189 protein-coding genes, 11 tRNA genes and 2 pseudogenes (2 of these 202 running past the window's edge) are annotated in these 230,686 nt (G+C 47.5%); 87 read left to right on the top strand and 115 right to left on the bottom strand.

The features are described 5' to 3' along the window. A protein-coding gene (locus N5E87_RS11710; protein WP_086903295.1) for a PLP-dependent aminotransferase family protein crosses the window boundary here: on the bottom strand, nt 1–1,163 show its 5' portion. 196 nt of this gene lie to the left of the window's left edge; 1,163 of the gene's 1,359 nt are visible here — the first part of the coding sequence; the start codon lies at nt 1,161–1,163; its stop codon lies beyond the left edge, outside the window. A gap of 92 nt (nt 1,164–1,255) precedes the next feature. Between N5E87_RS11710 and N5E87_RS11705 the strand changes: the two genes are divergently transcribed. Beyond that, a complete protein-coding gene (locus N5E87_RS11705; protein ID WP_086903275.1) occupies nt 1,256–1,882 on the top strand; it encodes a LysE family transporter in 627 nt (208 codons plus the stop codon). A gap of 194 nt (nt 1,883–2,076) precedes the next feature. Further along, complete coding sequence (locus tag N5E87_RS11700) at nt 2,077–3,834, top strand: SulP family inorganic anion transporter (protein ID WP_086903276.1); 1,758 nt, start codon at nt 2,077–2,079, stop codon at nt 3,832–3,834. A gap of 133 nt (nt 3,835–3,967) precedes the next feature. Here N5E87_RS11700 and N5E87_RS11695 read toward each other — a convergent pair whose 3' ends face one another. Both N5E87_RS11695 and N5E87_RS11690 read right to left on the bottom strand, forming a co-directional pair. Then, on the bottom strand, nt 3,968–4,192 hold the full coding sequence (locus tag N5E87_RS11695; RefSeq protein ID WP_086903277.1) for a hypothetical protein: 225 nt from the start codon (nt 4,190–4,192) through the stop codon (nt 3,968–3,970). Nucleotides 4,193–4,313: 121 nt separating this feature from the next. Beyond that, nucleotides 4,314–4,985: a glutathione S-transferase gene (locus N5E87_RS11690; protein WP_279775335.1), complete on the bottom strand. Its 672-nt coding sequence runs from the start codon at nt 4,983–4,985 to the stop codon at nt 4,314–4,316. Between the two features lie 272 nt (nt 4,986–5,257). On the opposite strand from N5E87_RS11690, the gene N5E87_RS11685 reads away from it, so the two are divergent. From N5E87_RS11685 to N5E87_RS11675, 3 genes are all read left to right on the top strand, one after another. Next, nucleotides 5,258–6,250: a rhodanese-related sulfurtransferase gene (locus tag N5E87_RS11685; RefSeq protein WP_011717209.1), complete on the top strand. Its 993-nt coding sequence runs from the start codon at nt 5,258–5,260 to the stop codon at nt 6,248–6,250. 200 nt (nt 6,251–6,450) lie between these two features. Beyond that, nucleotides 6,451–6,915, top strand: a complete 465-nt coding sequence (locus N5E87_RS11680) for a hypothetical protein (RefSeq protein WP_086903296.1) — start codon at nt 6,451–6,453, stop codon at nt 6,913–6,915. 95 nt (nt 6,916–7,010) lie between these two features. Next, nucleotides 7,011–7,367, top strand: a complete 357-nt coding sequence (locus tag N5E87_RS11675) for a hypothetical protein (RefSeq protein WP_232015298.1) — start codon at nt 7,011–7,013, stop codon at nt 7,365–7,367. Between the two features lie 156 nt (nt 7,368–7,523). Here N5E87_RS11675 and crr read toward each other — a convergent pair whose 3' ends face one another. From crr to N5E87_RS11650, 5 genes are all read right to left on the bottom strand, one after another. Beyond that, nucleotides 7,524–8,033, bottom strand: a complete 510-nt coding sequence (crr, locus tag N5E87_RS11670; protein ID WP_011622534.1) for a PTS glucose transporter subunit IIA — start codon at nt 8,031–8,033, stop codon at nt 7,524–7,526. A gap of 72 nt (nt 8,034–8,105) precedes the next feature. Continuing rightward, nucleotides 8,106–9,809 (bottom strand): phosphoenolpyruvate--protein phosphotransferase, encoded by a 1,704-nt coding sequence (gene ptsP, locus N5E87_RS11665; protein ID WP_086903280.1) that lies wholly within the window; start codon nt 9,807–9,809, stop codon nt 8,106–8,108. A 32-nt stretch (nt 9,810–9,841) separates the two neighbouring features. Continuing rightward, the gene (locus N5E87_RS11660; RefSeq protein WP_086903281.1) at nt 9,842–10,099 is read right to left on the bottom strand and encodes an HPr family phosphocarrier protein; all 258 of its coding nucleotides are present in this window, start codon (nt 10,097–10,099) and stop codon (nt 9,842–9,844) included. Nucleotides 10,100–10,122: 23 nt separating this feature from the next. Continuing rightward, on the bottom strand, nt 10,123–10,518 hold the full coding sequence (locus tag N5E87_RS11655) for an ACT domain-containing protein (RefSeq protein WP_086903282.1): 396 nt from the start codon (nt 10,516–10,518) through the stop codon (nt 10,123–10,125). Nucleotides 10,519–10,688: 170 nt separating this feature from the next. After that, the gene (locus tag N5E87_RS11650; RefSeq protein WP_086903283.1) at nt 10,689–12,326 is read right to left on the bottom strand and encodes a methyl-accepting chemotaxis protein; all 1,638 of its coding nucleotides are present in this window, start codon (nt 12,324–12,326) and stop codon (nt 10,689–10,691) included. Nucleotides 12,327–12,671: 345 nt separating this feature from the next. On the opposite strand from N5E87_RS11650, the gene N5E87_RS11645 reads away from it, so the two are divergent. Together N5E87_RS11645 and N5E87_RS11640 are read left to right on the top strand one after the other, a co-directional pair. Further along, nucleotides 12,672–13,400, top strand: coding sequence for a DUF3334 family protein (locus N5E87_RS11645; protein ID WP_086903284.1), 729 nt, complete (start codon nt 12,672–12,674; stop codon nt 13,398–13,400). Between the two features lie 260 nt (nt 13,401–13,660). Next, nucleotides 13,661–14,701 carry a LacI family DNA-binding transcriptional regulator gene (locus tag N5E87_RS11640; RefSeq protein ID WP_086903285.1) on the top strand — a complete coding sequence of 347 codons (1,041 nt, stop codon included), beginning with the start codon at nt 13,661–13,663 and terminating at the stop codon, nt 14,699–14,701. Nucleotides 14,702–14,813: 112 nt separating this feature from the next. Here the strand turns inward: N5E87_RS11640 and N5E87_RS11635 are convergent, their stop codons facing one another. The 14 genes and pseudogenes from N5E87_RS11635 to N5E87_RS11570 all read right to left on the bottom strand — a co-directional run bounded on the left by N5E87_RS11635 (nt 14,814) and on the right by N5E87_RS11570 (nt 36,284). Then, nucleotides 14,814–15,452, bottom strand: a complete 639-nt coding sequence (locus N5E87_RS11635) for a 3'-5' exonuclease (RefSeq protein WP_086903286.1) — start codon at nt 15,450–15,452, stop codon at nt 14,814–14,816. Nucleotides 15,453–15,533: 81 nt separating this feature from the next. Further along, nucleotides 15,534–15,983 (bottom strand): hypothetical protein, encoded by a 450-nt coding sequence (locus N5E87_RS11630; RefSeq protein WP_086903287.1) that lies wholly within the window; start codon nt 15,981–15,983, stop codon nt 15,534–15,536. Nucleotides 15,984–16,126: 143 nt separating this feature from the next. Continuing rightward, complete coding sequence (locus N5E87_RS11625) at nt 16,127–16,507, bottom strand: hypothetical protein (protein ID WP_086903297.1); 381 nt, start codon at nt 16,505–16,507, stop codon at nt 16,127–16,129. 64 nt (nt 16,508–16,571) lie between these two features. Further along, nucleotides 16,572–18,695, bottom strand: a complete 2,124-nt coding sequence (recD, locus tag N5E87_RS11620; protein WP_086903288.1) for an exodeoxyribonuclease V subunit alpha — start codon at nt 18,693–18,695, stop codon at nt 16,572–16,574. Next, the gene (gene recB, locus N5E87_RS11615; protein ID WP_086903289.1) at nt 18,692–22,516 is read right to left on the bottom strand and encodes an exodeoxyribonuclease V subunit beta; all 3,825 of its coding nucleotides are present in this window, start codon (nt 22,514–22,516) and stop codon (nt 18,692–18,694) included. The genes recD and recB overlap by 4 nt, the downstream gene beginning before the upstream one ends. Next, nucleotides 22,516–26,235: an exodeoxyribonuclease V subunit gamma gene (recC, locus tag N5E87_RS11610; RefSeq protein WP_086903290.1), complete on the bottom strand. Its 3,720-nt coding sequence runs from the start codon at nt 26,233–26,235 to the stop codon at nt 22,516–22,518. Before recC ends, recB begins: the two co-directional genes overlap by 1 nt. 109 nt (nt 26,236–26,344) lie before the next feature. Continuing rightward, complete coding sequence (locus N5E87_RS11605) at nt 26,345–28,447, bottom strand: DUF3488 and transglutaminase-like domain-containing protein (RefSeq protein ID WP_164718015.1); 2,103 nt, start codon at nt 28,445–28,447, stop codon at nt 26,345–26,347. Nucleotides 28,448–28,488: 41 nt separating this feature from the next. Further along, on the bottom strand, nt 28,489–29,574 hold the full coding sequence (locus N5E87_RS11600; RefSeq protein WP_086903292.1) for a DUF58 domain-containing protein: 1,086 nt from the start codon (nt 29,572–29,574) through the stop codon (nt 28,489–28,491). Nucleotides 29,575–29,624: 50 nt separating this feature from the next. Then, the gene (locus N5E87_RS11595) at nt 29,625–30,536 is read right to left on the bottom strand and encodes an AAA family ATPase (protein WP_086903293.1); all 912 of its coding nucleotides are present in this window, start codon (nt 30,534–30,536) and stop codon (nt 29,625–29,627) included. Between the two features lie 204 nt (nt 30,537–30,740). Next, a complete protein-coding gene (locus N5E87_RS11590; protein WP_164717956.1) occupies nt 30,741–30,890 on the bottom strand; it encodes a hypothetical protein in 150 nt (49 codons plus the stop codon). Nucleotides 30,891–31,104: 214 nt separating this feature from the next. Beyond that, a complete protein-coding gene (locus tag N5E87_RS11585; RefSeq protein ID WP_279775333.1) occupies nt 31,105–32,553 on the bottom strand; it encodes a TIR domain-containing protein in 1,449 nt (482 codons plus the stop codon). A gap of 313 nt (nt 32,554–32,866) precedes the next feature. After that, nucleotides 32,867–33,871, bottom strand: a pseudogene (locus N5E87_RS11580) (transposase). A 179-nt stretch (nt 33,872–34,050) separates the two neighbouring features. Then, nucleotides 34,051–34,383: a 50S ribosome-binding protein YggL gene (locus tag N5E87_RS11575; protein ID WP_086904702.1), complete on the bottom strand. Its 333-nt coding sequence runs from the start codon at nt 34,381–34,383 to the stop codon at nt 34,051–34,053. 1,016 nt (nt 34,384–35,399) lie between these two features. Next, complete coding sequence (locus N5E87_RS11570; protein WP_086904700.1) at nt 35,400–36,284, bottom strand: AraC family transcriptional regulator; 885 nt, start codon at nt 36,282–36,284, stop codon at nt 35,400–35,402. A 208-nt stretch (nt 36,285–36,492) separates the two neighbouring features. Between N5E87_RS11570 and N5E87_RS11565 the strand changes: the two genes are divergently transcribed. Both N5E87_RS11565 and N5E87_RS11560 read left to right on the top strand, forming a co-directional pair. Continuing rightward, nucleotides 36,493–37,386 (top strand): aldo/keto reductase, encoded by an 894-nt coding sequence (locus N5E87_RS11565; RefSeq protein ID WP_086904699.1) that lies wholly within the window; start codon nt 36,493–36,495, stop codon nt 37,384–37,386. Nucleotides 37,387–37,551: 165 nt separating this feature from the next. Further along, nucleotides 37,552–38,706, top strand: coding sequence for an NAD(P)-dependent alcohol dehydrogenase (locus N5E87_RS11560; protein ID WP_086904698.1), 1,155 nt, complete (start codon nt 37,552–37,554; stop codon nt 38,704–38,706). Between the two features lie 253 nt (nt 38,707–38,959). Here the strand turns inward: N5E87_RS11560 and N5E87_RS11555 are convergent, their stop codons facing one another. From N5E87_RS11555 to rmuC, 3 genes are all read right to left on the bottom strand, one after another. Further along, the gene (locus tag N5E87_RS11555) at nt 38,960–39,661 is read right to left on the bottom strand and encodes an EAL domain-containing protein (protein WP_086904697.1); all 702 of its coding nucleotides are present in this window, start codon (nt 39,659–39,661) and stop codon (nt 38,960–38,962) included. A 223-nt stretch (nt 39,662–39,884) separates the two neighbouring features. Further along, the gene (locus tag N5E87_RS11550; protein WP_086904696.1) at nt 39,885–41,810 is read right to left on the bottom strand and encodes a transglycosylase SLT domain-containing protein; all 1,926 of its coding nucleotides are present in this window, start codon (nt 41,808–41,810) and stop codon (nt 39,885–39,887) included. Nucleotides 41,811–41,903: 93 nt separating this feature from the next. Then, on the bottom strand, nt 41,904–43,469 hold the full coding sequence (gene rmuC, locus N5E87_RS11545) for a DNA recombination protein RmuC (RefSeq protein ID WP_086904695.1): 1,566 nt from the start codon (nt 43,467–43,469) through the stop codon (nt 41,904–41,906). 274 nt (nt 43,470–43,743) lie between these two features. Between rmuC and msrP the strand changes: the two genes are divergently transcribed. Continuing rightward, a complete protein-coding gene (gene msrP / locus N5E87_RS11540) occupies nt 43,744–44,778 on the top strand; it encodes a protein-methionine-sulfoxide reductase catalytic subunit MsrP (RefSeq protein WP_086904694.1) in 1,035 nt (344 codons plus the stop codon). A gap of 114 nt (nt 44,779–44,892) precedes the next feature. Further along, nucleotides 44,893–45,480 (top strand): protein-methionine-sulfoxide reductase heme-binding subunit MsrQ, encoded by a 588-nt coding sequence (gene msrQ, locus N5E87_RS11535; RefSeq protein WP_086904693.1) that lies wholly within the window; start codon nt 44,893–44,895, stop codon nt 45,478–45,480. A gap of 152 nt (nt 45,481–45,632) precedes the next feature. Here msrQ and gloA read toward each other — a convergent pair whose 3' ends face one another. Then, nucleotides 45,633–46,043, bottom strand: coding sequence for a lactoylglutathione lyase (gloA, locus tag N5E87_RS11530; protein ID WP_011626085.1), 411 nt, complete (start codon nt 46,041–46,043; stop codon nt 45,633–45,635). A 729-nt stretch (nt 46,044–46,772) separates the two neighbouring features. Between gloA and N5E87_RS11525 the strand changes: the two genes are divergently transcribed. The 8 genes from N5E87_RS11525 (at nt 46,773) to N5E87_RS11490 (ending at nt 57,735) form a co-directional block, all read left to right on the top strand. Beyond that, entirely contained in the window at nt 46,773–48,023 is a 1,251-nt protein-coding gene (locus N5E87_RS11525; RefSeq protein ID WP_279775331.1) for a cation diffusion facilitator family transporter, read from the top strand. Next, a complete protein-coding gene (locus tag N5E87_RS11520; RefSeq protein ID WP_086904276.1) occupies nt 48,023–48,484 on the top strand; it encodes a MarR family transcriptional regulator in 462 nt (153 codons plus the stop codon). Before N5E87_RS11525 ends, N5E87_RS11520 begins: the two co-directional genes overlap by 1 nt. 536 nt (nt 48,485–49,020) lie before the next feature. Beyond that, on the top strand, nt 49,021–51,114 hold the full coding sequence (locus N5E87_RS11515; protein WP_086904275.1) for a prolyl oligopeptidase family serine peptidase: 2,094 nt from the start codon (nt 49,021–49,023) through the stop codon (nt 51,112–51,114). Nucleotides 51,115–51,367: 253 nt separating this feature from the next. Further along, the gene (locus N5E87_RS11510; RefSeq protein WP_086904274.1) at nt 51,368–52,993 is read left to right on the top strand and encodes a phosphoethanolamine--lipid A transferase; all 1,626 of its coding nucleotides are present in this window, start codon (nt 51,368–51,370) and stop codon (nt 52,991–52,993) included. 155 nt (nt 52,994–53,148) lie between these two features. Then, on the top strand, nt 53,149–54,177 hold the full coding sequence (locus tag N5E87_RS11505) for a GGDEF domain-containing protein (protein ID WP_086904273.1): 1,029 nt from the start codon (nt 53,149–53,151) through the stop codon (nt 54,175–54,177). A gap of 431 nt (nt 54,178–54,608) precedes the next feature. Beyond that, nucleotides 54,609–55,043: a MarR family transcriptional regulator gene (locus N5E87_RS11500; RefSeq protein ID WP_086904272.1), complete on the top strand. Its 435-nt coding sequence runs from the start codon at nt 54,609–54,611 to the stop codon at nt 55,041–55,043. Nucleotides 55,044–55,099: 56 nt separating this feature from the next. After that, the gene (locus N5E87_RS11495; protein ID WP_011626091.1) at nt 55,100–56,155 is read left to right on the top strand and encodes an HlyD family secretion protein; all 1,056 of its coding nucleotides are present in this window, start codon (nt 55,100–55,102) and stop codon (nt 56,153–56,155) included. Beyond that, nucleotides 56,152–57,735 carry a DHA2 family efflux MFS transporter permease subunit gene (locus N5E87_RS11490; RefSeq protein WP_086904271.1) on the top strand — a complete coding sequence of 528 codons (1,584 nt, stop codon included), beginning with the start codon at nt 56,152–56,154 and terminating at the stop codon, nt 57,733–57,735. The genes N5E87_RS11495 and N5E87_RS11490 overlap by 4 nt, the downstream gene beginning before the upstream one ends. A gap of 125 nt (nt 57,736–57,860) precedes the next feature. Here N5E87_RS11490 and N5E87_RS11485 read toward each other — a convergent pair whose 3' ends face one another. Beyond that, nucleotides 57,861–60,575, bottom strand: coding sequence for an acetate--CoA ligase family protein (locus tag N5E87_RS11485; RefSeq protein ID WP_086904270.1), 2,715 nt, complete (start codon nt 60,573–60,575; stop codon nt 57,861–57,863). 253 nt (nt 60,576–60,828) lie between these two features. Here N5E87_RS11485 and N5E87_RS11480 point away from each other — a divergent pair, with 253 nt between their 5' ends. From N5E87_RS11480 to N5E87_RS11435, 10 genes are read left to right on the top strand one after another with little or no spacing between them, the layout of a single operon-like run. After that, entirely contained in the window at nt 60,829–61,974 is a 1,146-nt protein-coding gene (locus N5E87_RS11480) for a methyl-accepting chemotaxis protein (RefSeq protein ID WP_086904269.1), read from the top strand. 15 nt (nt 61,975–61,989) lie between these two features. Continuing rightward, nucleotides 61,990–62,283: an STAS domain-containing protein gene (locus tag N5E87_RS11475; protein WP_086904268.1), complete on the top strand. Its 294-nt coding sequence runs from the start codon at nt 61,990–61,992 to the stop codon at nt 62,281–62,283. Further along, the gene (locus tag N5E87_RS11470; RefSeq protein WP_086904267.1) at nt 62,284–63,981 is read left to right on the top strand and encodes a fused response regulator/phosphatase; all 1,698 of its coding nucleotides are present in this window, start codon (nt 62,284–62,286) and stop codon (nt 63,979–63,981) included. Then, the gene (locus tag N5E87_RS11465) at nt 63,982–64,347 is read left to right on the top strand and encodes a response regulator (protein WP_086904266.1); all 366 of its coding nucleotides are present in this window, start codon (nt 63,982–63,984) and stop codon (nt 64,345–64,347) included. Nucleotides 64,348–64,365: 18 nt separating this feature from the next. Beyond that, nucleotides 64,366–66,570 (top strand): chemotaxis protein CheA, encoded by a 2,205-nt coding sequence (locus N5E87_RS11460; RefSeq protein WP_086904265.1) that lies wholly within the window; start codon nt 64,366–64,368, stop codon nt 66,568–66,570. Nucleotides 66,571–66,584: 14 nt separating this feature from the next. Next, entirely contained in the window at nt 66,585–67,097 is a 513-nt protein-coding gene (locus N5E87_RS11455) for a chemotaxis protein CheW (protein ID WP_086904264.1), read from the top strand. 5 nt (nt 67,098–67,102) lie between these two features. Next, nucleotides 67,103–69,073 carry a methyl-accepting chemotaxis protein gene (locus N5E87_RS11450; RefSeq protein WP_011626099.1) on the top strand — a complete coding sequence of 657 codons (1,971 nt, stop codon included), beginning with the start codon at nt 67,103–67,105 and terminating at the stop codon, nt 69,071–69,073. Then, the gene (locus N5E87_RS11445) at nt 69,074–69,904 is read left to right on the top strand and encodes a CheR family methyltransferase (protein ID WP_086904263.1); all 831 of its coding nucleotides are present in this window, start codon (nt 69,074–69,076) and stop codon (nt 69,902–69,904) included. Between the two features lie 3 nt (nt 69,905–69,907). After that, complete coding sequence (cheD, locus tag N5E87_RS11440; RefSeq protein WP_086904262.1) at nt 69,908–70,528, top strand: chemoreceptor glutamine deamidase CheD; 621 nt, start codon at nt 69,908–69,910, stop codon at nt 70,526–70,528. A gap of 3 nt (nt 70,529–70,531) precedes the next feature. Further along, the gene (locus N5E87_RS11435) at nt 70,532–71,587 is read left to right on the top strand and encodes a chemotaxis response regulator protein-glutamate methylesterase (protein WP_086904261.1); all 1,056 of its coding nucleotides are present in this window, start codon (nt 70,532–70,534) and stop codon (nt 71,585–71,587) included. A gap of 219 nt (nt 71,588–71,806) precedes the next feature. Here the strand turns inward: N5E87_RS11435 and N5E87_RS11430 are convergent, their stop codons facing one another. Then, entirely contained in the window at nt 71,807–73,438 is a 1,632-nt protein-coding gene (locus N5E87_RS11430; RefSeq protein ID WP_086904260.1) for a diguanylate cyclase, read from the bottom strand. Nucleotides 73,439–73,786: 348 nt separating this feature from the next. On the opposite strand from N5E87_RS11430, the gene N5E87_RS11425 reads away from it, so the two are divergent. Beyond that, complete coding sequence (locus N5E87_RS11425) at nt 73,787–74,830, top strand: nuclease-related domain-containing protein (protein WP_140374514.1); 1,044 nt, start codon at nt 73,787–73,789, stop codon at nt 74,828–74,830. Between the two features lie 98 nt (nt 74,831–74,928). Continuing rightward, on the top strand, nt 74,929–75,378 hold the full coding sequence (locus N5E87_RS11420; protein WP_086904258.1) for an SRPBCC family protein: 450 nt from the start codon (nt 74,929–74,931) through the stop codon (nt 75,376–75,378). 193 nt (nt 75,379–75,571) lie between these two features. On the opposite strand, the gene N5E87_RS11415 is transcribed toward N5E87_RS11420, so the two are convergent. The 3 genes from N5E87_RS11415 to N5E87_RS11405 form a co-directional block, all read right to left on the bottom strand. Continuing rightward, on the bottom strand, nt 75,572–77,164 hold the full coding sequence (locus N5E87_RS11415) for an ABC-F family ATPase (RefSeq protein WP_011622847.1): 1,593 nt from the start codon (nt 77,162–77,164) through the stop codon (nt 75,572–75,574). 229 nt (nt 77,165–77,393) lie between these two features. Then, nucleotides 77,394–79,331 (bottom strand): phytase, encoded by a 1,938-nt coding sequence (locus tag N5E87_RS11410; protein ID WP_086904257.1) that lies wholly within the window; start codon nt 79,329–79,331, stop codon nt 77,394–77,396. A 24-nt stretch (nt 79,332–79,355) separates the two neighbouring features. Further along, nucleotides 79,356–82,181, bottom strand: coding sequence for a TonB-dependent receptor (locus N5E87_RS11405; RefSeq protein WP_086904256.1), 2,826 nt, complete (start codon nt 82,179–82,181; stop codon nt 79,356–79,358). Between the two features lie 642 nt (nt 82,182–82,823). Here N5E87_RS11405 and N5E87_RS11400 point away from each other — a divergent pair. The 3 genes from N5E87_RS11400 to N5E87_RS11390 all read left to right on the top strand — a co-directional run bounded on the left by N5E87_RS11400 (nt 82,824) and on the right by N5E87_RS11390 (nt 86,156). Beyond that, nucleotides 82,824–83,789, top strand: a complete 966-nt coding sequence (locus N5E87_RS11400; RefSeq protein WP_086904255.1) for a diguanylate cyclase — start codon at nt 82,824–82,826, stop codon at nt 83,787–83,789. Then, nucleotides 83,789–85,042, top strand: coding sequence for an AraC family transcriptional regulator (locus N5E87_RS11395; RefSeq protein ID WP_086904254.1), 1,254 nt, complete (start codon nt 83,789–83,791; stop codon nt 85,040–85,042). Before N5E87_RS11400 ends, N5E87_RS11395 begins: the two co-directional genes overlap by 1 nt. 331 nt (nt 85,043–85,373) lie before the next feature. Then, nucleotides 85,374–86,156 (top strand): CLCA_X family protein, encoded by a 783-nt coding sequence (locus tag N5E87_RS11390; RefSeq protein WP_086904253.1) that lies wholly within the window; start codon nt 85,374–85,376, stop codon nt 86,154–86,156. A gap of 10 nt (nt 86,157–86,166) precedes the next feature. On the opposite strand, the gene N5E87_RS11385 is transcribed toward N5E87_RS11390, so the two are convergent. Both N5E87_RS11385 and N5E87_RS11380 read right to left on the bottom strand, forming a co-directional pair. Next, entirely contained in the window at nt 86,167–87,123 is a 957-nt protein-coding gene (locus N5E87_RS11385) for a hypothetical protein (protein WP_086904252.1), read from the bottom strand. A gap of 254 nt (nt 87,124–87,377) precedes the next feature. Next, nucleotides 87,378–88,199 (bottom strand): MBL fold metallo-hydrolase, encoded by an 822-nt coding sequence (locus N5E87_RS11380; RefSeq protein ID WP_086904251.1) that lies wholly within the window; start codon nt 88,197–88,199, stop codon nt 87,378–87,380. Nucleotides 88,200–88,412: 213 nt separating this feature from the next. On the opposite strand from N5E87_RS11380, the gene N5E87_RS11375 reads away from it, so the two are divergent. From N5E87_RS11375 to N5E87_RS11360, 4 genes are all read left to right on the top strand, one after another. Continuing rightward, nucleotides 88,413–89,582 carry a PepSY-associated TM helix domain-containing protein gene (locus N5E87_RS11375; RefSeq protein WP_086904606.1) on the top strand — a complete coding sequence of 390 codons (1,170 nt, stop codon included), beginning with the start codon at nt 88,413–88,415 and terminating at the stop codon, nt 89,580–89,582. Continuing rightward, nucleotides 89,582–90,046 (top strand): hypothetical protein, encoded by a 465-nt coding sequence (locus tag N5E87_RS11370; RefSeq protein ID WP_011622838.1) that lies wholly within the window; start codon nt 89,582–89,584, stop codon nt 90,044–90,046. The genes N5E87_RS11375 and N5E87_RS11370 overlap by 1 nt, the downstream gene beginning before the upstream one ends. A gap of 97 nt (nt 90,047–90,143) precedes the next feature. Next, nucleotides 90,144–90,410, top strand: coding sequence for a hypothetical protein (locus tag N5E87_RS11365; RefSeq protein WP_055648254.1), 267 nt, complete (start codon nt 90,144–90,146; stop codon nt 90,408–90,410). Between the two features lie 838 nt (nt 90,411–91,248). Then, nucleotides 91,249–92,544: a PAS domain-containing methyl-accepting chemotaxis protein gene (locus N5E87_RS11360; RefSeq protein ID WP_086903644.1), complete on the top strand. Its 1,296-nt coding sequence runs from the start codon at nt 91,249–91,251 to the stop codon at nt 92,542–92,544. 156 nt (nt 92,545–92,700) lie between these two features. Here N5E87_RS11360 and N5E87_RS11355 read toward each other — a convergent pair whose 3' ends face one another. The 3 genes from N5E87_RS11355 to umuD form a co-directional block, all read right to left on the bottom strand. Further along, on the bottom strand, nt 92,701–92,910 hold the full coding sequence (locus N5E87_RS11355) for an MbcA/ParS/Xre antitoxin family protein (RefSeq protein ID WP_279775329.1): 210 nt from the start codon (nt 92,908–92,910) through the stop codon (nt 92,701–92,703). A 197-nt stretch (nt 92,911–93,107) separates the two neighbouring features. Next, nucleotides 93,108–94,385 (bottom strand): translesion error-prone DNA polymerase V subunit UmuC, encoded by a 1,278-nt coding sequence (gene umuC / locus N5E87_RS11350; protein ID WP_279775328.1) that lies wholly within the window; start codon nt 94,383–94,385, stop codon nt 93,108–93,110. Next, nucleotides 94,382–94,813, bottom strand: a complete 432-nt coding sequence (gene umuD, locus N5E87_RS11345; RefSeq protein ID WP_140906935.1) for a translesion error-prone DNA polymerase V autoproteolytic subunit — start codon at nt 94,811–94,813, stop codon at nt 94,382–94,384. Before umuD ends, umuC begins: the two co-directional genes overlap by 4 nt. A 92-nt stretch (nt 94,814–94,905) precedes the next feature. Here umuD and N5E87_RS11340 point away from each other — a divergent pair, with 92 nt between their 5' ends. Next, nucleotides 94,906–95,853 carry an IS481 family transposase gene (locus tag N5E87_RS11340; RefSeq protein ID WP_279775326.1) on the top strand — a complete coding sequence of 316 codons (948 nt, stop codon included), beginning with the start codon at nt 94,906–94,908 and terminating at the stop codon, nt 95,851–95,853. A gap of 100 nt (nt 95,854–95,953) precedes the next feature. Here N5E87_RS11340 and N5E87_RS11335 read toward each other — a convergent pair whose 3' ends face one another. The 17 genes from N5E87_RS11335 to N5E87_RS11255 form a co-directional block, all read right to left on the bottom strand. Beyond that, nucleotides 95,954–96,373 carry a hypothetical protein gene (locus N5E87_RS11335; protein WP_259215937.1) on the bottom strand — a complete coding sequence of 140 codons (420 nt, stop codon included), beginning with the start codon at nt 96,371–96,373 and terminating at the stop codon, nt 95,954–95,956. A gap of 9 nt (nt 96,374–96,382) precedes the next feature. Further along, nucleotides 96,383–98,698 (bottom strand): hypothetical protein, encoded by a 2,316-nt coding sequence (locus N5E87_RS11330; RefSeq protein WP_259215938.1) that lies wholly within the window; start codon nt 98,696–98,698, stop codon nt 96,383–96,385. Then, a complete protein-coding gene (locus tag N5E87_RS11325) occupies nt 98,695–100,341 on the bottom strand; it encodes a hypothetical protein (protein WP_259215939.1) in 1,647 nt (548 codons plus the stop codon). Before N5E87_RS11325 ends, N5E87_RS11330 begins: the two co-directional genes overlap by 4 nt. Continuing rightward, nucleotides 100,338–101,423, bottom strand: a complete 1,086-nt coding sequence (locus N5E87_RS11320) for a site-specific integrase (RefSeq protein ID WP_259215940.1) — start codon at nt 101,421–101,423, stop codon at nt 100,338–100,340. Before N5E87_RS11320 ends, N5E87_RS11325 begins: the two co-directional genes overlap by 4 nt. Before the next feature lie 360 nt (nt 101,424–101,783). Beyond that, the gene (gene nth, locus N5E87_RS11315; protein ID WP_279775325.1) at nt 101,784–102,419 is read right to left on the bottom strand and encodes an endonuclease III; all 636 of its coding nucleotides are present in this window, start codon (nt 102,417–102,419) and stop codon (nt 101,784–101,786) included. Nucleotides 102,420–102,485: 66 nt separating this feature from the next. Next, complete coding sequence (locus N5E87_RS11310) at nt 102,486–103,184, bottom strand: electron transport complex subunit E (protein WP_055648252.1); 699 nt, start codon at nt 103,182–103,184, stop codon at nt 102,486–102,488. After that, nucleotides 103,177–103,815 (bottom strand): electron transport complex subunit RsxG, encoded by a 639-nt coding sequence (rsxG, locus tag N5E87_RS11305; protein WP_083757899.1) that lies wholly within the window; start codon nt 103,813–103,815, stop codon nt 103,177–103,179. Before rsxG ends, N5E87_RS11310 begins: the two co-directional genes overlap by 8 nt. Before the next feature lie 53 nt (nt 103,816–103,868). Beyond that, entirely contained in the window at nt 103,869–104,918 is a 1,050-nt protein-coding gene (gene rsxD / locus N5E87_RS11300) for an electron transport complex subunit RsxD (protein ID WP_011622830.1), read from the bottom strand. 80 nt (nt 104,919–104,998) lie between these two features. Further along, nucleotides 104,999–107,641: an electron transport complex subunit RsxC gene (gene rsxC / locus N5E87_RS11295; RefSeq protein ID WP_086904605.1), complete on the bottom strand. Its 2,643-nt coding sequence runs from the start codon at nt 107,639–107,641 to the stop codon at nt 104,999–105,001. A 3-nt stretch (nt 107,642–107,644) separates the two neighbouring features. Next, nucleotides 107,645–108,226: an electron transport complex subunit RsxB gene (gene rsxB, locus N5E87_RS11290; protein ID WP_011626120.1), complete on the bottom strand. Its 582-nt coding sequence runs from the start codon at nt 108,224–108,226 to the stop codon at nt 107,645–107,647. Further along, nucleotides 108,227–108,805 carry an electron transport complex subunit RsxA gene (rsxA, locus tag N5E87_RS11285; protein WP_011622827.1) on the bottom strand — a complete coding sequence of 193 codons (579 nt, stop codon included), beginning with the start codon at nt 108,803–108,805 and terminating at the stop codon, nt 108,227–108,229. A 125-nt stretch (nt 108,806–108,930) separates the two neighbouring features. Beyond that, nucleotides 108,931–110,835 (bottom strand): GGDEF domain-containing protein, encoded by a 1,905-nt coding sequence (locus N5E87_RS11280; RefSeq protein WP_055648250.1) that lies wholly within the window; start codon nt 110,833–110,835, stop codon nt 108,931–108,933. Between the two features lie 205 nt (nt 110,836–111,040). Beyond that, nucleotides 111,041–111,116: transfer RNA gene (locus tag N5E87_RS11275), tRNA-Asn, on the bottom strand. A 47-nt stretch (nt 111,117–111,163) separates the two neighbouring features. Next, a tRNA-Asn gene (locus N5E87_RS11270) sits at nt 111,164–111,239 on the bottom strand. Nucleotides 111,240–111,285: 46 nt separating this feature from the next. Further along, a tRNA-Asn gene (locus N5E87_RS11265) sits at nt 111,286–111,361 on the bottom strand. A 30-nt stretch (nt 111,362–111,391) separates the two neighbouring features. Further along, nucleotides 111,392–111,467: transfer RNA gene (locus N5E87_RS11260), tRNA-Asn, on the bottom strand. A gap of 47 nt (nt 111,468–111,514) precedes the next feature. Next, a tRNA-Asn gene (locus tag N5E87_RS11255) sits at nt 111,515–111,590 on the bottom strand. A gap of 587 nt (nt 111,591–112,177) precedes the next feature. Here N5E87_RS11255 and N5E87_RS11250 point away from each other — a divergent pair. Together N5E87_RS11250 and uvrB are read left to right on the top strand one after the other, a co-directional pair. Continuing rightward, nucleotides 112,178–112,381, top strand: coding sequence for a hypothetical protein (locus N5E87_RS11250; RefSeq protein ID WP_011622825.1), 204 nt, complete (start codon nt 112,178–112,180; stop codon nt 112,379–112,381). A 711-nt stretch (nt 112,382–113,092) separates the two neighbouring features. Then, nucleotides 113,093–115,114: an excinuclease ABC subunit UvrB gene (gene uvrB / locus N5E87_RS11245; RefSeq protein WP_086904604.1), complete on the top strand. Its 2,022-nt coding sequence runs from the start codon at nt 113,093–113,095 to the stop codon at nt 115,112–115,114. 144 nt (nt 115,115–115,258) lie between these two features. On the opposite strand, the gene rrtA is transcribed toward uvrB, so the two are convergent. Then, complete coding sequence (gene rrtA, locus N5E87_RS11240) at nt 115,259–115,876, bottom strand: rhombosortase (RefSeq protein WP_086904603.1); 618 nt, start codon at nt 115,874–115,876, stop codon at nt 115,259–115,261. Then, the gene (gene queC, locus N5E87_RS11235) at nt 115,873–116,592 is read right to left on the bottom strand and encodes a 7-cyano-7-deazaguanine synthase QueC (protein WP_086904602.1); all 720 of its coding nucleotides are present in this window, start codon (nt 116,590–116,592) and stop codon (nt 115,873–115,875) included. The genes rrtA and queC overlap by 4 nt, the downstream gene beginning before the upstream one ends. A gap of 188 nt (nt 116,593–116,780) precedes the next feature. On the opposite strand from queC, the gene queE reads away from it, so the two are divergent. Further along, the gene (queE, locus tag N5E87_RS11230) at nt 116,781–117,449 is read left to right on the top strand and encodes a 7-carboxy-7-deazaguanine synthase QueE (RefSeq protein ID WP_086904601.1); all 669 of its coding nucleotides are present in this window, start codon (nt 116,781–116,783) and stop codon (nt 117,447–117,449) included. Nucleotides 117,450–117,622: 173 nt separating this feature from the next. Next, nucleotides 117,623–118,023: pseudogene (tnpA, locus tag N5E87_RS11225) on the top strand (IS200/IS605 family transposase). Nucleotides 118,024–118,207: 184 nt separating this feature from the next. On the opposite strand, the gene N5E87_RS11220 reads toward tnpA, so the two are convergent. From N5E87_RS11220 to N5E87_RS11210, 3 genes are all read right to left on the bottom strand, one after another. Next, a tRNA-Tyr gene (locus N5E87_RS11220) sits at nt 118,208–118,292 on the bottom strand. A 130-nt stretch (nt 118,293–118,422) separates the two neighbouring features. Then, nucleotides 118,423–118,507, bottom strand: a tRNA-Tyr gene (locus N5E87_RS11215). 39 nt (nt 118,508–118,546) lie between these two features. Next, nucleotides 118,547–118,631 (bottom strand) — tRNA-Tyr (locus N5E87_RS11210). 125 nt (nt 118,632–118,756) lie between these two features. On the opposite strand from N5E87_RS11210, the gene N5E87_RS11205 reads away from it, so the two are divergent. The 3 genes from N5E87_RS11205 to N5E87_RS11195 all read left to right on the top strand — a co-directional run bounded on the left by N5E87_RS11205 (nt 118,757) and on the right by N5E87_RS11195 (nt 122,143). After that, nucleotides 118,757–119,245, top strand: a complete 489-nt coding sequence (locus tag N5E87_RS11205; RefSeq protein ID WP_086904921.1) for a VC2046/SO_2500 family protein — start codon at nt 118,757–118,759, stop codon at nt 119,243–119,245. 238 nt (nt 119,246–119,483) lie between these two features. After that, entirely contained in the window at nt 119,484–119,771 is a 288-nt protein-coding gene (locus N5E87_RS11200; RefSeq protein WP_086904920.1) for a DUF406 family protein, read from the top strand. Nucleotides 119,772–119,959: 188 nt separating this feature from the next. Beyond that, the gene (locus N5E87_RS11195; protein ID WP_089067742.1) at nt 119,960–122,143 is read left to right on the top strand and encodes an EAL domain-containing protein; all 2,184 of its coding nucleotides are present in this window, start codon (nt 119,960–119,962) and stop codon (nt 122,141–122,143) included. Nucleotides 122,144–122,222: 79 nt separating this feature from the next. Here the strand turns inward: N5E87_RS11195 and N5E87_RS11190 are convergent, their stop codons facing one another. Together N5E87_RS11190 and N5E87_RS11185 are read right to left on the bottom strand one after the other, a co-directional pair. Beyond that, nucleotides 122,223–122,717 carry a YchJ family protein gene (locus tag N5E87_RS11190; protein WP_086904830.1) on the bottom strand — a complete coding sequence of 165 codons (495 nt, stop codon included), beginning with the start codon at nt 122,715–122,717 and terminating at the stop codon, nt 122,223–122,225. A gap of 27 nt (nt 122,718–122,744) precedes the next feature. Then, nucleotides 122,745–123,323 carry a hypothetical protein gene (locus N5E87_RS11185; protein ID WP_011717111.1) on the bottom strand — a complete coding sequence of 193 codons (579 nt, stop codon included), beginning with the start codon at nt 123,321–123,323 and terminating at the stop codon, nt 122,745–122,747. A gap of 132 nt (nt 123,324–123,455) precedes the next feature. On the opposite strand from N5E87_RS11185, the gene smrA reads away from it, so the two are divergent. Continuing rightward, nucleotides 123,456–124,046, top strand: coding sequence for a DNA endonuclease SmrA (gene smrA / locus N5E87_RS11180; RefSeq protein WP_011717110.1), 591 nt, complete (start codon nt 123,456–123,458; stop codon nt 124,044–124,046). Between the two features lie 169 nt (nt 124,047–124,215). Here the strand turns inward: smrA and N5E87_RS11175 are convergent, their stop codons facing one another. Continuing rightward, nucleotides 124,216–126,075: a M2 family metallopeptidase gene (locus tag N5E87_RS11175; RefSeq protein WP_011717109.1), complete on the bottom strand. Its 1,860-nt coding sequence runs from the start codon at nt 126,073–126,075 to the stop codon at nt 124,216–124,218. A gap of 218 nt (nt 126,076–126,293) precedes the next feature. On the opposite strand from N5E87_RS11175, the gene N5E87_RS11170 reads away from it, so the two are divergent. Both N5E87_RS11170 and N5E87_RS11165 read left to right on the top strand, forming a co-directional pair. Then, entirely contained in the window at nt 126,294–126,932 is a 639-nt protein-coding gene (locus N5E87_RS11170; RefSeq protein ID WP_011622813.1) for a TetR/AcrR family transcriptional regulator, read from the top strand. Nucleotides 126,933–126,947: 15 nt separating this feature from the next. Then, on the top strand, nt 126,948–129,227 hold the full coding sequence (locus N5E87_RS11165) for an acyl-CoA dehydrogenase (RefSeq protein ID WP_011717108.1): 2,280 nt from the start codon (nt 126,948–126,950) through the stop codon (nt 129,225–129,227). 140 nt (nt 129,228–129,367) lie between these two features. Here the strand turns inward: N5E87_RS11165 and pyk are convergent, their stop codons facing one another. After that, nucleotides 129,368–130,807, bottom strand: a complete 1,440-nt coding sequence (gene pyk, locus N5E87_RS11160) for a pyruvate kinase (protein WP_011717107.1) — start codon at nt 130,805–130,807, stop codon at nt 129,368–129,370. A gap of 185 nt (nt 130,808–130,992) precedes the next feature. Then, entirely contained in the window at nt 130,993–131,847 is an 855-nt protein-coding gene (locus N5E87_RS11155) for a MurR/RpiR family transcriptional regulator (RefSeq protein WP_011622810.1), read from the bottom strand. A gap of 312 nt (nt 131,848–132,159) precedes the next feature. Here N5E87_RS11155 and zwf point away from each other — a divergent pair, with 312 nt between their 5' ends. Genes zwf through N5E87_RS11135 form a run of 4 tightly spaced genes read left to right on the top strand, consistent with a single transcriptional unit; the run spans nt 132,160 to nt 136,841 of the window. Then, a complete protein-coding gene (gene zwf, locus N5E87_RS11150; protein ID WP_011717106.1) occupies nt 132,160–133,632 on the top strand; it encodes a glucose-6-phosphate dehydrogenase in 1,473 nt (490 codons plus the stop codon). A gap of 9 nt (nt 133,633–133,641) precedes the next feature. Further along, complete coding sequence (gene pgl, locus N5E87_RS11145; RefSeq protein ID WP_011622808.1) at nt 133,642–134,340, top strand: 6-phosphogluconolactonase; 699 nt, start codon at nt 133,642–133,644, stop codon at nt 134,338–134,340. Between the two features lie 12 nt (nt 134,341–134,352). After that, nucleotides 134,353–136,179 carry a phosphogluconate dehydratase gene (gene edd / locus N5E87_RS11140; protein WP_011717105.1) on the top strand — a complete coding sequence of 609 codons (1,827 nt, stop codon included), beginning with the start codon at nt 134,353–134,355 and terminating at the stop codon, nt 136,177–136,179. Between the two features lie 20 nt (nt 136,180–136,199). Continuing rightward, on the top strand, nt 136,200–136,841 hold the full coding sequence (locus N5E87_RS11135; protein WP_011717104.1) for a bifunctional 4-hydroxy-2-oxoglutarate aldolase/2-dehydro-3-deoxy-phosphogluconate aldolase: 642 nt from the start codon (nt 136,200–136,202) through the stop codon (nt 136,839–136,841). A 70-nt stretch (nt 136,842–136,911) separates the two neighbouring features. On the opposite strand, the gene N5E87_RS11130 is transcribed toward N5E87_RS11135, so the two are convergent. The 3 genes from N5E87_RS11130 to N5E87_RS11120 all read right to left on the bottom strand — a co-directional run bounded on the left by N5E87_RS11130 (nt 136,912) and on the right by N5E87_RS11120 (nt 140,334). Then, nucleotides 136,912–138,252 (bottom strand): anti-phage deoxyguanosine triphosphatase, encoded by a 1,341-nt coding sequence (locus tag N5E87_RS11130; protein WP_011717103.1) that lies wholly within the window; start codon nt 138,250–138,252, stop codon nt 136,912–136,914. 25 nt (nt 138,253–138,277) lie between these two features. Continuing rightward, the gene (gene yfbR, locus N5E87_RS11125) at nt 138,278–138,865 is read right to left on the bottom strand and encodes a 5'-deoxynucleotidase (protein ID WP_011622804.1); all 588 of its coding nucleotides are present in this window, start codon (nt 138,863–138,865) and stop codon (nt 138,278–138,280) included. A gap of 254 nt (nt 138,866–139,119) precedes the next feature. Continuing rightward, on the bottom strand, nt 139,120–140,334 hold the full coding sequence (locus N5E87_RS11120; RefSeq protein ID WP_086904708.1) for a pyridoxal phosphate-dependent aminotransferase: 1,215 nt from the start codon (nt 140,332–140,334) through the stop codon (nt 139,120–139,122). Between the two features lie 740 nt (nt 140,335–141,074). Between N5E87_RS11120 and N5E87_RS11115 the strand changes: the two genes are divergently transcribed. Together N5E87_RS11115 and N5E87_RS11110 are read left to right on the top strand one after the other, a co-directional pair. After that, nucleotides 141,075–142,457: a Na+/H+ antiporter NhaC family protein gene (locus N5E87_RS11115; protein WP_011717101.1), complete on the top strand. Its 1,383-nt coding sequence runs from the start codon at nt 141,075–141,077 to the stop codon at nt 142,455–142,457. Between the two features lie 269 nt (nt 142,458–142,726). Continuing rightward, nucleotides 142,727–143,943, top strand: a protein-coding gene (locus N5E87_RS11110; protein ID WP_086017254.1) for an IS3-like element ISShes13 family transposase whose coding sequence is annotated in 2 segments (ribosomal slippage) — nt 142,727–143,075 and nt 143,075–143,943 — 1,218 coding nt in all. Because the reading frame shifts where the segments join, the coding sequence is not laid out codon by codon here. A gap of 50 nt (nt 143,944–143,993) precedes the next feature. Here N5E87_RS11110 and efp read toward each other — a convergent pair. The 6 genes from efp to N5E87_RS11080 form a co-directional block, all read right to left on the bottom strand. Then, entirely contained in the window at nt 143,994–144,554 is a 561-nt protein-coding gene (gene efp, locus N5E87_RS11105) for an elongation factor P (protein ID WP_011622801.1), read from the bottom strand. 44 nt (nt 144,555–144,598) lie between these two features. Further along, a complete protein-coding gene (earP, locus tag N5E87_RS11100) occupies nt 144,599–145,780 on the bottom strand; it encodes an elongation factor P maturation arginine rhamnosyltransferase EarP (RefSeq protein ID WP_041412639.1) in 1,182 nt (393 codons plus the stop codon). 79 nt (nt 145,781–145,859) lie between these two features. After that, a complete protein-coding gene (gene fldA, locus N5E87_RS11095; protein ID WP_011622799.1) occupies nt 145,860–146,387 on the bottom strand; it encodes a flavodoxin FldA in 528 nt (175 codons plus the stop codon). A gap of 55 nt (nt 146,388–146,442) precedes the next feature. After that, nucleotides 146,443–146,715, bottom strand: a complete 273-nt coding sequence (gene ybfE / locus N5E87_RS11090) for a LexA regulated protein (RefSeq protein WP_011622798.1) — start codon at nt 146,713–146,715, stop codon at nt 146,443–146,445. A gap of 11 nt (nt 146,716–146,726) precedes the next feature. Beyond that, nucleotides 146,727–146,948, bottom strand: a complete 222-nt coding sequence (locus N5E87_RS11085) for a DUF2788 domain-containing protein (protein WP_007648263.1) — start codon at nt 146,946–146,948, stop codon at nt 146,727–146,729. Between the two features lie 101 nt (nt 146,949–147,049). Beyond that, nucleotides 147,050–147,826, bottom strand: a complete 777-nt coding sequence (locus N5E87_RS11080; RefSeq protein WP_041412638.1) for an alpha/beta fold hydrolase — start codon at nt 147,824–147,826, stop codon at nt 147,050–147,052. A 295-nt stretch (nt 147,827–148,121) separates the two neighbouring features. Here N5E87_RS11080 and seqA point away from each other — a divergent pair, with 295 nt between their 5' ends. Both seqA and pgm read left to right on the top strand, forming a co-directional pair. Next, the gene (seqA, locus tag N5E87_RS11075) at nt 148,122–148,673 is read left to right on the top strand and encodes a replication initiation negative regulator SeqA (protein ID WP_011717098.1); all 552 of its coding nucleotides are present in this window, start codon (nt 148,122–148,124) and stop codon (nt 148,671–148,673) included. 71 nt (nt 148,674–148,744) lie between these two features. Then, nucleotides 148,745–150,397 carry a phosphoglucomutase (alpha-D-glucose-1,6-bisphosphate-dependent) gene (gene pgm, locus N5E87_RS11070; RefSeq protein ID WP_011717097.1) on the top strand — a complete coding sequence of 551 codons (1,653 nt, stop codon included), beginning with the start codon at nt 148,745–148,747 and terminating at the stop codon, nt 150,395–150,397. A 118-nt stretch (nt 150,398–150,515) separates the two neighbouring features. Here pgm and msrA read toward each other — a convergent pair whose 3' ends face one another. Next, complete coding sequence (msrA, locus tag N5E87_RS11065; RefSeq protein WP_011717096.1) at nt 150,516–150,995, bottom strand: peptide-methionine (S)-S-oxide reductase MsrA; 480 nt, start codon at nt 150,993–150,995, stop codon at nt 150,516–150,518. 277 nt (nt 150,996–151,272) lie between these two features. Here msrA and astE point away from each other — a divergent pair, with 277 nt between their 5' ends. From astE to sodC, 6 genes are all read left to right on the top strand, one after another. Further along, nucleotides 151,273–152,307 (top strand): succinylglutamate desuccinylase, encoded by a 1,035-nt coding sequence (astE, locus tag N5E87_RS11060; protein WP_011717095.1) that lies wholly within the window; start codon nt 151,273–151,275, stop codon nt 152,305–152,307. Between the two features lie 162 nt (nt 152,308–152,469). Beyond that, nucleotides 152,470–153,648, top strand: coding sequence for a thiamine pyrophosphate-dependent dehydrogenase E1 component subunit alpha (locus N5E87_RS11055; RefSeq protein ID WP_011717094.1), 1,179 nt, complete (start codon nt 152,470–152,472; stop codon nt 153,646–153,648). 3 nt (nt 153,649–153,651) lie between these two features. Then, nucleotides 153,652–154,629 carry an alpha-ketoacid dehydrogenase subunit beta gene (locus N5E87_RS11050; protein WP_011622791.1) on the top strand — a complete coding sequence of 326 codons (978 nt, stop codon included), beginning with the start codon at nt 153,652–153,654 and terminating at the stop codon, nt 154,627–154,629. A gap of 9 nt (nt 154,630–154,638) precedes the next feature. Continuing rightward, the gene (locus N5E87_RS11045) at nt 154,639–156,234 is read left to right on the top strand and encodes a dihydrolipoyllysine-residue acetyltransferase (protein WP_011717093.1); all 1,596 of its coding nucleotides are present in this window, start codon (nt 154,639–154,641) and stop codon (nt 156,232–156,234) included. 144 nt (nt 156,235–156,378) lie between these two features. Next, nucleotides 156,379–157,452, top strand: coding sequence for a quinolinate synthase NadA (gene nadA, locus N5E87_RS11040; protein WP_011717092.1), 1,074 nt, complete (start codon nt 156,379–156,381; stop codon nt 157,450–157,452). Nucleotides 157,453–157,743: 291 nt separating this feature from the next. Continuing rightward, on the top strand, nt 157,744–158,256 hold the full coding sequence (gene sodC / locus N5E87_RS11035; protein ID WP_011717089.1) for a superoxide dismutase family protein: 513 nt from the start codon (nt 157,744–157,746) through the stop codon (nt 158,254–158,256). Nucleotides 158,257–158,381: 125 nt separating this feature from the next. Here the strand turns inward: sodC and gap are convergent, their stop codons facing one another. Further along, the gene (gap, locus tag N5E87_RS11030; protein ID WP_011622787.1) at nt 158,382–159,392 is read right to left on the bottom strand and encodes a type I glyceraldehyde-3-phosphate dehydrogenase; all 1,011 of its coding nucleotides are present in this window, start codon (nt 159,390–159,392) and stop codon (nt 158,382–158,384) included. A gap of 212 nt (nt 159,393–159,604) precedes the next feature. After that, nucleotides 159,605–160,492, bottom strand: a complete 888-nt coding sequence (locus N5E87_RS11025; RefSeq protein WP_011717088.1) for a DUF2989 domain-containing protein — start codon at nt 160,490–160,492, stop codon at nt 159,605–159,607. A gap of 206 nt (nt 160,493–160,698) precedes the next feature. Between N5E87_RS11025 and N5E87_RS11020 the strand changes: the two genes are divergently transcribed. The 5 genes from N5E87_RS11020 to N5E87_RS11000 all read left to right on the top strand — a co-directional run bounded on the left by N5E87_RS11020 (nt 160,699) and on the right by N5E87_RS11000 (nt 164,253). Further along, nucleotides 160,699–162,132, top strand: a complete 1,434-nt coding sequence (locus tag N5E87_RS11020; RefSeq protein WP_011622785.1) for a glyceraldehyde-3-phosphate dehydrogenase — start codon at nt 160,699–160,701, stop codon at nt 162,130–162,132. Between the two features lie 325 nt (nt 162,133–162,457). Beyond that, a tRNA-Gly gene (locus N5E87_RS11015) sits at nt 162,458–162,533 on the top strand. A 23-nt stretch (nt 162,534–162,556) separates the two neighbouring features. After that, nucleotides 162,557–162,630 (top strand) — tRNA-Cys (locus N5E87_RS11010). A gap of 49 nt (nt 162,631–162,679) precedes the next feature. Beyond that, nucleotides 162,680–162,766 (top strand) — tRNA-Leu (locus tag N5E87_RS11005). Between the two features lie 293 nt (nt 162,767–163,059). Continuing rightward, complete coding sequence (locus tag N5E87_RS11000) at nt 163,060–164,253, top strand: amino acid aminotransferase (RefSeq protein WP_011717087.1); 1,194 nt, start codon at nt 163,060–163,062, stop codon at nt 164,251–164,253. Nucleotides 164,254–164,417: 164 nt separating this feature from the next. Here N5E87_RS11000 and N5E87_RS10995 read toward each other — a convergent pair whose 3' ends face one another. After that, a complete protein-coding gene (locus tag N5E87_RS10995; protein WP_011626149.1) occupies nt 164,418–165,341 on the bottom strand; it encodes a YvcK family protein in 924 nt (307 codons plus the stop codon). A 317-nt stretch (nt 165,342–165,658) separates the two neighbouring features. Here N5E87_RS10995 and N5E87_RS10990 point away from each other — a divergent pair, with 317 nt between their 5' ends. Together N5E87_RS10990 and N5E87_RS10985 are read left to right on the top strand one after the other, a co-directional pair. Continuing rightward, on the top strand, nt 165,659–166,471 hold the full coding sequence (locus N5E87_RS10990) for a glucosaminidase domain-containing protein (RefSeq protein WP_011622782.1): 813 nt from the start codon (nt 165,659–165,661) through the stop codon (nt 166,469–166,471). Continuing rightward, complete coding sequence (locus N5E87_RS10985) at nt 166,464–167,087, top strand: DUF2987 domain-containing protein (protein WP_011622781.1); 624 nt, start codon at nt 166,464–166,466, stop codon at nt 167,085–167,087. The genes N5E87_RS10990 and N5E87_RS10985 overlap by 8 nt, the downstream gene beginning before the upstream one ends. Nucleotides 167,088–167,146: 59 nt before the next feature. Here N5E87_RS10985 and ttcA read toward each other — a convergent pair whose 3' ends face one another. The 11 genes from ttcA to ccoN form a co-directional block, all read right to left on the bottom strand. Further along, the gene (gene ttcA, locus N5E87_RS10980) at nt 167,147–168,115 is read right to left on the bottom strand and encodes a tRNA 2-thiocytidine(32) synthetase TtcA (protein ID WP_011622780.1); all 969 of its coding nucleotides are present in this window, start codon (nt 168,113–168,115) and stop codon (nt 167,147–167,149) included. A gap of 77 nt (nt 168,116–168,192) precedes the next feature. Further along, a complete protein-coding gene (uspE, locus tag N5E87_RS10975; protein WP_011622779.1) occupies nt 168,193–169,125 on the bottom strand; it encodes a universal stress protein UspE in 933 nt (310 codons plus the stop codon). Nucleotides 169,126–169,267: 142 nt separating this feature from the next. Further along, a complete protein-coding gene (etrA, locus tag N5E87_RS10970; protein WP_011622778.1) occupies nt 169,268–170,020 on the bottom strand; it encodes an electron transport transcriptional regulator EtrA in 753 nt (250 codons plus the stop codon). A 55-nt stretch (nt 170,021–170,075) separates the two neighbouring features. Next, nucleotides 170,076–170,768 carry a sulfite exporter TauE/SafE family protein gene (locus N5E87_RS10965; protein WP_011717086.1) on the bottom strand — a complete coding sequence of 231 codons (693 nt, stop codon included), beginning with the start codon at nt 170,766–170,768 and terminating at the stop codon, nt 170,076–170,078. Between the two features lie 8 nt (nt 170,769–170,776). After that, complete coding sequence (gene ccoS, locus N5E87_RS10960; RefSeq protein WP_011622776.1) at nt 170,777–170,977, bottom strand: cbb3-type cytochrome oxidase assembly protein CcoS; 201 nt, start codon at nt 170,975–170,977, stop codon at nt 170,777–170,779. A 20-nt stretch (nt 170,978–170,997) separates the two neighbouring features. Continuing rightward, nucleotides 170,998–173,397, bottom strand: coding sequence for a heavy metal translocating P-type ATPase metal-binding domain-containing protein (locus N5E87_RS10955; RefSeq protein ID WP_086904580.1), 2,400 nt, complete (start codon nt 173,395–173,397; stop codon nt 170,998–171,000). A gap of 22 nt (nt 173,398–173,419) precedes the next feature. Next, entirely contained in the window at nt 173,420–173,899 is a 480-nt protein-coding gene (locus tag N5E87_RS10950) for a FixH family protein (protein ID WP_069454939.1), read from the bottom strand. Between the two features lie 110 nt (nt 173,900–174,009). Continuing rightward, nucleotides 174,010–174,978, bottom strand: a complete 969-nt coding sequence (ccoP, locus tag N5E87_RS10945) for a cytochrome-c oxidase, cbb3-type subunit III (protein ID WP_037430481.1) — start codon at nt 174,976–174,978, stop codon at nt 174,010–174,012. Continuing rightward, nucleotides 174,978–175,154, bottom strand: coding sequence for a CcoQ/FixQ family Cbb3-type cytochrome c oxidase assembly chaperone (locus N5E87_RS10940; protein WP_011072349.1), 177 nt, complete (start codon nt 175,152–175,154; stop codon nt 174,978–174,980). The genes ccoP and N5E87_RS10940 overlap by 1 nt, the downstream gene beginning before the upstream one ends. Before the next feature lie 11 nt (nt 175,155–175,165). Then, the gene (ccoO, locus tag N5E87_RS10935) at nt 175,166–175,792 is read right to left on the bottom strand and encodes a cytochrome-c oxidase, cbb3-type subunit II (RefSeq protein WP_037430478.1); all 627 of its coding nucleotides are present in this window, start codon (nt 175,790–175,792) and stop codon (nt 175,166–175,168) included. A 12-nt stretch (nt 175,793–175,804) separates the two neighbouring features. Then, a complete protein-coding gene (gene ccoN / locus N5E87_RS10930; protein WP_011072351.1) occupies nt 175,805–177,241 on the bottom strand; it encodes a cytochrome-c oxidase, cbb3-type subunit I in 1,437 nt (478 codons plus the stop codon). A gap of 223 nt (nt 177,242–177,464) precedes the next feature. Here ccoN and N5E87_RS10925 point away from each other — a divergent pair, with 223 nt between their 5' ends. Beyond that, nucleotides 177,465–177,950 carry a hypothetical protein gene (locus N5E87_RS10925; RefSeq protein WP_086904581.1) on the top strand — a complete coding sequence of 162 codons (486 nt, stop codon included), beginning with the start codon at nt 177,465–177,467 and terminating at the stop codon, nt 177,948–177,950. A 109-nt stretch (nt 177,951–178,059) separates the two neighbouring features. Here the strand turns inward: N5E87_RS10925 and N5E87_RS10920 are convergent, their stop codons facing one another. Next, nucleotides 178,060–179,637 (bottom strand): DUF3369 domain-containing protein, encoded by a 1,578-nt coding sequence (locus tag N5E87_RS10920; protein ID WP_086904582.1) that lies wholly within the window; start codon nt 179,635–179,637, stop codon nt 178,060–178,062. A 176-nt stretch (nt 179,638–179,813) separates the two neighbouring features. On the opposite strand from N5E87_RS10920, the gene N5E87_RS10915 reads away from it, so the two are divergent. The 3 genes from N5E87_RS10915 to N5E87_RS10905 all read left to right on the top strand — a co-directional run bounded on the left by N5E87_RS10915 (nt 179,814) and on the right by N5E87_RS10905 (nt 181,857). Beyond that, on the top strand, nt 179,814–180,032 hold the full coding sequence (locus N5E87_RS10915; RefSeq protein ID WP_037430492.1) for a hypothetical protein: 219 nt from the start codon (nt 179,814–179,816) through the stop codon (nt 180,030–180,032). Nucleotides 180,033–180,093: 61 nt separating this feature from the next. Further along, on the top strand, nt 180,094–181,389 hold the full coding sequence (locus N5E87_RS10910; RefSeq protein WP_086904583.1) for a site-specific integrase: 1,296 nt from the start codon (nt 180,094–180,096) through the stop codon (nt 181,387–181,389). 228 nt (nt 181,390–181,617) lie between these two features. Further along, nucleotides 181,618–181,857: a hypothetical protein gene (locus N5E87_RS10905; RefSeq protein WP_126513150.1), complete on the top strand. Its 240-nt coding sequence runs from the start codon at nt 181,618–181,620 to the stop codon at nt 181,855–181,857. A 599-nt stretch (nt 181,858–182,456) separates the two neighbouring features. On the opposite strand, the gene N5E87_RS10900 is transcribed toward N5E87_RS10905, so the two are convergent. Continuing rightward, on the bottom strand, nt 182,457–182,846 hold the full coding sequence (locus N5E87_RS10900; protein ID WP_086904300.1) for a helix-turn-helix transcriptional regulator: 390 nt from the start codon (nt 182,844–182,846) through the stop codon (nt 182,457–182,459). A gap of 148 nt (nt 182,847–182,994) precedes the next feature. Here N5E87_RS10900 and N5E87_RS10895 point away from each other — a divergent pair, with 148 nt between their 5' ends. Genes N5E87_RS10895 through N5E87_RS10880 form a run of 4 tightly spaced genes read left to right on the top strand, consistent with a single transcriptional unit; the run spans nt 182,995 to nt 184,801 of the window. Beyond that, nucleotides 182,995–184,113 carry a phage/plasmid replication protein, II/X family gene (locus tag N5E87_RS10895; protein ID WP_232015294.1) on the top strand — a complete coding sequence of 373 codons (1,119 nt, stop codon included), beginning with the start codon at nt 182,995–182,997 and terminating at the stop codon, nt 184,111–184,113. 11 nt (nt 184,114–184,124) lie between these two features. Continuing rightward, entirely contained in the window at nt 184,125–184,424 is a 300-nt protein-coding gene (locus N5E87_RS10890; protein WP_086904298.1) for a single-stranded DNA-binding protein, read from the top strand. Between the two features lie 15 nt (nt 184,425–184,439). Continuing rightward, on the top strand, nt 184,440–184,625 hold the full coding sequence (locus tag N5E87_RS10885; RefSeq protein WP_086904297.1) for a hypothetical protein: 186 nt from the start codon (nt 184,440–184,442) through the stop codon (nt 184,623–184,625). Continuing rightward, complete coding sequence (locus tag N5E87_RS10880; protein ID WP_014610579.1) at nt 184,616–184,801, top strand: hypothetical protein; 186 nt, start codon at nt 184,616–184,618, stop codon at nt 184,799–184,801. Before N5E87_RS10885 ends, N5E87_RS10880 begins: the two co-directional genes overlap by 10 nt. Before the next feature lie 169 nt (nt 184,802–184,970). Here N5E87_RS10880 and N5E87_RS10875 read toward each other — a convergent pair whose 3' ends face one another. Next, the gene (locus N5E87_RS10875; RefSeq protein WP_086904584.1) at nt 184,971–185,222 is read right to left on the bottom strand and encodes a hypothetical protein; all 252 of its coding nucleotides are present in this window, start codon (nt 185,220–185,222) and stop codon (nt 184,971–184,973) included. Between the two features lie 605 nt (nt 185,223–185,827). Then, entirely contained in the window at nt 185,828–186,217 is a 390-nt protein-coding gene (locus tag N5E87_RS10870) for a helix-turn-helix transcriptional regulator (RefSeq protein ID WP_086904300.1), read from the bottom strand. A gap of 148 nt (nt 186,218–186,365) precedes the next feature. Between N5E87_RS10870 and N5E87_RS10865 the strand changes: the two genes are divergently transcribed. Genes N5E87_RS10865 through N5E87_RS10850 form a run of 4 tightly spaced genes read left to right on the top strand, consistent with a single transcriptional unit; the run spans nt 186,366 to nt 188,172 of the window. Next, a complete protein-coding gene (locus N5E87_RS10865; RefSeq protein WP_232015294.1) occupies nt 186,366–187,484 on the top strand; it encodes a phage/plasmid replication protein, II/X family in 1,119 nt (372 codons plus the stop codon). A gap of 11 nt (nt 187,485–187,495) precedes the next feature. Further along, nucleotides 187,496–187,795 (top strand): single-stranded DNA-binding protein, encoded by a 300-nt coding sequence (locus N5E87_RS10860; protein WP_086904298.1) that lies wholly within the window; start codon nt 187,496–187,498, stop codon nt 187,793–187,795. Nucleotides 187,796–187,810: 15 nt separating this feature from the next. Then, entirely contained in the window at nt 187,811–187,996 is a 186-nt protein-coding gene (locus N5E87_RS10855) for a hypothetical protein (RefSeq protein WP_086904297.1), read from the top strand. Further along, nucleotides 187,987–188,172, top strand: coding sequence for a hypothetical protein (locus tag N5E87_RS10850; RefSeq protein ID WP_014610579.1), 186 nt, complete (start codon nt 187,987–187,989; stop codon nt 188,170–188,172). The genes N5E87_RS10855 and N5E87_RS10850 overlap by 10 nt, the downstream gene beginning before the upstream one ends. 1,157 nt (nt 188,173–189,329) lie before the next feature. On the opposite strand, the gene fdhE is transcribed toward N5E87_RS10850, so the two are convergent. The 7 genes from fdhE to N5E87_RS10815 form a co-directional block, all read right to left on the bottom strand. Further along, the gene (fdhE, locus tag N5E87_RS10845) at nt 189,330–190,229 is read right to left on the bottom strand and encodes a formate dehydrogenase accessory protein FdhE (protein ID WP_086904295.1); all 900 of its coding nucleotides are present in this window, start codon (nt 190,227–190,229) and stop codon (nt 189,330–189,332) included. Nucleotides 190,230–190,231: 2 nt separating this feature from the next. Further along, entirely contained in the window at nt 190,232–190,855 is a 624-nt protein-coding gene (locus N5E87_RS10840; RefSeq protein ID WP_086904294.1) for a formate dehydrogenase subunit gamma, read from the bottom strand. Continuing rightward, the gene (gene fdxH, locus N5E87_RS10835; RefSeq protein WP_037418575.1) at nt 190,852–191,754 is read right to left on the bottom strand and encodes a formate dehydrogenase subunit beta; all 903 of its coding nucleotides are present in this window, start codon (nt 191,752–191,754) and stop codon (nt 190,852–190,854) included. Before fdxH ends, N5E87_RS10840 begins: the two co-directional genes overlap by 4 nt. 2 nt (nt 191,755–191,756) lie before the next feature. Further along, a complete protein-coding gene (gene fdnG / locus N5E87_RS10830) occupies nt 191,757–194,774 on the bottom strand; it encodes a formate dehydrogenase-N subunit alpha (protein ID WP_086904293.1) in 3,018 nt (1,005 codons plus the stop codon). 523 nt (nt 194,775–195,297) lie between these two features. Beyond that, nucleotides 195,298–196,200 (bottom strand): SMP-30/gluconolactonase/LRE family protein, encoded by a 903-nt coding sequence (locus N5E87_RS10825; protein WP_086904292.1) that lies wholly within the window; start codon nt 196,198–196,200, stop codon nt 195,298–195,300. Between the two features lie 99 nt (nt 196,201–196,299). After that, nucleotides 196,300–197,151: a DMT family transporter gene (locus tag N5E87_RS10820; RefSeq protein ID WP_086904291.1), complete on the bottom strand. Its 852-nt coding sequence runs from the start codon at nt 197,149–197,151 to the stop codon at nt 196,300–196,302. 99 nt (nt 197,152–197,250) lie between these two features. Next, nucleotides 197,251–200,616: a LamG-like jellyroll fold domain-containing protein gene (locus N5E87_RS10815; protein WP_086904290.1), complete on the bottom strand. Its 3,366-nt coding sequence runs from the start codon at nt 200,614–200,616 to the stop codon at nt 197,251–197,253. Nucleotides 200,617–201,204: 588 nt separating this feature from the next. On the opposite strand from N5E87_RS10815, the gene N5E87_RS10810 reads away from it, so the two are divergent. Both N5E87_RS10810 and N5E87_RS10805 read left to right on the top strand, forming a co-directional pair. After that, nucleotides 201,205–204,042 (top strand): TonB-dependent receptor, encoded by a 2,838-nt coding sequence (locus N5E87_RS10810; RefSeq protein WP_086904289.1) that lies wholly within the window; start codon nt 201,205–201,207, stop codon nt 204,040–204,042. A 175-nt stretch (nt 204,043–204,217) separates the two neighbouring features. Next, nucleotides 204,218–204,973, top strand: a complete 756-nt coding sequence (locus N5E87_RS10805) for a sulfite exporter TauE/SafE family protein (protein ID WP_086904288.1) — start codon at nt 204,218–204,220, stop codon at nt 204,971–204,973. 177 nt (nt 204,974–205,150) lie between these two features. On the opposite strand, the gene N5E87_RS10800 is transcribed toward N5E87_RS10805, so the two are convergent. Both N5E87_RS10800 and N5E87_RS10795 read right to left on the bottom strand, forming a co-directional pair. Next, nucleotides 205,151–207,055, bottom strand: a complete 1,905-nt coding sequence (locus tag N5E87_RS10800) for a family 43 glycosylhydrolase (protein ID WP_086904287.1) — start codon at nt 207,053–207,055, stop codon at nt 205,151–205,153. A 2-nt stretch (nt 207,056–207,057) separates the two neighbouring features. After that, entirely contained in the window at nt 207,058–208,125 is a 1,068-nt protein-coding gene (locus N5E87_RS10795; RefSeq protein ID WP_086904286.1) for an arabinan endo-1,5-alpha-L-arabinosidase, read from the bottom strand. Nucleotides 208,126–208,333: 208 nt separating this feature from the next. Between N5E87_RS10795 and N5E87_RS10790 the strand changes: the two genes are divergently transcribed. Further along, a complete protein-coding gene (locus N5E87_RS10790) occupies nt 208,334–209,779 on the top strand; it encodes an MFS transporter (protein WP_086904285.1) in 1,446 nt (481 codons plus the stop codon). A 107-nt stretch (nt 209,780–209,886) separates the two neighbouring features. Next, a complete protein-coding gene (locus tag N5E87_RS10785; protein WP_086904284.1) occupies nt 209,887–212,274 on the top strand; it encodes a glycoside hydrolase family 127 protein in 2,388 nt (795 codons plus the stop codon). Nucleotides 212,275–212,521: 247 nt separating this feature from the next. On the opposite strand, the gene N5E87_RS10780 is transcribed toward N5E87_RS10785, so the two are convergent. The 10 genes from N5E87_RS10780 to N5E87_RS10735 all read right to left on the bottom strand — a co-directional run bounded on the left by N5E87_RS10780 (nt 212,522) and on the right by N5E87_RS10735 (nt 224,015). Next, nucleotides 212,522–213,112, bottom strand: a complete 591-nt coding sequence (locus N5E87_RS10780; protein ID WP_086904283.1) for a DUF4303 domain-containing protein — start codon at nt 213,110–213,112, stop codon at nt 212,522–212,524. A 281-nt stretch (nt 213,113–213,393) separates the two neighbouring features. Beyond that, a complete protein-coding gene (locus N5E87_RS10775) occupies nt 213,394–214,395 on the bottom strand; it encodes a family 43 glycosylhydrolase (RefSeq protein WP_011622757.1) in 1,002 nt (333 codons plus the stop codon). Nucleotides 214,396–214,456: 61 nt separating this feature from the next. Next, complete coding sequence (locus N5E87_RS10770; protein WP_279775322.1) at nt 214,457–215,593, bottom strand: family 43 glycosylhydrolase; 1,137 nt, start codon at nt 215,591–215,593, stop codon at nt 214,457–214,459. Then, nucleotides 215,568–216,530, bottom strand: coding sequence for a galactofuranose ABC transporter, permease protein YjfF (yjfF, locus tag N5E87_RS10765; protein WP_011622755.1), 963 nt, complete (start codon nt 216,528–216,530; stop codon nt 215,568–215,570). Before yjfF ends, N5E87_RS10770 begins: the two co-directional genes overlap by 26 nt. Beyond that, nucleotides 216,527–217,744 (bottom strand): ABC transporter permease, encoded by a 1,218-nt coding sequence (locus N5E87_RS10760; RefSeq protein WP_086904281.1) that lies wholly within the window; start codon nt 217,742–217,744, stop codon nt 216,527–216,529. Before N5E87_RS10760 ends, yjfF begins: the two co-directional genes overlap by 4 nt. Next, nucleotides 217,745–219,244 (bottom strand): sugar ABC transporter ATP-binding protein, encoded by a 1,500-nt coding sequence (locus tag N5E87_RS10755; protein ID WP_086904280.1) that lies wholly within the window; start codon nt 219,242–219,244, stop codon nt 217,745–217,747. 31 nt (nt 219,245–219,275) lie between these two features. Further along, a complete protein-coding gene (locus N5E87_RS10750) occupies nt 219,276–220,217 on the bottom strand; it encodes an ABC transporter substrate-binding protein (RefSeq protein ID WP_011622752.1) in 942 nt (313 codons plus the stop codon). A gap of 98 nt (nt 220,218–220,315) precedes the next feature. Beyond that, on the bottom strand, nt 220,316–221,371 hold the full coding sequence (locus tag N5E87_RS10745) for an aldose epimerase family protein (RefSeq protein ID WP_086904279.1): 1,056 nt from the start codon (nt 221,369–221,371) through the stop codon (nt 220,316–220,318). Between the two features lie 79 nt (nt 221,372–221,450). Next, entirely contained in the window at nt 221,451–222,221 is a 771-nt protein-coding gene (locus N5E87_RS10740) for an SDR family oxidoreductase (protein WP_086904278.1), read from the bottom strand. A gap of 60 nt (nt 222,222–222,281) precedes the next feature. Next, nucleotides 222,282–224,015 carry an IlvD/Edd family dehydratase gene (locus N5E87_RS10735; protein ID WP_086904277.1) on the bottom strand — a complete coding sequence of 578 codons (1,734 nt, stop codon included), beginning with the start codon at nt 224,013–224,015 and terminating at the stop codon, nt 222,282–222,284. A 176-nt stretch (nt 224,016–224,191) separates the two neighbouring features. Here N5E87_RS10735 and N5E87_RS10730 point away from each other — a divergent pair, with 176 nt between their 5' ends. Then, on the top strand, nt 224,192–225,139 hold the full coding sequence (locus tag N5E87_RS10730) for a glycoside hydrolase family 43 protein (RefSeq protein WP_011626170.1): 948 nt from the start codon (nt 224,192–224,194) through the stop codon (nt 225,137–225,139). An 87-nt stretch (nt 225,140–225,226) separates the two neighbouring features. Here N5E87_RS10730 and N5E87_RS10725 read toward each other — a convergent pair whose 3' ends face one another. The 5 genes from N5E87_RS10725 to N5E87_RS10705 all read right to left on the bottom strand — a co-directional run. Further along, nucleotides 225,227–225,943 (bottom strand): FadR/GntR family transcriptional regulator, encoded by a 717-nt coding sequence (locus N5E87_RS10725; protein ID WP_011622747.1) that lies wholly within the window; start codon nt 225,941–225,943, stop codon nt 225,227–225,229. A gap of 235 nt (nt 225,944–226,178) precedes the next feature. Further along, nucleotides 226,179–226,787: a beta-phosphoglucomutase family hydrolase gene (locus N5E87_RS10720; protein ID WP_086904950.1), complete on the bottom strand. Its 609-nt coding sequence runs from the start codon at nt 226,785–226,787 to the stop codon at nt 226,179–226,181. A 76-nt stretch (nt 226,788–226,863) separates the two neighbouring features. Continuing rightward, complete coding sequence (gene araA, locus N5E87_RS10715) at nt 226,864–228,366, bottom strand: L-arabinose isomerase (RefSeq protein WP_011717043.1); 1,503 nt, start codon at nt 228,364–228,366, stop codon at nt 226,864–226,866. A 38-nt stretch (nt 228,367–228,404) separates the two neighbouring features. Beyond that, nucleotides 228,405–229,100 carry an L-ribulose-5-phosphate 4-epimerase gene (locus N5E87_RS10710; protein ID WP_011626173.1) on the bottom strand — a complete coding sequence of 232 codons (696 nt, stop codon included), beginning with the start codon at nt 229,098–229,100 and terminating at the stop codon, nt 228,405–228,407. 1 nt (nt 229,101) lies between these two features. Further along, nucleotides 229,102–230,686 carry the 3' portion of a ribulokinase gene (locus N5E87_RS10705; RefSeq protein WP_086904895.1) on the bottom strand. The gene runs 89 nt beyond the window's last position, so 1,585 of the gene's 1,674 nt are visible here — the last part of the coding sequence; the start codon falls outside the window, past its right edge; it ends in the stop codon at nt 229,102–229,104.

Here is a 230,686-nt window from a genome sequence, read left to right as displayed (position 1 = left end):
ATGTCTTCGGGTAACTGGATCCAGCCATTTAAACCCCTCCAGCGTTGGGTTAACCCCAGCTTGTCACCTAATGCTATGCATTGCTGCTGACGCTCGCGAATAATTGCATCGCGATTGGCCGTGATGTGCCCGCGTTTTATTAGCTGACAGGCCAGCTCCACATTCAGCGGCGAAACCATCCAACATTGGCTATGAATGGCGAGGCGCAATGGTGCGATGAGCGGCTCGGGTACCAGGATAAAACCTTGCCTTAAGCCCCCTGAAAACAGCTTAGACAGGCTTGAAATGTAAATGACCCTCGGCACATTCAGCGTTTGAGCTAACTGCCAAAGCGGAGGATGCCATTCCTCGGGGAGACAATAATTCACATCATCTTCAATGATATAAAACTGGTACTCCTCCGCGAGTGCCAACAGTTTTTCTCTCTGTTGCTCACTGTATTGAATGCAGGTGGGGTTTTGATTGTTGAGGGTTAAGTACACCAGTTTAGGTTGATGGATTTGTACTAAGGCCTCGAATCTTGCCAGATCGACCCCGTCAGAGGTTAACGGTACGCCAATACTATTGATACCCAATTGTTTAGCGCAAATACGCACTCCGGGATAGCTGTACTGCTCGTGCAGGAGTACCTCGCCCTTGGCCAGGAAAGCATTAAGGCAGGCAAAAATGGCCTGTTGCCCACCATGGGTAAAGATCAATTGCTCTGGGTGTTGCTCAATGCCGCGTTGCGCAAGCCAGTGGTGAAATATCTGTTGATGCTGATCTAAGGGGCTGGCGCGATAGCCAAGGAGTTGACTCAGTTTCGCCGGATCCTTAGCCAGTAGGCTTAGGCAATCACTCAGCGTACTTATTTGATCCGTCAGCGGCTGCTGACAAGTCGCCATATTGAGCTGCAAATGATTAAGCTCTGGCACGGGAGAGGCGTTGACATAAGTACCATCACCGATACGCGCTTCCACATAACCGCGTTGCTCCGCTAGAGCATAGGCCCGAGTGACAGTGCCTATGGTCACCCCTAGTGCATCGGCTAAACGCCGCTGTGGCGGAAGTTTCGTGCCATGGGGAAGGGCCTTGCACAAAATGCCTTGCTCGATCGCACTGACCAGACGTTGATATTTAGGACCTGTAAATGCCTCTAGATCTGGCGTCCAAATTGTACCCATGACAATAAATCCGTTGATCTCCATTAGGCTATCTATATTATTAATTGTCTCGTTTATTGTCAAATATTGTATGCGTACAATTTAAGGTCTTTATGGATATTAAACTTGTCAATGATCCACAACTCTGGACATTAATGGCCTCAGCAGCACTCTTTTGTGCAACTATGACCATGACTCCCGGGCCGAATAATATTTTACTCGCCAGCTCAGGTGCCCATTTCGGGGTGATACGCACCATTCCACACATTGCGGGGATCCGCTTAGGCTCGACTTCTTTGCATCTGTCGGTATTACTCGGTCTTGGTGCTTTGTTTGAGACGTTTCCGATGTTGCACCAAGCGTTGAAATACGCGGCATTGTTGTATTTACTACATCTTGCCTATCGATTAGTGACCTCTCCCGTAAAGGCGGCGCATTTGGATGAAGGGCGTCAACCGATGAGTTTGATGGAGGCGGCGCTGTTTCAGTGGATTAATCCCAAATCCTGGATGTCGACCATTACCCTTTGCAGCGCGTTTACCTTAGGGGGCGATGGTTTTTGGCTCAGTGCGGTATTGGGCGTGCTGGTGTTTAATCTGGTGGGATTTCCCGCATCCTTTACTTGGGTGTTTGTCGGCGCGGCTATCAGTAAAAAGCTCAATACGGATAAACGTCGACGCCATTTTAACTGGTTTATGGGCAGTTTATTGTTGGTGTCCTTACCTATGATCCTGCGATAAAGTGACCTAATAGCGCTAAAACCTTAAATATTCTGGGATACTGACTCGCGTAAGGATTGGCTTTATGCCATAACCAACATAATATTGGTGGCTTTTTTAGGTAACGGCCTTTTGGGGATCCCAATGAGGCTTAGTTATACTTAGCCACCGCAAGTTAGTTCTTAACTTGGGAGTGAGTATATGGAGGTTACTGCGTGAAGTTTCCCAGTTTAGTATCGTTAATGCCCGGTTTGGCGCAGATGCTGCAGTATGAGAAGCAATGGCTCAGGGATGATGTGAGGGCGGGATTATCCGTGGCGGCGGTCGCTTTACCTGTCGCTATCGCTTACGCCCAATTGACCGGGGTCAATGCCGCTGTCGGTTTATACTCCTGTGTGCTGCCCATGTTGGTGTATGCACTGTTTGGCACTTCTAGACAATTAATAGTTGGCCCCGATGCCGCCACCTGCGCTGTGATTGCCGCCGTGGTGACGCCGCTTGCCGCTGGCGACAGCATGAAACACTGGCAACTGGTGATGACCATGACGGCGATGACCGGCTTTTGGTGTTTAATCGCTAGCCGTTTTCGCCTTGGGGTATTAGCGGACTTTCTCTCCAAACCTATTCTGATGGGGCTGCTCAATGGTGTGGCGATCACCATTATTGTCGGTCAATTCTCGAAAATTTTTGGTTTCACCTTCGATGAGCGTTACTTGATTGAACGCTTATCGGGCGCGCCTTCCTATTTAACCAAAACCCACTGGCCCACCTTGCTGATGGGTGTGGTGACCTTAGCGACTTATGCCTTAGTTAAACGTTATCGTCCCCAATGGCCTGCTTCGATGTGTGCGATGGCGATGGCGGCATTTTTAGTCTGGGCCTTTAACTTAACCAGCTTAGATATCAATGTGGTGGGTGAGGTGAGCGCGGGCTTGCCATCGTTCCAAGCACCAGCGTTCGATATCGGTATTGCCCGTGAACTGGTGGTGCCCGCACTCAACTTAGCCATGGTGAGCTTTGTGAGCATGATGCTGACGGCGCGCAGTTTTGCGGCGAAAAATGGCTACGATATCGATGCGGATAAAGAGTTTCGCGCCCTAGGCATTGCGAACATCGCCTCTGCCTTATCCCAAGGCTTTGCGGTCAGCGGCGCCGATTCCCGCACCGCGGTGAACGATGCAAACGGTGGCAAGAGCCAGTTGGTGTCCATCATCGCGGCGGTTTTGATTGCATTAGTCGCACTGTTTTTTACCGCACCACTGAAATATATCCCCAGTTCTGCGCTCGGCGTGGTATTGGTGATTGCTTCGATTTCATTGATTGATTTAAAGGCGCTGTGGAACCTGCGCGTAAGAGACCGATCCGCCTTTTTACTCGCCTGTACGACCTTGTTTTCGGTGCTCTTTATTGGGGTTATTCCTGGCATTACCTTGGCGGTATTACTGGGACTATTCCAGTTTTTAGCTACAGTGATGCGTCCAACCGACCAAGTGCTCGGGCTTGACCAAAAAGGGGTGATCCGCAGTGTGGATGATTCGGGTAAGGCCAAATCGGTACCTGGGGTGTTTATCTATCGCTTCAACTCGCCCTTAACCTACTTTAATGCCACTTACTTTAAGCGCCGCTTACTGGAGAAGTTTATCCGTGAACCAGAGCCCGTGGATTGCATTATCATCGATGCCGTCCCGTGTTTTACTCACTTAGATTTGAGTGTGATGGCCATGCTTGCGGATTTACACCAATTATTGAAGAAGCGTGGCATACGGTTAGTGTTAGCAGGGCGCAAACGGCAAATGCTCGGCTGGTTTGAACAGGCGGGAATGCAGTCTGGCGAGGGTGGCATTTTGATCCGACCCGATTTATATCTGGCGCTAAAAATGAACCAAAGCTACAAACAAGCGTTAGCCGAAGGGCAGGCGCCGGTGATCAAAAAAGCGCCCGAGGATGATGTGTTACTGCATAGCCATTTGTAGTGAGTCATTTGTAATAGCTGATATTGAAAACTCGGTTATATTCTGAAGATAACGAAAAAGCGCGGCATAGTCCGCGCTTTTTTATCTCAACTTAACATTGGCACCTTAACGCTAAGCGTGATAAGGATAATGCTTAGTCTTTTTGCAATTTATCGAGGGGAATAAAACCGTGGTAGGCGTAGTAGCCGACGGGGCCTAACAATAGGCTGAGTAAACACCAGAACCATTTCGCATTGGTGCTGAGCTTGGCTTGACTCTTAAAGACTCTACGCGCAAACAGGCAATGAAGTAGAAACAAGCCTAAGAGCATTGCAATGATGTTAATATCCGTATTTTCCAAGTAGCTGATCCCTGTCATTCATCCTGATGATTTAGCATAAAATGTTAAAAACGATTAAGTTAGTTTACCTAAACGCTACGTACTTTACGCGAACATTTTACCGATTGCTATTGGGTATATCAAAAATAAACGTTAATTCTTATTTACTTATAGACATCCCTAACAAGTAAACTGGCGGATTGTCAGCTTGCCAGATCACATATTTTTCCATTGCTTGCAGAAATATTTCACTGCTGGTGAGCATCGTTAACCAGTTCATCAGGCGTGGAAACGCCACACTCAGATCTCGTTTGGTATCCACCGCCGTAAATTGGCGAATAAAAGGCACAATCGCAAAATCTGCAAGGCTTAACGCTGGACCGATAAGATAAGGATGTTGCTCAAGCTGTGCTTCGAGTCGCTCAAGAAAAGTGCAGGCCTTGGCGAAATAATCCGCCTGAGTGAATTCAGGATAAAGGTCAGCATATTTGTACTTATCCAGCCAAGGTTTAAATTCAACATCATTCTGTGCAATAAGCTCAGCAATTAAGCTTTGCGCAGACGCCGTCTGTCCGAGTAATTGCCGCGCCGCTGGCGAGTCGGTCTTGGTCAATGCCCAGTGCATAATCTCCAAGCTTTCGGCAATCACCTCACCAGTGGGGAGTTGCAATACTGGCACTGTTCCCTTGGGAGATATGGCTAACATCGGTGCAGGTTTTGCTTTAAGGGTGATTTCCCGAACCTCGACCTGGCATTGGCCGAGCAATAGGCCAAGGCGAGCGCGCATGGCATAAGGACAACGGCGAAAACTGTAGAGTATGGGTAAAGGCATCGTCTTGTTCCTTAAAACAATCATAAAAGCGATTTCGCCACAGCATGGGGAAAAGTCGGCAATAGTAGTGACTTTAAAACAGAAATACTGCGTTTATTACCGATTTTTCCACCGTTTGCCTTGTAAATAAACAATGACCTTGGTTTTTGTCAGTGTTTATCTGACTGTGACTCAGGTAGAATTTCGGCCGATTTTTGCGACCCAGCCTAGGCTTAGGCTGGTTATTAGTTAATGCACTGGAAATTAAGTTCCAGCCAGCAGTTGAGGGTGTTATGTCTAACGTTGTTGTTTGTGCTTTATATAAGTTTGTTTCATTACCGCATTTTGAGTCGCTGCGTGAGCCACTCCTGTCCATGATGGAACAGGCTGACATTAAAGGCACATTACTGCTGGCAAATGAAGGGATTAATGGCACTGTGGCTGGTTCTCAAGCCGCTATCGATGCACTGCTGGCTTGGCTGAATAACCAAAATGGCCTTGAAAATATCGTTTACAAGTTATCCTTCGACGATGAAATGCCTTTCTACCGCACTAAGGTAAAGCTGAAAAAAGAAATCGTTACCATGGGCGTTGAAGGTATCGATCCGCTTAAAGTGGTGGGTACCTACGTTAAACCGCAGGACTGGAACGCGCTGATTTCCGATCCAGAAGTCATCCTAGTCGATACTCGTAACGACTACGAAGTACAAATTGGCACCTTTAAAAATGCCATTAATCCTGTGACTGAAACCTTCAGAGAATTCCCTGAGTATGTGAAGCAGAATCTCGATCCTGCCAAGCATAAGAAAGTCGCGATGTTCTGTACTGGCGGTATTCGCTGCGAAAAATCGACCGCTTATTTAAAAGAGCAGGGCTTTGAAGAGGTCTATCACCTCGAAGGCGGCATCCTTAAGTACCTCGAAGAAGTGAAACAGGAAGAAAGTCTTTGGGAAGGCGAATGTTTCGTCTTCGATAACCGCGTGGCCGTTGACCATGACTTGAAGAAAGGCCAATACGATCAATGTAATGCTTGTCGTATGCCGATCACTGAAGCCGAAAAATTAAGTCCAGCCTATGTGCAAGGCGTTAGCTGCCCACATTGTATCGATAAGATTTCAGACGAGCAGCGTAAGCGTTTCGTTGAACGTGAGCGCCAAGTAAATTTAGCGAAATCACGTAACGAAGCACACATTGGTAGTGATGTGAATCAAGTGATTGAAGCCCGCCGTCAAAAGAAAGAAGCACTGCGCCAGCAATCGGCTGAAAAGAACAAAGCTAAGCAATAAGGTAAACAGTAAGGTTTTTACCTAGCTCTTGAGCGCATACTCGACGAATGACCATTATGGCCCGACATGTTCGGGCCATTTTTTTACTAAATGTCTCAGTAACAGTGTTAGCCTGTTTAACCCTATGATAAATTTGCCTTAATAAAATCATGTCTCGGCAAAGAACCGCAATGCCAGACATTTTGCAGCAGGGACAGGGCATGAGTATTTGGAAAGAGTTATACGACATTTTTGATAAAGAGCGCAGCCGCTGGCAGCAATCGTCGGCGGGTAAGCAGGCCATTAGCTTCGAGTTAAAGGCTAATTTGGGTTTCCTCGCCGATGCGTTGAGCAGTGGTTTGCCACAACAGTCGATAATTCAGGGGCTTGAGTGCACACTCTTTGAGGCCAAAATCAAAGAGGGCCTAGCGTTGACTAGCCTGAATCGCCGTAAAGTGACACTTAAATTTATCGGTGAATTTGCCGAGTTTGCTAAGTATGTGGGCAAAGAGAATGCCGAGCTGGTGGAAAATGCCTACTCAAAAATCAAATCTTTACAGAAACTCGCGTCGGCAAAACCCGATAACAATTATGATCTTAAAATTAAATCACTGTTTCGGTTTCTAGTGTTTATTGTGGCGCACCTTGAGGAGCGGCCGCTGACTCGCCAATCAGCCAAAGGCTAATGCTTTTCACGCAGGATTGAGTAGAGTGTTGAGCACAACAAAAGATATTGCCAATCCAAAGTGCGATAGCTAGCAGGAGCGTTTCAAGGATGAATATGAATAATACGAAGTGGCGAGAATGTTTGAGTATCTTGGCGGCGCATCGGGTTTATCTGCAACTACGTCTCGTGGGTGATGCTGATTTCCCTATGGATTATGAAGCCGCCCATCGAGTGATCAGCCAAATTGATACTCGAGATTTTGTGTTTGTCCGTAAGACCATCTCTTATAAAGATATTGCGGCGCTGCGGGTTGTGAAGGATGCATTTCCCGCCGCCGAGACGCAAAGCTCAAACCAAGCAAGCGGGTCTTTATTTATTGCAGAACTTGATGAGCTAAGACGTAAGCTGATGCAACTGGGGCAATTGCCGCTGACAGAGGATGACGAGTCTATCCTGATCACGGCTTATTAATACCGAAAATAGACGCTGACTAAAACAGTTGAGTAATCAGTGATGTCAGTGCGTGAGGAGTAGTGTGTGGAGAGCTGTGCGTTATTTAGGAGAGCGACTGGCAGGCAAGGGGCACTGCCAGTATCGTACCTAAGCGGGCGGTAAAGCGGCTAACAGTTAAAGCTGAACGGTAAAAATCGCGTCTTTACCTGCGGTGACGCTACCTTGGGCCTTATCTAAGTATTTCACATCTTCCATATTAGCCAGCACAACGGGAGTGAGTAGGCTATCTACTTGATCTTTTAGGTAATCAATATCGAAAGACAGAATAGGATCGCCCACTTTGACCTCTTGGCCTTCCTCCGCCAAACGGCTAAAACCTCGGCCCCTTAGCTCAACGGTTCCTACGCCAAAGTGCACGAAAAGCTCTAATCCCTGTGGCGATTCGATACTAAAGGCATGATTAGTCTCAAAAATCTTACCTATAGTGCCGTCGATTGGGGCGACAATAGTGTCTCCCTTTGGTGCAATGGCGATACCATCACCCACTATTTTCTCTGCAAACACCACGTCGGGGACCTTTTCAATGGCCACAATTTCCCCGTTCACTGGGGCGTAAACCATAATGCCACCAGCCAGTTGTGGTTGTCCTGATACCAATCGCCTTATTCGGCTTAAAAATCCCATTATCCTGTGCCCCTTCGCTTGTTTTTGTTGTTATCTTTTTAGTATGTAAAGCAGCATAACCAATAAAATGTATTATTTATAGTTTGTTATACACTGCTGTAGTTCTGAAATTCTATTCTGTTGCATGGCGGTGTGCGCTAACGCAGAAAATTTCGCCAATTGCCCTTGGCAAACGGCGGCTTTCACCTCCAATAACGCACTTAAGTTCACGCTGAGTTCATCGAGCCCCATGCCGATAAGGAGGGGGACCATCTGTGGCGAGCTGGCAAGTTCGCCACAGAGTGACACTTTGACCCCGGCGGCTTTGGCTTGCTCGACGGTCATCTTGATGAGCCCTAAAATTGCCGGTGACAGGGAAGGATAATCCCGTGTCAGTTGCGGATTCGTGCGATCCGCCGCCATGGCATATTGGGTTAAGTCATTGGTGCCTATGCTCACAAAATCTAACCTTGGCAGCATGGAGGCAAGATTCATCACGGCGGCGGGGGTTTCGACCACTATGCCATAACTGAGTTCACCGAAGCCTTTTTCTTCCTCTTCGAGGGCATCTTGGCATTCGGCGATGAGGGCAAAAATCTGATCGAGCTCCTCGACCTGATTCACCATAGGAAACATGAGTCGAATGGGGCCATGGTTGGCCGCCCGTAAAATCGCCCTAAGCTGGGTCTTAAACAGCTCTGGATGCGCCAAGGTGTATCTAACTCCGCGTAGGCCCAGGGCGGGATTATCCTCGACCTCCTGACAGAGGCAGGGCAGCTCCTTATCGGCACCAATGTCTAAGGTTCTGATCGTAAAGGTCTTACCGCCTAAAGCATGCAAGGCTTCGCAGTACAGATTGTATTGAGCCTTTTCATCCGGCAGTGTGCTGGTGTGCATCAGCATAAACTCGGTGCGAAATAGACCAATACCATCGGCACCCACATCGCCAACATGGGTGATATCGTTCAAGTTGCCGACGTTGGCCATCAGACCCACGAGGTGGCCATCTTGGGTCTTGGCGGGGACATCTCGGTATGCTTGCAGGGCGGCGCGTCTAGCTTGCTCATGGTGCAATGTTACGGTTAAGCGCGCCTGCTGCTCGGGCGCAGGATTAACTAATAGCTCGCCACTTAGGGCATCAAGCACCAATGGCGTGCCATTGGGAATAAACTCGGCATCGAACTGGCAGCTCAGAATGGCGGGGATCCCCGCCGCGCGGGCCAAAATCGCCGTATGACTGGTTAAACCGCCGGTTTTAAGCACTATGCCGCTGATCTGCTCTTTGGGTAACAACGCAAATTCGGCGGGAGTGAGGTCTTGCGCCAAGAGGATCGTCGGCTCCGTTAACTGCGCTAAGCCTTGATCTAAGCGGCCGTTGATGGCGGTAACTAATCGCTGGCCAAGGCATCGCACATCTTGGGCACGATTGGCAAGATAAGGATCCTCTAAGGATTCAAGCTCGTTGGCCTGGTGGGCGAAGACCCGCTCAACCGCGACACTGGCGGATAACTGCAGGGTGCGGATTGCTTCCTTCACTTGGTCGATAAGCTCTTCGTCCTCTAGCAGTAACAGATCGGCTTCAATTAACTGATAGTTTTCGCTTTGCGGGTCGAGCTTTGTTTGGCTGTGGCTGAGTTGCTGTTGCAGCGCCTGTAGGGCTTTTGTAAATTTACTCTGTTGCTGCGGGATCCGAGAGAGGGGAACGGGACGATAATCGAGGTGATGTTCGGCGTGGGTAAGGTGGAGTGCCTGTCCGAAGGCAATCCCCGATGACACTATGATCCCCGTAATCGACATATTCGTTCCTATCAAGCTGGCTAAGTTGCCGTTTAACTTAAGGTGATGAGCAGTTCCGAGACCTTCTCGACCGCTTCCTGCGCCAGCTCACCCTCGGCAAACACCCGCACGGTTACCCCATGATACAGGCCTAATGTTTGCAATTTGAATAAGCTTTTGGCGCTGGCTTGCTTGCCATTGCATTCAACTAACACATCACAGTTGAAGGTTTTCGCTTCTTTCACTAACAGGGCGGCAGGGCGGGTATGAATACCATGTTTTGCGGTGATAGTGACAGATTTTTCGTACATAGTGGGTTAACTCTTTATCAATATTATGGCGCTTCGTTCGACTCAATAATCTTGTATCCCGCCTTTTTTAAGGCGGCAACAGCGCTTTGGAGACAATTTTTCTTTACCAAAATATAGTCGGTATCGAAGGTGGAAAGGGCAAAAATACTGATCTGCACATCGGCTAAAGTGCCGGATATTTTCGATAAAATGCCTGTCATCGAAAATCCCAGCGGGCCTAATACTTCAAGACAGCACCAATGGGTTTCTTGCTCCAAACTGTCGAGCTCAAGTTCGCTGGACACCACCACAGTTAGCCCTTCCTCGGTTCGGCCAATAAAGTAGACTTCTTCGGCAAACACTTCGCTAGGTAATTGAGCATTAGGGCTAAAGCTATGAATCGTATACTGCCGTGGGTGAACGGCTAAGGTCATGCGCATGGGCGTTCCTCAATCGGCAATAAAGGTTTAGGGTAAGGTCACATCCTAGGTTATAGCATGAATATCCCGTTAGATAGCAGGCATTCACCCCTTGAATTGGCGTATTTTAAACTAAAAGAGGACGTTCTAATACGTCCTCTTTGGTGTAGTGTGGCTTTATCTCAATGGGGTTAGATTTTGAATTGGCCTAAGGTGTGCGACATATCTTGGCTGATATCCTGCAATGACTGCGCCGCGCGGCTATTGCCTTCGTTGGCCTTGACTGAGACTTCGGTTAATTCTGAAATATTACAGATATTACGATTGATCTCCTCCGTCACCAGCGACTGCTCCTCGGTCGCGCTGGCGAGTTGAGTATTCATGTCACTGATATGGGCGATAAGTTGCAAAATTGCCGCCATGGCATTGCCCGCTTCACGGGCTTTGGCTTGTAATTCATCGGATTGAGTCTGCGTTTGGCTGTTGCTCTTCATCACAGAGTTCACGCCCATTTGAATATCCGAGATGATTTTTTGGATTTCGTTAGTAGAGTCTTGGGTGCGATTAGCCAGTGCGCGCACTTCATCGGCGACCACGGCAAAACCGCGGCCATGGCTACCCGCGCGGGCGGCTTCGATGGCGGCATTGAGGGCTAACAGGTTCGTTTGTTCGGCAATAGAGCGAATGACATCGAGGATACTGCCAATCTGCGCCGAAGACTGCCCAAGTTTTTGGGTGATGACTTCTGATGCTCTTAACTCTTGCACCAGTTTTTCGGTATCACGCACAGTATCATCAATCACCGCTTGGCTTTGCTGGGCCTGATTTTTCACGCTGTTAGCAGCATCGGCAGCCTGCTGGGTGTTGCTTGCCATCTCATGGGTGGTCGAGAGCATCTGATTCACAGCGGTTGCCACACTACCGGTTTCACGGTGGATATGCTCGGCGCTTTGGTTCGATTCTTCTACGGCCAACATTAACTGCTTAGCATCATTGTCGAGTGACTGTCCCAATGGTTGCAGATGGCCCACCATGTCGCCAATCTTCTGGGCAAACAGGTTAAAGGCGTGGGCAAGGTGCGCCACTTCATCTTTACCTTGGGTACTCAAACGTTGGCTTAAATCACCTTCACCTTGGGCAATGTCCTCAAGGGCGTGAATAGCATCATTTAAAGGGGAGGTAATGGAGTGATTTAGTACCAGGAAGAAAGCGAAAATAGGCACAGAAATTAAAAACATGATAATCAAATAATCGATAATCACGCTATCGAGGCTGTCTTTCACATCACTCAGATAGGCTCCGGTAATGACTGTCCAGCCCCATTCTGGGTAATAGCGGGCTTCGGCGAGTTTGTCTTCGATGACTTTAGATGCAGGGTTAGCAATCGGGTATTCCAGCATGGCCTTACCCTGTTGCCTTGCTTGAGACAGCATAGTGATCAGCGGATTGGTGCCATTGGGCAACTTAAAGTTTTGCGCCGAGGTGCCAATGAGGCTTGGATTTTCGCCGTGGGCCAAGATTTGGTTGTTATCGTCGATCACAATAAAGTAGCCGACACCAGCATAGCGGGTCTGGTCAATGAGTTTTGCCGCCGCTTGTTGCGCTTGTGACTCTGTTAATTTTCCGCCGACGGCATCTTGGCGGTATACGTCAATCACACTCAGGATACTGCCAAGCTGGCCATCGATTTGCAGCCATTTTTGCTCAATAAGATTGCTGTATTGCTCTTTAATGGAAAAACTCGCAAAACAAACAGTACCAATGGCCGCCATTACTAGCATCATCATGAGTCGTTGCAAAATGGTGAATCGGCGCAAGAATGTGATCATTTAGGTTCCTTAAGGCGCAAAAGAATGGTGTCCAATATACCTTCGAATCGGTATCAAATGAATCAAACTTGAGTTTATTTCGTGTAAAGCCGTTAAGAATATTAGGATTCTTTGATCTCGAGCAGAATATTTTGTGCATTGTGTTCAATCGATGATTTTATCGCTAATCTGTGATTTTTAAAGCGCCAGCAAGGCGAAAATCATACTAAGTATTGAACAAATTCAATTGGTTATGTGCATAACGAATACCTCTGTATGCGCAGTGTTTCTAATTAGTTGTTTTAGTTTTGATTTTTTACTCTTTTACGCGCAAGATTAATCAACTGTTAAGTTTGAGAATCGATTATGACGACAAATACTATTGTGACTTCTGATGACATTCTGTTGAAGTTATGCCACTCAGTTGCCCACGTGTTATCCAGCACCAGTGCCAGCCATGTAAGCCACGCCGGCATGGTGCAGAGCATTGCCCGTACCCGCTTGAAGCCCGATTTAGGCTGTTTTTCGATTTTTGATGGTGGCTTTTCGGGCCTCGTCGTGATCAACTTTTCTGCCCCTGCGGCCATCGAAATTTACCGCCGTTATATGCTCAATATGGGGATGCCGGAGGAAGAGCTTGCCTTCTCCCACACTTCCGATGAAGTGGGTAACGTGATGGGCGAGTTGATGAACCAAATCTTGGGTGACTTTATCAATAAGATTTCTAAGGAACTGCAAACCTCGATTAGTCAAAGTCAGCCAAAAATGTTAACGATAAACAAAGAGTTGACCATTTCAATCGATGCAAACTTAGACGATGCAGTCGCCAGACGTGTGTCGTTTAAAACTGAAAATAATCATATTTTCTACCTCGAGTTTGCCATGGATAAGACCGAGTTTATCAAGCTGGATGAGTTTGAATTCGACGAAGAGTTCGATCCTGACAGCTTGCTCGAACAGCACGGTTTAGGCACTAACGGCGCTCAAGGCGCGGATACACCATCGCCTTGGAGTCGTATGGCTGACAAACCTGCGATCAGTCAGCAGCATGCCGGCATGGATGCCGATGACTTGCTTGATGAGCTAGGCATTTAGTTCGGGATTTAGCTCGGGTTTTAGCTCTAGATGTAATACTGGCTGGCTCATAAGCTCTGCATCGCATTCTTAGGTATGTAAAGGTTAAGTGTTTTGTGATGTCGATACAAGTATGCTTGTATCGACATCACAAAACCTTAGTATTCCCGCCAAGATATTGATCTCTGCTAACTTGTTAGTCAGTTGTAAACCCTTCGGCTATACAAGTCATTCGAACTGTTTTAGTATCGCCACAAAATAATAATTATGGTGACCTTGCTATGGCATCGAAAGCGACCTCAATCGATATTGCTTATCGTGCTGGTGTATCCCAGTCTACGGTTTCCCGAGCCTTGAGAAATAGTCCGTTAGTCAATTTAGAAACCCGTCAGCGGATCCAAGCGATTGCCAAGGAACTCAATTACAAAGTCGATAAAAACGCCAGTAACCTGCGCACCCAAAACAGCCATACTTTAGCCCTGTTGTTGTGTGAAGATCCCACCAATGATGATTCACTCATCAACCCATTCTTTCTGTCGATGTTAGGCTCAATCACGCGGGCGACAGCGCAACAAGGTTATGATTTACTTGTGTCATTTCAGCAACTTTCCAGCGATTGGCATGCCGATTACGAAGACAGTAATAAAGCCGATGGCATTATCTTACTGGGTTACGGCGACTATATGGATTACGAGCAAAAGCTCGAAAAATTGCTGGCACAGAACACCCACTTTGTGATTTGGGGCGCGGAGCATAACAATAAATCCGTATTATCCATCGGCTGCGATAACCATCAGGGCGGCCTGATTGCCACTGAGCATTTAATTTCCCTCGGGCGTAAGGATTTTGCGTTCCTCGGTGGCGCATCGAGTCATTGCCCTGAGTTTAGGGACAGATATTTAGGTCATGTCAAAGCACTGCAGTGCGCAGGACTGACTGTGGATCCTCGTCGACAGATTTCGGCTATCAGCACCGAGGGCGCAGGTTACGATGCTGCCTTGGAGTTGCTTGATAAAGGATTGAATTTCGATGCGATTTTTGCCGCCAGTGATTTAATCGCCATCGGTGCGATTCGCGCTTTAAAAGAGAAGGGGATCTTGGTACCCGAGCAAGTCGCCGTGGTGGGATATGATGATATTCCCGTGGCAAGCTTTGCCAATCCGCCGCTAACAACCATTAAGCAAAATACCCAGTTAGCGGGTGAGATTTTAGTGGAAAGCTTACTCAAGCTTATTCGTGGTCAAGCGGTGACCCCGCAATTAATCCCAACGACCTTAGTGGTACGCAGCTCCTGTGGGATTGATCATACGCCGCTCGCTTGAGTCGCATCCAGTTTGATTTAATCACAAAGCCGAGTGTTATCAAACACTCGGCTTTTTATTGGACACTTTTCTAAGCGTGTCAGATTGGAGCCTAAACTGAATCGGTGAGGGACTAACCTCTGGCGTACTGGCGCAAAAACTTAGGCACCTCGGCCTTAGTCTTGGTCATGATTTTCTGCATCAGGCTAAAGGGCGGTTCAGTAATCGCATACCCTTGTTTAAGATCGGCCAGCATGCGCAGCCATAAATGCCCCGTCATTTCCGCGTCCGCCAAGGCGCGGTGAAAGGTGCCATCGGTTGGTAGCTGCTTATGGCGCACTAGGGTTGCCAACTGATGATTGATAGCCTCAGGGTATAGCCGTCTTGCCAGCAGGAGTGAGCAGCCAAATTGACCGGGATAGTGGTGGCCTATCTGGGCAAATTCGGCATCCAGAAAACGTTGATCGAAAGCCGCATTATGGGCCACCAGATGATGTTTACCGATAAACGCGGCAAAACGTGCCATCACCTCGGCGCAGGGCGCCGCATGGGCGAGCATTTGATTGCTGATCCCGGTGTAATCTTCGATAAAACTGTTTATCCGAAAACCTGGATTCATTAATTCTGAAAAGCGCGCGGTTATTTGCCCTTGTTCAATCAACACTGCACCAATCTCAATGGCGCGCGCCCCTTGATTGGGTGAGAGCCCCGAAGTTTCAAAATCGAGTACCACAAGGGTATTCGCGGGCGAATAGGTTGGCGTTTGGGTCATAAAATCAACTTTATTGGTATGGCACTGTTAAGTATTGAGTTTGTCGTATTATAAGAGTGTTTTATTGAAAAGTTATCTTTTTCAGGTTTGCTTGAAAGTTAAAACCCATTCATCTGATAATTTTATATCATATGAATATGCACCTTTGTGAACCTTAGTTTTTTCGCTGGAATGTTCAAAATTAGGATTTTCTACATTCAGTCTGTAATGATAGCTGTAACCGCTAAATCCAAAACCAAATCCGGCGCGATAGAGGGAAATCAAACATTTACCATTTTTCTCTGTTACATCTATTCCGGAAATATTCAATTCATCTAAGTAGTCGGATAATGCTTGATTGTTTAAATTTTCTAAGTTATTGGTTCTTATAGGTCCATTCTTTGAGTTGATGACACAAGCTAATTCTTTAATCTTCTCAAAAATCAGTGTGTTGTTATTAAATTCTTCAATAAACTTTTCTTCATCACCTCTGTTGTCAATAAATGAATAAGCCAACAATGCCAATAATATAACCAATAGAATATATTTCATTTTTACCTACATAAATAATATGACGGATATTGTCTTAATGGAGCTCTATCCAATGATTAATTGATTAAGTAGAGAGTATCTATTCCACAGTCTACTTGACGACTAGCTTACCTGCATACATTTGGTCTGTTGTATTAAGCAAACTAGACTGGGTAATCCAAATCGAGGTTGATATTGAGTCCTAATTGATAGGCGTGGTCTTGCATCAGCTTGGTCATTAACGCGGTATCCGTCAGTTGCGACAAGGTGATGGGGCGAGCCTCCCATCGCGGTGCGTGACCAGCATAATTGCAATGGGCAAGGTATAAGCGGTGCTGACTTTGATGTAGGGTAAAAAAACGCATATCACAGGTGGCGGCAATAGTTAAATACGGTTCAAAATCAAGTTCGTATACTTGCATTGCATCAAATTCAGACCAAGAAATATAACGTGAGCATTCGTAGTATTGTGCGGGTAATTGTGCCTCAGCGTTAATGCCATCAAATAAATTGATGGCATCTTGCATCTGATGCAGTTTAATCATGGCTTGTTCCGTCAATCTAAATCTCCTTTATCTTTAATTTTATTACTGTTAGTCAATGAGTTAACTATTCATTGGTTATGGATTTATCGCGCCAGAGTCTATCGGCTAAACCTGAGGCTCGCTGGGTAGCTTGCTGGCTTGCGCGCTCAAAGACTTGTCGTGTGCCTAAACAGCTAAAGTGTTGTTTTGCGCGGGTAATAGCGGTGTAGACCAGCTCCTTGGTGAGCAATTGCCACTGTATTAGGCTCGGATTGGGTGGAAGAACGAGAGCGACTCGATTAAATTCACTGCCCTGACTTTTATGTACCGTCATGGCGTAGCAGGTTTCATGGCTAGGCAGCCTTGCGGGGAGCACTTTAAGCAGTTTGCCATCGGCTTTGATAAAGTGGGCCATCAGGCGCTCTGGCCTGTCTTCATCCTGTAAAATCAAACCAATATCACCGTTAAACAGGCCTAAGTTATAGTCGTTGCTTTGGATAATAATCGGCCGGCCAAGGTAAAACTCTTGCTGGGGATGGATAAGCTTTGCCTGAGACAGCGCTTTAGTCACGGCTTGATTGATACCTTCGACACCATAATCGCCACTGCGCATGGCGCATAGGATGCGATATTGGTTAAAGCGGGCAATGGCTTCGATGGCGCTTGGCACACTGCTTGGATTTGAAACTTGCAGCGGACGTAAATACTCGGCGTATTGCTCACAGGCTTGTGTTAGCAGGGCGTGAAGGCCGCTGTTGTTTGCAGGCTCGCTGATTTTGGCTTGGGTCTGGCTCAGATCCATACTGTGTTCTAGCCAAGTAAGCTCGGCTAGTCCCCGTTGCCATACGGTCAAAATCCCCGCGAGATCGGAGCGGTTCACCGCACTGGCTAATAGGCCAATGCCGGCATCGCCCTTAAATCTGTGGCTGTGGGTCAACATACAGAAACTGTCGCCAATCTTTGGCTCGCGATGAATATAGGCACGTAGATCAAAGCCGGTGAGCTTGCTCAATTGCTCGGCCTGGGCTTGGCTATAACGCATTCTCCATTCAGAGTGTTGGTCCGACTTGTATTTTAGCCCTGCGCAAATATCGGCGAGCACGGCGCCTGCTTCTACCGAGGCGAGTTGGTCCTGATCCCCAAGCAGTATCAAACCCGCCTGTGCGGGGAGGGCCGTGAGCAGCTTATACATCATAGGCAAATCGACCATTGAGGCTTCATCGACAATCAACAGATCTAGCCGCAGGGGATTGCCTTGATGGTGACGAAACTGCGCCGAATTGGGGATAACCCCCAGCAGACGATGTAAGGTTGATGCCTCTTCCGGCACTTGCTTGAGCGCGGCTAACAGCGCTTGGGTTTCGTGACTGTGTACTTGCTCGTTTGTCGCTTGAGCCTGTTTGAGCTCCTGCTCGAGTCTTGCTTTCGAAGCCTTTATCGATTCGCTTAATCGGGCGGCGGCCTTACCCGTCGGGGCAACGAGTCTTATCTGTTTTGGTGAGTCTAATTGCTGTAACAACAGTAATTTAGTTACTGTGGTGGTTTTGCCCGTACCCGGGCCGCCAGTGATCACCGCCAGCTTCTTGCCGAGCGCCGTTGCCGTCGCGACCTTTTGCCAGTCGATATGAGGCTCAAGGGCTGATGTTGCATGGGAAGATGCGGCGTTTGGAAATAAGTAATCGAGCTGCCTGCGTAGCGGCGCATCTGAATCTTTATCGGTGTTGTTGACGGGTTGACTCGAAGAGAGCCTCGTCAGGGCACTGGCCACCTCGGTTTCGAAATGATGATAACGCTCAAGATAGAGTCGGCCGCCATCAAAAATCAGTGGCTTATTACTGTGAGGTTCACCAACCGCTTCAAAATTTTCTAGCCTTGCAATCAGCTCTGGCAGGCTCAAACGGATCTGGCAGTGATTAACCGGCTCTGCCAGCGGATTGGCTGGCACTATATGTTCGAGCACTAGGCAAGTATGTTGGGCAGAGAGCTGTTGACTTAACAGGGCGCAAAGCAGCATAAACAGCGGCTCTTGAGCATCATTAGGGTGAAGCCTTGCCATCTCAAGGGCAAAATGGCGATCCAGCGGGGTGATCAGCCGCTCCTTTTCCCAGTATTTGAGTAGCTCTGTGAGCGGCGCCTTGAGTCTAAGTGCGCCAGCTTCGACCCATGGGGTTGATGGGGCTTTAGGGTGATTGAGTTCGCTGCTAATCATGCCATTGCTCCCGTATCCAGTTGAGCATCGGACTTTTTATTTGAGTCAGTTGTTGCCTCTAGGCTGCGCTGAAACAGCGCATCTAAGGCCAAAATAAGCGCCTTGGGTGGTTTATCGTAATAAATCCCAAAGCCTGGATATTGCACCGACATTCCCCGTAAAAACAAATAATAACAGCCGCCGATATGGGTATCGTAATCATAATTGGGCAAGCGCATCGCTAAATAGCGGTGCAGGGCGAGGGAGTAGAGAATATATTGCAAATCATACCTATGGTCGCTAATCGCCTGCTTTAGCGCGCTATGATGATAGGCCTGAATATTATCCCCCAGATGGTTCGACTTATAGTCGGCTATATAAAACTTTCCTTGATATTCAAAGGTTAAGTCGATAAAACCCTTAAGCATGCCCTGTAACTCGTCAAACTGCAGCTCGGTATCGTAGCCAAATTGCCCTAGGAGTTGGTTAAGCTCTGTATCTTTTAAGCGATTTAATGGCAGGTAAAACTCCATCTCGACTAAGGTGTGCTGCGGTGCGAGTGCGGCTAAACACAGTTCGGGATTGATAAGCTGATTATCCTGCGCCATTAACGCCAGCGGAGCTTGTAATACCTCAAGGTACCAATCTTCTAATACGGGTTGCCATTCGGGGGCAATACCATATTGCAACATGGCCTTGGGTAGCTCTCGGGGTAGGTCTATTTCAGCTTGGGTAAAATCAATTAACTCAAGCACTAAGTGCATAAAGCTACCCGCGTTGGCGCCGCGCTCAAAGCTAAAGCGATTGAGCAGAGGTTGCGCTTGCGGACCGGCAGCCTCTTGCAACAAAGCCTCTTGCCACAAGGGGGCTGGCCATAAGGGATCAGCTGCGCTGTTTGCGGTATCTGTACCCAATACGGCGTTGACTTCATCATCGGCTCCGGGTGTGGCTTTCGCGTGGGGCGCATTTTTAACTAAACCGGAATAACTGCCGACGCGCCATGGGGTACGATACTGACGGCTAACCTTACGGGCACTCAAGGTTTGAGAATCACTTCCCCCCGTATGCAGCTTGTTAGCCTCTATGTCATCGGCCACGACCTCAATGCTGATCGCAGGCGGACTCGACTCGAGACCCGCGACCAGCGCCTTGGCGGCATGTTGCAGACGCGAAAAATCACAATCAGTGTCAGCTATCCCAAGCAGATAACCGATGGCGGTTTCATGCAGCTGGCTTTTAAGCCCCGCCTTTAACATGCGGCTATGGTTGGCGATGTACAAATAACACAGGTACACGGGGCGGGTGAGCGCCACATAGAGCAGACGCAGATCTTCGGCTAAGGTTTCCTGCTTTGCCTGTTCCCAACCTTCATCCGTGCCCTCTAAATCCCACACCAGTTCCTGCGCGCCATCGGCATTGGTTCTGTGGTAGAGCATAGGCGTCGGGCGGCGGCGATTATCCCGCGCGAGGCTGACAAAGGGCACAAAGCACACTGGGTATTCCAGCCCCTTACTCTTATGGATGGTGACGATTTGCACTAAGTTTTGCTCGCTTTCAAGGCGTAGCTGCTGCTCATCTGTCCCAGTGTTATCAATCAGTTGTTGCTCATACCAGTTGAGCAGGGCACTGATCCCATCAATTTCGGTCGCCTTTTGCTGCAACAGCTCGGCTAAGTGGCGAAAATCCGTGAGTCGACGTTCGCCATTGCTCGCCTCAAGCTGAGCGGCTGCATCTTGCTCCGCTTGGTCAGTGCTTGTCGAAGCGGGAGAATGCAGCAGTCGCGCAACCATCTGGGTTGCATTGGCTAGGCTGAGCAGCGCCGGCATAATGCCGCGCTTTTGCCAGATCTGGTGCAGCTCAAAAAACTGCTCTAGCAGCCTTTGGCGCTGCTCTTCATCTTGGTTAAAGGCATGAATTTGTTCGGCGCGATAACCAAGCAGGGCGGTCGCAAGGGCGCTACGCAGGGCGCGCTCGTCCTTGGGGCTGGCCAAGGCGCGCAGAATGAGCGCCATTTCCCGCGCTTCGACGGTTTCAAATACGCTGTCGCGACTTAAAAAGACGGCGCCAATCTGGCGCTTGCTGAGCGCGGTTTTCATCACGGCCGCTTCGTTTCTATCGCGTACTAAGATCGCGATATCTTTGGCAATTAATGGCCCTTTGGGCGTGCTGCATTGGCCATTGGCGGCCTGCGTCAGTAAACGGGTGATTTCGGCGGCGGTGTCTTCGGCCAAGGTTTGCCGTGCACTGGCCTTATTAAGCCCAGTTTCGCCTTCACTCAAGAGTTTTAACCGCAGCGCGGCGCTATTGGGCGCATGCTCAACGAGTTGTTTGGCCGCCGCACTGGCAGGCGTTTTAACAGGATCGAAGGGAATCGATTGGCTGATAAAAGGATCCGAATGCTGGGCGAATAAATGATTCACCCCCAAAACCAGATTGCGGCTCGAGCGATAGTTAGTGTCGAGGAAATAGTGTGCTTGGGTTTGTCTGCGCGCCTCGATATAAGTGTAAATATCGGCGCCGCGGAAAGCATAAATCGCCTGTTTAGGGTCGCCAATCATCAGCAGGCTTAATTTGCTATCCGTGCGAGGCTTAGGTTCGACAGCCGGATCTTGAGTATCAATCCCCAAACGGGTTTGATAAATCCCTGAGAAAATAGCAAATTGCAGTGGATCCGTATCTTGGAACTCATCGATAAGCGCCACGGGGAAGCGGCTCGCCACTGCCTTAGGTAAAGTGTTGGGATTGGCCTGCATTGCTGCGGCCAAAGTGGTGAGCAGATCATCGGGTGTCAGTACATTTTTCTGCTGTTTTTGCTTGGCAAAACGCTCGCTGATCCCTTGTTTGGCGCTATAGAGAAATGCGGGTTTTATCGCGTTAATCAGCGCGGCTAACTGCTCCATATGGTCAAGCAGCGGCGCCTCGCTCGCGCTTGGGATCACGCCACCTTTATTCAGCTTAAGCTCGGATAGTGACAGCGCTTCTAGCACTTTAAGTGGCGGCAAGCCGTGGCCAAAGGCTAAGAAGTTGTCCAGTTGGTCGAACATTTCCGCCAATTTGGGGTAATTGTCGCTCGCCTTACCAAAACGTTGACCGTTAAGCGGCAGGCGATGAAGTAACTCTAACAGTGCGTCGCGGCCACACGGCCAAGCGAGTTTAAAGCGCTGCACACTCTGGCTTAAGGACTCAGCCAAACGAGCAAAGGGCTGCACGGGTTTAAGCGGTTTGGCCTCACTGGCACCGAGCAAGGCTCTCAGCTGCTTGACTAATCCGTCGGGATCGCCAAATTCGCTGGCAATAATTTGGGCTAAATACTCCGGCAGCGGATAACAGGCCTCACGCCAAAAATCCCGCACCGCATGGTGCAAAAACTCGCTGTCGTCCAAGGTAAAATCCGACTCGAACAACAATGATGATTCGAAGGCGAGATCGGCCAAGATCCGTTGGCAAAATCCGTGAATGGTAAAAATCGCCGCTTCGTCGAGGGATTTGAGCGCCAAATCGAAGCGTCTCAGGGCGATAGCGCGCTCGGCTTCAGGCGTCTTATCGTACAGCGCCTGCACAAAAGGATCGTTAATCTCAAGCCCTAAGAAACACTTAAAGGCCACCTGAATGCGGCGGCGAATCCTGTCCCGCAGCTCCTCAGTGGCGGCATTGGTAAAGGTCACGACCAGAATCTGTTCGCAATTAAGCGGTTCGCTTAAGCCATCCCCAAGCAGTAATCTGAGATACAGGCCTGAAATGGTATAGGTTTTACCCGTGCCCGCACTGGCCTCGATTAAGCGACTGCCGCCAAATGGTAGGGTGAGCGGATCTAACGGCAAAGCGGGTGATATCTTAGTCATCAGACTGCTCCCTCTGAACTGGCGGTTGGGGCTTCATTCAGGGCAAATTCCTCGAGTTGGGCGAGGGTATCCTTATGGTAGAGGCTAAGCATTGGCCGATAGATGTCATCGGCGAGCTTGCCAAAATGTGCCTCGGTAAAGTCGTCGGGAAAATGAAACAGCCGCTGATAATGGGGATCTGTGCCTTCGCCCAGTTCACCTTGCTCGTCCAGCCATTCGCTTTGCGCCGCTTCGAGCCGGGCTTTGTGCGAGTCTTTGCTTGGTTGCGGGTCTTCCTCTTCATCCGCCTCAGCGCTGGCATAGGCGAGGGAGGTTCTTGGCATAAAACACAGGGGATGAATTTGGCCCTGATAAAAAAGCTGTAATAAGTTGGCGAGCTGCGCATGGGCAAGCGCTGGCGTAATGGGCGCGAGGGCATGAAAATGCCCCATATCCAGCAGATAGCTAGGTTGCAGGTAGCTAGGTTGAGCCACTCCTGCGGCCATCAAACATAAATGACGCAAATACAAGGCTAAAATATCCCGCCCATGGGCACTGCCGGGGCGGCAAGTGACCAATCCTTTAGGGCTGATATCATCGATTCGACCTTCGAGGATCACCCTCTTGGCTTTTAACTGAGTCCCTGCATTCTGATGGGGTAACTCAAAGCTGAGCCTAATATCGGCATGGCGGGGAGCGACATCGCCGCGCATAAACAGGGTTCTGCCAATCAGCGGCGCGATATCATGGCTGTATTGGCGCAGCAGCAGATCATCAAAGGGCTGCATTGGCAAATTACCACTGGCTTTAAGGCGCTGTAACAGTTCAGCGCTGGGTTCGTTTTGCCCTTGCTCAAGCGCATCGCCAAGGAGTTGAGCCTGTAATAAATAACGCTCTAACGCATTAAGACTAAAGGGCTCATCGTTATCATCTGCTTGAATATTCAGGTTTAAATCGACTTTCAGGGTACGATTAAAGAAATACTGCGCGGGATTGCGAAAGAAGCGAATAAAGGCCGAGATATCGACATGCTCTGCTTCGCCAAGGGGCTCAATATCCTGAACACTATCACCAATTGCGTCATCTTCGAGCACTATCTGGGTATGGGCTTCAATAAATCGGCCATGCTGTAACTGGCTATTGCTATTGGGCGGACACCACTGCTGGCTATAACTCTGTTTTATCCCGTGGGAGACGGGGGCTTGCGGCAGTGCTGCTTGATACAGTTTAGGATCAAATGGTTGCAGCGGCTGATGGCTCACAATAGCCTCAAGCAATGCCTGTTGGGCATCTTCGTTACTGACATTAGAAGCTTGCGCCGTGTGTAACTTTGCCGAAAGCGATTCAGGCAGATAACATAACTGGCAATATTCTATTAGCTCGGAAACCAGCATAGATGGAATACGCTCAGAGTTATCCCGTTCGCTACGGCCAATATAACTGATGTAAAGCTGCTGGCGTGCTGAAAGCAGCGCCTCTAAAAACAGGTATCTATCATCTAATCTGCGGGAGCGATCGCCTTTGCGCGCACCAAAATGCGCCATTAAATCAAAGCCCACAGGATGTTGCACTCTAGGATAGACACCATCATTCATCCCCAGCAGACAAACCACCTTGAAGGGAATCGAGCGCATCGGCATTAAGGTACAAAAATTCACGCTGCCCGCGAGGTATCGTTGGCCGACACGTGACTCGGTTAAGCGCTGATTAAACCAGAGCGCCAACACTTCGATGCTTAAATCTAAGTCGTTGGCCTGTGCACCCATATCGGCAGGGCTGGCGGCAAGCAGTTCTTGCTCTAAGGCGGCAATTGCATCGCGAATTTCTTGCAGCTGTTCACGCTCGTCCTCATCGGGGGCGTAAAAGGCATTTAACAGCTCGGTGAGTTCGAGTAACCGCAGTGAGGGCGCTTGCGCCTTGGCTAATACTTGGGTGGTCTCATCGAGGACTTCAATAAAATTCAACAGTTTGCCAAGGGCCTGTGCCGATTGGCCCTCCACCCCAGCCACGGTTAAATAGTGCATTCCCTGCGGGGATGATTGATACAGCGGTGCATCGTCCCTTAAGGCGTAACCTAAGATTAAGCGTTTTATGCCAAAGGCCCAGGAGTTTTGCTCGAAGGTAGGCACACCCTGTTTGAGGCGGCTCTGTTCATCGCGGCCCCAACGCACCCCTGCTTCATCTAACCAGCGGCGAATAAGTGGCAGCTCGTCTTCTTCGAGCTGAAAACGTCGCAAAATGGCAGGGACTTCGAGAATGCTTAAAATATCCGTCAGTCCGAAACGGCTCTGATTAATATTGAGTAAATTCAAAAAGCTATTTATGAGTGGCGATTCCTGCGCAGCGCCGCGGTCGGCAATGGCATAGGGGATATATTCCAGTCCCTGTTTGGCTGCAAACACCGCATCGATATAGGGCGCGTAGGCGGCGACATCCGGCATCATTACCACTATGTCTTTGGGCGTGAGTTGGTTGTCGCTATCCAGCAGATCGAGTAAATGATCGTGCAGGGTTTCGACTTCCCTAAGTGGGCTGTGGCAACTCTTGATTAGAATCGAATCATCGTCGGCTGTTAATACCCGGCGATTCGCGACCTCTTGATATAGCTCAGCATCTGGCCCGAGTACGCGATCGAGTGTCTGCATTTCTAAAATATCGTACTGCACCCCGGCCAGCATGCTTGCACGAGCGTGGGGATCGTTAGGATCGCCGCAGGGCTCGCAGTACACATCGTCGCCAAAGTCACAGTGCTCTGGGGGCAGCTCGAGCAGCATATCGAGTAATTCGCGGCCCATCTTGCCATTGTTGGCGAGCAGGGGATTGCCGACTTCGAGTTTATCTTCCCATTGTTCAGCTAATTGGCGTTTTCCGGCATATTGCAATGCCATACGCGCCCGATGGCGTGGGTCGATAATGTCGCCCCAGTAATGCTGACAGGGGCTCAGGCTTAAGATAATCACATCGATGCGGCTCGCGAGCTGGTGGAGCACATCGATGGTTTGGGGCGCCATGGAGGAGATCCCAAAAACAAATAAACGTTGCGGCAATTTTGCGAGGGAATTGGCGCTATCCCCCAATGCAGCAATCAAATCCTGATGCAGATTGGCCCTGTGGTAGTGGCTTTGACGCAGCTCATCACGGTTGTAGGCAATCAGCGCGCGCCAGAGGATGGGTTGCCAGCTTTGCTCCTCATTCAATTTGAGTGAATCGAGCGGTTCATTGGCTTCCCACGCGGCAATCCAGTCGGGGCGGTAAACCAAATACTGGTCGAAGATATCGGCGATGCGGCCGCAAAGTTGGTAAAGCTTAATATCATCGGCGTTTACGGCACCATGTTGATGGTTGCTATGGTTGTCAGCCACGCTCGATTCCAGATTATCTAAGGTATGACCCAAATAATGGCGCAGTGGCCCAAAGGAAGGTTCATCCAGTAGCCGTGGCAGTAACTGCATCAGCTTCCAGGTCATTGCCGCCTTAGTGAAGGCGTTTTCCTTGGGGACATTGGGGAGTAAATCGTGGCACAGTTGCCAAATAAAGCTGGAAGGTAGCGGGAACTCCAGTGCGGCGGCAATACCATTTTGTTTTGCAATTTCAAGGCGTAACCAAGTCGACATCCCAGGGCTTTGCACCAAAATATGCTCACTTTGCAATAATGCCGCGCCGGGTAGCGGCTGGCGCAAATACGCGGCAAGATGGGCACAGAGCACTTCCATTTGATTGGATTGGATTAACTTCAGCATATTCGACTCACGATTTGGGATTGCTGTTATGCATAGCAAAGTGGCTTGGCAATTCTATGTGACTGATTTATAAGATTCAACAATCTTGTCCCCCTGCGGTTTATCCCGCCTATTTTAACTGTTTACTCGGGCCAAATAGTCGCCAGTTAAGGGTTTTCGCGGCGCTATTAAAGCGCTTTAACGCTGCTTGATAGTCATTGTCCGCAAGCTGTTGGTATTTCAGCGCGACATAGCTTTGGGTCAAGGTGTCAAACTCGCGGCAAAACTCTGGGGATTGCTGCTGATGCGTGTCAATAAGCTGGGCTGCAAAGGCGTTCGGGCCAAGGTGAGCGGGGCGATTGATGCCAAATTTACTGAGGCGCTGGCAAATGCGTTGGTACTTGGCGCTGATGGGATCCTGCTCCCGTTTAAAGCGAAACAGCCCCACGCTGTAGGCGATATAGAGGCCGATAAGGCTAATACAGACACTCATAAACACCGCCACCTTGGTTTTTGTGACATCCCCTAAAATGCCGCTTAACACTTTGTTTTGCCGCTCCTGATTGAAACCGAGCACCCAGAGACTCCAGTAATAATCGAGGCTGGCAAAGCGCTGCCTTAACTCGTTGAGCCAAGGCATAGATTTAAAGCGCAAACTGCTAAAAGGGCTTTCTTGCAGGTAGCTTTGTTCGGGGGAGAACTCGGCATCGAAGCCTTGTTCTATACGGTTAGGGGCGACCATGGCTGTTGGATCGAATCGTACCCAACCTTCATTTTCGAGCCAGACTTCGGCCCAAGCGTGGGCCATGTATTGATACACGCTCAGGTAATCGGCCTGCGGGTTGTATTCGCCCCCTTGATAGCCGGTGACCATACGCGCGGGTAAGCCAGTGGCGCGCGCCATAAAGATAAAGGCGGAGGCGTAATGGGCGCAAAATCCGGCTTTATTTTCAAACAGAAAATCATCGACTTGCTGCGGGCCAATGGGCGGCGGGGTGAGGGTGTAAAAAAACGGTTCGCGATTAAAATAACCCATCATGGCGAGCAAACGCTGCTTGGGCTCGGGATAGTTGGCCTTAAACTCGGCGGCGAGCGCCAGAGTTTTGGGGTTAGTGCCCTCGGGCAGTTTCAGGTTTATTTGCCGCTGTTTGGCCGTTAACTTGAGATCCATTTGGGCCTTGGGCCAAGAACGGGCACTGTAGCCCAAGCGCTGATCGACATTACGTAGGGAATAGAGTCGATAATCGGGTAGGTTAATGACCTTTTCATCTTGGCTATAGGCCACATCGAGCCCAAATAACCAAGGCTGGTGGCTAGGTTCCACAATCACTTGATAGTCGTATCGCTGCGGCGCATGACTGCCTGTATCATCCGTCATCGCTGTGGGGAGCTGCCGCGCGGGATCGGGTCTTGAGGGCGGAAAAAACAGCGCATCCTTTTGAATTTGTTTGATGCCGACATCTTGGCGCCAGGTTTGGCCGTCGTAATCTTCTAGCACCAGCGCGCGCCAATAGAGTTCGGCTTGGATGGGCCTCGCCTCGGTAAAGCTCACCCTAAAGGCCAGTGCGGAGGAGCGGGTGAGTTTGCTGATATCGCTCACGGAAAGGGTATCCGAGAGTCCAGTTTGGGCTTCTTTCATATTCGGAACTAGCCAAAGCGGGGCAAAGCGCGGCAAGACTAAAAACAGCAGTAACGCTAGTGGCACACTCTGCAGCAATAATTTAGCGCCAATCCAAGCAGTATGCTGCCAGTTGTGTTTGCTTTGATACAAGGTCACCAGCACGCAGGTATTGATGATAGTGACCCCAATTAAATGCACGGTATTGAGCATGGATTGGTGATCGATAAAGGTCAGCGCAATTAAAAAGTAGCCCACAATCACCACGGCCCGCACATCTCGGACACTGCGCATCTCAATGTATTTTAAGGCATAACCTAAAATTAGCAGGTTGACTAAGGCATTTAATAGTCCAATCTCACCCGATACCAACGCAAGGGTAATCGCGGCGCCAATGGCAAGGCTTGTGACCAAGTAGCGCGGTGGCTTTGCCACTTTACCGACATAGATGCCGACTCGCCACACGAGGCAAATGGCGCAGATCCCAAGGGTCCAAGGTGTCGTTTTATCAAATAAGGGGCTGAGTACCGCAATATTGGTGAGCAGCAACCAAAACAGCGTCTGGCGGCTGATATTGTCACCCGTCTGCGGCCCATTGGCATGATAGCTCGTCATCTTGGGAGGATTAGCCCTGTGATGTGTCGTGGCTTGCGTTGTCATCGCCGCGGCTCCATTGTTGCAGAACGCACGCCTTCCCCATGGGGAGGAAGCGGATGCTGATGCTTAACACCTTGGTTATTCATCAATTTATCGGTTTTATCCAGCGTGCTGATATCTTGCCCGTAGAGTGCGAGCGCCCTTTGGCAGGCGATACGATGGGCATTGCCCGTATCGGGTGTGAGGATAAGATCTTCCGCCCCAACACGCTGCAGCCACAGACCAAAATATTGCTCCTGCTGACTCAAATGGTTAACTTGCCAGCTGAGCTGACCTAATTGCTGTTCAAGCTGCGCGGGGTCGGGGACTAAGGTTAACCATACGGGATCGCCTTGAGGCTGCTCGAACTCCTTGGTTAGCATGCCACGCCCTTGAGCCCATTGTTTCCATGCCACTTGTTTGAGGGATTCACCGAGCACATGGGGCTTAAGCCCTTTGTATTCATCGATGCCGGCGATGTATTTTCCGGCTCGTTCTAACCGTTCGTCTTCACCGGATTCGGTCGCCGCCTTTAGCTGTAAAGGGCTTTCAATCGGGTGGGCGTAGACGATGTGCGCATTATCGAGATCAATATGGGACCAAGCGCGGCAAAGCCCTAAGGGATAAAAGGATTCAATCTTAAGTCGGCCAGGCGATACCAGACCACGGCTGCCATGGGCAAATGAGACCAGAGCTTGCACCTCATCCGCGCCGACCTGTTTAAGTAAGTACGCTAAATTATTGGGGTAATTTAAGCTGATATTGTGGCTGCTGTGATTTGAGGTGAGCAGGACTGGAAAGGTGATGGTTTCGCCCGCATACACCTCGGGCGCCGTGAGCGCGCGAAGGCGCAAACCCGCGAGATTTTTATAACTGTAAAGGATGCAGGTATTAAATAGACTGAGGAGCAAAATGCTCAGGCCAATTACAAGATTGTTTTGATAGTTAGTGCCAAACAGATACAACAGCAGTACCAGCCCAAGCCAGACTAAACCAAAGCCACTGGGCAGAATAAAGATGCTGCGATGGCTGAGGACAAACTCTGAACTGGGCGGCATGCGCCTTGCCAACCAGCGTTGCCAGAAAGCCGTCAATACTCGTTTCATCCTGTCCTCATCATAGTGTGAGCATCCTTATCGATATGATTAGCAAGGCATTACATGATGGGATTGACGCTGGCGAGGATCCGCTCCGATAGCGCTTCACCCTGCAATTGGCTGCTGGTGCGCAGTCGATGTTCGGCCACACTGCAAAACACCGCTTGCACATCTTCGGGGACTAAATAGTGTCTACCCTCTAAAAATGCCCATGCTTTAGCGGCTTGCAATAGGGCTTTAGTTGCGCGGGGCGACAAGCCGACGGCATCGGTTTGATTGCGCGAGTCATGCACTAAGGCCAAGACATAATTGAGCAGTGCATCGGACGCCGTGACTTTGTCGCATTGCTCCTGCAACTGGGTTAACGCTAGCGGGGTTAAACATTGGGGTAAATTATCGAGGGTTTGCGGCGTTTGATCGCTTTTTAGCATCGCCAGCTCCGCATCATGGCTGGGATAACCGATAGAAATCCGCATCATAAAGCGGTCGAGTTGGGATTCGGGCAGCGGAAAGGTGCCCGATTGTTCCGTGGGGTTTTGTGTGGCAATCACAAAAAACGGATTGGGTAATCTGTGGGTGACGCCATCGACCGAAATTTGCTGCTCGGCCATTGCCTCGAGCAGGGCGCTCTGAGTCTTAGGGCTGGCGCGGTTAATCTCATCGGCCAGCACCATCTGTTTAAAAATAGGGCCGGGATGAAACACAAATTGCGCTTGGTGTTTATCAAAAATCGATACCCCGAGAATATCGGCGGGCAGCATATCACTGGTAAATTGAATACGTTGATAGCTAAGGCCTAGGCTCTGGGCGAGGGCATGGGACAGGCTGGTTTTACCCATGCCGGGCAAATCTTCAATTAATAGGTGCCCACGGGCGAGAATACAGGCGAGGGCTAAGCGAATTTGCCGTGGCTTGCCTAATAATACTTGTTCAAGTTGTTGTAATAGTTGGCTTAAACCAGAATGTGCCACGGGAGACTCCTTGTGCATGGATGAGGTCATTCGCTCTACCACTATGGCGGAATATGACGCGCTTAGCCAGTCGCTTTTACTGTGAAATCAATCGGCTTAGTGTGATTCTTACCGTCCACAGAGAGGTGAGCCAAGGCATTCCATTATCTTCACGCTGTATGATTTGAGGCTGAAAAGCATTACAAATGAGTTCACTAGAATTTGTCAGTGGAAGAATGGTTGTTTAGTGTTATGTTCTTTTAGCACGAATTTACAGGCGAGCCATGGTATTTGCTCAACGACGCGCAGCAAGTCCATCCGTGGATGCTCGACCGCCCGATCCTTGGGGCGGACGGTCGTCTCGCTAATTGCCATGGCTCACCTTGTTTGCATCGGTGTCGCCTGTGGGTTTTAAAGAAAGACAGAACAAATTTGGGACAAAAACGTTGTAGACCCTTTACCCTAACTCGTCAGTTTCGGATTAAAATTTTTCTGGGCTAACGTCCTAATCAGAGGCAATAAAATAGCTGGTTAAAATAAGCTACGAAGGAGCAAAACCAGCTGTTTTTTTGTCCTTTAAATTGGCTTGTTATGCACGACTACACAATTGGGCAAAATTCATTAATTCCAAAGGAGATATCCTCTCGTAATCCCACTTAGGTACATAAATCTTCTCATCTCTGATCGCCTGCGCAAAAGCTTCTAAATCCGCTTTTGACTTTACACCAAGGATGCCAGTTATTCTGTCGAAGTATTCTTTGGATTCTGCTCTTAAAAACAACTCAAAAGTACCTCCTCGGAACGATTTAAATACGAGAGTTTCTGGCCACCACTCTTGCCTTCTCCCTTCGTTAAGACCGTGCATTGCTTCTGTGACATACAATACGAAATCAGCTTGCATCATTTGCTCAAATGAAATCCCCGAATCAGAACATCGTTCCTTTAATATATCGGCGTGCAATGAAAGGCGTCTCAAACGCAATCGCGAATTTCTATGATCCAGTGATTTAAGGTAATGTCTGAAAATACCATAAGACCGCATTTTACTTTGACCAGATCTTGGGCTTCCTTCTTCAAAGTAGCGCTGAGTAAGCAGGTGTTCAACAACATCAAAGCGTTCATATTTGAGGAAAATAGTAATACACAATAAAAAGCATTCTTGAACAATGAATTGAAGGTTATCCCAATCCCATTCATGGTATTGATTGACGCCTTCAGGACAGTCTAAATATTTAATCAAAGATTCGAAAAATTTATGTATTACAGGAATTGTTCTTTTATTTGTATCATATTGAGCCAAAGTAGAAAAAGCTTCGATTAACTCATTATGGATAGGCATCGCACTAGAGATACTATCAATAACTTTCTGATCAAAGTCATTTTCTCCACAACTAGGTTCAAGCCGGAATTTCCCAATACCTGATGCTAGAATATTGAAATACTCTAATATTGCACCATGAGCATGTGGCCTAGAATTTTTGACAGCTTCTGTCATTCTTCGAAAAGCAACACTAGTACCTATTGAGATAGATTTGTCTTCTTCCAGAAATGCGGGCTTATTACCTAACTCTGGTTTTACATTTAATGGCTTGTCGTACACCCAACGTAATAATTGTTCAAAGTTTTTTCCATAAAGATCTTCGTCAGATAAATCTATATAAATCCTTGACTTGTAAAAAACAGGTAGCTTTGTATTTCCTTCTTGGTCTCGTTTTGCGATCACAGCTACAAACTTATTCTGCTCTACACTTTCATAAACTTCGGCTGAAATTATCTGAGTTTCAGTCCCAACACCACCAGTTCTTTTATTCGCCTTTTCACTGTATTGTTCATCAATGACTAAAATGACTTTTTTAATTTCCTCATCGGTTACCATTTTCTCCATGAAAGCATTTGCATCATGACCTTCTTTTAGATCCCATTTGTCAAGAATGACATCTACACCACTTTCACGTAGTTCTGAACCTAGACGAAGAACCCATTCTTCATGGTCAGTACTTGACCAGCAATATGATATAAATAATTTAGGAGCAGACATTTCTAGAAGATATCCCTATAGGTTGTAGAGTGCATAAAATCTTTTTGTGCACATGCGCGTTTACCTCATTGGAGCAGTGAACGATAAATCCAGCCACCCAATTTAGATCAACAACATAATGCACTTTCCTTTTACCTACAACTTGTAAAAGTTAACTTTGTTTAAAAAAGAACCATCAAAGTTACAGGGACAGTATCTGAGACAATAAATTACGCTAATCCCTTAAAAAATGGAGCATTTCAGACGAGGTAAGTCATCCCTTAGTGCTTAGGATGTGTTCTGGATGGGGCTTTTGAAGTGATATAAGCAGTAATCAGTTACTGTTAAAGTGCTGGCAGTTTGCCGCAAAATGCCGTCGTCGCTTTTCGAGATGTTCGCAGTAATCGGTCAGTGCTTGCAATGTGCCTACAGGGCCATGAAATAGCTTGCCAAAATCTGTAGTCAGCTTGAGCCAATTGTCATGGGGGATATTTAATCTGTTCAGTATCTTGCTGCTATTTTCACTGATTTCACCTCGTTTATCATTGCGAATAATTCGGCGGTATCATCGACTAATTCGAGGTAATCCATTAATGAAAACGCAATGCCATTGGGTTGGTCGTCGCACTCGTTACCGATAAAAGGCAGGAGATTGCTCGGCTGCTCACCTTTTAATGCCGCCCGAATACGTAATTGAATACTGGTATGGTCGGATTGTTCAGGTGTATCAGCGAGTTGCGCTCTAATGGGACTTTCTTTTAATAAAGAGTAATCAACGTAAGCCATATAGGCTAATACTGCGGCTTCATCGAGTAGGGCTTGGGATTTAAACCGACCTTCCCAGAACCTGCCAGTGCAGTTATCCTCTTGATTTGCTTGCCTTGCTATTGGTTCATTTAAACAGCGCATAAACCATGAAATATCACACAAACGACTACGATAAATGGCAATTGAATGCTTTAATCTGCTGACCTCATAGGCTTCAACTAACTCACCTTTAGCGAATTTGTGCGTTAACTCATCGCCTTTAAACGACTTATGCCATTGCTCAAGCACTTCGCGGTCAGTCCAACGATTTGCCGTCTCGATATCGACTCGCAGCACTACATGCAGATGATTCGATATCACCGCAAAGGCTGCAACATAAATAGCAAAAACTGCTTCAAGTTCAAACAGTAGCGATTCTACCCAAGCGCGGCGATGGTCATAGTTTTTACCCGAATAGGCATCATCGCCACATAAAAATGCCCGCCGAACAACGCGGCTACAACAATGGTAATAGGGACTGATGTTAAGGTGAGAGTTCAAGACTTATCTGAGTTCTGCGAGGGCGCGGCATACAAACCTCCTTGTTCAATGCTTAACCAAAGAATAGTCGAGGGTTAACTACTGCACGATTAAAGCTGGGTGTCTAGTTTTGCTATCTAGTTTTGCTACTCACAAACACAACAGCCGAAACCAGTGCGGCTCATTGGAACAGCAAACGTACCGCGGTGACAGTCTCTCTTGAGGGATTTGTTATATTGCGGAGTTCACGTCTACTAATGAGCTTAATTTAATATTTTTACATTCAGGCTTATTCATAAACCACATTTCTATTTCCGCTCTATCCTCATGGGTTACAGAGCCATAACGACCTTCAGCTACAACAAAACAGTCAAATTTGCTATGACTTACCCCACCGCCAATCATAAGATTTCTAGCCTCAATAAAGTCGATAAATTCATCAATAAACACATCGTATTCAGGTTCATCTTCAATACTTAAATCACAAAAGACCGAAAAACCATAAACGGTAAATTCATCGCTATATAATTTTTTCCTTAATCTTCGATTTCTATTTTTTGCCATTTTTACTCCGAATTTTTTCTTGCACATTAATAGTTGTCTAAAATTACCGCGAAGGAGAAAAAGCCAACTTTATTTTATCCTTGTCAAACAGGTTTTTATATGAACTTTACTAACTATTTCACACCATCTTTTTTTAATAAATTGTTAAACCGCAAACACATTACAATTATTGGAACTTGTAAAAAAGCAAAACAATACCCAGAAGCTTTTAAGGCCACTGTGTAGTCATAGTTAACAAGTTGCAATAAACCTAATAAAACACAAATGCTAGCAAAAAAAAGTTCCATACGAATGGCGTAAAATTTTAGGAGTTTAAATCTATCGTTCATAGTATCTGTGCATATGACGTCTTAGTATTTATGCGCTGCGCTGTTTGCAGGGGATAAATCGCTTGTTGAACTTGGCCGCAGCCATATCCATGTTAATTGGTATAAATGATGCTATAGGAATTTGCTTTTTTGCGGTAGCGGTTTTTAAACATTTTTGGACGTAATTAATTGATATCGTTTTAGCGTTCTCATTTTTCGCGCTTATTTTTTTGCTGATGAATCGCTATCTAACAACTCAAAACGCCAAGGAATACACCTCCCCTCGGAGTTGCCGCTGGGCGATTAGACAAATTGCGTGAGTCTCGCCATGGATGGCGAGCTAGCTTTCACAGGTGCAGGGACGCATCCTTCGGAAGCGATAGCAAATTTGTCAATGAGCACAAGGGGCTTTCAACTCCGTTAGGGGCGTCTTGGTGCATCAAAGGCTGTTTTGAGCGCGAGATAGGGATATCGAGCTGGCAGTTTAACATGGACGTTTTTGATAGGACGAGCAGTCTTCCTTGGTCGACTCTTGATTATAAATCAGGGGGTGAAGCCCCACGACTTTGATTTTGATGAAAGCATTCAAACTACGAAATAATGGGATACATAACTTCTCAGTTCTTTTCGATAGGCAAAACTTTACTAGGCTTATACCCCTCTTGAACTGCTCAGCGTTGTGACTGTCCTGATGATGCGCCAACAATCTTAGACTAGCGCAGACCCCTCATGATGAAGCTCAGCAGGACCATAACCAAAATAACGCTTAAACTCGCGGCTAAATTGTGACGGGCTTTCATAGCCTACGCGATAGGCTGCGACATAGGCCTTGGTGCCTTGCTGCGCGATAAGATATTTGGCTTTGTTTAAGCGCAGCTTCTTAAGGTATTGCAGCGGGGTCTCGCTGGTCACGTCTTTAAATGCTTTATGGAACTTTGATGGGCTCATGCTGGCGAGTGCTGCTAGCTGCTCGACATCTATTTTCTCCGCATACTGACGCTCAATAAAACGCAGCACCTTTGTGATTTTATCAAAATCACTATTCGGTGTTGCCAGTGAATAAAGCACCGCCGCCTGATCGCCATTAAGGGCGCGATAGATGATTTCATTCACTATTGAGGGGCCTAAAATTTGCGTGTCATTTTTAGACTTTAAGCAACTGACCAAGCGACACACGGCGTCTTTCATCTCTTTATCTAAGAATGCTGGCCCAATGGCGCGATTCAATTTTTTGCTGTTATCACTATTGGACCGCTGAAAACCAATTTGATCAATCATGTGGTATAGCTGCTCAACATCAATCTCTATGTAAATACCCAGGAGCGGTTCTTCCTTGCTGCCGAATGTTTCACATTCAAAGGGAATCGACACCAGATTAACCAAGTAATTATCTACGTTGTAGACGAATGATTCTTTGCCTAGATAGCCCACCTTTTGACCCTGCGCCACTATGTAGATCCCCGGTTCATAAACCATGGGTGTTCTTGGGCTTTGGGTGACGACTTTGAAAAATCTAACCCCCTTCAATGCGGTTTCAGTGGCATCATTTTCAATCAGGTCTAAGTCAGCCATTAGTTCGGCGAGTTCAGTCATGGTCGGTCCCATCTGCAATATTGATCCACCGAGAATCTATAAAAATCTGCTCCAAATAGGAAGCCTAAAACAGGAATAGGCAAGTTACTGCGAGGAACGTGCATTCAAGGTTTTACTGTCGTTGCTTAATATCATCAAAACGAACTTAGCTCGTACTGCCACGAATGAATAATGAGTGTCGTCCCCAATCGTTGAAAGGAGCAATAGCATGATATTGAACGAAACCTTCACACTTTCAAACGGTGTGCAAATTCCTAAACTGGGTCTGGGCACTTGGATGATTGGCAACAATGATGCGGCGCAAACCGTGCGCAATGCGATTGAAGCGGGCTACCGCCATATTGATACGGCACAAGCTTATGGTAATGAGGCTGGCGTAGGCGAGGGCGTGCGAACCAGTGGTGTTGCCCGCGATAAGATTTTTGTTACCACAAAACTCGATGCCGCAGTTAAAACCTATGCTGAAGCGGCGAATGCAATTGATGGGTCCTTGCAGGCGCTAGGTCTGGATTATATCGATCTCATGATCATCCATAGCCCTCAACCTTGGACGGATTTTCGAGCAGGTGAACATTTCTTTGAAGGAAATTTGCAGGCGTGGCGGGCGCTAGAAGATGCCTATCAAGCCAATAAACTTCGCGCTATTGGTGTGTCCAATTTTGAACAGCCTGATTTAGACAATCTGCTTAAAAACGGTACGGTTAAGCCTATGGTCAATCAGATCCTCGCCCATGTAGGCAATATGCCTTTTGAGCTGATTGAGTATACCCAAAAGCAAGATATTTTGGTTCAAGCCTATTCGCCAGTCGCACACGGTGCAGCCTTGGGGAATCCGACATTGCTGGCATTGGCGACTCAATACCAAGTGACTGTGCCACAATTCTGTATTCGTTACTGTTTACAGCTTGGCTTGCTGCCACTCCCTAAAACCGCCAATCCCGCACATATGCGTGATAATGCCCAAGTTAACTTCAGCATCACGGCCGCGGATATGGCGCTGCTGCAACAAATTGAGCCATTAACTCACTACGACGAGGCCAATATTTTTCCTGTGTTCGGCGGTAAGTTACTCGCCGACGGTACATGCGTTGTCCGGGATTAACTCCCAAACCTTGTCTATCAGCACGCATGGTTAGACAGAACATCGAGCCATAGCGGCAAGGTAACAACGGAATTTAGCGCAAATATTAATGCTATCGCCTGTAGCTGAGCGCGTTCGCTGAGCTACAGGCACGACATTATTCATACTCGTTAAGGAGATAATCAAATGTGTGAAGATACAGATAAAACGCGTAGAAACGTTATTAAACTGACCGGCGCGATTGGCATAGGCGCTATGCTGGGCGGCTCCATGAATGTGTTTGCGAGCGAGTCGTCAGGCAATATTCAATCCCGTGGTTATGCCGCGTTTGATGAATCAGGCAAACTCAAACCATGGCAGTTTGAACGCCGTCCTGTTGGCGATAATGATGTGTTAATCGATATCAATTTTGCCAGTATCTGCCACTCGGATATTCACCAAGAAAAAGGTCATTGGGGTAAACAGCAATATCCACAAGTGCCAGGCCATGAAATCGTCGGTATTGTTGCCGCTGTCGGTAAGAATGTGACCAAGTTTAAAGTCGGCGATCGTGCGGGTGTCGGCTGTATGGTCGGTAATCATAATCACAGCCATCAAACCGATGAGGAGCAATATAGTCCCGACACTATTTTTACCTATGGTGCTAAAGATGACCGCTCGCCAACGGGTATCACGCAGGGTGGTTATGCAAACAATATCGTTGTTGAAGAAAACTTTGTTATGCATGTGCCTGAGAGTGTCGATCTAGCAGACGCCGCACCATTGATGTGTGCGGGGATCACCACTTATTCACCACTGATGCGTGCAAGCCTTAAACCTGGCACTAAAGTTGGCATTGCAGGTATCGGCGGTTTAGGGCATTTGGCAATCAAGATTGCAGTATCAAAGGGCGCAGAAGTGTATGCCTTTACAACCTCTCCCGATAAAGTGAAGGATATTCTCGCGTTTGGTGCCAAAGAGGCCATTGTGGTGAATGATCTGAGTAAGCTGGCAGATTATCGCGGTCAAATGGACTATTTGCTCAGCACGATTCCCTATGAGTACGATGTGGCCGCTTATGCATCTGTAGTTAAACCTTATGGTACGTTCACGCAAGTGGGTATGCCCAATGGTTTCGAAGTTAACATCAACGCCCTGAGCCTTGCTTTCTCACGCGTTAATTTTAATGCTTCCCTTATTGGTGGCATTAAAGAAACTCAGGAAATGGTGGATTATTGCGCCACTAATAAAGTGTTGCCAAAAATCCAAAAGATTAAAGCAATGCAGATTAACGATGCTTGGGAGCGAGTCGTCAACAAAGAAGCCAGATATCGCTATGTGATCGATGCTTCGACCTTCTAAGTTGTACCATCGATAAGATATCGTTTAAAAAGGGCGCTCTCTATAGCGCCCTTATTGTTGGAATGGCTTCGGTGCTGTAAACGGCTATTGTTTTATCAACTGATTGTTTTTAGGTAAGTAAATGTATTTTATCCGTAGATAAGAACCAAAATCTGAGCTTAGTTTACCGTCGTTTGGGGATTCGTTTTTAGCCAGATAAACGGGCCGATGATATCAATGCCGTCATCGGCATCCGCAACCATTTTATTCCTTCCTAACAAATTAACCTTTCGCTTTGCTCTGGGCGGATAAACCAAGGTTTGAATAGGAATCCTTGAACCCAATCGACATTCAGCTCGCGGGCCTGCTGGAGCTGTGCCTCGGTTTCTATGCCTTCTAAAATGCACTGTTTACCCGTGCGTTTGCCAAATTCAATCAGGGCGCTGAGCAGGGCGATACCATGGGGCGCGTCGATTAATTGAAGCCAGTAGCGGTCAAATTTGAGGTAATCCACATTCATCATTAAATCGATGGAGAGCATGGAGTGGGGCGCGCCGATATCATCGAGCGCCACTTGAATATTGGCCGCTTTAAATTGATGGAACAAGCGATTCGCGAGCTCGGCATCACTCACGCAGGTGTTTTCGATGATTTCCACCGTCAATTGCGGATGCTGCGATAGCAGTTCGAGTAACTTTGGGGTATTCGCCCCATCTACCGCGTGGGGATCCACATTCACAAATAAACGCAGGTCCCGTGGAGCGTGTTTGAGCTGAAAGGCTTTTGCCTGAAACTCAACTGCCGCCAGTTGTTCGCTGGCTTCGTGTAATTGCTCAAAGATGAGATTCGGGGCGATGGCTTGACCCTGCTCGAGGTAAAAACGGGCGAGTGCTTCATAGCCATGAATGCGTTGAGTGTGGGGACAGACAAAGGGCTGGTATTCGCAACTTAAGGATAAACCGCTGAGATTGAGCATCGAAACTGGGGGGTAAATGGCTAATCGCTAATTATTCGCATTTAGTGGCCAAGAGTGCAAACAAGTTTACCTCGCTTGAGTGCGTTTGCCGATTTAATACTCATACGGTTAAGCGTGAGTGTAAACGGCATTTTGATACCTCCAAAAATAATCAAGGTGGCCAACGCCACCTTGATTACTATTCGATTGCTATTCGATTAGTATCCCATTTCCGCCATGCGGCTTAGTAATGGAACTTAAGCTCAGCCTCGTTGAATAAAGGCTGCGGCTTTTGTTTTTGCGCTTCGTAAATCAACCGATAACTTAACACGGCTTGCACATATTCGCGGGTTTCGGTAAAGGGAATGGACTCGATAAAACTCATGGCATCGAGTTGACCATTCGACTCCGCTAACCAGCGGCGAACCCGCGAGGGGCCAGCGTTATAGGCGGCGGTCGCTAACACGCGGTTTTGATTGAAATCATTCAACAATTGCGCGTAATAGGCACTGCCTAAATTTAAGTTAAGCTCGGCGCTGTAGAGATCCTTTGGATCACTGTATTTAGCCCCGTGTTTCTTCGCGGTCGCCTTAGCGGTGGCAGGCATGATCTGCATTAAACCGCGGGCACCGACACCAGAGGTTGCGTAGAGGAAAAACGCACTTTCGCGGCGGCTAATGGCACGAATTTCATCAATATTGACCTTGTGCTTTTTACTGGCATGTTCAAAGCCTGATTGATGCGCCATCGGGAAGCGCAGGGGAATATCATCCCATAGCTTGCCTTGGATACTGGCTTCCACGCCAAAGTCATACCAGCCTTGATCGTGGGCATAACGACCATAGCGGGCGCGCATCTCATTATTGCTGCGTTTTAGCAGGGCAACCCATTCATAGCGGGCATCGAAGTAACGGTCCAGCGCCATCAGTTCCAATACGCGCACAAAGCCTAAATCGTCTTCGAGTTTTTGACTGGTCCCATCCACCACAGGCTCAGGGCTTTGATTTAAGGACACGGGCTTATTCAATAACTGCGATGCGGCAAAACCGTAAAAGTTACGCTCATTACTGACCGCCGCTAACGCCTTGGTGGCGCTTTCGGGGGCGTGTTTTGCGTTGGTACGATACAGCCAATATTGCCAGCGCTCTTTGGCTAAGGTCTCGGGCGATAATAAATCTAAGTAGCGCGCGATATGGGTGTTGTCCTGCTCGCGGATAGCCCAGCGTAAGCGGCGCTCGAACATATCATCGCTTTTCATCTCGGGCAGCAGGTTATCGGCCCAGTCTTTAAAATTATCATCCTGCTCAATCAACACGCGGCGTACCAAGTACTTTTGCAGCTGTTGATCCTGCACTGGGGTAAAGCGTTTTGCTTTTTGATACCGAGTATATAAATTGATGGCTTGATCGAGATCCTTACGGGCAAGGCGTTTTAAACCTGCGGCAACGATATCGCCAACAATAGGATTTTTATCCTTAAATTTTTCGGTATGGCGCAGGCTATTGGGATCTTTAAATACCGCCACTAAGCGTTTTGCCTCGGCGCTATGCACGGTGATTTTTTGCGATAAGTAACTGAGCAGGCTAGTTTGGCCCTCATCGAAACTCAGTAACATCCGCGCCCAAATCACATCTTGGGTGCGCTTACCTGCTTTGGTCCAAGCATTGAATAAGGGATCGCATTCCTTGGGACGGGAATCGCCATAAACCCAAAGTGACTGCGCCGCCGTGTAGGCGGTTTGGGTTTCGCCCTTGGCGAGTTTGGCTTCATAAAAATAACACTGCAGCCTGACATCGGTCGGCGCATCTTGAGCGAGGCTCAAAAAGTCATTCCAACGCTTTTGGCCGCCGGCATTTAATAAATATTTTGAACGAAGGCGCTGATACATTGGCGTGGTTTGATATTTATCTATCATGGCCTTAGCGTCGTTGCCGCGTAAATCGTTAAGCTTGCCAATGTCGATATCATGGTCGAGATAAATCGCCAGCGGATACTCGCCTAACTTAGCACGCAGGGGCTTGTAGGTGGCATAGTCTTGTTTCTTTAAGGCTTTTTCAGCCTCAAGAAAGGTCTTCTGAGTAGAAGTTAACGCGAAAGCCGCAGAGGCATTAAATGCCCCTACGATGATAATTGCGCTGGATAACACCATCTTTGTCAATGGGTTGCACATGCAGAACTTGCCTCCGGGCATCAAGGTTACAATCGACTTTTCCCTATCGATTCAGGATTATGAGTTATTGGCTTTTAAACTGCGTGGTTATCGTTATTGTTCGAGTGCGGTGGCATCCTCAGTATGGGTCAAAAGCGTATCGCGATTTGTGTCATCATCACTGTTGTCCTGGGCATCACCCTCGTCTAAGGCTTCATTGAGCGCCTTCTCAAGTAACATCTTATCGAGTTGTTTGCTGGTATCAACACCTAGTTGCTGCATTAAATGCGCTTGACGCACTAAATTGCCTTTGCCCGATGACAATTTGTTCATGGCACTGTGATAGGTTTTTTCGGCGTTATCCAGAGCTCGGCCGAGTTTTTCCATATCATCGAGGTAGCCACAGAGTTTGTCGTAGATGCGACCCGCCTGTTTGGCAATGGTTTGGGCGTGCTGGTTTTGATACTCGTAACGCCAGATATTATTGATTGTTCGCAGGGCAACCAAGAGGTTGGTTGGACTGACCAGCATAATATTTTGCTCAAGGGCAAAGTTCACTAGGCTTGGGTCATGCTCTAGGGCCAGCAAGAACGCGGGTTCAATCGGGATAAACATCAGCACATAATCTAAGCTTTTGAGGCCGTGTAAACGCTGATAATCCTTTTGACTCAAGCCCTTAATATGATTGCGGATCGATAAAACATGTTCATTGATGGCCTGTTCACGCACCAGTGGATCTTCGCTATTAAAATAGCGCTCGTAGCTGATAAGCGACATTTTGGCATCGATAACCACATCTTTATTTTCAGGCAAATGTACGATCACATCTGGCTTAAAGCGTTTGCCGCTGTCGTCCTTCAGATCCTGCTGGGTGTGGTATTCGTGTCCTTCGCGCAGGCCGCTTTCTTGCAGCACGCGGTCTAAAATCACTTCGCCCCAGTTACCTTGCTGCTTGTTATCGCCCTTTAAGGCTTTGGTCAGGTTGATGGCATCCTGGCTCATTTTTAAGTTGAGCTCGCGCAGGTGTTCTAATTGATGTTTAAGGGCGCTGCGTTCCGACTGTTCATGGTTGTAGGATTCGCGAATTTGCTGTCTAAATCCTTCTAACTGTTGCTTTAACGGCCCGAGCACGCCTTCTAACTGGTTAGCATTTTGATGTTTAAAGCTTTCGCTGCGCTCTTCGAAAATACGATTGGCAAGGTTCTCAAACTGAGTTTGCAGGCGCACTTCGGCCATTTCTAAGGTGGCGATTTTTTCCTGCATCGCGGATTGCTGGGCATCGGCCTTGGCTTGAATGGTTTGTTGCATCGCATTGGATTTGGATAAGGCCAGCTGTAGTTCGAGTTGGCGGCGATGGCTGTCGGCAAGTTGTTGCTCTAAACTCGGCAGGCGCTCGGCCATGGCTTCGGCTTTGCCCAGTTGTTCTATCTTTTGCTCTAAGCGCTGTTGGCACTGGCGCAGTTGGCTGTCTTTATCGTCGACTAAAATTTGCTGCTGGGCGAGGGAGAGCTCGGCGTCTTCGTTTACCTGCCGCATTTCTTGCTCTAATTCGTCTTTAAACTGTTGCCAGCGAGAACGAGTGAGACGTTGATTGAGCAGGGCACCGATTAACAGTCCTAAAAAGGCCACTGCGAGTAGGCCGATGAACTGGGCGAGGGAAAAAGATTGAGAAAATGGCATCTTACTAGCACTCCTTTAGCTGTGGCGCCTAGGGTCGCATGCCCCTAAAAAGGCTTCAAGTGCTTTAATAAACAATCTGTTTAGGCGATGACTCAAATGAGCAAGACTTAGTCGCTTAAGTTGAGATACTGTGAGGGATGAAATTTTTTTGCTGTTATCTGTGTCTATATCCCTACAGCTTATCAACACAGGTAAATGTACCTGAGGTTTTTGGGCTAGCGCTGAGGGCGAGTTAAGCGTCGGTAGATAACATTTATTTTTGCAGAGGTGTCCATTGGCTAATCAATCACGTTTTACACCGGGTATTTTGAAAAAAGCGCGCTGGCATATCCAAGATAATCAAGTGACACCCGAATCGGTGTTTAAGGCGCGCCGCCATATAGTCAAAGCTATGGGCCTTGGCGCGATTGGGGCTAGTATTCCGGGTTATGTGCAGGCGGGATTATTCGATCTGTTTGGCGAACAACCCAAAACCAGCTTTATCACCACGCCATTAACCTTTGAGGCCAATGCGCGCTTTGGCAAGGACGAAGTGCTAACGCCCGTCGATAAGGTCACCACCCACAATAACTTTTATGAGTTTGGTACCAGCAAGCAGGATCCGTCTGATAACGCCCAGCAGTTTAAGGTCGACCCTTGGCAATTACGTATCGAAGGCGAAGTGGAGCGCCCGATGACACTCGATTATCAAGATCTGACTAAGCTGTTTCCGCTAGAAGAACGCATTTATCGCCTGCGCTGCGTCGAAGCTTGGTCCATGGTGATCCCTTGGGTGGGCTTTCCACTCGCCGCTTTATTGAAAAAAGTCGGGGTGACCAGTAAAGGTAAGTATGTTGCCTTTGAAACGGCCTTCGATCCCGAGCAAATGCCGGGACAAAAGAGCCGTTTAATGGGCGGCGGTATTCATTATCCCTATGTGGAAGGTCTAACCATTGCCGAGGCGATGAATGAGCTGACGCTGATGTCGGTCGGACTCTACGGTAAAACCTTGCCGCCGCAAAACGGCGCGCCGATCCGTTTAGTGGTGCCTTGGAAATACGGTTTTAAGAGCATTAAATCCATTGTCCGCATTCGGGTGATGGACAAGCAGCCGCCCACCAGTTGGAATCAACTTGCGCCCCATGAGTATGGTTTTTATGCCAATGTGAATCCTGCGGTGGATCATCCCCGTTGGTCGCAGGCGAGCGAGCGGCGCATCGGCGAGGGTGGGTTATTCTCGGCAAAACGCATCGATACCTTGCCCTTTAATGGCTATGGCGAATTTGTTGCTTCTTTATATGAAGGCATGGATTTAAGGCAATTTTATTAACCCATGGCGGGCGTATTCTTAGGCGCAGTCGATTGCGCCTAGCGAACAAGTGGCAATATCTGTCCAGTGAGATAGTTGTTGGCACCTTTAAAGGGCAAAAAGAGTAGGAGTCTTATGTTCAACATCACGGCGTTAAGAGTCACGCCAAAACAGCTGCTCTGGGTCAAACTAGTCTTTCATTTGATTGGGCTTATCCCGATTGCTTGGTTAGTTTTTACTGTGCAGTCGGGCCGTGCTGGCGGCGATCCCGTGCAGCATATTATCCACTTTACTGGCATTGGCGCGTTGAATGCGTTAGCGGCGACGCTGTTGATTTCGCCCCTTGCTAAGGGATTAAAGTTAGGCTGGTTAATGCAGACGCGCCGCTTGGTTGGCTTGTATGTGTTTGCCTATGCGACTTTGCATATTGTGGCGTTTTTTAGTTTAGATCTGCTGTTTGCCTGGGAGTTATTCTTCAGCGAGGTGGCGAAACGGCCTTATATTTTAGTCGGCGCACTGGCCTATGTGATAGTCACCGCGCTAGCGCTGACGTCCTTTAAAGCCTTGATGCGTAAGATGGGTCGCCGTTGGCAAACGCTACACAATGGGGTGTATGTCGTGGCGATTCTGGCGCCGATTCATTTTTATTGGTCGGTAAAGTCCGAAATTATCGAACCGAGTCTGTATATCCTCGGCTTTGGTTTGTTGCTCGCGTGGCGTTAACCCATTTGGCAGAAGAAACGCAGCAGCCGTATCGCGATGGCCGCCGAGGGCAAGCGATAGTCTGCAGTGTTGGCATTTATCAATGAGTAAAGAAAACGGCGTTTGCAGGGCATGCAAACGCCGTTTTTATATCAGGCGGGAAGATTAAAGGCTTAACCTAAACCTTGGGTCGCCGATTTCATTTGAATAAATTCAATCTTATAACCGTCGGGATCTTCCACAAACGCGATTTCAGTGGTGCCGCCAGCAACAGGGCCGGGCGCGCGGGTGACTTTACCACCCGCAGCGGCAATGGCTTCGCAGCGGGCATAAATGTCTTCATCACCGATGGCAATATGACCAAAGGCCGTGCCGAGATCGTATTTTTCCGTTCCCCAGTTGTAGGTTAACTCGATGACGGCCTGACCCGTTGATTCTTCACCGTAACCCACGAAGGCGAGGGAATATTTGTACTCTGGATTTTCGGAGGTGCGTAGCAGCTTCATGCCCAGCACTTGAGTGTAAAAAGCGATACTGCGTTCTAAGTTACCGACGCGAAGCATGGTGTGTAACAGTTGTGACATAGGATTATCTCGGTCAATGAATTACGTCGGCAGTATATCAAAATTTGCCAAAAATCATGCCGGAATGTTAATCGAATAAATGGATTGCCCAATCTTGATTTCGATAATTACGTGCGCTAGGGAAGAGGGTGTAATGTGAGCCGCATCACTTTGCCAGCCCGAGCGGTGTGAAAAGTGCACGATTATTTAGCTCTTGCTCACAAAATAACTATCTCAATATAGGCATTTTTCTCAGCCTTGATAATAATGGGGTTATACCAACTAGGAGAGTGAATATGAACACCGAACTAAAAATGGCGCTAGGTACGACAGTTGTAATTGCTTTATTTTTCAGTGCATTCTTTGTATCCATGTTCTGATATTGCATTCAAATCCCTTCCCATGCAGAGGCGCTTAAGTCGATTGATTTAAGTGCCTTTGTGTTATTTGTCCTATAGCGTTTATCCCGTTCTTTATTTCAATCTCCTGAGCTGTCGTGCTTAGTCTTGCCTAAGCGATGGCGTAATTGCTAAACACCCGCGGTGCTGGTTTTGCCTGCGTTAAATCCTGTGATATTTAGCAACAGTTGTGCAAATAGTTTGAAAAATGATTATTTTGATATTTATATATTTTGATTTTCAAACTAAACTGACGGCAGAAGTCATCAATCACCACAGCGTGTTTGCTCTTGCTGCATGAATTTACGCTCACTCATTTATGCAAGTTAGGGAAATCGCTTAGGAAAAAATAATGAAAACAACATCTTCAACCGAGAAGCCGATGCAGCGTACCGGGCTTGGGCATTCTGTCGCGCAGTGGCAGCATTCCCATGGATTTTCTAACCAAAATACGGCGGGCGAAAAAAATACTCGCTATGTGTTGTATCTGACCGTGATTACCATGGTGGCCGAGATTGTGGCGGGGACAATTTATGGCTCTATGGCCTTGCTGGCCGATGGTTGGCATATGGGTACCCACGCCGCCGCCTTTATGATTACCCTGTTTGCCTATTCCTATGCCCGTAAGCATGCTAATGATCCGGCCTTTGCCTTTGGTACAGGAAAGGTGAGTGTGCTTGGCGGTTACACCAGCGCCATCGCCTTAGGCTTAGTGGCCTTAGTGATGTTAATTGAGTCGGGCATGCGCTTGATTAACCCTGAGGATATTCACTTTAATGAAGCGATTTTTGTCGCCCTGATTGGCTTAAGCGTGAACGTATTGAGTGTGTTCCTATTGAAAGATCACCATTCCCACGACCATGGACATTCACACGGGCATTCACACGGCCACTCGCATGGACATTCACACAGTCACTCACACGACCATGATCACGACGATGATGATCATAAAGAGCATCAAGATAATCATTGCTGCCATGGGCACGATCATCATGCTGCTGACCATGACCATGACCATGACCATGACCATGACCATGACCATGACCATGACCATGACCATGACCATGACCATGACCATGACCATGACCATGACGACCATTCACACAGCCACGCACAGGGTCATTCCCATGGGCATTCACACGGGCACTCGGGCCATGATCACAACCTGAGGGCCGCCTATTTCCACGTTTTAGCCGATGCGTTAACCTCAGTGCTGGCAATTGCGGCGCTGTTGTTCGGTAAATATATGGGCTTAACTTGGCTCGATCCTATTATGGGGATTGTTGGTGCGATTATTATCAGCCGCTGGTCATGGGGCCTTATCCAACAGACCAGTCCAATTCTGTTGGACGGTGGGGTAAAGGCCTCGCTACAGCGCAAAGTGCGTGAGACCATAGAGGCGGTACCGGATCATCAAGTCGCCGATTTACATATTTGGCGCGTGAGTGCCGATCACCATGCTATTATGGTGTCCATTGTGTCTCACTCACCGAAAGAAGCCAGTTATTTTAATCAGTTACTGACTAAGTTCCCTGAGTTATCCCATATTACCATTGAGCTGCATACTTGCCGTCAACGTGAGTGTGTGGCTAAGGAAGCCTAATGACAGTTGCACACCCGCATGATGCTTTATCAGCCGCGTCCGCCCATTCTACGGATCAGGCCTTGAACCATGTGATTATTGAGTTTTATGAAAAATTATCATCGTGGGAGCATGCTATTGTGCGCGATAAGGGTTTTAGCTTGTCGCAGGTACACACGATAGAGTTGTTGGGTGTGCACGGCGCGATGCGAATGAAGGAACTGGCCGACAAAATCGGTGTGACCACAGGCACGCTCACCGTACAAATCGATAAAATGGTCGAGTCCCAGTGGGTGATGCGCCGTCCCCATGAGAGTGACAGACGCTCGATTCTGGTTGAGCTTACCGAGAAAGGTCAGGCGCTGTTCCTCGAGCATGATGCACTGCATTTGCAATTAACGACCGATCTCACGGCTAAGATGACTGCAGAGGAGCGAAGCTTACTGCTGAGTCTGCTGACGCGGATGAATCAAGAGTTTTAATGGCAGCGTTTACTCGCGATTCAGTATTGATTACAGCGCCCTAATGGGCGCTTTTTTTGGCGGGCGTGTTGACGTTTCAGGGTTATTTTTGCAGCAATTTGGCTGGCTTTTATGCAAGGCAAAGTCCGTGCAGTGTAGTTATTCTACATAAACGGACGATAACGCGGCAGAAACGCCAGCCAAATGCTGCCCGAAGGGTTCGTCTGGCAAGCCCTTGTTCTTACTTTCTGTCATAAGAGCCGCTCGTCATTTGAGTAGACTACACATCATTTCTCGTTTCGCGAGCACGTGTTTGCCTGAACGAACAAAATCTAATCTCGAAACGTCAACACGCCCGCATAACATCTCGAATATTTTCGATTCATTCTCGATTAATCATCCGTGATTACAATATCTTACCTTTTGTTACATTCTTGTTGTATTAAAGGTTGAACTGGAGGTCAATTAAGGTAATGTAGGGCAGAAATCAAGATGGACTCAATCTAAGGGCTCTGTTCAAGGACTATGTTTAAGGGCTCTGTTTAAAAAGGAATAACATGAATCGTAAATTACTGCCTTGGTGCATCGCAGGGGTACTCACTATGAGTGGTCAACTCCACGCCGAAGAAGACAAATACCTTTGGCTTGAAGAGGTTGAAGGCGCAAAGCCAATGGAGTGGGTTAAGGCCCAAAATGCCACTTCAGCCGCTGAAATTAAAGCCTTCAAAGGCTTCGATACCTTAGTTGCCAACAGCCTCGCTATCCTCAATGACAAAGAGCGTATTCCTTACGCCACCCATATTGGCGATAAGCTGTATAACTTTTGGAAGGATGATACACATGTGCGGGGGATTTACCGTCGCACCACGATGGAAGAATACGCCAAGGCGGATCCAAAGTGGGAAACCGTGCTCGATGTCGATGCCTTAGGCAAAACCGAAGCGGTGAACTGGGTATTCAAAGGCATTGATTGCCAGTATCCACAGAATCAGCGCTGCTTTGTGTCCTTGTCCCGTGGCGGCGCCGATGCGGTCGAAGTGCGTGAATTTGATTTAACCACCAAAGACTTTGTGCCTGCGAAAGACAAACCTTTCTTCTTAAAAGAAGCGAAATCTAGCCTTAGTTGGATTAATACCGATCAGGCCTTTGTCGGTACCGACTTTGGCGATGGCCAAAGCATGACGGACTCGGGTTATCCCCGCGTGGTGAAGTTATGGCAACGTGGTACGCCGCTTGAGCAAGCTAAAACCATTTTCAGTGGCGACAAAACCTCGGTCGCGGTATCGGGTTGGGTGATGTTTGACGACAAAACCCCACTGAGCCTAGTCACAGAGGCGCATACCTTTTACACCGCTACTCAATATGTTTACCTAGACGGCAAACTCATAAAGCTGCCACTCCCACAGGATGCCGAGATTAAAGGTTATTTCCAAGGCAAGCTGTTTATTGAGCTTAAGAGTGACTTAGCAACCCCTGCGGCGACATTCAGCCAAGGCGCAGTAGTGTACGCCAATGTGGCGGATTTGATTGCCCAAAAAGACGCCTTTACTGAATTTGTCAGCCCAACGCCGACCGCATCAATCGCCCAGTTAACGTTCAGTAAGAGCGCGATTTTTGTTAATTGGCTCGATAACGTGAAAAGCAAACTGGTTCGCTATGAGCAAGACGCGAAAGGCGCATGGCAAAGCACGCCGGTACCCTTTGAGGCCAACGGTGCGCTTACCGTGATGGATATGGAGCGCGACAGTGATGATTTCTTTGTCAATTACACAAGCTTCCTTGAGCCATCGAGCTTGTATACCGTCAATGCTAAGGCGCTAAAACCGCAAAAGATGAAAGGTATGCCTCAGCAATTTGCGGCGGATAAATTTACCACCGAGCAGTATTTTGCGACCTCAAAGGATGGCACCAAAGTGCCGTATTTTGTGGTGATGGCAAAAGATCTTAAGCTCGATGGCAGCAATCCAACACTGCTTTATGGTTATGGTGGTTTTGAAGTGTCACTGCGCCCAGCCTATTCAGCAACCATTGGTAAAAACTGGTTAGAGCAGGGCGGTGTGTATGTGCTGGCGAATATCCGTGGTGGCGGCGAGTATGGGCCTGCGTGGCATCAAGCGGCGCTTAAGGAAAATCGTCATAAGGCCTACGAGGACTTTGAAGCCATTGCTGAGGATCTCATTGCCCGTAAGATCACTTCGAGCAAGCATTTAGGTATTCAAGGTGGCAGTAATGGTGGTTTGCTGATGGGCGCCGCCTTTACCCGTCGTCCCGATCTCTACAATGCCGTGGTCTGCCAAGTGCCGTTACTCGACATGTACCGCTTCAATAAGTTACTCGCCGGCGCAAGTTGGATGGGGGAATACGGTAATCCCGATGTTCCAGAGGAATGGGCTTACATTAAAACCTATTCGCCATACCATAATTTGCACAAGGATACGCATTATCCAAAGGTGTTCTTCACCACCTCAACCCGTGATGACAGGGTTCACCCAGGACACGCGCGTAAGATGGTGGCCAAGATGAAGGACATGGGTATCGATGTACTTTACTATGAAAATATCGAAGGTGGGCATGCTGGGGCTGCAGATAATAATCAAGCTGCGGACCTAAATTCAATGGCGTTTGCCTACTTATTACAGCAGTTAAAATAATCGGGACCTTTTCACACAAAAAGTGTCGCGATTAGCACCGAGCAAGTCCCTATAGGTTGGGGAGCAAAAAACGGTCGAATGCCTTGAGGTTCGGCCGTTTTTTTAATCCGTATTTTAACTTGTTAATAATATTAATCATTTTATTGAGTAGGCCAAGTTCAGTTGCTAAGATGACATTCATTTTTAGGCATAAGATTCCCTTAAGAAAACTAAGCTAGTTTCGGCCCACTATTTATTTAAGAGAGCATTACCAGTGCTGACGAGATTTAAAACTCTAACCGTGAACCGCTTCACCTTTATCACCGCATTATTTTACGTTTGCGTTTTTAATATCCCACTCTTTGAAGTCATCAAGAAAGGAATTGGAAAACAGCCCGATGTGGATCCGATTTTTATCGCATCCATGCCGCTGTTTTTAACCTTTGCACTGAGTTTTGTGTTTTCGCTGTTTACGGTGAAATACCTAGTAAAACCCTTTTTTATCATTCTCACGCTGCTGTCATCGAGCGTGTTTTTTGCGGCGCTCAAATACAATGTCGTGTTCGACTACGGCATGATTGAAAACACCTTTCAAACCAACAGCGCTGAAGCCTTGATGTATGTGAACTTTGCTTCTATCCTCAACATGCTGCTCACGGGGATTTTACCCGCCTATTTGATTTACAAAGCCAATATTCAATACAAGCCATTTTTTAAAGAGTTGCTGCATAAAGTCTTGTTTATGCTGGCGATGCTAGCGGGGCTTGGGATTATCGCCTTCTTCTATTTCCAAGATTACGCCGCCTTTGGCCGCAATAACGATGAGATCAAGCGTTATATTGTGCCGACCTATTTTATTGGCGCGGCCGCTAAGTACATCAATGTGCACTATTTGCAAACGCCGATTGAATACCAACAACTGGGCTTGGATGCCAAAAATGTGACAACCAATGCCAATGGTAAACCTAACCTGTTAGTGCTGGTGGTGGGCGAGACAGCCCGTTCAATGAACTATCAATACTATGGTTATGATAAACCGACCAATGCTTACACAGAGGGCCAAGGCTTGATTGCCTTTAAAGATACCCATTCCTGCGGCACAGCCACAGCGGTCTCGCTGCCTTGTATGTTCTCGCGGATGGGACGTGAGGATTACGATTCTCGCCGCGCCTATGCCCAAGACACGGCCATCGATGTGTTAAATCACGGCGGGATTAAAGTGCAGTGGTTTGATAATGACTCGGGCTGTAAAGGGGTGTGCGATCAGGTTGAAAACATCACTATTGACTTGAATAGCGATCCAGAACTCTGCTCGGGACAATATTGTTTCGACCAAGTGCTGCTCAATAAACTCGACGAAGCCTTAGCCAATGCGGAGCAGAAAGACACTGTGATAGCCCTGCATGTGATTGGCAGCCACGGGCCGACGTACTTCCTGCGCTATCCGCCAGAACACCGTAAATTTACGCCGGATTGCCCACGTAGCGACATTCAAAACTGCAGCGCCGAAGAGCTGATGAACACCTATGACAACACGATTTTGTATACCGATTACATTATCAGTGAAGTGGTGAATAAGCTTAAACAGCAACAGGCCAAGTTTGATACCGCCATGTTCTATGTGTCGGATCACGGCGAATCTCTGGGTGAGAAAGGCATGTATTTGCATGGCGCGCCGTACGGTATTGCGCCGATTGAACAGACCAGTATTCCTATGCTGGCCTGGGTGTCGGAGGATTTCAGCCAAGACAACCATTTGAATATGGCATGTTTGGTCAAAGAGGCCGAGAAGGGCGGCTTTTCCCACGACAATTTGTTCGACAGTCTGCTGGGATTAATGAACGTACAGACCCAAGTGTATCAGTCTAAGTTAGATATTTTTGCCCGCTGCCGCGGCTAAGTTCTGTGTGCTGGTGAATACATAAAGGAGGATGGCAACATCCTCCTTTGTTTTTTGCGCGCCATCATAATAATCATTGTGCCCAGTATCCAAATTGAAGTAGTTGAGTTAACTTAAATGACACAAAAACATAACAACCATTGGGTGCGCGATTCATGTCTTCTTCTGCAGCAAACAAAGAGCTCGATTCGGCGGCGCAAATCCTGCGATTAGCCGTACCACAAATGTCTGCGCTTGATATTCCCGTGACCCCCGAAAACTACACGGTTTGGTATGAGTATTTTGCCCAGTCAAACCTCGACTTAAATCGCGCCATTGATGGCTTTCTGGCAAACAAAGTGGTGTTTACCAAAGAGGTGAATACCAGCCTGTACAAGAATTTTATTCAAGAAAAATCCCCAGAAGTGATTGAGAATGTCCAAATTGAAACTCAAATATTGATCAACTCACTGATCAGTAAAATTTCTCAGTTAACCCAAGGGACGGAGGCCTTTTCAAGTACCTTGGTGGACTTTGGACTGCAATTGCAATCAACCCCCGATGTCTGCACCTTGAACCAATTAGTGGGTGGGGTGATAGATGAAATGCAAAATCTATTAATCAACAACCAGAACATGGAGCAAAGCTTAACGGCCATGGGTCAAGAGGTGCAGAACTTAAAATCCGAGATGGAGAACCTAAGTTTAGCGGCCATGACAGATCAATTGACCTCACTGCATAACCGCCGCGCCTACGAGATTGCCATTCAAGATCATATTCATCGCGCCGAAGAACAACAAACCCGTTGCAGCCTGTTACTCATCGATATTGACCGCTTTAAATTGTTTAACGACACCTATGGTCATCAAGTGGGGGATAAGGTTTTAGCCTATGTCGCGCTCGCCCTCAAACAATGTGTGCGGGGGGATGACTTTGTCGCCCGCTATGGCGGCGAGGAGTTTGTGGTGGTGTTGCCTAACACCCATTTCCACGATGCGCTCCAAGTGGCCGAAACCTTAAGGGAGCGTATCTCAGAGCGGCGTTTAGCCATAGGCAAAGATAAAAAACTCTCACTGGGCGCGATTACTGTGTCTATCGGCTTAGCCTCGTTGCAAAAAGGGGATGATGCCGAAACCTTATTTAGCCGAGCGGATAAAGCCTTATATGAAGCCAAATCCGATGGCCGTAACTGCGTGCGCGGCTAGCAAATTGGGCAAGATAGTTTAGTGTGATGGCTTGGCAAACAGTTTCGTGATAAGGCTTACTTATCGAGATAGTTTGGCTAGTTTTTTCAGCTGACAGGTCGCTCGAATGTAAACCTATAAGCTTGTGGATAGCGCGCGAGCTTAGGTGCAATAAACATATGAGCCGAGGTGCAAGTCTGTGCCATGTTGACTATTCGGTTAAGGCACTTTTGCTCTAAGGCTCTTTCGCTCAAAGACACTTTCGCACAAAGGCACTTTCGCTAATGACCCTGTATCAATCAATGAATAAAAATTAATCTCAACTCTTATCAATTAGTTATCAGGATCCTCCCGCAGCATTTGCATTTTGTTACCTATGTTGCCTAAATGGGCAATTGCTTTACATCGCATACCATTCATATAATAAGCAATGCTTACTATATGGATGGCTTATGAAATCATCATCAAATACCCTAGGCGCACTCTTAAGTGACATTACCCGCATGATGCGCCGCGTATTCCAAGAAACCTATAGGCCTACTGCAGACTGCTCACTGACACTTTCTCAGGCGAGAGCCTTATTGCATATCGCCCGTAATGAAGGTCTTAAACAGATTGAACTGGCGGATCGCCTCGAGATTAAACCTATCACGGCCGCGAGATTAATTGATGTGCTGTGTGATGCGGCGCTGGTTGAACGTAGACCCGATGCCAAGGACAGACGCGCTTTTCAGTTATTTTTGACTGAAGCGGCTGCGCCCCATTTGGCCGAAATTGAACGCGCCGTAACCATAGTGTACGCCCAAGCCTTTAAGGGATTTGATGAAGCCGAGTCACAAACGGTGATCCGCTTGTTGTCGCAAATTCATAAAAATTTTTCAGCCTAATCAAAGCTGATAACCCATCCCTGTGATAGAACGTGAGTGAAGTTGGAGTTGTTGTAATGAGTGACGCAAACCCTCAAGCCCCTCAAGATAATATGCGTAAAAAACGCAGCGTGTTGCTGATTGTGGTTCCCCTGTTATCTGTTTTGGCCATAGGTGCGGTTTATCTGCATGGCGGCCGCTACATGGAAACCGATAACGCCTATGTGAAGGCGGATAAAGTCCCCGTGAGTGCTCAAGTGGCTGGGAATGTGGACAACTTGTATGTGGTGGAAAACCAACGGGTTGAGAAGGGGCAAGTGTTGTTTCGCCTCGACGATGCCATGTTTAAGGTGATGGTCGATAAGGCGAGTGCCAAACTGGCGCAGGTCAAAACCGATTTAGCAGTACTCAAGGCGAGTTACCATGAGAAACAAGCCGAAATTACCCTAGCTGAAACCAAGTTAGCCTTTGCCGAGAAAGAGCAAAAGCGGCAGGAGAATTTAATCGGTAAACACTTTGTGTCCGAATCTCAGCTTGAGGATGCAAGACAAAATACCGATATTGCGCGGCAGAATATTCAGACCCTTCAAAAAGATTTACACCGCATTGCCGAAAGCTTAGGCGGTAGCCCCGATTTTCCGATTGAACAACATCCCAGCTATTTAGAAGCTTTAGCCCAATTAAATGAAGCCAAGCTTGATTTAAGTCGCGTGGAGATTAAAGCCCCAGTATCTGGCGTCGTTAGCCAACTGCCTAAGTTGGGACAATATGTGAATGTTGGCGCCATCGCTTTAGCGCTGGTGGCCGATCATGCCCTATGGATTGAGGCGAACTTCACCGAAACCGATTTAACCCACGTCAAACCCGGACAAAAGGTCAATATTCATATCGATACCTTTCCCGACAATCGCTGGCAAGGTACGGTCGAGAGTTTAAGTCCGGCAACGGGCGCTGAGTTCTCGCTGATCCCCGCGCAAAATGCCACGGGCAACTGGGTGAAAATCGCCCAGCGGGTTCCGGTGCGAATTGCCATTGATACTGTGTTACCCGAGGCGCCGCTGCGTGCTGGATTAAGCGCCGTGGTGGATATCGATACTGAATATCAACGCCAGTTGTTGGGTTTTAGTCTGTGAGTCAGCAAGTGATAGCAGGGCAAGACCATGCCCAATCTAAGGGCGTGAATTCGAGCGATGTTTTACACACCGATACTAAACCTAAGTCTGAGCAACACCTTGGGTTTATCACGCTTTCGGTAATGCTGGCGACCATTATGCAGGCGCTCGATACTACGATTGCCAACGTGGCCTTGCCCCATATGCAGGGCAGCATGGGGGCGACTCAGGATCAGATCTCTTGGGTGTTAACCTCCTATATTGTGGCCGCGGTGATTTTTATGCCGCTGACGGGATTTTTAACCGCCAGGCTTGGGCGTAAACGGGTATTTATGTGGGCCGTGGTTGGCTTTACGATTGCCTCCATGCTCTGCGGCGCTGCGCAAAACCTTGAGCAAATTGTGTTATTTCGCTTATTGCAAGGGGTGTTTGGTGCCAGCTTAGTACCTTTATCCCAATCGGTATTACTCGACAGTTATCCGCCAGAGCGCCATGGTTCGGCCATGGCCCTTTGGGGAGTGGGGGTGATGGTCGGGCCGATTTTGGGGCCATCCCTCGGTGGTTGGTTAACTGAGTATTACAACTGGCGCTGGGTGTTCTATATCAACCTGCCTTTTGGATTATTGGCCTGGTTTGGTCTTGCCGCCTATGTGAAAGAAACGCCGCTGGACCATAGTCGTAAGTTCGATTTACTCGGTTTTGCCATGTTGAGTCTGGCCATTGGCGCCCTGCAAATGTTGCTCGACAGGGGAGAATCCCTCGATTGGTTTTCTAGTCGCGAAATTGTTATCGAAGCCATTATTGCTGGCATGGCGTTTTATTTGTTTGTGGCCCATATCTTTACCCATAAACATCCCTTTATTGAGCCCGGGCTGTTTAAGGACCGAAACTTCAGTGTGGGGCTTATCTTCATCTTTATTATTGGGATTATTCTGCTGGCGACCATGGCCTTACTGCCGCCGTTTATGCAGAACCTGTTAGGTTATCCTGTGATTGATGTGGGTTACCTGCTGGCGCCAAGGGGCGTCGGCACTATGATCGCCATGATGACTGTGGGTAAACTCGCCGGGAAAGTGGATGTGCGCTACCAAATATTCTTAGGTTTGATGCTCACTATTTTGTCCCTATGGGAGATGACGGGTTTTAACACCAATATTACCGGCTGGGACATAGTGCGCACTGGGATTATCCAGGGCCTTGGCTTAGGGTTTATCTTTGTACCACTCTCGACCATTACCTTTGCAACCTTAGCGGCGAAATACCGTAATGAGGGGACTGCACTCTTTAGCCTGATGCGAAATATCGGCAGCAGCATAGGGATCTCCGTGGTGATCACCTATCTTGCCCAGCACACACAGATGAATCATGCGGTGTTTGCCGATTACATTCATCCCTTTAGTTTTGCGCTGCAACATGCAGTGGATGTTCATGCGGTAGATTTATCGACGACGCAGGGCATGGCCTTACTCAATGCCGAAGTGAATCGTCAGGCGGCTACCTTGGCCTATTTGCAGGACTTTAGGTTAATGATGTGGGTGACGTTATCCGCCGTGCCCTTAGTGTTTCTGCTTAAAGGCGTGCATAAAAAATCAAAACATTAAGATGAGCAGTAAATCGGGGTTTAGTGGGTTCAGCTAAGCGCTCACTGCATGAAAAATAAAAAACGCCGCATCTTTTGAGTGCGGCGTTTTTTTATTGTGTTCAGCGAACCGAAGCTTGCTTCGCGCTATTGACTGCTATTGGCGATGGGCGCCTTAAGATCCATATGCATTTTGATCAAATGCTCCTCCATATCGAAGGTGACTTTAAAGCCTAAGCTCTTGGCAAGGCTTGCCATATTACGGTTTTCAAACATGGTAAAGCCCGTCAGCACTGGGGTGTCGTTGGCTTGATAGTATTTAATCAATTTTTCGAGCAGTAATTTACCCAGCCCAATACCTTGGTGATCGCCTCGCACCGCCATGGCAAATTCGGCTTCGGTATTGTCGGGATCGATGGAGGCCCTGACTGCACCTAAGGTAATGTCATCACCGTCCGGCCCTTTGGCGGTGGCGATAAACGCCATTTCGCGGGCGTAGTCGATTTGGGTCAGCACCGCCATTTCCTCGTGGGTCATCTTAGATCGCACACCAAAGTAGCGTTTGTATCTATCTTCATCGGAGAGGGAATTATCAAAGGCTAAATGCTTGGGTTCATCCTCGGGCAGAATGGGGCGCAGCATGACTTTAAGGCCATTTTTAAGCTCGGCAAATTCCTCTAATTCCTTGGGATAAGGCATGATGGCAAGGCGTGAGGTGTTATCGGTATTGGCATCGTGCAGACGGATATTCACATCGAGCAGGGTGATGTTTTCCCCTGCCGCCAGCACAGGGTTAAGATCTAACGATGCTATCTCTGGGCAGTCGATGATGATGTGGGAAATTTGCGTCAGCATCACGCATAGGGCGTTCATATCCAGCCCCAGCGGTAAATGCCTATCCTTTAACTTATGGGTCTTTAAGGCTTGGATCACCATGTAGCGGGCCAGCGCCATATTGAGTGGCGGCAAGGCGACCGCAGCATCTTGAGTCGGATCCCACTCCGAGCCGCCTTCACCTAAACAGATGGCAGGACCGAACACGGGATCACTTATCACGGCGACCCGAATTTCCTGCGCGCCGGCGGTCAAGGCCATCTTCTGCACTATCATGCCCTCGATAATTGCGTCGGGATTGGCCTGATGCACCCGCTGGGTAATAGCATTGGCGGCATGGCGAATATCTTCTGCCGAGGTGAGGTTAAGCATGACGCCGTGGACATCGGATTTATGCAAAATATTCGGTGATTGCACCTTGAGCGCGAGGGGATAACCCGCCTCGTTGGCGATGGCGACGGCCTCATCGGCATCTTTGACAAACCAAGTGTCGATAGTATTGAGGCCATAGGCGCGCAAAATCGGGCTGGCTTCGTGGGTTTCGAGCACCGCTTTGCCCTTGGCCTGCGCTGCTTGCAGCAGTTTTCGCGCCGTTTGGCTATCGGTTGGAATATTGTCGGGGATCGACTGCGGCACTTCCTGCAGCAGTTTTTGGTTACGGCGATATTCCACCATATGCATAAAGGCACCTACCGCACCTTCGGGGGTGCGATAGGTAGAGATGCCGCCCTTGGTAAAGCGTTTGCGGGCCTGGTAGGCCGAGTCTTCACCGCTCCAGTTGGTGAGGATATTTAAGCGGTTTTTCTTCGGATGTGCGTGGATCACTTTAATTAAGGCATCGGCAATCTCGACACTTTCGCCAAGGGCGGAGGGCGAGTGCAGCACTAAGATGGCGTCTAATTCTTCACAATCCATCAAGATATTAAGTGCGCTGGCGTAACGGCTGGCGTTGGCATCGCCGATAATATCGACGGGGTTTTGTTTCGACCAAGTATTGGGCAGTACGGCATCGAGTTTGGCTATGGTGTCTTGGGATAATTCCGCCAGTTTGCCACCGCGTAGGATCAGTTCATCAACGGCCAACACCGCAGGGCCGCCACCATTACTGATAATGCCTAATCGTTCGCCCTGCAATGGATTAGAGTGGGCAAGGCTTTCTACCGCGGCAAAAAGTTCAATTAAATCATTCACCCGCAACATACCCGCGCGCCTAAAGGCGGCTTCGTACACGGCATCGTTGCCGCCAATTCCACCTGTATGTAATTTGGCGGCACGTACTCCTTCGGCGCTGCGGCCAGATTTAATCACTAATATGGGCTTATTGCGGGAAGCGGCACGGGCGGCGGAGAGGAAATGGCGCTTTTCATTGACCGAATCGATATACAACATGATGGCGCTGGTACGGCTATCGCGGCCGAGGAAATCGAGTAACTCATCGAAGTTAATATCGGTGGCATCCCCAAGGGAGATAAAGGATGAGAAACCAATGCCTTTGTTGTTCGCCCAATCCAGCACTGTGGTACAAATGGCGGCAGATTGCGATACAAAGGCAATTTTACCGGGCAGGGCGCTGGCATGGGCCAAACTGGCATTGAGCCCTAGCGGCGGCAACAACATCCCCAAACTATTGGGGCCAAGAATGCGCATGCCATAGCGTTTAGCATGTTGCATGGCTAAGTCGAGTAGGCTGACACCTTCTTCATTGACTTCCTGTGCCATGCCGGAGGCCATAATAATCGCCACTTTACAGCCGAATTGGGCCAGAGTTTCGACGATGGCAGGCACGCGGCTGGCGCGGGTACAGATGACCGCTAAATCGGGCTTTATCGGCAAGGCTTCAATATTGGGATAGGCAAGCACCCCCATTACCGCGCGGTATTTTGGCGTTACGGGCATGATGGGGCCTGAAAATCCGCTCGAGAGCAGGTTTTTCATCAGCACATTACCGGCACGTTTCTCGCTATTGGAGGCGCCAATAATCGCTACGGATGTGGGTTTAAATAAGGAGTGTAATGTACGTTGACTCATAAATGATCCCATCCCAGTCGAAGACATCGCCAGTGTAACCTAGCCTGTGGTGGCTGCACAGCTAAGTTTATGTATCCACTAGACAAGTCTCTACATTAATCAGTCATTCGCCTGACTGCAGACCGAATGCCTGTATAGCGTATCCATTTTGCGCATGCCGTTCTGATTTTAGTGAAAAAAGTCGATTAGTTGTTTGAAAACCCCTGAATATGAAACTACTTTTTAATCACAGATCAATAATTGCGAAGTCTCTATGACATACAAGGATGGCATTGTTGCAGTGTTTGCTGCAGTAATAGGATATTTCATCGGCAGCCTAGTCAGTTTTATGCTGAGTACCTTAGTTGCCGTGACCATTATGCTCGCTTGGCAGTTTTATCGACAATCTTCAGTGTCTCAACCCATCTCCCATGCCTATGCCACATCTGGTACTCGCGCCGATTGGCAAGATCAACTGACGCTGTATCAAGAAGTGTCTGTGTCATTAAAAACCTGTGAGCAGAGTATCGATGATGTGCTGTCGGTGCTGTCGGTGCAGTCGGATGCAGTCGAGCTATTGGGCGGCGCCTTCGATGGCCTAGGTAAGTTAATGCACGAGCAAAGCGAGTTTATTTCAGCACTGGTGCATAGCACTGATGATGAAGAGATTTTCCATTCTGAGCAGATGAAGCTATTTGCCAATAACACCTCGACCACGCTGGAGCGTTTTATTCAATCGACCATTGAGATGTCAGCTTCTAATATCGATTTGCTCGAGAAAGTGAATGTGATTTATGAAGCCATGCCGCAGGCGATGAAGGCCTTGAAGGATATCGACCAAATCTCTTCGCAAACCAATTTACTGGCATTGAACGCGGCAATTGAGGCCGCCCGCGCGGGGGATGCGGGTAGGGGCTTTGCCGTGGTGGCCGATGAGGTGCGCGCCCTCTCTAATCGCAGCGCTGGTTTTAGTGAAAGCATTCAAAAACAGCTACATACAATTCAAGTACAAATTGAACAGTTAACCCATCAAGTGAGTAAAGTCGCCGCTCAGGATATGTCTTACATTATCGAGGCGAAAAAAGATCTCGATACGGCGCTAGAACAAATCATTGTAAAAGCAGAAAAAGACGCTGTGGTCATTGACCGCATCGACGCCTCCGCCCACGAATTAGAGAGTGCCATTGCCGACACGATTCGTGGCTTACAATTTAGCGATATCACCTCGCAAAGTTTGATTTATACCAATCAGAGTTTGCAGCACTTGCGTGAATCCTTAAATCGGGTCACGGCAATGTCGCCTGAAGAATTCGATGAGCAGTGTGATGGTCTAGTTTCGCAGATCAGTGGTCGGCGTACCAACACCCATAATCCAGTATCCGCAAGTCAAATCAGTTGTGGTGAGATTGAGCTTTTCTAAACAGGGAAGATTGTGATGGCTAATATTTTTTATATCTCTTTGCCAGAACGTTTTGATTTTTATCATCATAAAAAATTCACCAGCGATTATCAAAAGGCCTTTCTCGAAGAGGACATTAAGCACTTAGTGCTGGATTTTAGCCGCGTGCTCTACATTGATAGCTCGGCACTGGGGATGATGGTGTTGCTGCATCGTAAGGCACTTGAGCGCCAGATCAGCACGGCGATTCGGGGACTGCATGGGCAAGCGGAAGAAATTATTACGATTGCCAATATGGGACGTTTGTATCTTGTTGAACGGGATGTGTAAGTGCCTAAAAGCCAACGTTATATTCTGGTCATTGATGATGACTTAGTCACAAACCAAATTATTACGGCGTTTATTCACAGTAAAGGTTGGGGGGTGATTACTTGCTGTAATCTGGAAGAAGCAAGCGAAGAAATTAATCAGCAAAATATCGAACTTATTTTATTAGACTATTATTTGCCCGATGGTACCGCCATGACGTTATTAGAAAGACTGCGATACCGAGAATCGCCCGTGCCCGTAATCGTTATCAGCGCGGATAACGAATATCAAAAAATAATATCCTGCTTTCGTTTAGGGGCCTTAGATTTTATTATTAAACCGATTAATTTAGAACTGTTCTGGCATAAAGTTGAAGGGTTATTAGCGCATTTTTCCTTAGAGAAACAAGTTAAGCAACAACGCTCAATATTAGAAAAAATGCTCTATCAAAAGGCTCGCGAAGAACAAATGGCAAGACATTTATTTGAGCATCTTGTCAATATTCGCAATGTCAGTTTTGATTTCGTCAAATCCTTTACTCAAGCAAGTGCTAATTTTAGCGGCGATATTATTCTTAATACCGTTGGGCCCAACGGAAACTTCTTCTTAATTATTGCGGATTCTACCGGCCATGGATTAAGTGCGGCTATGCCGATTTTAAGGGTGGCCAATACCTTCAGGGCCATGGTGGCGAAAGGCTTTAATCTCGTCAGTTTGATTTATGAACTTAATGCCAATGTGTATGAAGACAGCCCCGGCGATCGTTTTGTGGCGGCCGTGGTCTTAGAGATAGATTTCTTTAAAAATCAAATCAACCTCTGGAATGGCGGCATGCCGGACGCATTGCTTTATCAAGATGAATTGGAGAGCGATTCGGCTTATGCCGAGCATGAGCACATACAGAAATACCGCTCTAAAAATATGGCTCTCGGCATTTTGTCGCCCAGTGCGTTTATCGCGAATATTGCTTCGTTTCCCATTCCGCGGACGGGACGGATCTGTTTACTCAGTGACGGATTAATTGAGCAACAGAGTAAAGGCGGCACATTTTTTGGTATGGACAGCGTGATTTCGTTGTTGAGTTTTTATGGTCGCGATTTAACTGAACACCTAAGAACAAAACTCAAAACCATTTTTGAACACGAGATCACCGATGATATTGCGGTGTGTGTACTCGATTTCGAGTTATTACATAACTGGTATCGAGAACGAGAACATAAATCGAGTCAAATTTGTATGAAAGGGGAGTTTACTTGGGCCATTAAAATGATGGGCGCCATGTTATTAAATGCCGACTATTTAAATTCACTGAATCAGTTTTTGAATATTTTTGGGTTTTCTACTACGTTTAGTCAGAGGGTATTTACTGTTGTTTCTGAGTTAGTTACTAACGCAGTTGACCATGGTGTACTCAAGTTAGACTCTCGTCTTAAAAATGATCCTGAACGTTTTGAGTTATACCACAGTATACGTGAAAGCAGCATAGACAAGCTTAAGGCTGAAGATTGGGTCAAGGTTGAGCTGGAATGGCATGCACAACTCAGTGAACTCAGGATCACTGTATCCGACAGTGGTGATGGGTATGTGCCGAAGGAGCAGGAGGAAATCGCAGATTGGTTTCAAATTTCGGGTCGTGGTCTTTTATTGGTTAAATCCCTCTCTAAGAGCTATGAGTTAGTAGCTCCAGGAAATAAAACTAAAGTCATGATGGAATGGTAAATGAGCAAAAAAATATTAATTGTTGATGACTCGGCCGCGATCAGACAGATGGTTGAGGCGACGTTAAAGTCGGCAAATTATCAAGTCGTGCTCGCAAAAGATGGTCGTGAAGCCCTGGATTTATGTGGCGGACAACGATTCGATTTTATTTTGACGGATCAAAATATGCCCCGTATGGACGGTTTGACGCTCATAAAATCCCTCAGAGCCATGTCGGCGTTTATGCGTACGCCCATCGTCATGCTTACCACCGAAGCCGGTGAAGACATGAAGGCGCAAGGTCGAGCCGCAGGCGCTACGGGATGGATGGTCAAGCCCTTTGACCCGCAGAAGCTATTAGCTATCACAGCCAAAGTGCTGGGCTAACCTAGGTCGGGGTGTGCTATGTCCATTAATATGGCAGAGTTCCATCAGGTTTTTTTTGAAGAAAGCCACGAACATCTTGAAAATATGGAGCAATTGCTCCTTGCATTAGATTTAGACGCCCCCGATCCCGAAGAATTAAATACCATTTTCCGTGCTGCCCATTCGATTAAAGGGGGCAGTGGCATCTTTGGTTTTACTGCGCTCACCAGCGTGACCCACGTAATGGAAAATTTGCTCGATAAAACCCGAAAGGGCACGTTTGAGCTTTCCTCTTCTGTCATTGATCTTTTGCTTCGTACCGTCGATACCCTTTCACATATTTTAAACCTCTATCGGGAAGAGGAACCCATAGATTGGCAGCAGGTGGAATTTGCCAAAAACCAGCTGGTGGCGGCCTTAAATGGCGAACCCTTTTCCACTCAAACCGCCAATGCGGCAAATGGTTTGAGTGCCGCAAATCCCAATACCAATAACCAGAGCGAAGATAACCCCTTACAAGCTGCGGTTAAGCCAAGTGTAGCGACTCAATCAGTAGACGATAGCTTCGGTTTTTTTGAGGATGAAGTGGAGCTTGGGTTAGTCGATGAAACGGAACATTTCGGCTTTTTTGACGAGGCCTATACCGCAAAGGACATCCGCGCCGAGGATATTCACGCACCTACTGCAGTTGAGCTGAGTTTGACACCGCAAGAACAGGCGGCTGCTGATCTGGCTGCCAATCAGGTTGCTGCTGTTAGCGACGATGCGCTGGATGATGAATTAGGTTTCGGCTTTTTTGAATCATTAACGCCCGAAACATTCGCCACTGAAATTGATGCCTTAACGTCAACATCGGTCAAAGAGAAGCCCATCACTAATCAGGCGTCCGCGCCACGAGCTGAAGCGGACACTTCAAAGCTGCAATCGACTCGAGCCCAAAAGCCTGCACAAGAAGCCAGTACACAGCCCGCTAAATCGGCAGCTAAAGCCGAGGCAATGCCGTCGCAATCTTCTACTTCAACCATAGGGTCAGGATCTAGCAGCAGTAGTCAACCTGCAGCGAAAAAAGCCAGTGCCGCCAGTCAAGATGCTACTTTGAGGGTAGAAACCTCCAAGATAGATACTCTAGTTAATCTTGCGGGTGAATTGGTGATCACCCAATCCATGCTCACCCTTATCGGTAATGAGCTGGGCGGCGAGTTAGGTGAGCGGCTAAAAACCGCGCTTAATGAGTTAGAACGCAATACCCGGGAAATGCAGGAAGCCGTGATGTCGGTACGCATGTTACCCGTGTCGTTCGTATTTAACCGTTTTCATCGACTGGTGCGGGATTTATCGGATCAGCTTGGCAAAAATGTCAGTCTGGTGATTGAGGGCGGCAACACTGAAATTGATAAGGGGATGATTGAAAAGTTAGTCGACCCGCTCACTCACCTCGTTCGTAACAGTCTTGACCATGGTATTGAAAAACCAGAAAAAAGGCTTGCAGCAGGCAAAAGTGAAGCCGGTGTCTTGTCCCTTAAAGCCAGTCAGCGCGGTGGCAGTATAGTGATCGCCGTCCACGATGATGGCGGCGGGTTAAACCGCGAGCGCATTTTACAAAAGGCCCGGGAAAATGGCATGGCACTGCCCGAGAACATGACGGACAAACAAGTTTGGCAATTGATCTTTGCCGCAGGGTTCTCAACGGCGGCTGAGGTTACCGATGTCTCGGGGCGCGGCGTGGGTATGGATGTGGTACGCAAGAATATTGAGGCCTTAGGTGGTCGCATCGATATTGATTCCGTTGCGGGTCAGGGCGCGACCTTCGAAATCCAACTTCCCCTTACCTTAGCCATTGTCGATGGCATGAGTGTCAGCGTAGGCAATCAAATTTATATCTTACCTTTAGTACACATTATCGAATCGATACAACCGCAAACCGAGCAGCTTAAATTTTTGGCTAAAGAGCGGTTACTCAAGGTGCGGGAAGAATATTTACCCCTGCTAAACCTCTATCAATTAATGGAAATCGAACCCCAAGCTAAAACGCCAGAGGCCGGCATAGTGGTCTTGCTCGAAAGCAATAATAAACGCTTTGGTCTGTGTGTCGATGCTCTCGTCGGGCAGCAACAAGTGGTGATCAAGAGCCTTGAAAAGCACTATCGGCGGATCCCCGGTGTATCGGGAGCGACCATTATGGGCGATGGCAGCGTGGCCTTGATCCTCGATGTTGAATCACTTGCACTGCATATCAAAAATTAACTAAGGATGTCGCAATGGATAACCGCACAAACACGGTGAGTAAGCAGGAGTACAGCGTCCACGATGAGGTCGAGTTTTTAAGTTTTGTGCTGGGTGAAGAGCATTATGCGCTCGACATTATGTCGGTGAAGGAGATCCGTGGGTATGAACCCGTCACCAAAATCGCCAATGCGCCGGGTTTTATCAAGGGCGTACTGAATCTTAGGGGCGATATCGTACCTATTGTCGATTTAAGGATGAAGTTTGCCGTGGGCAGTGCGACCTACAACGAGTTCACCATCGTCATTATGTTGAATGTGTTTGACCGTATCGTCGGGATTGTCGTCGATGCGGTGTCGGATGTGATTAAACTCGCCGCCGAAGAAATTCTACCCGCCCCCGAATTTGGGGTGGCCTTCGATAGCCGTTACCTCAAGGGGCTGGCAACGGTAGAAGACAAGATGATCATTTTGGTAAATATACAGGCTCTGATCAGCAGTGATGAGCTGGGTCTAATTGATGCAAATAGTCTGTCTGATCAGGAGTAATCATAATGGGTATTTTCAATGTGTTTGGAAATGAAGAGGCGCGCCAGCAAAAGGAAGAAGAGCTGCAGCGCTATTTCCAATTATTAGATAACAGCGGCAACAGCTTTATGATCGCCGACAGCAACCGCAATATTATCTACGCCAATAAAGCGGTATTGAATATGTTATCTGAGGCTGAGGCGGACATTCGCAAAGAGCTGCCGCAGTTCTCTGTGGCCAAGGTGGTGGGCAGTAATATCGATATTTTCCATAAAAATCCTGCCCATCAACGCAATATGCTCGAGCGTCTTACCCAATCCCATACGGCGCAAATCACCATTGGGAAACGGACTTTTAAGCTGATCCTGACGCCCATTATCACCCGTGAAAATAAACACTTAGGTACGGGGGTTGAGTGGATTGATAGAACGGAGAGCATAGAGTCCGAGCGGGCGACGCAGCGCATTTTAGAAGCGCTGAATAATACCAGTACCAATGTGATGATCGCCGATGCCAACCGCACCATCATCTATATGAACCGTTCGGTGGAATCGATGCTGCGCCAATCTGAGAGTGAGATCAGGCAAGCGCTGCCGCATTTCTCCGTCGATAAAATTCTTGGCAGCTCTATGGATATTTTCCATAAGAATCCAGCCCATCAAGCGAGTCTGTTAGACAAGCTCGACCGTAAATATGAATCGCAAATCAAAGTGGCCAGTTGTCACTTCCGCTTAACTGCAAGCCCGATTATTTCCAAAACGGGCGAGCGGTTAGGTTCTGTTGTCGAATGGCTCGACCGCACGGTCGAAGTGCAAATCGAGCAGGAAATCTCGCGCATCGTCAATGCGGCGGCGGCGGGGGATTTCTCCCAACGGGCTGAGACGCAAGGTAAGCAGGGCTTCTTTTTAATGCTGGCGAACAGCCTCAATGCCTTGATTGAGACCTCGGATCGCGGTCTACAGGATGTGGCGCGGGTGTTGATGGCGCTCGCCGAAGGCGATTTAACCACGCGTATCTATAACGATTACGAAGGCACCTTTAATGATTTGAAAAACTATTCAAATCAAACCGCTGAAAAGCTATCTTACATGATAAGAGACATTCAAAAGGCCGCCGATACCATCAATACCGCCTCTTCCGAAATCGCTCAGGGCAATGCTGATTTGTCGAGCCGCACTGAGGAGCAAGCATCGAGTCTTGAACAAACTTCGGCGAGTATGGAAGAACTGACAGGCACAGTGAAGCTAAATGCCGACAACGCCAGCCAGGCCAATGCACTTGCCTCTAAGGCCGCCGATGTCGCCGTCGATGGGGGCGAACTTATCCAGCAAGTGGTGCAAACCATGGCATCGATTAACGAATCGGCACGCAAGATTGCCGATATTATCGGTGTTATTGATGGCATAGCCTTCCAAACCAATATCTTAGCGCTTAATGCGGCGGTCGAAGCGGCCAGAGCCGGTGAGCAAGGTCGTGGATTTGCGGTGGTGGCCTCAGAGGTGAGAAGTTTAGCCCAACGTTCGGCCAACGCAGCTAAGGACATTAAAGCCTTGATCTCCGACTCTGTGACCAAAATCGAAAGCGGTAACAGCTTAGTCGGCAAATCCGGCGACACCATGAAAGAAATCGTCATCGCTATTAAACGGGTGAACGACATCATGGCCGAAATTGCCTCAGCCTCGAATGAGCAGGCGATCGGTATCGATGAGATCAGTAAAGCCGTGGTGCAAATGGATGAAATGACGCAGCAAAACGCGGCCTTAGTGGAAGAAGCCGCCGCCGCAGCCGAAAGCATGCAATCGCAGGCGCAGCAGTTAGCGGACAGTGTGGCCAACTTTACCGTGGACGAAGACACCACAGCTGCGCCCAAACCCGTGGCGAGCCACAAGAAGTTAGCGGTTAAACCGCCATCGACTGTGACTCGCATGCCCGTTAAACCTAAGGCGATGGCGCCAAAGGTCAATAAAGCCGACCAAGATGAATGGGAAGATTTTTGATTGAGCGAACATCAACCTCTAGGGAAAGAGTTTGTTTTTACGGCGGCGCACTTTAATACGGTGAAAACCCGGCTGTACCAATTTGCCGGCATTAAGTTAGCCGACAGTAAAGACGCCATGGTGTATAGCCGTTTAGTCCGGCGGATAAGGGCGCTCAAGTTAGCGGGATTTACTGCGTATTTTGAGTATTTGCAGGCACACGAGAGTGAACATCAGGAGTTTATTAATGCACTGACCACTAATCAGACGGCGTTCTTTCGCGAGCCCCATCATTTTGAGATCTTAAAACAATATTTACAGGCACATCCGCATACCAAAAGGATCTGGTGTGCGGCCAGTAGCACGGGGGAAGAGCCTTACTCCATTGCTATGGTGGTGGCCGAGCATTTTGGCCGCTTCAACACGCCCATCGAAATCATTGCTTCGGATATCGACAGCGGCGTACTGAAAAAGGCGCAGCTGGGTATTTATCCTATCGAGCGTATCGAGGCGGTAAGTGCCGAGCGCAAGAAGGCGTTTTTTCAGCGGGGGCGCGGGGCACAACAAGGCAATGTGCGCGTGGTGCCAGAGCTCAAACAGATGCTGCAGTTTACTCGGCTCAACTTAGTCGATGAGTTTTGGTCAATCAAGACGCCAATCGATGTGATTTTTTGTCGAAACGTGATGATTTATTTCGATAAAACTACGCAGGAAAGCATTCTTAAACACATGATGCTTTCCCTTGCCGATGATGGACTCTACATCGCAGGCCATTCGGAGAACTTTAATATGTTCCCCCAGATCATTAAGCCAGTGGGCCAGACAACCTACAAGGCGGTAAAGGGAGCTTGATGAGTGCCAAAGCCGAATATTGAATACCCCGTTATCGAGCCGAATCGCTATTATGACCATCATTTTGGCTGTGATGCGGTCAAAATTTTGCCGGGGGAGTTTTTCGCCACCCGCGACCAAACCATGATAGTCACAGTGCTAGGCTCATGTGTGTCCGTTTGCCTCTCCGATCCCGATTTAAAAATTGGTGGAATGAATCATTTTTTATTACCGAGTGATAATGGCAACAGCTCGGGGATCTTAACCGATTCAGCCCGTTATGGTGTGTACGCCATGGAGTTACTGATCAATGAGTTGCTCAAACTGGGTGCGCGGCGCCGTGCCTTGGTCGCTAAAGTGTTCGGGGGCGGAAATATGCTCAATGGGATCACCGCCCATAATATCGGTGAGCGCAATGCGGAGTTTGTACTCGAATATTTGCAGATGGAACAAATCCCCATTTTGGCCGCAGACTTACTCGATTATTATCCTCGAAAAGTGTATTTTTTTCCGGCGACAGGTTTAGTAAAAGTTAGAAAAATCAGAACAATGCATAATAGCACCATTATGGACAGGGAAAGTGAGTATCGCCTAAGGATCAGGAATTTGCCGAGTGGCGGAGATGTGGAACTTTTTGGTGACTAAGACATGACGATAAAAGTACTGGTGGTTGATGATTCGGCATTGATCCGTAACTTATTGGGCAAGATGATCGAAGCCGATAGCGAACTTTCCCTCGTGGGCATGGCCGCCGATGCCTATATGGCCAAGGATATGGTTAATCAGCATCGCCCCGATGTGATCACTTTAGATATTGAAATGCCTAAAGTGGATGGCTTGACCTTTTTAGACCGATTAATGAAGGCCAGGCCCACGGCGGTGGTGATGATTTCATCCTTAACTGAAGAAGGCGCCGACGCTACATTTAACGCGCTCGCCCTCGGAGCGGTGGATTTTATCCCCAAGCCGAAATTAGATTCGCCCCAGGATTTTAATGAATACCAAGATTTAATTTTAGAGAAAATTAAATCGGCCGCCCACGCGAAACTGAAAACCCAACGAGCAGCTCCTGCCGTCGTGGTACAACCTAGCCATAAACCCGTGCTGAGTAACCGAGTAATCAACACGCAATTGGTGGCAATTGGCGCCTCCACTGGTGGTACCGAAGCGATTTTATCGCTGTTACAGCAGTTTCCGGCGGTAATGCCACCGATTGTGATCACCCAACATATGCCACCGGGCTTTACTCGCACTTTTGCTGAGCGGCTAAATAAACTCACCCGTTTGAATGTCAAACAGGCCGAAGATGGTGAACGTTTGCTGCCCTGTTATGTGTATATTGCGCCGGGGGATCAACACTTAGAAGTGATTAAGGTCGGCGGCAGTTTTAAGACCCGCTTGACCCAGGGCGACAAGGTGAGTGGCCATAGGCCGTCGGTCGATGTGCTATTTAACTCGGTTGCCGAGTGTGCGGGAGCCAATACCACTGCGGCGATCCTAACTGGCATGGGCAAAGATGGCGCCGATGGGATGGCGTTAATCGATGAACAGGGCGGTAAAACCTTTGCGCAGGGAGAGCAGAGCTGTGTGGTGTTTGGCATGCCAAGGGAAGCGATCAAACGCGGCGTTATCCATCATGTCGTCGAACTGCCGCAACTGGCGGATAAGATGCTCAATTATTTAGCCTCGCTTAAGCGAGACTAAAGCACTGACAACGCATGTTTAGTGCAGGCTTAGCGCGTCGATTCACCTTGGTCTTATCAATCGCAAACAATGGCAAATTACGCGCTACCTTATCATTCCACACAACAATCTTATTTGTGCGCATTCGTTTAGTTACTCATGCAACGCCCCGCGACGGGGGACTTTTTAAAGCTCGGGCATGGTGAAATTATCGCCAGAGCATATCGCGAGAGTTAGGGCTTATTTTAAGGTAGTGATTAAACGATTGCGTCCGGTACGTTTTGCCTCATACAGATTTTTATCCGCCAGCAATAAACAGTCTTGAAACTCGCTGCATTCGGTCGAAAAGGCTAAGCCCCCGCTTAAGGTGACTTTAAATTCGGCGCCTTCTTCGACAAACACAATATGGCTAAAGCTCTCGCGAATAGCATTAAGCTTGGCAATGGCTAAGGGCGCGGGGAGATCGGGCAAGACCAACATAAATTCTTCGCCGCCGTAACGACCCATAAAATCCACGGGGCGCAGGGATTGCTGCAACAGATGAGCAAAGGCCAACAGCACTTTGTCGCCGCCAGAATGCCCATAGGTATCATTCACTTGTTTAAAGTGATCTAAGTCCAGCATAGCAATGCACACCGAGGAGTTGATGCGTTTGGCGAGGTTAAAACAGCGGCGGGCAGCAACGAGGATCTGGGTGTGATTGAGCAGGCCCGTTAAGCTATCGCGGCTGGCGGAGCTTCGAATATCATGGCCACGCTGGGCGCGGGAAATCACTTGTGTCACAAATAAACTCGGCGCGGTTTGTTTTGAGATTAAATCGTCGGAACCCGCCTGAATGATGCTGACTTTGTTTTGCATAGTGTCGTCGGAGCTGAGCACTAGGATAGGGCTTGAGCTGTATTTATCTAATTGGCGGATCATTTTCGCCAGCTCTAAACCATTCACATCGGGCATATACAAATCGAAAATAAACAGATCTGGCTCAAATTGCTCTAGGGTTGGCAGCACTTGCTCGGGTTTGGTCATGCCTTTGACCATCAGCCCATGACTGCGAAGCAGGCTGGAAAAATAATCGACCATGGATTGCTGATCGTCCACCAGCAAAATTTTAAGCGGCTGTTTTTCTGACATTTTGAGCCACTGATGGATCTTGCGTACCAGCAGGGTGGTTTCGGCGGGTTTGACAAAATACTCACTGACATTGGCACGGATCGCTAGCAGTCGCATCTCAAAATCACCGCGGGAAGAGAGAACAAATACACGGGTATTGTGCTTCTCAAACTCGGTCGCCGCGGTAAATAAGGCTTCTTCGGTATAATCGGGCAAGATGAGATCTAATAAAATCAAATCGAAGGGCGAGGTATTTTGAATTTCGAGGAAGTCGGTGAAATTTAAAAAGTGCTGCACATTAAAGCCAAACTCATGCAGCTGCTTTGTTATCATCGCCCCGACATTATTGTCATCCTCAATAATCGCAATTCGATACTCGTGCCGTGCTTTAGTCGGTTTATAGGGACTGTGCTGCATTTGCGCTTCGACCACGGGGGCCGCTGGCTCACCACGGAGGTTATTTTGCAGCAGTTGGTGGAAGAGGGTATCTAAGCTTTTGATCACATTCAGCGCTGGGGCGGGCGAATCGAGTAAATTCTTTAACAGCAGCTCAAGCTTATCGACAATCTCTTTGGTGTCGGTCAAGCCAAAAGTTTCGCAGGAGCCTTTTAAGTTATGGACTTCACGGTAGACCGCCGACAGCATATGGCTCTGCCAGTTTTTCCTTAGCGAGATCCACAGGGTGATAATTTGTTTCTTCTTATCGGGTAGTGCATGTAAGTACTGACGTTTTAGTTGTTCTAAGGATTCTTCAAGACTCATAGGCTATCACCACCATCAGAATTTATAGGATAAGCTGGTGCACTGCTGGCGCGTATGCAATACCTCATAAGTATTAGTCGGCACAATTAGTGGGATTTTCTGCTTATTCGATACCCTAAGAGTGTAAACCAAGGTTGAGAAAATGCGGTGTTTGAGCTGTGATTTCACTCGATTTTTATGCTGCGAGAGACCGATATGATACATTTCAGTCAAATGTAGCACTGGCTAAATCTTGTAAGATAAAAACACATGCCAACAAGTGTTCTATAACGGCCATGGGCATTAACAAAACCGTACAGGAGTACAGACAGAGTGAAGGGACGCGTAAAGGATAAGTGGGCTTATCCCATGGTTTTTCGAACGTTAATCTTGTGGATGAGCGCTCTGAGTATCGGCTTATCTTGCTCAACGGCATGGGCGTTGGTGAAACAAGACTCTGAGGCCATCTGTATTCTTATCCAAAGTGAGATGCAAGATTGGCATCCCACTACGCCGCGCTACCAAGATCTTAAAGCAAGATTTGACGAGCATTGCCAGCAGCCCGTCGCCAACGGTGTTAAATCCACGCTAAGGCCGCCTGCAACACCCACTACGGTTCGCCACGACGCGCCTAAACAGAAACCCAATACAATACCTGCCGTGGTAACAGCGAAACCTACGTCTGCGCCAAGCACAATGTCTCCCATCTCTTCAATGTTCGAGTCGCTGTCGATTATTTTGGTCATTCCAATTCTTTTGCTGCTGTTTGCGATAGCGACCTTGTTATTTCGTCCGTCACTTAGGCAATACAGAGCTGAAAGATTAGGTCAACAGGGGGAAAAGCGAGTCGCTAAGTTACTGAAACAGGGACTCAAAGATGAGGACTACCGACTTTATCGCAATTTAATTTTGCCCATGGATGAGATAACTGAAGGTACGCCTGCTTTGACAGAGGTGGATTTAGTTTTACTGACCCATTTCGGCGTGTTCGTCCTTGAAGTTAAAAATTACTCCGGCTGGATATTTGGCGGCGAGAAGCAAGCCCAGTGGACGCAAAAAATCTTTACCAAACAAACCCGCTTTAAAAATCCTCTCCATCAGAACTATAAACATTGTTTGGCGGTTGCCCATTGCTTAGGGTTAGTCGAAGGGCTCCATTCGGTCGTCGTGTTTAGCGATGAGGCGAGCTTTAAAACGCCGTTGCCTAAAAATGTGGTGAATGAGTCGGGACTTTTGAGTTTAATCGCTCAATATAAAGGGCAAATAACGGAAACCTCTCACAGCACAAATCTGGCATTCACTCTTGCCGCAGAACGGCTAGATATCGCTCTGCAGCAGTCGGACTCTGATGCGAAGTCATTGCACTTAATGCAGTTTAAGCATCGTCGCATTGAGCCAACCATTTCAAGCTGAGGGGACAATTAATATTCTCGCGCAGGTGATAGCGAATGGGATTCTTGCGCTATCTTTAAGAACATTATTGGCCTATAAGCAACTGGAAGGATAAGGATATGCCCAATAACACAGGTACAGTGAAGTTACATAGAGTGCTACGCGCGACAGCGGCGTTAGTCTACAAGGCGTTTACCGATAAAGCGGCCCTAGAGCGTTGGTTACCACCTTGCGGCTTTGTGGGAACGATTCATGAGTTTGAATTAGCCGTTGGGTCAGGGTATTCCATGAGCTTTACCCAATTTGCGACCGGACACAGTCACTCCTTTAAGGTGGTCTATACCGAGCTTATCCCCAACAAATTGATTAGACATACCGACCAGTTTGATGATGAACATTTACCCGGCGTGATGCAGGTGACTATCGCGTTAACCGAGGTTTCCTGCGGTACCAGTTTGCAGATCACTCAGGAGGGCATTCCTGCCGTGATCCCAGAGGAGATGTGTTACTTAGGCTGGCAGGAATCATTACTGCAACTTGCGGCTTTGGTAGAAGCGAAGACGGAGTGAAGGCCGTCAGTCACTGGGTGTTATAAAGGGTGATATGCGAGTGGGATATAAAAAAGACGCTTATCTCGAGTAGAGTGAAGCGTCTTTTTATTAGGCAACTTTATTGGGTAACTCTATTGGGCTATTTGATAGGGCAACTTTATAGGCTAATGGATAAAGCCTTTTAAAAAAGGCTTATCGCACAGCAGCAGGTTTATGCACTGGCAAGGTTTGCCAGATACTCATCAAATGTCCCTTGGAAGTTCACCAATTTTCTATCCCGAATATCGATAATGCGGGTCGCTAACGAGGACACGAATTCGCGGTCGTGGCTAACGAAAATCAATGTGCCTTCAAAATCTTTGAGGGCATTATTTAAGGATTCAATCGCTTCCATATCCATATGGTTGGTCGGTTCGTCCATAATGATGACGTTGATATCTTGCATCATTAACTTACCGAAAATTAAACGGTTTTTCTCCCCTCCGGAGCAGTTTTTCGCTTTTTTGTTGGCATCATCTTCGGTAAACAGCAAACGACCTAACATGGCTCGCACCATCAAATCGTTGTGTTTTGGCTGACGCCATTGGTCCATCCATTCAATAATAGTCAAATCATTATCGAAGTCGCTGGTGCTGTCCTGTGGGCAGTAACCAATAGAAGCGTTTTCGGACCACTTAATCACGCCTTGATTATGAATTAACTCATTGACTAAACAGCGTAATAAAGTTGTTTTACCTACGCCGTTCTCGCCGATAATCGCAAGCTTTGCACCGGCTTCGAGGATTAAATCGCCGCCTTCGAATAACAATTCGCCATCAAAACCGTGGGCGAGGTTCTCAAGCACCAATGCCTGACGGTGCATCTTTTTGCCTGGCGCGAAGCGAATCGATGGCGCGATACGGCTGGAGGATTTGACCTCATCCAGCTTAATTTTGTCCATGCGCTTAGCGCGTGAGCTGGCGAGTTTTGCCTTAGAAGCGTTAGCCCCAAAGCGGTTAACGAAGTCCTGTAGTTCTTCAATCTCGGCGCTCTTCTTGGCGTTGCTCGACAGCAGTTGTTCGCGCTGCAGGGCCGATTGCTCGAGGAAGTATTCGTAGTTACCGGGATAAATCCGCAGTTCACCGTAATCGATATCCGCCATATGGGTACAGACAGCATTTAAGAAGTGTCTGTCGTGGGAAATGATGATCATGGTGCATTTGCGCTTATTCAGCTCAGTTTCGAGCCAACTGATGGTGTGAATATCCAAGTTGTTGGTGGGCTCGTCGAGCAGCAGAATATCGGGGTTAGCGAACAGGGCTTGGGCTAACAGTACACGCAGTTTCCAACCGGGGGCGACCTGTGACATAGGGCCATAGTGGAAGGACTCTTCGATACCAGCTTCAATCAGAATTTCGCCCGCGCGGCTTTCGGCGCTGTAGCCGTCCATTTCGGCAAATTCACTCTCGAGATCGCCCACACGCATGCCGTCTTCTTCGGTCATATCGGGTTTGGCATAAATCGCGTCACGCTCTTGCTTGATTTTCCACAGCTGGGTATCGCCCATGATCACCGCATCGATAACCGTGTATTGTTCGAAGGCGAATTGATCTTGGCTTAGGGTGCCGACCTTTAAACCCGGCGTGATAGACACGTTGCCTGAGGTTGGGGCGAGGGCGCCACTTAAGATCTTCATAAAAGTCGATTTGCCGCAGCCGTTTGCGCCAATCAAACCATAACGGTTGCCGTTGCCAAATTTTGCCGAGATATTTTCAAATAATGGCTCTGGGCCGAATTGCATGGTGATATTTGCGGTAGAGATCAAGGGTATGTCCTAGGAAAAAGTCGTTAATAACGGCTTAAAAAGCTGACAACCGCAAAGGATTGCAATATCGAGCTAGTTATTGGCCACATATTTGGGCGCGGAGTATAGCGATTTCAGCCTCAAGATGCGAGTTTCAAGCATAAAGGTTCAAGGCAAAAACAAACCGAGCCACTCAGGCTCGGTTATCATTTGTCTCGCCAGATCATGCCGATTTCAGTTGGCGAAATACTCAGTTAAGCGATAACTTCTCGACAATACTGCGCCAAGGCAGCCATTTAAAAGATTGATTATTATCGGGTAAATGATTGTGCCCATCCTGTACCACCAACATTCCCTGTTGCCAAGCTCCCGTGCCGACGCTTAAGTGAGTCACGGCTAAGCCATCGGTTTCACTGCTCGCATCGATACTGGTTTCACGGCCATTTTCCATCCCGTTAAGGTTTATTCCAATGCGGAATTTGCCTAATTGGGCGTAGGGCGGCTGCGTCTGATACAGCAAGTAACTGTTATCGCCTTGGCTGGACACCACCAGCAGATCCTGCTTTTTACCGTGAATAGTCGCGCCTTGGTAGAGTGAAATCCCTTCGACATCAGGGACTAAGTCGCCCTCGGCTTTAATGATGAGTTTGCCTTGAGTGCTGCCATTAGCTTTGGCATTAAAGCGCCAAATGCCTTTGTCTTCTTCACCAATAAACAGCGCGTGCTGAGCTTCATCGACCACACAACCTTCGACTTGGCTTGGAGTATGAATATCACGCACCAGTTTAATACTTGGGCCATTTGCCTGCCAATCGACGCGGTATTGGGCGATACGGCCGGACTTTTCATTGGCGAACACATACAGGCTATCGGTATCTTGATACAGGCACATGCCATAAATATCCAGCATATTCGTGGCTTGATTGGGATACTCGTTGAGCTTCCCTTCAGCGTCGATTTCATAGAAGGCGAGGCTGTCGTTATCCCTTAAGGTCGCCACCGCGATATCGCGTTTTTTACCGCCCAGCATCACTTGCTGGCGTAGATCGACGTTATTGATACGCCCCGACGGCAGGGCTTGAACCTGCTCGCCACGCATATTAAAGCTCAATAGTCCCCAACGTTTGTTGGTGCCAAGCACTAGGCTTTTTTCCGGTTGAGTTGGATGCACCCAAATCGCCGGATCGTCCATGGTATCGCCGGGTCGATCGGATGGCGCGCTTTCAACCCAAGCAGGGATTTCGATAATATTATCGCTGGACTCGTTATTTGATTGACTCAGGTCTTTAGGTAAGACTGCTTGGCTAAATAAGTACTGATCGGTTTTATCATCATAGAGGGCAAACTGGATTGCCTTGTTGGTGCTGGTTCCGCTTAGATAACCACTGAATCCCTGTACCTTCCCTAAGTCGTAGTTCGCAATAGCCTGTTGATCTAAGGTAATGGCGCCTTTTTTATCGCTTAACAATAACTTGCCATCGATGACTTGCATGCCCGCGATATCATTATTGAGGGCGGCGAGAACCAACTTAGCGCTATTGTCGGCGAAGGGGCTGGCATCAAATTGCCAGACACCGGCTTCGGGCTCACTCACTAACAGTTTGTCGCCATCGATGGCGCAGCTAGTGCTGTTGACGGGAATTGCCTGACTGCGCAGCTTTTTCGGCATAAAGTGTCCGGCATCGCCTAACAGCCATTGTTCGCTATAACCGTCTTCGCCGCCAAACCACGCATAGATATTGCCATCCTGCGGCCTTGGCTGAATGCAGATCCAATTGATTTCAAACGATGCCATCGGCAGCAGTGGCAATACATTAGTCGCGACTTTGCCTTCTATCTGTTTGACCATGATAGGACGAATGCGATCGGCGCGGCGATCCAGCGTTAAGGCATAGGGATCGCTAAAGGCTAACAATTCAAACTCGCCTTTGACTAAGGTTTTAGCTGCGGGCAGGGTCGTTTTATCTGCGCTTGGCATGCTTTGTCGCATCAAACCTTGCTTTTCACTCACCCACAGCCAATCGGCGGCAGGGATTACTGCGTTGTTATCGTTGTTAAACAGTAAGGCTTGGGCCTGGCTGCCTTTATAAGCTTGGGCTGAGACGGGTTGAGCGAATGCGCTCAAGGGCGCACTGATAAGGCCTAAGGTCACAGCTATGGCACTAATTTGGGTAAATGGTGTTGTCATATCTTCGTTCTTTTCAATGGGTGATTAATAGTTGGTGTACTGCACGCCTAACTGGAAAGTGCGGCCATAGGCTTCGTATTGGGCGTTATAGCTGCTGTCACCCGTGTAGCTGTAGTAGGGCTCGTCGGTCAGGTTCACCCCTTTGAAATACAAGGTTAAATTGCTGGTTAAATGGGCCTTGGCGACAAAGTCCCACTGCAAGTGATTGTCTTGATAGAGATCGTAGCGCTCATCACTGAGTTCAGTGACTTCCTGTAAATATTCGGATTTATAGGCCGCCGATAACCAGACACTGGCGTAGCTATTTTCATAGCCAAAGGACAGGTTAGCGGTGAGATCCGATTGGCTTGGCATCGGAATATCACGGCTCAGTAATTGGCCATCCTCCAGCCAACTGATCTTGGCGCTGGAATCTGTGTAAGTGAGGTTAGAGTTGAGCACCAGCGCATTAAAGGGCTCGGGTAAAAAGTTAAACTCTTGCACATAGCTGAGCTCGACGCCGTAGATGTCGGCACTGTCGCCATTAACAAAGGTGACGGCGCTATGGGCATCGAAATAATCGCCACGACCAGCTAAATCCGCCTGATAGATAAAGTTGTCGATATCTTTATAAAACAGCCCCGCCGAAATTAAGCCGATATTGCCAAAATAGTGCTCGAGGCTTAAGTCAAAGTTCATCGATTCGAGCGACTTAAGTTGTGGATTGCCAAAGGTTAAATCGATATCGCCATCATCCTCTTCGAGCAAATATCCCGGCGCCAATTGGCCGAATGTTGGGCGCACTAAGGTGTTGGTCCAAGCGGCGCGCAGCACGGTATTGTCGCTATAGCGGTAAGTGAGGTGCAGTGCAGGCAGCCAATGATCCTCATCGCGGGAGTGGTTGATATCGATAAACTCGCCCTTGGCGCCATCGTAACCGTAGCCGCTGGATTCCCATTGATTTTGCTCGAAACGTAGCCCAGTTAAGATACGCAGTTTATCGATATCAATATGACCCATTAGGTAGGCGGCGTTGATATCTTCGCTGATATCAAAATCGTTAATGGTGGACTCGATATCATCGCGATTGCTCTCGGCATTGAGGCTGTCGATAAGCTGCCACAGCGGCGTAGCATCGATCCCGCTGCCAAAGCGGCCGAGGTCATAGTCAAGCTCATTGCCCGCATATTGACTCAATAGCAAATCGTCATCGCTCACGCCTTGATCGCCTAAGTCGCTGTAGATCCAGATATCTTCGCGATTGGATTTATCGCGGCGACTTAGCTTGACCCCGGTTTTTAGCTCGACACTGTAATCCGCGAGGGTTAACTGGCGGGTGAGATCCAGTTGACCACTGTTTATGGTGTCTTCGGCCTTGGAAGCGGCGATTTCAATCTCATCTAGCTCAAAGTTAGCATTTTGAAAGTAATCTTCGGGGGCGATAATCTGTGGCTGTTTGGTATTGCCAAAACCCGTGTTATCAATCTTGGCGACAAAGTCGGCGCCGGCGATATCCCGCGGTTTTTCGGCGCTGGCGGTGCTGTGGCTCGCCTGATAGTCGAAGGTCCAGCGTTCGAAGCGGGTTTGACCGCCCAGCACAAAGGAGGTGATGTTCTGGTTCTCGGTGCGTGATTTTAGCGAGCGAGTGGTTTTACCTTGGCTGAGGGCATTGGCTTGCTGCGGCGATTTCCACTTAGTTTTGGCGCTGTTACGGGTTTCGGTATCATCAAACTCACTGTAAAGGGTGCGCAGATACAGATCGGTATCATCGCTTGGGCGATAATCGAAGTTCACCCCTATGCCTAAACGTTCACGATTGATTTCATAATCGCGCGCGTCGATGGATTCAAGCGCCGCATCTTCAAAGCCGTTATCCCCGGCAAATTCCCATTTACCGCCGGTTTCGACGTTGTCTGAGCCAAAGTCGCGGTTATACCAACTGGCGCCTATGGCTACCCCTAGCTTGTCGGCAAAGATATCGCTGTAGCTGGCAGCGAGTTTGGGATTAGTATTGTCGGTTAAGGTATCTTGGCTCGCCTCAGCGTTGAGGTTGAGATAAGTATCATCGCGATCGAAGGCCGACAGGCTTTTAACCTCAATCGCGCCGCCCAGTGCATCGGCATCCATATCCGGCGTTAAGGTTTTACTCACTTCTACCGACTGCAAGAGATCCGATGGCACTACATCGAGGGCAACCGCACGGCGATCGCTTTCGGGTGAGGGTAAGCGGGTGCCGTTCATCGACACTGAGTTATAGTCCGGCGCCATGCCGCGTACGCGTACAAAACGACCTTCACCCTGATCCCGCTCGATAGATAGCCCTGGCACCCGTTGCAGCGATTCACTGATATTGCTGTCGGGGAAATTCCCCAGCACATCGGCGCTGACCACACTCAGCACATTGTCGGCGCCGCGTTGGCGGTTCATGGATTTACTTAATGCGCCTTGTTGGCCGACGACACGAATATGCTCGACATCTTGGCTGCTTAAGTTGATATCTTGCAGCGTGGTTTGTTTATCGCGAATGCTAACGCTATGTTCCAGCGGCATAGCACCGAGGTAGTTGACTACTAAGGTGTAATCGCCATCCTGCACGCCGACAAAGAAGAAGCGGCCATCGCGGCCTGCCTGTTGACTCAGGTTGAGCTCTTTTAAGGTGACGGTCGCGCCAGCAAGGGGTTGTTGACTGACATTATCGCGAATTTGCCCCTCAAGTTTGCCTATGGCCAGAGCATTGTGACTCAAGCCTGCGATCACCAGGGCTAAGCTTAAGGCTGAGAGACGCGACGTGAGACGTTTGTGGACCCTAGCGACAGGATGCGCTTGTTGTGGCAGCAGAGAACCTAATTGTCGAGCGATTGGAGATTGCATCTTGAGTTCCGTTTCAGTTGAGTGTTATTGCAAGCCTTGTGGGAAGGCTGATTTGTAATGGCGGCCAAGTTAGGGGAGCAAAATGTCAGATTTGTGACGGGATCGTTGAGCCGTACGGTTTGGCCCGCTTTTACCGAGTGATATGGCGATTTTGAGCTAAGGCTGAGCCAAAATGACGCTTACAGAATTAACGTCATATAAGAAGGCGTTGGCTGTTATGGGGCGCTCGCATGATTGAATCGTTTAATCCCATTAGAAGTGAAAATAACCCAATTTTAGAATGGGTTAGAGAGTGTTTATTTAGATTTTGGCTCGTTACTTTAGGGCGGGATGCGATGCTTTTTGGTCCGCGAATACGGCGTAGATTGAGTTCACAGGGACTCAAATTAAGCGAAGATGGCACTTTTCTCGATCCAGCTGAAAACTGCCTGAGCTAATTTGCCGCAGTAGCATTGCGTGTTGTGAGGTTGGAAGGTGTTTTTTAGCTTTAAATTTAATTACTTATATTTGAATCATGTATTTTCTATCGTAACGTCGCGACAAGTGACGTCACCGAGTTGTCATAAAAGCCCGCTAACTTGCGTCCCCATAGTAACAAGGCTTAATTCTCCTTTTAGGGCTTTATTAAACAAGGTGTGTATTTTGGAAACTCCTGCAAAATCATTACGGCTCGCCAGCGTCTATGGCGTGAGTCTGCTGATCATCTTTATGGTGCCTTTACTGCTTTGGCAGAGCACCACGGCCAAAACCGTAACGGCGGTGGATTGGTTTGATGTGGTCACCGAGGGCGCCTTATTTGTGCTCGGCATGTGCTGGCTGATGGTGATGGTCTCGGTGCGCCCCTCGGGTAGAGTGACAAATCTGTTGATTGCGGGCCTCTCAAGCTATTGTTTGGGTTGTTATTTGGATTTACTGGACGAGATTTTTATCGTCAAAACCATTCCTGTATATAACTGGTTTGAAAAGATGCCCACGCCTGTCGGGCTGCTGGTGCTGACCTACGGTTTATGGTTATGGCGAGATGAGCAGACCGTCGTCAATCGCCAGCTACAAACTCGGGAGCAATTTCATCGCGAACATCAGTTAACCGACGGCTTGACCCTGCTCAATGATGCCAAGGCATTCGAACAGCATCTCATTAGACAAATATCGCAAAATCAATCATTTGGTCTGATTATGCTTGATGTCGATAATTTTCATCAATACAACGAATCAAACGGCGTCGAAGAGGGCGATAGGCTGTTGTCCCAGTTGGCATTGTGGCTAAGCGCGAGCCTAAGAAGTCAGGATTTAGTCTGCCGTTATGCTGGCGATCGCTTTATCATTCTGATGAGCGGCGCCATTCCGCCTTTAGTGAGTGTGATGGCAGAGCAGGTACAGCAAGGGGTGAGGGAGTTGGGCTGCTCTGTTTCAGTGGTTTGGACGCTACCCTCTCCCAAAGCATTGGATAGGCAGGACAAGCAGAATAATCCAAAGGCTGAGGCTGCAACACTGTTGCAATTATTGAATCAAAAAATATCACAGAAAAAAGCGAAACGCGCCTCAGCGGCGCCTATCACTCAGCCGTTTCATTCGCGCAGCACCTCGACTGAAAGCGGGCTTAACTGATGCGCGCGCTCGCCACATGGCAGGATAAATGTATCGATAGCCAATTGCTGGTGGCAAGTTTAGTAATGTTGTTTAAGCAGCGTGAATTGGATACTGATAAGTTACTGCGCGGGACGGGGATTTTTATCGCGGATATTCGTAAACCCGATCACCTTATTAGCCCCAAACAATTATCACGACTGCTGGATAATGCGCTCTCCCTGTGGCCAAGTGGCGATTTAAGTTTTTTATTGGGTCAACGTTGGTTGCCATCCCAAAGCGGCGCGCTGACGGCGGCCATGTTTTGCGCGCAGGATTTACAGGCATTAAGCCGCGTTTGGCATAAGTATCATTGGCTCACTCAGCCCTGGCTGCAAACTTGGTGCTGCCAAGGCGAGCATGAGTGGCATTATCTCGTGAGTCTCGACTTAGGTATGCAGCGCCATCGGCAATTTTTGATTGAGCTGAGTCTGTCGTCGCTCACCGCAGCCTGTAAGCAGCTGCTTGGGCAAGCTTGGCGCGGTAGTCTGTGTTTTCCCTACCGCGCGCCGGATAATTTGGCCCATTACTATAAATACTTTGGCACGGACTTAAGCTTTGATGCGCCCCTTTGCCGAATTTCAATGACCAAAGCCCAGTTACGCCAACCCTCATTATTTGCGCGCCAGAGCGCGGCCTATGCCATATCTAATGGGGAAGAGTGGGATGACAATCTCATTCATAATGGTGTCATCGATGATGGTGTGATTCATCATGGCGCTAGTCATTCTGTGGGGGACTCTCTAGCCTTAGCATCTCAAGCCATAGCGTCGCAAACTATAGGAACTCAAGCCACAGCGTCACAACCTATCGTATCTCAACAGAATAGGCTGGATCAGGCGCCAAACATAATGTCAGCGCCAGATATCGCTCCGGCGCCGAATATGACCCAGGCGGCTCGCCAAGCGTTGTTAGCGCACGAGTTTCGCCTTGGGTTGGCGGGTGGGATCCGCCTTAAACTGATGCGCAGCACTCTTTCCTTGCCAGAGATGGCACAATCGCTGGAGATGAGCCCCGCAACCTTAAAACGCCGCCTGACGGAGATGGGCTTAAGTTACGGGCAACTTGCCGACGAAACGCGTTTGATCCGAGCGCTGTATTTTTTAGCCGAACCCGAGCAAGATGCGCACACGATTGCCAATTCTCTATCCTTTAGTGATGCCAGTAATTTCAGGCGTTCCTTTAAACGTTGGACAGGTCAACTGCCTGCGTATTTCCGCTTTTGGTTAGCCTAGCTCCAATTAGCCCAGTCCCCATAAGCCAGGCCCCAATTAGCTTAAACAACAGCCCCCGCGATTTCCCTCCAGACTGATGATAAATAAACCACTCACATCCATTTTTGAATGACTATTCATTGACTTGCATATTTGTTAGAAAATTCCCGAGGGTTATATTTTTATTTATGCAAATTCGAGAATAAATACTCAAAATGGATTTTGTGTCTGTGCCATTAGGTATGTGAGTATTAAAGCGCCTTGTATCGTTGAGGGGCTGGGCTATAAATGCTGTTTTGTTTCACTTAGAATAACTGACCTCGACCTTTCACTTGCCGTTTTCAGGGATCGCGTGCTAATCCATCAGCAATACCATCGTCATGGGCCCGATTATCGCTTTGGGGAGCAAATGACTTTCCTCGATGTGAAGCAAACCTTTGGTTTTAGCCATGTACGTGTGGGACGTTGGGTCACGCGCGAGGAGTCATTAATTGCCGCGAATTTGGTATTTGATTCGCTGGCAGATCTTGCCTTTATCCTCAATTTACCGCCGTTGACCTTAGGGTTAAGGCAAACCTTAAGCCTTGCCTTTGGCCATGGTGGGCAAAAGGGTGTGCAGGCACACTATGCGCCAGGGGCGCGAGAATTGGCATTAGCGAAAAATGCGGGTGCTGGGGCGCTGGCCCATGAGTTTTGGCATGCGTTTGACCACTATGTTGCCCCTAAGGCGTTTTCGCGCGCCACAGGGCGTTTTAAGTGCGCCAGCGATCTCTGGCTTGCGGATCAGCCGCTTATCGAGCATCCCCTTAATCACCGTTTAGCTGAGATCTTTCGTGTTACCTTGCTCTCCGAGGACAATTTGGAGCCAAGTGATTACGTGCGCCGCGCAATTGCCTTAGATAAGCGTTATGGGGCGCAGTATTTTGCTAAACCGACGGAAATGATGGCGAGGGCCTTTGAGGCCTGTATTGAATCCCATCAAGGGATCCAAAATCCCTATTTAGTCTCTGGCACGCGCTATTCAGCGCTGGCAAAGGAAGGGGCGTATCCCGATGAGCCACATAGACAACGTATCTTCAATGCCTTGATTGCCTACTTTGAGCCATTAGGCATGGCGTTAGGGAAAACCGGATAAATCTGATGCGTTAGTCTGTGAGTTGCTGCTGGCAATAGGCGAGCTGGTGGCGAATGGCATCGAGGGTTTGTGAGGCGGCATAATCCATCAGATACCAAGGGCTGATTTGGCTTTCGGGCTGATGATTAAAAAACAGTGACTCGCATGCTTTAAGCTTCGATTTTTCAGCAAATTGTTGCCAAATCGCACTGGGTGTAAGGGCGAGTTTGGCTAACTGTTCACGTAGTTGTTGCTTTGTTTGCTCACTTACGTTTGGTGTAAGTGTGGATTGTCTGAGTAAATCCAGTTGGCTGAAGGGATCTTCAAATCGTTCGTTTCGGTCAGTGTGGCGAGTTGGTTTACTCTCTGCGCCATCAGTCTCACAGGCCTTATGCATACTCTCCCACGGCGTTAAGGTAAATTCAGGCCAATCGATACGCTCGCATAGCAGCGTTTTGGCGATTCTTCTCTCTCCAAGCCAGTTGTGTACCATACAAGGCAAATGAATGTTGTCTGGCAAGTCGATACTGCGCTGTAAGCTCGGCAACAGCGACATCCGCTGAACTTGTACCTTTTTGGCTAATGACATCATTAACACGACTGTGGTTAGGCCCGATGAAGGCCAACAGCCGAGGGAAGGGGTGAGATCGGTTGCGACTTGTGTCAGAGCCTTTGCCAATTGCACGCCTTGGGGATGACCTTGCACTTCGAAGGCATACTGAGATTCGGCAAAGCCACCATTAGCAATATTGACCACTTGGCCATGGGCGGATAAATCTTCTGGGCATTGGGTGCCATTAAAGATAAAGGTGAGTCCTTTGTTTGCGGGTTGCCAGTCGCCCGAAGCGTTACCGATAATGGTGGCCTGCTCAAGCTTGAGTTGCTCGGCTAATGCGCTTAACGAAATCCTGGGTTGCGGCTCAGCCAATTGACGGTGCATATGCGTATGTGATTGAGGCGCATCGGCTAAGGGCTGTGGATAGGACATACTCGCAAGGACTCTGTAAAACAAAGAGGCTAATTGTACTGGAACTTCCCCGCTGACTAAAGGGCTATTCCCTATCGATGCTCGGTAGACTCATTAATAAAATTTCACAATAACAGTACGTTAGACTGTTTTTTTAAGGTTTGATGGGGAGCTTTGCGTTTAAGCAGACACTTGCAACCTTATGCTATCGAACGCCTTTTTGAACTCATTATTTAGCGTTTTTAGTGAGTTAACTAAATGACTCACTGAATGATTTAGTTGCTATTGGTTGGCGTGCTAAGACGCTCTTTTTCAATCACGCTAATGGTTCTTTCGATAAACTTCCTTAAAGCCTTTGGCGGTAGAAAAGGGGATTTATCCTCCTGATTAAAGCGTGCAATAAGGGTCGCGACCTGTGGATGTTGAATGATGTCCTCCACACTTTTGCCCGCATCTAGCTGGGCTTCAATCAATTGTACCCACTCGTTGGTGTTTTGCTGAAAGCTGCGAAGTGATGCTTTATTACTTGGCTTACCATGTCCCGGCACGATAAGGCTGTCTTCATTGCCGAGACGTAAAATGTGGTTAATTGCCGCATTAAAGCCGCGTATGCCACCAGCATAAAATGTGGGGTGCCAGCTGTTATCGACAATATCGCCGACAAATAGGCTGTTGCTTTGCGGATGAAAATAGATCCTGTCGGCGGCAGAATGGGATGAAACTTGAATGGTGACTATCTCTGTCAAGAATGACTGCGCTGCCGCTAGGCTTTGTGTTGGCGCTAAGCTGGCACCTTGTTGGATAAAATATTGATTACCGCCGGTATGATCGGCGTGTTCATGGGTATTCAAGATAAATTTAACGGGTTTGCCATAGAGGGATTGAACGGTGCGACTTAAGGCTTCTAAGTGTTCATCCCCAGGCATAGGGTCGATAAGCACTAAGCCCTCGCTCGTTGATAGCACACCGATATTGGTGCCGTAGTCCACACCCTTCAATAGCTGCAGTTGATCGGAGACTTTTTCAATAGTGATGGTATCGGCGTTGGCTGCAAAACAGCATGTAACAAAGACGAGGGGAGCTAATGCTTTATACATGTTGGTAAGCCTTGATTAAGTGTGAGTGTTGAAAGTTATGCGCATCAAATCTATACGCATTATTAGCGTCAGTTAGTTGTCTCGCCAACTCTCACCTCTGCTCAATTTGTGACAAATCTTATAAACCTATCGTATTATCAATATGTCGTATTGATAACAATTCGTATTAACCTTACACTATCGGGATTCTAAAAGAGGTAGGAACAATCCCCCATGGCGAAAATAAGTAATCGCTTCTGGTTTATGTTACACGGTTGGGTATCTTTGCCCATCTGGATTTTATTCAGTTTTATCTGCTTAACGGGCACGGTTGCCGTACTCAGTCATGAACTGACTTGGCTGACCAACCCCGCCGCCCGTGCGCTCAATCCAGAAGAGCTGCCCGCGAAACCCGTCGATGAATTAATGCTGGTGGTCGAAAAGGCCTATCCGAATGCGCAGGTGATGGGTGCTATGACCTTTGAGCCTTACTTAATTAATGCGATTACCTTTACCGATGCCGATAAACCTTATGCTATCGCCTATGTGAATCAATATACGGGACAAATTCAGCAGATCAACGAAGGACTAACCTTTATTGGCTTTATGCGTTCCTTACATGGGTGGTTGTTGTTTCCTTGGCAGAGCGGTTACAGCGTCGGCTATTACCTTGTTTGCTCTATGGCACTCATGATGCTTGCCTCATTGATTACTGGGTTAATCGTTTATAAGCGTTTTTGGCGCAGCTTTTTTGCACCCAAACTTAGACTTACCCAAGGGAAGAAGACCTTACTCTCTGATTTGCATAAATTATCCGGCGTCTGGTCGATTTGGTTTATTGCGATTATGAGCCTTACAGGGCTGTGGTATTTAGTCCAAGCTATCTTCTGGCATGCGGATATTGATATCGAGCCCCATGCGCCTATGATTGCCGCCGAGCAAGTGCCGCTGATGCAAGCGGGTGATACGCAACTGCCAAGCGCCAATGTCTCTTTTACTGAGGCCTTAAGTTTAGCTAAGCAGCGCTTCCCCGATTTTCAGCCAAGTTATGTGATGCTGCCTGAGCATCAACGGGATATGTATCATTTGAGTGGTAGTGGCGATCATATTTTCTACGATCAATATTCCTACAACCTCAGTATCAATCCGTGGACGGGTGAGATTGCTAGCGCGACCTCGCCAGAAACCATGACCGGCATGCAAACCTTAATGCATATTGCCGATCCTCTGCATTACGGCACCTTAGGCGGGATTTGGACTAAATTGATTTGGTTCTTCTTTGGGCTAGTGCTTTCGGGCATGTCTATCACCGGTTTTATGATGTGGGGATTACGCCATGTCCGCGCTTTTAAACAGGCCGAAACCAAAGACTTAGCCGCAGATATGTTAGGGGAGGCACGCTAATGGCATCATCGGTATTTTGGTTAAAACATAAATATAAGCTCAGTGGTTTGATTTTGATCTTACCCTTAGTGTTTCTCTATCAGTCGCTTAACCCGAGTTTTCCCCCCGCGTGGCCGAGCCAGCAATTAGGTGAATTTAAAATCGCGCCAATGCCGTTAGATTTAAAGGCACCTTATAAGCACCACGATGATTACGTAAAAGATTTTATGTTGATCTTTGAACAGGGCAATGTGGCCCATATTCGCCAAGGTTATGCCAATATCGGCCCAGAGGCTCTGCCTTTAGAAGCCCTACAAAAAGGCGAAAATGGAGTGTTGCATGGCAGCAAACATGGCCAGCATGTGCATGCGATTACAGGCGCTAAGTTAGCGGCAACGGACAGCTTGTGGGTGTCGATTCAAAATTGGCAGGGTGAATGGTTGGTTAGCCAATGGCCCGTACCCGAGGCGGTGTTAGTTCAGTAATACCGTTCGCAAATTGTTTGCAGTAAAGTAGCCCTCAGGTGCAAACTGTGCCTGAGGGTTATTTTTTATCGGATAGGCTGACTGCAAAGGATTGGATATGGAATTTACGAATGCAGAACTTGCGCTAATCACTGCCGCGAAACAAAAAGTGCAAATGGCGCAGCGGGTGCGAGTTGGGGTTATTATTTTACTTATCTTAGGCACGCTTACGCTGCTGGCAGGATTTTGGAGTCACCCGTACGCGATTTATATTGCCTTTGCGCTGGTGGTCTTTGCGGTCGCGCTACCTCAGTTTGGCCAAGGACCCAAATATGAAGAATTGCTCGCCCTATTGCAGCAAAAAGCCGCTCAGCAAAACGATTAATCTGCACTACAAGGCTAATATCAATAGGGCTAATAACAATGTTAAAGACAGCGCTAATAACAAAAGGGCTTTCAGCAAGATCGAAAGCCCTTGTTACTTGTTCATTACGTTAGTTAAAGCGCTGAACGACAGTCTTGTGGCGCCTTTATTCTTCGGGATAGACCTTGTCCTTAAAATTACCTTATATTCACTAAACCTAAAACCACTTTCGTGAGTGAATGAGCTACGAGTGCCTTATATATGGGCTTCTCAAGCAATTCAGTCTCAATAATTCTTTACGAAAATTGCAAGATTTGTAAATGTAGAGCTTTTTCGTCTGAATATTTTCAAATTCAAGCCCGTTATTCTTTACAAAAATTGTATCAAATTGAACTGGTGAATAGCTACTAACTCACTCGACACTAAAGAAGTTTGGTCGATTCAAACCTTAATTTGGTGGAAATTAGTGGGCGTTCACACCCGTCAACACTGAACTCAACTGCCGGCAGTACTAGCTTGCCGACTATATCTTGTGAACGTTGTTTTAAAACAGCTGCGTTAATAGCGGGTTTGTGCCAAAAGCGGAAATTCACTGAGATTCGACAAAATCGGCGCTTTTCACTGAAAGCGGACCATCATAGACCGAAGTTTTCTGATATTTTTTACCAATAGGCCAGTTACTCAGCTGCCTTAACTATGCCCCTCCACTTCCTTTATGTCGTTATTAAACAGCATTAAATGCCAAATCGTTGATTAAATAGACAAATATCTGATAAATTTGGTAATTGTCGAAAATTCATCTCGAATTCATTCTATTCAGGTATAATTTGTTACATTTTCAATCGTACAGATGACTGCGATGTTCAACAAAAAAATCAAACAGGAAAACGAAAGGCTGAGTACAGCTTTGTCAGAGGCTACCTCGGTGATTGCCTCAATCAGAGGCAGTGTTGCGTTTATACAATTCTCCCCTGATGGTCATATTCAGGATGCAAACGATTTATTTCTGCACACTGTTGGGTATTCACTATCGGAAATTGTTGGCAAGCATCATTCAATTTTTTGTGATCCCAAATATTCCGCAAGCTATGAGTACAAGAACTTTTGGTCTGAGCTTGCCTCAGGCAGAGCGAAGCATGGCTCATTCAACAGAAAAACAAAGCTTGGAAAATCTATTTGGTTAGAGGCGACTTATTTTCCCGTTCATAGTGGCACAGGGAAAGTATCAAGCGTGATCAAAATTGCCTCAGACGTAACTGAGCAGACATTAAAGTTAACGGACCAAAACGCGATATATCACGCCCTAGATAAAGCTATGGCTATTATTGAATTCACTCCTGGTGGTGAGATCGTTAATGCAAATAAAAACTTCCTTCAAGCTATGGGATATCAACTGTCGGAGATCGTAGGCAGACACCATAAGATGTTTTGTGATGACAGTTTTTATAGAGAAAATCCAGAGTTCTGGAAAGACCTGGCTGTGGGTAAACTCAGCTCTGGTAAGTTTAAGCGATATGATGCCAGAGGTAATGATATATGGTTAGAGGCGAGTTATAACCCTATAAAAGATAATGACGGCAAAGTCATCAAAGTTATCAAATTTGCGACTGCAATTACAGATCGTGTTATGCAGGCAATGAGGGCAAAAAAAGCTGCCCAGGTTGCTCACGAAACAGCGCTTCAAACCTTTAATATCGCTGAACAAGGGAAGAGTCATATTGAATCCTCTTTAGATTTAGCAAGCGAGATATCCGAAACAGTTTTAACTACTAATCAAGTTATTCAACGATTAAGTGACCAAGCAAAAGAAATCTCTAGTATGGTCAATATCATTCGTAGCGTAGCAGAGCAGACCAACTTGCTTGCTCTAAATGCAGCTATCGAAGCAGCTCGTGCTGGCGAGGCTGGACGTGGATTTGCTGTTGTCGCAGATGAAGTCCGATCGCTCGCTTCAAGAACAAGCTCAGCGACTGATGAGATATCAAGTGTTGTTGCAAGAAATCTGGAAGTAACTAGTCAGGTTATGCAAGCCATTAATTCTATCGATGGTCTCAGTGGTCAAAATGGTGAGAAAATTGCTCTCCTTTCCAGCATAATTTTGGATATAGAAAAAGGCGCAAAAGAGGTTGTACAGTCTGTGTCTGCGATCCATTGAGGAAGTAAAGTGTAGTGCCACACTGAAATTGGCCTCCTGATTAGAGGATACGCTCTGGGTTCACGAAAAATCGAATGTCCGCAAATAAGGCAAAGCAGAGATTCGTTTTTCACGAGCGGCCTGATCTGAATAGCTGCTTTTCGCTCTTAGCTGACTTTAAGCCATATCCCCAAACTGCATTTCTTGCAGCACCTGAAAAAGCTCCGCACACTTATCATCCGTCGCAAGCATGCTGCGAGGACTTTGTCCGTCTAGCCTCGGTATTGGCGTATCCAGCCACTCATTTATCTTGGCGGTGTCATTACCAAAGAGGGCATTTAGCTCCTTCTCGAGCTGTGCTTTTGAACAAGCTTTATTCTGCAGCATGTGCTTACCTTAACCACGTTTGGCAAATGGCTAGTTTGAAAGCCATAAATCCGGGTGGCCTTTTTATCCCGCTCACAGGCTGGGGGAACGTTGCTCCGGCATCACTACTCCAGTTTCCTGGTCCCGGTCTGTAATGACAATTTAATTATAAGTTTAAATGAGCATGGCTTCACAGTTGTATTTGACAATGTGCTGCTTTACTTCGCGACCGGTAAATCTTGCCAGTTGGTTGTGTATGCCGGCGATAGCAGCTCACGCTTCATACTCCAGTCCTGTTTGGTACCTTGGCTGGCAAACCAAATGGTCTTGCCATGTTTGGCGTTTAAATTATCTATCAGCTGCATTAGCTGCTGGTCTGATTCTTTTTTAATGAGCGGCTCATCAAAAAGCCCGGGTTGAGATACACCTGGGTCGTAAAAGTCTGACAACATCACGCCGGCTTTGGCGTACCTATACCCATCCAGCCAAAGGCCGTCTAAAAGCTGCATTGCTTTGGCCAGGAAAACCCGGGTGTCGCTGGTTGGGCTATCAAGTTCGAAGCTTTTACTCGCGCTGTAAGGTGCGTCTTTATCGCTGAAGGGGCTGGTACGTAGAAACACGGTTAAGTACTTTGCTTCCTGCTGCTCCTGGCGAAGCTTTTTACAGGCCCGGCTTATGTATTCACTGATGGCTTCGCGCATTTGCTGCTTATCGGTGATGCGTTCACCAAAAGCCCGGCTGCTGACAATCTGTTTTTTTGTTGGCGCCATTTCTTCCAGCGCGATACACGACTCGCCATTAAGCTCGCGCACGGTACGCTCTACCACTACCGAAAAATGTTGTCGGATAAATTTAGGATCAGCATCGGCCAACTGCAATGCGGTGTCGATGCCCATTTGTTGCAGCCGTTTTGTTAGCTTTCCGCCTATGCCCCAAACCTCACTAATCGGAAGTAAGGCTAGCAGCTTACGCTGTCTTTCTTTGCTGGTTAAGTCGACTACGCCGCGGGTTTTAGGCCAGGTTTTCGCTGCATGGTTTGCCAGTTTTGCCAATGTCTTGGTAGGCGCTATACCAACACATACTGTAATACCGGTGCACTTTTGCACTATTTGCCTTACCGTTAATCCGAACTCCGTCAGGTTTTGGCTGAAATCTACTCCGGTCAAATCAAGAAAGGACTCGTCGATAGAATACACTTCAACGCGTGGCGCGAGACCTTCAAGTATGCTCATAACCCGCTGCGACATATCTGCATAAAGCGCGTAGTTAGATGAGAAGGCCACTACGCCCTGCTTTTGCATCAGCTCGCCCACCTGAAATACCGGTACGCCCATTTTAATGCCTAGCTTTTTAGCTTCACGGGAGCGAGCTACCACACAGCCATCGTTATTAGACAGCACAACAACAGGTGTATCCGCCAAATCTGGACGGAACAGCTTTTCGCAGCTGGCGTAAAAGTTATTGCAGTCTACCAAGGCGAAGATAGGTTGGCTCATTTGCGTTTCATTTGCCGGATAACGTTAGTCACCACGCCAAAAATGCTTAGCTCTTCGCCATTACGCGGCCGTATCGGTTTGTAGGCCGGATTGCGTGGCAGTAAAGCCAGTGAAGGGCGCGTGCAAAACTCTTTAACCGTAAACTCACCACCAACAGCAGCAACCACGATATCGCCATGCTCGGCATCAATAGAGCGGTCTACCACTAAAACATCGCCGTCATAAATGCCGGCTTCAATCATGGAGTCGCCCTCTACACGAACAAAGAAGGTCGCATTAGGGTGGCGGATACACAGTTCATTTAAATCGAGTGTGCGCTCGACATAGTCTTGCGCAGGTGAAGGAAACCCGGCTTTTACCGGGTCGCCATATAGCGGGATCTTACGTTTTGGCCAAACACTGGCATCACCAAGGTATACTGCTGACATACGAACCTCATAACTGTATATAAACACAGTATATCATCCAGGTATAAATTGCCAATCACGACAGACCAAATTAAGAGTGAGCCTGCAAAGTCATGGGTGTGTCTCGTGATACGTTTTATCGCTACCGTGAATTAGTAGACGATGGCGGTGTTGACGCGCTGATCGAAAAAAGCCGTAGAAATCCAAATATCAAGAACCGTGTCGAAGAAGCTGTTGAACAGGCAGTGATGGATTACGCGATTGAATTTCCGGCCCATGGCCAGCACAGAACCAGCAATGAACTGCGCAAGAAAGGCGTATTTGTGTCTGGTAGTGGCGTCCGCTCAATCTGGTTGCGACATGATTTAGAGAACTTTAAAAAGCGCTTGAAAGCCTTGGAAGCCAAAGTTGCTCGTGATGGTATTGAGCTGACCGATGAACAGATTGCGGCACTTGAGCGCAAAAAACACGACGATGAAGCCTGTGGTGAGATTGAAACCGCGCATCCTGGCTATCTGGGGTCGCAAGACACGTTTTATGTCGGAAACCTTAAGGGCGTGGGGCGTATATACCAGCAAACCTATGTTGATACTTACAGCAAAGTCGCGCACTGCAAGCTCTACACCACGAAAACGCCGATCACCGCAGCAGACTTACTGAACGACAAAGTACTGCCGTTTTACGAGTCACACCAGTTGCCTGTGCTTCGCATTTTAACTGACCGTGGTACGGAGTATTGCGGTAAGGTCGAACACCATGATTATCAGCTTTATCTGGCGATTAACGATATCGACCACACGAAGACCAAAGCAATGTCACCGCAAACCAACGGCATCTGTGAACGGTTCCATAAGACGATCCTGAACGAGTTTTATCAGGTGACCTTCCGCAAAAAGCTGTACCAAACGCTGGAGGAGCTGCAAAAAGATCTGGACGAGTGGCTGTCTTACTACAATAATGAACGAACTCATCAAGGCAAAATGTGCAACGGCAGAACGCCTGTTGAAACATTAAATGATGGGAAACGGGTTTGGGCGGAAAAGAATCTGACTCGAATCTAATCTGACAGACACCAGCGCAAAACTGGTAACTGTCAGATCAAGTCTGAGCTAGTACACTTCAGATAATCTTTTGTGCTCGATAATCGCTAGTAACTTAGATTTATTTGTTGCGCTCAACGTCTTGTAAGGTCCTTTGAAACACATCCATGACACTTGGGTTCGTTTTGCCAATATTGGATAATTTTTGAATGAAAGCCTGGAGCTTACCAATCTCTGAGTGAGCAACCGCAAGCTGAGCTTCCAGTTTGATAACCTTTTCAGCTAAGTCCACGTCTTTTTGTAAGTAAGATATCAGCTCCTTATTTTCAGACGAAACAGGCTTGCCTCTTAGAACTTGTTTTTTTTGATTATATTCGTGCTTGATATTGGCGTATTTGTCGAGCGTTTGTCGCGTGGTTGCAATACTTAAGCTGGATTCTATTTTAGTGACTAATAAATCCCAGGTAAGCTTGCCTTTCCAGCTTCTAATGACGGCTTGTATGGATATTTGTTGTTCAGTTTCAAGTGATTTAAATGCCATATCATCACCCTAGAGTGAGCCTAAAAAGGATAAAAAATTATTCGTGGCCTCGTCTTTTCTTTTATTGTTTTTTGCCTCAATCGCAGCTTGAAGAGCTTGCTCGGCATCAGGTAGCTCTAACTTTTTTTCTTCCACAGTTTTTGTCATTAAATTGGTGATTCTTAGGCTGTTGGAGCGAGTGAGCAATCGAACCATGCTGCCAGCTTCTATAGCTTCATCGGATAACACATCAATGAGGCTTTTAAGCATGCATGTGTTGCGATAATGCGTCTTGTACCACTTCTGCATCGATAAACTAGTTTCAAAGTTTATAGCTTCTCGTACCCGTTCCAGGTTATGGGTCTGTACCTTGAAATCTTTCTGGAGTAAGTCTATTGCCTCTCTGTCCTGTGTCACATGACACGAGGATGAGCATAGGGCACATTGAGTTTCAAAATCCGACATGTAAGTGCAAGGGGATAGGGCGAGGTTTTGCGTGCAAAAGCCTGTCTCGTGAACAAAAGTCGGTGTTTGATTGTTGATGGCTTCATTAAACTGATTCATGGTCACAATTCGAAGCGCAAGTTTATTCTCGACTTCATTTCTAAGCTCATTCGAGTATGAAATATCCCCAATCACAGATGCGTTCTGAGCGTCCGTGGTATGGATATAGGTCAATGTTTGTTCAGCGCTTCTTCGACCAGAGAGCATTGTAATGAGGTGGTGAGGTAGCCCTTTTTTCGCAAGATAATCATTTTGCCAATGGCGCAGCTGGTGTGGCTTGAGAAAAAAGCTGGATGCAAACCCGTGTCGCTCAAAGAGAGTAAGCCGCGATTTACGACCTTTATTCAATTCTTCATAAAAGTATCCACCAAGTGAACCAATCGAAACCAAAAGGAAGGGGTGTTTAACTCTGCCGCCAAATTGCTTTTCAGTGTAAGCAAATAATGCGTTTTCAAAATCCACAAACTTAGTTTGACGGTCATTGTAACCTTGTAGTTTAGGTTTATTTATCTCAATGGTGTGGTTTTGAAACGCTGCCACGGTGAGTTCTCGTTTGCCAGCTGTATACTTTTGGTATTGGCTATTAAATACAAAATTAGATCCTGTAAGTGATTGAGCGTAAGAACATCTAGACATAAACAGCAGTGTATCGTGCTCTTCAAGCTGTGCGATGGGCTTGATGAATTTAGGGTTGCTTATTGATACATCGATTGCCCCCTTTGTGTTGGGGAGGACTCGTACACATTTGTCACTTCCATCAAAAAATCCAAGCAATAAACCTAAATGTAACAAGTTGGTTGATTGCAGCATGGAAGGCGAAAGCAGCGCCATATTTTCATCGCTTGGTTTAAAATCACCAAGCACCTCTTTGAGGGGCCGATTCGGCTGTCGATAAAATCGAGCTAGCGCTCGTGCTGGTTCAGTGACCAGAGTGGTGTAGTGTAATGCCCTGTCTAAGCTCTCAACCATTTCGGCATTGATGTGATTTTGATTGTCTTTGTACCCTTTTGAGCCTCGCCAGTTGAGATAGTGCACGGTTCTTTCTTGGCCATCGACAACTTGCGTATAGCGTTGTATCCGTTGCACCGTTAAAAGAACTTGCTCTGCGGCAATTCTATTAGGTGACGCCATACCAAGTGCTGCCATGTTGCAAATAAAGCTATCACGCTGCTCTTGCTTCGATGATATAAGGGGCAGCCAGGCCTTAAAATTATTCTTGTCACCATCTTGATAGGATGGGATAACATCATAGAAGATAGCTCCCAGCGCCAGTAGAGCTTTCTCTGAAGGCAACTTGCTTTGCTCTGCCTCTAGTGCGTCATCACCACTTTTGGTGCGAGCAGCTGACACTAAGGATTTTCTTGTATAAAGCAGGCAGCTTTTAGGTATCATCGTATGTTCATGCAGCCAGCCGATGAACGCATTCAAATTCACACTGTATGTCATAGAGTTGATGGCGCGTTGGATTTTCTCAGTGGGGGCGGTACCGATATTCTCTCCCACGATACAAAGGAAGTTTCTTGCTGTCGTTATTTTAATATATTTGGTTTTTATTGCTGTTTTTGTGTTAATAATATCAAGCGCATAGGAAAACAATAAATCATGTGTTTCAGGCGCTAATCGATCTTCCTCAGTAAAGGTTGTTCCTATTCTTGTGTGTTTTTTGTTTTGACTGCAAAAAATAAGATTTATGGATCTATTGTCGCTGTCGGTGAAAGTTACAGCAATGTCTCTCCATGACGCAGGATCACCTTGAGCATTGGTGAAACCAATCAATGGCTGTGCTTTCTTTTTCGCAATATATGTCCGTTGGTTATCAATATAACGGTTAATCGTATTCATGTATGCGTTCCCAATTTCTGGGTCTTTCGCTCTTGACATAATCCAATCGTTACTTTGATATAGATAATAATGGTTTGCAATCTCTTAATGGTTGCGGGGTGGCCTGATTGACTATTTATAGCAAGCTTACGCTCTGCCTTATCCAAATATTGGTGATGGTTTGCAGTTTCTAACGGTCGAAAATTATCACAGGGATAGCACCCCATGGGAGCCGCACCTTTTGACTGGCAACTTATGCAATTTGCTGGGTTAAGTTTGTGCCCTATTTCTTCATCAAAGGGGCTTTTGACCATAAAATCAGGGTGTTGCTGTAGTTGTTTTGTGGATACGCTATCGAAGCGTTTTATAACACTGTTACCCGCAAAAGCTTCGTCAATTCTGACGCGTTCAGGCGCTTTTAAATCAAGGTAAGGTTCTATTGCATTCACGGTGACACCAGTAATTGCGGCAACTTGCGCAGGGCTTAACCCCATCCAAGCAGCGAGCGTTAATTGGGTGTGACGCCAACGATTATTTGAAAATGTAAGGCGATGGTGTCGAATTCGGTCACTTTTAGCCTTTAGTCTTATATTGGATAGGTAATTAATACAACTCTGAAGATTGTCTGAAGTTTGATGAAAAGCCTCTGATGTATCGCTAAAGGTGAGAAAGAGGTTCTCTTTTGTCATAAATTTTTCTGAAAATAAATTCTGATCCGGAAACAAGGGGAGTTTACGCATCAGTTCTTTTGATTCACCCTCAGAAAGTACAATATCGTTCTTGCCTAATGACACACAAAGAAAGCTCTCATATGCTTGGTAGTATCGAAGCAACAGTTCAGACAAGTCTGGCTCTAACCTATGCGAGCGAGATTCGGCATTGCCCCGAAATGTTCCCTCTTTGCCCTTGAAGGTGCGAAGGTGCAATTGCTCGACATCAGAAAAGTAGTGTTGTGTTAGAGGTTCCCAATCTCGGTTAGTTTCCTTGTGCGATTTAAACGCCTGGCCAACCTTCAATAGATCACACCATTTAAGCTGAACCAGTTGCGTGGGTCTTCTTACGATGGCAACCATCAACTGACAAACCACAATATTTCTGAGTCGAGTAAGGTGCTTTGTTTTATTTATCTTATTATTGAGCGCATTGGTCGTTTCAATTCGAAGTGCTTCTAGGAGATTGTCACGCTCGATTTCGCTGTAAGCGCCAACTGTTTCATCTAAAATACTTTTTGCACGATCTCTTGTACCTAAATTCTCATTTTTAACGATATCATAGAGCGGGGTAAGGAAATTGCTACGGTATTCATGACTTCGCTTACAAAACATGCCTAGAGTTTTTCTCACGGACTTTTTGTAGTTTGTAAGTGTTCGCCACCACGCTTCAAACATCGCTGGTTTTAGGAACTCGCAGATTTTTTTTAAAATACATACCTTAGTAATAATTCCACGACAAGCATAATGTTTTGCTGTGTGAGCAATAGCTAACCGTAGGTCGAGAAAAACTTCGCTGTCTAATTTAGCCATCCAGCTAAGGTTGAGTGTTTTCTTGTAACCAAGAATCCATACATCGGAAAAGAGATCAAATTCATAGCCTACTTCATTTGATTGAAAGGTTCTTTTTCCTTCATAACTATTTATTAAGTCGTAAATTTCAAGGCTGTTCATTTGCAACCTCTCAGATTCGGTACAGATTGGCTTTGATTCCTTGATGAGATTTCAGCAACCGTCACGGCTAATTGAAATGAATTGTAGACGGATGCCATTTGTGAATTTGCCACCCAGCCCATTGCATGTTTACGAAGATCTTCAATTTTATCAGTTGAAAATCCTTTCTCTTTTGCTTTGTCTTCAAAGACTTCATTCCATTTATGACGAAGTAAATGTGGGTGAAGTGTTATTCCAACAAAGTCTCCAAATATCTTAATTAGCTTATAAATTGAGTTATAAGACATTGGTCTCCCGATGTTTTTTCCTTTTTCCGAGATAAATACAAAATCATGCTCGTGAGCGGTTGGGATACCGCGGCGCACGGTTTCGATGTAGAGCTTAATGAGCTTCATTAATTCACGGGAGATAGGGACAGATAATGCTTTTGTTTTGTTCTCGGCAGGAAGACGTCTGGTATCCATTGGATCATTGGGCGTTCGGGTAAGGAGGAATCTAGGATTGTCCCAATCATCCACTAAATCACCGACTTTCAACTTCAAAACTGCCCCAACACGTACTCCTGTATCAATCAATAGTTGAGCAATTATTTGATTTCGAAGTTTGCTCGATTTGAATGGATTCTTAGTAGAGCATTCTTGAATAACTTCCAACAAATCAAAAAATTTATCGGATGGGATTGCAGATTCAAAGGCATCTTTAGTAATCGTATTGTCTTTCCGGGAGCTAGATATTGCCGAGCTTATGTAGATCCTGAATTTATCAAATTGATTTTCCGTGCTGATTTGCTGCTGAGTTTCAGCTTTATCGTAGTGATGGTACACATATAAAAACTCAACGTAGCATTTCAGGCGAGTGAGACGTTGATTAAAAGTATGCGCTGATACTTCTGGTTGGCTGTTCGATGTTGCATGTATAGCATCCCTGATCCTTTTCTCGGTTAGGCTTATTACTATGCTGTCATTTTTATCACCATCCGCATCTATATAAAATTTACATGCACGAATAAAGCGGTCCACTTCTTCTATAGATAGAAAAATGCCATTCGCGACACGCTCAACGAGATCAATACCTTCATCCATGAAGAAGCAGTATAAAAACTTCAACTCATACGCATATTTCTTTCGTGTATAGAATGAAGCTGACTGTTTTGAAGTACGTGATCTTACTGTCGAAAGTGGAGAACCATGATTGCCATTTAGGTATGAATTCAGGTACACACAACAAGGTAAACCATTCCGAACAACAACGGGAAAAGAGTGGCCATTGATATCTTTGTATATTTTAACTTGAACGTAATTACCCAAATAATTCATTGCAAAATAAACGATCGATTACACATCAATTCACCATAGTTGGCTTTTTCATTTTGTAAAGGCAAAAAAAAGGATTCCCACAGGAATCCACCCACAGGAATCCATTAATTTGTCTAGGCTCATTCTTTACGTTTCTTTTGGTGGAGAGTACTCGCAAAGATCCTCAATTATGCAGCTACCACAACGGGGTTTGCGCGCCAGACAGGTATAGCGGCCATGCAGAATAAACCAGTGGTGCACATCGACTTTAAATTCGGCGGGAACAACTTTTAACATGCGCTCCTCGACTTCGACCACGTTTTTACCGGGGGCGAATTTAGTGCGGTTTGCCATGCGAAAGATATGGGTATCGACGGCGATGGTCGGCCAGCCAAAGGCGGTATTAAGCACCACGTTAGCGGTTTTACGGCCGACACCAGGAAGCGACTCTAGCGCCTCTCTGTCCTCAGGGACTTCGCCATTGTATTTTTCAATCAAGATCTCACAGGCTTTAATCACATTGATGGCCTTGTTGTTATACAGGCCAATTGTCTTGATATATTCCTTTAATCCATCCACGCCTAAGGCATAAATACTGTGGGCGGTATTGGCGACTGGAAACAGTTTATCGGTCGCCTTATTTACGCTCACATCGGTTGCCTGTGCCGATAAAGTCACCGCCACCAGTAATTCAAAGGGACTGGAGAAATTCAGCTCGGTTTCGGGTTTGGGATTGTTTTCACGAAGGCGGGTGAGGATTTGGATGCGTTTTTCTTGATTCATAGTGATCCTTGTAAGCAGTGGGTTTAACGCTAAACCCACTACTTAAGCTGTTATCTCAATAAGGGCTTAACTCACTTTGGTGATCCGTGCCCGAGTTACACTGGGTTGTACAGCCGCTTCGGGTTGACGCTCTTTAAGCTTTTTATCGATAACGTTTTTCAGGGCGATAAGTAGGCCCATCACAATAAAGGCGCCTGGCGGTAACATCGCCAGCAGGAAGGGGGTATCGACTTGCCATACCTGAATCGTTAAGACTTTTGCCCATGGGCCGAGCAGTTGGTCGGCGCCATCAAACAGGGTGCCTTGGCCGAGAATTTCGCGCGTGGCGCCAAGAACCGCTAAGACTAAGGTAAAGCCAAGCCCCATCATCAGTCCATCGAACGCAGCGCTAAAGGCATTATTACGGGAGGCAAACGCTTCGGCGCGGCCAATGATAATGCAGTTGGTCACAATCAGCGGCAAGAAGATCCCTAAGGACAAATACAGGCCATAGGCGTAGGCGTTGATCAATAGTTGCACCGCCGTCACCAGCGCCGCAATGATCATCACAAACACGGGGATACGGATTTCCTTAGGCACATAGTCACGTACCAACGAGACTAAAATGTTGGAGCCTATCAGCACCAACATAGTGGCGACCCCAAGCCCGAGGGCGTTAGTGAGGGTGGCCGTTACGGCTAACAGTGGGCACAGGCCCAGTAATTGCACTAAGCCAGGGTTGTTTTTCCACAGTCCTTGCCAGGCAATTTCGCGATAATTAGTCATGGTTGGCCTCACAATTCAGAGGTTGGCTGAAAATCTCTGCTTGATGCTGAGTAAAGTACCATACGGCGCGTTTAACCGCTTTCACATAGGCGCGTGGTGTGATTGTCGCGCCGGTAAATTGGTCGAAATCACCGCCGTCTTTTTGCACTTGCCATTGCTTATCATCTTCTGATTTAAGCACTTTACCGACGAATTGCGTCACCCAGTCGGATTTACGTAAATCGATTTTATCCCCAAGGCCTGGGGTTTCTTGGTGGGCAAGTGTGCGCACGCCTAATACTTCACCTTGGGTATTGATGCCCACAATCAGCTTAATATTGCCGTTGTAACCATCGGGGGCAATGGCTTCTAGGGCGATAGCAACGGGTTTACCAGCAGCGGTGGCGATATAGGCGGGCATGGCATCTTCGGTGCCGAGCGCCTCTTTATCCTGCAACAGGGTGCATTGCGCGGTCAGCTCATTGTCATGGAGCTCATCAGGGATCAGCTGATGCAGTACGCGCATCAATTCCTGCTGCTCTTGCTGCTTAATTTTGTCTAAGGTCTGTTGATTGACCACTGCGACTAAGCCTGTGCAGAGCAGGGCAAACAGGGCAAGTAACAGACCATTTTTAATCATTGGATTATTCACTTTTATTCCTCAAGAATCTTTGTTCAAGCATGCTTGATTCTTTTGCCACAGGCCTAGGGCGCTGAATGGCCATAGGTGCGCGGACGCACATAGTAGTCAATAAATGGCGCGCACAGGTTTGCGAGCAGCACGGCAAAGGCGAAGGCATCGGGGTAGCCACCTTGGGTACGAATGACATAGACCAAGACGCCAATTAATGCGCCGAAAATTAAACGGCCGCGCGGACTGGTCGCCGCGGTGACAGGATCGGTTGCAATAAAGAAGGCAGCGAGCATGGTTGCGCCCGAGAATAAATGGAACAGTGGGCTTGCCTGAGTATCGGGCGACAGTAAAAAGCCAATGCTCGATGCCACAAATAATCCCGCCAATACGCCGGTGCTGATATGCCAACGGATGGCTTTTAATTTGAGTAGCACTAAACCGCCAGCAAGATAAGCCAAATTGACCCAAAACCAACCAACGCCGGTGCCGCCATCGAAAATGCTTTTAGCCATACTCTCAGTGGTGGTGAGCCCTAAGGACAGATCGGTTTTGAGGGTATCGAGCGGTGTCGCCATACTGATCCCATCGATACCGAGGCGGAATTGCTCCATGCCACCATGGGCGCCCACATTGAAGATCAATTGCAAACTATCGATCACACTTGGGGTATTGAGCGCAACCGTACTTGGCGCAATCCAACTGGTCATCTGCACGGGGAAGGAAACCAGCAGTAACACATAGGCGGCCATCGCGGGGTTGAACAGGTTATGGCCTAGGCCACCGTAGAGGTGTTTGACGATAACAATCGCAAACACTGTGCCCATAACGATCATCCACCAAGGTGCCAGCGGCGGGATCGCAACCCCGATTAAGATCGCCGTCAGCATAGCGCTGTTATCGCTTAAGCTTGCTTTGATGCTGCGGTTACGCAGTTTCATCACCGCAGCTTCACAGCTTAGGGCAACAATAATCGCCAGTAACACTTGAATAAGCGTGCCCCAGCCGAAAAAGGCGCATTGCACCACAAGGCCGGGTAACAAGCATAAAATGACCCTTTGCATAACCGTTGAAGTATGCAAATTACGGGTAACATGGGGTGATGAGGCTATTTTAAACGCCATTGTGATCCCTTTTATCTAATCTTGAGTCACTGATTTTTAAGCTAATCATTTTTAAAGCACTGAGGTTAAAACCCGCAGTGCTATTCGTTTGCGTCGCTGATCGCATTCGCTTCTCTGGCCGCTTTTTTGGCTTTCGCACGGGCAACGGCCGCAGCGATCTTGGCCTTTTTCTCATCTTCAGGGCTGAGTGGCGCACTTGGTTCAGCGACTGAGCTTGATTCATTTCCTGATTGAGAGTCTGATTCATAGCCTAGTTCAGCGTCTGATTCAGAGCCTGACTCAATGTCTGATTCAGGCTTAGCAACTGCGACTAACTCGGGCTGAACTTCGGCAACCTCAGTCGATTCTGCCTGCTGCGTGGCGGCTTTTTTGGCTTTCGCGCGGGCAACGGCCGCAGCGATCTTGGCCTTTTTCTCATCTTCGGGACTGAGTGGTGCGTTTGGTTCAGCGATTGAGCTTGATTCATTTCCTGATTGAGAGTCTGATTCAGAACCTGACTTAACGTCTGGTTCAGGCTTTGCGTCTGTTGCTAACTCGGGCTGAAGCTCGGCAACCTCAGTCGATTCAGCCTGCTGCGCGGCGGCTTTTTTGGCTTTTGCGCGGGCAACGGCAGCAGCGATCTTGGCCTTTTTCTCATCTTCAGGACTGAGTGGCGCGTTTGGAATAGAGCCTGATTCTGGCTGAGCGTCTGCAGCTAGCTTGGTTTGCTCGTCAACAACGTCAGTCGATTCAGCCTGCTGTGCGGCAGCTTTTTTGGCTTTTGCGCGGGCAACGGCTGCAGCGACCTTGGCTTTTTTGTCATCCGCTTCTGCGTTAACAGATGTCTCTGTTGCTGGCTTATCTGTGTTGTCTGTCGCGGCATCAGTGTCGTCATTGGTATCCGAGTCGGCCTTTAACGCCGCTTTTTTCGCTTTGGCGCGAGCGATGGCAGCGGCGACTTTATCTTTTTGCGATAGCGTCTCAGCCTGCTCAGTTGGCTCGCTTTGCTCAGAAGAGACTGTTTGTTCAGCAGGGACTGTTTGCTTAGATGATTCGGCATCATCCGCACTTTGAGCCGCAGCGGCGGCTTTCTTGGCTTTAGCGCGGGCAATCGCGGCGGCTACGGCTGCTTTACCCTTAGGAGCCTCAGTGCTGTTTGCATCAGCATTCACGACTTCGACCGGTGTGTTATCCGCTGTGGTTTCTGCCGCAGCTGCCTTTTTGGCCGCGATCCGCGCCATGGCTTCGGCAACGGCATTTTTATCCGTTGAAGTCATGGTCGCTTGACGACGCGCAGCGGCTTCCTTAGCCTTGGCTTCGCGGGCGAGCTTTTCTTCTTCGAGGCGTTGAATACGCGCCTCGAAACGCAGTTTGGCGCGCTCGGCTTGATGTTTCTCATCGGCGGCTTGTTTTAGTGCCGATTTAGCGATGCGGTAGTATTCCACCAGTGGAATATCACTGGGACACACATAACTACAGCAACCGCATTCGATGCAATCTTTAAGGTTGTAGCTGGCCGCCTTGTCATATTCTTCGGCTTTTGCATGCCAAAACAGTTGTTGTGGTAGCAAGAGTGCAGGGCAGGCGTTGGCACATTCGCCGCAGCGGATACAGGCCTTTTCCTCTGGAGTGGTTCCAATTTCTTGACTGCTGGGCACCAAAATACAGTTTGTGCCCTTTAAAATCGGCACTTGGATGGTGGGTAACGCATGGCCCATCATAGGACCGCCAATAATCACTTTTTGATCGGCTTCGGCGTTAAATTCAGTGTGTTTGAGCACATGTTCAACGGGCGTGCCTATGGGTAACCAATAGTTGCCGGGCTTACCGACATTTTGGCCAGTAACGGTAACCACTCGCTCAATCAGTGGTTTACCTTGGGTCACGGCTTGGTGAATCGCAAACGCGGTTCCCACGTTATGCACGACAATCCCAAGCTTAGCGGGGATGGAGCCTGAGGGCACTTCACGCCCCGTGATGATCTGAATAAGCTGCTTTTCACCGCCAGAAGGATACTTGGTTGGTATCGCCGTCACCCGCGTGCTGCCCGCAGGGAGCGTGGATTGACTCACCGCCTGTTGCATGGCTTTGATGGCTTCGGGTTTGTTGTCTTCGATAGCAATCACAATACGCTTGGGCGCGAGGAGACGATGGATAATCCCAATACCCGCCAGAATGTCTTGGCTGTATTCGCGCATTAAGCGATCGTCGGCGCTGATATAAGGCTCACATTCCACGCCGTTGATAATCACTAATTCGATTTCACTGACGGGATTCAGCTTGATATGGCTTGGGAAGGCGGCGCCGCCCATACCGGCAATGCCTGCACCATGGATTTTGGCAATCATCTCTTGATTGCTAAGCTCAATTGAGCCTGGCGTTAACTCGCTCCAGCGGTCTTCACCATCGGCGGCGATCACGCAGGTATTGACCGGCAAGGCTGAGGCGTGATTACTGGCTCTTGGCTCAATGGCAACGACAGTGCCAGAGGTTGGCGCATGCACGGGCAAATGCCAAATCGAGGTGCCTTGGGTTAATGGCGCGCCTTTTAATACTTTGTCACCCACTTTGACTGCAAGGGTGCAGTTTTCGCCCACCTGTGGCACAGGTACAAGGTATTCCTGCGCTAAGGGCAGTTGGCTAATCGGTGTGGTGTTGGAGAGGAATTTGACTTCAGGCGGATGAATGCCACCGGGTGAGCGCCAAAGGGTTTCTTTATCTAATTGATCTAATAAAGTCAGCACCGCTTATCCTCTCTTTTCTTCGTGCGGGGTCTCTTGGATAAGAGTCACGGGAATGGCATTTAAGCGCCAGTTCCAGTTTTTCAGATTTTGGCCCACAGGGATCATATCGATACAGTCAACGGGGCAGGGCTCGACACAGAGATCGCAACCTGTGCAGTCTGCCGTGAGCACGGTATGCATGAGTTTGCCCGCACCAATAATGGCATCGACTGGACAGGCCTGAATACATTTAGTGCAGCCAATACATTCATCTTCGCGAATGTAGGCGACTTTTTTGACTTGGGATTGGGCCTCTGCATTGAGCGGCTCTGGCTCTACGCCCATTAAGCTGGCGAGCTTTTCCATGGTAGCGGTGCCGCCAGGCGGGCACTTGTTGACTTTATCGCCATTGGCTATTGCTTCAGCGTAGGGACGGCAACCGGGATAACCACATTGACCGCATTGGGTTTGTGGCAGAATCGCTTCGAGTTCATCGACGATGGGATTGCCTTCAACCTTAAATTTTAAGGCAGCAAATCCGAGTAATACCCCAAAGAACAATGCCAATAGGGTTAATAAAATAACGGCAATTAACATGGTGGACATCTATTTAACCAATCCTGTGAATCCCATAAAGGCCAAGGACATCAGCCCTGCTGTGATCATGGCAATCGCGCCGCCTTTGAAAGGCATTGGCACGTCGGCCGCAGCTAAACGTTCACGCATCGCGGAAAACAGAATTAACACTAAGGAAAAACCGACCGCTGCACCAAAACCATAGATAGCAGATTGAATAAAATCGTGTTTTTCGTTCACGTTTAACAGGGCAACCCCGAGTACGGCGCAGTTAGTGGTGATGAGCGGCAGATAGATACCGAGGGCGCGGTGTAAAGCCGCACTGGTTTTTTGCACCACCATCTCAGTAAATTGCACCACCACGGCAATCACCAGAATAAAGCTCATGGTTCGCAGGTAACCTAAGTCAAAGGGCAATAACAGATATTGGTTGACGAGGTAACTGAGAATCGACGCTAAGGTCAACACAAAGGTCGTGGCCATAGACATGCCGATAGCGGACTCCAACTTGCTGGAGACCCCCATAAATGGACATAAACCTAAGAATTTCACTAAAACGAAATTGTTAACCAGCACTGTGCTGATCAACAACAGGAGATATTCACTCATCTGAATACTTGTCTAAACGGATCTTGGCCGTATTATCGACTTTTCCGTTTGCATAAACAACATATAGAATGCAGGGTTAACTATCTTTACTGTAAATTTGCGCGCTCCGTTAACCCTGCGCTGGCTTAAATTTGGTCAGTTAAGGTAATGGCTTGCGGCTGGGCAATATAATAGCCCTGCAGCCCATCGACGAGGAGTTTTTCGAGGGTCAGTTTTTCCTCCTGACGCTCAACACTAGTCGCGATAACACGAATGCCGATACGTCTTGCCACATCCACCATCATCCGCACGAAGAACTTATTATTGCTGTCTTCATCGATTGATGAGGTGTAGCTGCCATCGAGCTTAATGTAGTCTGGGCGCACTTCGCTGAAGAATTTGAAGGAAGTAAAGCTCATCCCAAATCGCTCGATTGAGACCCGCGAACCGACACTGTGAACCTCACGGACGAACTTATAGCTGGCCCCTAAATTGGCTTGCATACCGGACTCGTTGATCTCAAACACTAGACGTGAGGCGATATACCTGTGCTTGCCGAGAACATCTCGTAACCAGCCGACAAACAGTTCTTGATGGGCCGAAAAAGCGCTGATATTGATGCCAAAGTTACCGCTAATGGTCGGATTTTCTTTAAGCATTCTTAATGTGCTGATCACCACGAGTTTATCTAATTCGGTGCTCATGCCGTGGCGCTCGGCCATGGCGATAACTGTGGTCGTGGGTAAAAACTTGCCTTCGCTGTTGTAAAAGCGTGCCAGTAACTCGCGGTAGACCTCGACATCATTGCGGCAAGGTTGAATGGGTTGTTGAAAAAATTTCAGCGCTTGGCGGCTAATTAAGTCGTTGATTGCCACTTTCCAACGGTCGTCGCCAAACTGCTCGTCACCATTGAGTTTCTCTTGAATATGGAAACTGTTGGGGCCTAAGGTTTGCGCTATGCTCACGGCGGTGTCCGCCAAGGAGAGCAGGTTAACGGGATCTGTGCCCTGTTGGTAAGGCACTAAGCCAATGTGCGCCACGGATTCGGCTCTCGTCATCTGCTGGTATTCATCGAGGAATACTTTAAGTTGCTCTAAAAACTTGGGGCCGTCTTTTAACACTAAATCGGGTAAAAAAATCGCAAAATCGGCGCTGGAGACGCGGTAGCATTCCGAATCGGGATATTTTGAACAGGCTTTACGAATGCAATTGGCGACACTGGCTAAATAATCATCACCGGCGGAGCGACCTTGTAATTGGTTCACATGGGAAAGCTCAGTCGCTTTAACCATGGCCAGCAGCCCAAGTTGCGGCACGCTGCGGTTACTAATACTTTCTAACTTTGTGGTAAAACGTGGGCGGCTGCCAAACCCCGTGATCGGATCCTGATAAGCTACCTTATGCAGTTTCTGGTTTTCTTGGGTGAGGGTATCCATTTGCGATTTGAGCTGCAGCCGGCAGTCTTCGAGTGCCAATCTGACTGGTGTCATTTCACCATTGAGTTTGGAGGACTCAATGGCGGAAAAATTCATCTCTGGAATGTGCGAAATATACTCAGCCGCATAACGGATAGCCGATCTTAACTTGTTGTTAAGCAATACAAACACAACCAAGAGTATGATGTAGGTGAGTATCAATACTAAGCCGAGTTGCTGAGTGCTGCCGATAGCTGTCTCAATCGCTTGGTCGGCACTGAGTTTTACCTGCAAACGACCCGCGGCCAGTTTTTGCGTATGAGCTAAATCTAAGGCAAATAATCCAGAGAGTGGATGCGAACCCTGGGAATTGAGCTCACCTTGGGTGTAATTTAGCTGTCCATCGGTATCATCAATATATTGAAAAAACTGCAGTGGGTAATGGGCTGAAATAGTTTGATAGAGCTCGGCGCCATTGCCTTGCCACTGGGAAAAATTACCCAAGTATTGTTTGAAGTTACTGAGCTCTTGTTGTTGCTGAACCTGGAGCTGGTTATTTTCGTTGTGATAAATCCAACCAAACAGCCCTAAAAAAATCAGCAATAAAAAGATGGGATATGATTTAGACATCGCCATAAAAATCCGCTCTCAAAGTGTCTCAGTATTACGGACAGAATATTAAATGAATGCTCAGTCAATATCCCTATCTGCGTGATGATACTCAAAATTTTGGTTAACAAGCAGATCACAGTGTAACTGTATTTGAGGCAAAACAGAAATGAAAAGCGATTAGTTTAACGGAGTCACAAAGGAGGGGATTGTGTGTATTGCGATAAGAAAGTGGCTCCCCTGACTGGACTTGAACCAGTGACATACGGATTAACAGTCCGCCGTTCTACCGACTGAACTACAGGGGAGTAGAGGGTGCGATATTGCTATCGACTTGAGATATCATCTTTTAAAATGGCTCCCCTGACTGGACTTGAACCAGTGACATACGGATTAACAGTCCGCCGTTCTACCGACTGAACTACAGGGGAGTAGATGATGCGATATTGCTATCGACTTTAAGTTGTCTTGCGTTAGTGGCTCCCCTGACTGGACTTGAACCAGTGACATACGGATTAACAGTCCGCCGTTCTACCGACTGAACTACAGGGGAATCGTTTAACGCAACAGCTTGGTAATTAAGTGGCTCCCCTGACTGGACTTGAACCAGTGACATACGGATTAACAGTCCGCCGTTCTACCGACTGAACTACAGGGGAATCGTTAGTTACCTAACTGCATCCTCACTTTTATCGAGATTGAAATTTGGCTCCCCTGACTGGACTTGAACCAGTGACATACGGATTAACAGTCCGCCGTTCTACCGACTGAACTACAGGGGAATCGTTTCTCTCGTCTCGATGACTCGTTGAGAACGGAGCGCATAGTAAAACGCTCTGTGGGATGAGTCAACTCGAGTTACTAAAAAAAGTGTAATTATGCTGTTAAGTGCTCATCTAATGTGCATCGTGGTGCCAAAATCAGCATTTTGATGAAGAAATAACTTATGTTTTCGTAAGATAGCGTGTCTTCATCTTAAAAACACTTGGGATTTTTCAGGGAGACAAAAAGCGCAAATAGACCTAGTTGGTTAAATTCTCAGCATTATTCTGGCGGGAGACCCATTTGATCTTTCAAAAACCTCAGGCTTAAATAGATAAAGTTTATTTGAGTGGCAACGAATCGATGCTTTTGTGGTCAAAACCATTACGCAGTCATGCTGCCACTCGCTTGGTAAGTCTTAACCTGATGCTTTAATTACTGAGCTCACAATATAAGGTACTAATAATGAGGTGCTGACTATTTATAAAGTGCACATTATGCGGTAGGTATATTAGGCAGCACTGCAGCTTCCACTGGTTATCCCTAAAGCGACAGCGGGAAGCCCATCTCAGCCGAGTGGCAAAACACTTATCGAGAGGTGAAAACAATGGCAATGAGTCGATTAGAACAAGCAGAAGCGTTACTCGAGCAGCCCTTAACCTTAGATGTACTGCGTCAGTACCGTGAGTTGTCCATGCATTTAGATGATCCTGATTTTCAAAAAATCCAAGATTTAGCCGAAATCCTCTTTGTGGTTGCCTCTACGGACGAAGCGCTTTTTGCGGCCGCGCTCGCAGAAGACTTAATTTAAGCGCTAATCAAGTTATCCCTCGATCATAAATATTCACTTTCTACTATTTTCTGCGAACAGATAACCCCAATTCTACTGACTCATGCGGATAAAGCGGAAAACGCTGTCATTTTATGCTGTAAAGCACCAATAGAGGTGTAACAGCAGGAGAACAATCAGATTTTGTGAATGTTATCGGTTGTAACAAGTAGTAACATTTATCAAATGTAATAAAATTACCAAACCCGATGAGAGCGTGAGCTAAGGGGGGAATAGTCCTCAATCCCGCATGGTTTCTCACTAATTTCGACTTATCAACAAATTCTGTGGATAACCCTGTGAGTTGCGGCTTGAAACAGGCGGCAAAGCCTTGCTGCACGTGCGATGGACTTAAATTGCACTATTTTGGCGATAAAAATTTAATAATATATTTATCAAATAGATACGAATTGCAAGCCTTATCTTTTTTGGGCTTGTTTGAGGTTGCAATTTTGTAAGCAAGTGAAAGTCAACTCTTGTGTATTAATTTGGCATTTCCCCTGTATTTTTGGGCGTTTTATCGCCAATTTGAGCATTAAAAGCTCGTGGTCAAAAAGTTTCATTTTCTGTCCATCAAACTGTCATTCAGATAGTTTAGGGCTTAATACTCCCTTTGACTTCTAAAGGAGAACTGCTGGAGCTTAAAGGATGAGTTGATTAGAATGGGGCGACTAACCACAAGGATATGTTCGCGTGTCAGAATCTGTTTTTCAGCTTGAATCTCAATTTGCTCCCGCAGGGGATCAGCCCACGGCCATTGCCAAGTTGGTCGATGGCTTAGAATCGGGCCTAGCTTGCCAAACCCTATTGGGGGTCACAGGCTCGGGCAAGACATTCACTATCGCCAATGTGATCGCCCAACTGGGGCGCCCAACCATTATTATGGCGCCAAACAAGACGCTGGCGGCGCAGCTTTATGGTGAGATGAAAGAGTTTTTCCCCAATAATGCGGTGGAATACTTTGTCTCCTATTACGATTATTACCAGCCAGAAGCCTACGTGCCCGCATCGAACACCTTTATTGAAAAGGATGCGTCGGTTAACGCCCATATCGAGCAAATGCGACTCTCGGCCACGAAAGCACTGTTAGAGCGTAAGGATGTCGTCTTGATTGCCTCTGTATCGGCAATTTACGGTCTGGGCGATCCCGATTCCTACATGAAGATGCTTTTGCATCTACGCCAGGGCGATACCATGGGGCAGCGGGATATTCTTAAGCGCTTGAGTGAGTTGCAATATACTCGCAACGATCTCGAGTTGCAGCGCGGTACTTTCCGCGCCCGTGGTGAAGTTATCGATATTTTCCCCGCCGATTCTGACCGCTACGGGATTCGAGTCGAACTCTTTGACGATGAAATTGAACGCTTAAGCGAGTTTGACCCGTTAACGGGGCAAATTGTTAAACGTATCGCGCGCACCACTGTTTATCCGAAAACCCACTATGTGACGCCGCGGGAAAAAATTCTCGAAGCGACCGAGTCAATTAAACAAGAGCTGCGCGAGCGTAAGCAGTATCTGCTCGACAACAATAAGTTGATTGAAGCCCAGCGGATCCATGAGCGGGTGCAATACGATATTGAGATGATGGTCGAGCTGGGCTATTGCTCCGGTATTGAAAACTACTCCCGCTATCTGTCGGGTCGTGCACCGGGTGAAGGTCCGCCAACTTTGCTCGATTATTTACCCGCCGATGGTTTGTTGATTATCGACGAGTCCCACGTCACTGTGCCGCAAATTGGCGCCATGTATAAGGGTGACCGCTCCCGTAAAACCACGCTTGTGGAATATGGCTTCCGTTTACCCTCGGCGCTGGATAACCGGCCACTGAAGTTTGAAGAGTTTGAGCAATTGATGCCGCAGACCATTTATGTGTCGGCAACACCAAACCCTTACGAACTGGATAAGAGTGGTGGCGAGATTGTTGAGCAAGTTGTTCGGCCAACGGGTTTGCTCGATCCCGAGTTAGAAGTGCGTCCGGTCAGCATCCAAGTGGACGATTTACTCTCCGAGGTCGCCAAACGCGTCGCCGTTAATGAGCGGGTGCTTGTCACCACCTTAACCAAGCGCATGTCGGAGGATTTAACCGAATACCTCGATGAACACGGCGTTAAAGTCCGTTATTTGCACTCGGATATCGATACCGTGGAGCGGGTGGAGATCATTCGCGATCTGCGCCTCGGTAAGTTTGATGTGTTGGTCGGTATCAACTTGCTGCGTGAAGGTTTAGACATGCCAGAAGTTTCCTTAGTCTGTATTCTCGATGCGGATAAGGAAGGCTTTTTACGTTCGGAACGTTCGCTTATTCAGACCATTGGCCGCGCCGCGCGTAACGTCAATGGTAAGGTTATCCTCTATGCGGATAGGATCACCCAGTCGATGGCCAAGGCGATGGGGGAAACCGAGCGCCGCCGCGAGAAACAACACGCCTACAACCTTGAGCATGGCATAGTGCCAAAAGGCGTGGTCAAACGCATTACCGATGTGATGGATATCGACGATGGCAGAGACACTGAAAAGGGCTATAGCCCATCGTCATTGGGTAAAGTGGCTGAACCTAAAGCCAAACGTTATCAAGCCGATGCGGCGCAGCTTAGCCATGATATCGACAAGTTAGAGAAGCAAATGCATGAACATGCGCGTAATTTGGAGTTTGAACAGGCGGCGGCCTTGCGCGATGAGGTGAAACGGTTACGGGAGTTGCTGATCACAGCCTAACAGAATCTAAGTCTTAGCTGAGGTAGACTCAGGACTTTGATGCTAATTAAACTGATCCCAAGCTTCTCTACTTAATAAAAAAGCCGCCAACATAACAAGTTGAGGCGGCTTTTTTATTGTATGGATTAATCAAACTTTGAGGTATTAGCGCTGCGTTTCCTTGGCGAATCTGCTTCGTTGGTACACAAACACCATAAGCGCGCAGACTAAGCCGCAGATCAGGCCGACTAAATGCGCCTCGGTGGCCACGCGTGCACCAATCATTGCGGTCACATCATCACTGGCGCCATAGAACTGTTCATGGCCGACTTTGACTATCACCCCGATCAGCAACAAATAACCCGAGCGCATTTTGCGGCGTATATCCTGCACTGCACCAAAGGTGAATAGGCCGTGTAACATGCCGCTCAGCCCGACATAGCCTAAGAGTTGCGGATAACCCAGATACAGGCCAATGCCTTCAAACAGACAAAGCAGGATAAACAGCGCGGTTACTCCGTTAAGTCGGTAATGAAAGTGGTGCAAAAACAACACTACCCATAATCCCGCTAGGTTCATCAGCAGGTGCCAATGATTGGTATGCAGCAGATTGCCTGTGATCAGACGCCACCACTGGCCGTCACTGATGGCGCTGCGGCGATAGGCGAGCAAGTTATCTATGCTCGGGGTAAAAAGTCCCGCAACATACAAGAGCGCGCAGAGCAGACTGACGATAAACGCCAGCCAATAGGGGCCGAGTTTTGTTAACGTCACCAGTCTCACGCCTGCGGTTTATCCGTTTCAGTTGCCTTGTCGAGCGAGGTCATCACCTCTGCTTTATTTTGCAGGTAATCCTCTAAGCCTCGTTTACGAAGATGGCAGGCTGGGCAGTCACCACAACCATCGCCGACAATGCCGTTATAACAGGTTAGGGTATGGTGGCGAACCAAATCGAGCTGCTGGTATTTATCGGCCAGCGCCCAAGTTTGGGCTTTGTTGAGCCACATTAATGGGGTGATGATCTCAAGCTTCTTATCCATGCCTTGCACCAGTGCCGATTCCATCGCGCGCACAAAGTCGTGGCGACAGTCGGGATAACCGGAAAAATCGGTTTCGCAGACACCGGTAATAATCGCCTCGGCCCCTAATTGATAGGCGTAGATCCCCGCCAAAGTCAAAAACAGGATATTACGGCCGGGCACAAAGGTGTTGGGTAAGCCATTTTCCATTAATTCATGGGATACAGGGATCGCATCGCGGGTGAGGGCAGAAATAGCTAACTCATTGAGTAAGCTCACATCCATCACTTTATGGCTAGTGATCTTTAAGCGCTTGGCGAGGGATTTAGCAACTTCAATTTCTTCACGGTGACGCTGACCATAATCGAAGGTGATCCCGTGGACTTCATCAAACTGAGTTAAGGCTTGAATAAGACAAGTCGTTGAGTCTTGTCCGCCACTGAAAACCACTACCACCTTTGAAACTGATGCTGCTGACATAGGATCCACTTAAATTGACACATAAAATAGGGCGTAAGTGTAACTCAGGCGCTAGGGCTTGCAAACTCTTTGCTGGCGCGTGGCGACGGGGATGCGGCACTTGGTATCACAATGGCTGAGGCGGTAAAAACTTGCAGCTGCAGCTAAAATCCTCTATAAATGCCGCCCCAGAAAAACGGAACGCTAGCATGAATTACCCAGTCAACGAAGTCTTTGAAACCATTCAAGGTGAAGGTGTCTTTACCGGAGTGCCCGCCATTTTTGTACGTTTACAGGGTTGCCCTGTGGGATGTGCTTGGTGTGATACTAAACAGACTTGGGATCTGCTTGAGGAAAATAAGGTGTCATCCGAACAAGTGATTACCGTCGATGGCTCCGTGGGGCGCTGGGCAAACCATACGGCGCAGAGTCTTATCGATGCGTTCAACGCTAAGGGATACACGGCGCGCCATGTGGTGATCACAGGTGGTGAGCCTTGTATGTACGATCTGAATGAACTAACTCACACGCTTCATGCTGCCGGTTTTACCACTCAAATCGAGACCAGTGGCACCTTTGAGGTGAAGTGCGATGCTGATACTTGGGTGACTGTCTCGCCCAAGATCAATATGAAAGGTGGCTATAAGGTGTTAGCGCAGGCCTTGATCCGCGCCAACGAGATTAAGCACCCGATAGCGACCGAAAATCATATCGACGAACTCGATGAGTTACTCAAAGGGATTGATGTGTCAGCGAAAACGATTTGTCTGCAACCGATCAGCCAAAAACCAAGGGCGACGGAATTAGCCATGAAGGTGTGTATTGCCCGCAACTGGCGTTTATCGATTCAGACCCATAAGTACTTGAATATCGATTAATCGCCACTTAGCGCTATGCACTTTTCTTTAACGCTCCGAATGGGGCGTTTTTTATTTTTAGCCCAAAACCACCTACTTCAGTAGGTGGTTATCATCATTTGAGGCTTTGCCTGTATACCTACCCATGTTAAATGCATATTTGATTTTTAGCGAAGTCAAAAGAGGCAAATAACATGAGTAGATACGAGCAAGCATCGCATGTGTTCTGGCGATGTCAATATCATATAGTCTGGACACCAAAGTACCGCTTTCGGATATTGAAAGGTAATGTCGGAAAAGAGGTTTATCGATGCATTCAGGTTTATTGCCATCAAATGGGATGCATAGTCATGGAGCTAAATGTTCAAGTTGACCATGTCCATTTAGTGGTGAAGGTACCTCCGAAGATATCTATATCGAATTTAATGGGGGCGTTAAAAGGTAAGATAGCGTTGAAAATATTCAGTAAATTTCCTTACCTACGCAAGAATAAACTTTGGGGAAATCATTTTTGGCAGAGAGGATACTTCGTCGATTCGTTAGGCATCAAGAGAAAGTAGAGCGGCAAGAGCAGGGTCAACTTGCTCTTGAATAAAGGCCCCCTTTTAGGGGGTTAAAACAAAGCCACCTTCTTCAGAAGGTGGATTCTTTACCAGCAAAATCTATCGATTAAAGACAATCGTTTTAAGTAAGCGATAAAAAATAACTTTGGATAAGCTGGAGTGCTAGAAAGAAAACTTGGGGAATAAAGCGGTGTAAAGAGTGATATGAGAAAGAAGTGGTGGAGGGAGAAGGATTCGAACCTTCGAAGGCGGAGCCGTCAGATTTACAGTCTGATCCCTTTGGCCACTCGGGAACCCCTCCACATATTTTCTTCAACTTTTAAGTCCGACTCATCGAGTCTGATTTTAAAGTTATCTTAAATCTTGGCCGGATTTAAGGGTAAAGCAAGTGTACAGTGAACTAACGATTGACGAACCAAATAAGATAAAAGTGGTGGAGGGAGAAGGATTCGAACCTTCGAAGGCGGAGCCGTCAGATTTACAGTCTGATCCCTTTGGCCACTCGGGAACCCCTCCACGAGTATCTTTTATAGCATCGCTAATTGTTAGTGCAAATGGTGGAGGGAGAAGGATTCGAACCTTCGAAGGCGGAGCCGTCAGATTTACAGTCTGATCTCTTTGGCCACTCGGGAACCCCTCCTCAATTGCGGCCGCCATAGTAGTCAGAAACGTTTGGCATGTAAAGTCTAAATATGAAAATTTTCCTAAAGTTCTGGTTCAACTGGTCGATTAACTAACAACGAGTTGTTTTAATGATGTTTTTTTATGCAGATCGATGTTCCTTTAATCAACGAAGCCCAAATTGGCTCCCGCTTAAATGCGGCAATCGAACACAACAGGCGAGGAGAGTTCGCCCTGTTGCTGTCGCTATTGTCTGCAGACGCGAGGGACATGGCGCAGTTTCAATGGCAAAAAGAGCTCGATAATGCAGAAAAATTACAACGTCAGTTTGAGTTACCCCCAAAGCAAGCGCTTGTGGCGGATTTATCGACGGATAACAAGGTTACCGACAACAGTGCTGTTTTTGCTGAGCAAGGGGCGAGGGCGTTTCAACTGCAACAGGCATTGCGCCCAGAGGCATTAGTGATCCGCGGTGGTGAGCCTATCGCGATGGCCGAAGCCTTAAGCAATTGCGATCTCACCACACGTCTGCGCCAACGTGGCCAGTTGCCATCCCCGAAAATGGACGTCATGCATTTTGCCGATCAACTGGCGATTCAACGTAACTTAGTGCCGTTATTGGCCAGCGCCTAACGAGTATGTCGTCTTGCTTTCTAGTCGCTATCGGGCGGTTAAGCAAGATGCTGTCTTTAAAAGCACAGGTTGGGATTAAAGGAACTTGTTGGCCAAATAGCCGTCAACTGTGTCGATGCACAATAATAAGCGTGAGCTAAAGCTGAGTCTCTGCCGCCACTGTTACCTATAATAAGGCGTTAATGATGCTGGTTTAAGTTGATGCATCACCCTTACAGCGATTAGAGAGGAAAAACAGATGAAAGGTATCATTGCAGGACAAGCGGCTACCGTAAACGACACTTGCACCGATTGCGGCAGTTTTGTGGATATTGGCGCTGTGATTGACGAGCAGGATACAGTGCTGGAGTTATCCTTCGCGGGTGCAGAGGCTGAGGTCGAAGCGACTAAGATGTTGGAGCGGGCTCAAGCGCGTTTTAGCCAAACCCAAGGGAATATTGTGCATGATGAAGCGGGTGTTACCCTCAAGCTGGTCTTCGATGTGAGTGTCGAGAAAATGATTTTCCAATTAGAGAATGGCCTATGATGCAAGCGACCGTGAAGTCCGTTAGCGTTAATTTGTAATAAAGTGTGGCCGATGTTGCTGTTTTAAATGTAGATAGTGTAATCTGCATCAACAAAAATAAAGATAAATAGGCTCTATTAACACGCTTCTTTAGTGTGTTAGTCGCAGCAGTACCGTTTTACCCAACACGAAGTTTTGTAGGAATCAGAGTGAAGCGACGTCAGCATCAGCATTTATTAGAGTCTTTAGTGCATTCCACGGCTAAACAGCAGGGTGATTTTACTAAGACCGCAGAGTTAGCCACTGAGCTACTTTGCCAAAATTTAGCCGTTTCTCTGGTGTCGGTTTGGATTTTTTCCGCCGACCAATCGAGCCAATCCCTAGTGGCGCAATTTGGCGCTATGCCCCTACAAGACACTCATCGTCCTTCGCAGTTGCAGACGCTGCCACGCTATTTAGATGAACTCAAAAATCATCGCCATATCGATGCGAGTAATACGCTTATCGATCCGCGTTTGACAGAGTTAGTCGATAACTATTTTATCCCTCGGCAAATTTTATCTAGCCTCGAGATTGGCATTCGCATTAATGGCCATCTCGAAGGGGTGCTTTGCCTCGAGCGAGCGCAACTGACTCACCATTGGCACGACAGCGAAATTCACCTTGCCTGCCAAATGGCCGATCAACTGGCCCTCACGCTGGCCACCAAACATACCTACGATAAAGAAGAGCGCTTAAGCCTGTTTCGCTGTGCCACCGAGCAGTCTCGCCAGATGAGCATGCTGATTAACCTGCACACCGAAAAAGTGGAATACGTGAACCAAGCCCACGAGGAGATCACTGGCTTAGCGCGTGAAAAAAGCATAGGCACCAATTTACGCGAGTTAAGTTTCTTTAAGCAGCACAGTGAATTAGCCGAGCAGACCTTGGCTAAAATTTTCAGAGGCGAGCAGGCTAAAGGCGAAGTGCAATTTAATCGAGCCGATGGCAGTCGCTACTGGCTCAAGTATGTGGTCAGCCAATTTATCACCGATCGCGGCAATCATTACGCCTTAGTCTCCGGCGAAGAAAGCACAGATGAGCACAACTATAAGGCGGAGCTTGAGCGTTTAGCTTGGCGTTGTAGCCTCACTGGGCTGAATAATCGTAGTCACTTCAATCGCGTATTGGAGCGCACCACTAATGGATTGTTGCTGTTGGTCGATTTAGTCGCCTTTAAACGTTTCAACGATACCTATGGCCACGAAAATGGCGACAGCTTGCTGATTGAAATTGGCCGGCGCTTAAAACATTTTTCGGAAATTAATAAGGCAACCGAAATTGCCCGCGTCGGTAGCGACGAGTTTGCCGTGTTGCTCACCGATGATAACGCGGTTTACGATCTGGATTATTTCAGTACCCGCCTATATCAGCATTTAGCCATGCCGATTTTAATCGGTCGTGAGCAAATCGAACCTAAACCCGCACTGGCGGTTGTCGATATCGCCTCGGTGGCCAATCTGTTTGCGCCGCTGACCTGCGCCGATATTGCGGTGCAATACGCAAAGAAGAAAAAGGGTACAGCTATTCAAGTGTTTAACAGCACCTTGCTCAGTGCCTTTAAGGAAGATGCGCAAATCGAGCGTGATTTACATAGCGCGATTCGCGGTCGTCAATTCGAACTTTATTATCAGCCCTTACGGGATCTGGAGCAGAAAACCTATATCGGTGCCGAAGCCCTGATCCGTTGGCATCACCCGAAAAAAGGTGTGCTGTATCCCGGCGCCTTTATCGATATTGCCGAGCAATCTGGGATGATAAATGCCATTGGCAGTTGGGTGCTGGAGGCCGCGTGCCGACAATTGAATATATGGCAGCACCATAATGCCGATTTAAGCATGCATGTTAACGTGTCGGCGCGGCAGTTTTTTAGCGGAAACCTGTATGAGCAAGTCTGGCAACTGCTGACGCGCTATCGTTTAAAGCCTAAAACCCTGATCCTTGAGATCACCGAGACGGAATTGATGGGCGACATTCGCCATGCCACGCTCTTATGTCAGGAATTGGCAGAGCTGGGTGTGGGGCTGGCCATAGATGACTTTGGTACGGGTTACAGCTCGATGCGCTATCTTAAACAATTCCCGATCAGTAAGTTAAAAATCGACCGCTCCTTTATCTCCGATCTCGCCATTAGCCGCGAAAGCCAAGAAATCGTCTCGGCCATTATTGCGATGGCGAGCGCGCTTAATATTTCCTTGACCGCCGAAGGGGTTGAAACCGCCGAGCAGGAAGCGTTTTTAGCCAAGAGTTTTTGCCATCAGGCGCAGGGGTATTTATACAGTCCTGCGTTGCGAGAGCCCGAATTTGCGCAATTCTTATTGGCGGCAAAAGAACCTAATCTTGTTACGCATTAACCAGTTAGATTAGTCGTACAGGTGATATAAAAACAAAAGGCAATCAATAGATTGCCTTTTGTTTTATCTGTGGACTTGGTTAACCCTTCATGCAGCACTGCTTAAACTTTTTACCGCTGTGGCAGACGCAAGGATCATTACGCCCCGGTAATTTGGCATGCATTTGATGGCCTTTAGTGTAAAACCAACGACCTTGCTCGAAGATAAACTCAGAGCGCTCGTAAATGGCATCAATCTCGCCACTCATTTTATACCAGGCTTTGAAAGTTACAGTACCGAGCTTGCTGCCATCGGGCTGGGTAGTGTCATTGGCGGATAATACATCGAGCCCTAACCATTGCGGATGAGGGCCTTGTTGGAGCTGCTCAAGGGTTAAGCCATCAAGGTAAGCTGCATGGTGTGTTTTGATAATGTAATCAAAATTTTTCAACACAAAAGCGCAGTAGCGAGAGCGCATTAATTGCTCAGGACTTGTCGCCAGTTGTGCTCCTGAATCGAGCCCTAGATGCAGTATTTGACAGCAATCTTGATAGATTTTTTGGCTGCCGCAAGGGCAGTTTTTGTCGTGTGTCATAATGGTAATGCTTTAAAATATAATAGATTACTGCTTTTTCTTTTGGCTATCCGGTAACGGTGGGAACTGGCGGCCATAGTAAAGATTGGGTACAGGTTTGGCATTCAAATAGAAACTGGGTTCGGCACGGTTATTCATATCCAGTGTGACATTCCAGCGCTGCTGAGAGTCTTTTTGGGTGCCAATCACAAATTTGCCAGCAAATTCACTCACTGGTTCGCCGGTTTCTTCTGCGGGGTAAAAACGCACTAAATAATAGCCAGTGTCGAACGCGCTGTTGCCCGAAAGCTTACGGTTGAGCACCCGGAAATCGATATCGATACGGGCCTTTTTATTGCGGATTTTGTCGAAAAAACGTTGGTAAATAGCAACGATACTGTCGCGGCCATAATAGATTTCTTTACTTTGGCTTTCAGAGAGATAGCTTGCATCTTTCGCATAAATCTCTGCGGTGACTTCGGGGGCAAGCTCAGTAAATGCTTTAGTGAACAGCGGATAATTAGCATTGATCAGCTGATCGGTTGTCATGGTTGTTTTGGCTTTTGCAGGAGTTGCAAAACTTGGAAGCGACAATAGGCAGATCAGGGCTAGCAGCAAAAATCTCATTACATTATTCTAATCAAGCATTCATGGCGCCACTATAATGGAGGTGCCCGCTGAACTAAAGGGTTGAATGTTTACAAAGTGTGTTTCTGTTCTAAAAGTGCACACTGAGTGTTAAGAGTGGAGGAGCTTGCCATGCTAGATGATGAATCAGCACTGTTTTTTGAAGAAATGGCGGGGGTTGTGCCACTTAAGGGTGATGTGAAAGCGGTGAATTTGCAGCCTAAGGCACTAACGGAGGAGCAACTTCAGCGCCGTGATGCGTTGCAACGCGAGGCTTATTTAGCCTGTATGCCCTTGGATTTGAGTTTGATCCCGATAATAGCGCCCGATGATATTGCCAGTTTTAAGCGCGAAGGGGTGCAAGGGGCAGTGTTTAAGCGCTTAAGGCTAGGGCAGTACAGCATTAAGATGGAATTAGATGTACATGCCTACCGTTTAAGTCAGGCCCGTGATGCGTTGCTCAATTATCTGTTAGCGGCGCAGGCCCATGGGGAACGCTGCGTCATGCTTATCCATGGTAAGGGTCATAACAGTAAACCCGTGGCAGGCCTGTTGAAATCTGCCGTCTGCCATTGGTTGTCTCAACTTGATATGGTGCTGGCCTATCATTCGACGAAAACCGAGCAGGGCGGCACGGGCGCCTTGTATGTGATGCTCACTAAATCCGAACAGCTTAAGATTGAGAACAAAGAGGCAAATCGTAAGGGAATGGGTTGGCGTTAATAGGTTTCTGAACGCATTGATTTTATCTGATTGATACTCGCGTTCGTTATTAATGCCGAAGCTTAAAAGAAAATGCCCAACATCGTTGGGCATTTTTATCGGTTACATTTTCACACCTAAGAGCCTAGGTGTTACTTACGTTAGAGGCTTCATTTCGTCTTGGTTTTAATTACCAACCACATTGACGATTCGCCGCCGTGTTTTGCTCATCGAGCCAAGTTTTAAGCGGCGCAAAATAATCGAGTACGGCTTTGGCATCCATTCCCTTAGTACCTGTCACTTCTTTTAAAGCAACTGGCCAAGGTTGGCTTGCACCCAGCTCTAACATTTTATTGAGTTTTTCCCCAGCGGCTTGATTGCCATAAATACTGCATCTGTGTACAGGTCCTTTATCGCCGGCGGTATCACATAGCGCCTTATGGAACTGGAATTGCAGAATATGTGCGAGGAAGTAGCGCGTATAAGGCACGTTACCGGGCACATGGTATTTGGCACCTGGGTCAAAATCGGCTTCGCTGCGATCCGTTGGCGCCTTAACGCCTTGGTATTTCTCTCTTAATTCCCACCAGGCTTGGTTATACTGCGCTGGAGTGATTTCACCGCTAAAGACTTTCCAGCGCCACTGGTCAATCATCAAACCAAAGGGCAGGAAGGCGATTTTATCTAAAGCTTGTTTCAGCAGTAAGCCAATATCCTTAGAAGCATCGGGCACATCTTCGAGCAAGCCAATCTGTTTTAGATAGCTTGGGGTAATAGATAGCGCGATCGTGTCACCAATGGCCTCATGGAAACCATCATTGGCACTGTTTTTAAACAGGAAAGGCTGCTGTTTATAGGCACGTTGATAGAAGTTGTGTCCAAGCTCGTGGTGAATAACGGTAAAGTCTTCAGCGGTTTTCTGGATACACATCTTGATGCGAATATCGTCGAGGTTATCCAAATCCCACGCCGAGGCATGACAAACGACATCACGATCCTTGGGTTGCAAGAATAAAGAGCGACTCCAGAAACTGTCTGGCAGCGGCGCAAAGCCTAACGAGGTGAAAAAGCTTTCGGCCTGTTTAACCATCTTGTGTTCATCATAGCCCTTCTGCTCGAGCAATTCCGTCACATCATAGCCAGGATCGGCATCGTCAGGGGCGACGAGATCGTACACATTGCCCCATTGCTGCGCCCACATATTTCCCAGTAAGTGTGCGGGAATAGGGCCGGTTTTTGGCGCGATGGCATCACCGTATTCGTTATTCAGCTCGCCGCGAACGTAACAATGCAGGGATTCATAGAGGGGCTTAACTTGTCCCCATAAACGATCTAACTCCTGTGAAAATTCATCGGGTTTCATATCGTATTGGCTGCGCCATAACTCAGAGAGGTTAGCGTAACCTAGATCTTTTGCACCTTCGTTGGCGAGTTCAACTTCACGTTGAAATAGTGGGCGCATCGGTTTTGCAATTTCGCGCCAACCTTTCCATGCCTCAAGCAGTTTGGCTGGGTCACGCGATTCCGCCATCAGGCTCGACAGCTCTGGCTGGGTCATACACTTGCCATCGGCGAAACAGTATTTGCCTTTACCATAGAGTCCATTGAGCTCGGAGCTGATTTGCGCCAGCTCAGCATTTTTGGCGGGATCAAGCGGCGCAGGTAACACGAGTGCGCTGCGCAGAATATTCAGTTTGCGCGCATTGGCTGGATCGAGTTCCACATTGGCGTACTTGGCAGCTTCGGTGGCAAATTTTACCGACGCGGCACTGACTTTTTCACCGACTGCGGCCGAAAGTGCAGCGGTATCTTCGGTGATGAAGTTACTGTAAATCCATTCGGCGCGATTCGCTTCGATAGAGAGCTGCGCCATCTGGGCTTCAGCATCTTGAATAAAGGCGATGGCCTGAGCTTTATCGGGCGCAGCATTAGTTGCAGCAGGTGCTGCAGTGGTTTCGGCCTTGCTTTGGGCATCATTACAGGCGGTTACGCCTAAGGTTAGTGCTATGGTGAGCGCAAGAGTGGTGGGACGATTCAATAGAATAGCCATGTATTGCAGTCCTTTGTTGTTTTTGTGTTAAGCATTCTACCTAAGCACAGTGTTTTTTGCACAGGACTTGATGACTTTTCATTGTTTTTTGCAACGGATGTGAGTGGCCTGTTAATCCCTGTCAGCAAGGCGCAGCTTATTTGGCCATTTTTCGTTTGACAACTCCCATACCAATGTTTAATTTAAACGAGTGTTTTAAATTAATTCAAGGTCACGGAATGGCAAGTCGATCCGATACAAAAACTAGAATACTTGATGCCGCAGAGAAGCTATTTGCCGAAAGGGGGTTTTCTGAGACGTCATTGCGACTTATCACGAGCAAGGCGGAAGTTAACTTAGCCTCGGTGAACTATCACTTTGGCTCTAAAAAAGAGTTAATCCGCGCCGTGTTAGCCCGCTATTTAGACGTGTTTATGCCCGCCGCATCGACGGCCATAAAACGTTTACATACGGCGCCAACACAAGCCTCGTTAGAGGAGATTTTCTCTGCGTTAGTCGATCCATTATTGGATTTGAACGAGCTGCGCACCGAAGGCACGACAATTTTCCTACAATTGCTCGGTCGCGGTTACATTGAAAGCCAAGGGCACCTGCGTTGGTTTATCACCACCCATTATGGGCAGCATTTAGACACCTTTGTTAAAGCTGTTTCGGCCAGTGCACCGCATATTCCTCCTGCTGAAATGTTTTGGCGCTTACACTTTACCCTAGGCACGATTGTTTTCACTATGGCGTCAGCCGATGCGCTCAATGATATTGCCGCGGCCGAATTTGGTGAGCATAACGACATCGAAGCCGTGATCCGTAAAGTGATCCCCTACATGGCTGCGGGCGTATCAGTCCCCGTGGCTTCTTAATAAAAGGTCTTGATTATGTTGACGATTATAATTATTGCCCTGATTGCGATTATTGCGCTGTTTGCAGTAAAGAGCCTTCGGATGCAATTTATCACCCAGCCTGTGTTTCATTTCTTTAAAAAAGTATTACCGCCATTATCCGATACCGAGCGCGAAGCGATGGAAGCGGGTGATGTGTGGTGGGAAGGCGAGTTATTCCGTGGTAACCCAAACTGGAATACCCTGCACAGCTACGGTAAACCAACCCTGACGGCTGAAGAGAAAGACTTTATCGATAATCAGGTGATGACCGCCCTGAAGATGATCGATGATTTCGACATTGTGCATAATCGTAAGGATTTGCCACCAGAGCTGTGGGACTACTTTAAGAAAGAAGGCTTTTTTGCGCTGATCATCCCGAAAAAGTTTGGTGGTCGTGCGTTTTCTGCCTACGCCAACTCGACGATTGTGAGTAAATTAGCCAGCCGCAGTGTGAGTGCTGCGGTCACTGTGATGGTGCCAAACTCATTAGGCCCAGGTGAGCTTTTGACTCATTATGGTACCAAAGAGCAAAAGGAGCGCTGGTTACCTGCATTAGCTAAGGGTGATGAGATCCCATGTTTTGCATTAACTGGCCCTGAAGCCGGTAGTGATGCGGGCGCTATCCCCGATGTGGGTATTGTTTGCCGTGGTGAGTTTAACGGTGAAGAAGTTTTAGGCCTGAAATTAACCTGGGACAAGCGTTATATCACCCTCGCACCTGTGGCAACCGTATTAGGTTTAGCCTTCCAGATGCGCGACCCTGATGGTTTGCTTGGCGATAAAAAGAATTTAGGTATTACCTGCGCCTTGATCCCTACCGATCATCCTGGTGTGGTGATTGGGCGTCGTCATAATCCGCTTAACATGGCGTTTATGAACGGGACTACTAAGGGCGAAGAAGTCTTTATTCCGCTGGATTGGATTATCGGTGGTCCTGAGTTTGCGGGCAGAGGCTGGCGCATGCTGGTTGAATGTTTATCGGCGGGTCGCGGTATTTCTCTGCCTGCATTGGCTACCGCTTCTGGCCATATGGCGACCAAAACCACCACGGCTTACAGCTATGTGCGTCAGCAATTTGGTATGGCGATTGGCAACTTTGAAGGTGTGCAAGAAGCGCTGGCGCGCATTATCGCTAATACCTATCAATTGGAAGCGGCGCGCCGTTTAACCACAACGGGTATTGATCTTAAAGTTAAACCTTCAGTGGTGACGGCGATTGCTAAGTTCCACATGACTGAACTGGGCCGCGCTGTGATGAACGATGCGATGGATATTCAGTCGGGTAAGGGTATCCAATTAGGACCTAAAAACTACTTAGGCCACCCTTATATGTCGAATCCTATTTCGATTACCGTTGAAGGGGCGAATATTTTGACGCGTTCCTTGATGATCTTTGGTCAAGGTGCGACCCGTTGCCATCCTTATGTGTTGGCTGAAATGGAAGCCGCGGCGATGGAAAACGAGCACGATGCGCTCGAGCGTTTCGACTCGCTGTTAATGGGCCATATGGGTTACGCCACTCGCAACGCGTTCAGTGCCTTATTCAACGCCTTGACTGCCAGCCGTTTCGGCAGTGCGCCGGTGAGCGGCGATACCAAGCAATATTACAAAGACATGTCGCGCATTTCATCGGCATTAGCCTTGATGACAGATATTTCAATGCTGATCATGGGCGGCGATTTGAAGCGTAAGGAAATGTTGTCGGCACGTATGGGAGATGTGTTAAGCCAGCTGTACTTAGGCTCAGCCACCTTAAAACTGTTTGAAGACAATGGCCGTCAACAGGACGATTTACCCGCGGTGCGTTATGTGATGGCAAATCGCTTGCACTTAGCAGCTAAAGCGCTTGAAGAAGTGATCCGTAACTTCCCGAACCGCCCATTTGCATGGCTGCTACGTGCACTGATTTTCCCCATCGGCAACCATTTCAATGCGCCTAGCGATAAAATGGCGACTGAATTGGTCTCTGGCATGTTAAAACCGAGTCCTGCTCGTGAACGCATTACTTTCCTATGCCCAGAGTTTGAAGGCGACGTGGGTGGTATTGCAGAGGTTGAACAGGCCTTCGTGGCGCAATATGCCTGTAAAGAGATTTACAAGAAGCTCAAGAAAGCACAACGCGCCGGTGAGTTGCCAGCCAAAGTGCCTAACTTAGTGTTATTTGCTAAAGCGCTGGAGCAGGGCACTGTGACTCAAGATGAGCATCAAAAGCTGTTACATGCCGATAAGCTGCGCTTAGCGGCCATCAATGTGAATGATTTTGAAGCCTTATAATCTGATCGGCTAGCACGACTACAATCGTTTCTAGCCTGACAAGATATAAAAAAACCACCTCAATTGAGGTGGTTTTTGTTTTTAAGCTTGATGACGGTTAGCCTTACTCTTTACGTCTAGCTAACGCCAATCAGCAAAAATTATGCAACGATCAACACTTTACAAGTGTTAGTGCCGCCGATAGTTTCCATCGCATCGCCCTTGGTCATTAATACCAAGTCGCCACTCTGCAGATAACCCGCAGCTGTTAATGATTCCAACGCTTTTTGCGCTAACTCATCGGCAGGATAAATGGTTGAGTCGAAGTAAATCGGTAACACACCACGGTACAGTGCCATCTTCGCCAGCGTTGTCTCATGGCGTGATAAACCAAGAATTGGTAAAGATGAACTGATACGTGACATCAGTTTAGGTGTTGCGCCAGACTCAGTTAAGGCAATAATCGCTTTAACGCCTTCTAAGTGGTTAGCGGCATACATAGTAGAGAGTGCGATCGTTTCTTCAACTGAAGTAAAACGTGCATCTAATCTGTGCTTAGACACTTTCACGCTTGGGTGAGATTCGGCACCGATACACACATTCGCCATCGCCTTAACGGTTTCTTCTGGGAAGTCACCAGCAGCGGTTTCGGCAGACAGCATCACAGCGTCTGTACCATCGAGCACGGCGTTGGCCACGTCCATGACTTCCGCGCGAGTTGGCATTGGGCTCGAAATCATTGACTCCATCATTTGAGTCGCAGTGATCACGATTTTATTCAGTTGACGAGAGCGAGCGATAAGCTTCTTCTGCACTGCAACCAGTGCTGCGTCACCAATCTCAACCCCTAAGTCACCACGGGCAACCATGACTACGTCAGAGGCTAAAATCACATCATCCATCGCTTCTTCGCTAGCAACGGCTTCAGCACGTTCTACTTTCGCGACGATCAGTGCATTGCTGCCAGCTTGTTGTGCTAAAGAACGGGCGTATTCCAGATCGGCGCCGCTACGTGGGAAAGACACGGCTAAGTAATCCACTTGGATCATGGCCGCAGTCAGAATGTCTGCCTTGTCTTTTTCAGTCAGAGCCGCTGCCGATAGACCACCACCTTGTTTGTTGATCCCTTTATTGTTTGATAGAGGGCCAGCAACGGTAACAGTCGTGTGCACTTTACGACCCTCAACGCGCTCAACACGCAGTTGAACACGGCCGTCATCGAGCATCAGGATATCGCCGACATTCACATCGTCTGGCAATTGCTTATAGTCGATACCGACTTGATTCTCGTCGCCTTCGCCTTTACCTAACTCGGCATCCAGAATGTAGGCTTGACCTAAGTTCAGTTGAACTTTCTTGTTGTCTTTAAAGGTAGATACACGGATCTTAGGACCTTGTAAGTCACCTAAAATAGCAACATGGACACCTAATTCTTTTGCAATTTCGCGAGCTTGAGTCGCGCGTTTGAGATGATCTTCGGGGGAGCCGTGGGAGAAGTTAAGACGAACAACGTTTGCACCTGCCGCGATAATACGGCGTAAGTTATCGTCACGGTCAGTGGCGGGGCCCAGAGTGGTGACGATTTTGGTTCTGCGGAACATAAGATACTCCGTTAAAGTTAAAAAAATCTTGGGGCTATATTACCATGCAATTCCAAATTATGTAGTAAAGTTACAATCAAATTGATCTAAAGTTATGTTTCAAATTTGTGAGGTATCGCTGAAATTTGCTTTAAAAAAGGCTAGACGGACGATTTGCACTAGCCTTTTTTAAGATAGGAAGTGAATTACAGTATCGGATCTTTATTGATACGAGACTCTTTCAACACTTCTTTCACACGCTTTAAATTGTCACGGAAACGTGGGCCGCGGCGAAGGGTAAAGCCAGTCGCCAATACATCTATAGTCACCAATTGCGCTAAACGCGAGGCCATTGGTAAATACATATCGGTATCTTCAGGCACTTCCATTGTCACAGGCAGTGTACATTCCATAGATAACGGTGAGTTACGAGCCGTAATACCAATCACAGCCGCGCCGTTTTCTCTCGCTAAACGCGCTATTTCAATCAATGACTTAGTACGACCTGTATGGGAAATCAGCACCACAACGTCGCCTTCATTGCTGTTAATACAGCTCATGCGCTGCATCAGAACATCGTCAAAACAAATGACAGGCACATTAAAACGGAAAAATTTATTCTGGGCATCATGGGCTACGGAGGCCGAAGCGCCTAAGCCAAAGAAGGAAATCGTTTTGGCTTGAGTCAAAATATCCACGGCTTTATTGATGGCAGTGACGTCTAAGCTTTGACGTGCTGTATCTAAGGAAGCCATTGATGATTCGAAAATTTTTGTGGTGTAAGACTCGGGAGAGTCATCTTCTTCCACATGGCGGCTCACATAAGGCGTACCGTTTGCGAGACTTTGCGCCAGATGTAACTTAAAATCAGGAAAGCCTTTAGTATCTAAGCGGCGACAGAAACGGTTCACAGTAGGTTCACTCACATCTGCCATCTTAGCCAGAGTGGCAATACTGGAGTGAATAGCTGTTTGCGGAGAGGCTAAGATCACCTCTGCAACCTTGCGTTCTGACTTACTAAAATGGGTGAGGCTTTTTTGAACCTTTTCTAGGGTATTCATACGCGTACGTCCGCTAAATTGAGAATGTAATTTTATTTATTTTTGTTTAGTGCTGCTGATCTGTTTCAGGATCTCACTAATCGACACTGCTTAAGTAAGTTTTAAGTACATTTTTGAAATAAGAATTTACTATCATCAGTAATTTAAGCACAAAAAGCATATCAGATTTATGCCCTAGGTGCCTAGTTAGCAAGAATGTTAATATTGATAAAAATAGATGCATTTAACAAATTCTGTTGTTATATTACAACAAAAGTGTGGATTTCTTCATTGGCTTGAAGGGACACAACATACAAAGGAGAGCGTAACGCAATGGGCAAAACAACATCAGGCGCCAAAGCTTGTGACTTCGTACTCTTTGGTACTAAAGGCGACTTGGCACGACGCAAGTTGTTACCTTCTTTATACCAGCTAGATAAAGCTGAACTTCTGGATAAAAACACCAAAGTCATTGGGGTTGCCAAAGATGAGTTCAGTCAGGATGAATTTAGAGAACTCGTCATCCTTGCGTTAAAAACCTTCGTAAAAGAAGCCCTCTGCGAAGAGACTGTCCAACGCTTCTTGTCCCGCTGCCATTATGTCGGCACGAATTTCACCGAATCTGCAGGCTACAGCGCCTTCCATGAATTGCTCAAACCAGAAGAGCGCGTCATGGTCAGTTATTTTGCCACCCCTCCTGCGATTTTTGGCGATATCTGCCGCTGTTTACACGAACAAAATCTTATCCATAGCGATTCTCGCGTGGTACTCGAAAAGCCCATTGGCTCTGACCTCGCTTCTTCCCGTGTGATTAACGATCAAGTTTCTGCCTACTTCAAAGAAAACCAAGTTTATCGTATCGACCATTACTTAGGTAAAGAGACAGTCCAAAACCTGATTGCGCTGCGTTTCGCTAACTCGTTATTCGCGTCTAAGTGGGACAACCGGACCATTGACCATGTCCAGATCACCGTTGCTGAAGAAGTGGGTATCGAAGGCCGTTGGGGTTACTTCGATAAAGCCGGTCAGATGCGCGATATGATCCAAAACCACTTACTGCAAGTGTTGACACTGGTTGCCATGGATCCACCAGTTAACTTAGATGCTGACAGTATTCGCGATGAAAAAGTGAAAGTACTGAAGTCGCTGCGCCCAATCAATGCCGACAATGTCTATGAGAACACTGTCCGTGGTCAGTACAGTGCCGGCTTCCTAAAAGGCAGTCCTGTTCCTGGCTATTTAGAGGAAGAGGGCGCTAACCTTCAGTCCCATACTGAAACCTTTGTGGCGCTGCGTGTCGATATCGACAACTGGCGTTGGGCTGGCGTGCCATTTTATCTGCGTAGCGGTAAACGCATGCCGTTCAAGAGCTCTGAAATTGTGGTGTATTTTAAAAACCCACCCCACAACTTGTATCGCTCAAGCTACCGTAACTTGCCACCTAACAAGTTAACCATCCGTCTGCAACCACATGAAGGGGTTGAGATCCAGATGATGAACAAGGTGCCGGGGCTAGAGCAGAAACAACGTTTACAAACCACCAAACTCGACTTGAGTTTCTCGGATACCTTTAAAAACGAGCGTATCGCCGATGCTTACGAGCGTCTGTTGCTCGAAGCCATGCTCGGTAACCAAGCCCTGTTCGTTCGCCGTGACGAAGTAGAGCAGGCTTGGACTTGGGTGGATGGCATCATCCAATCATGGGAACAAAGTAACGAGAAACCGAAACCTTATCCTGCGGGCACTTGGGGACCTGTTGCGTCGGTCGCGCTGATCACCAAAGACGGCCGTTCGTGGGATGAATAGGGGGCTTTTATGATTAAAGAAACCGTATTTAAATCCTTTGATACACCCGCAGCGCTCGAGCAACAGTTGGCGAATAAGATCGCCAGTCAGTTGCAAGAGGCTGTGGATGCCCGCGGTAAGGCAAGCTTAGTCGTCTCCGGCGGCTCAACACCGCTGAAACTGTTTGAGCTCCTCAGCATGAAATCCATCGATTGGAGTGATGTTTATGTCACGCTCGCCGATGAGCGCTGGGTAGATGTGGAAGACAGTGCATCGAATGAGCGGTTAGTGCGTGAACATTTACTGCAAAACCGCGCGGCCAATGCCAAGTTCCGCGGATTAAAGAATATGTTTTCCACCGCCGAAGCGGGCGCCGATATGACCGCCGAGTCGCTGTCTAATTTCCCGCGTCCCTTCGATGTAGTGGTGCTCGGTATGGGCAATGATGGTCACACTTGCTCATGGTTCCCTTGCAGCGCCGAGTTAAATGATGCCTTGAGCACTCAAGCCCTGTGTGTGGCAACCAATCCCACCACGGCGCCCCATGGCCGGATCACATTATCTAAGAATGCGATCCTCAATAGCAGACAGATTTATCTGCATTTGGTCGGGGAACAGAAATTATCCGTATATCGTCAAGCCTTAGAAAATGATGATGTTAATGCTATGCCCATCAGAGCCGTATTAGCGCAGCGTAAAACGCCCGTTGACGTGTTCTGGAGCGCTTAAGGAGTCACTCTCATGCACTCAGTCGTTCAATCTGTTACCGACAGAATTATTGCCCGTAGCAAAGCATCTCGTGAAGCGTATTTAGCCGCGTTAAATGATGCTCGTAACCATGGCGTACACCGTAGCTCCTTAAGCTGCGGTAACTTAGCCCACGGTTTTGCTGCTTGTAGTCCAGATGACAAAAATTCATTGCGTCAACTGACCAAAGCTAACATCGGGATTATTACCGCATTCAACGATATGTTGTCTGCACACCAACCCTATGAAACCTATCCTGAATTGCTGAAAAAAGCTTGTCAGGAAGTGGGCAGTGTTGCACAGGTCGCAGGTGGCGTACCCGCGATGTGTGACGGTGTGACTCAAGGTCAACCCGGGATGGAACTGAGCTTACTGAGTCGTGAAGTGATTGCCATGGCGACGGCGGTGGGCTTATCCCACAACATGTTTGATGGCGCCTTATTACTGGGTATCTGCGACAAAATCGTGCCGGGCTTATTGATTGGCGCCTTAAGTTTTGGCCATTTACCTATGCTGTTTGTGCCTGCAGGCCCAATGAAGTCGGGGATCCCAAACAAGGAAAAAGCCCGTATTCGCCAGCAATTTGCCCAAGGTAAAGTCGATAGAGCGCAGCTGCTTGAAGCCGAAGCGCAGTCTTATCACAGCGCTGGCACTTGTACCTTCTACGGTACGGCTAACTCGAACCAGCTGATGCTCGAAGTCATGGGGCTGCAATTGCCGGGTTCATCCTTTGTGAATCCTGACGACCCACTGCGTGAAGCGCTGAATAAAATGGCGGCCAAGCAGGTGTGCCGCTTAACAGAGCTTGGCACTCAATACAGCCCAATCGGTGAAGTGGTTAACGAGAAATCCGTGGTGAACGGCATAGTGGCGCTACTGGCAACGGGTGGTTCAACTAACTTAACCATGCACATTGTGGCGGCGGCGCGTGCGGCTGGCATTATCGTGAACTGGGATGATTTTTCTGAATTATCTGACGCGGTTCCTTTGCTGGCCCGTGTTTATCCAAACGGTCATGCGGACATTAACCACTTCCACGCCGCGGGCGGTATGGCTTTCCTTATCAAGGAATTACTCGACGCGGGCCTCCTACATGAGGATGTCAACACAGTTGCCGGTTTTGGTCTACGTCGTTACACCCAAGAGCCAAAATTACTCGATGGCGAGCTGCGCTGGGTCGATGGTCCAACCGTCAGCTTAGATACTGAAGTATTAACGTCTGTCGCTACGCCTTTCCAAAACAACGGTGGCTTAAAACTGCTTAAGGGCAACTTGGGCCGTGCGGTGATTAAAGTGTCAGCCGTGCAAGAAAAACACCGTGTAGTTGAAGCGCCTGCCGTGGTGATTGACGATCAAAACAAACTCGATGCGCTGTTTAAATCCGGCGCATTAGACCGAGATTGTGTGGTGGTAGTTAAAGGCCAAGGGCCGAAAGCGAACGGTATGCCTGAGCTGCACAAGTTAACGCCACTGTTAGGCTCTCTGCAGGATAAAGGCTTTAAAGTGGCTCTGATGACCGACGGTCGTATGTCGGGCGCATCGGGCAAAGTACCAGCCGCAATTCACTTAACGCCAGAGGCTATCGATGGAGGGCTAATTGCCAAAGTGCAAGATGGCGATCTGATTCGTGTCGACGCACTGACCGGTGAGCTGAGCTTATTGGTCTCCGATGCCGAACTTGCCGCGAGAACCGCCGCTGAAATCGATTTACGCCACTCACGCTATGGAATGGGCCGTGAGTTGTTTGGGGCACTGCGTTCAAATTTAAGCAGTCCAGAAACTGGTGCGCGCAGTACCAGCGCCATTGACGAACTTTATTAATACAAAGGAAGAATACCGCAATGCTTGAGAATAACTGGTCATTACAACCACAAGATATTTTTAAACGCAGCCCTATTGTTCCTGTTATGGTCATTAACAAGATTGAACATGCGGTGCCGTTGGCTAAAGCCTTAGTTGCTGGCGGGATCAGCGTTTTGGAAGTGACATTACGTACTCCATGCGCCCTCGACGCTATCACTAAGATCGCCCAAGAAGTGCCTGAGGCGCTTGTTGGCGCGGGTACCATTTTAAATGAAGCCCAGCTCGATCAGGCGATTGCTGCCGGTGCGCAATTTATTATCACCCCTGGGGCGACGGTTGAGCTGCTTAAAGCCGGTATGCAAGGCCCTGTGCCTTTGATCCCAGGCGTTGCCAGCATATCCGAAGTGATGACGGGCATGGCGCTGGGTTACACTCACTTTAAATTCTTCCCAGCGGAAGCTTCGGGCGGTGTGGATGCGCTAAAAGCATTCTCCGGCCCATTAGCGGATATCCGTTTCTGCCCAACGGGTGGTATTACGCCAAGCAGCTATAAAGATTACTTAGCGCTGAAAAATGTGGATTGTATCGGCGGCAGCTGGATTGCCCCAACCGATGCAATGGAGCAGGGCGATTGGGCGCGTATCACCCAATTGTGTAAAGATGCGATTGGCGGACTCTAAGCCGTTTACTTGCGGAACGCACTGATAATAAAAAACCACCTTGCGGTGGTTTTTTATTGCCTGTTCAGCGCTACATCTCTTTGCTGAGTTCCACGTTCGAGCCGGCCTTGGGGCTAAATAACTGCTGGTACAGTCTTCCGGCAAATTCATCCGTCATGCCAGAAATATAATCTGCCAACACCCTGTGGCTGTTTTGACCTTGCTGCTCACTGGTGCGCCAACGTTCTTGGGTATTGAGTGGTAATAACCGCTCGGGATCCGAGGCGAACGCTTCGAAGAGTCCCATCACTATCTGTTGGCCCTTGTATTCCAGCATTTGGATCTCAGGTTTACGGATAACGTATTTAAACACTAACTGCTTTAGCACATTGAGCGCATTAGCAAATTCGGGTTCTAGGCTGGCATTAAACCGCAGCAACGGTTCCTCGAAAGCCGGATCGTCGTTGATAATAATGGCGGTGACAAAACCATTTACTAAGGTACCGATGGCATCCTTTCGCAGATGATGTTCGTGGGAGAAGAGCTTAGTGCCGATATCGGCAAGCTCTTGGCGGATCCAAGGATCGCCACTGTGCTTAAGTGTCGGCGCCACATCCTGTTGCCATTGCGAGGCGGTGACTATGCCCATGACAATCGCATCTTCAAGATCGTGCACCGCGTAGGCGATGTCGTCCGCCAGTTCCATTATCGAGCAATCGAAGGATTTAAACTGAGTGCGTAGATGCGGGTAGTTTGGCTGTAGGCTCGGTTGAACGGAGGTAAAGCGCGCTCTATCGGCAACGGACAACGGTTCCAGTACCCAATCGAAAATGTCGCTATCATCGTCGAATATGCCTTTAACAGGCGGCCATTGTGATGGTTTAAGCTGTCTGTGATTGGTGATTTCAGGATGCGAACCTGCCACAAACAGCAGTGATTGCGATGCGGGATATTTTAAAATGCCGAGCATAGTACGGCGGCACAGATTCATCCCAAAGGCCTCGGTGTAAGGCTCGAGTTTCGAGAGGATACGAAACGTCTGGCCATTGCCTTCAAAGCCGCCGTGGTGGCGCATCATATAGTTGAGTGCGACTTCACCGCCATGACCAAAGGGCGGATGGCCAATATCATGGGCTAGACAGAGGGATTCGAGCAGGCTCATCGAGCCTAATAAGGGCTTATGCTCGGGATACTTGCGGCTGAGCTGCGCCGCAATGCCAGTGCCGATTTGAGACACTTCGAGTGAATGGGTTAAGCGCGTGCGATAAAAATCGTTCATGCCTACCCCAAGCACTTGGGTTTTGGCCTGTAGGCGGCGAAAAGCTGCGGAGTGGAGGATCCTTGCTCTGTCCCTTTGGAAAGGGCTTCGATGATCATTACGTCTTTGTTTATCTTCGCCATGGCGGCGTTCTTGCCAAACACTTGAGCTCATATGCATTCCTAGCGAGAGTGATACATCACAACATCTTGTTAATTTCGTCTAAATTCAAGGTGAAACTTGGCACAAAGCAATCCATAAAATATTTCACCGCCGGATCGGAATTGGCCGCCAGCATGGCTTCGAGTCGTTTACGCGCGGTATTAAATTCGGTGTTGCCAGCGCGGTTTTCCTCTAGACATTTAAGGTAAGCGCACAGGGTATCGGCGGATTTGACTATGGCTTTGTAAATCGGATCGGCGTAATCGCTAATAAACAGGCTGCGATAATCCTCTTTAAATTCATCGGGTACCATATCGAGCATGCGCTGCTCGGCAATGGCCTCAATCTTCTTATACTCGGCTTCGATTTCTTTATTAAAGTACTTTACCGGAGTCGGTAAGTCGCCAGTTAAAATCTCACTGGCATCATGGAAAATCGCTAAACTGGTCGCCTGATGGGCATCGAGCGTGGTGCCAAATTTCTTATTACTGATAATCACGAGGGCATGGGCGACCATGGCAACTTGCAGCGAATGCTCTTGAACGTTTTCGGTGCGCACGTTGTACATTAATGGCCAGCGCTGGATAAGTTTCATTCGGGCGAGGTGGGCAAATAAATGACTCATAATGCTCCTTTATATGAATGCCGGACCGCATAACACTCAACTCAAGACAAATCGGTGAGAAGCGTGGCTTAAAAATACGGCTTAAAAATACTGCATAAAAAAGTACGGCGATGAAGCTTTAGCCTAACACAGGCAAGGTAGATAAGTGAGTGGAATGATTGAAGAGTTTTTACGCACAGCAAAAATAAAGCGACCCAGAGGATCGCTTTAGTCGAGGTTAACCTAATGGTCATCTTGGCGGTGAGACTAAAACATTATTGTTTGTAGGTCTCGAGGAAATTGCCAAACTCTGTCAATGCTTTAGTCAAATCTTCCTTATAGGGTAAAAACACCACTCTTAAATGATCCGGCTCTGGCCAGTTAAAGGCGCTGCCGTGTACGAGGAGGATTTTTTTATCCCTGAGCAAATCGAGTACTAAGCGCTCATCATCCCTGAGGTTGAACTTTTTCATGTCCAGTTTGGGGAAGGCGTACAGTGCCCCCTTGGGCTTTTTCACGCTCACACCGGGAATTTGGTTCAATAACTCATAACAGGTATCGCGCTGCACGGTTAAGCGGCCGCTAGGTAAAATCAGCTCATTAATGCTTTGGTAACCGCCGAGCGCGGTTTGAATCGCATGTTGATTCGGCACGTTGGCACACAGGCGCATCGAGGAAAGCATCTCTAAACCTTCGATATAACTCTTGGCAGCCTTAAGATTGCCAGACAACATCATCCAACCGACACGAAAGCCCGCTGCGCGATAGGCTTTTGAAAGACCATTAAAGGTCACGGTTAAGATATCGTCAGAGAGGCTCGCGGCCGGAATATGTTTGGCCTCGTCGTATAAAATCTTATCGTAGATTTCATCGGCAAACAGGATCAGGTTGTGCTCGCGGCAGAGCTCGATAACTTGCAGCAGTAATTCTTTACTGTAAACAGCGCCCGTTGGGTTGTTCGGGTTAATCAGCACAATACCACGGGTACGAGACGAAATTTTGCTCTTAATATCATCAAGATCCGGGAACCAATCCGCCTCTTCATCGCAGCGGTAATGTACCGCTTTACCGCCGGCTAAATTCGCCGCCGCGGTCCATAGCGGATAGTCGGGAGAGGGGATAAGCACTTCATCATCGGTGTTTAATAAGCCCTGCATGGCCATCACAATCAGTTCTGACACACCATTACCGATATAGACATCTTCGATATCGACGCCTTTAATGCCCTGCGCTTGATAATGCTGCACAATCGCCTTGCGGGCAGAGAATAATCCTTTCGACTCACAGTAGCCTTGGGCGCTGGGAAGATTGAGGATCACATCGCGCACAATTTCTTCCGGCGCTTCAAAACCGAAGGGGGCGGGGTTACCAATGTTGAGTTTGAGGATGCGGTGCCCCTCGTCTTCTAAACGTCTGGCTTCCTTGTGCACTGGGCCGCGGATGTCGTAGCAAACAGTATCCAACTTGTTGGACTTGATGATAGGGCGCATTTACACCTCGAAACATGCAGTTAATTTAGGCTTAAGTTTGTGCACCATAACGAAATTATTTGGCTTAAGGAAGGGGGCTTGAGCACAAATAACAAGTTTTTTTCATTAAACTACCCAGTTAAATATGCTTTAACCAAGCTTTAAATAAATTAAAACAAGTTTTAAATGCTGAATGTATGCAAAGTATCAAACTAATTCACTGTTGGTTTTAGTGGGGTCAGCCTTTGCGACTATCAAACGGCTTACTTGAGCCTGTGCTCGCTTTTTTTGAAACTAAAAATCCGTTCAACGGTTAAATGTTAATAAAATTGTTAATCAGTTTTTGCTTAACCGCTGATTTACTGGCGGTGATTTTAGTTAATGCGGTTTTATCGGGCATTCAGCGATTTTTTGATATTTAGGCAGATTAACTGAATGCTTATTAAGCATTTAAGGTCAAATAAAGATTTCGTTACGCTGGCTTAAAGTCATTTAAAATCAAATGCATATGCCAATATTTATTTCAGTATTAAAAATTATTTATGGTTAGCATAAATTTATGGTTGACTCGATATTCGATGCGCTTTATTTTCTGCGCGATGTTTTTGGCAAGGCACCTAAGATAACAAGCTTTTAGCAGGTTTTATCAGCGGAGTTAGTCATCATGAAGCAGCAATATTGGCGTCCGTGATCGAGGTGATTTCAGGCGCTGTTCTAAAAACTTTTGCCCTTTAGGCAACTTATTTAGAGGACCTAAGTGCATGTCTGAACCGACAGCGTTAAGTCTTATTCCACCTCTGGTGGTATTGGTGTTGGCCATTTGGTTACGCCGCCCCATTCTTTCTCTGATCATTGGTGCGGTAACTGGTTTCCTGTTACTCGATCCGTCGCAAGTCTTAAATAATTTCGCCAGCACTTCATTAAAAGTCATGGCCGATGAAACCATCGGTTGGTTGATTTTAGTCTGTGGTTGTTTTGGTGCGTTAATTGCCCTGTTAGTGCGTACTGGTGGTGCACTGGCGTTTGGTCGAAATGCACTAAAATTTGCTAAAGGCCCTAAATCCTCTCTGTTTATGACCTTTATTCTCGGGATTGTGATTTTTATCGATGACTATCTGAACGCGTTAACCGTGGGTGAAACCATGAAGCGTGTGACCGATAAGTTTAAAGTGTCCCGTGAAATGCTAGCCTATGTGGTTGACTCTACCGCAGCGCCAGTGTGCGTGCTCGTGCCATTATCCACCTGGGCAGTATTCTTTGGTGGCTTGCTGGTCGATAACGGTGTGGCGGCAGAAGGTCAGGGCATTAGCGTATATATGCAGGCGATCCCCTACATGCTTTACGCTTGGTTAGCCGTAGCTATGGTGTTACTGGTGGTGTTAGGTGTTGTGCCTGCCATTGGTCCGATGAAAAAAGCCCAGCTGCGCGCCGCCCAAGGTGAACCTGCTGAGGCGCAAGTCGATTTAGACCAGGTACAAACCTCTGACGAATACGCGATTGCTGCGATTGAAGAAGAGTTTAAGCATGCCGACAATCAGGGCAAGCTGCACAACTTCTTAGTGCCTATTCTGCTACTGGTTGCCTTTACCGTTTATTTTGATATCGACGTGTGGAAGGGCTTGTTAGCGACATTAGTTATCACGCTGCCTTACTATGCAGTGCAACGTTTAATGCCACTGTCAGAAATGATGGATCAGATGATCGATGGTTTTAAGAGCATGCTGCCCGCTATTGGTACCGTGATCGCCGCATTCGTGTTTAAGGATGTATGTGATGCGCTGCTGCTGCCACAATATGTGATTGAATCATTGAGCCCATTCATGACGCCTAAGATGTTGCCTGCGGTAGTATTCCTCTCTATGGCGATCCTTGCCTTTGCGACGGGTTCAAGCTGGGGTATTTTTGCGGTGACCATTCCAATTGTGATGCCACTGGCGCAATCGGTTGGTGCGGATATTCCACTGGTGATTGGTGCGCTGCTGTCGGCATCATCATTTGGTAGCCAAGCGTGTTTCTACTCAGATTCAACCGTATTGGCCGCACAAGGCTCTGGTTGTAACTTAGTGAGCCATGCGGTGACTCAGTTACCCTATGCGTTAATTGCCGCTGTGATTGCGTTCTTTGGCTTTATCTTGATTGCCTAAGCTGCGATGCAGTAAATATAAAAAACCAGCTACGGCTGGTTTTTTTATTGCCAACGTTTATTGAGCGTGTTGACTGGCTCGCGCCACTAAAGAACTCTTCGCTGTTTACCTCGATACCCAATTCCATGTGATAACTGTCCGGCAGCAAACCGTTAGAAGCATCAAATTCGAGGCAATAAAAAAGCCAGTGCAGGCACTGGCTTTTTTATCTGGGAGTTGACCCGTCCTAAATAGCGTTGACACTTTTCAAACTCATTTTGGAGAGTGTAATGACTTCAACAATTAAACGAACTCAACGTGATTATTCCCTCGCTTTTAAATTGGCGGTTGTCGACCAAGTGGAAAAAGGCGAGCTGACCTATAAGCAGGCACAAGACAAGTACGGTATTCAAGGCTGCTCCACCGTGTTAGTGTGGTTACGCAAGCATGGCAAACTGGATTGGTCCCTAGGGACGCCGCCTACATCAATGCGAGGACAGTTGATGACTGAACCCACCACGCTCACCCCCGAGCAAAAGATAAAAGCCCTCGAAGCCGAACTTGAAGATACTCGCATGAAAGCCGCGTTCTTCGAAGCCATTGTCGAAAAACTCAGAACTGACTACGGGATATCCGTCGTAAAAAAGCCACCCGCGAAACGCTCCAAGAAAAAACGGCCATAGGTTATGGCGTCACCCAATGCTGTCGTTACCTTGGCATCAGTCGCCAGGCGTATTATCAACAATGCCAGCGGCAAATCGTCTCAGAGCTAAAGGAGCAAGAGGTGGTGCAAACGGTACAATATGAACGGTTATTTCAACCGCGAGTCGGTACGCGTAAACTGCAGTATTTACTCAACAAAATGCATCAAATAGTGATAGGACGAGACCGGTTATTTCGCTGTCTTAGGGCGCATCGTTTGTTGGTCACGCCGAAACGGGCGTACCATAAAACGACCCATAGCCATCATCGATTTAGGTGTCATCCCAACTTGCTTAAGCCCAGTGAGCAGCAAGTGGACATCAGCCGCTCAGAACAAGTCTGGGTGGCTGATATTACCTATCTGTCACTGCAAGATAATGAAGCCTATTTAAGCTTGGTGACCGATGCCTGGTCACGAAAAATTGTGGGTTATCATGTTGATGATAATCTTAAAACAGACGGGGTGCTAACGGCTTACAAACGGGCACTGAGACAGCGACAAGATAAAAGTAAACCGCTGATACACCACTCAGACCGAGGGATACAGTACTGCTCAAACGCGTATCAAGCGGTTCACGCACAACATGGCGTGACATGCTCAATGACAGACGGATATGACTGCTATCAAAATGCCTTAGCAGAGCGAGTGAATGGCATCTTGAAGCAGGAGTTTTTAACACATAAGCCCGCAACGCTGGAGGAGGCGCGACAAATGGTGGCAGAAGCGGTTGCCATCTATAATCAACGACGGCCACATTTGGCCTTAAAATACAAAACGCCCGATGAGGTTCATCGAGCGTTTTAGGTGGAAATAAGTGTCAACTTATTTCAGGACGAGACAAGTAGGAAGGGCGATTATACGCGCTTCTTGAATTCGCCAGTACGAGTGTCGATTTCAATCTTGTCGCCAACTTTAACGAAGTCAGCCACGCTGATTGTACCGCCGCCAGTGATAGTTGCTGGCTTCATTACTTTACCTGAAGTATCGCCACGAGCTGATGGCTCAGTGTAGATCACTTCACGTACGATAGTGGTTGGCATTTCAACAGAAATTGCTTTGCCTTCGTAGAAAGTTACTTGGCAAGTTTCTTCCATACCGTCAACGATGTAAGCCGCAGCATCACCTAAGTTCTCAGCTTCTACGTCGTATTGGTTGTATTCTGCATCCATGAACACGTACATAGGATCAGCAAAGTAAGAATAAGTACAATCCAGACGATCTAGGATAATATCGTCAATCTTATCTTCACCTTTGAAAGTGGTTTCAGTACCAGAGTTAAGCAGTAAGTTTTTCAGCTTTAACTTAACGATGGCAGCGTTACGGCCAGAACGAGTTGTTTCTGTTTTCTGTACAACCCATGGGCTGCCTTCAAACATGATCACGTTACCAGGACGGACTTCATGAGCAGTTTTCATTACACAATTTCCTATATGTCGATTTTCTATTTCAGCGCAGCATCTTAGCTTTTTTTGACGAATTGGACTAGCCGAGTCGCAAGATCTGCAGCATTTATTGCGTCAATTGGCCAATCTTTAGCATGTTGCAAGAGTGGCAAACTGACAGGATTTAGGTTTTGCCAGTGAGTTTTCACGGCAGATTGCTCGCCTTGGTTAAATGCAACATTCAATTTAGACCAAGTGTCGGCAATATCAGGGGGCAGATTATCGCAGTAAAGTTGGATAAAAGCTTCTAATTTTATTAGATGATAATCATCTTCTTGCGGATAAATATGCCAAATGAAGGGTTTAGCGGCCCATTGCGCCCTCAAGAAGCTATCTTCACCGCGGACAATATTAAAGTCGCAGCTCCACAGCAGGCGGTCGAACCCTTGTTGGTCAGTCATCGGCAAGATATGCAGGGTCAAATGACCTAGCTTAATTTGCTGTCCGGGGCTGAGCGCCTCAACCTTGCAGGGTAATAAGTGTTGTAAGCTGTTTAAGCTGCGTCCCTTGGGAATAAGCGCATGGATTTTGGCATCGCTTGTTGCACTGGCTTGCCAAAGTTCACATAAGGCCGGCAGAGAATCAGTTTCATAACTAAAGACGCTGTAGACAGTATCTTGCGCCTGAATATCCTTAAGACCAAGGCGCTCAAATAATTGCAATTTATTGACGCTATCCTGTTGCCATGCATCGCGTTCGGCAAATAGCTCCCGCTCACAGATTAATCCACCCGTCTTTGGGGTAAAACCCGGGAAAAAGAAATACTTTTTGATGCCGCTTGCCTGCATCGAGGGTAACCCATGGCAGCCATCGACCCAGTCTTCGGCGCTTAAATATTCTAAATTAAGCCATACAGGCACAGCTTGCGGTGTTGTGCTGTGCAGCGTGATGAGTTGTTGTTTGACCTCGTCAGGCAGTTCGCAGGCAAAGGCTTCAATTAACACGGCGCCGGGCACAAATGCCACGGGCAGGGGTGTTGTCCAATGATTGATGGTGACGCCATTAAAGACTTGGCTGCTTTGGTTTGGGTCAAGGCTCGGTAAAATATGCGAGAAGCTGTTTAAGTCATCGACCCAGAGTGTAATGGGGAGCTGATATTCATTGACCAGCTGTTTGGCTAAGCGCCAAGTGACGCCGATATCGCCGTAATTATCGACGACGCAGCAAAAGATGTCCCAGTGGGGAGCGGTGGTTGCCATTGAGTGTATCGCTTTCATTAATCGGGAGAGCACACATAAAAAAAGCGGCATTTCGGCCGCTTTTTTTACGGAACTGAGCTTAGTCTTCGAACTCGGCTAAGCACATTTCTTCGTAGATTTGCTTAACCCAAGCATCCACACGCTCTTCAGTCAGCTCTGGTTGACGGTCTTCGTCAATCCCTAAACCGATGAAGTGGTCATCATCGACTAAGCCTTTTGACGCTTCGAAGTTATAACCAGCCGTTGGCCAGTGACCGATGATGATACCGCCACGAGCTTGAACGATATCGCCCACCATGCCCATGGCATCGAGGAAGTATTCTGCGTAGTCTTCTTGGTCACCACAACCGAAGATAGCAACCAGTTTGTCTGTAAAATCAATCTGTTCTAATTCAGGGAAAAAGTCATCCCAGTCGCACTGTGCTTCACCGTAATACCAGGTTGGGATGCCGAACAGCAGCAGGTCGTATTCTGCGATCTGTTCTTTGGTGCTCTTGGCGATATCTTTCACCTCAACCATTTTCTTACCCAGTTTCTTCTGGATCATCTTGGCGACAGCTTCGGTGTTGCCTGTGTCGCTACCGAAAAAAAGACCTACAGTTGCCATTGTCTATCCTTTATGTCTAGTTCACTTATACGTTAATCTTGCTGCTATCGATTGCTCAGCATTCAATTTTTTGCTGAAGAATTAATTCGATTAACTGGCTTCGGCTGATGTTACTGGCCAATGCCTGCTCATTCAAGGCGTCATATAAATCTTGTGACACCTTTAACTCTATTCGCTTTAATCCTTTGGCTTTATCCCGCTGGATCTGGTTGCGCTTATTGACCTTAAGTTGCTGGCTACGGGACAAAGGATTGCTACGTGGGCGGCCCCGGCGCTTTTCATTGGCAAAAAGGTCAATGGTTGTTCTATCTGTTGCTTCTTTTGCCATGTTCTTATTGTTTAACCGATGCCTGAACCTTCCCAGGACATCTGGATAATACCTTTTGCAATAAACCCGGCGCAGCCGAGAAATAACACTAACCACACAATAAATCGACCAAATTTCGGCACATTACCTTGTTTAAGCACATCGTGGATGGCCATGCCGATAAAGAAAAATATCGCGGCAAAAAACAGGTTCAGGCCGATGGTTTCAATTTGTTCCATGTACTGAGATAACATACTTTCTTAGTCCTCTAGAGTCTTCTAAGGCTAAAAGAGGCGCGAATATATCACATCAGCAGGGTGTCGGCTATATGATTTAGGTCGAGAATCATTGTCATTTACACTGAGTGTTTGTCAATAAATTCAGACACAATACGATTAAACACCGCTGGTTTTTGAGCATGCAGCCAATGGCCACAACCTTCTAATGTTTTGGCCTGCGCCGCGGGAAATTGACGCATGATCTCATCGCGATGTTCGGCGGTCACATAATTGGAGTCGCCACCACGGATAAAAAGGCTCGGTCCGTTATAGACTTGCTGCGATTTGTGGTTTTCATTTGGCCAACCAATGATGTTGGGATAACAGCTTTTTAAACCAGTAAGGTTCATCTTCCAACGAAAGCCGGTGTCGGTGCGCTGGAGGTTTTTGAGTAAAAACTGCGCGGTCGGTTCATCGATGCCACCCGCTAATAAATGCGATAACGCAAAGCGGCGGTCGGTGTGGCCTTCAAGTGGCAAACTTTCGAGTGCCGCAAATACCGCATCATGGCGCGGCTGGTAAGCAACTGGGGCAATATCGGCGGCTACCATGCTGATGATGCGTTCTGGATAGGCAAGGGCGGTTGCCATGGCGATTTTACCGCCCATGGAATGGCCAACAATGTGTATACGCTCAAGCTCAAGTTCATCTAACAATGCCACCATGGCCTTGGCTAAGCTTGGGTAATCCATCTCCTGCCAATGTTCACTCAAACCATGATTAGGCACATCAACGCGGATAACCTGATGATTTGCTTCGAGGACTTGTCCTAGCCCCTTAAGATTATCTAAATTGCCAAAGAGTCCGTGGATAAGGAGGACTTCTTCTCCTTGACCTGTGGATGCAAAATTCATGGAATCGCCTGTGCTGTGGTACATAAAGTGCTGCGGATTGTGCCCCTAATGGGTTAAGTTTGACAAGTCTTGAGGCGATTTTGAGGCACAGTGCGCCGAACTTGCTGGCTTTTTCAGCGATTAACGCGCTTGTGCTAATTTGATGTGCGATTTCACGCATTTTTAGATTAATGATGCTTTATCAGATTGATAGAGATAGATACACTGGGGCAACGATCGCACAGATCCTTTGCGAGGATCGCCTGTGGTGCACTTTTTCGGTTAAGCCTATCGAATAACAAAGGATAATAAGGTTATGAAATACATCGAAGTGGATGAAGAGCTCTATCGTCATATTGCCAGCAAAACGGAACGTATTGGTGAGAGCGCCTCTGACATTCTCCGTCGATTACTCGGCCTGTCCGTCGATGCGGTTGAACAGGCGCAGCCACAGGCCATTAGCCAACCGAGTTTAGAGGCAACGACGCCTGAGCCACAGATAGCACCTCAGATAGAAACCTTAGTCTCTGCGACCGATTTCAATCAATTGGTGGATGAGCATAAGTTAGAGCAGCAAAAAGGCGCCGTGGGTCGTTTCTTATTCTTGCTCGAGAGTTTATATCAACAGAGCCAAGCGCAATTCTCGCAAATTTTGCAGATCCAAGGTCGCGATCGACTCTATTTTGCGCGCTCACGGGAAGAGTTACTCAAGGCCAGTGCTACCGCCAACCCCAAGGAAATCGGTAATACCGGATTTTGGGTCACGACCAACAATAACACCGCCAAAAAACGGGCGATTTTAGTCGAAGCCTTAATGCAATTTGGCTGCGATGCCCAAATCGCCAACGGCATTGCCGAACGCGTATAACGCTTTTATCGACGCCGCAATGATGCGGCGTTTCCATTTAATTAACCGATTTTCCAGTAGGAGAGGATCAGGTGGCAATACATCAACGGGCAGGACAAACCGCGAGTCAGACGGATCTGGTGAATATTCCAAAGCTGATGAGCCATTATTACAGCATCAAACCTAATGTGGATGCTGCAGAGCAACGTGTGACGTTCGGGACCTCGGGTCACCGCGGAACCGCGTTTCAAGCAAGTTTTAACCAAGACCATATTTGGGCGATTACTCAGGCCGTGGTGGATTATCGCCAATCTGTGAATATCGACGGCCCGCTATTTTTAGGTATCGATACCCACGCCTTATCTTATGCGGCTTACGTGTCGGCGATTGAAGTGTTAGCGGCCAATAAGGTGACTGTGCATATTCAGCAAAATGATGGCTTTACCCCCACGCCTGTGGTGTCACATGCCATTATTTGTGCCAATCGTGAAGCGGCGCTGAGTGGCGCCGCGTTAAGCGATGGTTTGATTATTACACCATCCCATAATCCACCGCAGGATGGTGGTATCAAGTACAATCCTCCCCATGGCGGCCCAGCCGAAGGCAATATCACAGCGTGGATTGAGTCCCGTGCTAATGATTACCTGCGCGCAGGGCTTAAGGGCGTTAATAAGCTGGCTTATGCGGATGCGTTAACCTCGGGTTATGTGCATGCCATTGATTTGATCACGCCCTATGTAGCGGATTTAGTCAATGTGGTCGATATGCATGCTATCGCTAAGGCTAAGCTGAAATTGGGCGTTGACCCATTAGGCGGCTCGGGTATTCATTATTGGGCGCCGATTGCCAAGCACTATGGCATTGATATCACTTTAGTTAACGATAAGGTCGACCCAAGTTTTAGCTTTATGTCGCTCGATAAAGACGGCAAGATCCGTATGGATTGCTCTTCTCCCTATGCGATGGCAGGCTTACTTGCCCACAAAGAATCCTTCGATTTATGCGTTGGTAACGATCCTGACTACGACAGACACGGCATCGTGTGTCCGTGCACCGGACTGATGGATCCCAACCACTATTTAGCGGTAGCAATTGATTATTTGCTGACCCACAGACCCGAATGGAGCGAGCAGTTAGCCATCGGCAAAACACTGGTATCGAGCGCGCTTATCGATAAAATCTGTACCTTCCATGGCAAAAAATTACTCGAAGTCCCTGTCGGCTTTAAGTGGTTCGTTGATGGATTAGCCGAGGCAACTATTGCATTTGGCGGTGAGGAGAGTGCTGGCGCGGCGTTCCTGCGCCGTGATGGCACGACTTGGTGTACCGACAAAGACGGTTTTATTCTGGTACTGCTTGCGGCCGAAATGCTTGCGGTTACTGGCAAGACACCGGGGCAACGCCATCAAGAATTAGTGGCGCAATTCGGTCAAAGTTTTTACAAGCGTATCGACAGTCCGATCAGCCTTGAGAACAAAGCCAAATTTGCCAAGCTTAATGCCGAAACCTTAAACGCCACTATGCTGGCGGGTGAGAAGATTGATGCCGTATTGACCCACGCCCCTGGTAACAACGCCTCGATAGGTGGCATTAAAGTGACGACGGCCAATGGTTGGTTCGCGGCGCGGCCGTCGGGCACTGAGGCGTTATTTAAGATTTACGGTGAGAGCTTTATCAGTGAGCAGCATCTTGCCGATATCATTAAGGACGCACAGGCCTTGATTGATAAGGCGCTTAGCGCCTGAACTAGCATTTAAGCTTTGTTTTTCCGATAAAAAACGCACTCATGGAAATCCTATGAGTGCGTTTTTATTTGTAGCGATGAGAAGCCAAGCCTCTCACGAAGATGCTAAATGGTTTTGATCAATACTCGAGATGGCAACTAGGTAAGTTGTTCTTATCGATATAGTTTTGATGATATTCCTCTGCAACATGGAATTGCTGCAAAGGTACAATTTCAGTCACAATGTGGCGTAATCCCCAGCGGCCCGACCGGGCAAAGGCCAGTTTAGAAGCTTCGGCCGTCGCTTTTTGCTCACGGTCATGGAAGAAAATGGTACTGCGGTACTGAGTGCCGATATCGCCGCCCTGCATATTGAGCGTGGTGGGGTTGTGGTTCTTCCAAAACACATCCAGTAACTCGTCGTAGCTGACAATCGCAGGGTCAAATTCCACTTGCACGACTTCAGCATGGCCTGTTTTGCCTTTTTTGACTTCCTCATAGGTGGTCGCTTCGTTATTACCACCCATATAGCCGCAGGTCGCGTTGGTCACGCCGTTGACTTGTCTAAAGAAATACTCCACGCCCCAAAAACAGCCGGCACCGAAAGTTGCTAACGCCATGATAAATCCTGATAGAAGTCTAGATGGCTAAGGATTGTGATAAAACTCATCCCTAAAAGCAAGTGTGTCGACAAAATTAATCCTATGTCGACCAAATGCGGCTAAGATGCTGTGGTTTGCCGCGAAATGCGCTTGTTTGACCAGAATGACAGAGTAACGGCCCAAAAACTTGTGTTAGTATGGATGCGCTTTTTAAGGCGGGTAGCGATAAGTGCCATGAAACAGGCAGTTATTGCCATCACTCCCGTCTTTGACACGCTATTATAAGGAGAATTCTGTGTTACAAGCTCTGTTAGATTCGAAGGATTTTCTCGCGCTGACCCTCGCCAATCCTGAAACCCTCGGGGATGAGTTTAGTTTCACCTTAGGGGAACATACTCGAGTCGAAGTGTGGAACACAGGCGTCATCGTCTTTGAGCCAGCACAAGCCCAAGGTAAGGATGTCATTCTCTCCTGCGGTGTCCACGGTAATGAAACCGCCCCCATCGAACTCTGCAATACCTTAATCAAACAGCTTCTCCAACAAAAAATCATCGCCAAACAACGCACGCTCTTTCTTATTGGTAACCCTTTAGCGATTAATAACGGCACTCGCATTATCGACGAGAACATGAATCGTCTCTTTAGTGGCGAGCATTCAAACCCACCGGGATTAGTCAATCCTGAGCGGGTGCGAGCAAAAAAATTAGAAGCTTATGTCGACCGCTTCTTTAAGGGCGCAGCTGCAGGGCGCCAGCGTATTCACTACGATTTACACACGGCGATGCGGGCATCAAAACACGAAAAGTTTGCGATTTATCCCTATCGTCCCGGCCGGGCTTACAGCGCCGAGCAAATCATGTTTTTAGCGGCCAGTGGCGTCGATACTGTGTTATTTCACCATGAGCCGACGACCACCTTTAGTTATTTTTCCTCCGAGCAGTATGGCGCCGATGCCTTTACCATTGAATTAGGTAAGGTGTATCCCATGGGGCAAAACGATATGACGCGTTTTATTGCCGCCCAAGAGATGTTTATGCGCCTTATCACAGACAAACCCTTAGCGCTTGAGCCATTCTCAGCGGATAAGGTGAATCTGTATCAAGTATGTCGGGTGATTAACAAACATTTTGATGATTTTGAATTTACCTTCGCGGCCGATGTCGAAAACTTCCGATCGTTCCCGAAAGGCTTTGTATTGGCCCGAGAGGGTGGGCAGGAAATTAAAGTCGAACAGGAATTTGAAGCGATTGTCTTCCCCAATGCTAAGGTGCCCATCGGCAATCGCACTGTGATTTGCTTGATCCCTTCAGTCGCGCCAGATGTTCGCTAGTTTTGTAAAGCATTATATACATGCCCACAGGGGATTAGTTGTCGTTTGAACTGTGCCAACGGTTGATAGGTAGTTTACGTTAACGTAATGTTCATCCGGCATATTCGTATAAATTAGGCGTTGTGGATTTTCCATGGCGTAACGAGATAACAAGAGCACAATATGAGCAAAGCAACACTCAACACTGATACAGTGCACCGTGTCGGCTTCTTGGATAAGGCATCGCTTCACATTCCTATCCTTCGAATTCTACAAGCAGACGGCACTACCTATGAAACCGCGGTTTTGCCTGTAATAGATGAAGCCTTAGCCACCAAAATTTACGATACTTGCGTATTCACGCGGGTACTCGACGAACGTATGTTAGGCGCACAGCGTCAGGGACGGATCAGCTTCTATATGACCTGTACGGGTGAAGAAGCGGCGATCGTCGGCAGTGTCGCGGCGCTTGATCAAGAAGATGTGATCCTCGCGCAATATCGTGAACATGCGGCGCTGCGTTACCGTGGTTTTACCACTGAGCAGTTTATGAACCAAATGTTCAGCAATGAGAAGGACTTAGGTAAAGGTCGCCAAATGCCAATTCACTACGGCTGCGCGGCGTTAAACTACCAAACCATTTCATCGCCACTGGCCACGCAAATCCCGCAAGCGACAGGTGTCGGTTATAGCCTGAAAATGCAGGGCAAACGTAATGTTGCCGTCTGTTATTTCGGTGAAGGCGCTGCCTCTGAAGGTGACTTCCACGCAGGCTTGAATATGGCTGCGGTGTTAAAATGCCCGGTGATTTTCTTCTGCCGTAACAATGGTTATGCGATTTCCACCCCAACAGAAGAACAGTTTGCCGGTAACGGTATCGCTAGCCGCGGTGTGGGTTACGGTATGCACACCATTCGTGTCGACGGTAACGATATGCTGGCGGTGTTAGCGGCGACGCAACAGGCGCGTGCCTATGCAATTGAGCATAATGCTCCCGTGTTGATTGAAGCCATGACTTATCGCCTTGGCGCGCACTCATCTTCTGACGATCCTTCTGGTTATCGCTCCAAAGAAGAAGAGGCAAAATGGCAGCAACACGATCCAGTCAAACGCTTCAAGTTATGGTTGATCAACAAAGGCTGGTTGGCCGAGGCCGATGATGCCCAGCGTTACGAAAAGTACCGTGAAGAAGTGTTAGCCGCCGTTAAAGTCGCTGAAAAATTACCTATCCCTATGCTGGATGAGATCATTGAAGATGTGTACGACAAGCCAACACCAGCGCTGAAAAAGCAGCTGAGTGAACTTAAAGAACACATCAAGAAATATCCGCAATCCTATCCCAAAAGTGCAGGGAGGCTATAAGCCGTGGCAGAAATGAATATGTTACAGGCCGTCAATGAGGCCTTGTCTATCGCCATGCAATCTGACGAGCGCATGGTGGTATTTGGTGAAGACGTTGGCCACTTTGGCGGTGTGTTTCGCGCAACCTCAGGTTTACAGGAAAAGTTTGGTCGCAGCCGTTGCTTTAACACGCCGCTGACTGAACAAGGCATTGCGGGTTTTGCCAACGGTTTAGCCTCTAATGGCATGACCGCCGTAGCGGAAATCCAGTTCGCCGATTACATCTTTCCAGCGTTCGATCAGATAGTGAACGAGTCTGCTAAATTCCGTTACCGCAGTGGTAATGAATTTAATGTGGGAAGCCTAGTGTTTCGTACACCTTATGGTGGCGGTATTGCGGGCGGCCATTATCATTCACAATCGCCAGAAGCTTATTTTACCCAAACCCCAGGCTTAAAAGTGGTTGTGCCACGCAATCCAGAGCAGGCCAAGGGCTTATTATTAGCCTCTATTCGCGATAAAAACCCTGTGGTGTTCTTCGAGCCAAAGCGTTTATACCGTGCTTCAGTGGGTGAAGTCCCTGCGGGCGATTATGAAATCGAGCTGGGTAAAGCCGAAGTAGTGCGTGAAGGGAAAGACATCACCTTAGTAGCCTGGGGCGCACAGATGGAAATCATCGAAAAAGCGGCCGACATGGCGGCAAAAGAGGGGATTTCCTGCGAAATTATCGACCTACGTACACTCGCGCCTTGGGATGTAGATACAGTTGCAGATTCTGTGAAGAAGACAGGCCGCTTACTGATCAACCACGAAGCGCCATTGACGGGTGGTTTTGCCGGTGAAATCGCCGCGACGATTCAGCAAGAGTGTTTCTTGTATTTAGAATCACCCATCAGCCGTGTATGTGGTCTAGATACCCCATATCCACTGGTCCACGAAAAAGAATATATGCCCGATGCGCTCAAAACCTTTGAAGCCATTAAGGCATCGGTGAACTTCTAGGAGTCCGGTATGATTAAAGATTTTATTTTGCCGGACATTGGTGAAGGCGTTGTCGAGTGCGAACTCGTCGAGTGGTTGGTGCAAGAGGGCGACACGATTGCTGAAGATCAGCCCATCGCCGATGTGATGACAGACAAAGCCTTAGTGCAAATTCCAGCGCCTTTTGCGGGAGTCGTGACCAAGCTGTATTACACCAAAGGCGATATCGCTAAGGTGCATGCGCCGCTTTATGCTGTGCAGATTGAGTCTGACGAAGCCGCGCCTGTAGCTGCGTCTCAGCCTGAAGCACACACAGCGACGCAAACACCTGCAAGTCAATCCAGCGCGGCGGGTACGAGCGTAGAAGAGTTTCTGCTACCCGATATTGGCGAAGGCATTGTTGAGTGTGAACTGGTCGAATGGCTAGTCCAAGAAGGCGATACTGTGGTTGAAGATCAACCCATCGCCGATGTGATGACAGATAAAGCCCTAGTGCAAATCCCTGCTATCAAAGCGGGCAAAATTGTCAAATTGCACTACCGTAAGGGCCAGTTAGCGAAAGTACATGCACCACTATTTGCGATTGAGGTCGAAGGTGGCGTTAGTGCGCCAGTCAGCCATGCACAGGAAGCCAGCGCCACCGCTGTGAATACCGCAGCACCAGTCGCTTGCGCGGCGGTGTCCTCGGAGCCTGCTCGCCAAGGTAAAGCCTTAGCCAGCCCAGCCGTTCGCCGTATGGCACGTGCCTTAGATATCGATTTAAGTCGCGTCCCTGGTAGTGGTAAACATGGCCGTGTGTATAAGGAAGACATTACTCGCTTCCAAGCACAGGGCGGCGCTGTGCCTGCCGCTGCGCCAGTGGCAGCTGCCCCAACTGTGGCTCAATCGACCGTTTCTACCGCAGTGGCAAGCGCTGCACGGGGTGACATTGTTGAGCCTATCCGTGGCGTGAAAGCCGTGATGGCGAAAATGATGGTGGAGTCGGTATCCACCATTCCACACTTCACCTATTGCGAAGAGTTTGATTTGACAGACTTAGTCGCTCTGCGTGAAAGCATGAAGGCCAAGTATTCCTCCGACGAAGTAAAGCTGACCATGATGCCATTCTTTATGAAGGCCATGTCGTTAGCCTTAACGCAGTTCCCTGTGCTTAACAGTCAAGTGAATGCCGATTGTACGGAAATCACTTACAAAGCGCGTCATAACATAGGTATGGCGGTCGACTCTAAGGTGGGATTATTGGTACCAAACGTGAAGGATGTGCAAGATAAGAGCATCCTCGAGGTTGCTGCCGAAATCACCCGCTTAACCAATGCTGCACGCAGCGGCCGTGTGGCGCCGGCGGATCTTAAAGAAGGCACCATCTCGATTTCGAATATTGGCGCCTTAGGTGGCACAGTTGCAACGCCTATTATCAATAAGCCGGAAGTCGCGATTGTCGCATTAGGTAAGTTGCAAACCTTGCCGCGCTTTAATGCGAAAGGTGAAGTCGAAGCACGTCAGATCATGCAAGTGAGTTGGTCTGGGGATCACCGCGTTATTGATGGCGGCACCATTGCTCGTTTCTGTAACCTTTGGAAACAATACCTTGAGCAGCCGCAGGATATGCTATTAGCCATGCGCTAATCGGCTGTCAGCCAATACTTACGGCCAATCCAGCAAAAAAGGACGCAATTTAGCGTCCTTTTTTATTCGCAGGCCATAAATGGGTTAATCTTTTGATCCCAATTACGTATAATTCGCGAACGTTGTTATCCTGATGGATTTGTTATGAGCCCCAGCCCATTTGCCCCAACAATCGAAACTATTGATTATCCGTTTCCGCCTAAGCCAATTCCTCTGTCCGATGCCGAAAAGGCGGACTACAAGGCACGTATCAAGCAGCTGCTGATTGAAAAAGATGCGGTATTGGTTGCCCATTATTATACCGACCCTGAAATTCAAGCTCTGGCCGAAGAAACTGGCGGTTGTGTTTCTGACTCACTCGAAATGGCGCGCTTTGGCCGCGATCATCCCGCCAAGACGTTAATCGTCGCCGGGGTGAAATTTATGGGTGAAACCGCCAAAATCTTAAGCCCTGAAAAAACCATTCTGATGCCGACCTTGGAGGCGACCTGTTCATTGGACTTAGGTTGCCCCATCGATAAATTCAATGCCTTCTGTGATGCGCATCCTGATCATACCGTAGTCGTTTATGCCAACACTTCGGCGGCGGTAAAAGCCCGTGCCGATTGGGTGGTCACCTCAAGTATTGCCCTTGAAATCGTTGAGCATTTAGACAGCGAAGGCAAAAAAATCATTTGGGGCCCAGACCGTCATTTAGGCAGTTATATTGCCAAACAAACGGGCGCCGAGATGTTGATGTGGCAGGGTGACTGTATCGTTCACGATGAGTTTAAGGCCAATGCGCTGCGAGATTTAAAGCGTGTTTACCCTGACGCGGCGATTCTAGTGCACCCAGAGTCACCCGCGAGTGTGGTTGCGATGGCGGATGCTGTCGGCTCCACCAGCCAGTTGATTAAAGCTGCGCAAACCATGGCAAATGAGCGTTTTATTGTGGCGACCGATCGCGGTATTTTCTATAAAATGCAACAAGCGGCGCCGGGTAAAACACTGATTGAAGCGCCTACTGGCGGTAATGGTGCCACCTGTAAGAGCTGTGCTCACTGTCCTTGGATGGCGATGAATGGCTTAAAGGCGATTGAAGCGTCCTTAAGTGACAGCGACAAAACGACTCACGAAATCTTTGTCGATGAAGATTTACGCGTGAAAGCCTTAATCCCGCTTACCCGTATGCTCGATTTCGCTAAAACACTGAATATGAAAGTGAAAGGCAACGCTTAATCAAGCGTGCATAACACTCACGAAAAATGAAATCCCTGCCACTTGGCGGGGATTTTTGTATCGGTTCAAATTGATCAGCAGCTAAGCTGCTAAGTATGTGCTTAATAAGGTGCGCTAACTTTTAGACGCCATTCTTCATAGATGCATATATGCTTCAATTTAAAGAAATACACGCTCTTTTACTTACTGGATCGGTGTTGTTGGCCTAAATTTGATATAGCAAAGCGTAGGTGAGTTCACTCATTGCGCTGTGTTCATGCAATTTTGTATAAGATAACCATGGAGAAGGGTATGAAAAACATCGTGTTACTGCTTGCATCAATGTCTGCTGCCTGTGCATTTGCAGACGTGAGTGTGCCAATGAATCTTGTCAACGAAAAGGGCGTGGGTGAAAGTGTCGGTCAAGTGACCATTTCTGAGTCGCAGTATGGAGTGGTATTTACGCCATCACTCAAAGGCTTAATGCCGGGATTACATGGTTTCCATCTACATGAGAACGGCAGCTGTGATCCAAAGGAAAAGGACGGAAAAATCGTCCCTGCTGGCGCGGCAGGTGGACACTATGATCCTGCCGCCACGAAAGCCCATGGCACGCCATGGGGAGAAGGGCATTTAGGCGATCTACCACCATTGTTTGTCGATGCAGACGGTGCAGCTAGTCAGGCCGTGCTGGCACCGCGCTTAAAAATGGGTGATCTTAAAGGCCATGCGATCATGATCCATGCCGGTGGCGACAACCATTCCGATCACCCAGCGCCTTTAGGTGGCGGCGGTGCGCGTGTAGCCTGCGGTATTATCAATTAATGTATCGCCACATTCAGTTGTTAGCGGCGAAATGCGAGCATTGGTAACGACAGTGGATTAATGAGCCGTGAAATCGGTATAAAAAAAGCCCCGCAAGAGCGGGGCTTTTTGATAAAGAAGAATGATTACTTCGCGTTCATCAGCGCAACCGCGTTGTCCAACATACGGTTACTGAAGCCCCATTCGTTATCGTACCATGCCATCACTTTAACTAAACGGCCGTTAACGCGGGTTTGAGTCGCATCGAAGTTAGATGAAAACGCATTGTGGTTAAAGTCGATAGACACCAGTGGCTCTTTGTTAACCGCTAACACTTCGCTCAGAGGCGCAACAGCAGCGGCACGTTCGATGATGGCGTTAACTTCTTCAACAGTGGTATCACGTGCTGCAATGAAAGATAAATCCACTAAAGACACGTTAACAGTCGGTACACGTACTGCTAAACCATCGAATTTACCTTGTAATTCAGGTACAACTAAACCTACTGCCGCGGCAGCGCCAGTTTTAGTTGGGATCATTGACAGTGCTGCAGCGCGGGCACGACGTAAATCTGTGTGGTATACGTCAGATAAACGTTGATCGTTGGTGTAAGCATGAATGGTGGTCATCAGACCGGATTCAATACCAATTTCGTCATTTAACGGCTTAGCGAAAGGTGCTAAACAGTTAGTGGTACATGAAGCATTAGAGATAACTGTCATATCCGCGGTCAATACATTGTTGTTCACACCGTAAACGACGGTTGCATCAACGTTTTTACCTGGTGCAGAAATAATGACTTTCTTCGCGCCCGCCGCTAAATGTGGCTGTACAGATTCTTTAGAAGTGAAGATACCAGTACATTCGAACACGACGTCAACTTGTAAGTCGCCCCAAGGTAATTTACCTGGATCGCGTTCTTGGAAGGTGAGGATCTTGTCGCCGTTGACATAAATTGCTTCAGCATCATGCTCAACTTTGGCATTGAAACGACCATGTACAGAATCGTATTTTGTCAGGTGAGCGTTGATTGAAGCGTCGCCTAAATCGTTGATGGCAACAATTTTGATTGGGTAAGCTTTTTCGCTTTCATACAGGGCGCGTAATACGTTTCTACCGATACGGCCATAACCATTTATTGCTACACGGATAGTCATCTCATATCCCTCTGGTGATTATAAAATTCAACTGGTAGTAAAATTACCAAACTGACAGCTATCGTCAAGTGAATTCGGCAATTTTGCCGGGATTCGGTTAACAAATTAGGTGTTTTTTTTACATTGCTCGCGAAAACACCATTTTCAGCGCTGTATTTGGGTAAAAAATTACAAGGTGGCAAACATTTTGCCGACGTTCTTCAAAACGCAAGTTAAGGCGAATTTGGCTTCTCTGGCTCGACAGTTGTTGCCGCTGGCGGTGTGACCTCCGTCTGGGGCGGAGCAAGCCAGAGCGCAACCGGACTGGTTGAATAGAGGCCATCTTCTAACGCGTCGATTAAGTTCTGGGCGTATTGATCTAATTTGGCCGCTAGCGCCTTGTCGCCACCGATTAAGGCTAGCATCTTATCTTCAGAATACTTCTGCTGCGTAAGTAGTAAATTCGCTTTGGTCAGCATATATGTTTTTTCAAACGCTTGGGTTTGACGATAGGCTGAGGCGAGCCCAAGCAACCAGTTGGGATCAAAGTCGGCATATTGAATTTCTGCAAACACTTTAAGATAGAGTTGTTGCGCTTTGATGGCATTTCGATTGCTGTAATAGGTGGCGATTTGCGCAAGGAGAAAAGGCTCAGTAACTTCACCGGCATTTTCTTGCGCTAATAGTCGGTTTAAGGCATCGGTGTCACCAAAACGTGTCCATTGATAGTAAGACATAAAGGGGTCTTGGCGTTCGCGGGTTTCTTCCTGTAGACGGCTGAGGTTTTCTGTACTCAGGCGAAAGGCTCTGGCGCGGTCAGCCGTGCGATTCGTATGGATGATATGTTGCACCCCTGAGGCCAATTCAATACAACGGCTGTAATCTTCAAGGTAAGTTAACTGTTGGTAAAGTTGCTTGCCCGTAGGATTTTTGTTGTCTAATAGGTCGAATCGGCTCTGGATCAGCAGGGTTTTCTCGGTTAAACACCATCCATCTTTATGCAAATCGGCACAAATTTCAGGATTATTTTTACAAATCGTTTCGATATTTCGGCCATTATCACAACCGAAAAGGCTTATCGCGAGGGTAAATGATGTAATTATTACTAGATTTTGTCTCAAAACACGCTCCAAAATGCAATTTTCTCTAATAAAATTACAGATTTACAGAAAATATCTTACTGGCAAGCTGGGTCAGTTTTCATTACAATGGCGCCGACCAAAACACAGGGTTTTCCCTAAAACCTCCATAAGATTATTGGTCTTTTCGTCATGTTACTCAAACCTTTCAATATATTTTATTGAAAAGTGAGATAAAGGATCTGTAAATGAGCGCTGATAAACACCTACAAAGTTGGCAAGAACGTTTTGAAATGGCAGAGGCAATGCAACCTTTGCTGGGCAAGTTGTACCGTAACCAAGGCGTCGAAGTTGTGGTTTATGGTAAGCCATTACTCAATGCTTCTACTATTGAGATTATTAAAGCGCACCGTTTAGTTCGTCGTCATGTCGGCGAGAAATTACGTTTACGCGAGAGTTTCCCGTTTGTTCAAGCCTTAAGCAGACTCGCAGTTAAACAATGTAAAGTGGATATTGGTAAGCTTGCCGTTAAATACTGGGCTGAACATACCGATACCAACGAAATTGAAAGCTATATGGCACGTGAATTAGCGGCAGCGATTGATCATGCTGATGATATCGCCCCGCGTGATGTAGTGTTGTATGGTTTTGGTCGTATTGGCCGCTTATTAGCGCGCTTACTGATCGAACGTACTGGCCGCAGCAACAAGTTAAGACTGCGCGCTATCGTGTTACGTGGTGGTAAGAAGGGCGATTTAGAAAAACGCGCAAGCTTACTGCGTCGTGACTCTGTTCATGGTCCATTTAACGGTTCAGTTGAAGTGGATGAAGAGAACAACGCTATCATCGCTAACGGCACCTATATTCAAGTTATTTACGCAAACTCGCCAGATGAAGTGGATTACACCAAATACGGTATTACAGATGCCTTAGTGGTAGACAACACGGGTATTTGGAAAGATGAAGCAGGCTTAGGCTTACACTTGAAGAGTCCAGGTGCGAGCAAAGTGTTACTGACTGCACCTGCAAAAGGCGCCATCAAGAACATCGTTTACGGCGTGAATGAAGGCGACATCACTGCAGAAGATATCATTGTGTCTGCGGCGAGCTGTACCACTAACGCCATCACACCAGTACTGAAAGCGGTAAACGACAAGTACGGTATCGAGAATGGTCACGTTGAGACTATTCACTCATACACGAACGATCAAAACCTGATCGACAACTACCACAGTGCTGACCGTCGTGGTCGCAGTGCACCATTAAACATGGTGATCACTGAAACGGGCGCGGCTAAAGCCGTAGCTAAAGCTCTGCCAGTATTAGCGGGTAAACTGACGGGTAACGCGATTCGCGTGCCAACACCAAACGTGTCTATGGCGATCATCAGCATGAACCTCAATGCTGAGACTAACAAAGATGAATTGAACGAATACCTGAAAGACACTGCGCTGCAATCACCATTGCAGAACCAAATCGATTACACAGACTCAACTGAAATCGTATCAAGCGATTTAGTGGGTTCTCGCTATGCGGGCGTGGTTGATTCACAAGCGACTATCGCCGAAGGTAAACGTGCCATTCTGTACGTATGGTATGACAACGAATTTGGTTACAGCTGCCAAGTAGTCGGTGTGATGCAGACGATGTTAGGCCTGACGACTCTGTCTCTGCCAGCATAATCGCTACGCACATAAAAACGTCCAAGAAAAAGCGCCCAGTAGGGCGCTTTTTTTATGACATTGACCCGTCCTAAATAGCGTTGATAAGGCTGGGTAACATCACTTCAACTCTTGTTGTTGCAAAGAAAATCATCAAATTGATTATTCCATCGGCAAGTTTTTATCTCTGTGGCTGAATATTGGGCAAACAGTGCTTCTAAGCGCAATATTTCAAATTTGTTGATTGACTCTGAAGGTTAAATCGGTAGAATGCCAATCCGCAGTCAGGGGAAAGCGTAGCAACGTAACTCCTAAGCTTAATGACTCATTAAGCTGTGACATCGATGCGACATTAGCTCAGTTGGTAGAGCGATACCTTGCCAAGGTATAGGTCATCGGTTCGAACCCGATATGTCGCTCCAACTCTTTACGAGTTTGGAAATCTGGCGCGATGGCAGAATGGCTATGCTGCGGATTGCAAATCCGTCGATCTCGGTTCGACTCCGGGTCGCGCCTCCATAGATTAAGGTATTAATGACACGATTCCCGTCGTTAATATAAAGAGTTTGCCCGAGTGGTGGAATCGGTAGACACAAGGGATTTAAAATCCCTCGCTGGTAACAGCGTGCCAGTTCAAGTCTGGCCTCGGGTACCATAACATAGAGAAGGCCTAACAGATGTTAGGCCTTTTTTATTGCCGCAAATCCCGTTCTAACCCCTACAAATTAATCCTTAAACAAATAGTGATCAGCCTCTTAAAAATCACAATTATCAAAAATTTCAGCCTCAAGACAATTGATCTCTCATTTAGTTGTTATTTATTTTAATCAATCCATAATACGCAAACTATTTCCTTAAGATGCGGCAATAGGCGCTATTCCCCCTCTTAAGACAGTGGTATAAATAAGCCGAATTTCCCCTACACGTGAACATTTAGGATAAGTAGTCATGATTTTCTCTCAGGTAGTACTCGCACCCGCTGATCCCATCCTTGGTTTAACCGATACCTTCAAGGCCGATCCACGCCAAGATAAAGTGAACCTCGGTGTTGGCATTTATAAGGATGAAGCAGGGCAGACTCCAGTATTACAGTCAGTGAAGAAAGCAGAAGCCCTATTGCTTGAGCAAGAGAAGACCAAGAACTATTTAGGTATTGAAGGGGTTCAAACCTATAACCGCGTGGTACAAGAGCTATTATTTGGCGAGGGCAGTACGCTTGTGACGTCAGGCCGTGCCGCGACCGCTCAGGCGCCAGGTGGTACTGGTGCACTGCGTATTGCCGCCGAGTTTCTACTGCGCAACACGCCATCGCGCACTGTGTGGGTCAGTAACCCAACTTGGGCGAACCATCAGAATATTTTTGAAACTGCAGGTTTAACGGTTAAAGAATACGGTTACTACAATGCCAGTGCCCACGATATCGATTTCGATGGCATGATGACAGATCTCGCCAATGCACAGGCGGGTGACATTGTTCTACTGCACGGTTGCTGCCATAACCCAACGGGTATTGATTTGACCTTAGCCCAATGGGAATTGGTTGCTAACCTGTGTGCAGACAAACAGTTAGTGCCATTGTTTGACTTTGCTTACCAAGGTTTTGGTGCTGGGATTGAAGAAGATGCCGCAGGCCTACGTTTAGTGGCTGCAAAAGTACCTGAGTTGTTAGTGGCTAACTCTTTCTCTAAAAACTTTGGTCTTTATAACGAGCGTATCGGCGCTGTGACTGTAGTGGCACAAAATGCCGATGAAGCGGTGCGTGCCTTCAGCCAAGTGAAACGTACTATTCGCGCCAATTACTCAAACCCACCAGCACACGGTGCGTTAATTGTTAGCACCATTTTAAGCGATGCGGCATTAAAAGCACTTTGGGTACAAGAGTTGACTGAAATGCGTGAACGTATCGCCCAGATGCGTACTCTGTTCGTCCAAAGCTTAAAGGATGAAGGCGTCACCCAGGACTTTAGCTTTATTTCCCGCCAAAACGGTATGTTTAGCTTCTCTGGCTTAAACAAAGAGCAGGTTGCACGCTTAAAAGACGAGTTTGGTATTTATATCGTCGGCTCAGGCCGCATTAGTGTTGCCGGTATGACCAAAACCAATATGCCTGTGATCTGTAAAGCGATTGCCCAAGTTCTTTAACTTAGTTCTTTAACTTAGCTCTTTAATTTAGCTCTTTGATTTAGTCCTCTAATATCAGAAGAGGGCTCACTAAAAAGGACAGCCTAGGCTGTCCTTTTTGTATTTTGAGCTGTCCTTTAGCATTTTGAATCTGTTGGATGCTAAAGGATGCGGTTAGTCTGTCGTTATGACGCCAAGGTTTCTAGCGGTAAATCCGACTTAATTCTCAATACTGCACTGAGCGCATCACGCAGCCCTGCCTGATCGTGTAATTGCGGATTGTGGCGATTCCTTAACGGGAAGTAATTCATTAAAGTGCCAAGGCGCACTTGTTCTGAGTGACGTAGCACTTTAGTGATCACAGGCTTGCCAATCACTTGATGGCACCAAGCTATCCGCTGCTCAATACTAAACTGGCCAGCTGGTGAAGTTTCTTCATTCAGATTATCGATAAAAACCACGGGCGCAGTGGTCATCGCTAAGGCTTTAGCAAAGCAGGGCAGTAACAGCGGTGGCATAATACTGGTCAGGAAGCTCCCTGGGCCTAGGATAATCAGATCCGCACGGCTGATGGCCTCACAGGCTTCGGCAGTTGCATCGACCTGTGGTTCAAGACATAAGGCAATTGGCGCCTCATTCATCTTATCGACATTAACCTCACCAAAGACCTTACAACCAGAGGCCTGCAATGCCACTAAATGGGTTGGTTGTTCTGACATAGGGATGATATTGGTTTCAATCTTAAGCATATGACGTATAAGATTGACGGCCTCGAGGGGCCTAACGCAAAGCTTATCGAGGGCAAGCAGCATCAAATTCCCTAGATTGTGGCCGCTTAGTTCGGTTTCGCCCTGAAAGCGGTACTCAAATAATTGCGAGCTCACCGATGGGCGATGGGCTAGTTGAGACAGACAATTACGCAGATCGCCCCAGGCAATACAGTCCTGTTCGGCCCGTAATCTGCCCGTAGAGCCACCATTATCTGTGGTTGCAACAATGCCTGTGAGACGATTGCCCAGAAAATCCAGCGATGAGAGTACTCGACCCAAGCCGTGACCACCGCCAATGGCGACCACGTGTCTGTATTGATTTAAGATTTGATGCTGCATGAGGGTTCCTTCCTGAATACCCAAAAAATCCTGTCCTGTTGTTAAGCGGTGTTGCGAAGCCTCGTTTGGGCTCAGTTGCCAATACCTGCGTTAACGGAACCTTAGTATAAAAGCTCAGTCAAAAGCATGCACTAAATATTCACGCTCAAATTGTGCCAATGTGTATGAGTTAAGCGTGGGATCGCATTTTCAGCACAGATACGCTTTGACTGCGCTTGGCATGGGCGGTTTTGTCGTCAGATTTCGTGAATTTCAAGATATGACATATAATCTGGCGCTTATTTTGCCACTCGTGACTCAATATCAAAGGTGACTTATTGAAAACAGGTAGAATTGGTTCGTTTACACTCGCGTTAGCCCTAGTGATCTTAGCGATTTTTTCGCTGAGAGTCTGGCTCATTCCTACTATTGATGAGCCTGAATCTATCGTTAACCAACTGGAAAACTCCGTTGATCCCGTTACTCAAGTGCCTGACTTTTCTGCCATCAATGATGTGGCGGAAAAAAAGCGTGCCTTTTTTGATTTTCTCAGGCCGATCATTCAACAACAAAATGCCATTATTGCCACCGAGCGTGACTTTATCACCGACATGTTGGCCTTAGTGGAGAACGACAGTACTCTGTCGGATAAGCAGTTAGCGCAGCTCAATCAGTTATTTGATAAATATCAATATGCTGCCCGTAATGTGGATGCAAAATCCCTGAACAGTTTACTGAAACGGGTCGATATTATTCCCGAATCTATGGTGCTTATTCAGGCGGCCAATGAATCGGGATGGGGCAGTTCGCGTTTTGCCCGTGAAGGCTTTAACTTTTTCGGCGAATGGTGTTTTAGCAATGGTTGCGGCATAGTGCCATCCTCTCGTGGTTCGGGCAAAACCCATGAAGTGAAAGTGTTTCCCTCGGTGGACGCTTCAGTGTCTTCCTATATGCGCAATTTGAATTCGAATACGGCATACACGCTGTTTCGCTCAATACGTGCAGATTTACGCTCTCAGGAAGCCGAATTAAGTGCCGACCAACTGATCTATGGACTAGTGAATTATTCTGAAAGGCAAGAGGCTTATATCGACGAGTTACTCGATATGTTACGTCATAATGAAAAATATTTGGTGAAGGCGGATGCATAAAAAATGGTGGTTAGTGGGGCTTTGCTTGTGTGCGACAAGTCTGCAGGCAGAAACGATTTCCCTCGAATATAAAGGCTTTTATGACAGATTAAAGCAAGTCAATAAGGGAAATTATCAGTTAGTCGAAATCGCCTTTAGTGTACCAATGCTACCTAATTGTCAGATCCAGAGTGGAAGCATTTCGAGTGAATTAAATTCAACGCCACTCACTTATACTGCGGCGCAGCGGTTGTTTATTCCCTTTGATGACGCGCTTAAAGATCAACGCGCATTAGTGAATCTAGAGTTTGAGGGCAAGGCTGAGGGCTGTGGTATTGCAATGCAAGTCAGAGCTAAGCAGACTTTAGCCACATACGACAAGGCGCGACTAGCGCAAATCGCCAGCGAAATGGATGCTTTACTCGGAGCCATGCAGGGCTTCCCGATGCGCTATTTTAAGGAGCCAATCGCGGGATTAAACTTTGAATTTGCTCAAGACCAAGCCGTTACTGTGACGCTTGATGGGCGTGAGCAACAGGTGAACAGCAGCTTTAAGTTGAGTGTTGAGCAGCTTAACAGCTTGACGTCGTTGCAATTTAGCCAAGCGCCGACCGTGTTGAGCCCTTGGGTTAAGTAAGGATAGATTTAAGCTATAAAAAAGCCCACTCTCGTGGGCTTTTTTTATGCGTATCGCGTTTACGCTTCGTAAACGTTGACGATATTGATGCGTTTTGCCGCATCTAAATCGATATGGCCGCTGTTGGCGATATCCAAAAAGTCAAATGCGGGTAAATCGGCTTCGGCCACATCACCCTTCATTGGCGCGTTGGGATCGCGTTTCAACGACACAAAGTCAAACTGCTCACGGTCAACACCCTGTGAAGGGGCAGTGTTTTGCATGGCGGTGAAAATAGTTTCAATACGGCCTGGGTAGAGTCTATCCCACTGATTGAGCATGTCTTTCACTGCTTGACGCTTGAGGTTTTCCTGCGAGCCACAAAGATTACAGGGAATGATGGGGAATTTTTTCAATTCCGCATATTCTTCTAAATCCTTTTCGCGGCAATAGGCGAGTGGACGAATAACCACGTTAGCGCCGTCGTCCGAGAGCAACTTAGGTGGCATGGCTTTCATCTTGCCGCCGTAGAACATGTTGAGGAACATGGTCTCAATAATATCGTCTCTGTGGTGGCCTAGTGCGATTTTGGTTGCGCCAATGCGCTGGGCAAAGCCATAGAGAGTACCGCGACGCAGGCGAGAGCACAGCGAGCAAGTGGTTTTGCCTTCAGGGATCTTTTCTTTCACAATCGAGTAAGTGTCTTTCTCGAGGATGTGATAGGGAATATTAAGGCTGTCTAAATAGGCTGGCAGTACGTGTTCAGGGAAACCCGGCTGCTTTTGATCTAAATTAACGGCAATAATTTCGAACTGTACGGGCGCGCGCTGCTGTAGATTAAGCAGAATATCCAGCATGGCGTAACTGTCTTTACCGCCACTTAAGCAGCACATGACTCGGTCGCCATCTTCAATCATGTTGTAATCGGCGATGGCACTACCCACTTCACGGCGCAGACGCTTCTGTAATTTATTCAGACGGGTAATTTGTTTTTTTGATAATTCTTCAGGCATTTGACTCGCCGTAACTTCAGACATAGCTTCCAACATAAAAAAAGCGCCCAGTAACTCAGTTTCAGGGCGCGTATTATTCCAGCTATCGACGGCGGGGTAAAGAGCGGCGTGCGTTATGCCTCTTCAAGCGGTGATTTATAACCATCGGGTTTGATGGCTAATAAATCACAGTTAATGCTATCAATCACATGCTCTGCGGTATTGCCGATAAGCGCCGCCGAGAATCCAGTCCGACCGACAGTACCTAAAATGACCAGCTCGGCATCGAGTTGCTCGGCAAGTTCAGGGATCACATCCTCTGGCAAGCCTTCTTTCACATGGCAGTGCAGGGTATCGATACCATAGGCATTGGCAAGGTATTGCACTCGTTGCTCATGTTGCATGCGAATGGTGTCGTTATAGGTTTGTGCATCGAAATCAGGCAGTTCAATGGCAAGATTCACCGGTGTGCCGGGATAACCATTGACTAAGTGCACTTCGGCGGCAAATTTTGCGGCTAAATCCTTGGCATGTTCGATAATCTTGCCGTTTAGCATCTGATGATCGGTGTCTTCGGTTGCCACGTTGACGGCGCAGAGGATTTTACCCGCTTCTGGCCAATCATGATCTTTGACCATCAACACAGGCACAGGCGCTTTACGCATTAAATGCCAATCGGTTGGAGTAAAAATAACGGCCTTTAACTTGTCGTGGGCGTGGGTGCCTTTGACGATCAAATCATATTGCCCTGCAATCGCATGGTTGATGATGCTTTCAAATGGGCGATTGTGCCAAATAACTTGAGTATCAATATCGAGTTGCAGGTGGTTATAGGCAGTCAGTAGATCTTGGATCCACGCCAGACGCTGATCGATCACACCTTGGCGCATGGCTTCGCGCTCTTGGCTCGATAGAATCGATGTCATTTCATAGGAGAAGTCAAAAATAGAGAGAAACACAGTCACATGGGCGTTACTTTTACTGGCCAAGGTCACCGCTCGGGCGAGTGCAACTTGATGCTCTGTCGTGGGGTCGACTACTACCAGTATTTTTTGATAATCCTTCATAACATGTTCCTTTAGTCATAGGCTCATGTTCATCATGAGCCTTTGGCAATTATCTGTATTGTTCTAGATCAAAACTCTTTTCAAAACCAGTGCCTAGCGCATTAATTACGAATATTAAAGCACAAATCTAGGAAGGTGTGACTTATCTGGCGATCCTGGCATTACCTGCCAAGAGATTCAGTTCGTGGTGGTCAAGGATAGTGATGTACTTGCCTTTCACTTCAATCAAACCTGACTTTTGGAAACGGCCTAACAAGCGGCTGATGGTTTCTACGGTTAAGCCAAGGTAGTTACCAATGTCACCACGGGTCATGGTTAAACGGAATTCTTTCGGAGAAAAACCACGGTTGCCAAAGCGATTAGCTAGATTGCTGATAAATGCGGCGAGGCGTTCCTCGGCATTTTTCTTGCTCAGCAATAAAATCATTTCTTGATCGCTCATGATTTCATTGCTCATTAAGCGCATGATTTGTTGGCGTAACTTGGGCATGCTGCCTGAAAGCTCATCGAGAATATTGAAGGGGATTTCACATACCATTGAGGTTTCTAAGGCTTGGGCAAAACTCTGGTGGGATTGAGCATGAATACCGTCAAAACCAATCACATCGCCCGCTAAATGGAAACCGGTGATCTGTTCATCGCCCTGTTCGGTAATCGTATAACTTTTTACAGTACCAGAGCGGATGGCGAACAAGGACTTTAATGGATCGCCTGATTTAAAAATCTGCTCACCTTTTTGAATTGGCTTTTTACGCTCAATGATATCGTCGAGCTGATCGAGCTCGTTGGCATTGAGGGTAAACGGAATACAAAGGGTACCCATACTGCAATCGTGACAATGAATTGCGCACCCACTCGCGGCGGGACGACGGTTTTTATTCTGCTCTATTGTCATGTCGGTTCTCAAGTTAATCCACTGCAGCCATGTTAAACCAATTCACTCGCTTGGGCTAGTTTAGCTGCGACAGGGCGATATATAAAGTTTGTGCGCCAAAGGCAATTAAAAGTAAGCCACTCAATAATCTAACGGTTTTTTGCTGTACCCAATTGGCCAAACGTTTGGCCGCAACACCGGCACTCAGGAGTGCGGGGAGTGTCCCTAATCCAAAGGCGAACATAATCAAAGCGCCTTGACTGGCAGAGCCTGCCGCCACCGACCAGGTTAAAGTGCTATAGACCAAGCCGCAGGGTAGCCAGCCCCAAATGAGTCCGGCGGTGATGGCCTGCATTGGCGTATTGATGGGGACGAGGCGTTGGGCTAAGGGTTTCAGATAGCGCCATAACACTTGGCCAAGGCGCTCAATCTGCACTATACCCACCCAGATTTTTGCAATGTAAAGCCCGGTTGCAATCATCATCACGCCAGCAATGATCCTTAGGATCAACAGGTAACTGTCGAGTTCAAATAAGTGCCCAAGCATGGCCGATGAACCGCCGACTAAGGCGCCTGCGAGGGTATAACTTAAGATCCGGCCGAGGTTATAGCTTAATAAGTAGGTGAGTTGATGGGCTAAGTGATTGCCCTGTTTAGGATTCGGCAGTTGGGAAGAAAAGGCACCAACGAGGCCGCCACACATGCCAAAGCAGTGGGCAGCGCCCATTAACCCCACCAGAAATGCCCCTGTGACGTTATATTCAATCACAGAGCCAATCACTGAGGCATGCCTTTATCTTGTGCCTGTGACGATGGATTGGCTTGAGTCGGTTTGTCTGCATCCTCATCGAAGAGAATCGACACACTTTGACGGTCTAAGTCATCGAATTGTTCGGATTTTACCGCCCAAAAGAACACGGCTACGGCGATCAACACAAAGATCATCGCGATAGGGATTAGTACATAAATGATGCTCATAACCTAAGCCTATTTCATTGTTATAATTTAATTCGTAATAATCTCAAACTGTTACCCACAACAATCAAAGAGCTTGCCGACATGCCAAGGGCTGCAATATAAGGCGCAACATGCCCAGTTACCGCCAGCGGTAAAATCAGCGCGTTATAGCCTAAGGCCCAAGCGAGGTTTTGACGAATAATTTGTGTGGTCAGTTTAGCAACCTTGACCGCTTGGGTGAAGCGAGAGAGGTGATCGCCAAGCAGAATGAGATCGGCGCTGTTTTTAGCAATCGCGCTGCCGCTCCCCATCGCCACAGATAAATCGGCGCCCGCCAGTACTGGCGCATCATTGATGCCATCGCCGAACATCGCCACCGGTGTCGATTGCTGTAGTTTGGTCACCAGGGCCAGTTTATCGGCTGGAGTCAGTCCACTGTGGACATCGCTAATCCCGAGTTCTTTCGCCAATTGATGTACATGCCCTGAGCTATCGCCACTGGCAATACTGACCTTGCAACCTTGTTGCTTCAAAATATCGACGGTTTCATTGCTATCGACACGGATATTATCTTGGATCTCAATCGTGGCGATGACTTCAAGCTGGCCATTATGACTGCGGGCGAGCCAAATCAGCTGGGTTGCAAGTTTGGGCTCGGCGGCGGCCCCCGTGAAGCTAGAATTACCAATACGGTACTCGGTGCCATTGATTAAGCCTTTCACCCCAAAACCCACTTCATGGTGAACTTGCTCAGCAACGACATCGACTTGGGCAAAGCTGGCAAAGGCCGCAGCGATAGGGTGGCGTGAACCTGATTCTAGCGCTGCTGCGATTGCCAGTACCTGTTCTTTCTCGATATCGCTATGGCATTCAACCTTGGCAATCGATAGGGTGCCGCAGGTGAGGGTGCCAGTTTTATCAAATACCACATGTTTGATTTGTGGCAGTTTTTCAAAGACGCCGGCTTTGCGGGTAATAATCCCAAGGCGGGTAAAAATCGCGGTCGCGCAGGTGACGGCGGTGGGGGTGGCCAGTGCAAGCGCGCAAGGACAAGTTGCCACTAATACCGACAAGGTGACCCAAAAGGCATCTTCGGGGGAGATTTGCAGCCACACCAGATAGGTGATTGTCGCAATTGATAAGATAGTGCCTGAGAAATAACGCGACAGTTTATCGGCTAGCATAGCCACGGCAGGTTTAGTATTTGAGGCTAATTCCTGCAGGCGAATAATTTCGGCAACCAATTGGTCTTGCCCAAGGGCGGTCACTTTAACCTTAATGGGCTGATCAAGGTTAATGGTGCCAGCAAACACTTGGCTATCGACGGGCTTTTCAATTGGCATTTGCTCACCAGTGAGCATGGCTTCATTGATGCTAGTGTGGCCGTCAACGACGATTCCGTCGGCGGCGACCATTTCGCCGGGTTTAATAAGGATAATGTCCCCGAGACGTAATTTTTTCGCGGGGATCTCTTCTTGCCCCTGGGCCGTGACCAAATGCGCCGTTAACGGCACTAATTTGTGGAGATTACTGGAGCTAACGGACGCTTTTTGTCTTGCCTTTTGCTCGAAATAACGTCCTAGCAGCAGGAAGAAGGTAAACATGGAGACGGATTCAAAATAGACTTCGCCCGTGCCGTTAACTGTCGCAAAGCAACTGGCGATATAGGCGCCGCCAATAGCGATAGAGACCGACACATCCATATTGAGTTTGCCACTGAGCAGGGTGCGAATGGCGCTGAAATAGAAGGGCTGCGCCGAGTAAAGCACCACGGGTGTGGCAAAAATCATGCTCACCCAACGGAAATAATCCCGATATTGCACATCCAAATCGGTAAAGTAACCGGTATAGAGGGCGAGGGCGAACATCATCACTTGCATGGTAGCAAAACCCGCCAAGCCTAAGCGCAGTAAAAATTTGCGGCTATTTTGCTTGGCGGTCAGTTCTTGCTCATCCACTTGATAGGGCGCGGCTTGATAACCTATACGGCTAATTTGTCCAAGAATATCACTGAGTTTAACTTGCTGGTTATCCCAGCTGATCATCGCCCTTTGGGTGGTGGAGTTGACCATCACTTGGCTGACGCCAGGCAGTTGTTTCACTTTATGTTCGATTAACCAAGCGCAGGCCGCGCAGGTAATGCCATCGATGGACAGCGACACCGAGTCACTCTTTTCCTCCGAGTGGACAAAGTCCTGCTGTACTTCGGGCAAATCGTAGGCACTAAACTGATTTAATTCATCAGGTACCAGTGCCGTCTGTTTACTACCAGGTTCGGTTCGAAACTTGTAATAGCTTAATAAGCCTGCATCCACAATGGCTTGGGATACGGCTTGGCAGCCTGGGCAACACATGAGTTCATCGCGATCATTAATGCGGGTAACAAACTGAGTCCCAGTGAGCACGGGCTCATTACAGTGAAAACAACTTGGATGTGTCATAGCAATATTCATTCAACCACAATTAGTTCAACCACAATTGGACGTTGTCTTTGAGTTCGACACGTTGATGAATACGCCATTTAGCATCAAAACCTTCGAGGCGGACTTCCCAAGCACCCGTTAACACATCGGGCAGAGTAATGCGATACACATGATTGGCATCGGCGGTGACAGTGGTCTTAATATCTCTTTCGGCAATCGTTGGGTGGTAAAATTCGACTTTCAACGCAGCTTGATAGGCTGGGCCGCCGTGCTGAGTGAATAGGAGTTCATGGTTATTCTGTTCAAGTTGCCATTGCATGCCAAGCTGCTTGGCATATTTGACTTTACTCAAGTCCATGTTGATGGCTTTGCCTTCTTTGTAATAATCCTCGGCAACCAGAGAGTCAGAGTTTGAGAGGGCAATTTTTAGCGTGGTAAAACTTGCGACGACGGCACACAAAGGAAGAATAATTAAAAACCAAGGCCAAAACTGCTTATACCAGGGTTGTTGTTCGCTCATGTTAAATACCCATAATAAAAATTTGCGCCATTTTACCGTTAAAAGGTGGCTTTAGCACTTTAAAAAAAAGGCCTCGACGTTATCGAGGCCTTAGTGTTACTCATATCTAATTACTTGTTTGACAAGCTATAAACATAAGCTGCGATCACGTGGACTTTCTCTTCACCGAGAACGTCTTTCCATGCTGGCATCACGCCTGCACGGCCGTGTTTGATCGTTTCTTCGATCACACCACGGCTACCGCCATATAACCAAACATCGTCAGTTAAGTTAGGTGCGCCCATGAGCTTGTTGCCTTTTGCGTCCATACCGTGACACGCAAAACAACCTTTCATGAATGAACCTTGACCAAGAGCTGCGAGTTTCTCGTCGTGTTCACGACCAGATAACTTAACCACATACTCGGCTAGACCTGCAATTTCGCTATCGTCGATTGGCAAACCACCTTTTGGTGGCATCATGCCATGACGACCGCTCATGATGGTGGTTTTAATCGTGGCTAAATCGCCACCGTATAACCAATCACTGTCGGTCAGGTTAGGGAAGCCTTTGCTACCACGTGCGTCAGAGCCGTGGCACTGCGCGCAGTTTTGTAGGAACAAACGGCCTCCCACTTTCAACGCTTCTTGGTTTTTCACTAACTCTTCGAGTGGTGTTGCCAAGTAAGCCGCGAAGATTGGGCCATATTTTTCGTTAGCGTGTTTAACTTCTTGGTCGTACTGAACGTACATGCCTTCTTTTGCCGCCAGCTCAATCGCGGCTACAGAATCGGCTTTAATACCTTTCTCTGTACCAATGCTTTGGTTAGAGCTGGTCCAGTTCAGTAGACCTTTGTAGTTACCTAAACCTGGGAACAGGGCTAAGTACACTAGGCCAAACACGATAGTGATATAGAACATATAACTCCACCATTTTGGCAGTGGGTTATTGAGTTCTTCGATACCATCGAAACTGTGACCCATGGATTCGCCTTCTTTGACATCGGTGGTGTTCTTTGAACACACACGTAGCAACAGAAAACATCCTGCGATCACAATTAACGAGAGTACGCTAATCCAAATACTCCAGAAGCTACTCATCACTTATTCTCTCCTGAGTCCTTCGATTCCTTGCTGATTTCCTCATCGGAAAACACAAGATTCGCTGCTTCATCAAAGGATTTTTGACGACGCGAGCTATATGCCCAAGCAAATATACCGACGAAGGTCAGCATCACAATGATGGTTAAAATACCTTGTAATGTGCCGTAATCCATATACTGCCTCCTTATTTGAGTGCGTGACCCAAAGACTGAAGATATGCAATCAAGGCTTCCAGCTCTGTCTTACCTTCAACAGCTTTCTGCGCGCCTGCAATTTCTTCATCGGTGTAAAGATCATTACCTTTGTAACCGCCTTTGTGCATGTTACGCAGAATAGTCATCTTGTCGCCGGTTAACTTGCCGTCTAACTTGTTTTCGGCAAGCCATGGGAAGGCTGGCATATTCGATTGAGGGACCACAGCACGAGGATCGATTAAGTGAACTTCATGCCATTTATCGCTGTAGCGACCGCCAACACGGGCCAAGTCTGGACCAGTACGCTTAGAACCCCATTGGAATGGGTGATCCCAAACAGACTCACCGGCAACAGAGTAGTGACCGTAACGTTCAGTCTCTGCACGTAAAGGACGGATCATCTGACTGTGACAGTTGTAGCAACCTTCACGTACATAAATGTCACGACCTTCAAGTTGCAGGGCAGTGTAGGGTTTCAAACCTTCAACAGGCTCAGTGGTATCTTTTTGGAAAATCAGCGGCGTGATTTCAACCAAGCTACCGAAGCTGATAGCGATAACAGTGAATATCGCTAACAAACCGATGTTTTTTTCAACTATCTCATGATTAAATTTCATCGAGTTTGCTCCTTAAGCCGCTTTTGCTTCAGCCAGTGCTGGCAATGAATCTTTAGAGGCTTTCACAGTACGGATCACGTTGTATGCCATGATCAGCATACCGGTTAAGAAGAAACAACCGCCGAGGAAACGTACGAAGTAGAAAGGATAAGAAGCTTCCAGACTTTCAACAAAGCTATAAGTCAAAGTACCGTCAGCGTTAACTGCACGCCACATCAGACCCTGCATTACACCCGAAATCCACATAGACACGATGTAAAGAACAGTACCGATTGTCGCTAACCAGAAATGCACGTTAACTAACTTGATGCTGTACATACGGCCATGGCCGAACAGTACTGGGATCAAGTGATACAGAGAACCGATAGATACCATTGCAACCCAGCCTAGCGCGCCGGAGTGAACGTGACCTACTGTCCAGTCTGTGTAGTGAGATAAAGCGTTAACTGTCTTGATGGCCATCATCGGACCTTCGAAGGTCGACATACCATAGAAAGACAGAGAAACCACTAAGAAACGCAATACTGGGTCAGTACGCAGTTTGTGCCATGCGCCAGATAAGGTCATGATACCGTTGATCATACCGCCCCAAGATGGTGCGAACAGGATCAGTGACATCACCATACCTAAAGACTGAGTCCAGTCAGGCAGGGCAGTGTAGTGTAAGTGGTGAGGACCTGCCCAAATGTACAGTGCGATCAGTGCCCAAAAGTGCACAATCGACAGACGATATGAGTAAACAGGACGACCCGCTTGCTTAGGAACGAAGTAGTACATCATACCTAAGAAGCCAGCGGTTAACAGGAAGCCTACCGCGTTGTGACCATACCACCATTGCACCATGGCATCGACCGCGCCACTGTACATAGAGTATGACTTAAACAAGCTAACAGGAACGGCCATTGAGTTCACGATGTGAAGCACGGCAACCGTAATGATAAATGCACCAAAGAACCAGTTCGCTACGTAAATATGCGATGTTGTTCGTTTGATAATAGTGCCGAAGAACACTATTGCATAGGATACCCAAACGATCGTAATAGCGATATCGATTGGCCATTCTAATTCAGCATATTCTTTACCGCTGGTATAACCCATTGGCAGAGTGATGGCTGCTGACAGAATGATGGCTTGCCATCCCCAAAACGTAAATGCAGCTAATTTAGGTGCAAATAGTCGGGTTTGACAGGTGCGTTGTACGACATAATAGGATGTTGCAAAGAGGGCTGATGTTCCGAACGCGAAAATTACCGCATTGGTGTGTAATGGTCGCAAGCGACTATACGTAAACCAAGGCGTATCGAAGTTCAGATGTGGCCAGATTAACTGAGCCGCAATTAAAACACCGACTGACATACCAACAATACCCCACAAAACTGTGGTTAAGGCGAATTGGCGGACAATGGTGTAATTGTAATCAGCGCCTGTTGGCTGGGAATGGTTCATCATAATGCTTCCACTGCTTATTACTTTTACTTTTAGTAAAGACTAGCTTTACCTGTTATATATGACACAAAGCTCATGCCCCTATAAGGGTTATGAAGCCATGTCAATGCGTTACCCTACACATTTGTGCTCAAATATGAGGTTTCGCAATGATACTTGAGCCATGTCAAAAAAGATACCAAAGAAGGGGGACGGAAAGTTGATCTAGATCAACCTACGCCATAGAATGTTAACATCTTGCATCACAAGGTTAATTTTTGTGCTTAATCGCAAACGTCTCCCGCTTTACATCATGTTAATTGCGTTGAATCTTAGCGCTTGTGATAAAAAAACCGAGCAACAGGTAAAAATACCGCCTACAGATCCCACTCTTTGTGTGTTTACTCAGGGAGATTGCATTAAAAAGGTCGGGGATATAGTGCTGAGCATCAGCCTTTCGCCAGATCGTGCGCCAAGTGAAAAACCATTAACATTGAAGCTATTATCTTCTGATGTACTTGATAATTTACAGGTCCGTTTAGAAGGTAGAGATATGTTTATGGGCATTATCCCTGTCAATATTCGTCAACTCGATAAAACAACCTATGAGGGGCAGTTGATTTACGGTTCCTGTAGCAGTGGATATATGGTGTGGCGTGGTTTTATCAGTTTTAGTCGAAATGGTATCGAGCAAGCCGTTATTTTTGACTTTCTTGCCGATAATCCATATTAAGTTTATGGCGTTCGCCGGATAAAGAGCTTGGTAACAATATTAACTCCCACTCCTTATTCATAATGACCGATTATCATAGGCGGATGATTGATTATGAATGCTATTTTGGCTATTCATCATGATCCTTCCAGTTTTCTTTAACCTGTACAAAAATATCGATGTTATTGATAAACAGTTCGAGTAAATCAGGATCAAAATGTTTACCTGCACCTTTACGCATTTCATCGATAACCTCTTCCAGTGGCCAAGCTGCTTTATAGCAACGTGCATGGGAAAGAGCATCGAACACATCTGCAATTGCAACAATACGGGCAAAAATGTGAATTTGTTCTTGTCTTAAATTGGCTGGATAGCCTGAACCATCATACTTTTCATGATGTTGCAAGGCTATAATCGCAGCGGCTTTAAGGATAGGCCGCTCGGAATTCGCGAGGATCTGGTAGCCAATAGTAGGGTGCTGACGCATAACCAACCATTCTTTATCGTCTAACTTGCCAGGCTTAAGCAACACAGCATCGGGGATCGCTATCTTACCAATATCATGCATAGGCGATGCTCTGCGTAAAAGTTCAGCTTCGGTCTCTGATAATCCAGCAAGTAGCGCCAGTTTGGCACAATATTCGGCCATGCGTTTTACGTGGTTTGCCGCCTCTTTTGAGCGGCTTTCAACGACATCCCCTAAACGTAGAATAAGTTCAGACTGGGTATCTTCGACCTCTTGGTTTAGAAGTAGGTTCTCAAAGGCGATACCCACATTTATTGCAAAAATATCAATAAGTTTTTTATCTAAATCGTCGATTTTATCAATCCCATCCATATAAAGCAGGTTGATAAGCCCGCTCTTCGTAGGGAAATAGCCAACGAAACAGTTATCTTCATATAAACAACGCTTTTGTGCGAGAGCTGTGCGTAATAACTTATCAATATGCATTGGTAACACTTTGTTCGCAGGACTCTCGGCAAATTGTCCCGTCCCCGCCAAAATCTTAATCTCAGCAGATTCCATATGGCCGCTTATCGCATCCATGGCATTGCAGGTTAGCAGCAGTGTTTCGGAATCGAGATTCAATAGGGTTGCAACTTGGGTCAGCAAGCCATCAGCGAATCGATAGAGCGTTCTGAGTTCAAATAATCCTGAGGTTGCCTCGAGCACTCGCTCTAATCCTTTTCGATGATTCAGCTGTGCACGCCTTGCTTGTTCGATTTCCATAATGTCGCGGTAAGAACGCAGTGCCGAGTAGACACTTGTCATTAACTTGCGTGAATCGAGTTCAGATTTTGCCTTATAGTCATTGATATCGTAGTTGACGATAACATCTTCTTCAGGAGCTTGGCCTGGTTGTCCTGTGCGCAAAATTAGGCGGATTGTTTTGTTTTTATGTTCCTCACGGATCCACTTTACTAACTCCAAGCCAGCATGATCGGTTTCCATAACAACATCAATAAAGGCAATTGCCAGATCTTGTTCATTTAAAAGAAATTCTTTAGCTTGCTCAGCACTATAAGCGTTAATAAAGGAGAGGGCACGACCATCGAGTTTAAAACGAGAAAGTGCAAGTTTAGTGACCGTGTGTACATCAGGCTCATCATCAACAACAAGAATTTTCCAGGGCGCAGAAAATGCAGAAGTTTCTATGGTTTTTTTCCCTGAAAAGAGCGGCTTTTTCTTTGTAAGATCAATCACCATCCGAGACCTCATCACTTAATTTATGTCGCACAGTTAGAGTGTAGTAGAAGCTTGTCAAATCAGTAAAAATAATTCTGCAGCGGGGAAGGTCGCAAATTTAATAGCTCGTTATTGATAACTATTATCATTTGTGTATTATCAAAATAGATAACTCAGCAGGAATTTATATGGCATATATGGCAGAAAGGATCAATTTATCTATATCAGAGGAGAAACTTGCGCAACTCATTCGTGAAGGAAGTCTATGTGCAGCGGATTTTTCATGTCTAGATAATCAATCAAAACGGAAAGTCTGGCAACTTTGCCTTATCTGTTGCCAAAAACGCATAGGCTGCCAGCAATGTTCACAAACAAGTTGTCCGCAAATTGAAAGACTCATTAATGCCGATAAATAACGTTATCGGCATTTGCATTTAAGTATTATCATGCATTAAACACTTAAATTTAAAAGTTATTATGCAGCTTCCTCCAGTATTACCTTTATTTGATTCAATTGAATTCATACAAGATGGGAACGGTGTGGTGAATCAATACATTACCCAAGTCAGTCTAACGGATGTGCCTGATGCAGGTTTAGTAATGGAACATGCAACAGATTGGTTGTTTGAACAAAAACACAGTGAAAACAACTATAAAGCCTATCGGAGTGAAGTAACAACGTTCCTACATTGGTGTTTTGATGTCGCGAAAATGTCGCCCACACAGGTGTTACGTAAGGATATGAGTCGCTATGTGGATTACTGCTTGGAGCCACCATTAACGCTAATTGGTTACTTTAACGTGCCACAGTTTAAACTCGATAAATTGCGGGATGAGCGAGTGCCCAACAGCCTTTGGCGGCCATTTGTCGGCAAGAAAACCCTTGGGCAAGTACAGCCTTATGTGTTGAGCGATAACGCCTTAAAGACAAAGATTGCTATTTTATCTTCGTTTTATAGCTATTTGATGAGCGAGGAATTTTGCGAGCGTAATCCTGCGCAAATTTGGTTGAATCACAGTCGCTTTGCGCAAAACAAGCAGTATCAAAGACAAACTGATGAAGATGAAAACAGCTTGGCTTTCACAGAATTACAGTGGTCCTATGTGATGAGCACAGTGACTCAGCTTGCAGAAACGACACCCGAATTACACCAACGTAGTTTGTTTTTGATTTCATTGATTTATTCCTGTTATTTGCGTATTTCAGATGTTTCGGCTCGGGTTGGCTATTCACCCGTTATGGGGCAATTTAGGCAAAATCCACAGACTGGAATTTGGAGTTTTCACATTCCGCTCAGTAAAGGTGGGAAAAAACGCAGCGTGGCCATTTCTAAGGCGTTACTCGATGGTTTGGTTAAATACAGGCAATTTTTGGGGCTGTCAGATTTTCCAAGTCAAGGTGAACATCATCCTTTGTTTGTTCGCCATCGCGCCGCCGGTCGTGGCCGCGACGCGGGTCTTGTAAATGCCAATCTTGGGATCAGGCAAATTCGTGAAGACATTCAAACCATTATCAATCTCGCGGCGGATAATGCTCAAACCGATGGCTTTAACCAGGATGCTGAGCAAATGCGAAAACTCACCGCACACAACATTCGGCACACGGGGATCACTCATGATATCAACATCAATCGTCGACCGTTGTCACACGTACAAGCTGATGCGGGCCATGAGAGTATCGACACCACATCGAAATATTTGCATACCACTCAAATAGAAAGACATGAAAGCGCTTTTAATAAGCCATTAGACCATTTACGAGGGATTGACTAGTACCGCGTTGGCATCCCAAATCCCTCTCATACAAAACTGCGTACAATGTGACGTAAGTTATGTAAAACTGCTTTTTTTTGTAGAATCGGACATAAAAAAACAGCCCTGAATAGGGCTGAGTTTTGCATAACTTGTATTGTGCGAAGTGATTTATTTTTATCCAGCACTTGTATTTTAAGTTATATGCCCAATATCTGTTCTATCTTTTAAAACAAGAAGGTAAGTGAGATGGATGGCAAAACAATTCAAGATATTCTAGGTATTCAATTTTCTCCATATAGTGATGGAACTGACTATTCACGTTATTCAGAGAGTGAGAAGCAGCAGATGGTTACAGCAGCCCTACTCGAGTTGTATAGAGCAGAGGCATTAGGTGGCGGGGGGTCTGCTAATTCAGTGAATACTAACCTTAAAAACTTAGCTGGGCATATCGAATTGGTTATGTCTGCATTAAAGCAGAAAGATTAGGGATTATTAAGGGACGTGTCCCTTAATGCCAAGCGCTCTTGATAGGGGCGCTTTTTGCCCCGAGCTTTCTCCCTGCCAAGCCGCTTTTCAACGTCCCTCCAGCCCCGCCTAAAGTCGATTTCTGTCTACAAAATTCAAAGCGATTTCACGTTCTGGCGTTCTGGCCGGTGGGTACCTGCTAGCCCCGTTATGGGGCGGACAGGTATCCGAGGCCAGAGAGCTAAAGTGCGTATAGTAATACTGCACTTTTGTACCACCGATGACACTTTCTGAGGGGACTGAACGGACACTTGGAAAGGGCGCCCGCGTAGCGGGAAAGGCTCCAAGTGGAAGTGAATGACCATCAAAGTCCACATACTTTAACAGTGGACTCTACTCTCATTTTGAGAGTCTCGCGAAGCGTTCGGGTTCAGTGACACCCGAACTTTGGTGTGGTTTCCCACACAATTTGGCTGAACTTTACCTCGGTTTCCCGTGGTGAACTGCGGCCCATGTTTACGGGTCTGGGGAGGAAGGGGGAGCAGGCGAAGCGCCCCCCGACCGACAGGGTTTTAGGTTTGGGTTCCTGTTACACCCAAACTAACTCCGGACATCCGGAATTACTTCAGTCCAAAAGCCTCTCTTGGTAAGTCTGTCTGCTTAATTAAATCTTCTAAAAACGCATCTTCATCATTGATGTGATCATATAGCGTAATCATTAGCGCGGTGCTATTAACATTGTGAAGCACTTTTCCGAATTTCATCATGAAATCCATAGGGTTATCACTTCCGCTTGCAAGTTTACCTTCACAGATACTTTTTTCTGGCAGGTGTAAAATCTTAGATAACTGAGCGACTTGGCTTGCCTTGGGTTCTGTGACATCTCTTTCCCATTTACTGACTGTTTGAACAGTCACACCTAGCTGTTCTGCAATGTCATCCTGCTTAATATTTAAAGCAATTCGTTTATCTCTTAAGACGCTACCAATACTCATGTTTAAGTTATCCATGCTCTAACCCTACTTTAATTTAAGTCTACACCTATTTTTATGTCGCTAATTATCTGATAATATTTTAGTGTAGGTGTACAGAAATAAAAATGTATGCATCTTTTGTTGACAGGGTTTTTAGCACTTGTATTTCATCGACCGTTTGTTCATGCAACAAGATCATCCAGAGGGCAATTTGCCGCTGGTCGGTCGGCATGTCATTGAACGGTTCGAACTCGAAACGGGTGAGCATTTACCGCCATCGGTTAACCAAAAAATCCTTGAAGGGTCATACAGCACTAAATTAACCATCCGTTGTGATGGGCAGCGGGTGAGGGTGGAAGGCAATCCTTCACGCTGGCAGCGTATGGATAACCTGTTTGGCCTGCAAACACTAGATGAATGTGTGGCGATTTTTAACCACGTGCTCGCGCAATATGATTTGCCACCGTTCACCAAAAATACCCAAATCTCATACCGCCAAACGCCAGATGGCAAAACCACTCAGCTTGTCGGTAATGGCGCTGAAATTACCGCTATCGACTGGACTGTGAATCATCAAGTAGGCAAGGGCAAAGAGGCCTCGTTTATCCGTGGTATGTCATCGATGCAAATCGGTCGAGGTCGTAAACCGAAGTTGTATCCCGATGGCCACACGTGCAACTGGGGCGAAGGTTCGACTTGGGTCATGACCAAGCTCTACAACAAAGCTGTTGAGTTACAACGGCATTTAAACAAAGAACTCCGTAAAAAAGATGGTGTGCCAATCGATAGAGTTAACTACTTAGAAAACTTAATTAAATACTGCGAAAAAACAGGTGTTGTACGCGAAGAACATAGCTTAAGACAGGCCTTACTAAAGCGTCATACGTTGCAATTTTATGGCCGAGTGACTGAACAAGACTTTTATCCGCACCTAACTGACATAGAGAACGCCATGAAAACTATCCAGATATCACACGATGAACACCAAACCATAGCAGACCAATTAATGTCGTTAGGCGTAGTGAAAAGCCGTCAGGCAGCTAATGCAACTCAGTGTTATGCCTTGATGTGGCAGCATGGTGCAGATTTACGAAAGTCCCTGAAATCTACTCAATTTTACGAACACAAAGCCCGTTTAAAAGCGATCGGCATCGATATCGGTCAACAATTCGATGTCAGCCGTATGTGCCCAACACTGAAACGCTCAGAAGTCATTGAAGTTAAACCGCTAATCGTGCCGCACTGGTATCAGTTGCCCGTCGTTGCACAATCCAATGTTTTACCATTTAAAGCCTACGCATAGGAGCTGTAACCATGTTAAAAATCGAAGTATTTCAGGAAGATGTTACCGTTGTTGCCAGAAACATGCCGCCTAAGGATGGTAAGCCTGGGCGAACTATTTACGAGCAAACTGCGTACGCGCATTTAGGCGGAAAATTTCCCGTTCAAATGAAGCTGCAAGTCGAAAGTCCTGCCAATGTGCATCCAGCCGGTGAATATCAAATCGATAGTTCCAGCTTTGTGATTAACAACTTTGGCGGCCTTGAACTTAAACGGTTCGGGTTGAAAATCACGCCAGTTAAAGCCGTAACTCAAGCCAAAACTAGCTACTAATTGAGGTTCAACATCATGGAAGAATCACTCATCAATAATGCAATCCAGTTGCGTAATGATATACAGGCCATCAACGAGTTTTTACTGAAAGGTTTAGCGCCTGAAGAAGCTCAGTTGCAATTAGTCGCCAAATCCTGTGTGTTGCTTGGCGAACTGGACGACACGCTAGAACAACTTAAGGACACTGCATCATGCAAATAATCCCATATGCTGGCGGCTACAGCATGGTTGAGCGCCAAGACAAACCCGAGCTGCAATGCAATAACTGTAATAAGCCTTGGTGGTATGATGATTTTGATAGCATCTTTATCCAGTGCCCACATTGCCAAGGCGAATTACGCAGAGTCACACCAGAAGAACCATTTAGACACCGCTAAGCATCAGTCAATGCCGATAAGTGACGTTATCGGCATCCCAAATCCCTCCCACACAAAACTGCGTACAATGTGACGTAAGTTATGTAAAACTGCTTTTTTTGTAGAATCGGACATAAAAAAACAGCCCTGAAGAGGGCTGAGTTTTGCATAACTTGCATTGTGCGCAGGTCTACTGAACTAGAAACTTTATTGTTTTTGAATTAGGGTTTGCTTCTACGTTAACATTCCAACCGTATTGCTCCAATTCAAGCTTAACGTCATTAGCTATCGCCAGAACTATCCCTGCGGGTCCATCAAGTGAGTATCCGATTTGACAAAAACCATTTTCTTTCAGTGATTTGGTAATGTCTTCGATAACTTCCTTAACTTCTTTATCAATCGTATCTTGGTGGGATTGAATAAAATCACTTTTAAAGTACATATCTGTTCCCTCAGTTATATTAATGTTTCAGTATATTTATATGATTTTATTATCAAATAAGTCAATAGATTGCTCGAATAAGGGATTATTAAGGGACTTGTCCCTTAATGCAAAGCGCTCTTAAGGGGCGCTTTTTGCCCTTATTTCCCTGCCAGACGCTTTAAAACAGCGGTCTATCAGCACGAGCCAAGCTAAATGGTCGTAGACAAAACCAGATTTCAGCCATCAAAAGTGCGTATTGTAATACTGCACTTTTGTGCCACCGATGACACTTTCTGAGGGGACTGAACGGACACTTGGAAAGGGCGCCCGCGTAGCGGGAAAGGCTCCAAGTGGAAGTGAATGACCATCAAAGTCCACATACTTTAACAGTGGACTCTACTCTCATTTTGAGAGTCTCGCGAAGCGTTCGGGTTCAGTGACACCCGAACTTTGGTGTGGTTTCCCACACAATTTGGCTGAACTTTACCTCGGTTTCCCGTGGTGAACTGCGGCCCATGTTTACGGGTCTGGGGAGGAAGGGGGAGCAGGCGAAGCGCCCCCCGACCGACAGGGTTTTAGGTTTGGGTTCCTGTTACACCCAAACTAACTCCGGACATCCGGAATTACTTCAGTCCAAAAGCCTCTCTTGGTAAGTCTGTCTGCTTAATTAAATCTTCTAAAAACGCATCTTCATCATTGATGTGATCATATAGCGTAATCATTAGCGCGGTGCTATTAACATTGTGAAGCACTTTTCCGAATTTCATCATGAAATCCATAGGGTTATCACTTCCGCTTGCAAGTTTACCTTCACAGATACTTTTTTCTGGCAGGTGTAAAATCTTAGATAACTGAGCGACTTGGCTTGCCTTGGGTTCTGTGACATCTCTTTCCCATTTACTGACTGTTTGAACAGTCACACCTAGCTGTTCTGCAATGTCATCCTGCTTAATATTTAAAGCAATTCGTTTATCTCTTAAGACGCTACCAATACTCATGTTTAAGTTATCCATGCTCTAACCCTACTTTAATTTAAGTCTACACCTATTTTTATGTCGCTAATTATCTGATAATATTTTAGTGTAGGTGTACAGAAATAAAAATGTATGCATCTTTTGTTGACAGGGTTTTTAGCACTTGTATTTCATCGACCGTTTGTTCATGCAACAAGATCATCCAGAGGGCAATTTGCCGCTGGTCGGTCGGCATGTCATTGAACGGTTCGAACTCGAAACGGGTGAGCATTTACCGCCATCGGTTAACCAAAAAATCCTTGAAGGGTCATACAGCACTAAATTAACCATCCGTTGTGATGGGCAGCGGGTGAGGGTGGAAGGCAATCCTTCACGCTGGCAGCGTATGGATAACCTGTTTGGCCTGCAAACACTAGATGAATGTGTGGCGATTTTTAACCACGTGCTCGCGCAATATGATTTGCCACCGTTCACCAAAAATACCCAAATCTCATACCGCCAAACGCCAGATGGCAAAACCACTCAGCTTGTCGGTAATGGCGCTGAAATTACCGCTATCGACTGGACTGTGAATCATCAAGTAGGCAAGGGCAAAGAGGCCTCGTTTATCCGTGGTATGTCATCGATGCAAATCGGTCGAGGTCGTAAACCGAAGTTGTATCCCGATGGCCACACGTGCAACTGGGGCGAAGGTTCGACTTGGGTCATGACCAAGCTCTACAACAAAGCTGTTGAGTTACAACGGCATTTAAACAAAGAACTCCGTAAAAAAGATGGTGTGCCAATCGATAGAGTTAACTACTTAGAAAACTTAATTAAATACTGCGAAAAAACAGGTGTTGTACGCGAAGAACATAGCTTAAGACAGGCCTTACTAAAGCGTCATACGTTGCAATTTTATGGCCGAGTGACTGAACAAGACTTTTATCCGCACCTAACTGACATAGAGAACGCCATGAAAACTATCCAGATATCACACGATGAACACCAAACCATAGCAGACCAATTAATGTCGTTAGGCGTAGTGAAAAGCCGTCAGGCAGCTAATGCAACTCAGTGTTATGCCTTGATGTGGCAGCATGGTGCAGATTTACGAAAGTCCCTGAAATCTACTCAATTTTACGAACACAAAGCCCGTTTAAAAGCGATCGGCATCGATATCGGTCAACAATTCGATGTCAGCCGTATGTGCCCAACACTGAAACGCTCAGAAGTCATTGAAGTTAAACCGCTAATCGTGCCGCACTGGTATCAGTTGCCCGTCGTTGCACAATCCAATGTTTTACCATTTAAAGCCTACGCATAGGAGCTGTAACCATGTTAAAAATCGAAGTATTTCAGGAAGATGTTACCGTTGTTGCCAGAAACATGCCGCCTAAGGATGGTAAGCCTGGGCGAACTATTTACGAGCAAACTGCGTACGCGCATTTAGGCGGAAAATTTCCCGTTCAAATGAAGCTGCAAGTCGAAAGTCCTGCCAATGTGCATCCAGCCGGTGAATATCAAATCGATAGTTCCAGCTTTGTGATTAACAACTTTGGCGGCCTTGAACTTAAACGGTTCGGGTTGAAAATCACGCCAGTTAAAGCCGTAACTCAAGCCAAAACTAGCTACTAATTGAGGTTCAACATCATGGAAGAATCACTCATCAATAATGCAATCCAGTTGCGTAATGATATACAGGCCATCAACGAGTTTTTACTGAAAGGTTTAGCGCCTGAAGAAGCTCAGTTGCAATTAGTCGCCAAATCCTGTGTGTTGCTTGGCGAACTGGACGACACGCTAGAACAACTTAAGGACACTGCATCATGCAAATAATCCCATATGCTGGCGGCTACAGCATGGTTGAGCGCCAAGACAAACCCGAGCTGCAATGCAATAACTGTAATAAGCCTTGGTGGTATGATGATTTTGATAGCATCTTTATCCAGTGCCCACATTGCCAAGGCGAATTACGCAGAGTCACACCAGAAGAACCATTTAGACACCGCTAAGCATCAGTCAATGCCGATAAGTGACGTTATCGGCATCCCAAATCCCTCCCACACAAAACTGCGCACAATGTATATTATGTTAAACGCCATATAGGTGAACATGGTTGATTACCTTCCATATGCAAATGACAGAGTTTCATTAATCCCTCTCACTAGTCACTGACTTCAGGGTTAAGAATCCCTCGTTTTAACACTCACCGTTGATTTTCAATCATCAGACTAAGGATGCGCTTATTGGATTTAAGTAAGGCGTTTCTACGTGAATATTTGGCTAGGATTGCCCTGCAAGTTATGCAGATTTCACGTAGCGCAAGAATGTGACTAAAGGATTGTGATTAACAAGGATTGATGATTTAGCGATATGTTTGGATGGACTCGCTTCATGCGCTATTAATGAGTGTGTTGATTTACCTCGCTAAATCGCATTGTTTAATCGAGTCTATCTCTTGGCGCAAAGTTCACAATACTCAGATACCGCAATGTAATCCCTTTATCAGTGGAATTGTCTTTAAGTAAATTGTGCAATACGCCTAAATTATCTCAATTCCCAGAGCATTACGGTTCAATGCTGTTAAACCTACCCACATAAAGAAGTCTGTTGGCTCGAATGATAATTTCGATTCCACGCTCGCAGTCCAAGTTAGATTCGATTTTAAGGCGAATAACGGCATTGTTGTTTGCCGCTGGGTTTCTAGGTTCAGACAAATGGGTTTTGAGCGACTTAAGTTTTTTATGGAATGATTGAAGCTGCTTGGTTCGCTTTGTGGAGAAAAACTTTGTAATGCCGAGTGTAATCTTAACACAATAAAACCACTATATTTAGCTAAGTAATTATAAATAAAGCAGTTTAAACTCAGCTCCGCAAAATCCAATATTGTTTCATCTAGGCTTTACAAATGGTTTTTATAACCATTAATGTCTTGATAATGTGGATATAAAATGAAGGGGCCGTGCTGTGTTAGAGATAATGCGAAGGGGTATTCGAATTGATACAGCGTATGCCAAAAAGCCTGATAACCGCCCCACTCTGACTTTATCTGTGAGTGAGTTTAATATCATAGTTGATGACCATTCGGTCACAACTTAAGTGGTGACCGAATGGAACATGTTTAGCAAAGGCCATCCATGGCCTTGTTTATTCAATCCTTTTTTATTGGTTAGGCCTCATGTGCAAGTAACAGCGGATTTACCGTTGTCGCACCATAGCCCTTTGCATTGAGCTCGGCATCCAATCCCAGCGTTGCGATATCATCCGCAGCCGCATCTAACAATGGCAAACGGTTGGTAAACAACATCTTAGTGTATCCCTTACACGTCTCACAGCTCTCAATTCGCACGTTGGCTTTATGATCGTCAAAGGACCAAATGGACATCTCCCGAGATTGTTCGCAGCAAGTACAATGGGCACGCACATAATGCCACTCAGTTTCGCACAGACTGCAATGCAGATAACGCAGCCCTTCGCGGGGTTTATCGACAATCATGCTGGCGACCGGATGACTGCCGCACACAGGGCATAAGCTGGATTGCTTAACCCGATTGACATCCATACGTGCAATCACCATGGGCGCCCAATGGGACCAATACAGTGACAAACCCGCCCAGATAAATAAGCTGAACTGTGCGGGTACGGCACTAAACTGCCCTTGCCTTAGTTGATTGCCCCACTCTAGCAATTGAGCTGGTGACTGCTGTTGTAGCTCTTGTATTACTGGCACTAAATGCGCAGGTACTTGAGATACCAACTCCGTCAGCAGTGCTTGCAATGGCTGTAACCAAGCTTGGGCCTTAGCAGTTTGACTCACTGACAGCGGAAATTGGACCTCAGGGTCAATCTTTGGCGCTGGGCCCATTTCCGTTGCAGCCAGTTTTTGCTGCGTCGACACAAGGATTTGGCAAAGCTTAAGATAATCCGCCAGCGGAGAATCCTGCGCTAATTGGGCTAAACGACGTGCTCTATGTTGATAAATTTTCTCAGGATCTGCCGCTTTTAGCGGTTTTAATGCTAAGGGTGACTTATCAACAAAACTTAACGGGATATCGCTGGCCATCTTCATTGCTATTTTTCCTCGTGTTCTTCTAACATAGCTGGATGGTGCTTACGGGCCCAAGCCTTAGAGACTTTGCCGTAGAGCATCCCAGTGATAGAGCCTTCAATCCAGCAGGCCATCCACACATGCACCACGAGGGAGAGCAGCATTAACACGCCGCAAGCCGAGTGGACTAAGGTGGCCCAATTGACGGCTTCTGCCGAGAACATGGGCGCAAAATAAGGCTGCCACATCATGATGCCGCTGATGAGAAACGCCAGCACAAAAACCACAAAGGCGCGGAATAACATTTTCTGACCTGGGTTGTAATGGCCCACGGGCGGAATGTTCTCTTCTTTCTGCAGTAACACCCACACCACGGCTTTCATCCAAGGCAAATCGTATTTATTCCACTTATTGTGCTGGTAGTAGCGGATCAACATCACCGCCAGCAGCAGACACATGGCGATCCCGAAGAATGGATGCATCACTTTTGCCAGTTGTGGTGTGCCAACAATGCCACTGAGCCACTGGAACGAGGGATAAAAAAACGAGAACCCCGTTAGAAAGGTCACTATGCCAACAAAGACTATGGTCCAGTGGCACAGGCGATCTACGAGCTTATGGCGGACAATCATTTCTTTATGATTCATAGCTTTTCCTCCTCTTTGACACCGGCATCAATGTAACCTGGCTGATCTTCCTCGACGATGTTGCGCCCTACTGCAATGCGGTGCATCAGGGCGAATGCCGCCGTTGCGAGTAAGCCTGCGGTGCCTAAAGGTTTAAGCCAATCTTGACGCCACTCGGTGGCGGCGGGGATTTGCGGATCCTTGGGCATACCATAGCTTTCGGGTTGCGTGATGTCGTGGAGGATCATCATCATATGCGTACCACCAACCCCTTCGGGGTTATAGAGTCCCGCCTTGGTAAAACCGCGTTCCTTTAACTGCTCGACGCGTTTTTCTGCATAGAACAACATGTCTTCACGGGTGCCAAAACGCAGCGCTCCCACGGTGCAGGTTTTAACACAGGAAGGCTCGAGGCCAACGGCGAGCCTATCGGAGCACAGGGTGCACTTATAGGCTTTGTTATCTTTGGCACTGATCTTGGGCACATTGAAAGGACAGGCACTGGCGCAATAACCACAGCCAATACACTTGTTCGAGTCAAAATCCACTGTGCCATTGGCATGTTGCACAATCGCGCCGCTGGTAGAACAAGCTTTTAAGCAGGCTGGATCAGCGCAGTGCATACAGGCAGTGTGGGTAAATTGCCAACGCAACTTATTGTTATCCATCACTTCGTGATACTGCATTATGTTCCAGCTCTCCGGAGACAGTGTCATTGGGTTCTGGTAACTGCCTTGAAAAGTGCCGACATCTTCACGAAGGTCATTCCATTCGGAGCAGGCAACCTGACACGCTTTACAGCCGGTACATTTAGTCGCATCAAACAGCTTAGTCACCTGCTGGACCGCACCAATGCGCGCCTGGGACGCTGGGGTGATATCCGTGGTGCCTGAGATGCGGATAATATCTTGAGAAGCCATAATTAGAAGCCCTCCGCTTTGGCAATATTCACAAGGAATGCTTTATATTCAGGGGTTTGGGTATTGGCATCGCCCACAGATGAAGTCAGCTCGTTGACGATATAACTCTTCTGCGTCAAGGCCTCATAACTGCCATGGCGTGGAATACCTATGGTGTGAACTTTTTTGCCCTGAACCATCATGGGTTGGAGTCGTTTAGTGACATAGGCCTTAGTGACAATATGCGAGCGCTTAGAGCTCACCTTGACCCAATCACCGTTATTGATGCCCTTTTCCGCCGCCAAGGTTTCATCGATTTCGATAAAGTGCTGTGGCTGGGTAATCGCAGCAAGGTGGCAATGTGTGGTCCAGTTGTTGAAGTGTTCCGTCATTGAGTAAGTGGTGCCAACATAGGGGAATTCTTCATTGGTACCAAAGCTTTCACGTAAGCCTTTGAACATCCGTGCCACCGGGTTATTGGTGACCTTAGGATGCAGCGGATTACTCGCCAGTGGTGATTCAAACGGTTCATAATGCTCTGGGAATGGGCCATCTTTTAAGTCACGCAGCGCAAATAAGTGGCCAACGCCATCGGCTTGCATGATGAAAGGATGGGCCGATTCTTCGGCATTCAATTTGGCATTAAAGTCTGGCACATCAATGCCCTGCCACTTGTTGTCCTTATACTCGAGCAGCACACGGCTTGGATCGCGCGGCTTACCTTGCACGTCGCATGATGCGCGGTTGTACAAGATGCGGCGGTTTGCAGGCCATGCAAATGACCAATTCGGGGTAATACCTTTGCCGGATGGATCGCTATTATCGCGGCGCGCCATCAAGTTGCCCGCTTCAGTCCACATGCCTGAGTAAACCCAAATACCGCATGAGGTTGAGCCATCGGATTTTAATTCGGAGAAACCATTGAGCAGCTTACCGGTCGTGAGATCATAACCGTTCATCTCCCGCGCGATTTCCTCTGAACTTGGTTCATGCTCAATCGCATAGTCCCATTTAATGGCTTCGATAGGCGCAGGTAAACGGCCGCCCTCTTCACGGTATAAACGTTTTAATTCCAGCATGATGCCAGAAAGGATCGCAGGATCAGACAAGGCTTCACCGGGAGGGTTAGCGCCCTTAAAGTGCCATTGTAACCAGCGGCTCGAGTTAGCAATTGAACCACTTTCCTCAGCAAAACATGTAGTTGGTAAGCGGAAGACTTCGGTTTGAATACTGGCGGTATCAACATCGTTGAATTGACCCGCATTGCGCCAGAAGCTCGATGTTTCGTTTGCGAGCGCATCCAGCACCACTAAGAACTTCAGATTCGATAAGCCCTTAGACACTTTTTGCTTATCGGGCTGGGAGTTAAGCGCGTTGATGCCTTGGATAAAGTAGCCGTTAACCTCACCGTGAACCATCATGTCGATTTGCTTGTTGATATCGTACTGTTGGTCCCATTTTGGCAGCCAGTCATAACCATAATCATTCTCTGCCGTTGCATGTTCACCGAAGAAGGCTTTTAACAACGACACGGTAAAGGCTGGGTAATTGTGCCAATAGTTGGTTTGGTTTGGTCTTAAGGCTTTAGGGGTGTAATGGGCTAAATAGTTCTGTAAATCAACATCTTTATCTTGTGGCAGTTTTAGGTAGCCAGGTAATCCTTGGCACAATAAACCTAAGTCCGTCGCGCCTTGTACGTTTGAGTGACCGCGCAGCGCATTCACGCCGCCGCCCATGATCCCCATATTACCAAGCAGCAATTGGATCATCGCCATGGTACGGATGTTTTGCGCGCCAACGCTGTGCTGTGTCCAACCGAGGGCATACAGGAAGGTGGCAGCTTTATGGTCAACATGGGTCGCCCCAATTTGCTGACACACTTCAAGATAGGCTTCTTTAGGCGTACCTGTGATGCTAGAAACCGTGTCAGGATCGTAGCGATCGACGTGTTTTTTCAGCAGGTTAATCACGCAGCGAGGATGGCTTAAGCTTGGGTCAACTTTTGCGTAGCCCTCTTCATCTAACTCATAGAACCAAGTGGATTGGTCGTATTTATGGTTAGCCTCATCGTAGCCACTGAATAAACCGTCATTAAATTCAAAGTCTTCCCGCACGATAAACGAAGCGTTGGTATAGGCTTTGACATAATTAAGGTTGATTTGCTGGGTTTCGAGCAGGTAGCGGATCATGCCGAGCAGGAAGGCGATATCGGTGCCTGAACGAATAGGCGCATATAAATCGGCGACGGCAGCACTGCGGTTAAAGCGCGGATCGACCACAATCAACTTGGCGTTGTTATGCTCCATCGCTTCTGTCACCCAACCAAAGCCGACGGGATGCGCTTCGGCAGCGTTACCGCCCATCACAATGGCCAGATCGGTATTTTTCATATCTGCCCAGTGGTTAGTCATAGCACCACGGCCAAAGGTGGGCGCCATCGCGGCCGGTGTTGGGGCGTGACAAACGCGGGCTATGTTATCTATGCCTAACATACCAATGGCACGGCCGAACTTATGAGTGATGTAGCAGCCTTCGTTTGCTTGGGCCGATGATGTCATCATCCCTAGGCTGACTAAGCGGTTAACGGTTTGACCCTGGGCATTTTTCTCAACCAGGTTAGCATCGCGCTCGTCTTTGATAAGTCTTGCGATTCGCTTAAAAGCCTCATCCCAGCTAATGCGCTGCCATTTATCCGAACCAGGTAAACGCACTTCGGGATATTTTAAACGGTGCGGACTGTTCACATAGTCAACCAGTCCTGCCCCTTTTGGACACAGGGCGCCGCGGTTAATCGGATTATCGGCATCGCCCTCGATATGAAAAATGCTCTGCTCCGCATTTTTCCCATTACTGCTTTGGCTGTACATCAACAACCCACAACCCACAGAGCAGTAGCAACAATTGTTACGCGTCTCTTTTGCGCGTAGCAATTTAAAACCTCTGACGGATGCAAATGCCTTTTCGGACATTAACCCCAGTGCAGAAATAGCAGAAGTCGCGGCTCCTACAGCACAGAGTTTAAAAAACTGTCGTCTATTCATTGTCATTTCACACACTCTCTTTTATGTGCTCACAAGTTGCAGCGAATACGCTGCATGCTTGAGTAGAGAACTTAACCCCACTCATGGTGCGAGTATAAAAAAGTGACCAATAATGACAATTTCCGACAGGTGATCAAAATCACACTAAGCTTTCAATAGAGTAAATATCTAAATTAAAGGGTTTTCAATGAGGTAATTAGGTTTGTGCGTTTTATTTACGTCAATATAGAGAATTAAATGCTTTTATTGATATGGACATTTTGATTAGCCATTTTGTCCACTTTGTACCAATTTCCGATGGGCGTAAATCTTATTGTTGATGCGCGTCACAAAAGTGGCGCCAGTTGCTCAGATTATGAGTGAAAATACCGATTAGCTGCTTTTTGAGCAAGATCACAATTTAAGGTAAATGATTGGGGCAACAAAGGGTGATTTTACCTGAAATTACGGTAAATCGTTTTTGTCTAAGGGATTGGTGAGTGGCTGTGATAACAATATTTACGCTAAAAACGCTGATCTAAACTTATAGCTGCCCGCAAAAACGAGGGCTGTTTACACCATAAATACCCTGTAATGGGTAGATAAACACATCGCCAGCTTGCGGCTCTTGGTCTAATTGCGATGCGTCAAGTGAGTGTTTGGCACTGGTGACTATCAGTAAATCACGCTTTTCGCCGCCAAAAGCAATGCTGGTTGGGTGGGTAACGGGCAATTTGAGAATAAGATCGACTTCACCATCGGGACGATAGCGCACCACCTGGCCACCGCCCCACTGGGCATTCCAGAGATAACCCGCCGCATCGACATCTGAACCATCAGGGAAAATATGATGGCTCGTGCTCGCAAAGAGGCGCTTACGACTCAATAACCCCTGCTCAATATCAAAATCATATTGATAGATTTGGTGTTTTGGCGAATCAGCATGGTAGAGCGTTCGCCCATCCACGCTCCAGCACAGGCCGTTGGAGATTTCGAGATTTGTAAGGTGTTGGTGGCAATGCCCTTTCTCATCTAGACAATACAGGGCTGCGGTTTGTTGCAAAGTATCGCGCTGCTCAACCATAGTGCCCGCCCAAAAACGCCCTTGCCTATCGATACGACCATCATTAAAGCGATTGCCAGCAAAATGAGATTCTGGCTGTGCCAACCATGTCAGGCTTTGATCTTCAATATCATAGATTGCAATACCGATATCGAATGCGACGATAAGTGTTGTATGCTTTGCCGTGAGGCCAAAGGAGCCGACGCGGTGCGGCATGGGGAAAGTCTCTAAGGAGCGGCTCGCGAGATGAAAACGATAAATCACAGAGGATAAAATGTCGGTCCACCAAATAGATTGGTGTAACTCATCCCATAGCACACCTTCACCAAGGCGGTTGCCCACAGGGATTGTCATCAACAGATCGCCAACCGTGACCGTTTGCATGATTTACTCAAGACGTCCTTTTACCCAGAATGGCCTTATTCTTAAACAAGGCGTTGGCAGACGCAAGGGCAAAAGGAAAAGATAAACGTTTCTTTCTATTTAGCTTTTATTTTGTGGTGCAGATTTGCTGAGGACAACCAGTGCAATGCCACCGAGGATGGCACAGGAGGCTAACAGTAATCGAAGGCTTAGGGATTCACCCAGCAATAGCACTCCGCCAACGGCGGCAATTAACGGCACACTCAACTGTACAGTGGCGGCGTAGGTGGATGACAATAAAGGTAAAATGGAATACCAAATCGCATAACCTAAGCCTGAAGCGATGACCCCCGAGGCTAACGCATAGATAATTCCCATCTGACTTACCGTTAAGGAGTCTCGAACTAATAACAGTAATAACAGTGCCATCGGCACAGTGCGGATAAAGTTGCCTGCACTGACAGGAATGGGATGCTTGGCTCCCTTACCCTTAATCGAATAAATCCCCCAAGCGACCCCAGCGCTTATCATCAGCAATGAACTCATTAGTGGCGGCGCCGACAGCCCAGGTAACAGCAGAAAAATCAAACCGGCAGCGGCGCAGGCCAATCCAAGCCATTGTCTGGTATTAAAGATTTCTTTTCGGTACAGCCCATAGCCAATCATGGTGGCTTGTACGGCGCCAAAGAGTAACAGCGCCCCCATTGAGGCCGTCATATTGATATAGGCGTAGGAAAATCCGGCTGCGTAGACAAACAATGCCAAGGCTGAGCCCCAATGTCCCTTGGCCTCCAGCGCAGGTTTGTTAAGGCTTAATAGCCAGAGCATGATGGCACCCGATAACAACCGGATCAGGGTAAAGCTGCCCGCATCGATACTGCCATCCTTTAACGCGAGCCGGCAAAGTATCGAGTTACAGGCAAAGGCAAACATGGTGAGCGTTGTCAGCGTAAATAGACGAAAAACAGTCATTAGATTCCTTAGTCACGGATAACCAGAATTCAATTACCATGCTGCAAACAATAAAAAAGCACCCGAATGGGTGCTTTCAGTATAGACAGCTAATCTCGATTATTGATTAGATTCACCAAATAAATCAGCTACATCTTGTTCAGTAATCGCTTCGTCATAGAACTTGATTTCATCGATTGCCCCTTTGAAAGGCGTATCCCAGAAGTTGACCCCGACCGCAAACTTAGTGGTCGGTACTGAGAAGATGTTCGGGAAGTTCGCGCCGGTAAACTTCAATTCACCATTGATATAGACCTTCACATCGCCGCCATTCACAGTGTACGCCAGATGCGTCCATTGGGATTTTGGCATCACAAAACCGGTTCTACCGTCGTACCATGCTGTGCCTGACCATAACACCATGCGCTCATAATCATTTTGACCGCCTGGTAAGACGCTGGTCCAGCTAGAATCAGTCGCATAACCAAACAAGGCTGTAGTGTACTTATTCAGCTGCTCAGGGTTGAGCCACATTGACACTGAGTAGGTGTAGTCTTTGATAAGGTTATTCGGCAATACAATACCAGAGGCACCATCAAAGACCGCCGCCTTGCCTACCGCGCCATCCACATAGCTGATTTTACCGCCTTCAACGCCAATCAGGTTACCCACTACAGTGCCCGCGCCGAAGTTAGCGGTACTGTCGTTAAGATTGTCTTCAAAGCTGTAGACTGCGACCGGTGTTGGCGGATTTTTAGCTTTAACGGTGGCGGTGAAGACTTTGGTTTGGGTCGCATTACCCAGTTTTAAGGTCGCCGTTAAGGTGACAACCTTATCTTCTTCACCACGAACAGGTTGCGTTACGCCACCATGAGTATCAATAGTCGTTGGATCTGAAGATTCCCATGAAATGGCCGAAGCATAAGGACCCGTTACTGGCAGTTCGATATTTTCACGCACCGCCGATAAGTCGCCTAGCTCCAGAATGGCCGTTGCTGAGGACAAGAGTTCACTGTCGGCTAACTTGTCGATATCGAGGGCTTTGACTTCTTCAGCTGTTAATGCTGCTTCATATACTTTCAGCTCATCGATAAGGCCGTTGTATGGCAGATCCCAGTAGTTAACACCAAGACCGAAAATACCCTGTGCACCCGTATAGTAGTTGGCAAGGTTACCGCTACTGAAGCGCTCAACCCCGTTGATAAAGACTTTAACGAGCCCTTTATTGACGGAGAACGCTAGATGCGACCAAGTGTTTTCAGCGATGCGCTCACCAGTGACACCATCAAACCAGGTCTCCAGCACTGAGCTGCCGCTGGTATCGATATTATGGCTCCAGAACATGGTATTACCGTCCCAGCCCTGTGGCAGCAAGCTGACCCAAGTATTGGAGAACTTGCTACCATCTTCAGCGGTTTGCTCGTTAACTGCGCCGAAGAATGCCGTGGTAAATCCTGTGATAACCGCAGGACTTGCCCAGAAAGACACTGTGTACTCGTAGCTGGAGATAATGCCCGATGGCAGTAACACCCCGTGGGCACCATCTAATGAGAGGGCTTGTCCTTCAAAGCCTGTGGCGTAACCAATGGCATCACCCGCTTTGAAGATCCTATCGCCAGTGGGTTGACCATCACCAAATAAGCCTAGGGAATCCTTGAGGTTATTCTCGAAGCTGTAGTGGGCAATACGGTTATAGGTTTTATGGGCAAATACGGTAATTTGGAAGGTTTTAGTCACCTTCTTTCCATTGACCATAATTGTCGCGGTTAAGGTGACGACCTTATCGCCCTCGCCAACGTTGGGTCGGATAATGGTGCCATCGGTTCTGATCACTGACTCGTCGCTCGATTGCCACTCGATAGTTGATCCACGGGTACCTTGTGTCGGTAAGGCGATTTTACCTTCGGTAGCTTCGGTCGGCAGGCTAATGCCGTTTGCCGATGCCGTTAAAATTTCCTCAGTGGTTTTATCGGTGAGCTTCACGCCCCAAATACTTACCCCATCATTAGAAATGGCGCTAAATGTCGGCATGAGTTTGTTTTGCTCAGGATCCCATTGCCAAGCGAGTACTCCTTCAAAAGTGCCTAAATTGTCTAGCATTAAGGTGATTTGGTTGTCATCGCCCTGCTGGTAAGTACCAGTCACATCGCCAGATACATTGCCTTTATTGGTCCAAGTACGGGATAACTTAATGTGCAGGGAGGTGTGCGCCGCCGTATTGATATCTTTTGCGTGATTAATGAATTGATAATCACCAGTGACATCGATTTCATCGACAATGTTATCGCCGTTGATCGGTGCATAACGCTGTGGTGAGGCAACTAACCAACCATCGCTGTTGAGAAATAGCTCATGCACGCGCACGCTGTGACCTTCGCCGGTATCGGGGAAGCGCGTATGGAATACTAAGAAGTATTTGCCCGTTTGTGCATCATAAAAAGCGGAGTTGTGGCCGGGTGACAGGTAACCGTGATCATGGCCCACATCACCTGGGTGGGCCACAAATTGGAAACCGCCCATCAGTTTGACGCCATAGTCAGCGATATTGCCGGCGGCCGTTGCGCCAATCATGTCCAGACCCGCAGCATCCACATAGGGACCGTTAGGATTTTTAGAGCGAGAGATACGAATGTTGTAACCGTCTTTTTGGGCGAAGCCACCAAAGGAGGTAAACATATAATAGTATTCGGATTCAGGGCTATAGATAACATAAGACCCCTCAATCGCACTGTAGTTGCCGCCCATGATCTTAGTGCCATAGCCTTGATCCGCTAACGGTTTACCCGTTGCAGGATCTAACTGCATCACCCAGATCCCGCCGGAATAGGAACCATAGGTCATCCACAGGCCACCATCTTTATCGTAAAACACGGCTGGATCGATAGCGTTAGGGTCGACAAAGCCATCGTAAATTTGACCGTTTGCGCCAGGGTTTTCAGCCCCCTCTTGACCTGATTTCAGGATCAAGCCTTGGTTAACATAAGGGCCTAAAATATTGTCAGAGGTGGCCATCCCCAAATAGGAGCGCGATACGCAATCAATCTTATCTGGGCCGCCACAGAAGTCGTAATAGAAATGGTACTTACCGTCGGCAAGCTTTATCACATCCGGTGCCCACGAGCCAACAAAGCCACCCGTCCATGCGGTGCCTTCCGCGATTTCTGACTCATAGGTATTGAACAGGCTGCTCTCGGGTACACCATCTGAGGCAATTTGTGTCCAGTTCATTAAATCCGTAGAACTGGCTACCGCCAAATGGGAGCCGAAAACATAATAAGTGCCATCGGTATCTTTAATGATGGAAGGATCATGAACTACTGCGTTTTTGTAGCTCACCTCACCTGCCACTGTCGGATCTGCCGATGTCATAGGAGGGGGAAGTGTAAAGGTATTTGTGTCGTCTGCACTGTAGCTGCTGTCGTCCCCACCACAGGAGGCTAGTGCCATGATCAAGCTTGCTGACACGAATGAGCGTTTAAGCACCATGAGCGTCGTTCCTTTTATTGTTGTGTTTGATAATTAGGTTAGCGTTTATCAATGTACTAAATCCAAAAGTAATACAATACTACTGTAACACTAAAATTACATTAGCATTCTGGGGATAGAAGTAAATATCTTGTGACAGAGATTTGTGAGATTTTGCAAAACATTTGACGTTAAGGTCAGCTTGTTGGGTCTGTTGTGCCTAGTCAACTCAGGTCGTGTTTTCACCATTAAGCCATCATTATCTTCAGTTAATTCATTTTATTTCAAATAGATAACCGTAATTCATCCCTTTTTCCGCATTTTAACGAAATGTGATCTTGCTTTCCTATTGCGTCAAACAGTGAGTTGACATGCAATATAGTCATACAATATGATTTTAACAGTTATGATAAATTCTTAACCTCGCCCGTTGGAGCGTAATTGACTTAACGCGGCGCACTATACGCTACAAAATAGGCAACAAAATTCTAAATTTTCAGGGACACTGTGGGGATGTCCGTGACTCTGAAGTGGAATAAAAAAGACCGGGACGTCAGATGGTGTCTTAGGCTACCGGGTCAAATAATAAAACTACCGGAGATTAACTAGATGTTTAAACAGACTTATTTGGCAAGTGCTATTCTGCTTGCTCTTGCTAGTCAAGCGACGTATGCGGCAGAAAATGAAGCGACACAATCGCCTCAGGCGGAAGAAACGGCACAGCCCTCTTCTGGCGGTAAAGCGCAAAATAACGAAGAGATGGAGATCATTCAGGTTCAGGGGATCCGCGGTAGTTTAAATAAAGCGGTAGAACTTAAACGCCAAAACATTCAAGTTGTCGATGCCATTATTGCTGAAGATATCGGTAAATTCCCAGATAATAACGTGGTTGAAGCCTTGCAACGAGTTACGGGTGTCCAAGTCACTGACCGTGCTTCAGGTGAAGCCAATACCGTGAGTATTCGTGGTTTAACCGACGTGACCACTACAGTTAACGGCCGTCAAGTTTTTACTGCAGCAGGACGTGAAGTTGCGATTGCTGACGTACCAGCGGCATTACTCGGCAGTGTTGAAGTCTTTAAAACCCGTTCGTCTTCTCAAGTCGCCAGCGGTATCGCAGGTCAAATTGACATTCGTACCCATAGACCTTTTGATTTCCAAGAAGAAAAAATTTCGGTAGCAGCCAAAGGGATTTACTCTGATCAGCCTGACACTATCGATCCCAATTTCAGCGCCTTAATTAGCGACCGCTGGGATACCAGCATTGGTGAAGTCGGCGCATTAGTTAACGTCTCCTATATCCGCACCAACTATAATGACCAAGTGGTTGCACCTGGCGCATCAATGCCCTATTACGCTGAAACTGGTGTCCAAATCCCTGATGCTTATTGGAAGCGTGGCCTAGCCCATGGTTTAGATACCAGTGAAGGTGCCTTAATCAACGGTCAAGAATATCTGCTCATGCGCGACGCCGTATTCCAAAATATGAATAACGGTGAGCGTGAACGTCCAGCACTGAACCTATCATTGCAATGGGCGCCAACTGACACTTCCGAATATCTTTTTGAAGCATTCTATAACGGTTATCGTAATGATAACTTCAACTCTATGCTCTTTAGTAACGTTGATTCATCTGCTAACTGGAGCCAAGTGATTCAAGAAGGTATTGAAGTTTATGATGGTACCAACGTGGTAAAATCGCGAACTTCCTATAACGTTGACGGATTTAGCAGTTCAGATCATAGCCATAACAAAACAGATAGTTATGTATTTGCCTTAGGAGGTAAGTGGGACTTTGATAATTTGACCTTAAAGTCAGAAGTGGTCTATCAAACCAGTACCTATGAATCACAATTTCTGGCGATGCGCGGTGTAAGCGCGAATAGTACTAAAACTTTCTATGGTGTTGATGTTGACTATAACGACAAAAGCGGTGGTGTACCTAGCTGGGTTTATTTAGATAATCCAGACACGACTATTGATGAGTCTGATTTAACTCAACTGGCGCTATGGCAAACGGCTCAATTATACGATAGTGGCGCAAAGGACGAAGGTGATTCAGTTACTTGGACATTCGATGGTGACTATTTCCTCGACTACGGCATATTTACTAAGATGAAATTTGGTGTTCGTGCAGAACAACGTGGTGCCAAACACGGACTTTACGATGCCGGTTCTTTAAACACCAACGTGTTGTTTAGCGATCTTGACCCTAACATGTTCACAGTAACCTCCGGCTTCTTTGATGGCCGTGCTAATGTGCCAACCAGTTGGGCGATTGCCGATGGTAATTATTTATATGCTAACCGCTCAGCCATTGAAGCTATGTATAACGCCGATGAGCAAGCCCTTGCCATGTACACCAACTATGATATCACCGAAAAATCATATGCTGCATACATCCAAAGTGATTTTGAAACCGAGTTATGGGGTAAGCAAGTTGATGGTCAAATTGGCCTGCGTTACGAGAAAGCCGATGCTGATATGGATTTTTGGGAACGCAAAAAATATGCTGAAGAGGATGTTGTTGATGACATTCGATACTATCTCGTTCATGACACAGATACCAATGGAAGTGCGGAGTTATTACCAAGCTTAATGGTACGCTTCTGGTTAACTGACGACCTGGTTGCACGTTTTGCCTACACTGAAACGATTCGTCGTCCCGCCTTTGGCGATTTAACCACTGCGATTTCCTATACAGAGGACTTAACAAAACTTGGGTTCGGTCAAGCTTCAAGTGGTAACTCTAAGTTAGAACCAACTACTTCACAAAACTATGATTTCTCATTGGAATATTACTTTGGTGAAGGATCTTCCATATTCGGTACTTATTTCCGTCGTGATATTGAAGGTTTCGTATTTAACTCTTCTTCTACTATTACCCGTGAAGTTGACGGCGAAACCAAAAAATATATCTTAAGCCGTCCAGAAAACGCTTCAAACGGTAAGTTAACGGGTTATGAATTAGGTGCAGTGTATTTCCCAGAGAATATGCCTAGTTACCTAGATGGTTTAGGTACTCAAGTGAGTGCAACCTTCTTAGATTCAAGCCAAGACATTCCTGAGTTTGACTCTGAGAATGGTGAGCAAATTGGTACGACAACTCGTGAACTATTCGGTGTGTCTGATACTTCTATGAGTGCGGTATTGATTTACGATAAAGACGATTACAGCGCGCGTTTATCATACACTTGGCGTGATAAATTCTTAAGTGCGTATGATGCAGGTAGCTTTGCAATGCCACGCGGTATCTATCGTAAACCTGAGCAGTCACTTGACTTCCAGTTCAGCTACAACATCAGTGATGAGTTTGTATTAACCTTCGATGCGACAAATATTCTTGATGATGTGTATCAAGAATACTATGAGGACTCAGTACTCTATAACCGCACGAACAGTATCTACACCCGCACTTTTGCATTAGGTGCGCGATACTCCTTCTAATTGACTACTGTTGTTTAAAACCGAAAAAGCTAATCCTGTGGATTAGCTTTTTCTTTTTATATCAGGCAAATGGCAAGATCTTTACTCGATATTTCTAATGCTTATTCATCAAATTGCTTTTGTCTGAGCCCATGCTTTGCTAGTTTATATTTCTTTTCTTCCTTGAATATTGACTATGCATACCGCTTGGTTCGACTTTACGCTGCTCCCTATCGATATTTTTGCCCTGCTGACTATTACTGCGGCGTTTACTTCGTTTTTTACTGCCTGCTTCGGGATTGGTGGTGGCGTAATGTTATTAGGCGTGATGGCGCAAGTCCTTCCGCCTCAAGTAATTATTCCCCTCCACGGTGTGGTGCAATTGGGCTCGAATCTGGGCCGCGCACTATTAGGTTGGCAGCATGTGCAGTGGTGGCTTATCAGTCGTTTCTTACCCGGCGCGCTCGTTGGCGCCGCCTTGGGGAGCTTAGTGTTAGTCGCATTGCCGCCAAAGGTCATGTACCTCACCATCGCCCTGTTTATTTTGTACTCCTGCTGGGGACCGAAAATTCCCCGTGTGGTGCTGGGAACAGCTGGGACGATAATCGCTGGTGCGGTAACAACCTTTATCTCGTTATTTGTCGGCGCGACAGGTCCCTTAGTGGCGGCCTTTATCAAACAATTAGACGTTGACCGTTTTCGCACTGTCGCGACCTTTGCGATGGCGATGTCGTTGCAACATGGCGTCAAAATTATCGTTTTTGAGGGGCTGGATATTCCTCTCCTGCCGTGGTGGCCGCTGCTACTTTGCATGATCTTAAGCGGCGCCTTGGGAACCTGGCTTGGCTTTAAGATGTTAGCGCGGGTGACGGATAAACATTTCGGCGTCGCCTTTAATTGGGTGCTGACACTGCTGGCGATACGTTTATTGTGGCAGGCCTTAGTGGGATAAAACTTGGGATAAGAGAGCCTGAATAAAAAAGAGCAGCAGCTGCATACACAACTACTGCTCTGGTGCCGAGCAAACAAGGCTCAACCAAGATGCCGTTAAGCGACCTCAACTTAAACGACATTACAAGCACGCGTTTAGCCACCGCCGTGGTGATGCTCAGTTATTTAGAGGGATGAATTATTTCACCTCTCTAAAATAGAACTGTTGTGAAATGGTGTTTTTCCACACGTCTTCCACTATGTTATCGCCATTGGCATAGGAACCATTGGCCACTTTCATGGACGAACCGCCCTTGCGAGACACTAGCCTTAATGAGCCATTGGGTATCAGCTCGCTACGGAACTCGCTATCGATTGCATTACAAGCCCCTAGCTCCAGATTACCTTCGTTGGTCACAAGGCATTGTTGCGCCTTGTTGTTTGAAAGTTGGATGGATTGCAGACGGTAAAATCCATCCGTTGTCGGCATTGCTTGCCACTGCTGACAGGCATCGCCGGTGTATTCAAACTGAGCTACATTGGCATTAGGTTTAAGCTGACATTGTTCGGCACTGACCACTCGGCCGCTATGGGCGTTGACTATGGCAAATGTTGAGACAGGCTCAATCCGCCAATCGGTGCATTCACTGACACGGTTTTCCCCCGCAATCACCTCTGCGCCGGCCTTTTTACTGCAGTTTTTCGCCTGCAGATTGCCGATAGAGCGATCGTTTGCGAAACGGAACCAGCCTTCACGGGTCGAATCCACCGACCAACGCTGACAACGGGAGGCGACCCAAGGCGCAGTATTCAGTGCCGTTGAAGACTCATCTTGGCACTGAGCTTGAGTTAAAAAGGTTCCCTGACCCACATTAGCAAAGCGATACAGGCCATCGTTACTCGGATCAATTACCCATTGGCTGTTGTCATCCTCGCACTTACCGACACTGACCTGGCCCTTGGCATTGGTCACTAGGCATTGACCGACTTCACGGCTCACGATGCGGTATTTCACGCCCTCCACTTGAGTGGTTATCGGGCCAAACTCGCCACTTGGGACAGGCAATTGCTTTTTATCCGCCATCGGTTCGCCAAATTTAGGCAAGCCTTTGTTATCCCATGTAAAGGGTTGAGCACGTGCCGCTCGGGTACCACTACAGCCGTCGGAGGCCGAGGAGTTGCCATGGTAAATGAGCCAATCTTCTTTCCCATCGGGAGACTTGAAGAAACCATGATGGCCAGGGCCATAGACGCCATTGGCTTTGCTAAAGAAAGGCTTGTCGTACTTAGTCCATGCGGCGGGATCCATAGGATCGTCACCTGTGAGTTCAACTACGGCTAAGGAATAATCCTCAGTGTTACAAAAGCTTGCCGAGTGAACTAAGAAGGTTCTGCCCTCATGCTGGATGATTTCAGGGCCTTCGTTGACGTTTAAGCCTGATTTTTCCCAGTCGTGAATGGGCGCAGTGATCACCTTATGTTCGCCCTCGACGGTCCAAGGGTTGCTCATCTTGGCAATCAAGTTGACTTGATCTTGGCCATGCCATTCGGACCAGAGGAAATATAACTGGCCTTTATACTCCAAATAGCTGCCGTCGATATTCCAGTGGTCGGGCATTGGCGTGCCCTTAAACTTGTATGGCCCCATAGGGTCACTGCCTTCACTCTCGAGGATATGGTTACGCTGGCCATCGAAGTTTTCAGCCACGCCCGAGGTGTAAATCACGTACCAACGTAATCCCTGCGCAGTTTGCAGAGGGTGAAATTCAAATGCCCAAAAATTACAGCAGTTGGATTTATCGGTGCCGCTCCAAATATTGTGGGCCGGCGCATCGGCAAGCCCTGCAATGGTGGGCGATTTACGCATCACCAGCTCAGAGGTCCAGGTGGTGGTCGTTAGGTAATAGTTACCATTGTGGTATTCGAGCCAAGGATCGGCCCCATTTCGAAATAACGGATTCGCAAAGGTCGCTGCGGTAATGCGGTTTTCATCCGCGCCCTTCGCACTCTCTGCAGCGTGTAGGTTACCTGCCCCCAAGCAGGTCGCACTAAGTCCCATGGCCAGCGCAAGCGTAGCCATTCGTTTGTTGATTGTATGAGTCATTATTATTTTGTTCCTTCGGGTGCAACTAATACGCTCTGGTATTGATTGAGCGCCTTAGGATCGACCTCTGGCCAACCTTGGCGCCAGCTCAGTTCCGCCATCTTGAGTTTTTGTAAGCCATTATCAGCCGATTCGTAGGCATGAAAGACTAAGTAATCTTTGCCATCGAAGGCATAAACACTGTTATGGCCCAATCCCGGCCAAGCCTTAGTGCCATGCAGCAAAACCGATCCGCCGCCTTGCGCCATGTCTTTGCCCTCTTTATCGAGGTAAGGCCCTGTTACCGTTTTGGCGCGGCCCACGGCTAAGTGGTAAGTGCTGTCGTCCCCACGACAGCAAAGGCCATAGGAGACAAAAAGATAGTAATAGTCATCTTTTTTATAGATAAACGGCGCTTCGATTTCAGCAGGACCTGGCTCAGTTTCACCCAGCAGTGAGGGGCGTTCTAGCTTGGCTAGCGTATGCCACTCCTCTGGTTTGGCGATAGAGATAAAGTCTGGATTGAGTTTGACCAGTTTTAACCCTTGCCAGAAGGAGCCAAAACTCATCCAAGGCGTACCCTGCTCATCGACAATAATATTGGGATCAATCGCGTTCCATGCATCGCGATTTGGCACAGATTGAATAACGATTCCCTTATCTGTCCACTGATAGTCCTTTGAATTTTTGTCGAGGGTTTTATTGACTGTCACGCCAATGGCCGAGGTGTTTTTACCAAAGGCTGATACTGAGTAATACAGATAGAACAAGCCGTTATGCTCAATGATATCCGGCGCCCATAAATGGCCGTTAAACTCTGGCGCAACGTCCTTTGCCCAGCTAGGCTCGGTTTCGAATACCCGCCCAGCTAATTCCCAATGGATTTTATCCTTTGAGGAATAATAGGTAATACCGGGACCTGTGCTGAAGAGATAATACTGTCCGGCCTCTTTTGCCATCACAGGATCGTGAATACTCACCTGCTTAGCGCTCACTTGGCCTAGGGTTCCCAATACGCCTAGCAGCGCACAATTGAGCATCTTAAGGTGACGTTTTAGGGCTGTTTTCGGTGTGACTCTCATAGCTGGCATCAATTCTCCTTATGAACCCCATCCCATATAACAAAATAGTTATTATGCTATTGTATGATGAATTAAGTTATCATACTATCAGGACAAGGAAGTAACAATCAAATGCAAAAAAATTAACAGGAGAAAAATGTGTTAACATTGCGAATGCGGTAAATTGCAAAATAACACAATAACTCACTGTTTATAATAAATATAATAAGGATTTCTGATGAGTTCTCATAAATTGTCAGTCATTGAAAAGATCGGTTACGGCTCCGGGGACATGGCCGTTAACGTGGTGATTTCGTCAATGATGTTAATTATTACCTTCTTTTATACCGATATTTTTGGGTTAAAACCCGCCGATGTCGGGATATTGTTCCTGCTGGTTCGCCTTATCGATGCCATTACCGATCCTTTAATGGGCATTATTAACGATAAAGTGACCACCCGCTGGGGAAGATATCGCCCGTACTTCCTGTTTATGGCGATTCCCTTTGGTATTTCGGTTTTCTTAACCTTCTCAACCCCAGATTGGGATTACAATGCCAAACTTATCTGGGCCTACTCGACCTATATTCTGGTCACTATCATCTTCACCACTGTGACTATTCCATATATTTCGATTATCAGCGTGATCACCGACGATCCTAAAGAGCGGTTATCCGCCAACGGTTATCGTTTGTTCTTCGCAAAGATTGCCGCCTTTTTAGTGACCATTATCGTGCCTATGTTGGCGTCATCTTGGGGCGGTGAGAACATTGCCGCGGGCTATCAAAAAGCCATGGGCGTGATGGCATTGATGGCAACACTACTGTTTTTATTCTGCTTTTTCACTACCACAGAGCGCGTGGCCTACAAGGTGGAAACAAAGCCTGTTGGCATGCAACTGCGATTATTGTTCAAAAACGATCAATGGTTAGTATTAGTCGCGATTTGTGTGATTGGCACCATTGGCTATGTGATCCGCGGCTCCGTAGCAGCCTACTACGCCACCTATTACTTGGGCGGCGATGCGAAAATGCTCTCGGCATTCCTGTCGACTGGTGTGGGCGCTGCGATTCTGGCCATGGTCGCTTCAACTTGGATCACTAAGCGTTACTGCAAACTTAAACTCTTCCGCTACAGCCAAATCGTGGTTGGGATCTTAAGCGCCATCATGTTCTTTGCCGTGCAGCCGGGCGACATAGTGCTGGCCTTTGTACTCTACTTTGCGATTTCATTCGTGGTGGATTTACATGCGCCTGTCTTCTGGTCGGTGATTTCAGAGTCGGTGGATTATGGCACAGTCAAAACGGGCCACAGGGTCTCTGGCCTTGCCTTTGGCGGGATCTCATTCGCCCAAAAAGCGGGAATGGGCGCGGCGGGATTTGTGGTGGGTATGCTGCTGACCTACTTCAACTATCAACCCGGTGAAACCCAAAGCGAGTTTGCGTTGACCGGTATTTCGTTAATGCTGACGGTGATCCCTGGCGCATTCCACGCGCTGATGGGCTTACTGATGTTCAAATACAAGATTTCTGACCGCGTTTATGAAGAAATCAAACAGGCTTTACCCGAGCAGGCCCATTCAAGCCAAACGGACGCCAACCTGACGTCTAAGGCTCTAGCCTCTAGCTCTGAAGCCTCTGAGGCAGTAACGCCTAAGACTGCAGCGCCTCAAGTATCGGCGTAATCTATCTGCGATAACACCCTAAGCCCCTACCCAGGGGCTTTTTTATCACGCAAAAACTGAGTTAATCCAAACGTAAAACTCCAATCCGTATAATAAAGGGAGCCAAGATGAACACTGCCCGATTGTTTGGCCTTTGCCTGTTATTGCCATTAACTTGCCCATTCGTATCCCAGCCAAGTTTTGCTAGCCTTACCCCCATTCCCCTAAACGATGTGCGCCTCACAGCCGGGCCGTTTCTGCATGCCCAGCAGACCGATTTGGCTTACATCATGTCGATGGATCCCGAGCGACTACTGGCCCCTTACCGTAAGGAAGCGGGAATCGCGACTACCGCCGACAACTACCCCAATTGGGAAAATACGGGCCTCGATGGCCATATCGGTGGGCATTATCTATCGGCATTGGCCCTAATGTATGCCGCCACGGGCGATCAGGCGGTGCTTGAGCGACTCAACTACATGGTGGCCGAGTTGGAAAAGTGCCAACAGGCGCATGGCAATGGTTACGTGGGCGGTGTCCCCCATGGAGACAAATTATGGCAGCAGGTCGCCGCTGGTCATATCGAAGCGGATCTGTTTACGCTCAACCAATCATGGGTGCCTTGGTATAACCTGCATAAGGTATTTGCCGGCCTGCGGGATGCCTATCTTTATACTCAAAATCCTACGGCGAAGAAAATGCTCGTCGGTTTTGCCGATTGGATGCTGGATTTAAGTCGCAATCTAACTGATGAGCAGCTGCAGCTTATGCTGCGCACCGAATACGGTGGCTTAAATGAAACCTTAGCGGATGTGTACAGCATTACAGGTCAAAACAAATACTTAAATCTTGCGAATCGCTATACGGATCAGAGCCTGTTACAACCCCTGTTACAGCATCAAGATAAACTGACGGGCCTACATGCCAATACACAAATTCCTAAAATTGTGGGTGTGGCACGTATTGCCGAACTTAGTCATAACAAGGCCTGGTTAGAGAGCGCCGATTACTTTTGGCAGCAAGTGGTTCACCAGCGCACCGTTTCCATCGGTGGCAACAGTGTGCGCGAGCATTTTCATCCCAGCGAAGACTTCAGCAGTATGCTCGATTCGGTAGAAGGCCCTGAGACCTGCAATACCTACAACATGCTGAAACTGTCTAAATTACTCTATGAAAACAAACGTGATTTACGTTATATCGATTACTACGAGCGCGCACTCTACAACCATATCCTCTCGTCCCAGCATCCGCAAACTGGCGGCCTAGTGTATTTTACGCCAATGCGCCCAGACCATTACCGCGTTTATTCCTCGGCGCAGGAAAGTATGTGGTGTTGTGTCGGCTCAGGCATCGAAAACCATGCTAAATACGGCGAGCTCATCTATGCCGAGGAGGACAACAATCTGTTTGTGAACCTGTTTGTCGATTCCGAGGTCAACTGGAAAGCCAAAGGTATCAGCCTTAGCCAAAAAACTCAGTTTCCCGATGACAATACTTCGCAGATGATTATCCATCAGGAAGCGGACTTTACCCTCAATCTGCGCTATCCCACATGGGCTAAGGGTGACGTGACCGTGAGCATTAATGGCGAGCCGCAAAGGTTTACACCGACTCAAGGGCAATATATTCCCTTAACACGGCAGTGGCGCAAGGGCGATAGCGTGACTATCACCTTACCCATGGACATTAGTCTTGAGCAGCTACCCGATAAAACCGCCAATTACTCAGTGCTTTATGGACCAATTGTGTTAGCGGCAAAAACGGTGCCTATCGCTAACGAAGCCTTAAACTTTATCGGCGATGCCAGTCGCATGGGGCATATTGCCAGTGGCCCTATGTGCGAACCCAGTCAGGCGCCGATTTTTATCAGTGATGGCACCCGCTTTTTAACCGATATCCGCCGTGAGCCCATGAGTCAGCTGCAATTTACCACGGGGAAAGCCCGTACAAATCAAGCGAGCCCCATCACGCTGATCCCCTTCTTTCGCCTGCATGACAGCCGCTATACCTTGTATTTTGGCCAGAGCGCTCCCGATGAATGGCAACAGAAACAGCTAGAGTTAGCTCAAAAAGCCCAAATGGAAGCCAAGCTGATGGCGCAAACCTTAGATAGTGTGCAGCCCGGTGAGCAGCAACCTGAGTCGGATCATTTCTTTAAGGCATCAAAGAGTGAAGCGGGCCTTAATGGTAATCGCCATTGGCGCCATGCCCAGGATTGGTTTAGCTATCAACTCGATGCCAAAGGTGAACCGCAACCCATATTGCGCTTAACTTACTTTGGCTTGGATGCTGGGCGACGTTTCGACATTTTGATCAACGATAAACGCCTCGCCGAAGTCACTCTGCCTGCCGATAAGGGGCCGACATTTTACAACGTCGACTACCCTATTCCCGCCAACATGCTTTCGGATAGCACAGTGCCCTTCAGAGTGAAATTTGTGGCAAAACCGGGCTCGATTGCCGGCGGTTTATATGAGGTGCGCCTACTAAAAAGTGAGCCTACCTCGACTCAGTAAGCGAGCATCCCGAGCGCATGTAGGCACTCGGGCTTAAAACACTCATTCAGATAAGGGAAAGTGAAACGCTTTCCTTTGTTTTTATCCCCTTACCCAGAGTTTCTGCGCTTGGCACTAACTAATGTTTGCTGGTGGCCCTATGCGACTCGCCCTAAATAACAGTCACTATTTTAGTCAATATTGAGTGTGACCTTGTCGGTAATAGACGAAATAAGCCAATTGAGTTGAAAATTTTTGTTGGTAAAATTTATTGCCATTGCTGATAAAAAAGAGCAACCATCTCTTTATCATTGCAATTTTGAACAAAATAATTGATATCAGTATCGCTTTGATCGCCAAACCAGACGGAGAACAATATTGCCTGCGGGTTTAGCGGGCGCATGGCTTTAACCTCATTGAGCGCCCTGACTAATATGGCGTACAAGGCTTTAAGGTAAGCATCGTATGTCTTTTCGGACTCGAGCGCCTCAGCGTCCTCTTGCAGCAATTGCAGTTTGTCGTTAATCGCTTCAAAAATGTCTTCATTTTCATTGTGGTGTGGAGAGTCGCAGGCCGACCAGCGCAGTGTTTGCTTAAGCTGTACGAGGGATTTATGCCGAAAACGATGATGGTTTTGATATTGCTCTGCGACGGCTGTCAGGCCTTCCTCGGTGAAAAGGGTGACGCCTAAATATTCCACTAAGGGCGTGCTGTATAGGCAAAAACCGTAGAGGGTCTGCGCCGGATATTCTGACAGCCACCAATCGTAATATTTCGCAAGTGCCTGAGTGAGTTCCTGAGCAAACTCATCCATTCTTGCTTCAAAATCTGCACTAAGCTTGTCCTTGTTTATCGCCATTTCCCTACTCCTCGAACTTGGCAAAATCATCACCGATATTCACTTCCATACGCAGGCAGTACTTCTGCCCACCATCTGAATGCTCGGGCGGCAATATAACATCAATAGGTTCAAAGGTTGAATCGGTTAAGTGATTGAAATAGCGACCGGAATAGCTTGTTGTGCGTGCGAGCCTAAAAATCGCGTTTTACCTAAGCAATAGCGCTTAAGTCAGGCATAAAAAAAGCGGGGCTGCATAAGCATGCCCCGCGGGTATCACATCATTTAAGGCGGCAAATCAATTAGTAGAGGTTGAACAAGGGGCGCCCGCTCTCATCAAATGACACCGCTAACGTTCGCGCATGGCGATTGGGATCATAGAGTGGATCTTTAATGATTTGCGCTAATGGACGGGTATCTGTCTTTGGCACCACGCTAGGATCGCCCACCGCATGTTCATAATCACGGGCATGGTAAACACAGATGGGCGTCACGCCATCTTCTGCCACGGTGAAACTGTTATGACCAGGGCCGAAGATTTGCTTATCGACATCCGTGCACAGCACTGGCTGGCGGGTTTTCTTCCAGGAGTTACGATCGAGCAAATCAGCATGCTCATCGGCCTCCATATAGCCCATGCAATAACAAGCACCTGTGGCGCTGGCTGAGAAGGTAATGAAGATTTTCCCCTGATGTTTAAGTACAGCAGGCCCTTCGTTAACCCAAAAATCGACGCGTTCCCAATCGTAATCTGGGGTGGTGAGCATAAATTGCGCCGTCTTTAACTTGATGGGCGATGCCATTTCCGCAAGATACAGGTTGGATGCCGCAAATTGTCCACCGGTTTTCTCCGCCCAGCAGAAGTAACGCTTACCGTTGTTTTCGAAAATGGTCGCATCTAAGGAAAAGTCGATAAAGGATTTATTATCACCCTCGGCCGCCTGCATCATGCCAAGTTCAATCCATTCATCATTTAATGGATCTTGTCCTAGACACTCAAGCACATAGGGGCGTAATGCCCAAATATTTTCCTCTTCGCTGGCCGCGAAGTAGATGTACCATTTTCCGTCGAGATAATGGATCTCGGGCGCCCATACGTGGCGGCTCATTGGGCCGCTTTGGTGTTTAAACCAGATATCGAAGGTTTGGGCGTCTTTCAAGCCGTCTAAGGTCTTGGATTTACGCAGTTCAATCCGATCGTAGGTCGGAACAGAGCCCGTAAAGTAGTAATAACCGTCGCTATGTAGGTACACAAAGGGATCGGCGCGCTGCTCGACGAGGGGGCTGTTTGTTGCTCTTATCATGGAAAACCTGTCTATTTCGATTACTTAAGTGTGCTGTTCGTGTCTATTAAACGCATTTCGCTTATTCGTGGGATTGCGTGTCTTGCTGATTAAAGGTTTGGCTATCGCTGTGCTGATTATCAAATACTGGGAAACCGTCCGCCGACCAGCGAATGGCGCGGTAGTAAGTGTGTCTATTACCGTCGGTCAATGGTGTCCCCTGCAGCTCAAGGTAATTACGAGCATGGTAAAACATCAGCTCGGTTTTACCATCCTCTGCCAGCACAAAACTATTATGGCCAGGACCAAAACGATTCAAGCTCGGCTCAGTGGTAAAGACCGGGCTTGGCGATTTATGCCAACTCTTGGGATTGAGTAAATCGGCATTTTCATCGGCCCATAACAGCCCCATGGCATAACGGTCATCCGTGGCACTGGCGGAATAGGTCACGAAGACTTTACCGTTTTTAACCAACACAGCGGCGCCTTCGTTGACTTTAAAGCCTAAACGTTCCCAATCCAATAAGGGCTCGCTGATAATGGTTTCGTTATCAGAGAGTTGAGTTGGCGATAGCATTTTGGCAATCACTAAGCCGGTGTTGTAACGCTTGGCTTTGTCCTGCTGCGCCCAAATAAAATAACGCTCGCCCTTCAGGCTAAAGCTGGTCGCATCGAGGGAGAAAGCATCCTGTGCCGATTGTAACTTGCCAAGCTCTTGCCATTGGCCTGTCATCGGTGAGTCGCCCTCGAGTCCTAAAACAAACATGCGGTTATGAAAACGCACATCCTTATTGCTGGCCGCAAAATAGATATACCAGCGACCATCGATTTTGTGCAGCTCAGGCGCCCAAATATCGATACTCATGGGGCCGGTTTCATGCTTGTGCCACAGGGTTTTAGGTGTGGCTTGGCGTAAACCGTCGATGGTTTTGGCGTGGCGAAGTTCGATGCGGTCAAACTCAGGCACCGAGGCAATAAAGTAGTAACTGCCGTCATCGTCGCGGATCACCCAAGGATCCGCCCTTCTCTCGATAAAGGGCGCATTCGCATCGAGGGTTTGCGCCGTGGCGCTATGGGATTGTGCGCGGCTAATCTCAAGTACAGGCACAGCTTGCGCTAATGGCAGCGCCAATGTGGCGAGTAAGCAGCAGGTCAAAGGCAAGCGCAGAAAGACCGACTGGTTAGGTTGACGATTATCCATGTTGTGTTTTGCGTCCATTCAAGAGTTTCTGTAACAGGATGAAGAAGAACAGTAACAGGCCAATGACAATCTTGGTCCACCAACTGCTTAAGCTGCCATCGAAGGTAATATAGGTTTGAATCACTCCCATCAAAATCACCCCGAGCACAGTGCCGAGCACAAAGCCACTGCCGCCAGTTAACAGGGTGCCACCAATGACCACGGCCGCAATGGCATCCAGTTCGACGCCAATGGCGCCAAGCGCATAGCCAGAGAAGGTATAAAAGGTAAAGACAATGCCTGCCAGCGTTGCCAGAAAACTACTGATGGCATAAATACTGATGGTGGTTTTAGCGATGGAAATCCCCATTAGCTCGGCGGAATGTTGATTGCCACCAATGGCATACACATTCGTACCAAAACGGGTGTAATGCATAACCACGGCGATAATCACAAAGAACAGGATAAAGATCAGCGAGCTTAAATCGAGCGCGCCATTGCCTGGTAGTGCAATGCTCATCTCGGCCACTGCATCGTAAAATGGATGGTCAATGGCAATCGACTCCTCGCTGAGCGTCGTCGCTAAACCCCGCGCTAAGAACATGCCCGCAAGCGTCACAATAAATGGCTGCAACTTATACACATGGATAATAGTGCCCATGAGTGCGCCAAACAGAGTGCCAAGGGGCAGAATAACCGCAAAGGCTAACAATGGATGCCACTGGTACTCGGTGATCAACAAACTGGTGACAACCCCACTTAAGGCGATGACGGCGCCAACCGAAAGATCGATCCCACCAGAGATAATCACTAAGGTCATGCCTAATGCGGTGATCAGCAGGAATGCATTGTCACGCAACAGGTTGGTAACCACCCGGCCACTGGCAAAACCGTCAAACTGAAAGGTGCCGACCAGAAACATGGTCAGCAGCAATGAGGCGGTGATCCACAGCGGGATAAAACGTCTTGCTATCATGGTTTTTCTCCTGTTGCGGTACTGGCTTTTGCACTTGTGCCCTTTTCTGCTGGTTTGGCATCCGCTTGACGCTTGGATGTGAACAGCGCCGACAATTGGCGCCTAAATTTAGCCGATTGCAACAGCAGCACGGTCAGGATAACGATGGCTTTGATCAGCAAGTTAAACTTAGCAGGTAAACCACTGACGATAATGGTCGTCGCTAAGGTTTGAATGATCAGCGCGCCGACGACCGACAAAATTAACGAGAAACGCCCGCCCGTGAGCGCAGCGCCGCCAATCACGACGGCGAGCACGGCATCGAGCTCAAGCCAAAGCCCGGCGTTATTCGCATCTGAGCCTTGGATATCGGCGGTGCTGATCATGCCGGCCAATGCCGCGCACAGACCCGCAATGCCATAGGCGAACAGTTTGATGGATTTATCGTTGATCCCGAGGTAACGACTCGCCTTGGCATTACAGCCAACCGCTTCGATAAAAAGCCCTAAAGCGGTTTTACGCAGCAGTAATTGGCTGAAGGTTAGCATCCCAATCACAATCCACACTGGCATCGGCAGGCCTAAAAACTGGCCCACGCCAATGGCGGCAAAGCCTGGGTGCTGGAAAGTGATAATTTGTCCTTGGTTGATAAGCTGAGCAACACCGCGCCCCGCCACCATGAGCAGTAAGGTCGCAACAATTGGTTGAATGCCTAAGAAACTCACCAGACCGCCATTAATACAGCCAGCTAAGAGCCCAACGATCAAGCCTGCTGCAATAACGGTGACTAAGCTGATATCCGGCACTAACAGTAGATTGGCGCAAACCGCGCCCGCAATCGCCATCACGGCACCAACCGACAAGTCGATTCCGCCAGTGGCAATCACGAGACTCATACCAATGGAGAGCAGCGCCACGGGTGCACTGCGATTTAAAATATCAATCAAAGAGCCATAGAGTCTGTCGTCTTGATAGCTGATATTGAAGAAACTGCTGTCAATAAACAGATTGGCCAGTAACAGAATAGTTAAGGCCAATAGTGGCCAGAGGTATCGACCAATGGAGGTCGACTTGCCCGCTTGGTAACGGGCGTTTTTTTCTTGAACCATGGTCTTATGACTTTCCTGCATCCGCGGTTGCCGCTCAGATGAATGCGCCTCAGATGCGTTCATCTGGGGTGAGATCAAATCGGCGGATATGCGTGTGGATGATAGGGTTTCGGCTGAGCTTTTCATTTATCCCTCCGCAATCGCTTGCATTACGTGTTGCGAGGTTAATTCCGCTCCTGAAAGTTCACGTACTGCATATCTGTCGCGTAATACCACGACTTTATTTGAAAAGGCCACGAGCTCATCGAGCTCAGACGATGCAACCAGCAGCGACATGCCTTCATCACACAAGGTTCTGATAAGTTTGACGATTTCGGCGTGGGCGCCAATATCGATGCCGCGGGTCGGCTCATCTAGCACGAGCAAGATGGGCTCGATGGCTAACCAACGCGCGAGGATCACCTTCTGTTGATTACCACCACTCAACTGTTCTATGGGTTTATCCGCATCTGGGGGCGCAATCTGTAATTTATCGATAAAGAACTGGGCAATTTCCTGCTGCCGAGCTTTAGATAGATACCGCCACCATCCGATACGCGCCTGCAGCGCGAGTATGATGTTTTCACGAATCGATAAAGGGCCGATGATGCCGTCAATCTTGCGATCTTCCGGGCACAGGGCGATCCCGGCGCTGATTGCATCCACGGGTTGTGACAGATTCAATTTCTGGCCAGCCAAATGGATACTGCCGCTATCGACCAAGTCCAGCCCAAATACGGCGTTGCAGACTTCGCTGCGCCCAGAGCCTAATAGCCCCGCAAGTCCAACTGCTTGCCCTTTTGGCACGGTGAGATTCATCGATTGGATTGAGCCTTTTACCGACACATCTTTGAGGGACAAGAGCACGGCCTCAGCGCGGGTGACGGTGCGCTCCTTTTCCTGTTTATCAACCAATTGCTCCTGCAGAGAACGCCCGAGCATGGCTTCAATCAACTTAGGTTGTGGCAGTTCTGCCGTCAGATATTCGCCGATAAACTGCCCGTTACGTAACACGGTAATGCGATCGCTTATCTGATAAACCTGATCGAGGAAGTGAGTGATAAAGACGATAGCCACGCCCTTGGCTTTGAGCTGGTTTAAGATCCCAAACAGCACTTGCACTTCTTTGGCATCTAAGCTCGCGGTAGGCTCATCAAGCACTAATACCTTGGCCGACATGGCTACGCCACGGGCGATGGCGATCAGTTGCTGCACCGCGATGGAATAATCTGACAGCGGCGCGCTAACATCGATATCCAGTTTGAACTGGGTTAACACGGCCCGCGCGTCGGCATACATTTTTTTAAAATGGATCAGCCCAAGGCGGCGCGGTTCGTAACCGAGGAACAGGTTTTGTGCCACGGTCAGGTTAGGCACTAAGTTCACCTCTTGATAAACCGTGCTGATCCCCGCCTTTTGCGCGTCCATTGGTGTGTTGAAGTGTTGCGGCTCACCGAGGAAAAGGATGTCGCCCATGTCTTTCGACTGGGCGCCTGTCATCACTTTCACTAGGGTTGATTTACCCGCACCGTTTTCGCCCAATAGGGCGTGAACTTCCCCTGCAAATAACCGTAAGCTCACATCCTCAAGGGCTTTAACGCCCGGATAATGCTTACTGATCTGCTTGAGTTCTAAAATAAGGCTCATAGCGCTATTCCCCAAGAAAGCGTCAATGGGATTATTGCTGGCGGCGCTTTTCGTACTCTGCGGCAGCGGTTTCTTGGGTAAATACATCACCCGTGGTGCTAATAAGCTTGGCTTGATCCTTATTGCCCTTCAGGTACGCATCGATAGCATCAAATGCTGGGCCGCCTAAGTATGGGCTAAGCTCAACCGTGGCATTAACATCGCCATCGGCCATCGCCTTAAAGTAATCGGGAACGCCATCCACTGAGACAATCAGAATATCTTTGCCCGGTTTTAAACCCGCTTCTTTAATGGCTTGCACCGCGCCAAGGGCCATTTCATCGTTATGCGACCACACAGCGCACAGTGGCTGACCGTTTTGCGCCTTGAGGAAACCTTCCATCACTTCTTTACCCTTAGCACGGGTAAATTCGCCAGTTTGGCTACGAACAATCTTGGCATTGGGATAATTGGCAATCACTTGGTTAAAACCGGCGGCGCGATCAATCGCTGCGGTTGCACCTACCGTGCCCTGCAACTCGGCGATATCACAGTTGCCTTGGGTTTTATCCATTAGCCATTGGCCAATCTTGCGGCCTTCTTCGGTAAAGTCGGAGGCGATACGGGTAAGGAATAAGGAGTCATCATCGACCTTGATATTACGGTCAACAATCACCACAGGAATGTGGGCACGTTTGGCTTCTTTGAGTACGGGTTTCCAGCCTGTTTCTACTACGGGAGCGATAATAATGGCATCCACGCCTTGGGCGATAAAGCTACGCACGGCTTTGATTTGGTTCTCTTGTTTTTGCTGAGCGTCGGCAAATTTTAAATCGATGCCACGCTGTTTGGCTTCGGCCTTGACGGCTTCGCTAAAGCTGGTGCGCCAACCACTCTCGGAGCCAACCTGTGAAAAGCCCACCGTGGTGGCGTAGGCACAAGTTGCACTGACAGCCCATAATCCCAATGCGGTAATGATTTTATTATGTTTCATTATTATTCCCTTTATAATTTTAGGTAACAGAGATCCCCTAGCCTGCTGTTAACAGCAGGCTAACTCGTACAAATAAATGTTATTTCGCCTTGATTGAATTAAATATTCTTAAACTTATGTACCGTAATTTGTTGATATTGAGTATTTGCCTCAAGCATGACACTCGGGAAATGGTCAATGTTTACCGCATTCGGATAACCGTGGGTTTCTAAACACAGGCCATGGAATTGATTAATGCTATATCCTTCATCATCAATATGACTGCCATCGAGAAAGTTTCCACTATAAAATTGCACACCGACTTCAGTGGTACTAATTTCGAGTTCTCGGCCAGAAAGCGGATCTTTTAACACTGCAATAGTCTGCAAACTGTTTTTATTGTCCGGGTTTCTATCCATAACAAAATAATGATCATAACCATTAGTTAATTGCTTAATATCCGTGGCAATTAGCTTCGGTTGTTTGAAATCGTAAGCGCCATCGTCGACTAAGATTAATTCGCCCGTTGGGATCTGTTCATTATCGAGCGCCAGGAAATGGCTGGCTTGAATGGAGAGTTCGTGCCCTAAAATGCCTTGCTGTTTGTTTGAGGCAAGATTCCAGTAAGCATGATTGGTTAAACAGACGGGGGTGGTTTGATCGCAAACGGCTTGATAGTTCAGGGTTAATTCATTGTTTTCATTGAGGCGATATTCTAGCTTAATCGCAAGATTACCCGGAAATCCTTGATCGCCATCGGGGCTGATAATGCTGAAAACCGCCGCCACACTGTCATTGTCCTGCAGCGTCTCAACCTGCCAAGTGCAATGGCTTAATCCTTTAGGTCCGCCGTGAAGTTGATTATTACCTTCATTGGCGACTAATTGAATTGTTTTATCTGCTAAGGGGAATTGTGCTTTACCAATGCGATTTGCGACACGGCCGGCGGTAATACCAAAATAATACGGATTAGTCGCCCAATCTTTAATATCTTGATAGCCAAGACTTAATGAAATAGGTTCTTGCGCTTGACCATAAAGTTTGACCGACCAAATACTGGCGCCGTAATTTGACAGAACCACTTCAAGCCCGTGGCTATTGGTGAGCGTGACTAATTGTAATTCATCCGCAAATGCGGCGTGTTGTAGGCTTGTTTTAGTAACAGAGAGTTGCATGGTGAGTGCTTTACCTTTTATTTAAAATAAACTCAGCACTCACCTCATTATTCAATGAACTGAAATTTTATTGTGATATTTAAATCCAACCACCATCGACAATAAAATTTTGTGCGGTGCAGAGTTTGCTATCATCTGCTGCTAAAAATAACGCCATAGCAGCAATATCTTCGGGCATTACATATTCTTTAATACATTGGTTATTTTCGATATGTTTTGCCGTATCTTTATCTACCCAGTGTGTGAGTTGACGTTTTGTCATCACCCAACCCGGCGTTAAGGTATTAATCCGGATTTTATCTTTACCTAAATCGGCTGCTAACCCTCGGGTTAAGCCCATGGCGCCGGCCTTAGATGCGGTGTAACCCGCCATGCCCGCCTGCCGATTGTGCCAACTCATTGAACCTAAGTTGATCACTGAACCTCCGCCGAGGCGCTGCATTTGCGGCCTGACCGCTTGTACGGCAAAAAAGTAATGCCGCAAATTGGTGTTTAGGCATTGGTCCCAATATTCTGGGGTCACTTCGTCGATGCTATGGCGTTGATCGCACGCGGCATTGTTAATTAATACCGAGATTGGCCCCAAATCGTCCTCGACCTGAGTAATCACACGCTTGAGGGCGGCGATATCGACAAGATCGCAGTGATAAAATTTTACGCTGGCCTCTGGTTGAGTCTGCTTAAGGTCTGCGACGAGTTGAGTCGACTCCTCAACTAAAATATCGACAAATGCCACCTTAGCGCCCTGCTCTAAAAAAGCATTAACCAAGCAAGCTCCAATACCCGTTGCGCCACCACTGATAAAAATGGTTTTCCCTTGTAAGCTCGGGTATTGATTAGTCAACTTCATAACTCAACCTTTTATTAAAATAATTATCTGGTTTTATTATAAAAGAAAACGAGTTCATATTTAATGGGAATGTGCTGGTATCTCTGCACCTCGACATCCCACGAGAAAATCAAAATCACATCCCTCATCCGCCTGGAGAACATGCTCCTTAAAGAGCGAGAGATAACCACCATTCACGGGAATGAGTTTTACCGTCGCCAGTTTGGCAAGACGAGCCTGCAACTCCTGGTCACTGATCTCCAGCTGTAACGTTCCGGCATAGGTGTCTAGCGCTATCATGTCACCATTTTGGACGGCGGCCAGTGGCCCAAGGGCTTGTGCTTCTGGGGCAACATGCAGCACAACTGTGCCAAAGGCGGTGCCACTCATGCGTGCATCAGAAATCCTAACCATGTCCTTAATTCCTTTTTTCAACAACTTAGGTGGCAGTCCCATATTGCCGACCTCAGCCATGCCCGGATATCCCTTCGGGCCACAGTTTTTAAGCACCATAATGCTGTTTTCATCGATATCCAATTCGGGATCGCCGATGCGGGCGTTGTAATCGTCGAAGCTTTCAAACACCACGGCTTTACCACGGTGTTGCATCAGGTGCGCGCTGGCGGCTGAAGTTTTGATCACTGCGCCTCGGGGCGCGAGATTGCCGCGCAGTACGCGAATGCCGCCATTTTCGACCAAGGGATTTTCAAGAGACATGATCACCTCTTGGTTATAACACGGCGCTTCTTTAACATTGTCCCAGAGGCTAGCAGCATTAACTGTGAGCGTGTTTTTGCTCAGTAAATCATGCTCAAACAGCTGCCTTAATACTGCTGGCAGGCCACCTGCGTAGTAAAAGTCTTCCATTAAGTACTGACCCGAAGGCTTAAGATTTACTATGGTCGGTACTGTGTATCCATGGCACCAGTCATCGAGTGACAGCTCAACCCCTATCCTGCCGGCAATCGCCTTTAAATGGATAACGGCGTTGGTTGAACCACCAATGGCAGCATTGACTTTGATGGCATTAATAAAAGCATCACGGCTTAAAATTTTACTTAAGGTCAAATCCTCTTTGACCATGTCCACAATTCGCATTCCCGACATATGCGCCAACACTTGGCGGCGAGAATCCACCGCAGGAATGGCTGCATTGTGTGGCAAACTCACCCCAAGGGTTTCCGCCATACAGGCCATGGTCGATGCCGTGCCCATAGTGTTACAGGTGCCCGTTGAGCGTGACATATCCGCTTCGGCATTCATAAATGCGGCGAGACTGATGTTGCCCGCTTTATATTCTTGATGCAGTTCCCACACGAGTGTGCCCGAACCGACATCCTTGCCCTTATGCTTACCATTGAGCATGGGACCACCGGTAACAACGATTGTCGGTAAATCACAACTGGCCGCGCCCATCAATAAAGCCGGAGTCGTTTTATCGCAGCCCACTAACAGCACAACTCCGTCGATGGGGTTGCCTCGAATGGCTTCTTCCGTGTCCATGGCAGCAAGATTACGGGTAAGCATGGCGCTTGGACGTAAGTTGGACTCGCCATTCGAAAACACTGGAAACTCCACTGGAATGCCACCCGCTTCCCGAATGCCATTTTTTACTCTTTGCGCCAATTCCCGTAGATGACCATTACAGGGCGTCAATTCTGACCAGGTATTGCAAATACCAATCACAGGCTTATTTTGAAAGTGATGCTCGGGTATGCCTTGGTTTTTCATCCAACTGCGATACATAAAGCCATTTTTGTCATCACTACCAAACCAACTAGCCGAACGAAGTGTTTTCGGTTTTTTATTATTCATATGACACCTTCGTCTTCCAAGGCATATGCCCTGCCCGAACGATTGAGTAACACTCAACATAAAACAAACGGACGAACCTAATGCCCTGAGTTAACAATTTGTACTTTAATATTGCTAGCACGTAAAAGTATTGGTATTACTATAATACCAAAATATCAAAAAACAATAGAGGAAGTATGAAAAAGGCATTTTTGAGTGTGTGTTTGGCATTGAGTACGAGTGTCAGCACTGCAGCGATTGCTGCTAACCCTCTGTTTACGGATGTATTTACCGCCGATCCTGCCGCCATAGTGCATCAAGATACTGTCTATCTTTATACTGGCCATGACGTTGCAAAGGACAATCGCACCTTCTTCGAAATGCATGATTGGCTCGTTTTTAGCTCTAAGGATATGCACAATTGGACGGCCCATGGCAGCAAGTTATCTGTGAAAGATTTCAGCTGGGCTAAAGGAGATGCATGGGCTAGCCATGTGATCGAAAAAGAAGGTAAGTTTTACTGGTATGTAACGGCAAGACACAACAAAATCAATGGCTTTGCTATTGGTGTCGCGGTTGCAGATAGTCCACTTGGCCCCTTCAAGGATGCCCGCGGCAGCGCCCTTATCACCAATGACATGACCACAGATACCGAGATTGATTGGGATGATATCGATCCTGCTGTCTTTATCGATGATGACAAGCAAGCCTATCTGTTTTGGGGCAACACTAAGCCAAGATTTGCCAAGTTAAAACCCAATATGATTGAACTCGATGGCCCAATACACGCCATTGATGTTCCTAACTTTACCGAAGCGCTTTGGGTACACAAAAAAGATAAAACCTATTATCTTTCATACGCTTCAGGTTTCCCTGAAAAAATTGCCTATGCAACCAGCGATAGCATTCAGGGGCCGTGGAAGTACCAAGGCATTTTAAATGAAGTGGCGGGCAACTCGCCGACAAACCATCAAGCGATTATTGAATTTAAAGGGAAATCCTACTTTATCTACCATACCGGCGCATCGCAGGATGGTGGCGGTGAGTTTAGACGTTCAGTGGCAATTGACCCGCTGCATTACAATGCCGATGGCACACTACAGCGCATTCATATGACGAGCGAAGGCATCAGCGAGCCGCAGTAATCCTATTTTTTGCTCGCGCCAAAGTAAAAAAGGTGAACCTAAGTTCACCTTTTTTATGGGTAGAGTGCGTTCAAAATGAATAACTTGTTATTTACGCTCAATATTTTTATGCACTGTATCTTGAGACGTTGAGAGTAATTTATTCATCTCGGCTTTCGCGCCTTCACTGTCTCCTGCGGCAATCGCAGTATAAATGGCCTTATGACCTGGGAGTGATTGGATAAAGTCATCCTGAATTGTACTACTGAGTCTAAAGATTTCGAGCAGCGCAGATTGGATCGACACGCCGAGGGACACCATAAACTCGTTATTGGTCGCATCTAAAATCGCCATGTGGAAATCGATATCCGAGGTATAGACTTCATCTGTACCTAATTCGGCCGCTTCCATCTTGGCATAGGCCGCCGCAATCACCTCAAGCTGCTCAGGGGTGCGTTTTTTCGCCGCCAGTTCCGCCGCTGCGGGTTCAAACACTTCACGGATTTCATAGAGAGAAGTGTAAAACTCAGGCGAAGGTTTAGATTGGGAAAACCAGTTTAAGATCACCGGATCGAACATGTTCCAATGGCGACGCTCACGAATGCGGGTGCCAAGTTTAGGACGAGATTCAATAAGCCCTTTTGCCGTGAGCACCTTAAAGGCTTCCCTTAAGGAAGTGCGTGACACTTCCAACTCTTCACAGATAGCATTTTCATTAGGGATATATTCACCTGGCGCATAAAAGCCGCCCACAATGCGAGAACCTAATTCGCTTGCCACCCAGTTATGGATATTCTGCGGACGGTTATTTGCCTGATTTGCCATAGTGCCCTCTTCAACTCTCTATCTCTGTGCTCAATCCAATCAACTGGATAAGGTGCTTAACGCTGATAAACAAATGTTATGATACTACCTTTCCTGATAAAGGTAATAAAAATTTTGTTAACGCTAAGAATTTATGGGAATTTCCTTAAACTTACTGTCCCTACCTTACCCCAAACTTTTACATTGTAAAGCCTAATTTTGCGTTTTAGCCAGTGATTGGACAAGCTCGTAACGGCTACCGAGCGCCTAGGAAATAGTCATTTTCAATCTGTAATTCGGCATGCACATCGACCACAAACATCCCCGCAGCTTCGGCGGCTTGGATGCCCGCCTTCGCATCTTCAAATACGATACAGCGCTCAGGCGCTATGCCCATCAGTTCGGCGCAGCGTAAAAAGGTATCGGGCGCAGGTTTGGGTGACGCGACTTGGTCGGCGCCCACCACATAATCGACTAATTCCAACAATCCACATAGGGTCAAGATTTGAATTGCTTCCTCTGTGTAGGCGCCTGTGCCGACTGCCATTGGGCGTTTGCCCTGATTCTGCTTGGCAAATTCGGCTAATGCTGTCGGTTTGACATATAAATGCATAGTGTCGCGCACTAGGGCTTCTTTATACTCGTTCATGGCCTCATAACTGGCCGTTGGCGTGACGCCAAAATGGGCGATCAAAATCTCTAAGGTGCCAATGGTGGGCACGCCCGCTAACGAGCGCATCAGTGCTGGCTCTACCGGGATCCCAAAGTGATTCAAGGTTTGTCGCCATGCCTGCTCATGCAACTGACCGCTGTCGACTAAGGTGCCATCCATATCGAAGATAATGCCGTCAAATTCTGTATACATCTGTGTTAACCCTATGAAATGAATGGTGCCAGAAAAATGAAAGCCGCCCGAAGGCGGCTTTATTGCTGCGCGAGAATTATAAACCTCTTGCTAAACCGTAATAAACGGAATTTTGGCGAAGCTCATTCTTAAACTCGCGGATCTTAGTGTCGGCATCGATGATAACCAGTTCAGCACCAGCCATTTCAGCAAAGTCGACAATCTGATCCGTCGTGATGGCTTGGCTATAAGCTGAGTGGTGAGCACCACCGGCGTGGATCCAAGCCGCGGCGGCAACCGCTAAATTCGGACGAGGCTCCCACAGCGCTGACGCGACAGGCAGATTTGGCAGATCCTGTGGTGGTGTCACTGTATCTAATTCATTGAGAATGATACGGAAACGGTTGCCTAAATCGATAGTCGATACGTTAATTGCTGGGCCCGCTTTACCTGTGAACAATAGACGTGGCACGTCGCAACGCACACCAATGGTGTGGCGGTGAACTTCTAAACGCGGTTTTGCAGCTGCAATCGATGGGCACACTTCTAACATGTGGGCGCCAAGAACTTGGTCAGTCGCGCCAAAGTTATAGGTGTAGTCTTCCATAAATGAAGTACCACCGGCACGGCCTTGGCCCATCACCTTCATGATGCGCACCATGGCAGCCGTTTTCCAGTCACCTTCGCCGCCGTAACCGAAACCGTTCGCCATCAGACGTTGAGTAGCCAGTCCGGGTAATCCTGTCATGCCAGTGAGGTTTTCGAAGCAGTTGGTAAAGGCACCAAATCCACCTTGGGTTAAGAATTGGGTTAAGCCGAGTTCAATCTTGGCTTCTTTTCTTAAACGGTCTAATTGGTATTCATCGCCAAATAGCTCGTTACCTACTTGGTATTCGCTGGCGTAACGGTCGAGTTGTGCGGTTACATCGCCTTCGGCAATGTCTGCAATCGCCTCATTGAGTTCACCTAAGCTGTAGGCGTGCACTTCATAACCGAATTGAATTTGTGCGGCAACTTTGTCGCCTTCGGTTACGGCCACTTGACGCATGTTGTCGCCAAAGCGGGCGATACGCAGGTTTTGGCTCTCGTGCCAACCTGCCGCTGCGCGGCACCAATCATCGATTTGTGCTTGTACATCGCTCGATTGCCAGTGACCCACAACCACTTTGCGCTCTTTACGCATACGAGTGCCGATAAAACCAAATTCGCGGCAACCGTGAGCACTTTGGTGGGTGTTCATGTAGTTCATGTTGATTTCGCTCCAAGGGAGCTCAGCATTGAACTGCGTGTGTAAGTGCATGAATGGCTTGCTTAATTCATTAAGGCCAGCAATCCACATCTTGGCTGGAGAGAAAGTGTGCATCCACAGAATAACGCCAACACAGTTTTCATCGCTGTTGGCCGCTTGGCATACGGCGTGAATTTCCCGTGGGGATTTTACGGTTGGCTTATACACCACTTCGATGGAAATGGCGGATGATTCATTAAAGCCATGAACAATTTGCTCACTGTTTTTAGCGACTTGCTCTAATACTTTTGGGCCGTATAAATCCTGCGAACCCGTGATAAACCACACTTGTTTTTGTTTGAAGGCTTTCATATTACTCTCTCTAGTTTGAAATGAGACCCGACTGGCAATTACTTGCTTTGGCCGTAATAAGCGTCTTTTCCATGCTTACGCAAATAATGCTTATCAATAAGTTCTTGTTTTAACTGACTAATACCTGGTGATAAGGTTTTGGTGAGATACGCCATCCGAGCGATTTCTTCGAGCAACACGGCGTGGTACACAGATTTAGCCGCATTCGCGCCCCAAGTGAACGGTGCATGGCCTGCCACTATCACCATGGGTGACTCGTTGGGATCTCGGTCGGCGAAACAATCGAGGATCTGCACGCCGGTTTCTTCTTCATAGTCGCGGCTGATCTGATCGTTGCGCATCACTGCTGTGCATGGGATTTCACCATACACATAATCGGCTTGTGTCGTGCCTAAGCAGGGAATCGCTATCTGCGCCTGCGCCCAGGCGGTGGCATAGGTCGAATGGGTATGGGTAATGCCACCAATACTCTGCCACTGGCGATACAAATAGGTGTGTGTCTTGGTATCGGATGAAGGACGCATGCGCCCTTCTACGATTTGATTCTCAAGGTCAACAATCACAATGTCTTCAACCTTTAAATCTTCATAGGGCACACCGCTGGGCTTGATACCAATCACGCCGAGTTGGCGGTCAATTTGTGAAACGTTGCCAAAGGTGTAAGTCACCAGTTTGCGTTTCTCAAGCTCCATGTTGGCTTCGTATACTTCGCGTTTTAGCTCTAAAAAAGACATCTTATTTCGCTCCATCAACATAGTGGCCAAGGGCTAAGTACCCTTGGTAAAGCGCTTGATATTTCTCTGCATTTTCAGGATTTGGCTGATAGGTTTTGGCAACGTTTGAGGCCATGGCGGCTTGGGCACTCAGCACATCGGGATAAACCCCGGCTGCGGTTGCGGCATAAATAGCGGCGCCTAGGGCACAGCTTTGCTCGCTCTCGAGGACATCGATGTTGCAATTCCACACATCGGCACAGGTTTGCATAATGAAGTCGGATTTTTTCGAGATCCCACCAATGGTGACCACATGGTCAATGCAAACGCCTTCTTGTTTGAAGCGCTCGATAATGGCACGTGCGCCATAGGCACTGGCTTCCACTAAAGCTTTGAAGACTTGCGGTGCTTGGCTGCCCATGGTTAACCCTGTGATAGCCATGGCAACAGATTGGTCGGCATCGGGCGTACGACGTCCGTTAATCCAATCCAGCGCGACAATACCTGTCTCACCAACGGGGATTTTTGCGGCCGCGTTGCCTAACATTGTCAGGGTTTCAGATTCGAGTTGCTGAATGAGTTTGGCCTTGGTGTTGTCATCAAATAAGGCTGAAGTGTCGAGCTGTTGCATCGGCCATGAGGTGAGATCCCTAAACCAAGCGTAGAGATCGCCGAAGGCTGACTGACCCGCTTCCAGCCCTATCATCCCGGGTAATACTGAGCCATCCACTTGACCGCAAATGCCTTTGATACAACGCTCACCAATATCTTCATAACTGGCGACGGTAATGTCGCAGGTTGAAGTCCCCATCACCTTGGTTAAGACACTAGGTTTAACATTGGCTCCAACGGCGCCTGCGTGGCAGTCAAATGAGCCAAAAGACACGATAACCTCGGTCGATAGCCCTAAATGCTGAGCCCACTCTGGTGTTAGCTGGCCGCAAACTTTGTCAGATGTGCAGGTTTCAAGCGGTAACTTGTCTCTCAATCCATCGAGTAAGGGGTCGATACCAACGAAAAAGTCATTCGGCGGATAACCATTCCATGACTCATGCCACATCACTTTGTGACCGGCGGCGCAGCGCCCTGCCTTAAAGACTTTTGGATGTGTGGTACCTGTCATTAATGCGGTGATCCAATCACAGTGCTCGACCCAGCTATAGGCGGCTTGTCTGACTTCTGTGTCGTGGCGCAGTACAAATAGCGCTTTCGCCCAAAACCATTCGGAGGAGTAAATTCCTCCTTCATATCTCAGGTAATTTTCGCTTGCATTGTTTGCCGCAGCGGTAATTTGCTGGGCTTCAAGAATCGCGCTGTGATCTTTCCAAAGCAAAAACATAGCATTGGGATTACTCGCAAACTCTGGTTTTAAGGCTAAGGCAACACCGGATTCATCAACCGCAATCGGGGTTGAACCAGTGGTATCAACACTCAAACCGCAGACTCTTTGCGCGGCGCCACTGGGAGCTTTTGCCCAGAGTCCTTGTACTACCTCGATAAGGCTTTCGATGTAATCGAGGGGATGTTGTCTAAATTGATTCTTGGCAGGATCGCAAAAAAGCCCCTTCTTCCAACGTGGGTAGTACACCACATTTGTTGCTACTTCT

Origin of the sequence: Shewanella sp. GD03713 (genome assembly GCF_029843705.1) — a bacterium.
GTDB lineage: Bacteria > Pseudomonadota > Gammaproteobacteria > Enterobacterales > Shewanellaceae > Shewanella.
This window is presented reverse-complemented; position numbering and strand designations above follow the sequence as displayed.

What these genes read in the sequence shown, in the direction of transcription:
- N5E87_RS10800 (WP_086904287.1), bottom strand. Translation starts at nt 207,055, where the DNA reads ATGACTCATACAATCAACAAACGAATGGCTACGCTTGCGCTGGCCATG.
- N5E87_RS11335 (WP_259215937.1), bottom strand. Translation starts at nt 96,373, where the DNA reads ATGGCATTTAAATCACTTGAAACTGAACAACAAATATCCATACAAGCC.
- zwf (WP_011717106.1), top strand. Translation starts at nt 132,160, where the DNA reads ATGGGCAAAACAACATCAGGCGCCAAAGCTTGTGACTTCGTACTCTTT.
- N5E87_RS11170 (WP_011622813.1), top strand. Translation starts at nt 126,294, where the DNA reads ATGGCAAGTCGATCCGATACAAAAACTAGAATACTTGATGCCGCAGAG.
- N5E87_RS11085 (WP_007648263.1), bottom strand. Translation starts at nt 146,948, where the DNA reads ATGTTATCTCAGTACATGGAACAAATTGAAACCATCGGCCTGAACCTG.
- N5E87_RS10950 (WP_069454939.1), bottom strand. Translation starts at nt 173,899, where the DNA reads ATGAGCGAACAACAACCCTGGTATAAGCAGTTTTGGCCTTGGTTTTTA.
- N5E87_RS11190 (WP_086904830.1), bottom strand. Translation starts at nt 122,717, where the DNA reads ATGACACACGACAAAAACTGCCCTTGCGGCAGCCAAAAAATCTATCAA.
- N5E87_RS10735 (WP_086904277.1), bottom strand. Translation starts at nt 224,015, where the DNA reads ATGAATAATAAAAAACCGAAAACACTTCGTTCGGCTAGTTGGTTTGGT.
- N5E87_RS11355 (WP_279775329.1), bottom strand. Translation starts at nt 92,910, where the DNA reads ATGCTGCAGAATAAAGCTTGTTCAAAAGCACAGCTCGAGAAGGAGCTA.
- N5E87_RS11310 (WP_055648252.1), bottom strand. Translation starts at nt 103,184, where the DNA reads ATGACTAATTATCGCGAAATTGCCTGGCAAGGACTGTGGAAAAACAAC.
- N5E87_RS11485 (WP_086904270.1), bottom strand. Translation starts at nt 60,575, where the DNA reads ATGAGTCAACGTACATTACACTCCTTATTTAAACCCACATCCGTAGCG.
- queC (WP_086904602.1), bottom strand. Translation starts at nt 116,592, where the DNA reads ATGTCAGCAGCATCAGTTTCAAAGGTGGTAGTGGTTTTCAGTGGCGGA.
- N5E87_RS10860 (WP_086904298.1), top strand. Translation starts at nt 187,496, where the DNA reads ATGTTAAAAATCGAAGTATTTCAGGAAGATGTTACCGTTGTTGCCAGA.
- N5E87_RS11460 (WP_086904265.1), top strand. Translation starts at nt 64,366, where the DNA reads ATGTCCATTAATATGGCAGAGTTCCATCAGGTTTTTTTTGAAGAAAGC.
- N5E87_RS11020 (WP_011622785.1), top strand. Translation starts at nt 160,699, where the DNA reads ATGAGCGCTGATAAACACCTACAAAGTTGGCAAGAACGTTTTGAAATG.
- N5E87_RS11660 (WP_086903281.1), bottom strand. Translation starts at nt 10,099, where the DNA reads ATGTACGAAAAATCTGTCACTATCACCGCAAAACATGGTATTCATACC.
- N5E87_RS11405 (WP_086904256.1), bottom strand. Translation starts at nt 82,181, where the DNA reads ATGCAATCTCCAATCGCTCGACAATTAGGTTCTCTGCTGCCACAACAA.
- N5E87_RS11695 (WP_086903277.1), bottom strand. Translation starts at nt 4,192, where the DNA reads ATGACAGGGATCAGCTACTTGGAAAATACGGATATTAACATCATTGCA.
- rsxB (WP_011626120.1), bottom strand. Translation starts at nt 108,226, where the DNA reads ATGTCCACCATGTTAATTGCCGTTATTTTATTAACCCTATTGGCATTG.
- N5E87_RS11130 (WP_011717103.1), bottom strand. Translation starts at nt 138,252, where the DNA reads ATGAGCTCAAGTGTTTGGCAAGAACGCCGCCATGGCGAAGATAAACAA.
- N5E87_RS10855 (WP_086904297.1), top strand. Translation starts at nt 187,811, where the DNA reads ATGGAAGAATCACTCATCAATAATGCAATCCAGTTGCGTAATGATATA.
- N5E87_RS11575 (WP_086904702.1), bottom strand. Translation starts at nt 34,383, where the DNA reads ATGGCAAAAAATAGAAATCGAAGATTAAGGAAAAAATTATATAGCGAT.
- N5E87_RS10940 (WP_011072349.1), bottom strand. Translation starts at nt 175,154, where the DNA reads ATGGATTACGGCACATTACAAGGTATTTTAACCATCATTGTGATGCTG.
- N5E87_RS10870 (WP_086904300.1), bottom strand. Translation starts at nt 186,217, where the DNA reads ATGGATAACTTAAACATGAGTATTGGTAGCGTCTTAAGAGATAAACGA.
- N5E87_RS10825 (WP_086904292.1), bottom strand. Translation starts at nt 196,200, where the DNA reads ATGCAAACGGTCACGGTTGGCGATCTGTTGATGACAATCCCTGTGGGC.
- N5E87_RS11375 (WP_086904606.1), top strand. Translation starts at nt 88,413, where the DNA reads ATGGCGAAAATAAGTAATCGCTTCTGGTTTATGTTACACGGTTGGGTA.
- N5E87_RS10780 (WP_086904283.1), bottom strand. Translation starts at nt 213,112, where the DNA reads ATGGCGATAAACAAGGACAAGCTTAGTGCAGATTTTGAAGCAAGAATG.
- N5E87_RS11175 (WP_011717109.1), bottom strand. Translation starts at nt 126,075, where the DNA reads ATGGCTATTCTATTGAATCGTCCCACCACTCTTGCGCTCACCATAGCA.
- N5E87_RS10875 (WP_086904584.1), bottom strand. Translation starts at nt 185,222, where the DNA reads ATGTACTTTAAAAGTGATTTTATTCAATCCCACCAAGATACGATTGAT.
- fdxH (WP_037418575.1), bottom strand. Translation starts at nt 191,754, where the DNA reads ATGGCTTCTCAAGATATTATCCGCATCTCAGGCACCACGGATATCACC.
- N5E87_RS10775 (WP_011622757.1), bottom strand. Translation starts at nt 214,395, where the DNA reads ATGATAAGAGCAACAAACAGCCCCCTCGTCGAGCAGCGCGCCGATCCC.
- N5E87_RS10865 (WP_232015294.1), top strand. Translation starts at nt 186,366, where the DNA reads ATGCAACAAGATCATCCAGAGGGCAATTTGCCGCTGGTCGGTCGGCAT.
- N5E87_RS11555 (WP_086904697.1), bottom strand. Translation starts at nt 39,661, where the DNA reads ATGCTCAATCTCAGCGGTTTATCCTTAAGTTGCGAATACCAGCCCTTT.
- N5E87_RS11360 (WP_086903644.1), top strand. Translation starts at nt 91,249, where the DNA reads ATGTTCAACAAAAAAATCAAACAGGAAAACGAAAGGCTGAGTACAGCT.
- N5E87_RS11690 (WP_279775335.1), bottom strand. Translation starts at nt 4,985, where the DNA reads ATGCCTTTACCCATACTCTACAGTTTTCGCCGTTGTCCTTATGCCATG.
- N5E87_RS10805 (WP_086904288.1), top strand. Translation starts at nt 204,218, where the DNA reads ATGCATACCGCTTGGTTCGACTTTACGCTGCTCCCTATCGATATTTTT.
- N5E87_RS11645 (WP_086903284.1), top strand. Translation starts at nt 12,672, where the DNA reads ATGACGACAAATACTATTGTGACTTCTGATGACATTCTGTTGAAGTTA.
- N5E87_RS10720 (WP_086904950.1), bottom strand. Translation starts at nt 226,787, where the DNA reads ATGTATACAGAATTTGACGGCATTATCTTCGATATGGATGGCACCTTA.
- N5E87_RS10895 (WP_232015294.1), top strand. Translation starts at nt 182,995, where the DNA reads ATGCAACAAGATCATCCAGAGGGCAATTTGCCGCTGGTCGGTCGGCAT.
- N5E87_RS10840 (WP_086904294.1), bottom strand. Translation starts at nt 190,855, where the DNA reads ATGAATCATAAAGAAATGATTGTCCGCCATAAGCTCGTAGATCGCCTG.
- earP (WP_041412639.1), bottom strand. Translation starts at nt 145,780, where the DNA reads ATGGCAACCACCGCTCCCCACTGGGACATCTTTTGCTGCGTCGTCGAT.
- N5E87_RS11625 (WP_086903297.1), bottom strand. Translation starts at nt 16,507, where the DNA reads ATGATTAAACTGCATCAGATGCAAGATGCCATCAATTTATTTGATGGC.
- N5E87_RS11495 (WP_011626091.1), top strand. Translation starts at nt 55,100, where the DNA reads ATGAGTGACGCAAACCCTCAAGCCCCTCAAGATAATATGCGTAAAAAA.
- N5E87_RS11435 (WP_086904261.1), top strand. Translation starts at nt 70,532, where the DNA reads ATGACGATAAAAGTACTGGTGGTTGATGATTCGGCATTGATCCGTAAC.
- etrA (WP_011622778.1), bottom strand. Translation starts at nt 170,020, where the DNA reads ATGACAATAGAGCAGAATAAAAACCGTCGTCCCGCCGCGAGTGGGTGC.
- N5E87_RS11570 (WP_086904700.1), bottom strand. Translation starts at nt 36,284, where the DNA reads ATGACTGAACTCGCCGAACTAATGGCTGACTTAGACCTGATTGAAAAT.
- N5E87_RS11425 (WP_140374514.1), top strand. Translation starts at nt 73,787, where the DNA reads ATGGTTTTTCGAACGTTAATCTTGTGGATGAGCGCTCTGAGTATCGGC.
- ccoN (WP_011072351.1), bottom strand. Translation starts at nt 177,241, where the DNA reads ATGATGAACCATTCCCAGCCAACAGGCGCTGATTACAATTACACCATT.
- nadA (WP_011717092.1), top strand. Translation starts at nt 156,379, where the DNA reads ATGAGCCCCAGCCCATTTGCCCCAACAATCGAAACTATTGATTATCCG.
- gap (WP_011622787.1), bottom strand. Translation starts at nt 159,392, where the DNA reads ATGACTATCCGTGTAGCAATAAATGGTTATGGCCGTATCGGTAGAAAC.
- msrA (WP_011717096.1), bottom strand. Translation starts at nt 150,995, where the DNA reads ATGGCGTTAGCAACTTTCGGTGCCGGCTGTTTTTGGGGCGTGGAGTAT.
- edd (WP_011717105.1), top strand. Translation starts at nt 134,353, where the DNA reads ATGCACTCAGTCGTTCAATCTGTTACCGACAGAATTATTGCCCGTAGC.
- efp (WP_011622801.1), bottom strand. Translation starts at nt 144,554, where the DNA reads ATGAAAACTGCTCATGAAGTCCGTCCTGGTAACGTGATCATGTTTGAA.
- N5E87_RS11520 (WP_086904276.1), top strand. Translation starts at nt 48,023, where the DNA reads ATGACAGTTGCACACCCGCATGATGCTTTATCAGCCGCGTCCGCCCAT.
- rsxD (WP_011622830.1), bottom strand. Translation starts at nt 104,918, where the DNA reads ATGGCGTTTAAAATAGCCTCATCACCCCATGTTACCCGTAATTTGCAT.
- N5E87_RS11515 (WP_086904275.1), top strand. Translation starts at nt 49,021, where the DNA reads ATGAATCGTAAATTACTGCCTTGGTGCATCGCAGGGGTACTCACTATG.
- N5E87_RS11410 (WP_086904257.1), bottom strand. Translation starts at nt 79,331, where the DNA reads ATGACAACACCATTTACCCAAATTAGTGCCATAGCTGTGACCTTAGGC.
- N5E87_RS10790 (WP_086904285.1), top strand. Translation starts at nt 208,334, where the DNA reads ATGAGTTCTCATAAATTGTCAGTCATTGAAAAGATCGGTTACGGCTCC.
- umuD (WP_140906935.1), bottom strand. Translation starts at nt 94,813, where the DNA reads ATGTCAGCAGTATACCTTGGTGATGCCAGTGTTTGGCCAAAACGTAAG.
- ttcA (WP_011622780.1), bottom strand. Translation starts at nt 168,115, where the DNA reads ATGTTGGAAGCTATGTCTGAAGTTACGGCGAGTCAAATGCCTGAAGAA.
- N5E87_RS11680 (WP_086903296.1), top strand. Translation starts at nt 6,451, where the DNA reads ATGAGTATTTGGAAAGAGTTATACGACATTTTTGATAAAGAGCGCAGC.
- N5E87_RS11430 (WP_086904260.1), bottom strand. Translation starts at nt 73,438, where the DNA reads ATGAGTCTTGAAGAATCCTTAGAACAACTAAAACGTCAGTACTTACAT.
- N5E87_RS11200 (WP_086904920.1), top strand. Translation starts at nt 119,484, where the DNA reads ATGAAAGGTATCATTGCAGGACAAGCGGCTACCGTAAACGACACTTGC.
- N5E87_RS11705 (WP_086903275.1), top strand. Translation starts at nt 1,256, where the DNA reads ATGGATATTAAACTTGTCAATGATCCACAACTCTGGACATTAATGGCC.
- N5E87_RS10815 (WP_086904290.1), bottom strand. Translation starts at nt 200,616, where the DNA reads ATGGTGCTTAAACGCTCATTCGTGTCAGCAAGCTTGATCATGGCACTA.
- N5E87_RS11120 (WP_086904708.1), bottom strand. Translation starts at nt 140,334, where the DNA reads ATGCGCCCTATCATCAAGTCCAACAAGTTGGATACTGTTTGCTACGAC.
- gloA (WP_011626085.1), bottom strand. Translation starts at nt 46,043, where the DNA reads ATGTCACAACTGTTACACACCATGCTTCGCGTCGGTAACTTAGAACGC.
- N5E87_RS11420 (WP_086904258.1), top strand. Translation starts at nt 74,929, where the DNA reads ATGCCCAATAACACAGGTACAGTGAAGTTACATAGAGTGCTACGCGCG.
- N5E87_RS11475 (WP_086904268.1), top strand. Translation starts at nt 61,990, where the DNA reads ATGGCTAATATTTTTTATATCTCTTTGCCAGAACGTTTTGATTTTTAT.
- N5E87_RS11365 (WP_055648254.1), top strand. Translation starts at nt 90,144, where the DNA reads ATGGAATTTACGAATGCAGAACTTGCGCTAATCACTGCCGCGAAACAA.
- N5E87_RS11640 (WP_086903285.1), top strand. Translation starts at nt 13,661, where the DNA reads ATGGCATCGAAAGCGACCTCAATCGATATTGCTTATCGTGCTGGTGTA.
- N5E87_RS10785 (WP_086904284.1), top strand. Translation starts at nt 209,887, where the DNA reads ATGAACACTGCCCGATTGTTTGGCCTTTGCCTGTTATTGCCATTAACT.
- N5E87_RS11505 (WP_086904273.1), top strand. Translation starts at nt 53,149, where the DNA reads ATGTCTTCTTCTGCAGCAAACAAAGAGCTCGATTCGGCGGCGCAAATC.
- rmuC (WP_086904695.1), bottom strand. Translation starts at nt 43,469, where the DNA reads ATGCCATTTTCTCAATCTTTTTCCCTCGCCCAGTTCATCGGCCTACTC.
- N5E87_RS11685 (WP_011717209.1), top strand. Translation starts at nt 5,258, where the DNA reads ATGTCTAACGTTGTTGTTTGTGCTTTATATAAGTTTGTTTCATTACCG.
- N5E87_RS11380 (WP_086904251.1), bottom strand. Translation starts at nt 88,199, where the DNA reads ATGTATAAAGCATTAGCTCCCCTCGTCTTTGTTACATGCTGTTTTGCA.
- N5E87_RS11185 (WP_011717111.1), bottom strand. Translation starts at nt 123,323, where the DNA reads ATGAGATTTTTGCTGCTAGCCCTGATCTGCCTATTGTCGCTTCCAAGT.
- N5E87_RS10725 (WP_011622747.1), bottom strand. Translation starts at nt 225,943, where the DNA reads ATGGCAAATCAGGCAAATAACCGTCCGCAGAATATCCATAACTGGGTG.
- N5E87_RS11450 (WP_011626099.1), top strand. Translation starts at nt 67,103, where the DNA reads ATGGGTATTTTCAATGTGTTTGGAAATGAAGAGGCGCGCCAGCAAAAG.
- N5E87_RS11205 (WP_086904921.1), top strand. Translation starts at nt 118,757, where the DNA reads ATGCAGATCGATGTTCCTTTAATCAACGAAGCCCAAATTGGCTCCCGC.
- ccoP (WP_037430481.1), bottom strand. Translation starts at nt 174,978, where the DNA reads ATGAGTAGCTTCTGGAGTATTTGGATTAGCGTACTCTCGTTAATTGTG.
- N5E87_RS10995 (WP_011626149.1), bottom strand. Translation starts at nt 165,341, where the DNA reads ATGCAGCATCAAATCTTAAATCAATACAGACACGTGGTCGCCATTGGC.
- N5E87_RS11325 (WP_259215939.1), bottom strand. Translation starts at nt 100,341, where the DNA reads ATGAACAGCCTTGAAATTTACGACTTAATAAATAGTTATGAAGGAAAA.
- uspE (WP_011622779.1), bottom strand. Translation starts at nt 169,125, where the DNA reads ATGAAGGATTATCAAAAAATACTGGTAGTAGTCGACCCCACGACAGAG.
- pyk (WP_011717107.1), bottom strand. Translation starts at nt 130,807, where the DNA reads ATGTTCCGCAGAACCAAAATCGTCACCACTCTGGGCCCCGCCACTGAC.
- yjfF (WP_011622755.1), bottom strand. Translation starts at nt 216,530, where the DNA reads ATGATAGCAAGACGTTTTATCCCGCTGTGGATCACCGCCTCATTGCTG.
- N5E87_RS11465 (WP_086904266.1), top strand. Translation starts at nt 63,982, where the DNA reads ATGAGCAAAAAAATATTAATTGTTGATGACTCGGCCGCGATCAGACAG.
- N5E87_RS11635 (WP_086903286.1), bottom strand. Translation starts at nt 15,452, where the DNA reads ATGACCCAAACGCCAACCTATTCGCCCGCGAATACCCTTGTGGTACTC.
- pgl (WP_011622808.1), top strand. Translation starts at nt 133,642, where the DNA reads ATGATTAAAGAAACCGTATTTAAATCCTTTGATACACCCGCAGCGCTC.
- N5E87_RS11045 (WP_011717093.1), top strand. Translation starts at nt 154,639, where the DNA reads ATGATTAAAGATTTTATTTTGCCGGACATTGGTGAAGGCGTTGTCGAG.
- N5E87_RS11630 (WP_086903287.1), bottom strand. Translation starts at nt 15,983, where the DNA reads ATGAAATATATTCTATTGGTTATATTATTGGCATTGTTGGCTTATTCA.
- N5E87_RS10910 (WP_086904583.1), top strand. Translation starts at nt 180,094, where the DNA reads ATGCAGCTTCCTCCAGTATTACCTTTATTTGATTCAATTGAATTCATA.
- N5E87_RS11500 (WP_086904272.1), top strand. Translation starts at nt 54,609, where the DNA reads ATGAAATCATCATCAAATACCCTAGGCGCACTCTTAAGTGACATTACC.
- N5E87_RS10885 (WP_086904297.1), top strand. Translation starts at nt 184,440, where the DNA reads ATGGAAGAATCACTCATCAATAATGCAATCCAGTTGCGTAATGATATA.
- sodC (WP_011717089.1), top strand. Translation starts at nt 157,744, where the DNA reads ATGAAAAACATCGTGTTACTGCTTGCATCAATGTCTGCTGCCTGTGCA.
- ptsP (WP_086903280.1), bottom strand. Translation starts at nt 9,809, where the DNA reads ATGTCGATTACGGGGATCATAGTGTCATCGGGGATTGCCTTCGGACAG.
- ccoS (WP_011622776.1), bottom strand. Translation starts at nt 170,977, where the DNA reads ATGAGCATCATTTATGTACTAATCCCTATCGCGATGATCTTTGTGTTG.
- N5E87_RS10760 (WP_086904281.1), bottom strand. Translation starts at nt 217,744, where the DNA reads ATGAAAAGCTCAGCCGAAACCCTATCATCCACACGCATATCCGCCGAT.
- N5E87_RS10740 (WP_086904278.1), bottom strand. Translation starts at nt 222,221, where the DNA reads ATGAAGTTGACTAATCAATACCCGAGCTTACAAGGGAAAACCATTTTT.
- N5E87_RS10850 (WP_014610579.1), top strand. Translation starts at nt 187,987, where the DNA reads ATGCAAATAATCCCATATGCTGGCGGCTACAGCATGGTTGAGCGCCAA.
- N5E87_RS11565 (WP_086904699.1), top strand. Translation starts at nt 36,493, where the DNA reads ATGATATTGAACGAAACCTTCACACTTTCAAACGGTGTGCAAATTCCT.
- N5E87_RS11650 (WP_086903283.1), bottom strand. Translation starts at nt 12,326, where the DNA reads ATGATCACATTCTTGCGCCGATTCACCATTTTGCAACGACTCATGATG.
- recD (WP_086903288.1), bottom strand. Translation starts at nt 18,695, where the DNA reads ATGATTAGCAGCGAACTCAATCACCCTAAAGCCCCATCAACCCCATGG.
- fdhE (WP_086904295.1), bottom strand. Translation starts at nt 190,229, where the DNA reads ATGAAGATGGCCAGCGATATCCCGTTAAGTTTTGTTGATAAGTCACCC.
- crr (WP_011622534.1), bottom strand. Translation starts at nt 8,033, where the DNA reads ATGGGATTTTTAAGCCGAATAAGGCGATTGGTATCAGGACAACCACAA.
- N5E87_RS10955 (WP_086904580.1), bottom strand. Translation starts at nt 173,397, where the DNA reads ATGACACATCCAAGTTGTTTTCACTGTAATGAGCCCGTGCTCACTGGG.
- N5E87_RS10880 (WP_014610579.1), top strand. Translation starts at nt 184,616, where the DNA reads ATGCAAATAATCCCATATGCTGGCGGCTACAGCATGGTTGAGCGCCAA.
- N5E87_RS10755 (WP_086904280.1), bottom strand. Translation starts at nt 219,244, where the DNA reads ATGAGCCTTATTTTAGAACTCAAGCAGATCAGTAAGCATTATCCGGGC.
- N5E87_RS10750 (WP_011622752.1), bottom strand. Translation starts at nt 220,217, where the DNA reads ATGAAACATAATAAAATCATTACCGCATTGGGATTATGGGCTGTCAGT.
- N5E87_RS11250 (WP_011622825.1), top strand. Translation starts at nt 112,178, where the DNA reads ATGGCAATGAGTCGATTAGAACAAGCAGAAGCGTTACTCGAGCAGCCC.
- N5E87_RS11480 (WP_086904269.1), top strand. Translation starts at nt 60,829, where the DNA reads ATGACATACAAGGATGGCATTGTTGCAGTGTTTGCTGCAGTAATAGGA.
- yfbR (WP_011622804.1), bottom strand. Translation starts at nt 138,865, where the DNA reads ATGAGTCATTTATTTGCCCACCTCGCCCGAATGAAACTTATCCAGCGC.
- N5E87_RS11560 (WP_086904698.1), top strand. Translation starts at nt 37,552, where the DNA reads ATGTGTGAAGATACAGATAAAACGCGTAGAAACGTTATTAAACTGACC.
- fldA (WP_011622799.1), bottom strand. Translation starts at nt 146,387, where the DNA reads ATGGCAACTGTAGGTCTTTTTTTCGGTAGCGACACAGGCAACACCGAA.
- N5E87_RS11395 (WP_086904254.1), top strand. Translation starts at nt 83,789, where the DNA reads ATGCGCGCGCTCGCCACATGGCAGGATAAATGTATCGATAGCCAATTG.
- N5E87_RS11330 (WP_259215938.1), bottom strand. Translation starts at nt 98,698, where the DNA reads ATGAATACGATTAACCGTTATATTGATAACCAACGGACATATATTGCG.
- ccoO (WP_037430478.1), bottom strand. Translation starts at nt 175,792, where the DNA reads ATGAAATTTAATCATGAGATAGTTGAAAAAAACATCGGTTTGTTAGCG.
- N5E87_RS11525 (WP_279775331.1), top strand. Translation starts at nt 46,773, where the DNA reads ATGAAAACAACATCTTCAACCGAGAAGCCGATGCAGCGTACCGGGCTT.
- fdnG (WP_086904293.1), bottom strand. Translation starts at nt 194,774, where the DNA reads ATGAATAGACGACAGTTTTTTAAACTCTGTGCTGTAGGAGCCGCGACT.
- N5E87_RS11320 (WP_259215940.1), bottom strand. Translation starts at nt 101,423, where the DNA reads ATGGATGAAGGTATTGATCTCGTTGAGCGTGTCGCGAATGGCATTTTT.
- recB (WP_086903289.1), bottom strand. Translation starts at nt 22,516, where the DNA reads ATGACTAAGATATCACCCGCTTTGCCGTTAGATCCGCTCACCCTACCA.
- N5E87_RS11080 (WP_041412638.1), bottom strand. Translation starts at nt 147,826, where the DNA reads ATGAATTTTGCATCCACAGGTCAAGGAGAAGAAGTCCTCCTTATCCAC.
- N5E87_RS10915 (WP_037430492.1), top strand. Translation starts at nt 179,814, where the DNA reads ATGGCAGAAAGGATCAATTTATCTATATCAGAGGAGAAACTTGCGCAA.
- umuC (WP_279775328.1), bottom strand. Translation starts at nt 94,385, where the DNA reads ATGAGCCAACCTATCTTCGCCTTGGTAGACTGCAATAACTTTTACGCC.
- N5E87_RS11135 (WP_011717104.1), top strand. Translation starts at nt 136,200, where the DNA reads ATGCTTGAGAATAACTGGTCATTACAACCACAAGATATTTTTAAACGC.
- N5E87_RS10920 (WP_086904582.1), bottom strand. Translation starts at nt 179,637, where the DNA reads ATGGTGATTGATCTTACAAAGAAAAAGCCGCTCTTTTCAGGGAAAAAA.
- N5E87_RS10710 (WP_011626173.1), bottom strand. Translation starts at nt 229,100, where the DNA reads ATGTCTTTTTTAGAGCTAAAACGCGAAGTATACGAAGCCAACATGGAG.
- araA (WP_011717043.1), bottom strand. Translation starts at nt 228,366, where the DNA reads ATGAAAGCCTTCAAACAAAAACAAGTGTGGTTTATCACGGGTTCGCAG.
- N5E87_RS11600 (WP_086903292.1), bottom strand. Translation starts at nt 29,574, where the DNA reads ATGAAACGAGTATTGACGGCTTTCTGGCAACGCTGGTTGGCAAGGCGC.
- N5E87_RS11000 (WP_011717087.1), top strand. Translation starts at nt 163,060, where the DNA reads ATGATTTTCTCTCAGGTAGTACTCGCACCCGCTGATCCCATCCTTGGT.
- N5E87_RS11115 (WP_011717101.1), top strand. Translation starts at nt 141,075, where the DNA reads ATGTCTGAACCGACAGCGTTAAGTCTTATTCCACCTCTGGTGGTATTG.
- N5E87_RS11055 (WP_011717094.1), top strand. Translation starts at nt 152,470, where the DNA reads ATGAGCAAAGCAACACTCAACACTGATACAGTGCACCGTGTCGGCTTC.
- N5E87_RS11155 (WP_011622810.1), bottom strand. Translation starts at nt 131,847, where the DNA reads ATGAATACCCTAGAAAAGGTTCAAAAAAGCCTCACCCATTTTAGTAAG.
- smrA (WP_011717110.1), top strand. Translation starts at nt 123,456, where the DNA reads ATGCTAGATGATGAATCAGCACTGTTTTTTGAAGAAATGGCGGGGGTT.
- N5E87_RS10795 (WP_086904286.1), bottom strand. Translation starts at nt 208,125, where the DNA reads ATGCCAGCTATGAGAGTCACACCGAAAACAGCCCTAAAACGTCACCTT.
- N5E87_RS11550 (WP_086904696.1), bottom strand. Translation starts at nt 41,810, where the DNA reads ATGTGCAACCCATTGACAAAGATGGTGTTATCCAGCGCAATTATCATC.
- N5E87_RS10810 (WP_086904289.1), top strand. Translation starts at nt 201,205, where the DNA reads ATGTTTAAACAGACTTATTTGGCAAGTGCTATTCTGCTTGCTCTTGCT.
- N5E87_RS11280 (WP_055648250.1), bottom strand. Translation starts at nt 110,835, where the DNA reads ATGGCGATGTCTAAATCATATCCCATCTTTTTATTGCTGATTTTTTTA.
- N5E87_RS10900 (WP_086904300.1), bottom strand. Translation starts at nt 182,846, where the DNA reads ATGGATAACTTAAACATGAGTATTGGTAGCGTCTTAAGAGATAAACGA.
- N5E87_RS10905 (WP_126513150.1), top strand. Translation starts at nt 181,618, where the DNA reads ATGGATGGCAAAACAATTCAAGATATTCTAGGTATTCAATTTTCTCCA.
- N5E87_RS10820 (WP_086904291.1), bottom strand. Translation starts at nt 197,151, where the DNA reads ATGACTGTTTTTCGTCTATTTACGCTGACAACGCTCACCATGTTTGCC.
- N5E87_RS11605 (WP_164718015.1), bottom strand. Translation starts at nt 28,447, where the DNA reads ATGACGAGCTATCATGCCAATGGGCCGCAGACGGGTGACAATATCAGC.
- N5E87_RS11585 (WP_279775333.1), bottom strand. Translation starts at nt 32,553, where the DNA reads ATGTCTGCTCCTAAATTATTTATATCATATTGCTGGTCAAGTACTGAC.
- N5E87_RS10925 (WP_086904581.1), top strand. Translation starts at nt 177,465, where the DNA reads ATGTTAACATCTTGCATCACAAGGTTAATTTTTGTGCTTAATCGCAAA.
- N5E87_RS11370 (WP_011622838.1), top strand. Translation starts at nt 89,582, where the DNA reads ATGGCATCATCGGTATTTTGGTTAAAACATAAATATAAGCTCAGTGGT.
- N5E87_RS10745 (WP_086904279.1), bottom strand. Translation starts at nt 221,371, where the DNA reads ATGCAACTCTCTGTTACTAAAACAAGCCTACAACACGCCGCATTTGCG.
- N5E87_RS11655 (WP_086903282.1), bottom strand. Translation starts at nt 10,518, where the DNA reads ATGCGCATGACCTTAGCCGTTCACCCACGGCAGTATACGATTCATAGC.
- recC (WP_086903290.1), bottom strand. Translation starts at nt 26,235, where the DNA reads ATGCTGAAGTTAATCCAATCCAATCAAATGGAAGTGCTCTGTGCCCAT.
- N5E87_RS10985 (WP_011622781.1), top strand. Translation starts at nt 166,464, where the DNA reads ATGCATAAAAAATGGTGGTTAGTGGGGCTTTGCTTGTGTGCGACAAGT.
- N5E87_RS10770 (WP_279775322.1), bottom strand. Translation starts at nt 215,593, where the DNA reads ATGGACGCAAAACACAACATGGATAATCGTCAACCTAACCAGTCGGTC.
- ybfE (WP_011622798.1), bottom strand. Translation starts at nt 146,715, where the DNA reads ATGGCAAAAGAAGCAACAGATAGAACAACCATTGACCTTTTTGCCAAT.
- seqA (WP_011717098.1), top strand. Translation starts at nt 148,122, where the DNA reads ATGAAATACATCGAAGTGGATGAAGAGCTCTATCGTCATATTGCCAGC.
- rsxA (WP_011622827.1), bottom strand. Translation starts at nt 108,805, where the DNA reads ATGAGTGAATATCTCCTGTTGTTGATCAGCACAGTGCTGGTTAACAAT.
- N5E87_RS11340 (WP_279775326.1), top strand. Translation starts at nt 94,906, where the DNA reads ATGGGTGTGTCTCGTGATACGTTTTATCGCTACCGTGAATTAGTAGAC.
- N5E87_RS11165 (WP_011717108.1), top strand. Translation starts at nt 126,948, where the DNA reads ATGTTGACGATTATAATTATTGCCCTGATTGCGATTATTGCGCTGTTT.
- N5E87_RS10890 (WP_086904298.1), top strand. Translation starts at nt 184,125, where the DNA reads ATGTTAAAAATCGAAGTATTTCAGGAAGATGTTACCGTTGTTGCCAGA.
- queE (WP_086904601.1), top strand. Translation starts at nt 116,781, where the DNA reads ATGAATTACCCAGTCAACGAAGTCTTTGAAACCATTCAAGGTGAAGGT.
- N5E87_RS11675 (WP_232015298.1), top strand. Translation starts at nt 7,011, where the DNA reads ATGAATAATACGAAGTGGCGAGAATGTTTGAGTATCTTGGCGGCGCAT.
- nth (WP_279775325.1), bottom strand. Translation starts at nt 102,419, where the DNA reads ATGAATCAAGAAAAACGCATCCAAATCCTCACCCGCCTTCGTGAAAAC.
- N5E87_RS11590 (WP_164717956.1), bottom strand. Translation starts at nt 30,890, where the DNA reads ATGGCAATTAGCGAGACGACCGTCCGCCCCAAGGATCGGGCGGTCGAG.
- msrQ (WP_086904693.1), top strand. Translation starts at nt 44,893, where the DNA reads ATGTTCAACATCACGGCGTTAAGAGTCACGCCAAAACAGCTGCTCTGG.
- N5E87_RS11385 (WP_086904252.1), bottom strand. Translation starts at nt 87,123, where the DNA reads ATGTCCTATCCACAGCCCTTAGCCGATGCGCCTCAATCACATACGCAT.
- N5E87_RS11455 (WP_086904264.1), top strand. Translation starts at nt 66,585, where the DNA reads ATGGATAACCGCACAAACACGGTGAGTAAGCAGGAGTACAGCGTCCAC.
- N5E87_RS10730 (WP_011626170.1), top strand. Translation starts at nt 224,192, where the DNA reads ATGAAAAAGGCATTTTTGAGTGTGTGTTTGGCATTGAGTACGAGTGTC.